Annotated in this window: 223 protein-coding genes, 4 tRNA genes, 1 other RNA gene, 1 pseudogene and 2 riboswitches (2 of these 231 only partly in view); of the genes and pseudogenes, 107 read left to right on the forward strand and 122 right to left on the reverse strand. The window is 60.0% G+C overall.

The features are described from left to right. Window positions 1–612, reverse strand: partial view of a proline--tRNA ligase gene (gene proS, locus ACSHXH_RS08550; RefSeq protein ID WP_435671367.1) — the start only. Its footprint begins 735 nt before the window's first position; only the first 612 of its 1,347 coding nucleotides appear in the window; its start codon is at window positions 610–612; its stop codon lies beyond the left edge, outside the window. Between the two features lie 173 nt (window positions 613–785). Here proS and ACSHXH_RS08555 point away from each other — a divergent pair, with 173 nt between their 5' ends. The 5 genes from ACSHXH_RS08555 (at window position 786) to ACSHXH_RS08575 (ending at window position 7,531) form a co-directional block, all read left to right on the forward strand. Then, complete coding sequence (locus tag ACSHXH_RS08555; RefSeq protein WP_435671368.1) at window positions 786–1,733, forward strand: ADP-ribosylglycohydrolase family protein; 948 nt, start codon at window positions 786–788, stop codon at window positions 1,731–1,733. Window positions 1,734–1,877: 144 nt separating this feature from the next. Continuing rightward, window positions 1,878–2,945, forward strand: a complete 1,068-nt coding sequence (locus tag ACSHXH_RS08560; protein ID WP_435671369.1) for an AI-2E family transporter — start codon at window positions 1,878–1,880, stop codon at window positions 2,943–2,945. Then, window positions 2,946–3,641 (forward strand): chromosomal replication initiator DnaA, encoded by a 696-nt coding sequence (locus tag ACSHXH_RS08565; RefSeq protein ID WP_435671370.1) that lies wholly within the window; start codon window positions 2,946–2,948, stop codon window positions 3,639–3,641. Window positions 3,642–3,710: 69 nt separating this feature from the next. Further along, entirely contained in the window at window positions 3,711–5,885 is a 2,175-nt protein-coding gene (locus ACSHXH_RS08570; RefSeq protein ID WP_435671371.1) for an RNA degradosome polyphosphate kinase, read from the forward strand. A 98-nt stretch (window positions 5,886–5,983) separates the two neighbouring features. Next, window positions 5,984–7,531, forward strand: coding sequence for a Ppx/GppA family phosphatase (locus ACSHXH_RS08575; protein WP_435671372.1), 1,548 nt, complete (start codon window positions 5,984–5,986; stop codon window positions 7,529–7,531). Between the two features lie 53 nt (window positions 7,532–7,584). Here ACSHXH_RS08575 and ACSHXH_RS08580 read toward each other — a convergent pair whose 3' ends face one another. Then, complete coding sequence (locus tag ACSHXH_RS08580) at window positions 7,585–8,883, reverse strand: DUF3422 family protein (RefSeq protein ID WP_435671373.1); 1,299 nt, start codon at window positions 8,881–8,883, stop codon at window positions 7,585–7,587. 289 nt (window positions 8,884–9,172) lie between these two features. Between ACSHXH_RS08580 and ACSHXH_RS08585 the strand changes: the two genes are divergently transcribed. Continuing rightward, window positions 9,173–9,709: a flavodoxin domain-containing protein gene (locus ACSHXH_RS08585; protein ID WP_435671374.1), complete on the forward strand. Its 537-nt coding sequence runs from the start codon at window positions 9,173–9,175 to the stop codon at window positions 9,707–9,709. Window positions 9,710–9,767: 58 nt separating this feature from the next. Here ACSHXH_RS08585 and ACSHXH_RS08590 read toward each other — a convergent pair whose 3' ends face one another. From ACSHXH_RS08590 to purD, 7 genes are all read right to left on the reverse strand, one after another. Then, window positions 9,768–11,288, reverse strand: coding sequence for an NAD(P)(+) transhydrogenase (Re/Si-specific) subunit beta (locus tag ACSHXH_RS08590; protein ID WP_435671375.1), 1,521 nt, complete (start codon window positions 11,286–11,288; stop codon window positions 9,768–9,770). A gap of 12 nt (window positions 11,289–11,300) precedes the next feature. Then, window positions 11,301–12,878 (reverse strand): Re/Si-specific NAD(P)(+) transhydrogenase subunit alpha, encoded by a 1,578-nt coding sequence (locus tag ACSHXH_RS08595; protein WP_435671376.1) that lies wholly within the window; start codon window positions 12,876–12,878, stop codon window positions 11,301–11,303. Between the two features lie 135 nt (window positions 12,879–13,013). After that, a complete protein-coding gene (locus ACSHXH_RS08600; RefSeq protein WP_435671377.1) occupies window positions 13,014–13,466 on the reverse strand; it encodes a methyltransferase family protein in 453 nt (150 codons plus the stop codon). 81 nt (window positions 13,467–13,547) lie between these two features. Then, window positions 13,548–13,904, reverse strand: coding sequence for a hypothetical protein (locus ACSHXH_RS08605; protein ID WP_435671378.1), 357 nt, complete (start codon window positions 13,902–13,904; stop codon window positions 13,548–13,550). Further along, window positions 13,888–14,805 (reverse strand): DMT family transporter, encoded by a 918-nt coding sequence (locus tag ACSHXH_RS08610; RefSeq protein ID WP_435671379.1) that lies wholly within the window; start codon window positions 14,803–14,805, stop codon window positions 13,888–13,890. Before ACSHXH_RS08610 ends, ACSHXH_RS08605 begins: the two co-directional genes overlap by 17 nt. A gap of 179 nt (window positions 14,806–14,984) precedes the next feature. Beyond that, a complete protein-coding gene (locus tag ACSHXH_RS08615; RefSeq protein ID WP_435671380.1) occupies window positions 14,985–15,578 on the reverse strand; it encodes a LysE/ArgO family amino acid transporter in 594 nt (197 codons plus the stop codon). Continuing rightward, window positions 15,571–16,839 carry a phosphoribosylamine--glycine ligase gene (gene purD, locus ACSHXH_RS08620; protein ID WP_435671381.1) on the reverse strand — a complete coding sequence of 423 codons (1,269 nt, stop codon included), beginning with the start codon at window positions 16,837–16,839 and terminating at the stop codon, window positions 15,571–15,573. The genes ACSHXH_RS08615 and purD overlap by 8 nt, the downstream gene beginning before the upstream one ends. Window positions 16,840–16,945: 106 nt before the next feature. Here purD and xseA point away from each other — a divergent pair, with 106 nt between their 5' ends. The 4 genes from xseA to ACSHXH_RS08640 all read left to right on the forward strand — a co-directional run bounded on the left by xseA (window position 16,946) and on the right by ACSHXH_RS08640 (window position 22,126). Next, window positions 16,946–18,496 carry an exodeoxyribonuclease VII large subunit gene (gene xseA / locus ACSHXH_RS08625; RefSeq protein WP_435671382.1) on the forward strand — a complete coding sequence of 517 codons (1,551 nt, stop codon included), beginning with the start codon at window positions 16,946–16,948 and terminating at the stop codon, window positions 18,494–18,496. Between the two features lie 91 nt (window positions 18,497–18,587). Continuing rightward, complete coding sequence (locus ACSHXH_RS08630) at window positions 18,588–19,400, forward strand: TIGR00282 family metallophosphoesterase (protein ID WP_435671383.1); 813 nt, start codon at window positions 18,588–18,590, stop codon at window positions 19,398–19,400. Between the two features lies 1 nt (window position 19,401). After that, the gene (locus tag ACSHXH_RS08635; RefSeq protein ID WP_435671384.1) at window positions 19,402–20,325 is read left to right on the forward strand and encodes a DMT family transporter; all 924 of its coding nucleotides are present in this window, start codon (window positions 19,402–19,404) and stop codon (window positions 20,323–20,325) included. 85 nt (window positions 20,326–20,410) lie between these two features. Then, complete coding sequence (locus ACSHXH_RS08640; RefSeq protein WP_435671609.1) at window positions 20,411–22,126, forward strand: SLC13 family permease; 1,716 nt, start codon at window positions 20,411–20,413, stop codon at window positions 22,124–22,126. Window positions 22,127–22,153: 27 nt separating this feature from the next. On the opposite strand, the gene ACSHXH_RS08645 is transcribed toward ACSHXH_RS08640, so the two are convergent. Beyond that, a complete protein-coding gene (locus tag ACSHXH_RS08645) occupies window positions 22,154–22,888 on the reverse strand; it encodes a glutamine amidotransferase (RefSeq protein WP_435671385.1) in 735 nt (244 codons plus the stop codon). 121 nt (window positions 22,889–23,009) lie between these two features. Between ACSHXH_RS08645 and ACSHXH_RS08650 the strand changes: the two genes are divergently transcribed. Then, entirely contained in the window at window positions 23,010–23,759 is a 750-nt protein-coding gene (locus ACSHXH_RS08650; protein ID WP_435671386.1) for a YebC/PmpR family DNA-binding transcriptional regulator, read from the forward strand. Between the two features lie 111 nt (window positions 23,760–23,870). On the opposite strand, the gene ACSHXH_RS08655 is transcribed toward ACSHXH_RS08650, so the two are convergent. Beyond that, on the reverse strand, window positions 23,871–24,560 hold the full coding sequence (locus tag ACSHXH_RS08655; protein WP_435671387.1) for an FG-GAP repeat domain-containing protein: 690 nt from the start codon (window positions 24,558–24,560) through the stop codon (window positions 23,871–23,873). 72 nt (window positions 24,561–24,632) lie between these two features. After that, the gene (locus ACSHXH_RS08660; protein ID WP_435671388.1) at window positions 24,633–24,956 is read right to left on the reverse strand and encodes a 2Fe-2S iron-sulfur cluster-binding protein; all 324 of its coding nucleotides are present in this window, start codon (window positions 24,954–24,956) and stop codon (window positions 24,633–24,635) included. Between the two features lie 200 nt (window positions 24,957–25,156). On the opposite strand from ACSHXH_RS08660, the gene ACSHXH_RS08665 reads away from it, so the two are divergent. The 4 genes from ACSHXH_RS08665 to prpE all read left to right on the forward strand — a co-directional run bounded on the left by ACSHXH_RS08665 (window position 25,157) and on the right by prpE (window position 29,479). Continuing rightward, the gene (locus tag ACSHXH_RS08665; RefSeq protein WP_435671389.1) at window positions 25,157–26,068 is read left to right on the forward strand and encodes a serine hydrolase domain-containing protein; all 912 of its coding nucleotides are present in this window, start codon (window positions 25,157–25,159) and stop codon (window positions 26,066–26,068) included. A 278-nt stretch (window positions 26,069–26,346) separates the two neighbouring features. Beyond that, window positions 26,347–26,757, forward strand: a complete 411-nt coding sequence (locus ACSHXH_RS08670; protein WP_435671390.1) for an OB-fold nucleic acid binding domain-containing protein — start codon at window positions 26,347–26,349, stop codon at window positions 26,755–26,757. 42 nt (window positions 26,758–26,799) lie between these two features. Continuing rightward, complete coding sequence (locus ACSHXH_RS08675; protein WP_435671391.1) at window positions 26,800–27,351, forward strand: peptidoglycan-binding domain-containing protein; 552 nt, start codon at window positions 26,800–26,802, stop codon at window positions 27,349–27,351. Window positions 27,352–27,586: 235 nt separating this feature from the next. Then, window positions 27,587–29,479: a propionate-CoA ligase PrpE gene (prpE, locus tag ACSHXH_RS08680; RefSeq protein WP_435671392.1), complete on the forward strand. Its 1,893-nt coding sequence runs from the start codon at window positions 27,587–27,589 to the stop codon at window positions 29,477–29,479. A 190-nt stretch (window positions 29,480–29,669) separates the two neighbouring features. Here prpE and ACSHXH_RS08685 read toward each other — a convergent pair whose 3' ends face one another. The 5 genes from ACSHXH_RS08685 to ACSHXH_RS08705 all read right to left on the reverse strand — a co-directional run bounded on the left by ACSHXH_RS08685 (window position 29,670) and on the right by ACSHXH_RS08705 (window position 35,218). After that, window positions 29,670–31,085, reverse strand: coding sequence for a Do family serine endopeptidase (locus ACSHXH_RS08685; protein WP_435671610.1), 1,416 nt, complete (start codon window positions 31,083–31,085; stop codon window positions 29,670–29,672). Window positions 31,086–31,312: 227 nt separating this feature from the next. Beyond that, window positions 31,313–31,504, reverse strand: coding sequence for a DUF2065 domain-containing protein (locus ACSHXH_RS08690; RefSeq protein ID WP_435671393.1), 192 nt, complete (start codon window positions 31,502–31,504; stop codon window positions 31,313–31,315). Further along, window positions 31,501–32,532: a protease modulator HflC gene (gene hflC / locus ACSHXH_RS08695; RefSeq protein ID WP_435671394.1), complete on the reverse strand. Its 1,032-nt coding sequence runs from the start codon at window positions 32,530–32,532 to the stop codon at window positions 31,501–31,503. Before hflC ends, ACSHXH_RS08690 begins: the two co-directional genes overlap by 4 nt. Then, a complete protein-coding gene (hflK, locus tag ACSHXH_RS08700; protein ID WP_435671395.1) occupies window positions 32,532–33,707 on the reverse strand; it encodes an FtsH protease activity modulator HflK in 1,176 nt (391 codons plus the stop codon). Before hflK ends, hflC begins: the two co-directional genes overlap by 1 nt. 71 nt (window positions 33,708–33,778) lie before the next feature. After that, a complete protein-coding gene (locus ACSHXH_RS08705; protein WP_435671396.1) occupies window positions 33,779–35,218 on the reverse strand; it encodes an FAD-dependent oxidoreductase in 1,440 nt (479 codons plus the stop codon). 153 nt (window positions 35,219–35,371) lie between these two features. Here ACSHXH_RS08705 and ACSHXH_RS08710 point away from each other — a divergent pair, with 153 nt between their 5' ends. Beyond that, window positions 35,372–35,812: a GNAT family N-acetyltransferase gene (locus ACSHXH_RS08710; protein WP_435671397.1), complete on the forward strand. Its 441-nt coding sequence runs from the start codon at window positions 35,372–35,374 to the stop codon at window positions 35,810–35,812. A 9-nt stretch (window positions 35,813–35,821) separates the two neighbouring features. Here the strand turns inward: ACSHXH_RS08710 and rpiA are convergent, their stop codons facing one another. From rpiA to ACSHXH_RS08725, 3 genes are all read right to left on the reverse strand, one after another. Next, window positions 35,822–36,604 carry a ribose-5-phosphate isomerase RpiA gene (gene rpiA, locus ACSHXH_RS08715; RefSeq protein ID WP_435671398.1) on the reverse strand — a complete coding sequence of 261 codons (783 nt, stop codon included), beginning with the start codon at window positions 36,602–36,604 and terminating at the stop codon, window positions 35,822–35,824. Between the two features lie 103 nt (window positions 36,605–36,707). Then, window positions 36,708–37,127, reverse strand: a complete 420-nt coding sequence (locus tag ACSHXH_RS08720) for a hypothetical protein (RefSeq protein WP_435671399.1) — start codon at window positions 37,125–37,127, stop codon at window positions 36,708–36,710. 135 nt (window positions 37,128–37,262) lie between these two features. Continuing rightward, complete coding sequence (locus ACSHXH_RS08725; RefSeq protein WP_435671400.1) at window positions 37,263–37,454, reverse strand: hypothetical protein; 192 nt, start codon at window positions 37,452–37,454, stop codon at window positions 37,263–37,265. 178 nt (window positions 37,455–37,632) lie between these two features. On the opposite strand from ACSHXH_RS08725, the gene ACSHXH_RS08730 reads away from it, so the two are divergent. Both ACSHXH_RS08730 and ACSHXH_RS08735 read left to right on the forward strand, forming a co-directional pair. Further along, window positions 37,633–39,006, forward strand: a complete 1,374-nt coding sequence (locus ACSHXH_RS08730) for an L-serine ammonia-lyase (RefSeq protein WP_435671401.1) — start codon at window positions 37,633–37,635, stop codon at window positions 39,004–39,006. Between the two features lie 99 nt (window positions 39,007–39,105). After that, window positions 39,106–40,050 carry a DMT family transporter gene (locus tag ACSHXH_RS08735; RefSeq protein ID WP_435671402.1) on the forward strand — a complete coding sequence of 315 codons (945 nt, stop codon included), beginning with the start codon at window positions 39,106–39,108 and terminating at the stop codon, window positions 40,048–40,050. Here the strand turns inward: ACSHXH_RS08735 and ACSHXH_RS08740 are convergent. After that, a complete protein-coding gene (locus tag ACSHXH_RS08740) occupies window positions 39,974–40,657 on the reverse strand; it encodes a thiamine diphosphokinase (RefSeq protein ID WP_435671403.1) in 684 nt (227 codons plus the stop codon). The two genes, ACSHXH_RS08735 and ACSHXH_RS08740, sit on opposite strands and share 77 nt — an antisense overlap. Window positions 40,658–40,796: 139 nt before the next feature. Here ACSHXH_RS08740 and ACSHXH_RS08745 point away from each other — a divergent pair, with 139 nt between their 5' ends. Next, a complete protein-coding gene (locus tag ACSHXH_RS08745; RefSeq protein ID WP_435671404.1) occupies window positions 40,797–43,049 on the forward strand; it encodes a hypothetical protein in 2,253 nt (750 codons plus the stop codon). 70 nt (window positions 43,050–43,119) lie between these two features. Here ACSHXH_RS08745 and ACSHXH_RS08750 read toward each other — a convergent pair whose 3' ends face one another. Then, window positions 43,120–43,341, reverse strand: a complete 222-nt coding sequence (locus ACSHXH_RS08750; RefSeq protein WP_435671405.1) for a DUF2842 domain-containing protein — start codon at window positions 43,339–43,341, stop codon at window positions 43,120–43,122. A gap of 17 nt (window positions 43,342–43,358) precedes the next feature. After that, window positions 43,359–44,654: an adenylosuccinate synthase gene (locus tag ACSHXH_RS08755; RefSeq protein WP_435671406.1), complete on the reverse strand. Its 1,296-nt coding sequence runs from the start codon at window positions 44,652–44,654 to the stop codon at window positions 43,359–43,361. A gap of 243 nt (window positions 44,655–44,897) precedes the next feature. Here ACSHXH_RS08755 and ACSHXH_RS08760 point away from each other — a divergent pair, with 243 nt between their 5' ends. The 3 genes from ACSHXH_RS08760 (at window position 44,898) to ACSHXH_RS08770 (ending at window position 47,790) form a co-directional block, all read left to right on the forward strand. Continuing rightward, window positions 44,898–45,296 (forward strand): DUF6524 family protein, encoded by a 399-nt coding sequence (locus ACSHXH_RS08760; RefSeq protein ID WP_435671407.1) that lies wholly within the window; start codon window positions 44,898–44,900, stop codon window positions 45,294–45,296. 251 nt (window positions 45,297–45,547) lie between these two features. Beyond that, complete coding sequence (gene secG / locus ACSHXH_RS08765; protein ID WP_435671408.1) at window positions 45,548–45,922, forward strand: preprotein translocase subunit SecG; 375 nt, start codon at window positions 45,548–45,550, stop codon at window positions 45,920–45,922. Between the two features lie 224 nt (window positions 45,923–46,146). Further along, complete coding sequence (locus tag ACSHXH_RS08770; protein ID WP_435671409.1) at window positions 46,147–47,790, forward strand: CTP synthase; 1,644 nt, start codon at window positions 46,147–46,149, stop codon at window positions 47,788–47,790. A 30-nt stretch (window positions 47,791–47,820) separates the two neighbouring features. Here the strand turns inward: ACSHXH_RS08770 and ACSHXH_RS08775 are convergent, their stop codons facing one another. Beyond that, entirely contained in the window at window positions 47,821–48,870 is a 1,050-nt protein-coding gene (locus ACSHXH_RS08775; RefSeq protein ID WP_435671410.1) for a type I restriction endonuclease, read from the reverse strand. A 233-nt stretch (window positions 48,871–49,103) separates the two neighbouring features. Here ACSHXH_RS08775 and ACSHXH_RS08780 point away from each other — a divergent pair, with 233 nt between their 5' ends. From ACSHXH_RS08780 to ACSHXH_RS08835, 12 genes are all read left to right on the forward strand, one after another. Then, window positions 49,104–49,871 carry a 23S rRNA (adenine(2030)-N(6))-methyltransferase RlmJ gene (locus tag ACSHXH_RS08780; protein WP_435671411.1) on the forward strand — a complete coding sequence of 256 codons (768 nt, stop codon included), beginning with the start codon at window positions 49,104–49,106 and terminating at the stop codon, window positions 49,869–49,871. After that, window positions 49,868–50,542 carry a hypothetical protein gene (locus ACSHXH_RS08785; protein ID WP_435671412.1) on the forward strand — a complete coding sequence of 225 codons (675 nt, stop codon included), beginning with the start codon at window positions 49,868–49,870 and terminating at the stop codon, window positions 50,540–50,542. The genes ACSHXH_RS08780 and ACSHXH_RS08785 overlap by 4 nt, the downstream gene beginning before the upstream one ends. Window positions 50,543–50,584: 42 nt before the next feature. After that, complete coding sequence (locus ACSHXH_RS08790; RefSeq protein WP_435671413.1) at window positions 50,585–51,025, forward strand: TerB family tellurite resistance protein; 441 nt, start codon at window positions 50,585–50,587, stop codon at window positions 51,023–51,025. Next, window positions 51,022–51,759, forward strand: a complete 738-nt coding sequence (locus ACSHXH_RS08795; RefSeq protein WP_435671414.1) for a phosphate/phosphite/phosphonate ABC transporter substrate-binding protein — start codon at window positions 51,022–51,024, stop codon at window positions 51,757–51,759. Before ACSHXH_RS08790 ends, ACSHXH_RS08795 begins: the two co-directional genes overlap by 4 nt. 112 nt (window positions 51,760–51,871) lie before the next feature. After that, window positions 51,872–52,645 (forward strand): ABC transporter ATP-binding protein, encoded by a 774-nt coding sequence (locus tag ACSHXH_RS08800; protein ID WP_435671415.1) that lies wholly within the window; start codon window positions 51,872–51,874, stop codon window positions 52,643–52,645. Window positions 52,646–52,671: 26 nt separating this feature from the next. Continuing rightward, complete coding sequence (locus ACSHXH_RS08805; protein ID WP_435671416.1) at window positions 52,672–53,400, forward strand: transporter substrate-binding domain-containing protein; 729 nt, start codon at window positions 52,672–52,674, stop codon at window positions 53,398–53,400. Between the two features lie 81 nt (window positions 53,401–53,481). Further along, entirely contained in the window at window positions 53,482–54,363 is an 882-nt protein-coding gene (locus ACSHXH_RS08810; RefSeq protein WP_435671611.1) for an ABC transporter permease, read from the forward strand. A gap of 91 nt (window positions 54,364–54,454) precedes the next feature. After that, on the forward strand, window positions 54,455–55,261 hold the full coding sequence (locus ACSHXH_RS08815) for an ABC transporter permease (RefSeq protein WP_435671417.1): 807 nt from the start codon (window positions 54,455–54,457) through the stop codon (window positions 55,259–55,261). 82 nt (window positions 55,262–55,343) lie between these two features. Next, window positions 55,344–56,678, forward strand: a complete 1,335-nt coding sequence (locus ACSHXH_RS08820; protein ID WP_435671612.1) for a glutamine synthetase family protein — start codon at window positions 55,344–55,346, stop codon at window positions 56,676–56,678. A 62-nt stretch (window positions 56,679–56,740) separates the two neighbouring features. Next, window positions 56,741–57,424 (forward strand): type 1 glutamine amidotransferase, encoded by a 684-nt coding sequence (locus ACSHXH_RS08825; protein WP_435671418.1) that lies wholly within the window; start codon window positions 56,741–56,743, stop codon window positions 57,422–57,424. Further along, complete coding sequence (locus ACSHXH_RS08830) at window positions 57,421–58,785, forward strand: glutamine synthetase family protein (RefSeq protein WP_435671419.1); 1,365 nt, start codon at window positions 57,421–57,423, stop codon at window positions 58,783–58,785. The genes ACSHXH_RS08825 and ACSHXH_RS08830 overlap by 4 nt, the downstream gene beginning before the upstream one ends. 88 nt (window positions 58,786–58,873) lie before the next feature. Beyond that, on the forward strand, window positions 58,874–60,178 hold the full coding sequence (locus tag ACSHXH_RS08835; protein WP_435671420.1) for an NAD(P)/FAD-dependent oxidoreductase: 1,305 nt from the start codon (window positions 58,874–58,876) through the stop codon (window positions 60,176–60,178). A gap of 1 nt (window position 60,179) precedes the next feature. Here the strand turns inward: ACSHXH_RS08835 and phaR are convergent, their stop codons facing one another. From phaR to ACSHXH_RS08850, 3 genes are all read right to left on the reverse strand, one after another. Then, complete coding sequence (gene phaR, locus ACSHXH_RS08840) at window positions 60,180–60,764, reverse strand: polyhydroxyalkanoate synthesis repressor PhaR (protein WP_435671421.1); 585 nt, start codon at window positions 60,762–60,764, stop codon at window positions 60,180–60,182. Window positions 60,765–60,943: 179 nt separating this feature from the next. Then, window positions 60,944–61,393 (reverse strand): phasin family protein, encoded by a 450-nt coding sequence (locus ACSHXH_RS08845; RefSeq protein WP_435671613.1) that lies wholly within the window; start codon window positions 61,391–61,393, stop codon window positions 60,944–60,946. Between the two features lie 139 nt (window positions 61,394–61,532). After that, window positions 61,533–63,326 carry a PHA/PHB synthase family protein gene (locus ACSHXH_RS08850; RefSeq protein ID WP_435671422.1) on the reverse strand — a complete coding sequence of 598 codons (1,794 nt, stop codon included), beginning with the start codon at window positions 63,324–63,326 and terminating at the stop codon, window positions 61,533–61,535. Window positions 63,327–63,437: 111 nt separating this feature from the next. On the opposite strand from ACSHXH_RS08850, the gene phaZ reads away from it, so the two are divergent. Beyond that, complete coding sequence (phaZ, locus tag ACSHXH_RS08855; RefSeq protein WP_435671423.1) at window positions 63,438–64,721, forward strand: polyhydroxyalkanoate depolymerase; 1,284 nt, start codon at window positions 63,438–63,440, stop codon at window positions 64,719–64,721. A gap of 124 nt (window positions 64,722–64,845) precedes the next feature. On the opposite strand, the gene ACSHXH_RS08860 is transcribed toward phaZ, so the two are convergent. The 3 genes from ACSHXH_RS08860 to ACSHXH_RS08870 form a co-directional block, all read right to left on the reverse strand. Continuing rightward, window positions 64,846–65,814: a Gfo/Idh/MocA family protein gene (locus ACSHXH_RS08860; protein ID WP_435671424.1), complete on the reverse strand. Its 969-nt coding sequence runs from the start codon at window positions 65,812–65,814 to the stop codon at window positions 64,846–64,848. 92 nt (window positions 65,815–65,906) lie between these two features. Beyond that, complete coding sequence (gene rpoH / locus ACSHXH_RS08865; protein WP_435671425.1) at window positions 65,907–66,803, reverse strand: RNA polymerase sigma factor RpoH; 897 nt, start codon at window positions 66,801–66,803, stop codon at window positions 65,907–65,909. A gap of 154 nt (window positions 66,804–66,957) precedes the next feature. After that, on the reverse strand, window positions 66,958–67,983 hold the full coding sequence (locus ACSHXH_RS08870; RefSeq protein ID WP_435671426.1) for an RluA family pseudouridine synthase: 1,026 nt from the start codon (window positions 67,981–67,983) through the stop codon (window positions 66,958–66,960). On the opposite strand from ACSHXH_RS08870, the gene ACSHXH_RS08875 reads away from it, so the two are divergent. Next, window positions 67,982–68,287, forward strand: coding sequence for a DUF6476 family protein (locus tag ACSHXH_RS08875; protein ID WP_435671427.1), 306 nt, complete (start codon window positions 67,982–67,984; stop codon window positions 68,285–68,287). The two genes, ACSHXH_RS08870 and ACSHXH_RS08875, sit on opposite strands and share 2 nt — an antisense overlap. Window positions 68,288–68,290: 3 nt before the next feature. Here the strand turns inward: ACSHXH_RS08875 and ACSHXH_RS08880 are convergent. After that, window positions 68,291–68,367: transfer RNA gene (locus ACSHXH_RS08880), tRNA-His, on the reverse strand. Between the two features lie 605 nt (window positions 68,368–68,972). Between ACSHXH_RS08880 and ACSHXH_RS08885 the strand changes: the two genes are divergently transcribed. Next, on the forward strand, window positions 68,973–69,167 hold the full coding sequence (locus tag ACSHXH_RS08885; protein WP_435671428.1) for a DUF6324 family protein: 195 nt from the start codon (window positions 68,973–68,975) through the stop codon (window positions 69,165–69,167). Window positions 69,168–69,354: 187 nt separating this feature from the next. Here ACSHXH_RS08885 and ACSHXH_RS08890 read toward each other — a convergent pair whose 3' ends face one another. The 7 genes from ACSHXH_RS08890 to rlmB all read right to left on the reverse strand — a co-directional run bounded on the left by ACSHXH_RS08890 (window position 69,355) and on the right by rlmB (window position 73,948). Further along, window positions 69,355–69,837: an MmcB family DNA repair protein gene (locus tag ACSHXH_RS08890; protein WP_435671429.1), complete on the reverse strand. Its 483-nt coding sequence runs from the start codon at window positions 69,835–69,837 to the stop codon at window positions 69,355–69,357. A gap of 265 nt (window positions 69,838–70,102) precedes the next feature. Further along, window positions 70,103–70,435 (reverse strand): hypothetical protein, encoded by a 333-nt coding sequence (locus ACSHXH_RS08895; RefSeq protein WP_435671430.1) that lies wholly within the window; start codon window positions 70,433–70,435, stop codon window positions 70,103–70,105. 71 nt (window positions 70,436–70,506) lie between these two features. Beyond that, window positions 70,507–70,995, reverse strand: coding sequence for a transcription antitermination factor NusB (nusB, locus tag ACSHXH_RS08900; RefSeq protein ID WP_435671431.1), 489 nt, complete (start codon window positions 70,993–70,995; stop codon window positions 70,507–70,509). Beyond that, the gene (locus ACSHXH_RS08905; protein ID WP_435671432.1) at window positions 70,992–71,543 is read right to left on the reverse strand and encodes a 6,7-dimethyl-8-ribityllumazine synthase; all 552 of its coding nucleotides are present in this window, start codon (window positions 71,541–71,543) and stop codon (window positions 70,992–70,994) included. The genes nusB and ACSHXH_RS08905 overlap by 4 nt, the downstream gene beginning before the upstream one ends. Then, on the reverse strand, window positions 71,543–72,670 hold the full coding sequence (gene ribB / locus ACSHXH_RS08910; protein WP_435671433.1) for a 3,4-dihydroxy-2-butanone-4-phosphate synthase: 1,128 nt from the start codon (window positions 72,668–72,670) through the stop codon (window positions 71,543–71,545). Before ribB ends, ACSHXH_RS08905 begins: the two co-directional genes overlap by 1 nt. Window positions 72,671–72,780: 110 nt before the next feature. Then, window positions 72,781–73,119 carry a hypothetical protein gene (locus ACSHXH_RS08915; RefSeq protein ID WP_435671434.1) on the reverse strand — a complete coding sequence of 113 codons (339 nt, stop codon included), beginning with the start codon at window positions 73,117–73,119 and terminating at the stop codon, window positions 72,781–72,783. Between the two features lie 49 nt (window positions 73,120–73,168). Continuing rightward, entirely contained in the window at window positions 73,169–73,948 is a 780-nt protein-coding gene (gene rlmB / locus ACSHXH_RS08920) for a 23S rRNA (guanosine(2251)-2'-O)-methyltransferase RlmB (RefSeq protein ID WP_435671435.1), read from the reverse strand. A gap of 116 nt (window positions 73,949–74,064) precedes the next feature. Here rlmB and ACSHXH_RS08925 point away from each other — a divergent pair. Then, window positions 74,065–74,148: transfer RNA gene (locus tag ACSHXH_RS08925), tRNA-Tyr, on the forward strand. Window positions 74,149–74,236: 88 nt separating this feature from the next. After that, a complete protein-coding gene (locus tag ACSHXH_RS08930; protein WP_435671436.1) occupies window positions 74,237–75,502 on the forward strand; it encodes a glycerate kinase type-2 family protein in 1,266 nt (421 codons plus the stop codon). Here ACSHXH_RS08930 and ACSHXH_RS08935 read toward each other — a convergent pair. The 20 genes from ACSHXH_RS08935 to mraZ all read right to left on the reverse strand — a co-directional run bounded on the left by ACSHXH_RS08935 (window position 75,478) and on the right by mraZ (window position 92,157). Continuing rightward, a complete protein-coding gene (locus ACSHXH_RS08935) occupies window positions 75,478–76,260 on the reverse strand; it encodes a LamB/YcsF family protein (RefSeq protein WP_435671437.1) in 783 nt (260 codons plus the stop codon). The genes ACSHXH_RS08930 and ACSHXH_RS08935 overlap by 25 nt on opposite strands. Window positions 76,261–76,263: 3 nt before the next feature. Beyond that, window positions 76,264–77,286: a biotin-dependent carboxyltransferase family protein gene (locus ACSHXH_RS08940; protein WP_435671438.1), complete on the reverse strand. Its 1,023-nt coding sequence runs from the start codon at window positions 77,284–77,286 to the stop codon at window positions 76,264–76,266. Next, complete coding sequence (locus tag ACSHXH_RS08945) at window positions 77,283–78,029, reverse strand: 5-oxoprolinase subunit B family protein (protein WP_435671439.1); 747 nt, start codon at window positions 78,027–78,029, stop codon at window positions 77,283–77,285. The genes ACSHXH_RS08940 and ACSHXH_RS08945 overlap by 4 nt, the downstream gene beginning before the upstream one ends. Window positions 78,030–78,067: 38 nt before the next feature. Beyond that, entirely contained in the window at window positions 78,068–78,259 is a 192-nt protein-coding gene (locus ACSHXH_RS08950) for a DNA gyrase inhibitor YacG (RefSeq protein WP_435671440.1), read from the reverse strand. Further along, window positions 78,256–79,278: a ribonuclease E/G gene (locus ACSHXH_RS08955; RefSeq protein ID WP_435671441.1), complete on the reverse strand. Its 1,023-nt coding sequence runs from the start codon at window positions 79,276–79,278 to the stop codon at window positions 78,256–78,258. The genes ACSHXH_RS08950 and ACSHXH_RS08955 overlap by 4 nt, the downstream gene beginning before the upstream one ends. Further along, a complete protein-coding gene (locus tag ACSHXH_RS08960) occupies window positions 79,275–79,853 on the reverse strand; it encodes a Maf family protein (protein ID WP_435671442.1) in 579 nt (192 codons plus the stop codon). Before ACSHXH_RS08960 ends, ACSHXH_RS08955 begins: the two co-directional genes overlap by 4 nt. A gap of 7 nt (window positions 79,854–79,860) precedes the next feature. Beyond that, complete coding sequence (infA, locus tag ACSHXH_RS08965; protein ID WP_005978431.1) at window positions 79,861–80,079, reverse strand: translation initiation factor IF-1; 219 nt, start codon at window positions 80,077–80,079, stop codon at window positions 79,861–79,863. 82 nt (window positions 80,080–80,161) lie between these two features. Continuing rightward, complete coding sequence (locus ACSHXH_RS08970; protein WP_435671443.1) at window positions 80,162–81,046, reverse strand: carbon-nitrogen hydrolase family protein; 885 nt, start codon at window positions 81,044–81,046, stop codon at window positions 80,162–80,164. Further along, the gene (locus ACSHXH_RS08975) at window positions 81,043–81,633 is read right to left on the reverse strand and encodes a GNAT family N-acetyltransferase (RefSeq protein WP_435671444.1); all 591 of its coding nucleotides are present in this window, start codon (window positions 81,631–81,633) and stop codon (window positions 81,043–81,045) included. The genes ACSHXH_RS08970 and ACSHXH_RS08975 overlap by 4 nt, the downstream gene beginning before the upstream one ends. Beyond that, entirely contained in the window at window positions 81,633–82,028 is a 396-nt protein-coding gene (locus ACSHXH_RS08980) for a ketosteroid isomerase-related protein (protein ID WP_435671445.1), read from the reverse strand. The genes ACSHXH_RS08975 and ACSHXH_RS08980 overlap by 1 nt, the downstream gene beginning before the upstream one ends. Beyond that, entirely contained in the window at window positions 82,025–82,474 is a 450-nt protein-coding gene (locus ACSHXH_RS08985) for a low molecular weight phosphatase family protein (RefSeq protein WP_435671446.1), read from the reverse strand. Before ACSHXH_RS08985 ends, ACSHXH_RS08980 begins: the two co-directional genes overlap by 4 nt. Before the next feature lie 5 nt (window positions 82,475–82,479). Continuing rightward, window positions 82,480–82,959, reverse strand: coding sequence for a UPF0262 family protein (locus tag ACSHXH_RS08990; RefSeq protein ID WP_435671447.1), 480 nt, complete (start codon window positions 82,957–82,959; stop codon window positions 82,480–82,482). Window positions 82,960–83,027: 68 nt separating this feature from the next. Then, entirely contained in the window at window positions 83,028–84,248 is a 1,221-nt protein-coding gene (locus ACSHXH_RS08995; protein WP_435671614.1) for a Coenzyme F420 hydrogenase/dehydrogenase, beta subunit C-terminal domain, read from the reverse strand. Between the two features lie 207 nt (window positions 84,249–84,455). Further along, window positions 84,456–85,538, reverse strand: coding sequence for a phospho-N-acetylmuramoyl-pentapeptide-transferase (mraY, locus tag ACSHXH_RS09000; protein WP_435671448.1), 1,083 nt, complete (start codon window positions 85,536–85,538; stop codon window positions 84,456–84,458). A gap of 7 nt (window positions 85,539–85,545) precedes the next feature. Beyond that, window positions 85,546–86,988, reverse strand: coding sequence for a UDP-N-acetylmuramoyl-tripeptide--D-alanyl-D-alanine ligase (locus ACSHXH_RS09005; protein WP_435671449.1), 1,443 nt, complete (start codon window positions 86,986–86,988; stop codon window positions 85,546–85,548). Continuing rightward, entirely contained in the window at window positions 86,985–88,469 is a 1,485-nt protein-coding gene (locus tag ACSHXH_RS09010) for a UDP-N-acetylmuramoyl-L-alanyl-D-glutamate--2,6-diaminopimelate ligase (RefSeq protein WP_435671450.1), read from the reverse strand. Before ACSHXH_RS09010 ends, ACSHXH_RS09005 begins: the two co-directional genes overlap by 4 nt. 42 nt (window positions 88,470–88,511) lie before the next feature. Continuing rightward, window positions 88,512–90,299: a peptidoglycan D,D-transpeptidase FtsI family protein gene (locus tag ACSHXH_RS09015; RefSeq protein WP_435671451.1), complete on the reverse strand. Its 1,788-nt coding sequence runs from the start codon at window positions 90,297–90,299 to the stop codon at window positions 88,512–88,514. Next, window positions 90,296–90,649: a cell division protein FtsL gene (ftsL, locus tag ACSHXH_RS09020; protein WP_435671452.1), complete on the reverse strand. Its 354-nt coding sequence runs from the start codon at window positions 90,647–90,649 to the stop codon at window positions 90,296–90,298. Before ftsL ends, ACSHXH_RS09015 begins: the two co-directional genes overlap by 4 nt. Beyond that, the gene (gene rsmH, locus ACSHXH_RS09025; protein WP_435671453.1) at window positions 90,649–91,641 is read right to left on the reverse strand and encodes a 16S rRNA (cytosine(1402)-N(4))-methyltransferase RsmH; all 993 of its coding nucleotides are present in this window, start codon (window positions 91,639–91,641) and stop codon (window positions 90,649–90,651) included. Before rsmH ends, ftsL begins: the two co-directional genes overlap by 1 nt. 6 nt (window positions 91,642–91,647) lie before the next feature. Further along, window positions 91,648–92,157: a division/cell wall cluster transcriptional repressor MraZ gene (mraZ, locus tag ACSHXH_RS09030; RefSeq protein WP_435671454.1), complete on the reverse strand. Its 510-nt coding sequence runs from the start codon at window positions 92,155–92,157 to the stop codon at window positions 91,648–91,650. Between the two features lie 661 nt (window positions 92,158–92,818). Continuing rightward, a riboswitch (cobalamin riboswitch) is annotated at window positions 92,819–93,000 on the forward strand. 107 nt (window positions 93,001–93,107) lie between these two features. Between mraZ and ACSHXH_RS09035 the strand changes: the two genes are divergently transcribed. The 7 genes from ACSHXH_RS09035 to ACSHXH_RS09065 are packed head-to-tail and all read left to right on the forward strand — an operon-like array spanning window position 93,108 to window position 97,987. Then, the gene (locus ACSHXH_RS09035; RefSeq protein WP_435671455.1) at window positions 93,108–94,088 is read left to right on the forward strand and encodes a FecCD family ABC transporter permease; all 981 of its coding nucleotides are present in this window, start codon (window positions 93,108–93,110) and stop codon (window positions 94,086–94,088) included. Further along, on the forward strand, window positions 94,085–94,843 hold the full coding sequence (locus tag ACSHXH_RS09040) for an ABC transporter ATP-binding protein (RefSeq protein ID WP_435671456.1): 759 nt from the start codon (window positions 94,085–94,087) through the stop codon (window positions 94,841–94,843). Before ACSHXH_RS09035 ends, ACSHXH_RS09040 begins: the two co-directional genes overlap by 4 nt. After that, a complete protein-coding gene (locus ACSHXH_RS09045; RefSeq protein WP_435671457.1) occupies window positions 94,840–95,628 on the forward strand; it encodes a cobalamin-binding protein in 789 nt (262 codons plus the stop codon). The genes ACSHXH_RS09040 and ACSHXH_RS09045 overlap by 4 nt, the downstream gene beginning before the upstream one ends. Next, entirely contained in the window at window positions 95,622–96,242 is a 621-nt protein-coding gene (locus ACSHXH_RS09050; RefSeq protein WP_435671458.1) for a MotA/TolQ/ExbB proton channel family protein, read from the forward strand. Before ACSHXH_RS09045 ends, ACSHXH_RS09050 begins: the two co-directional genes overlap by 7 nt. Before the next feature lies 1 nt (window position 96,243). Beyond that, window positions 96,244–96,618, forward strand: coding sequence for an ExbD/TolR family protein (locus tag ACSHXH_RS09055; RefSeq protein WP_435671459.1), 375 nt, complete (start codon window positions 96,244–96,246; stop codon window positions 96,616–96,618). Next, window positions 96,615–97,001: an ExbD/TolR family protein gene (locus tag ACSHXH_RS09060; protein WP_435671460.1), complete on the forward strand. Its 387-nt coding sequence runs from the start codon at window positions 96,615–96,617 to the stop codon at window positions 96,999–97,001. Before ACSHXH_RS09055 ends, ACSHXH_RS09060 begins: the two co-directional genes overlap by 4 nt. Beyond that, window positions 97,001–97,987 (forward strand): TonB family protein, encoded by a 987-nt coding sequence (locus ACSHXH_RS09065; protein WP_435671461.1) that lies wholly within the window; start codon window positions 97,001–97,003, stop codon window positions 97,985–97,987. The genes ACSHXH_RS09060 and ACSHXH_RS09065 overlap by 1 nt, the downstream gene beginning before the upstream one ends. Window positions 97,988–98,025: 38 nt before the next feature. On the opposite strand, the gene ACSHXH_RS09070 is transcribed toward ACSHXH_RS09065, so the two are convergent. After that, complete coding sequence (locus ACSHXH_RS09070) at window positions 98,026–99,093, reverse strand: Mrp/NBP35 family ATP-binding protein (protein WP_435671462.1); 1,068 nt, start codon at window positions 99,091–99,093, stop codon at window positions 98,026–98,028. A gap of 226 nt (window positions 99,094–99,319) precedes the next feature. On the opposite strand from ACSHXH_RS09070, the gene ACSHXH_RS09075 reads away from it, so the two are divergent. Both ACSHXH_RS09075 and ACSHXH_RS09080 read left to right on the forward strand, forming a co-directional pair. Then, window positions 99,320–99,538 carry a DUF1127 domain-containing protein gene (locus tag ACSHXH_RS09075; protein WP_435671463.1) on the forward strand — a complete coding sequence of 73 codons (219 nt, stop codon included), beginning with the start codon at window positions 99,320–99,322 and terminating at the stop codon, window positions 99,536–99,538. Window positions 99,539–99,996: 458 nt separating this feature from the next. Continuing rightward, window positions 99,997–103,098: a valine--tRNA ligase gene (locus ACSHXH_RS09080; RefSeq protein WP_435671464.1), complete on the forward strand. Its 3,102-nt coding sequence runs from the start codon at window positions 99,997–99,999 to the stop codon at window positions 103,096–103,098. 403 nt (window positions 103,099–103,501) lie between these two features. Here ACSHXH_RS09080 and ACSHXH_RS09085 read toward each other — a convergent pair whose 3' ends face one another. The 6 genes from ACSHXH_RS09085 to metZ all read right to left on the reverse strand — a co-directional run bounded on the left by ACSHXH_RS09085 (window position 103,502) and on the right by metZ (window position 110,796). Continuing rightward, a complete protein-coding gene (locus ACSHXH_RS09085) occupies window positions 103,502–105,097 on the reverse strand; it encodes a 5-guanidino-2-oxopentanoate decarboxylase (protein WP_435671465.1) in 1,596 nt (531 codons plus the stop codon). Further along, a complete protein-coding gene (locus tag ACSHXH_RS09090; protein ID WP_435671466.1) occupies window positions 105,097–106,545 on the reverse strand; it encodes a TrkH family potassium uptake protein in 1,449 nt (482 codons plus the stop codon). The genes ACSHXH_RS09085 and ACSHXH_RS09090 overlap by 1 nt, the downstream gene beginning before the upstream one ends. A gap of 57 nt (window positions 106,546–106,602) precedes the next feature. Then, on the reverse strand, window positions 106,603–107,763 hold the full coding sequence (locus tag ACSHXH_RS09095) for a benzoate/H(+) symporter BenE family transporter (RefSeq protein WP_435671467.1): 1,161 nt from the start codon (window positions 107,761–107,763) through the stop codon (window positions 106,603–106,605). Between the two features lie 71 nt (window positions 107,764–107,834). Further along, entirely contained in the window at window positions 107,835–108,110 is a 276-nt protein-coding gene (locus ACSHXH_RS09100) for a hypothetical protein (protein WP_435671468.1), read from the reverse strand. 276 nt (window positions 108,111–108,386) lie between these two features. Next, window positions 108,387–109,484, reverse strand: a complete 1,098-nt coding sequence (folE2, locus tag ACSHXH_RS09105) for a GTP cyclohydrolase FolE2 (protein ID WP_435671469.1) — start codon at window positions 109,482–109,484, stop codon at window positions 108,387–108,389. A 133-nt stretch (window positions 109,485–109,617) separates the two neighbouring features. Beyond that, on the reverse strand, window positions 109,618–110,796 hold the full coding sequence (metZ, locus tag ACSHXH_RS09110) for an O-succinylhomoserine sulfhydrylase (RefSeq protein ID WP_435671470.1): 1,179 nt from the start codon (window positions 110,794–110,796) through the stop codon (window positions 109,618–109,620). A 56-nt stretch (window positions 110,797–110,852) separates the two neighbouring features. After that, a riboswitch (SAM riboswitch) is annotated at window positions 110,853–110,929 on the reverse strand. A gap of 307 nt (window positions 110,930–111,236) precedes the next feature. On the opposite strand from metZ, the gene ACSHXH_RS09115 reads away from it, so the two are divergent. The 3 genes from ACSHXH_RS09115 to ACSHXH_RS09125 all read left to right on the forward strand — a co-directional run bounded on the left by ACSHXH_RS09115 (window position 111,237) and on the right by ACSHXH_RS09125 (window position 116,206). Next, a complete protein-coding gene (locus ACSHXH_RS09115; RefSeq protein WP_435671471.1) occupies window positions 111,237–111,827 on the forward strand; it encodes a hypothetical protein in 591 nt (196 codons plus the stop codon). A 219-nt stretch (window positions 111,828–112,046) separates the two neighbouring features. Then, window positions 112,047–115,586, forward strand: a complete 3,540-nt coding sequence (locus ACSHXH_RS09120; protein WP_435671472.1) for a CheR family methyltransferase — start codon at window positions 112,047–112,049, stop codon at window positions 115,584–115,586. A 236-nt stretch (window positions 115,587–115,822) separates the two neighbouring features. Further along, a complete protein-coding gene (locus ACSHXH_RS09125) occupies window positions 115,823–116,206 on the forward strand; it encodes a response regulator (RefSeq protein ID WP_435671473.1) in 384 nt (127 codons plus the stop codon). On the opposite strand, the gene ACSHXH_RS09130 is transcribed toward ACSHXH_RS09125, so the two are convergent. The 5 genes from ACSHXH_RS09130 to ACSHXH_RS09150 form a co-directional block, all read right to left on the reverse strand. After that, a complete protein-coding gene (locus ACSHXH_RS09130) occupies window positions 116,203–117,612 on the reverse strand; it encodes a response regulator (RefSeq protein WP_435671474.1) in 1,410 nt (469 codons plus the stop codon). The two genes, ACSHXH_RS09125 and ACSHXH_RS09130, sit on opposite strands and share 4 nt — an antisense overlap. 478 nt (window positions 117,613–118,090) lie before the next feature. Beyond that, window positions 118,091–118,843 carry an alpha/beta fold hydrolase gene (locus ACSHXH_RS09135; protein ID WP_435671475.1) on the reverse strand — a complete coding sequence of 251 codons (753 nt, stop codon included), beginning with the start codon at window positions 118,841–118,843 and terminating at the stop codon, window positions 118,091–118,093. Continuing rightward, a complete protein-coding gene (locus ACSHXH_RS09140) occupies window positions 118,840–120,381 on the reverse strand; it encodes an ABC transporter permease subunit (protein WP_435671476.1) in 1,542 nt (513 codons plus the stop codon). The genes ACSHXH_RS09135 and ACSHXH_RS09140 overlap by 4 nt, the downstream gene beginning before the upstream one ends. After that, entirely contained in the window at window positions 120,378–121,433 is a 1,056-nt protein-coding gene (locus ACSHXH_RS09145) for a quaternary amine ABC transporter ATP-binding protein (protein ID WP_435671477.1), read from the reverse strand. Before ACSHXH_RS09145 ends, ACSHXH_RS09140 begins: the two co-directional genes overlap by 4 nt. A 75-nt stretch (window positions 121,434–121,508) precedes the next feature. After that, window positions 121,509–122,474, reverse strand: a complete 966-nt coding sequence (locus ACSHXH_RS09150) for an ABC transporter substrate-binding protein (RefSeq protein WP_435671478.1) — start codon at window positions 122,472–122,474, stop codon at window positions 121,509–121,511. A 260-nt stretch (window positions 122,475–122,734) separates the two neighbouring features. Here ACSHXH_RS09150 and ACSHXH_RS09155 point away from each other — a divergent pair, with 260 nt between their 5' ends. Continuing rightward, the gene (locus ACSHXH_RS09155) at window positions 122,735–123,619 is read left to right on the forward strand and encodes a LysR family transcriptional regulator (protein WP_435671479.1); all 885 of its coding nucleotides are present in this window, start codon (window positions 122,735–122,737) and stop codon (window positions 123,617–123,619) included. Window positions 123,620–123,643: 24 nt separating this feature from the next. Here ACSHXH_RS09155 and ACSHXH_RS09160 read toward each other — a convergent pair whose 3' ends face one another. Then, complete coding sequence (locus ACSHXH_RS09160; RefSeq protein WP_435671480.1) at window positions 123,644–126,007, reverse strand: ATP-dependent helicase; 2,364 nt, start codon at window positions 126,005–126,007, stop codon at window positions 123,644–123,646. 151 nt (window positions 126,008–126,158) lie between these two features. On the opposite strand from ACSHXH_RS09160, the gene ACSHXH_RS09165 reads away from it, so the two are divergent. From ACSHXH_RS09165 to hisH, 6 genes are all read left to right on the forward strand, one after another. Continuing rightward, a complete protein-coding gene (locus ACSHXH_RS09165) occupies window positions 126,159–127,307 on the forward strand; it encodes an alpha-hydroxy acid oxidase (RefSeq protein WP_435671481.1) in 1,149 nt (382 codons plus the stop codon). A gap of 81 nt (window positions 127,308–127,388) precedes the next feature. After that, complete coding sequence (locus ACSHXH_RS09170) at window positions 127,389–130,832, forward strand: pyruvate carboxylase (RefSeq protein ID WP_435671482.1); 3,444 nt, start codon at window positions 127,389–127,391, stop codon at window positions 130,830–130,832. Window positions 130,833–131,175: 343 nt separating this feature from the next. After that, entirely contained in the window at window positions 131,176–132,696 is a 1,521-nt protein-coding gene (locus ACSHXH_RS09175) for an anti-phage dCTP deaminase (protein ID WP_435671483.1), read from the forward strand. 174 nt (window positions 132,697–132,870) lie between these two features. After that, window positions 132,871–132,945 (forward strand) — tRNA-Gly (locus ACSHXH_RS09180). 95 nt (window positions 132,946–133,040) lie between these two features. Beyond that, window positions 133,041–133,628 (forward strand): imidazoleglycerol-phosphate dehydratase HisB, encoded by a 588-nt coding sequence (gene hisB, locus ACSHXH_RS09185; protein WP_435671484.1) that lies wholly within the window; start codon window positions 133,041–133,043, stop codon window positions 133,626–133,628. After that, window positions 133,629–134,264, forward strand: coding sequence for an imidazole glycerol phosphate synthase subunit HisH (hisH, locus tag ACSHXH_RS09190; protein ID WP_435671485.1), 636 nt, complete (start codon window positions 133,629–133,631; stop codon window positions 134,262–134,264). A gap of 93 nt (window positions 134,265–134,357) precedes the next feature. On the opposite strand, the gene ACSHXH_RS09195 is transcribed toward hisH, so the two are convergent. Continuing rightward, window positions 134,358–134,744, reverse strand: a complete 387-nt coding sequence (locus ACSHXH_RS09195) for a DUF2147 domain-containing protein (protein ID WP_435671486.1) — start codon at window positions 134,742–134,744, stop codon at window positions 134,358–134,360. A gap of 136 nt (window positions 134,745–134,880) precedes the next feature. On the opposite strand from ACSHXH_RS09195, the gene hisA reads away from it, so the two are divergent. Continuing rightward, on the forward strand, window positions 134,881–135,600 hold the full coding sequence (hisA, locus tag ACSHXH_RS09200; RefSeq protein ID WP_435671487.1) for a 1-(5-phosphoribosyl)-5-[(5-phosphoribosylamino)methylideneamino]imidazole-4-carboxamide isomerase: 720 nt from the start codon (window positions 134,881–134,883) through the stop codon (window positions 135,598–135,600). Between the two features lie 37 nt (window positions 135,601–135,637). Here the strand turns inward: hisA and ACSHXH_RS09205 are convergent, their stop codons facing one another. Beyond that, window positions 135,638–136,105 (reverse strand): DUF302 domain-containing protein, encoded by a 468-nt coding sequence (locus ACSHXH_RS09205; RefSeq protein ID WP_435671488.1) that lies wholly within the window; start codon window positions 136,103–136,105, stop codon window positions 135,638–135,640. Between the two features lie 85 nt (window positions 136,106–136,190). Continuing rightward, window positions 136,191–136,949, reverse strand: a complete 759-nt coding sequence (locus ACSHXH_RS09210; protein ID WP_435671489.1) for an SDR family NAD(P)-dependent oxidoreductase — start codon at window positions 136,947–136,949, stop codon at window positions 136,191–136,193. Between the two features lie 86 nt (window positions 136,950–137,035). On the opposite strand from ACSHXH_RS09210, the gene hisF reads away from it, so the two are divergent. Both hisF and ACSHXH_RS09220 read left to right on the forward strand, forming a co-directional pair. After that, window positions 137,036–137,797, forward strand: coding sequence for an imidazole glycerol phosphate synthase subunit HisF (gene hisF / locus ACSHXH_RS09215; RefSeq protein ID WP_435671490.1), 762 nt, complete (start codon window positions 137,036–137,038; stop codon window positions 137,795–137,797). Then, the gene (locus ACSHXH_RS09220) at window positions 137,794–138,099 is read left to right on the forward strand and encodes a phosphoribosyl-ATP diphosphatase (RefSeq protein WP_435671491.1); all 306 of its coding nucleotides are present in this window, start codon (window positions 137,794–137,796) and stop codon (window positions 138,097–138,099) included. The genes hisF and ACSHXH_RS09220 overlap by 4 nt, the downstream gene beginning before the upstream one ends. A gap of 86 nt (window positions 138,100–138,185) precedes the next feature. Here ACSHXH_RS09220 and ACSHXH_RS09225 read toward each other — a convergent pair whose 3' ends face one another. The 4 genes from ACSHXH_RS09225 to ACSHXH_RS09240 all read right to left on the reverse strand — a co-directional run bounded on the left by ACSHXH_RS09225 (window position 138,186) and on the right by ACSHXH_RS09240 (window position 143,400). Further along, window positions 138,186–138,653, reverse strand: a complete 468-nt coding sequence (locus ACSHXH_RS09225) for a CoA-binding protein (protein WP_435671492.1) — start codon at window positions 138,651–138,653, stop codon at window positions 138,186–138,188. A gap of 189 nt (window positions 138,654–138,842) precedes the next feature. Continuing rightward, window positions 138,843–139,901 carry a DUF2235 domain-containing protein gene (locus ACSHXH_RS09230; RefSeq protein ID WP_435671493.1) on the reverse strand — a complete coding sequence of 353 codons (1,059 nt, stop codon included), beginning with the start codon at window positions 139,899–139,901 and terminating at the stop codon, window positions 138,843–138,845. Continuing rightward, window positions 139,879–142,176, reverse strand: a complete 2,298-nt coding sequence (locus tag ACSHXH_RS09235; RefSeq protein WP_435671494.1) for a xanthine dehydrogenase family protein molybdopterin-binding subunit — start codon at window positions 142,174–142,176, stop codon at window positions 139,879–139,881. The genes ACSHXH_RS09230 and ACSHXH_RS09235 overlap by 23 nt, the downstream gene beginning before the upstream one ends. Before the next feature lie 42 nt (window positions 142,177–142,218). Next, a complete protein-coding gene (locus ACSHXH_RS09240; protein ID WP_435671495.1) occupies window positions 142,219–143,400 on the reverse strand; it encodes a type III PLP-dependent enzyme in 1,182 nt (393 codons plus the stop codon). Between the two features lie 116 nt (window positions 143,401–143,516). Here ACSHXH_RS09240 and ACSHXH_RS09245 point away from each other — a divergent pair, with 116 nt between their 5' ends. Further along, the gene (locus ACSHXH_RS09245; RefSeq protein ID WP_435671496.1) at window positions 143,517–143,957 is read left to right on the forward strand and encodes an Lrp/AsnC family transcriptional regulator; all 441 of its coding nucleotides are present in this window, start codon (window positions 143,517–143,519) and stop codon (window positions 143,955–143,957) included. A 28-nt stretch (window positions 143,958–143,985) separates the two neighbouring features. Here the strand turns inward: ACSHXH_RS09245 and ACSHXH_RS09250 are convergent, their stop codons facing one another. From ACSHXH_RS09250 to ACSHXH_RS09265, 4 genes are all read right to left on the reverse strand, one after another. Continuing rightward, complete coding sequence (locus ACSHXH_RS09250; RefSeq protein ID WP_435671497.1) at window positions 143,986–144,585, reverse strand: inner membrane-spanning protein YciB; 600 nt, start codon at window positions 144,583–144,585, stop codon at window positions 143,986–143,988. A gap of 3 nt (window positions 144,586–144,588) precedes the next feature. Further along, entirely contained in the window at window positions 144,589–145,491 is a 903-nt protein-coding gene (locus ACSHXH_RS09255) for an EamA family transporter (protein ID WP_435671615.1), read from the reverse strand. A gap of 88 nt (window positions 145,492–145,579) precedes the next feature. After that, a complete protein-coding gene (gene ftsY / locus ACSHXH_RS09260) occupies window positions 145,580–146,911 on the reverse strand; it encodes a signal recognition particle-docking protein FtsY (RefSeq protein ID WP_435671498.1) in 1,332 nt (443 codons plus the stop codon). A gap of 64 nt (window positions 146,912–146,975) precedes the next feature. Further along, a complete protein-coding gene (locus ACSHXH_RS09265; protein WP_435671499.1) occupies window positions 146,976–148,661 on the reverse strand; it encodes an NAD(P)H-dependent oxidoreductase subunit E in 1,686 nt (561 codons plus the stop codon). A 190-nt stretch (window positions 148,662–148,851) separates the two neighbouring features. Between ACSHXH_RS09265 and ACSHXH_RS09270 the strand changes: the two genes are divergently transcribed. Next, window positions 148,852–149,253, forward strand: coding sequence for a hypothetical protein (locus ACSHXH_RS09270; RefSeq protein ID WP_435671500.1), 402 nt, complete (start codon window positions 148,852–148,854; stop codon window positions 149,251–149,253). A gap of 233 nt (window positions 149,254–149,486) precedes the next feature. On the opposite strand, the gene ACSHXH_RS09275 is transcribed toward ACSHXH_RS09270, so the two are convergent. Further along, window positions 149,487–150,230, reverse strand: coding sequence for a Bax inhibitor-1/YccA family protein (locus tag ACSHXH_RS09275; protein ID WP_435671501.1), 744 nt, complete (start codon window positions 150,228–150,230; stop codon window positions 149,487–149,489). A 165-nt stretch (window positions 150,231–150,395) separates the two neighbouring features. Next, window positions 150,396–150,617 carry a DUF1127 domain-containing protein gene (locus tag ACSHXH_RS09280; protein WP_435671502.1) on the reverse strand — a complete coding sequence of 74 codons (222 nt, stop codon included), beginning with the start codon at window positions 150,615–150,617 and terminating at the stop codon, window positions 150,396–150,398. Between the two features lie 124 nt (window positions 150,618–150,741). On the opposite strand from ACSHXH_RS09280, the gene ACSHXH_RS09285 reads away from it, so the two are divergent. Next, entirely contained in the window at window positions 150,742–151,620 is an 879-nt protein-coding gene (locus ACSHXH_RS09285; protein ID WP_435671503.1) for a LysR family transcriptional regulator, read from the forward strand. 34 nt (window positions 151,621–151,654) lie between these two features. Here ACSHXH_RS09285 and ACSHXH_RS09290 read toward each other — a convergent pair whose 3' ends face one another. Continuing rightward, window positions 151,655–152,563 (reverse strand): NADPH:quinone oxidoreductase family protein, encoded by a 909-nt coding sequence (locus tag ACSHXH_RS09290; RefSeq protein ID WP_435671504.1) that lies wholly within the window; start codon window positions 152,561–152,563, stop codon window positions 151,655–151,657. Window positions 152,564–152,917: 354 nt separating this feature from the next. Here ACSHXH_RS09290 and ACSHXH_RS09295 point away from each other — a divergent pair, with 354 nt between their 5' ends. The 8 genes from ACSHXH_RS09295 (at window position 152,918) to rpiB (ending at window position 159,025) form a co-directional block, all read left to right on the forward strand. Then, window positions 152,918–153,298, forward strand: coding sequence for a helix-turn-helix domain-containing protein (locus tag ACSHXH_RS09295; protein ID WP_435671505.1), 381 nt, complete (start codon window positions 152,918–152,920; stop codon window positions 153,296–153,298). 53 nt (window positions 153,299–153,351) lie between these two features. After that, window positions 153,352–154,152 (forward strand): histidinol-phosphatase, encoded by an 801-nt coding sequence (gene hisN, locus ACSHXH_RS09300; protein WP_435671506.1) that lies wholly within the window; start codon window positions 153,352–153,354, stop codon window positions 154,150–154,152. A 117-nt stretch (window positions 154,153–154,269) separates the two neighbouring features. Further along, window positions 154,270–155,601 (forward strand): 8-oxoguanine deaminase, encoded by a 1,332-nt coding sequence (locus tag ACSHXH_RS09305; RefSeq protein WP_435671507.1) that lies wholly within the window; start codon window positions 154,270–154,272, stop codon window positions 155,599–155,601. Between the two features lie 109 nt (window positions 155,602–155,710). Continuing rightward, complete coding sequence (locus ACSHXH_RS09310) at window positions 155,711–156,844, forward strand: cobalamin-independent methionine synthase II family protein (RefSeq protein ID WP_435671508.1); 1,134 nt, start codon at window positions 155,711–155,713, stop codon at window positions 156,842–156,844. A gap of 3 nt (window positions 156,845–156,847) precedes the next feature. Continuing rightward, window positions 156,848–157,558: an alpha/beta fold hydrolase gene (locus ACSHXH_RS09315; protein WP_435671509.1), complete on the forward strand. Its 711-nt coding sequence runs from the start codon at window positions 156,848–156,850 to the stop codon at window positions 157,556–157,558. Between the two features lie 147 nt (window positions 157,559–157,705). Next, an RNA gene (gene rnpB, locus ACSHXH_RS09320) (RNase P RNA component class A) lies at window positions 157,706–158,082 on the forward strand. 122 nt (window positions 158,083–158,204) lie between these two features. Then, a complete protein-coding gene (rpmG, locus tag ACSHXH_RS09325) occupies window positions 158,205–158,372 on the forward strand; it encodes a 50S ribosomal protein L33 (protein WP_139075265.1) in 168 nt (55 codons plus the stop codon). 203 nt (window positions 158,373–158,575) lie between these two features. After that, on the forward strand, window positions 158,576–159,025 hold the full coding sequence (rpiB, locus tag ACSHXH_RS09330) for a ribose 5-phosphate isomerase B (RefSeq protein WP_435671510.1): 450 nt from the start codon (window positions 158,576–158,578) through the stop codon (window positions 159,023–159,025). Window positions 159,026–159,029: 4 nt separating this feature from the next. Here the strand turns inward: rpiB and guaD are convergent, their stop codons facing one another. Next, on the reverse strand, window positions 159,030–160,316 hold the full coding sequence (guaD, locus tag ACSHXH_RS09335; protein ID WP_435671511.1) for a guanine deaminase: 1,287 nt from the start codon (window positions 160,314–160,316) through the stop codon (window positions 159,030–159,032). 137 nt (window positions 160,317–160,453) lie between these two features. Here guaD and mgtE point away from each other — a divergent pair, with 137 nt between their 5' ends. After that, the gene (gene mgtE / locus ACSHXH_RS09340) at window positions 160,454–161,839 is read left to right on the forward strand and encodes a magnesium transporter (RefSeq protein WP_435671512.1); all 1,386 of its coding nucleotides are present in this window, start codon (window positions 160,454–160,456) and stop codon (window positions 161,837–161,839) included. Next, window positions 161,836–162,396: a 5-formyltetrahydrofolate cyclo-ligase gene (locus ACSHXH_RS09345; RefSeq protein ID WP_435671513.1), complete on the forward strand. Its 561-nt coding sequence runs from the start codon at window positions 161,836–161,838 to the stop codon at window positions 162,394–162,396. Before mgtE ends, ACSHXH_RS09345 begins: the two co-directional genes overlap by 4 nt. A gap of 54 nt (window positions 162,397–162,450) precedes the next feature. Here ACSHXH_RS09345 and ACSHXH_RS09350 read toward each other — a convergent pair whose 3' ends face one another. The 12 genes from ACSHXH_RS09350 to ACSHXH_RS09405 all read right to left on the reverse strand — a co-directional run bounded on the left by ACSHXH_RS09350 (window position 162,451) and on the right by ACSHXH_RS09405 (window position 172,907). After that, window positions 162,451–162,819 (reverse strand): STAS/SEC14 domain-containing protein, encoded by a 369-nt coding sequence (locus ACSHXH_RS09350; RefSeq protein ID WP_435671514.1) that lies wholly within the window; start codon window positions 162,817–162,819, stop codon window positions 162,451–162,453. A 73-nt stretch (window positions 162,820–162,892) separates the two neighbouring features. Beyond that, on the reverse strand, window positions 162,893–163,399 hold the full coding sequence (locus ACSHXH_RS09355) for a GNAT family N-acetyltransferase (protein ID WP_435671515.1): 507 nt from the start codon (window positions 163,397–163,399) through the stop codon (window positions 162,893–162,895). Window positions 163,400–163,483: 84 nt separating this feature from the next. Further along, on the reverse strand, window positions 163,484–164,452 hold the full coding sequence (locus ACSHXH_RS09360) for a cupin domain-containing protein (protein WP_435671516.1): 969 nt from the start codon (window positions 164,450–164,452) through the stop codon (window positions 163,484–163,486). A gap of 20 nt (window positions 164,453–164,472) precedes the next feature. Beyond that, window positions 164,473–165,435 carry an ester cyclase gene (locus tag ACSHXH_RS09365; protein ID WP_435671517.1) on the reverse strand — a complete coding sequence of 321 codons (963 nt, stop codon included), beginning with the start codon at window positions 165,433–165,435 and terminating at the stop codon, window positions 164,473–164,475. Further along, window positions 165,432–166,445 (reverse strand): LacI family DNA-binding transcriptional regulator, encoded by a 1,014-nt coding sequence (locus tag ACSHXH_RS09370; protein ID WP_435671518.1) that lies wholly within the window; start codon window positions 166,443–166,445, stop codon window positions 165,432–165,434. The genes ACSHXH_RS09365 and ACSHXH_RS09370 overlap by 4 nt, the downstream gene beginning before the upstream one ends. Then, the gene (locus ACSHXH_RS09375; RefSeq protein WP_435671519.1) at window positions 166,442–167,200 is read right to left on the reverse strand and encodes an SDR family NAD(P)-dependent oxidoreductase; all 759 of its coding nucleotides are present in this window, start codon (window positions 167,198–167,200) and stop codon (window positions 166,442–166,444) included. The genes ACSHXH_RS09370 and ACSHXH_RS09375 overlap by 4 nt, the downstream gene beginning before the upstream one ends. A gap of 76 nt (window positions 167,201–167,276) precedes the next feature. Then, a complete protein-coding gene (locus tag ACSHXH_RS09380) occupies window positions 167,277–167,885 on the reverse strand; it encodes a hypothetical protein (RefSeq protein ID WP_435671520.1) in 609 nt (202 codons plus the stop codon). 14 nt (window positions 167,886–167,899) lie between these two features. Then, window positions 167,900–168,328: a VOC family protein gene (locus ACSHXH_RS09385; protein WP_435671521.1), complete on the reverse strand. Its 429-nt coding sequence runs from the start codon at window positions 168,326–168,328 to the stop codon at window positions 167,900–167,902. Next, window positions 168,307–169,314, reverse strand: a complete 1,008-nt coding sequence (locus ACSHXH_RS09390) for an ester cyclase (protein ID WP_435671522.1) — start codon at window positions 169,312–169,314, stop codon at window positions 168,307–168,309. The genes ACSHXH_RS09385 and ACSHXH_RS09390 overlap by 22 nt, the downstream gene beginning before the upstream one ends. Window positions 169,315–169,429: 115 nt before the next feature. Beyond that, window positions 169,430–170,755 (reverse strand): histidinol dehydrogenase, encoded by a 1,326-nt coding sequence (hisD, locus tag ACSHXH_RS09395; protein ID WP_435671523.1) that lies wholly within the window; start codon window positions 170,753–170,755, stop codon window positions 169,430–169,432. A gap of 93 nt (window positions 170,756–170,848) precedes the next feature. Further along, window positions 170,849–171,589, reverse strand: coding sequence for an alpha/beta hydrolase (locus tag ACSHXH_RS09400; protein ID WP_435671524.1), 741 nt, complete (start codon window positions 171,587–171,589; stop codon window positions 170,849–170,851). Window positions 171,590–171,659: 70 nt separating this feature from the next. Continuing rightward, window positions 171,660–172,907, reverse strand: coding sequence for an MFS transporter (locus ACSHXH_RS09405; RefSeq protein ID WP_435671525.1), 1,248 nt, complete (start codon window positions 172,905–172,907; stop codon window positions 171,660–171,662). 166 nt (window positions 172,908–173,073) lie between these two features. On the opposite strand from ACSHXH_RS09405, the gene ACSHXH_RS09410 reads away from it, so the two are divergent. From ACSHXH_RS09410 to ACSHXH_RS09420, 3 genes are read left to right on the forward strand one after another with little or no spacing between them, the layout of a single operon-like run. Next, window positions 173,074–173,817 carry an ArsR/SmtB family transcription factor gene (locus ACSHXH_RS09410; protein WP_435671526.1) on the forward strand — a complete coding sequence of 248 codons (744 nt, stop codon included), beginning with the start codon at window positions 173,074–173,076 and terminating at the stop codon, window positions 173,815–173,817. A 12-nt stretch (window positions 173,818–173,829) separates the two neighbouring features. Continuing rightward, window positions 173,830–174,288, forward strand: coding sequence for an SRPBCC domain-containing protein (locus ACSHXH_RS09415; protein WP_435671527.1), 459 nt, complete (start codon window positions 173,830–173,832; stop codon window positions 174,286–174,288). Continuing rightward, window positions 174,285–174,665: an MAPEG family protein gene (locus tag ACSHXH_RS09420; RefSeq protein ID WP_435671528.1), complete on the forward strand. Its 381-nt coding sequence runs from the start codon at window positions 174,285–174,287 to the stop codon at window positions 174,663–174,665. The genes ACSHXH_RS09415 and ACSHXH_RS09420 overlap by 4 nt, the downstream gene beginning before the upstream one ends. A gap of 73 nt (window positions 174,666–174,738) precedes the next feature. Here the strand turns inward: ACSHXH_RS09420 and ACSHXH_RS09425 are convergent, their stop codons facing one another. Beyond that, complete coding sequence (locus ACSHXH_RS09425) at window positions 174,739–174,984, reverse strand: hypothetical protein (RefSeq protein ID WP_435671529.1); 246 nt, start codon at window positions 174,982–174,984, stop codon at window positions 174,739–174,741. Between the two features lie 308 nt (window positions 174,985–175,292). Between ACSHXH_RS09425 and thrS the strand changes: the two genes are divergently transcribed. From thrS to ygfZ, 6 genes are all read left to right on the forward strand, one after another. Further along, window positions 175,293–177,272, forward strand: coding sequence for a threonine--tRNA ligase (gene thrS, locus ACSHXH_RS09430; RefSeq protein ID WP_435671530.1), 1,980 nt, complete (start codon window positions 175,293–175,295; stop codon window positions 177,270–177,272). Window positions 177,273–177,503: 231 nt separating this feature from the next. Further along, a complete protein-coding gene (locus ACSHXH_RS09435) occupies window positions 177,504–177,794 on the forward strand; it encodes a BufA1 family periplasmic bufferin-type metallophore (protein WP_435671531.1) in 291 nt (96 codons plus the stop codon). Window positions 177,795–177,892: 98 nt separating this feature from the next. Then, on the forward strand, window positions 177,893–178,750 hold the full coding sequence (gene bufB, locus ACSHXH_RS09440; protein WP_435671532.1) for an MNIO family bufferin maturase: 858 nt from the start codon (window positions 177,893–177,895) through the stop codon (window positions 178,748–178,750). Continuing rightward, on the forward strand, window positions 178,747–179,481 hold the full coding sequence (locus tag ACSHXH_RS09445) for an HvfC/BufC family peptide modification chaperone (RefSeq protein ID WP_435671533.1): 735 nt from the start codon (window positions 178,747–178,749) through the stop codon (window positions 179,479–179,481). Before bufB ends, ACSHXH_RS09445 begins: the two co-directional genes overlap by 4 nt. A gap of 26 nt (window positions 179,482–179,507) precedes the next feature. After that, a complete protein-coding gene (locus ACSHXH_RS09450; RefSeq protein ID WP_435671534.1) occupies window positions 179,508–180,080 on the forward strand; it encodes a DoxX family protein in 573 nt (190 codons plus the stop codon). A 59-nt stretch (window positions 180,081–180,139) separates the two neighbouring features. Further along, window positions 180,140–180,880, forward strand: a complete 741-nt coding sequence (gene ygfZ, locus ACSHXH_RS09455) for a CAF17-like 4Fe-4S cluster assembly/insertion protein YgfZ (RefSeq protein WP_435671535.1) — start codon at window positions 180,140–180,142, stop codon at window positions 180,878–180,880. A gap of 153 nt (window positions 180,881–181,033) precedes the next feature. Here ygfZ and efp read toward each other — a convergent pair whose 3' ends face one another. Continuing rightward, entirely contained in the window at window positions 181,034–181,597 is a 564-nt protein-coding gene (gene efp, locus ACSHXH_RS09460; RefSeq protein ID WP_435671536.1) for an elongation factor P, read from the reverse strand. A 215-nt stretch (window positions 181,598–181,812) separates the two neighbouring features. Between efp and ACSHXH_RS09465 the strand changes: the two genes are divergently transcribed. Continuing rightward, on the forward strand, window positions 181,813–182,136 hold the full coding sequence (locus ACSHXH_RS09465) for a DUF6280 family protein (protein WP_435671537.1): 324 nt from the start codon (window positions 181,813–181,815) through the stop codon (window positions 182,134–182,136). Between the two features lie 121 nt (window positions 182,137–182,257). Here ACSHXH_RS09465 and ACSHXH_RS09470 read toward each other — a convergent pair whose 3' ends face one another. The 3 genes from ACSHXH_RS09470 to ACSHXH_RS09480 form a co-directional block, all read right to left on the reverse strand. Beyond that, complete coding sequence (locus ACSHXH_RS09470) at window positions 182,258–183,433, reverse strand: hypothetical protein (RefSeq protein ID WP_435671538.1); 1,176 nt, start codon at window positions 183,431–183,433, stop codon at window positions 182,258–182,260. Window positions 183,434–183,502: 69 nt separating this feature from the next. Further along, on the reverse strand, window positions 183,503–184,900 hold the full coding sequence (locus ACSHXH_RS09475) for a TolC family outer membrane protein (protein WP_435671539.1): 1,398 nt from the start codon (window positions 184,898–184,900) through the stop codon (window positions 183,503–183,505). Window positions 184,901–184,964: 64 nt separating this feature from the next. Then, window positions 184,965–185,618, reverse strand: a complete 654-nt coding sequence (locus ACSHXH_RS09480) for a protein-L-isoaspartate O-methyltransferase family protein (RefSeq protein WP_435671540.1) — start codon at window positions 185,616–185,618, stop codon at window positions 184,965–184,967. 162 nt (window positions 185,619–185,780) lie between these two features. Between ACSHXH_RS09480 and ACSHXH_RS09485 the strand changes: the two genes are divergently transcribed. Together ACSHXH_RS09485 and ACSHXH_RS09490 are read left to right on the forward strand one after the other, a co-directional pair. Next, window positions 185,781–185,854, forward strand: a tRNA-Cys gene (locus ACSHXH_RS09485). A gap of 257 nt (window positions 185,855–186,111) precedes the next feature. Continuing rightward, a pseudogene (locus ACSHXH_RS09490) lies at window positions 186,112–187,032 on the forward strand (integrase core domain-containing protein). 113 nt (window positions 187,033–187,145) lie between these two features. Here ACSHXH_RS09490 and ACSHXH_RS09495 read toward each other — a convergent pair. From ACSHXH_RS09495 to ACSHXH_RS09505, 3 genes are read right to left on the reverse strand one after another with little or no spacing between them, the layout of a single operon-like run. Then, window positions 187,146–188,378, reverse strand: a complete 1,233-nt coding sequence (locus ACSHXH_RS09495) for an efflux RND transporter periplasmic adaptor subunit (protein WP_435671541.1) — start codon at window positions 188,376–188,378, stop codon at window positions 187,146–187,148. Window positions 188,379–188,383: 5 nt separating this feature from the next. Further along, window positions 188,384–190,747: an ABC transporter permease gene (locus ACSHXH_RS09500; protein WP_435671542.1), complete on the reverse strand. Its 2,364-nt coding sequence runs from the start codon at window positions 190,745–190,747 to the stop codon at window positions 188,384–188,386. Then, the gene (locus tag ACSHXH_RS09505) at window positions 190,744–191,451 is read right to left on the reverse strand and encodes an ABC transporter ATP-binding protein (RefSeq protein ID WP_435671543.1); all 708 of its coding nucleotides are present in this window, start codon (window positions 191,449–191,451) and stop codon (window positions 190,744–190,746) included. The genes ACSHXH_RS09500 and ACSHXH_RS09505 overlap by 4 nt, the downstream gene beginning before the upstream one ends. A gap of 94 nt (window positions 191,452–191,545) precedes the next feature. On the opposite strand from ACSHXH_RS09505, the gene ACSHXH_RS09510 reads away from it, so the two are divergent. Further along, on the forward strand, window positions 191,546–192,022 hold the full coding sequence (locus ACSHXH_RS09510) for a GbsR/MarR family transcriptional regulator (RefSeq protein WP_435671544.1): 477 nt from the start codon (window positions 191,546–191,548) through the stop codon (window positions 192,020–192,022). Window positions 192,023–192,086: 64 nt separating this feature from the next. Here ACSHXH_RS09510 and ACSHXH_RS09515 read toward each other — a convergent pair whose 3' ends face one another. Together ACSHXH_RS09515 and ACSHXH_RS09520 are read right to left on the reverse strand one after the other, a co-directional pair. Then, window positions 192,087–192,416: a DNA-binding protein gene (locus ACSHXH_RS09515; protein WP_435671545.1), complete on the reverse strand. Its 330-nt coding sequence runs from the start codon at window positions 192,414–192,416 to the stop codon at window positions 192,087–192,089. 1 nt (window position 192,417) lies between these two features. Further along, window positions 192,418–192,747 carry a type II toxin-antitoxin system RelE/ParE family toxin gene (locus tag ACSHXH_RS09520; protein ID WP_435671546.1) on the reverse strand — a complete coding sequence of 110 codons (330 nt, stop codon included), beginning with the start codon at window positions 192,745–192,747 and terminating at the stop codon, window positions 192,418–192,420. A 223-nt stretch (window positions 192,748–192,970) separates the two neighbouring features. On the opposite strand from ACSHXH_RS09520, the gene ACSHXH_RS09525 reads away from it, so the two are divergent. The 4 genes from ACSHXH_RS09525 (at window position 192,971) to ACSHXH_RS09540 (ending at window position 198,278) form a co-directional block, all read left to right on the forward strand. Continuing rightward, a complete protein-coding gene (locus tag ACSHXH_RS09525) occupies window positions 192,971–193,999 on the forward strand; it encodes an AraC family transcriptional regulator ligand-binding domain-containing protein (protein ID WP_435671547.1) in 1,029 nt (342 codons plus the stop codon). Between the two features lie 175 nt (window positions 194,000–194,174). After that, a complete protein-coding gene (locus ACSHXH_RS09530; RefSeq protein WP_435671548.1) occupies window positions 194,175–195,350 on the forward strand; it encodes an acyl-CoA dehydrogenase family protein in 1,176 nt (391 codons plus the stop codon). Between the two features lie 145 nt (window positions 195,351–195,495). Then, window positions 195,496–197,109 carry a GMC family oxidoreductase gene (locus tag ACSHXH_RS09535; protein WP_435671549.1) on the forward strand — a complete coding sequence of 538 codons (1,614 nt, stop codon included), beginning with the start codon at window positions 195,496–195,498 and terminating at the stop codon, window positions 197,107–197,109. Beyond that, the gene (locus ACSHXH_RS09540) at window positions 197,106–198,278 is read left to right on the forward strand and encodes a mandelate racemase/muconate lactonizing enzyme family protein (RefSeq protein ID WP_435671550.1); all 1,173 of its coding nucleotides are present in this window, start codon (window positions 197,106–197,108) and stop codon (window positions 198,276–198,278) included. Before ACSHXH_RS09535 ends, ACSHXH_RS09540 begins: the two co-directional genes overlap by 4 nt. A 36-nt stretch (window positions 198,279–198,314) precedes the next feature. Here ACSHXH_RS09540 and ACSHXH_RS09545 read toward each other — a convergent pair whose 3' ends face one another. From ACSHXH_RS09545 to ACSHXH_RS09565, 5 genes are all read right to left on the reverse strand, one after another. Beyond that, the gene (locus ACSHXH_RS09545; RefSeq protein ID WP_435671551.1) at window positions 198,315–199,133 is read right to left on the reverse strand and encodes a substrate-binding domain-containing protein; all 819 of its coding nucleotides are present in this window, start codon (window positions 199,131–199,133) and stop codon (window positions 198,315–198,317) included. Window positions 199,134–199,164: 31 nt separating this feature from the next. Continuing rightward, window positions 199,165–199,920, reverse strand: coding sequence for an ATP-binding cassette domain-containing protein (locus ACSHXH_RS09550; RefSeq protein ID WP_435671552.1), 756 nt, complete (start codon window positions 199,918–199,920; stop codon window positions 199,165–199,167). Next, window positions 199,913–200,620: an ABC transporter permease gene (locus tag ACSHXH_RS09555; protein WP_435671553.1), complete on the reverse strand. Its 708-nt coding sequence runs from the start codon at window positions 200,618–200,620 to the stop codon at window positions 199,913–199,915. Before ACSHXH_RS09555 ends, ACSHXH_RS09550 begins: the two co-directional genes overlap by 8 nt. A gap of 202 nt (window positions 200,621–200,822) precedes the next feature. Further along, window positions 200,823–201,524 (reverse strand): GntR family transcriptional regulator, encoded by a 702-nt coding sequence (locus ACSHXH_RS09560; RefSeq protein WP_435671554.1) that lies wholly within the window; start codon window positions 201,522–201,524, stop codon window positions 200,823–200,825. Beyond that, entirely contained in the window at window positions 201,521–202,885 is a 1,365-nt protein-coding gene (locus tag ACSHXH_RS09565; RefSeq protein WP_435671555.1) for a formimidoylglutamate deiminase, read from the reverse strand. Before ACSHXH_RS09565 ends, ACSHXH_RS09560 begins: the two co-directional genes overlap by 4 nt. Before the next feature lie 71 nt (window positions 202,886–202,956). On the opposite strand from ACSHXH_RS09565, the gene hutI reads away from it, so the two are divergent. From hutI to ACSHXH_RS09605, 8 genes are all read left to right on the forward strand, one after another. Further along, window positions 202,957–204,159 (forward strand): imidazolonepropionase, encoded by a 1,203-nt coding sequence (hutI, locus tag ACSHXH_RS09570; protein WP_435671556.1) that lies wholly within the window; start codon window positions 202,957–202,959, stop codon window positions 204,157–204,159. After that, window positions 204,156–205,682, forward strand: coding sequence for a histidine ammonia-lyase (hutH, locus tag ACSHXH_RS09575; RefSeq protein ID WP_435671557.1), 1,527 nt, complete (start codon window positions 204,156–204,158; stop codon window positions 205,680–205,682). The genes hutI and hutH overlap by 4 nt, the downstream gene beginning before the upstream one ends. Window positions 205,683–205,684: 2 nt before the next feature. Further along, window positions 205,685–206,470 carry an N-formylglutamate deformylase gene (hutG, locus tag ACSHXH_RS09580; RefSeq protein ID WP_435671616.1) on the forward strand — a complete coding sequence of 262 codons (786 nt, stop codon included), beginning with the start codon at window positions 205,685–205,687 and terminating at the stop codon, window positions 206,468–206,470. Further along, window positions 206,467–208,140, forward strand: a complete 1,674-nt coding sequence (gene hutU, locus ACSHXH_RS09585; RefSeq protein WP_435671558.1) for a urocanate hydratase — start codon at window positions 206,467–206,469, stop codon at window positions 208,138–208,140. The genes hutG and hutU overlap by 4 nt, the downstream gene beginning before the upstream one ends. A 72-nt stretch (window positions 208,141–208,212) precedes the next feature. Beyond that, complete coding sequence (locus ACSHXH_RS09590) at window positions 208,213–209,298, forward strand: TRAP transporter substrate-binding protein (RefSeq protein ID WP_435671559.1); 1,086 nt, start codon at window positions 208,213–208,215, stop codon at window positions 209,296–209,298. A 60-nt stretch (window positions 209,299–209,358) separates the two neighbouring features. After that, entirely contained in the window at window positions 209,359–209,856 is a 498-nt protein-coding gene (locus ACSHXH_RS09595) for a TRAP transporter small permease subunit (RefSeq protein ID WP_435671560.1), read from the forward strand. Then, a complete protein-coding gene (locus ACSHXH_RS09600; RefSeq protein ID WP_435671561.1) occupies window positions 209,853–211,403 on the forward strand; it encodes a TRAP transporter large permease in 1,551 nt (516 codons plus the stop codon). Before ACSHXH_RS09595 ends, ACSHXH_RS09600 begins: the two co-directional genes overlap by 4 nt. A gap of 84 nt (window positions 211,404–211,487) precedes the next feature. After that, a complete protein-coding gene (locus ACSHXH_RS09605) occupies window positions 211,488–212,063 on the forward strand; it encodes a carboxymuconolactone decarboxylase family protein (RefSeq protein WP_435671562.1) in 576 nt (191 codons plus the stop codon). Here the strand turns inward: ACSHXH_RS09605 and ACSHXH_RS09610 are convergent. Next, a complete protein-coding gene (locus tag ACSHXH_RS09610) occupies window positions 212,051–213,058 on the reverse strand; it encodes a succinylglutamate desuccinylase/aspartoacylase family protein (RefSeq protein WP_435671563.1) in 1,008 nt (335 codons plus the stop codon). The two genes, ACSHXH_RS09605 and ACSHXH_RS09610, sit on opposite strands and share 13 nt — an antisense overlap. Window positions 213,059–213,275: 217 nt before the next feature. Between ACSHXH_RS09610 and ACSHXH_RS09615 the strand changes: the two genes are divergently transcribed. Genes ACSHXH_RS09615 through ACSHXH_RS09630 form a run of 4 tightly spaced genes read left to right on the forward strand, consistent with a single transcriptional unit; the run spans window position 213,276 to window position 216,680 of the window. Continuing rightward, window positions 213,276–214,022 (forward strand): amino acid ABC transporter ATP-binding protein, encoded by a 747-nt coding sequence (locus ACSHXH_RS09615; protein ID WP_435671564.1) that lies wholly within the window; start codon window positions 213,276–213,278, stop codon window positions 214,020–214,022. Next, window positions 214,023–214,868 (forward strand): amino acid ABC transporter permease, encoded by an 846-nt coding sequence (locus ACSHXH_RS09620; RefSeq protein ID WP_435671565.1) that lies wholly within the window; start codon window positions 214,023–214,025, stop codon window positions 214,866–214,868. A 46-nt stretch (window positions 214,869–214,914) separates the two neighbouring features. Next, window positions 214,915–215,748 (forward strand): transporter substrate-binding domain-containing protein, encoded by an 834-nt coding sequence (locus ACSHXH_RS09625; RefSeq protein ID WP_435671566.1) that lies wholly within the window; start codon window positions 214,915–214,917, stop codon window positions 215,746–215,748. A gap of 56 nt (window positions 215,749–215,804) precedes the next feature. After that, window positions 215,805–216,680, forward strand: coding sequence for an amino acid ABC transporter permease (locus ACSHXH_RS09630; protein ID WP_435671567.1), 876 nt, complete (start codon window positions 215,805–215,807; stop codon window positions 216,678–216,680). On the opposite strand, the gene ACSHXH_RS09635 is transcribed toward ACSHXH_RS09630, so the two are convergent. Continuing rightward, entirely contained in the window at window positions 216,677–217,795 is a 1,119-nt protein-coding gene (locus ACSHXH_RS09635) for a hypothetical protein (protein ID WP_435671568.1), read from the reverse strand. The two genes, ACSHXH_RS09630 and ACSHXH_RS09635, sit on opposite strands and share 4 nt — an antisense overlap. Window positions 217,796–217,884: 89 nt before the next feature. Between ACSHXH_RS09635 and ACSHXH_RS09640 the strand changes: the two genes are divergently transcribed. Beyond that, window positions 217,885–218,811 carry a LysR substrate-binding domain-containing protein gene (locus ACSHXH_RS09640; protein ID WP_435671569.1) on the forward strand — a complete coding sequence of 309 codons (927 nt, stop codon included), beginning with the start codon at window positions 217,885–217,887 and terminating at the stop codon, window positions 218,809–218,811. A gap of 116 nt (window positions 218,812–218,927) precedes the next feature. Continuing rightward, on the forward strand, window positions 218,928–219,965 hold the full coding sequence (locus ACSHXH_RS09645) for an aromatic ring-hydroxylating dioxygenase subunit alpha (protein ID WP_435671570.1): 1,038 nt from the start codon (window positions 218,928–218,930) through the stop codon (window positions 219,963–219,965). Here the strand turns inward: ACSHXH_RS09645 and ACSHXH_RS09650 are convergent. From ACSHXH_RS09650 to ACSHXH_RS09675, 6 genes are all read right to left on the reverse strand, one after another. Then, a complete protein-coding gene (locus ACSHXH_RS09650; RefSeq protein WP_435671571.1) occupies window positions 219,962–220,282 on the reverse strand; it encodes a non-heme iron oxygenase ferredoxin subunit in 321 nt (106 codons plus the stop codon). The two genes, ACSHXH_RS09645 and ACSHXH_RS09650, sit on opposite strands and share 4 nt — an antisense overlap. After that, on the reverse strand, window positions 220,279–221,364 hold the full coding sequence (locus ACSHXH_RS09655; protein WP_435671572.1) for a fatty acid desaturase family protein: 1,086 nt from the start codon (window positions 221,362–221,364) through the stop codon (window positions 220,279–220,281). Before ACSHXH_RS09655 ends, ACSHXH_RS09650 begins: the two co-directional genes overlap by 4 nt. A gap of 65 nt (window positions 221,365–221,429) precedes the next feature. Then, window positions 221,430–221,627 (reverse strand): CsbD family protein, encoded by a 198-nt coding sequence (locus ACSHXH_RS09660; protein ID WP_435671573.1) that lies wholly within the window; start codon window positions 221,625–221,627, stop codon window positions 221,430–221,432. Between the two features lie 54 nt (window positions 221,628–221,681). Then, window positions 221,682–222,650, reverse strand: coding sequence for a YihY/virulence factor BrkB family protein (locus ACSHXH_RS09665; protein ID WP_435671574.1), 969 nt, complete (start codon window positions 222,648–222,650; stop codon window positions 221,682–221,684). 83 nt (window positions 222,651–222,733) lie between these two features. Then, the gene (locus ACSHXH_RS09670; protein WP_435671575.1) at window positions 222,734–223,282 is read right to left on the reverse strand and encodes an RNA polymerase sigma factor; all 549 of its coding nucleotides are present in this window, start codon (window positions 223,280–223,282) and stop codon (window positions 222,734–222,736) included. Then, window positions 223,275–223,439 carry a NepR family anti-sigma factor gene (locus ACSHXH_RS09675; protein ID WP_435671576.1) on the reverse strand — a complete coding sequence of 55 codons (165 nt, stop codon included), beginning with the start codon at window positions 223,437–223,439 and terminating at the stop codon, window positions 223,275–223,277. Before ACSHXH_RS09675 ends, ACSHXH_RS09670 begins: the two co-directional genes overlap by 8 nt. Before the next feature lie 106 nt (window positions 223,440–223,545). On the opposite strand from ACSHXH_RS09675, the gene ACSHXH_RS09680 reads away from it, so the two are divergent. Next, a complete protein-coding gene (locus ACSHXH_RS09680) occupies window positions 223,546–224,355 on the forward strand; it encodes a response regulator (protein WP_435671577.1) in 810 nt (269 codons plus the stop codon). A gap of 58 nt (window positions 224,356–224,413) precedes the next feature. Here ACSHXH_RS09680 and ACSHXH_RS09685 read toward each other — a convergent pair whose 3' ends face one another. Beyond that, window positions 224,414–224,575: a DUF1328 domain-containing protein gene (locus tag ACSHXH_RS09685; protein ID WP_435671578.1), complete on the reverse strand. Its 162-nt coding sequence runs from the start codon at window positions 224,573–224,575 to the stop codon at window positions 224,414–224,416. A gap of 180 nt (window positions 224,576–224,755) precedes the next feature. Between ACSHXH_RS09685 and ACSHXH_RS09690 the strand changes: the two genes are divergently transcribed. Then, window positions 224,756–225,154, forward strand: partial view of an amidoligase family protein gene (locus tag ACSHXH_RS09690; RefSeq protein ID WP_435671579.1) — the 5' portion only. The gene runs 573 nt beyond the window's last position; the window shows 399 of its 972 coding nt (coding positions 1–399); its start codon is at window positions 224,756–224,758; the stop codon falls past the right edge of the window.

Raw genomic sequence — 225,154 nt, forward strand, 5'->3', positions numbered from 1 at the left:
GCCGCCAATCGGGCCGCTGTCGGCACGCATGGGGATCGCTTGCAGGCCCATGCGTTCATAACTGCGCAAATAGCTGACCAGATGGCGATTATAGGCATGCAGCGCGTCTTCCTTGGTCAGGTCAAAGTTATACCCGTCCTTCATCAGGAATTCGCGGCCCCGCATCACACCAAAACGCGGGCGGATCTCGTCGCGGAACTTCCACTGGATGTGATAGAGCGTCAGTGGCAGATCTTTGTAGCTGCCGACGTGAGAGCGGAAAATATCGGTGATCAGCTCTTCATTGGTGGGACCATAGAGCATGTCGCGCCCGTGCCGGTCCTCAATCCGCAGCATTTCGGGGCCGTAGGCATCATAGCGCCCGGATTCTTTCCAAAGGTCCGCCGATTGCAGCGTCGGCATCAACATTGGGATATGGCCCGCGCGGACCTGTTCCTCATGCACGATGTTTTCGATGTTCTTGAGAACCTTATAGCCCAGCGGCAACCAGGAATAGATCCCGGCGCTGGCCTGTTTGATCATCCCGGCACGCAGCATCAGCCGGTGACTGACGATCTGGGCTTCGGACGGGGTTTCTTTGAGAACGGGCAGGAAATAGCGGGACAGACGCATCTGGGACCTCTGATGGGTGGTTTCATTCGTCCTAGCGGGTTGCAACGGTGCGAACAAGAGCGGGGCTGTTTGGAGAGCGCTGCGGTGTGCCGCGCGGGATCGCCCACCCCACGGGTTGTTGTTTGCCACAAATGGCGCAACTCTGGTGCAGATGTTTGCAAAAGGCTGTGCCCATGACCCACTCTCCAATTTCCGCGATGCTGCTTGGCGCGCTGGTTTCTGACGCGGCAAGCCTTGGGCTGCATTGGCTCTATGATGCGGACCGCATCGCCGAGATCGCCGACACACGGGGCAGCGCCGCCTTTACACCGGTCGATAGCGCGCATTTTGACGGGGTGCAGGGGTACTTTGCTCATGGCGCGCGGGCATCCGGCATGTTCACGCAATATGGCGAGGTGTTGTGGCTGGCGATCCAGTCGATGAACGTGCAGGGGGGCGAGTTTGACGTTGCCGCCTATCAGGCCGCCTTTGCCGCGCATTTCGGGCCGGGCGGCGGGTTTTGCGGCTATATCGACCGCCCGACGCGCGGCACTTTGGAAAATATCGCGGCAGGCGTCACCCCTTCGGGCATCGACGACGACCAGAACCCGGCAGTGGCGCGTTTGCCCGCGATTGTCGCGGCGTATCACGGCACGGACGCGCTCACAGACCAAGTACGTGCGGCCATGCAGGTGACAAATGTCAACGAGGTAGCAGACGCCTATAGCGCGGTGTTTACCGACCTGCTGGTGCGGGTTCTGAACGGCGCGCCCGTGGCAGATGCGTTAAAGGCTACCAACGCGCGCGCGGACAGTGCGGTCAAGGCGGCGCTTATGGACGCGCTCACGACGCGGGAGGCCGACAGCACGGTCTATGCCGGGGTGGTCGGACGCGCGTGCCACCTGCCGACTTCGGGCCCGGTCATGGTTCATGTGCTGCGGCACAGCACCAGCTATGCCGACGCGGTCGAGCGCAACATTCGCGCCGGTGGCGACAGCGCCGGGAGGGCGATCCTGATCGGCGCTGTCATGGGTGCTGCGCATGGCATTGCGACGCCAACAGGCGTACCGCTCTCGTGGGTACTACAGCTGCATAACGGGGCCGCCATCTGGGACGGATGTGCAAGGCTGGGATCGGTCTGAGCGTACCGCTCCGGGATACGGTACAGTCGGCAGGTTTTGTATCACCGTGAAACCCCGATGCAGTGACGCATCTGGCGCGGCCCTGCCTCTTGAAACCCTGCACCGGACAGGCGATGTAAGGGGAACGTTATTGAGGCAGATCGCATGGCACTTCCCGCGCGGGATCAATTAAAATACTGGGGCCTTGCGGCGATCGTTTTTTCGGTGGTGCTGTGGTTCCTTGGCGATGTGCTTTTGCCCTTCGTGCTGGGCGGCGCGATTGCCTATTTCCTTGATCCAGTGGCCGACCGTCTGGAACGGATGGGCGCAAGCCGGGTGATGGCCACTGCGATCATCACAGTCGTGGGCTTGGTGGCCTTTGTGCTGTTGCTGCTGTGGGTGATTCCGTCGCTGGTCAATCAGGCACTGGACCTGTTCAACGTGGCCCCGACGCTGTTTGCCAATCTGCGCGATTTCCTCATCGAACGCTTCCCCGACCTGATGGACACCGAAAGCCCGCTGCGGCAATCGCTGGTGTCGATAGGCGAGACGATTCAGGCGCGCGGCGGCGAATTGCTGAACACCGTGCTCAGCTCGGCGGCGGGCATCATCAACATCGTGATGCTGTTTGTGATCGTGCCGGTGGTGGCGGTGTATCTGCTGCTGGACTGGGACAACATGGTCGCGCGTGTCGACGAATTGCTGCCGCGCGATCATGCGCCGATCATTCGCAAACTGGCCGCTGATATTGACCAGACACTGGCCAGCTTCATTCGCGGCATGGGCACGGTCTGCATCATCCTTGGGACCTATTATGCCGTGGCACTTATGGTGATCGGCTTGCAATTTGGCCTGGTCGTCGGGTTCATTGCCGGTCTGGTGACCTTCATCCCCTATCTCGGCGCGTTGATCGGGGGGGCCTTGGCCATTGGTCTGGCACTTTTCCAGTTCTGGGGCGATTGGGTGTCCATCGGCTTGGTCGCGGGTGTGTTTGTGCTGGGTCAGGTGATCGAAGGCAACGTTCTGACCCCCAAGCTGGTGGGATCGTCCGTTGGCCTGCACCCTGTCTGGCTTATCCTTGCGCTGTCGATCTTCGGCACGCTGTTCGGCTTTGTCGGCATGTTGGTGGCAGTGCCGGTGGCCGCATCCATCGGCGTCATCACCCGGTTTGCCGCACAGCAATACCTTCAAAGCCGCCTGTATCGCGGATTGAGTGATCAGGACCGCGAATAAATGGCACTTCAGTTGAAATTCGACATTCCGGCGCGGCCCGCGCTGGGACGCGGGGACTTTTATGTCACCCAAAGCAATGCCGTGGCGCTTGGCCTTGTGGACACCTGGCCGAACTGGCCGAATGGCAAGATGGTGTTGGTGGGGCCGCATGGGTCCGGCAAGACGCATCTGGGCCATGTCTGGTGCAAAGACACCGACGGACGGATGGTTTCGGCGCTGGATATCGGCGCAAGGGATGTGCCGGGGCTGGCGGATACCCCCGTCTGTGTCGAAGACGTTGAACAGATTGCCGGGGTGCCCGAGGGCGAACAGGCGCTGTTTCATCTGCACAATCTTGTGCTGGCCAATGGCCATTCGATGCTGCTCACCGCGACGCGCGCGCCCACCGCATGGGACATCCGCCTGCCCGACCTGTCCAGCCGGATGGAGGGCACCACGGTGGCCAAGATGGCACCCCCCGATGACATCCTGCTGTCAGCAGTTCTGGCCAAGCTGTTCGCAGACCGACAGATCGTGCCGATGGCAGACGTGATCCCCTATCTCGTGCGCTGGATGCCGCGATCCTTCGAGGCCGCAGGCGCAGTGGTGGCCCATTTGGACACCGAAGCGCTTGGCACGCCCAAGGGCGTCACCCGCACACTTGCGCGCACAGCGCTGGCTGATCTTGAATTCCGCGAAGAAACGGCGTCAGACTAGGGGCTTATCCGGATCTTCTCGGGCCGGGTTTGTCATAGAACCGTCACGCGCCATCTTTAAGGGACCCTCATGAACAGCGCCGACTTCCTGAACGCCCCCCGCCCCGACCCCACCGGTTTGCCCGATCTGGACCTCACGGGTCCGGGCCGGTTCTTCAACCGCGAGATGTCATGGCTTGGCTTCAACTGGCGTGTTCTGGAAGAGGCCGAGAACCCACGCGTGCCGCTTTTGGAGCGGCTGCGCTTTGTGTCAATATCGGCGGCCAACCTGGATGAATTCTACACCGTGCGCGTGGCGGGTCTGCGCGAACTGGCGCAGGCCGGCAATGTCACCCCAGCCGCAGACGGGTTGACACCGGCGGAACAACTTGTGCTGATCAACGAAGACGCGCGCAAACTGATGGCCGCACAACAGCGTGTGCTGGCCAACCTGCGGCACCAGATGGAAGCCGAAGGTATTTCGATCCTGACGCGCGATGGCTTGACCGACGCTGACCTTGTCCATCTTGAGGGCGAGTTCCTCAATCAGGTGTTCCCGGTCCTGTCTCCTTTGGCCATTGATCCCGCGCATCCCTTTCCGTTCATCGCCAACAATGGCTACTGCCTCGCGCTTCAGCTTGAGCGGCGCAAGGACCGGACCGGGTTGCAGGCCTTGTTGCCGATCCCCGCACAAGTGGCGCGGTTCGTGGCGCTTCCCTCAGAGAACGGCGCAGATCGGTTTGTCTTTCTCGAAGACCTGCTGCTGTTGCATTTCGACCGGCTGTTTCCCGGCTACAAGCTGCGCGACCATTTCGGGTTCCGGGTGCTGCGCGACAGCGACATTGAGGTCGAGGACGAGGCCGAAGACCTCGTGCGCGAATTCGAGGTGGCACTGAAACGGCGGCGGCGCGGCGAAGTGGTGCGTCTGACCATCACCGCCGGATCGTCCAAGGGCCTGCGCGACACGGTGATGCGCGAATTGCGCGTACGCGACGATGACGTGATCGAACTCACCGGGATGATCGGCGCGGCCGACCTCAAGGAGCTGGTTCTGGACAGCCGCCCTGACCTGCTTTGGCCCAGCTTTACCCCCCGCGTGCCCGAACGGGTGCAGGATTTCGACGGCGATATGTTCGCCGCGATCAAACAAAAAGACATGCTGCTGCACCACCCCTACGAAACATTCGACATGGTGGTGCGGTTTCTGGCGCAGGCCGCGCGTGACCCGGACGTGGTGGCGATCAAGCAAACGCTGTACCGCACGTCGCGCCAATCCCCCATCGTCGCTGCCCTGTGCGAGGCCGCGGAAGATGGCAAATCAGTCACCGCTTTGGTGGAACTCAAGGCGCGGTTCGACGAGGCCGCCAATATCCGACAGTCCCGGCGGCTGGAACGGTCCGGCGCGCATGTGGTCTACGGCTTTCTTGACTGGAAGACGCATGCCAAAATCTCGATCGTGGTGCGCCGCGAAGGTGACCGGCTGGTGACCTATACCCATTACGGGACCGGAAATTACCACCCGATCACAGCGACCATCTACACCGATTTAAGCTTTTTCACCTGCGATGCTGCCTTGGGCCGCGACGCCACAAAGGTGTTCAACTACCTGTCCGGCTATGCCCTGCCCGACGGGTTGGAAAACCTGAGCATTTCGCCACATTCGCTCAAGCCCAAGATGCTTGAGATGATCGCCGCCGAGGCCGCCCATGCCCGTGCAGGCAAACCGGCACATATTTGGCTCAAGATGAATTCGCTGATCGAACCTGACATGATCGACGCGCTGTATGCGGCCAGTCAGGACGGGGTCAAGATCGACTGCGTGATCCGGGGCATTTGCGGCTTGCGCCCCGGTGTCGAGGGCCTCAGCGAGAACATCCGCGTCAAATCCATCGTCGGGCGGTTTCTCGAACATTCGCGCATCATCTGTTTCGGCAACGGGCACGGGCTTCCACACAAGAAATCGCGCGTTTTCATGTCCTCTGCCGATTGGATGGGCCGCAACCTGACGCGCCGTGTCGAAACGCTGGTCGAGATCGAGAACCCCACAGTGAAAGCGCAGATCGTGAGCCAGATCATGGCAGCGAATTTGGCGGATGTGGCGCAAAGCTGGATCATGCAGCCCGACGGCGCATTCGTGCGCACCACATGGGACGACGGGGAATTTGCGTTCAATTGCCACCGTTTTTTCATGGAAAACCCATCGCTGTCAGGGCGCGGATCTGCGGGTGCGTCGGACGTGCCCAAACTGACCCACACCGAGGAATAGCGCCGCAACCCGCGCGTGACGCGCCGTCGCCTTTTGTGTTTTCTTGACCTTGCCACCTTGCTTTGACACGGTGCGCGCACGCATGACCGGGGAATCCCATGGACGGAATTTCTGACGCCGACCACGACCCGATGGGCCTGTTTGGCCGTCCTTTGTTCAACGACCCAAAGGCGCGCGCGCTGTCGCGGGTCGGGGTTATCGACATTGGATCGAACTCGGTCCGTCTGGTCGTGTTCGATGGCGCGGCCCGGTCACCTGCCTATTTTTACAACGAAAAACTGATGTGTGCGCTGGGTGCGGGCATGTCGGAAACCGGGCGGCTCAACCCGCAAGGGCGGGCCCGCGCGCTGCAAGCGCTCAAGCGGTTTCAAGCACTGGCAGAAGGCATGAACCTGCCCCCACTCAGCGTTGTGGCCACCGCCGCAGTGCGTGAGGCCGAAGACGGGTCTGAATTCCGTGAAGACGTGCTGCGCGAAACCGGGCTGCGGATCTGGGTGATCGGCGGCGAGGAAGAGGCGCGGCTGTCGGCGCAGGGCGTCATGCTGGGTTGGCCCGGCAGCTACGGTCTGGTCTGCGATATTGGCGGGTCATCGATGGAGCTTGCCGAAATCTCGGAAGGCCGCGTCGGACGGCGGATCAGCTCGAACCTTGGTCCGCTGAAACTGCGCGATCTGACGGGGGGGCAGAAAGGCCGAGACACTCATATCAAGGATGTGATGGCCAAGCTGGCCGAGCATATGGGGCCACAGCGCGACCGCTTGTTCCTTGTCGGTGGGTCGTGGCGGGCGATTGCCCGGATCGACATGCACCGGCGCGGCTATCCGCTGCACGTGCTGCATGAATACCGGATGACCAAGAAAGCGGTGACCCAAACCGCCAAGTTCATCAAGTCCAGTAACCCCGAAGAGCTGCGTCAGGCCTGCGGCGTGTCCAGCGCGCGGATGGATCTGGTGCCCTACGCTGTCGATGTTCTCAAACGGCTGGTGCAAACGTTCAAACCCAAGGACATCGCCATTTCAAGCTATGGTATCCGCGAGGGGCTGCTTTACGAACAAATGCCGCAAGAACTGCGCGACCGGGATCCGCTGATCGAAGCGTGCCGCTTTGCCGAGGCCAAGGATGCCCGCCTGCCCGGCTTTGGCAAGAAGCTGTTTCGCTTTGTTTTGCCGTTGTTTTCGGCATCCGATCCCGCACGATTGCGGCTCGTGAAAGCGGCGTGCCTCTTGCATGACGTGAGCTGGCGCGCCCACCCGGATTACCGCGCCGAGACCTGTTTCGACAATGCCACACGCGCCAATCTGGGCGGGCTCAAACATTCCGAACGTGTGTTCTTGGGGTTGGCCCTGTTGCACCGCTACAAGAACAAGCGCGAAGGCACGCGTTTTGAAGACCTTGAGGGACTGCTGTCCGAGAAACAAATTCTGGACGCAGAGGTCCTGGGCAAGGCGCTGCGCTTTGGCTCTATGCTTTGGATGTCGGATGCCAGCGCAGATGGAACCGCGCTTGAATGGCGGCCCCGCAAAAAGCTGTTGCGGCTTAAGCTGACAAGGGCGTCGGTGCCACTTTATGGCGAAGTGGCCGAAGCGCGGTTTCAGTCGCTTGCGGCATCGCTAGAGGCCCAAACCGAAGTGCTGATCGGGCGATGATCCGACGCGGCGACGCAAGCAATGGTTTGGAAAATTTTACCAATCGGTAAAATTCAAAGCTCCGGCCCACCCTGTTCGACCACCCGGCGGATCCGTCGAATGGCCAGCCAGACCAAAAGCACCACGGGGATTGTCGCCGCTGCGGTCACAGCGCCTTTGCTGATCCCAAGCATTTCGGCCAGCGGGTAAAGCAAGTATCCGGCAAGCGACACCGCGTAGTAGCTGATGGCGACAACCGACAGGCCCTCGACCGTCTTTTGCAGCCGCAACTGCATATCCGCGCGCTGGTTCATGCTTTCCAAGAGCTGTTGGTTCTGCGCCGATCGCGCCACTTCGACCCGTGTCCGCAACAGATCGCCCGCGCGCACCGCCCGTGCCGCCATGGCCGACAACCGGCTTTCGGCAGATTTCACCGTCCGCATCGCCGGATCGTAGCGGCGGGTCATGAATTCGGCAAAGGTCTGACGGCCTTCAAACCGTTCTTCACGCAGCACCGACACACGCTGTTCGACAATCGCCTCGTAGGCGCCGGTAGCGCCAAAGCGGAACGAGGTCTGGGCAGAGAGCGATTCAAGCTCTGCCGACACCGACAAAAGCGCCTTGAGCCGGTCTTCTTCCTGGCCGTCACCATTGGTCATCGCCGCCATCAGACGCGTGAGTTCATTGTCGATCTCGCCCATGCGCGGACCCATTTCTCGCACGCGGGTGAACCCCAGCATGGACATGGTCTTGTAGGTCTCAATCTCGCACAAACGTTGCACGATCCTCCCTACCCTGCGGCGGCCAATACCGGGACTGACGAAACAGCCAAAGCGCAGATGGCCCGCCGGATCGATGCGAAAATCGCCCGCCACGATGGCGTCATCGTCCAGCACGCGGCTCACAGCGAGGCTTTCCGGCACGAACCAATCCGACAAGTTCTGCGAGATTGCCGCCTCGTCGGGGCGATCTTCGACGCGGATCAAGGCCGAGGTGATGCGCACGCCGGGGGCGGAGGCAAGCCAAGTTTCGGGGAAGACATCCATATCCGCCGGATCGAACGGGCGGTCAGACATCCCGTTTATGAACACGGTATATGTCACAAATTCCGTGTGCTGTTCCCATTTCAGCGTGTGCTGCCCGATCTGACCGGAGAAATGCGTGGCCCCCGGCTGAGGATGCGCTGTGCCGTACCGATCCAACAACGCCTTGAGGTGGTCCAGATCGTGTGTCTTGTCCCGCGCAGCCGCAGCACTGGGTTTCTTCAACGCCAGATAAACCGCGCGACACGGCGCTTCGAGCGACGGAAAGGGCCGCGCATGCAGTTCATTGGATAGCGCATAGCGCAGCGGGTGGTCTTCTATCGGGGCCATGGGTCGATCTTTCGAATTTCGCTCAGACTTAGGCGGGTGATTTTACCAAGTAAAGGAAATTACCAAACTTTTCAGTATTTTACCGGTATCCAACTGTATGCATTTGCGGCTTCGGCGCAGCGCTGTGCACGCCGCCCACAGAACGGGCAGGTCGATAAAACCGGACAGCCGCATGATCTGAAACGGTTTTTGCGGTGGGTCAACGCGCTGTCACGCCATCTGTCGTAAAATTGGGACGGTCTGAGAGGGCAGCATCCATGTGACCCTATCGCAATCAGGAGAAGCGGCCATGAAATTGTTTATAGGATACGCCACCACAGAAGGACAAACCCGAAAAATCGCGCGCCATGTCGCCGACCGCTTGGTTGACATGGGCCATTCGGTCGAGCTTGGCCCGCTGGGTGATCTGGGGCCTTTGGACCTGACGCGCTTTGACGGGGCGATTCTGGCCGGGTCGCTGCATATTGGACATTACCAGAAAGCGCTGTCCGACTTTGCCGACAAACAGGCGGTCAAGCTCAATGACATGCCAACGCTTATGATTTCGGTGTCGCTTGCAGCGGCTGGGCATGATGCAGAAGAGTGGCGCAGCCTTGAGGGTATCCTGTCGGATTTCACCGAAGCAACGGGCTGGACCCCCGGTCAGGTGGCGCAGGTGGCGGGGGCCTATACGCCTTCGCGCTATGACGTCTTTCGCCGCTTTGCGATGCGCCGGATCATCACCATTAAAGACCCCACAGCCGATATGGATTGGGACAAGGAATACACCGATTGGCCCGCGCTTGATGCAACCTTGTCGGAGTGGCTGGCCGGGCCGAAGGCCTGAATGAAAAAGCCCCGCATGTTGTCATGCGGGGCTTTTCTGTTTCGTATGTTGCGCCCGATCAGGTGATCTTGGCCAACAGCGAGTCGAGGCTGGCTTTTGCATCGCCATAGAACATCCGCGTATTGTCCTTGAAGAACAGCGGGTTCTCGATACCGGAATAGCCGGTGCCCTGCCCACGCTTGGACACAAACACCTGTTTTGCCTTCCAGCATTCCAGAACCGGCATACCGGCGATGGGGCTGTTGGGGTCGTCCTGTGCTGCGGGGTTCACGATATCGTTCGAGCCGATGACGATGGCGACATCCGTATCGGGGAAGTCGTCGTTGATCTCGTCCATCTCAAGCACGATGTCGTAAGGCACCTTGGCTTCGGCAAGAAGCACGTTCATGTGGCCCGGCAAACGGCCCGCAACCGGGTGGATCGCAAAGCGGACGTTCTTGCCCTTGGCGCGCAGGCGCTTGGTCAGTTCGGACACGGATTGCTGTGCCTGTGCGACGGCCATTCCGTAGCCTGGGATGATGACGATACTGTCGGCCTCTTCCAGCGCGGCTGCCACGCCGTCTGCGTCGATTGCGATCTGTTCGCCTTCGACGGCCATCTGTTCACCCGCTTTTGCCCCGCCAAAGCCGCCAAGGATGACGCTGACGAACGACCGGTTCATCGCCTTACACATGATGTAGGACAGAATCGCACCGGAGGAGCCAACCAGCGCACCCACAACGATCAACAGGTCATTGCCAAGGCTGAAACCAATCGCAGCCGCCGCCCAGCCAGAATAGCTGTTGAGCATGGAGACCACGACGGGCATGTCCGCGCCGCCGATACCCATGATCAGGTGGTAGCCGATAAAGAGCGCCAAAAGCGCCAGCAGAACCAATGTCCAGCTGCCCGCACCGCCCAGATACATCGCCAGCAGCAAGACAGAGCCCGCAGCTGCGCCAGCATTGAGCAGGTGGCCGCCCGGAAGTTGGTTGGCCCCAGTGTCGACCTTGAAGGGCAGAAGGCTCGATCCGCCCGCCAGCTTGGCATAGGCGATGACAGACCCGGTAAAGGTGACCGCGCCGATCCAGATGCCCAGCACCAGTTCGACCCGCAGGATGCCGATTTCGACCGAGGATTTCTTGGCGATCAGCTGACCAAAGGCGGACAGACTGTCATAGGTTTCCTTGGGCAGACCAATAGCAGTGATGCCGTCATCGCCCACAGCGCCCATGACAAGGCCCTGTGCCTCGTAGATGTTGCCGATGTAGTTGATCATGATGTCAGCGTTGAAACCGACGAACACAGCCGCCAGACCCACAAGCGAGTGCATGATGGCCACAAGTTCGGGCATCTGGGTCATCTCGACCTTGGTGGCCAGTTGATAACCGACGGCTGCACCGCCCGCGATCAGGACCAATGACGCCAGCCACAAGCCAGAGCCGGGGCCGAACATCGTGGCGATCACGGCGACGGCCATGCCCACAATGCCATACCAGACCGCGCGTTTCGCGCTTTCCTGACCCGACAGGCCACCCAGCGACAGAATGAAAAGAATGCCTGCGACCACATAGGCCGCGATGGTGAATGCGTTTTCCATTGCCCCTGCCCCTTACGATTTCTGGAACATGGCGAGCATGCGCCGTGTCACGAGGAAGCCGCCGAAGATGTTGACGGAGGCCATGAAGATGCCAAGCGCGGCAAGGAGCGTGATGAGGATCGAACTGGAGCCAATCTGGATAAGTGCGCCCAGAATGACGATCGACGAAATCGCGTTGGTGACCGCCATAAGCGGCGTGTGCAGCGAATGCGCCACGTTCCAGATGACCTGAAAGCCAATGAACACCGACAGCACGAACACGATGAAGTGCTGCATGAAGCTGGCGGGCATGCCAGGGATCAAACCGACACCCAGAATAAGCGCGGCACCGACGCCCAGCAGGGTGACCTGCTGCTTGGTCTGCGCCTTGAAGGCGGCCACTTCGTTGGCGCGCTTTTCTTCGGGCGTGAGTTCCTTGACCTTTTCCTTGGGCTTGGCCGCAATGGCGTTCACCTTTGGCGGCGGCGGTGGGAAGGTCACGGCCTTTTCATGCGTGATGGTGGCACCACGGATCACATCGTCTTCCATGTTATGCACGACCTGCCCGTCTTTTTCGGGTGTGAGATCGGTCATCATGTGACGGATGTTGGTGGCGTACAGGTTGGACGATTGTGTGGCCATGCGCGATGGGAAGTCGGTGTAGCCGATGATCGTGACACCGTTTTCGGTGACAATCTTTTCGTCCATCACGGTCAGTTTGCAGTTGCCGCCTTTTTCCGCCGCGAGATCGATGATCACAGAACCGGGCTTCATCGCCTTGACCATGTCTTCGGTCCAAAGCTCGGGCGCTTCGCGGTTCGGGATCAGCGCGGTGGTGATCACGATATCGATGTCGGGGGCGATTTCGCGGAATTTCGCCAATTGCGCTGCGGCGAATTCTGGCGACGACACAGAGGCATAGCCGCCGGTCTTCGCACCGTCTTGCTGTTCTTCCTCAAAGTCGAGGAAGACAAATTCAGCGCCCATGGATTCAACCTGTTCGGCCACTTCAGGGCGCACGTCGAACGCGTAGGTGATCGCGCCAAGCGAGGTTGATGTCCCGATAGCAGCAAGACCCGCCACACCGGCACCAACGACCAGAACCTTGGCCGGGGGCACCTTGCCCGCAGCGGTGATCTGCCCGGTGAAAAAGCGGCCAAAGTTGTTGCCCGCTTCGATGACAGCACGGTAGCCCGCGATATTGGCCATTGAAGACAGCGCGTCCATCTTCTGGGCGCGGGAAATGCGCGGGACCATGTCCATCGCAATGACCGACGTGCCCTGATCAGCCGCCTGCTGCATCAGCTTTTCATTTGCGACCGGATAGAAGAACGAGATCAAAAGCTGACCGTCGCGCGACTTTTTCAGCTCGGCATCGGTGGGTGGGCGCACTTTGGCCACCACATCCGCTGCTTTCCAAAGGGCAGCGGCGGTTTTGACAACCTCAACACCGGCCTCTTTATACGTGGCATCATTGTAGCCTGCTGCGTCACCTGCACCGGTTTCGATGATGCAGTCATACCCCAGCTTTTGCAGCTGGCGGGCGGAATCCGGGGTCATGGCAACGCGTGCCTCACCCTTCATCACTTCCTTTGGCGTCCCGATTTTCACCTGAGCCGTCCCCCTTTTCTTCGTTCCGAAGTGCCGTAGCGGCATGTTTGCGGCGATGGGTCTACAATGCTGACCTAAAACGCACAATGCTCCTCCACCGCGAAACGTTCGTCTAGAACAGATGGCTGCGGACGGCTAGAGCCAACGTCGCGTTTGTTTCTCGTATCGTGCAAAATCCGCACGAAAATTTCGCCGCAGACGTTTTTCTTCCGACAGAATGAAGTGTTTTTCGATCCACCAGACAAAGACCGGGATCAATGGGAGCGATAACACAGCGTCCCAATAGAGGATCATCCCGATCAGGATCAGCGAATCAGCCAAATAGATGGGATTGCGTGACCGTTTGAATATGCCGCTGGTCACAAGCGCGTCCGGCGTCTCGTGTGGCATGATCGTGGTGCGATGCCGATGCATTTCATAGACAGCCAGCGCAATCAGCACCAGCCCCCCGCCAACAAGCAACCCGCCCAAAAGGTCAGCCCAGACCGGGCCAAAGCTGAGGCCGAAATCAAAGGATGTCTTTTGCCACCACGCAACAACAAGCGCTGCACAAAGCCAGACTGGCGGTATGTCGATATATTTCATCATGCGCCGGACATATCAAAGCCAAGCGCTGTGCGCGAGGTGGATCAGATGGACAAAAGGCCGCCCACCGGGGCGACCCGAGCCTCACATCTTGACGCAGCCCAGGATCTCGTTTTTGGGGATGCGCGCAACCATCACGCCGCCATCAATGCGTTTGACGTGAAATCCGTATCCACGCATGCGGAATTTCCATTCCGCCTCTGACAGCACCTTTTGGCGCTCGGATACAAGAAAATGGCGCAGTTCGCCAAGGTCGGGGCTAGAAAAAGCTTCAGTAAACATGGGTGTCTCCTCGTACATTACCTGCCCTATTTGTCGCGTCAGATTGTGTTCAATTTTGGAACCAATCCCGGTTTTTTGCGGAAACCGAAACAATGGCGGTGGGAGGAAGAAATTAACCGATACAAGTGACAGCGACGTCACCTCAACCCTTTGTTTCATTGACTGTCGGCGTTCTGTGCACCTTGCGCAGAACCGCCTCGCGCCACGTAATGAAAATCACCGATGCCATGATTACGACACCTCCGAGGATCACCCAAGGGTCGACGGGTTCGGCGAAGAACAGCACGCCCAGAAGAACCGACCACATCAGTTGCAAGAACGTCACGGGCTGAGTCACCGTCACAGGTGCTGCGGCAAAGGCCAGCGTCATGGTGTAATGCCCAGCCGTCGCAAAGCAGGCCACAGCCGCCAGCACGACCAGATCGGCAAAGCTTGGTGTGACCCAGACCGCCAGCGCAAAGGGTGCCAATCCGATGGTCACCGTGATCGACAAGAGAGCAACGACAACGCTGGCGCGCAATTCACCGGACATAATCTTGGCGATCAGGTAGCTGCCCGCAAAGAACAGCGCCGTACCCAGCATGGCGATATGGCCGGGATCAAGCTCGCGGAAACCAGGACGCAGGATGATCAGCGCACCTACCAATGCAGCCGCCACCGCCAGCGCCCGACGCAGGGCAAGAGTTTCGCCCAACACAAACACCGCAAGAATCGTGACATAGACCGGGTTGAGATAATTCATCGCGGTCACTTCGGCGATGGGAATGCGGGTCATGGCGTAAAACCACAAGATCACCCCCAGCGAATGTACCACGCCGCGCAGGGCAAACAGCTTTTTCTGACGTCCAGTGAGGCGCACCGCCACCAATTCCCGCCAGACCGGGATCAGGAACACCAATCCGATCACATAGCGCAGAAACGCCGATTGCGCCGCTGGGATACGTTCGCCCAAAGTCTTGACAAGGGCTGTCACCGCGACAAAGCACAACCCTGTTGCAATCATCCACAGGATGCCTTTGACAGGGTTGTTCGCGGCGGTGTTCGGGGGTGATGTGGTCATATCCGCACTGGACCCAAAGGTGCGGGAAAGTGCAAGAGGCCCCGTCCGTTTCCTGTGCTTCGCCCCGCCGTTCTTGGGCATGACGCAAGCAAGTCTCTGGACCATCATCCTCGGGCGCGACCCGAGGAACGCATGGTCCAAAGGCCTTCGGGTTGCGCCCGTGAGTGACGGGTCTCACATCACATCATTAACAGCTTGATCGCCAGCGCGAGCATTGTCACTCCGACAATCACATCAAGCACCTGCCACGCGCGCGGTTTGGCGAAAAGCGGCGCCAGAAGGCGCGCACCGTAGCCCAGCGCAAAGAAATACAGGAAACTTGCAGCAGCCGCGCCGCCGCCAAAGGCGACCTTGTTATCATACTGCGCCGACACCGCCCCCAAAAGCACCACCGTGTCCAGATACACATGCGGATTGAGCCATGTCAGCGCGAGGCAGGTCAGAACCGCCGCCCGCAGCGATCCGGCCGGTTGCGCCATCTCCTGGCTTTGCCCGCCGCGCCATGCGGCCCAAAGCGTGCACAGCCCGTACCATGCCAGAAACGCCGCCCCAAACAGACGCATGCCAAGCTCCAGCCCCGGCACAGCGTCCGACAGCGCCCCAAAGCCCGCCACCCCTGCCACGATCAACAGCAGGTCAGAGACCGAACAGACCAGGCAGACGGCAAAGACATGCGCCTTGAGCAACCCTTGTCGCAGGACAAACGCGTTTTGGGCACCAACGGCAAGGATCAGCGAAAACCCAAGCGCAAAACCCGCTATGGCTTCAGTCATTCAGCGCGCGCCATCCGATATCACGGCGGCAGAACCCTTGCGGCCAGTCGACACTGTCCACCAGCGCATAGGCGCGGTCACGAGCCTCTTGCAGGGTCGCGCCGCGTGCGGTCGCGTTGAGCACACGCCCACCCGTCGCGGTGATCTTACCCTCTTTTTCGGTGGTTCCCGCATGGAACATCATCTGAAAACTGTCCTCGGGCAGGCCATCAAGTCCCCCAATCACGCTGCCCTTGTCATAGCTGCCCGGATAGCCGTTTGCCGCCAGTACCACGGTCATCGCATGATCGTCGGCCCAGTTGACGCGGGCCTCGGCCAGACGCCCTTCGGCGCAGGCATGCATCAGGTCAAATGCCTGTCCACCCAGACGCATCATCAACGCCTGACATTCGGGATCACCGAAGCGCACGTTGTATTCCACCAGCTGGGGATGTCCGTTCTCGATCATCAGGCCAGCATAGAGGATGCCCTGGTACGGCGTGCCGCGACGGGCCATCTCGGCCATGGTTGGTTTGATGATCTGGTCCAACGCGATTTGCGCAATCGCATCCGTCAGCACGGGCGCGGGCGAATAGGCCCCCATCCCGCCGGTGTTCGGGCCGGTGTCACCGTCGCCCACGCGTTTATGATCCTGTGCGGTGCCCATGGGCAGCACATCCACACCATCGCACAGCACAAAGAACGACGCTTCTTCGCCTTGCATGAATTCCTCGATCACCACCTCGGCCCCGGCCCCGCCAAAGGCACCGCCAAACATATCGTCGATGGCGGCCTCGGCCTCGGCCACCGATTCTGCGATGATCACGCCCTTCCCGGCGGCAAGCCCATCTGCCTTGACCACAATGGGCGCGCCCTGCGCCTGCACATAGGCCTTTGCGCTGGCGGCATCGGTGAAATGGCCATAGGCAGCGGTGGGAGCCTTGGCCGCATCGCAGATTTCCTTGGTGAAGGCTTTGGATGCCTCCAGCTTGGCAGCATCTGCCGAAGGGCCAAACACCAACAGCCCCGCATCGCGCAACCGATCCGCCACGCCCGCCGCCAATGGCGCTTCGGGGCCGACAATGACAAATTCGATGCTGTTTTCCTCGGCAAAGGTGACCACCGCGCCACCGTCTTCGATATCCAGTGCGGCGCAATCCGCGATCATGGCGATGCCCGCATTGCCCGGTGCCACAATCAGCTTGTCGCATTTTGGGTTCTGCATCACCGCCCAAGCCAGCGCATGTTCGCGCCCGCCAGAGCCAAGGATCAGGATGTTCATCGGCACGCTCCGGGTTCACCTTCGGTTGCGGGCGTTCTAGGGTTGGCGCGAATTATGAGCAAGATGGGTCAGACATATTTGTCAGTCCCGGCGCGGAGGACCAAAGATGAGCGACCTGATCGACGATCCCCGACCGGGGCAGAATATGCCCGAATACACCGTATCCGAAGTGTCGGGCGCAGTGAAAAAAACGCTCGAATCCGAATTTGGCCGCATCCGCGTGCGCGGCGAAGTGGGCCGGGTGTTTACGGCGCGGTCCGGGCATCTTTACTACGACGTCAAAGACGACAAAAGCGTACTGGCCTGCACCACATGGAAAGGCCAGGTGTCGCAGCTTGCCGTGGTTCCCGAAGAAGGGCTTGAGGTGATCGTCACCGGGCGGATGACAGCCTTTGGCGGTCAGTCCAAGTACAACCTCAATGTTGATGAGGTCACCGTTGCGGGCGAAGGCGCGCTGATGGCGATGCTCGAAAAGCGTAAGAAAGCGCTCGCTGCCGAAGGTTTGTTCGATCCGGCGCGCAAGAAGGCACTGCCCTATCTGCCGGATATCATCGGGGTGATCACCTCGCCCTCGGGCGCTGTGATCCGCGACATCCTGCACCGCCTGCGCGACCGCTTTCCGCGCAAAGTGCTGGTCTGGCCGGTGGCAGTGCAGGGGGCGAACTGTGCGCCCGAAGTGGCCCGCGCGATTGCCGGGTTCAACGCGTTGACACCGGGCGGCGCGCTGCCCCGGCCGGACCTTCTGATTGTCGCGCGCGGCGGTGGCAGCATCGAAGACCTTTGGGGCTTTAACGAAGAAATCGTGGCACGCGCAGCGGCGGCGTCGGACATCCCGCTGATCTCGGCTGTGGGGCACGAAACCGACACGACCCTGATCGACTTTGTGTCGGACCAGCGCGCCCCCACCCCGACGGCTGCGGCTGAAATCGCGGTGCCGGTGCGGCTTGAGCTGCTGGCGTGGGTCGGGGACCAACAGGCGCGCATGACCCGCGCCGTATCGCAGCGGATGCAGACCCGCGATCAACGCCTGCGCGACCTGGCCCGCGCCCTCCCCCGGCCCGACAGCTTGCTGTCCGGCCCGACGCAGCGGCTGGACCTGATAGCAGACCGCCTGCCCCGCGCGCTGATCCGGTCGGTGGACCTGCGGCGCGGACGGCTGATCGAGGTGGCTGCGTCCTTGCGCCCGTCTTTGCTCGCGCGTGGGGTGGCCGAACAGCGCAGGCGCTTTGACCAAAGCGCCGCCCGTCTGGCCCCTGGCCTTGGCCGCGTGGTCGACACCAAGCGCGAGGCCCTGGCACGGCGCGCCGACAGGCTGTCGTTGCAACCGATCACCCGCGATCTTGCAGCCAAACGTGAACGGCTGGACGATCTGACACGGCGGTTGTCGGGGGCCGGACAGGCGCAGGTCAAGGAGTGGCGCACCAAGCTGGACGCGCTGGACCGGTTGCGCGAAACGCTGGGCTACAAGGAAACGCTGAAACGGGGCTATGCGGTGGTGCGCAGCGATGGCGACGTTGTAACGACATCGAAAGCGGCCGAAAAAGCCACCGCATTGGAGATCGAGTTTGCCGATGGGCGCGTGACCGTTGGACCCGCCGGGGCAAAGCCCGCGACCAAAGCCAAAGCCAAACCGCCGGAACAGGGATCGCTGTTTTGACCCCCCGCCACTGGTCCGCATTTTCGAAATCGCGCGCAAGACCCTTCGAAGGGTCTTGCCCCGCCCAGACCTGCAAACTAAGCCCTAGAGCATGAGAACACTCTTTCTTGGCGACATCATGGGCCGCGCGGGCCGCACCGCGATCACCGAGCGCTTGCCCGACCTGCGCGCACGGCTGAAGGTCGATTTCTGCGTGGTGAATGGCGAAAACGCCTCGAGCGGTGTTGGCCTGTCCGGCCCGCATGCAAAGACGTTGCTGGACTCCGGCGTTGATTGCCTGACGCTGGGCGACCACGCGTTCGATCAAAAGGACATGCTGTCCTATATTGAAAACGAACCGCGCATCCTGCGGCCTTTGAACTTTGCCAAGGTCGCGCCGGGTCGCGGGCACCGTTTGTTCACGGATGCGCGCGGGCGCAAGATCCTTGTGCTTCAGGTGCTGGGACAAGTCTTTATGAAGCGCGCCTTTGACGATCCGTTCTCGGCGGTGGATGCGGTGCTGCGCGCGCACCCGCTGGGCGGTCAGGCACAGATGATCCTTGTGGACATGCATTGCGAAGCCACGTCCGAGAAAATGGGCATGGGCCATTTCTGCGATGGCCGCGCCAGCCTTGTGGTCGGCACCCACACCCATGTGCCCACCGGCGACGCGCAAATCCTGCCCTCGGGCACAGGCTACCTTACCGATGCAGGCATGTGCGGAGACTACAATTCCGTCATCGGGATGGAAAAAACTGAACCGATGCGCCGCTTTGTGACCGGCATGAGCAAAGGCCGGTTCCAGCCTGCGTTGGACGAGGCCACGCTGTCGGGCGTGTTGGTGGAAACCGATGATCGCACCGGCAAGGCCACCGCCATCCATATGATCCGCGAAGGTGGACGCCTGCAACCCAGTACGCCCTAGGATGGCCCGCCTCTTTCCGCTTTTGATCCTCATCTGTGCCGGAGCAGCCTGGGGCGCGACGCAACCGCTGGCGAAAATCGCCGTGAGCGGCGGATACCGCCCGTTGGGTATCGTCTTTTGGCAGCTCAGCATCGGCGCTGCCGTCTTGGGCGCGGTCTGCCTGCTGCGCGGAAGGCGGTTGCGGTTTACCGCACCGGATCTGCGCCTTTATGTCATTATCGCGCTGATCGGCACGGTGATCCCGGGCATCGCGTCCTACAGTGCCGCGGTGCATCTGCCTTCAGGCGTGCTGTCGATCTTGCTCAGCAGCATCCCGATGCTGGCCTTTCCAATCGCCCTTGCCATGGGTCACGAAGCCTTTCGCTGGCGACGACTGGCAGGGTTAAGCCTTGGGTTCTGCGGCATTGGCCTGTTGATCGTGCCCGACGCCAGCCTGCCCGCGAATATCAGCGCGCTTTGGGTCTTCGTCGCGCTGATTGCGTCGCTGTGTTACGCGTGCGAGGGCAATGTGGTGGCCAAGCTGGGCACCAACGGGCTCGACGCTGTGCAGGTCCTGTGCGGTGCATCGCTTGTTGGGGCTGGTATCTCGCTGCCGCTGGCGCTTGTGACCGGACAGTTCATCGACCCGCGCGCCACGTGGGGCGAACCAGATCAGGCGATCATCGCCTCCTCGCTGCTGCATGCCGGGGCCTACACCGCCTATGTCTGGCTGGTGGGCCGGTCAGGGCCTGTGTTTGCGGTCCAGATCAGTTATCTGGTGACGCTGTTCGGGGTCACATGGGCGATGGTATTCCTCGACGAAAGTTATTCACCCTATTTCTGGGGCGCGCTCGCGGTCATGTTGGCGGGGCTGGCCTTGGTGCAGCCACGACCCAAAGCGATTCTTGTTCCCCCGGCCCAACCTGGCCACCCAACGACCACGTAACCAAAGGAGTGCGACCGTGCTCACCGCGTTGATCGATCTGGATCAAACCACACAGGCGCTGATTGCATTGGGCACTGTTGTGGTGATGTTTGCCCTGTTCGTACGCGAAAGCTACCCGACCGAAGTGGTGGCGATTGGCGGTGTCGGGTTCCTGCTGGCGACCGGGGTTTTGCCCTATGATGATGCTCTTGCCGTTCTGGCCAACCCGGCCCCCTGGACCATCGCCGCGATGTTTCTTGTCATGGGGGCCTTGGTGCGCACCGGCGCGCTTGCGGCCTTTACAACCGTGGCGCAATCGGCGGTCGAAAAAAGTCCCAAAACTGCCATGGCCGGTATTCTCGGCGTGGTGATCGTCGCCTCGGCGTTTATGAACAACACGCCGGTGGTGGTGGTCATGCTGCCACTGTTCGTGCAATTGTCCAAAACCTTGGGCGTGGCCCCGTCAAAGCTTCTGATTCCGCTCAGCTATGCGGCCATTCTGGGTGGCACACTGACGTTGATCGGCACGTCGACCAACCTGCTGGTCGATGGCGTGGCCCGCGCACAAGGGCTTGAGCCGTTCTCTATCTTCGAGGTCACGCCACTGGCCGTGGTGCTGATCGCATGGGGCATGTTCTATCTCTGGGTGTTTGGCCGGTTCCTGCTGCCCGAGCGCACCAGCATGGCAGCGATGTTGTCGGACCGGTCCAAGATGAAATTCTTCACCGAAGCTGTGATCCCCCCCGACAGCAACCTGATCGGGCGCGAGGTTCAGGGCGTGCAACTGTTCAAACGCGATGGCGTGCGCCTCATCGACGTCGTGCGCGGAGACGCATCGCTGCGGCGCAATCTGGAAGCAGTGACCTTGCAGGTGGGCGACCGAGTTGTTCTACGCACGCAGATGACCGAACTCCTGAGCCTGCAACGCAACAAGGAACTGCGCCGGGTCGATCAGGTATCGGCGGTTGAAACGACAACGGTCGAGGTGCTGATCACACCTGTGTGCAAGATGGTCGGGCGGCGTCTGGGTGCGATGCGCCTGCGGCGGCGCTACGGTGTGTATCCGCTCGCGGTACATCGCAGGAACCAGAACATCGGGCGACAGCTTGACGATCTGGTGGTGCGCGTAGGCGACACGCTTTTGCTCGAAGGGGCACCCGAAGACATTCAGCGCATGGCAGATGAACTGAACCTTGTGGATGTGGCCAAACCGTCAGCCCGCGCCTACCGGCGCAGCCACGCGCCCATCGCGCTTGCGGCCTTGGCGGGTCTCGTGATCCTCGCAGCCCTTGGAGTCGCCCCGATCCTCGCGCTGGCGGTCATTGCCGTGGCCGTGCTGCTGCTGACCAAATGCGTGGATTCCGACGAAGCGTTTTCGTTCATCGAAGGCCAGCTTTTGGCGCTGATCTTTGCCATGCTCGCAATCGGCGCCGCGTTGGAGGCATCAGGCGCGGTGACCCTGATTGTCGAAGGGATGGCCCCCTACCTCATGAACTTGCCCCCTTGGGCCATCGTCTGGGCGATCTACCTGCTGACAAGCCTGTTGACCGAACTGGTCAGCAACAACGCGGTGGCCGTGGTTGTGACCCCCATCGCCATCGGCCTCGCGCAAGTGATGGGGCTTGATCCGCGCCCACTGGTGGTGGCCGTGATGGTGGCGGCGTCCTGTGCCTTTGCAACGCCCATCGGGTACCAGACCAATACGCTGGTCTACGGGCCGGGGGGATATTCGTTTTCGGATTTCCTCAAAGTAGGCGTGCCGCTGAACCTGACGGTGGGAATGCTCGCCTCGGCTCTCATTCCACTGATCTGGCCGCTCTAGCGCGTCTAACGCGTCAACGGAAACGCGTCACCCGTAGCGTGCCACGAACCGACGCAGGATCTCGACCGGCACGGTCACGTCGCTGGCATGGCACATTGCGATCAACGCATCCGCCGCCTCGGGCGCGAAATACCCTTTGTGTCGATAGACCCGGATACGGTCCTCGAACACGCCGGCATCGGCTTCGGGGTGGAACTGCGTCGCATAGACGTTCTGGCCGTGGCGGATCATCTGGTACGGGCACGGATCAGACGCCAACAGATGCACACAACCGTCCGGCAAATCCTGCACCGCTTCTTTGTGCCCGACAAAGGCGTCAAACGCGCCGGGCAACCCGGCGACCAATGGATCGGCAGCCCCAGCCTCTGTCACACGGCAGGTCACCGGCCCCACTTTTTCGCCATACCGCCGCTTGGACACTTCGACCCCCAGATGATGCCCAAGGATGCCGATGCCATAACAGCAGCCCATGAACGGCACATCACGCGCGGTGATCTCGGGCATGAGCGACAGGATGTCCGCCTCGATGCGCGCCTCGACAGGGTCTTTGGTCGCGGGATCGTCAGACACACAGCCCGGGCCCCCGCCCACGATCACGCCGGAATACGCGTCCAGCCGCAGATCTGCGGGAAGTGGATCACGGTCCAGACAGATGCGATGCACCTGCGCGTCCGACAGGCCACCCTTGTCCAGAAACGCGGCATATTCGCCATCGCTGGCATCCACCTCGGGGCGCAGTTGCAAGATCAGGAACGGTTTCATGCCCCTGTCATACCCAATGCGCCACCGCGCGCACATCCCGAAAACGCAACTTGTTCCCACCCTGCATTCTGCGGTAAAGACCCCAAAATCTCAGGACATCCGACATTCAAGGACAGGTATCATGGCCGGCCATTCCAAATGGGCAAACATCCAGCACCGCAAAGGTCGTCAGGACAAGATGCGCGCCAAGCTCTTTTCCAAGTTCTCCAAGGAAATCACCGTTGCCGCCAAGATGGGCGACCCCGACCCGGACAAGAACCCGCGCCTGCGCTTGGCGGTCAAGGAAGCCAAGTCCAACTCCATGCCCAAGGACAACATTGAACGCGCGATCAAAAAGGCGTCCGGGGGCGATGGCGAGGATTACGAAGAAATCCGCTACGAAGGCTACGGCCCGAACGGCGTTGCGGTGATCGTGGAGGCGATGACCGACAACCGCAATCGCACCGCGTCGAACGTGCGCTCGACCTTTACCAAGAACGGCGGCAATCTGGGCGAGACCGGATCAGTCGGCTTTATGTTCGACCGCAAAGGTGAAATCACCTACCCCGCCAGCGTGGGCGATGCCGACACGGTGATGATGGCCGCCATCGAAGCCGGGGCCGAAGACGTGGAATCCACCGAAGACGGCCACTTGATCTGGTGTGCCGACACCGATCTGAACGAGGTCGCCACCGCCCTTGAGGCGGAGTTGGGCGAGTCGGACTCGACCAAGCTGGTCTGGAAGCCGACCACCACAACAGAGCTGGATCTAGACGGCATGACATCGCTGATGAAGCTGGTGGACGCGCTTGAAGACGACGACGATGTGCAGCGCGTGACGACAAACTTCGAAGCCAGTGACGAGGTCATGGCCCAGCTCGAAGAGGCGTAACGGTTCGGGTGTTTCCCTGCATTTTCGAAAATGCAGGGAAGCCAATTCGAATTGGCTTTCAAACCGCGTATCGAAACGCGATAGCTGAACACCCTCTAAGGCGCTATTCCTTCAACATCCCAAAGCACGCTCCAGCGCGTCTGGAGAATAGGTGCCCAGGGGTCTGCGTGACAGGGACGCACCGTCAAACGTCACCGCCACGATCTCGGTCCAGTTTGCATCAGCGAGCACCATTTCAGGCCCCTGCCCACAGTCGCGCAGACCACCAGCAATATAATCCCAACCGATACGATGGTTGGTCAGCCCGTCCAGCGCGGCCACTTGAGTCAGACGCCCCTGGACAGTCGGATCATAGCGCCAGACCCGTAACACCTTGGCCAGATGCGGGCGGTCAACATAGGCCAGTTCAACCTTCCCATCCCCGTCCAAATCGGCCACAGCCACGGGAGCAAGCCATCGAAAGCGCGTGCCGATATGCGGCGTGGCGGCGACCTGAGACAGCGCCCCGTCCACCAGCCCCCAAACGGCAAGCCGTGCGCCTTGGGTCTCGTGGCTCTCGATGGTCACCACTTCGGGGGCGCCATCGCCGTTCACATCAACAACACGGGGAACAAGGTCTTCAAACACGATATCCTGCGCCCAACGCGCGGAAATTTCGCGCCCATCGCTGAGCCGCACAACAAGCGTGTCATATTCAACGTCGTCGCCGAGAACCGCATGCGGATACCGTGTGGTCGGCCCGTCATAGCGCGCCGACACGATCTCTTGTGCTGCGGCCTGCGACGCTATCACAAGCGCCACAGCCAAACCCGCGCCGCGTGCGCCCGGGCCCCACAGATGCAGCAGAGGTCGCAGCGCCCGCATCGGATCAGATCAGATCTGTTTTTCGGGCATCTGGACCACAAGACCGTCCAGCGCGTCCGTGACCTTGAGCTGGCAGGTCAGGCGAGACCGCTCGGGGTTCGGCGCATAGGCGAAATCGAGCATGTCTTCTTCCATGTCTTCCTTCGCTGGCAGCTTGGCCACCCAATCGGGATGTACATAGACGTGACAGGTGGAGCAGGCACAGGCCCCGCCACAATCGGCTTCGATGCCAGGAATGCCGTTGTCGCGCGCACCCTCCATCACAGTGAGGCCGTTGGCCACGTCCACGACATGCTCTGTGCCGCCATGCTCAATATAGGTGATTTTTGCCATTCCAGCACTCTCCGTCTCAGGAATCGTGACATACCTAGTCCGGCCAAGGCAAACCTGCCAGCCCCTTTTGATGTCAAACCAATGTGAGGCCTTTAGGACGGCAAAAAGGCATAGCTTTTTGACCTGATAATGGACATCTTTGGACCGGGGGCGCGCATATTATGACATTGCCACGAATTAGGACTTGGGTATGTGCCGTCATGATCGGCCTTGGTGGTGCCGCATCCGCCGGGGATGTGCCCCAAATCCGGTATCTGGACCGCCCGTCAGGCGTGATGGTCCAAACCGAGGCCGCAACGCAGGACACCGCTTTTGCCATCGCGTCGGTCGGCAAGACGATGACGGCGGTTGCCAGTCTGCGCCGTGTGGATCGCGGTCGGCTTGGGCTGGAGGACAAGGCCGCTGCCTGGATTGCACCCGATATCGTGCAGGGTTTCGGCGGATTGAACGGCATCACCCTGCGCCACCTGTTGACCATGACATCAGGCATTCCGGATTATTACACCGAGGACTATCTTGAGGATGCGCTGGACGACCCAGACCGCATACAGCGTGCAGATATCGCGCTCAGCTACGCCTTTGGCGAACCGCAACTTTTTGAACCGGGTACGGATTTTGACTACTCAAACACAAACTATGTGCTGCTTGGTCTGATCCTTGAGGCCGAAACCGGGAAATCATACGCTGGCGCGATGCAGCAAGAGGTGTTCGCCCCCGCAGGCATGACCAACAGCTTTGTTTTCGGGTCGCGCCCCCTGCCGATTGGTTTCGCTGATGTCCCGGACGAGGTGCGCCGTTATTACCAAGGCGCGGGCTTTGGCGACGGTGGCGTGATCGCCACCGCAGCTGATGTAGCACAGTTCTATCGCACCCTGTTCATCGACCAGACGCTCCTGCCCTCCGATCTACTGGCCGCGCTGACAACCGATCCGCTGGGTGTGGGATACGGCATGGGCATTGAACTGGACGCAGCAACCATTGGCCATTCCGGCGGTGATCTGGGCTTTACTTCAGATGTGCGGCTGCACCGCCCGACAGGCACGCTTGCCATCGAACTGGTGGCCGATGAGGACGCAGAGACCGGCTGGACCGAGGATCAGATGCCCAATTAGCCCGCCTTTACCCCATCTATAGCGGCGCTGGGATTGGCGGCAGAAATTTGACCGGGTCAGAAACCCCGACCGCCCCAGTACCTGCGATCTGGGGGTAAGTAGCAAAACCGGTCTTGAGCCCCTCAAGAAAGACGAACTGCAAGACGCCTTCGTCTGTCAGGACGGCCGTGAGGCCCGGCGCGCAGAGCAGGTGGCGGCGTTCTTTGCCCAACACTGACATCGCGCGAATTGGCAGGCGCTCTTGCGGGTCTTGCGCTAAATGTTCTACCTTTGTTCACATGCGTATTCTCAGCCCCCGACCCGCGCCAACAGACTGGCCCCGCCCGCCCTCCTGCCTGACGGCGTCACAACTGCGCCTGCCATCCGATGGCGCGCGGGTGGCAGTGGCGGGGCTTGTGATCCTGCGGCAGCGCCCCGGCACCGCAAAGGGGGTGATTTTCCTCACGCTTGAGGATGAAACCGGCACGGTGAATATCATCGTCTGGCGCAAGCTTTACGAACGCTTCCGCCGCGCGGTGATCGCCGGGCGCATGCTGCGCGTCACCGGGCGCATCCAGAACGAGGGCGATGTGATCCACGTCATTGCCGAGGTGATCGAAGATATCTCGCCCCTGCTGGATCAGCTTTTGGCCCCCGCGCCCGAGCCTGACCCGCCAGAGGCGCTTTCGCCAGAGGCGCAAACAGGTTAGACTGCGTCAAAGCAGAAACAGGCAAACAGGCGCATCCCACCCGTGACCCCCCTCCCGCCAGCGATCCGGGCTTTGTGGGCTGTGGCCTTGGCCGCCCTTGCGGGCTGTGTTGGTGCTGTGGACTACACCGAGGACGCTACGGCGGTGCCGGTGCCGGATTTCGCCTCTGCGCAGATCAACCCGCCCCCGGGTGTCAGCCCTGACGGCTGTTGGGTCCGTGATATCGCCCCGGCCGAGTTGGAAACCGTCACCCGCCAGATCGAGGTTGCGCCCGCGCGGGTGGACGAGGCGGGCAAACCAATAAGCCCCGCGCGGTTCCGAACCGAAACAGTTCAGGTGATCGAACGCGAACGGCAGGCGCTGATCTTTGAAACCCCCTGCCCCGATGCGCTGACCCCTGATCTTGTCTCGACCCTGCAACGGGCGCTCGAGGCGCGCGGGCTGTACCGCGGGCAAATCACCGGGGTGATGGATGTCCCGACCCGGCAAGCGGTGCGCCGCTACCAGAACGCCCGTGGCCTGCCCAGCGGACTGCTGTCGATGCAATCGGCGCGCGGCCTTGGACTCTTGGCGACCCCCCGCGATCAGCTGTGATCTGCGCGACTCGGCCCGCGTGACGGGTTTGCATCTCAGAGTTTGCAGTTTTGCAAATTCATACCTTTATGAAATCCAGCCTGCATAATCACAAAGGGTTTGCAAAACTTTGCAATCTTGGTGCGCCAAAACTGCAAAGTTTTTGCGGCCATGTGCCGCGCGACGGGTCCAGAGACTTGCCGCAACGTCGCGCGCACCGTACCCCAATGCCAACACGATGAAGGAGGAGATCGGGATGGGTTACAAGGACATCTATGAGAACTGGAAATCCGACCCTGACGGGTTCTGGATGCAGCAAGCAGATGCGATCGACTGGGACAAGGCCCCCAGCAAGGCGCTGTTCGACAAAGGCGACGATCTTTACGAATGGTTCGCCGACGGCCTGACCAACACCTGCTGGAACGCCGTGGACCGCCATGTCGAAGCCGGGCGCGGTGGACAGGTCGCCATCATCCATGACAGCCCGATCACCGGCACCCTTCACAAGATCACCTATGCCGACCTGCGCAACCGGGTCGCCCGTCTGGCCGGTGCTCTGCGTGCCAAGGGAATCGAGAAGGGTGACCGCGTTATCATCTATATGCCGATGGTCCCCGAAGCACTGGAAGCCATGCTGGCCTGCGCCCGTTTGGGTGCAATCCATTCGGTGGTGTTTGGCGGGTTTGCTGCCAACGAATTGGCCGTGCGTATCGACGACGCAAAGCCCAAGGCGATCATTGCCGCCTCGTGCGGGTTGGAGCCGGGGCGCGTGGTGCATTACAAACCGCTTCTCGATGGCGCAATTGATCTGGCGACCCATAAGCCCGATTTCACCGTCATCTTTCAGCGCGAGCAGGAAGTGGCCCATCTGGACGAGGGCCGGGATTTCGACTGGCATGGGTTCCAGTACGGGGTTGAACCCGCCGAGTGTGTGCCCGTTGAGGGTAATCACCCGGCCTATATCCTCTACACCTCGGGCACCACGGGCGCGCCCAAAGGTGTGATCCGCCACACTGGCGGGCATCTTGTGGCGCTGAACTGGTCGATGAAGAACATCTACAATGTCGATCCGGGGGATGTGTTCTGGGCAGCGTCCGATGTCGGCTGGGTCGTGGGGCATAGCTATATTTGCTATGCGCCGCTTATTCACGGCAACACCACCATCGTGTTCGAGGGCAAACCCGTTGGCACCCCTGATGCGGGCACGTTCTGGCGCGTGATTGCGGATCACAAGGTGCGCAGCTTTTTCACGGCCCCCACCGCGTTCCGCGCAGTCAAGCGGGACGATCCCAAGGGCGAATTTGTCGGCAAGTACGACATCTCTTGCCTCAACGCGATCTATCTGGCGGGCGAACGCGCCGATCCCGACACGATCGAATGGGCGATGAAGGTCAGCGGCAAGCCAGTCTATGACCATTGGTGGCAAACCGAAACCGGCTGGACGATCGCAGGCATGCCTGCCGGCATTGAGGCTCTGCCGGTCAAGATCGGGTCGCCATCGGTGCCGATGCCCGGATACGACGTGCAGATTTTGGACGAAGCAGGACAGCCGATGCAACCCGGAGAACTGGGCGCGATTGCGATCAAGCTGCCCCTGCCCCCCGGCACTCTGCCGACGCTGTGGAATGCCGAAGACCGGTTCCGCAAATCCTACCTGTCGCATTTTCCCGGATATTACGAGACCGGCGATGCGGGCATGATCGACGTCGACGGATACCTGTATATCATGGCGCGCACCGATGACGTGATCAACGTTGCCGGGCACCGCTTGTCCACGGGCGGCATGGAAGAGGTGCTTGCCGGACACCCGGACGTGGCCGAATGTGCCGTTGTGGGTGTGACCGATCAGCTCAAGGGGCAATTGCCCATGGGGTTTGTCTGTTTGACCAAGGGGGTGGACCGCCCGCATGACGAGATCGTCAAGGAATGCGTAAAGCTGGTGCGCGACAAGATCGGCCCGGTGGCGGCGTTCAAGCTTTGCGCGGTGGTGGACCGCTTGCCCAAGACGCGGTCGGGCAAGATCCTGCGGGCGACCATCGTCAAGATTGCCGACAGCGAGGCGTTCAAGCCGCCCGCAACGATTGATGATCCGGCGATCCTCGACGAGATCAAGATTGCTCTACAAGCAATGGGCTACGCCAAGGGGTGATCTGGGGCCAGATGCGTTACCGCATGTGCACTGCATGTGAGGGCTCTGGCCACCGTCCAACGGGCTTGCACCGATGGCGTCACCATGAAGGGCTTCTCAAGGTATTTTCGCCCGAAGAGACCCAGACCCTTTCACCATAGAAAAAGGGCGCTGCCAAAGACAGCGCCCTTTTGTTGTCGGACCAACAGACTTATTCGTCTTCGGCAATTGTCAGTGCAACAAAGCGCGGATCGCCACCGCGGCGGACCAGCAGCAGGATGGATTTGCGTCCCGCCTCTTTGGCCTCGGCGATCCGGTCTTCCAGATCACTGAACATCACCACCTGCGCCTGACCGGCCTCGGTGATCACGTCGCCTGCACGCAAGCCTTTTTCAAAGGCTTCAGAGCTTTCATCGACATCCATCACCGCCAGACCTCTGGCGCTTTCGGGAAGTTCGAGCTGTTCGCGGATTTCCGCGCTCAGCGGGCTGAGCGTCAGGCCCATGAGGTCCATCGACTCGGGCGACACGTCTTCGTCTGGGCCGGGCTGGGATGCAGGCACAGCGCTTTCTGCGTCTTCGCGGCGACCCAGGGTCACCAAAAGCGTCTGTGTCGCGCCCTCGCGGTTGACCACAACGCGGACTGCTTTGCCCACTTCGGTGTTGCCAACCTGGCGCACCAAGCCACGTGTGTCGTCCACATCGCGGCCATCAAAGCTGATGATCACGTCGCCCGCCTGCATGCCCGCTTCCATTGCTGGGCCTTCGGGGACGTCAGAGACCAGCGCGCCCTTGGCCGACGCCAGACCCAGCGCTTCGGCCACATCATCGGTCACATCCTGAATGCGCACGCCGAGCCACCCGCGACGGGTTTCGCCGAATTCCTGCAATTGATCGACCACGCTTGTGACGACGTTGGACGCCATCGAAAAGCCGATCCCGATCGAGCCGCCATTGGGCGACAGGATCGCGGTGTTCACGCCGATCACTTCGCCGTCCATGTTGAACAATGGGCCGCCCGAGTTGCCACGGTTGATCGCGGCGTCGGTCTGGATGTAGTCGTCATAGGTGCCGCTAAGCGCCCGGTTGCGGGCGGACACAATGCCTGCCGAGACCGAAAAGCCCTGACCAAGCGGATTGCCCATCGCCATGACCCAATCCCCCACGCGGGCGGTGTCGCTATCGCCAAAATTGACGAATTGCAGCGGAGTTTCGCTTTCCACCTTGAGAAGCGCGATGTCGGTGTTGGGGTCGGTGCCGACGATTTCGGCGGGCAGTTCGAAGCCTTCGAAGAATTCGATCATGATCTCATCCGCGCCTTCGATGACGTGGTTGTTGGTCACGATGAACCCATCTTCGGAAATCACAAAGCCCGAGCCAAGCGCCGAAGACCGGCGCGGGCGGTTGCCCTGTCCGTTGCCATTGCGATCCTGAAATTCACGGAAGAAATCCTCAAACGGGGATCCTTCGGGGACAATACCCTGAGGGCCAGTGCGGCCCGCCACGGTTGTTGAGGTGGTGATGTTGACGACAGAAGGGCTGATCTTTTCGGCCAGATTCGCAAAGCTTTCTTGCGAATAGGCCATCAGCGACTGTGCCAATATGAGGATCATCGATATCGAGGCCATCCAGAACAGGCGCAGCGGCGTGCTTTGGTCCCGTTCGATAACTTTTGCCTGTGCGGTCTTTGCCTGTGCGGTCAAGGGGAACTCCTTCGTCTTTAGTGCGGGTGCATTGCCCGACACATGCCTTGGATAACAGTAATGTAGGTGCGTGCACGCAACACGCAAACAGGAAAGCACAGTCTCAAGCTTATGTGACTTGGTCGTGACGCCGGCAATCGGCGGCGGATGGCTCAAAACGCCTGCAATATCCACAACATGGCGATTCCAAGGGCTAGCGCGGACACACCGATAAGCCGCCGCAGATCAAGCGACATCTGGCGCATTGCCTCAAGCATCCGTTCAATAAGCGAAGGGGCCAGCGCATAGGCCAGCCCCTCGATAATCAGCACAAGTGCAATCCCTTGGATCACAAGCTCGATCAATTGGTCGCATCCTCGGCGGGTGCTTGCTCTTCCATTTGTTCCTCAAGCCGTTCGCGTTCTGCTTCGGGCAGGTTGGGAGAGATGGTGGCCTCGGGTGCCATCTGGCGCAGGCGTTCGATGTCGAACTCCTGAACCTCTACGCTGCCCAGACCGTCAGCGCGGATCGCCCCGAACATCTGGCCCAGGAACTGGCTGTTTGGCGAGAAGACAAGCGTTGAGGTCTCTTTGTTCAACGACTGCTCCATCGCGGCCAGTGACCGGTAGAAGGCAAAGAAATCCGGGTTGCTGCCATAGGCTTCGGCATAGATCCGGTTCCGTTCGGCGTCGGCCTCACCCTGTGTGATGCTGGCTTCCCGATTTGCGTTCGACACGGTTTCGACCACGGTCCGGTCGGCAGCCGCGCGGACACGCTGCGCGGCTTCGTTACCGCGGGCGATTTCGTCGGCAGCTTCGCGTTCCCGCTCTGCCCGCATCCGCGCAAAGGTCGCGGAAAGGTTTTGCTCGGGCAGGTTTGTTTGCTTCAGACGCACATCGACAATTTCAAGGCCAAGACCCGCCGCACTGGTGCGGGCCTGATCCCGGATCCGCAACGCAAGGTCACGGCGTGCGGGTGACAGGATCGTGTCGGATGTCACCTGATCGGCACCCAGAACTTCTCGGATCTGGGCATTCAGAACCGAAGACAGACGATCTTCGGCAACCCGTGTGCCGCCAATGCCAACGGCCTGACGGAACTGGACCACATCGGCGATCCGGTAGCGGGTGAAGGCATCGACCACGAGGCGGCGGTCATCGGACGGCGTGACTTCGATCGTGTCAGTGTCGAGCGACAGGATACGGCCATCATAGCGGACCACTTCCTGAATGACGGGGATCTTGAAGCCAAGACCCGGCTCTTCAACGACCTGTTTGATCTGGCCGAATTGCAGCACCAACACCTTTTCGCGTTCGTCGACGATATAGATCGACGACAACAAACCCACGATAGCCAAGACGCCAATCGGAAGAAGAAAAGCGGATTTACGCATCAGTTGGACCCTCCTGTGGCCGTCTGGCCAGAGCGGCGCAGTTCATTGATCGGAAGGTATGGCAAAACGCCCTGCCCGTTTGCATTTCCGGTTTCGTCCAGCAGAATTTTGTCCATGTCACCCAAGGTTCGTTCGATCGTCTCAAGATAAAGACGACGCTGCGTGACTTCGGGCGCTTCGTTGAATTCCTGCGCCACGGCGATAAAGCGGCTGGCTTCACCGATGGCTTCGTTGACAACGCGGGCGCGGTAGCCTTCGGCTTCTTCAAGGATCTGCGCGGCAGAACCACGCGCCTCGGCAAGAACCCGGTTGGCATAGGCATCCGCCTGTCGCTGCAAGCGGTCCCGTTCCTGTTCAGCGGCCTGAACTTCGCGGAAGGCGTCGATCACTTCGCTGGGCGGGTCAGCCGTATCAAGGTTCACACGCACGATGGTGATGCCGCTTTCGTATTCATCCAGGGTTGCCTGAATGTTTTCGCCCGCGGTATCGGCGATCAGACCACGGTCCCGGTTGAGGATCGGAGCAAGGTTGGACGCCGCGATGATTTCGCGCATCACCGCTTCGGACACAGCTTGCACCGTCACCTGCGGGTCACGCAGGTTGAACAAAAGCTTTGCCGGGTCGTTGATGTTCCAGACCACCTGAAAGTCGATATCCACGATGTTCGCGTCCGTGGTCAGCATCAGACCATCGCCACCAGCCCCACGGCCACCACCAATGCTTTCTGTCCGTTCTGACGTTACGTTCACCACTTCTGCGGTGACAAACGGCCAAGGCGCAAAGTTCAGACCGGGATTGCCGGTCGAATAATATTCGCCAAGGAAAAGCTCGACCGACTGTTCTTCGGGACGCACGGTGTAAAAGCTGGAGAACGCCCAAAGCGCGAGCGCGCCAAGCGCGGCCAGGCCGACTGTGCCACGGGTCAGCTTGAACCCGTCACCACCGTCGCCGCCGCCAGAGCCGTTCAGCCCGCCATTGCCGCCACGGCCACCCATCAGAACGCGCAGGCGTTCCTGGCCTTTTTTCATCAGCTCGTCGATCTCGGGTATCTGCGGCTGGTTGCCGTCACCGGGACGACGCCCACCTCCGTCATTGCCACCGCGCGGGCGATCGTCGCCTCGGTCTCCACCGTTGTTACCGCCGCCGCCCCACGGGCCGCCACTGTTACCTGCCATCTGGTCTTTTCCCCTCTCGGAACATTCCGTCTTTCATCTCACACTCATACCTGTGGGCAAAGCTTGGAAATTCAAGCCGTCCGCATCGGTTTGCGCATCGTGACAATCTCTTCGGACATGGTCGGATGAACTGCAACAGTGCGGTCGAAATCTTCTTTGGTCGCACCCATCTTAACCGCAATACCTGCAAGCTGGATCATTTCGCCCGCATTCGGCGCGACGATGTGGCAGCCCAACACGGTGCGGTTCTTCTGACTGACGATCAGTTTCATCAGAACGCGGTTCGGTTTTTCCGCAAATGCCGTCTGCATTGGGCGGAACGACGTGCAGTATACCTCAATCGGCTCTTGGTCGCGCGCCTGTTCTTCGGTCAGCCCCACTGTGCCAAGTTCTGGCTGGGTGAAAACCGCCGATGGGATCAGAGCATGATCCACAGGCGTCGGGTTGCCGTGGAATACCGTTTCGACAAAGGCCATACCTTCGCGGATCGCAACCGGCGTCAGGTTGACGCGGTCGGTCACATCGCCAATGGCATAGATCGACGGAACCTTGGTCTGGCTGTAGGCGTCCACCTCGATCTGTCCGGCGCGCCCAAGGGTGACGCCCACCCCCTCCAAGCCCATATCGGCAGTGTTCGGGGTCCGGCCCGTGGCAAACAGTACCACGTCAAAATCTTCAATCGCGCCATGGGTGGCTTTCACCCGGATCGGCCCAGTACCCGGCGCTTCCGACGTCGCCCCCCCGAATTGAACGTCCTCGGCGGGGCCGCTCATCAAATCGTCATCCACATCCGCAGCGCGGTGCATTTCGACGATATTGGTGCCGGTGTGCAGCTTGATCCCCAAGTCGCGCATGGACTCCGCGATCAGACCGCGCGCCTCTTCGTCAAAGCCGCGCAGAATTTGTGCCCCGCGATAATACTGCGTCACCTGTACGCCCAGACCTGCAAGGATACAGGCGAATTCGCAGGCGATATAGCCACCGCCGATGATCAGAATCGACTTGGGCAGCGTTTCAAGGTGAAAGATATCGTCAGACACGATCCCGAGATGCGCGTTCGGCATGTCCGGGCGTACAGGACGCCCCCCCGTCGCCACAAGGATATGTTTGGCCGTGACCGTCTCGCCCGTCGACAGCGCCACTGTATGGGCATCCACGAGGCGTGCGCGCGCGTCATAGGTGGTCACGCCGGACCCTGCCAAAAGCTTGCGATACACCCCTTCGAGACGGTCCAGTTCGCTGTTCAGCCGTCCCGAAAATTTGGACCAATCGAATGCGCCTGCCGTGATGTCCCAGCCATAGGCGGTTGCTTCGTCGGCCATCGCCCCATAGCCGCTGGCAAAGACCATAAGCTTTTTCGGCACGCAGCCCCGGATCACACAGGTGCCGCCATAGCGGTCTTCCTCGGCCAGCGCGACCTTGGCCCCGGCTTCGCCAGCCGCCACGCGCGCTGCACGCACACCGCCGGACCCCCCGCCAATCACAAAAAGATCGTAGTCAAAAGCGCTCATGGTCCGTTCCTTCAAAGTGCGGACGAAGATATTTCACATGGAACCGCGGATTGCCAGACAAGGCGGACAGGGATTTGCATGTTCGTGATGTTGCGCTGATCAACGCGGTCTCTTAGCGTTCCGCCACCACACCAATGTCACCGGACCCCTGCTATGACCTGCCGCCCCGCCACGCGCACCGATCTTGCTGACATTCAGCGCTGCGCCCGCGCTGCCTATGCGCAATACGTGCCGTTGATCGGGCGCGAACCGGCCCCGATGGTTGCGGATTTTGCCGCCCAGATCGACAGCGGCTGGGTGCATGTGTTCCACCAAGACGGGCTTGCCGGGTATATCGTGTTCTACCCGCGCAAGGCGGACATGTTTCTTGAAAACGTGGCGGTGCACCCGGATGCGTGGGGACGTGGGATCGGTCGCCAGCTCATCACCCTATGCGAGGACGCGGCCCGCGCGCAAGGATGTGATACGGTGCGGCTTTACACCAACGCAGCCATGACGGGGAACCTGACGCTCTATCCCCGGTTGGGTTATGTCGAGACTGAACGCCGCCGCGAAGACGGGTTCAACCGCGTCTATTTCGAAAAACGCCTGTAACCCGCCAAGTCAGAGATCCGAAAACAGGTTATCCGGCTCGGCCAGATCAACATGATCTTCACGCACCGTGCCTTCGTTGATGTCGCGGGTTTCGACCCGGCCATCACTGTATCCGATGATGACCTTGTCACACAGATCGATGAACAGTCCGTTTTCCACCACACCCGGCATCTGGTTGAGCGCCATCGCCAATTGCCGCGCATTACCGATCCGGCTGAGGTGCAAATCAAGAATATGGTTGCCCTCATCGGTGCGGAACGGCACATCGCCATTCATCCGCAGCGTGATCCGACGGCCCATGACATCGGCCGACACCAGCAGCTCTTCCACCAGCATTTGGGTCGTGGTCCAGCCAAACGGGATCACTTCGATGGGCAGCGGGAACGCGCCCAAGGTGCCGACCTCTTTGGCAGCATCGGCGATGATGACCACCTCTTCACTGGCAGCAGCGACGATCTTTTCCTGCAACAGCGCGCCGCCGCCGCCTTTGATCAGGTTCAGATCGCCATCAAATTCGTCCGCCCCGTCAATGGTCAGGTTCAATGTCCCTGCTTCATCCAAGGTGATAATCTCGATGCCCACGTCACGGGCAAGCTGTGCCGTGCGGGTTGATGTCGGCACGCCCTTGATCCGCAAGCCTTCGTCACGCACCCGGTCGCCCAGATGGCGCACAAGCCATGCTGCGGTTGAACCGGTGCCGAGCCCCACACGCATTCCAGTTTCGACAAGGTCAGCCGCACGCTTTGCGGCAACGAACTTAGCCTTGTCGATGGGCGACAATTCTCCGGTCATGGGGCAGCTCCTTAAGGCAGACGTGCTGTCTTATAGAACGTCGCATCGAAAGGGGCGAGACCGAATTCCGGCCGCACCGCCCGCACCTACGGCATCGCCCGGATCAGAACCGCGCGCGCCCCGGGTCAAAGCCAAGCTGAACACCGCCCGCGCTGGAGGGGACCGGCGTTACTTTGCATGTTGCCCGAGCACCGTTGAAACTGGCCACAAACCCGATGTCGTTAAAGTACCGCAAATCCTTAAGAACTTTTTTACCATTATGCTTAATCCAGCCACGGCGTAGGATTTCGTCATTCTGACGCGACACGGTGTTCGAGCTGTGGCGCACGGCCCCACACACTGCGATGCGACCACTAAAGTCGTACACACCCCAGGTGCCAAACAGTTTGCCCGCACCATGCGCCCACCCCACTTCGAAGGTGCCAAAATCACCTGTCACCGGCACGTCGGTTGTGGTTGTTTGCGCTGCGGAAAGGGTCGGCAGACATATCGCAACCGCAGCAATTCGAAGATAGTGAAACATAAACACTGTAATTCCCGTTACGCCCCGCAGGATCTCCTAAGTACTACCGCAAAGCGTGTAAAGTGATCCAATAAAAATTCTCTGGATTGTTTCGCATTCGGAACCACAGACCCCAATTCCGTCCAGATTGTGCAATCACTCCGCCTGGCCCATCGTACCTTTCGGAACCAGAACAGGCGGGGCCAACACCGTCTGCTCAACCTTGGGAGCCTTGGGCACCACAACCGTGCCAGCCTGTACAAGCGTTGGCGCCAAGGCCCAAATCAGGATCGCCACCGCAGCGGCCAGCCACGCCAGAAAATTTAACCGGCTCGCCCAATTCGTCATGAATCACTCCTTTCTGATGTGATGTGGCCCAAGCATCACCACCCGGTGGTAAAGACCGGGTCAAACACACCGCTTTTTTACCGAGACCCGCCGCTTTCGCCGCTGGTCTTTATCCGTTGGGCGGGTACACCGGACGCAGTCTACCTGTTCCTGACACGTTGCAAGAAAGCGCGCCTTCATGTTTCTGTCCGTCTTCGATATGTTCAAGGTCGGGATCGGCCCGTCATCGTCGCACACGATGGGGCCGATGGTTGCCGCATCCCGGTTTCTGACCAGCCTGCGCGCCGCACCTTTCAGCGCTGCGGGCGTCAAGGCGTCCTTGCACGGGTCACTGGCTTTTACCGGCGTCGGCCATGCCACAGACCGCGCCACCATCCTGGGCCTCGCGGGTTTCGTCCCCGAAACCTATGACCACGCGCAGGCCGACGCGGCCTTTGCGCGCATCCGCGATAGCAAAACCGTCACCCCAGAAGGCCTGCCAGCGTTGCGGTTCGATCCGCTGACAGACCTCACTTTTGATTTCGGGCCCAACCTGCCCGGCCATGCCAATGGTATGATCCTGAGCGCCACCGACGCCCAGGGCGATGTGATCTTGCAGGAGACCTATTATTCCATCGGCGGCGGCTTTGTGATGACGCAGGCTGAACTGGACGCGGGCAAGGACACTGACGACGGCCCGCCGGTGCCATACCCGTTCAAATCCGCCGCAGAGATGCTTGATATGGCGCTGGCCTCTGGCCTCAGCATCGCGCAGATGAAACGCGCCAATGAGCTGTCGCGCGGGTCCGTCGCCGATCTGGACAGCGGAATCCGCCGCCTCTGGCAGGTGATGAACGACTGTATCGACCGGGGGCTGGCGCAGGATGGCATCCTGCCCGGTGGTCTTAGCGTCAAGCGTCGCGCCAGGGGTATCCACGAAAAGCTGCTGGCCGAACGCGGGATGAACCTCAGCCCTCCACACACGATCAACGACTGGATGAGCGTCTATGCCATGGCGGTAAACGAGGAAAACGCGGCCGGGGGGCAAGTGGTCACTGCCCCGACCAATGGTGCGGCAGGCGTGGTGCCCGCCACATTGCGCTACTACCTTGATCACGTGCCCGGAGCGACGACAACGCGTGTGCCAGAATACCTATTGACCGCTGCCGCCATTGGCGGCCTGGTCAAGTTCAACGCGTCGATCAGCGGGGCCGAAGCCGGGTGCCAAGCCGAAGTCGGCAGCGCCAGCGCCATGGCCGCAGCCGGCCTGTGCGCGGTTTTGGGCGGCACGCCCGAACAGATCGAAAACGCCGCCGAAATCGCGCTGGAGCACCATCTCGGCATGACCTGCGACCCGGTCAAAGGGTTGGTGCAGGTGCCCTGCATTGAACGCAACGGGTTGGGCGCGATCAAGGCGGTCAGCGCCGCCAGCCTTGCCCTGCGCGGAGACGGCACCCATTTTGTACCACTTGATTCGGCCATCGAAACCATGCGCCAGACCGGCGCGGATATGCACGAGAAGTACAAAGAGACGTCGTTGGGCGGCTTGGCTGTGAACGTGCCGAATTGCTAAACACCTGCGGATATTGCTCCTATCGGCGGAATTCCCCAAACGACACGCTGATAAAACGAGAGCGTTGACAGCTAAACTCAACCAAGAGTAGCGTTCCTCATGACGCAGGATCGCCCCACCCTTGGTATCGCCCTCATGCTGGGCTTTTGCATCATCGCCCCGCTGGGCGATGCGGTGGCAAAACTCCTGTCTGACAAGGTTGCCCTTGGCCAACTGCTTTTGGTGCGCTTTGGCATTCAGGCGCTTGTGCTCATTCCGATCATTGCGCTGACGGGGCGTGTTTGGCGGATGAACAATCGTATTCTTGGATACACCTTTTTGCGCACGATCATGCATATCCTTGGTATCGGCATGATGGTGTCAGCGCTGTATTATTTGCCCCTGGCCGATGCGGTGGCCATCGTCTTTGTGATGCCGTTCTGCATGCTTTTGCTAGGGCATTATGTGCTTGGAGAAGAGGTTGGCATCCGCCGGATGCTGGCCTGTGTGGTTGGATTTCTGGGCACATTGCTGGTGATCCAGCCCTCGTTTCAAGAGGTCGGCTGGCCTGCGCTTTTGCCTTTGGGCGTGGCCATCAATTTCTCGCTGTTCATGCTGGTCACCCGCAAGATCGCCAAGGAAACTGACCCTATCGGGCTTCAGGCGGTGTCAGGCGTGATGGCGATTGCTCTTATGGCGCCTGCAATTTTCCTGATCCCGGACACGGCGATCCCGGCGCTTGCGTGGGACACGGCGCTTCCCGCCTATACATGGTCGCTGCTTACTGCGATTGGCCTTTTCGGAACGTTGGCGCACCTGTTGATGACCTGGTCGCTACGCTATGCGCCGTCCGCCACGGTCGCGCCGATGCAATATCTTGAAATCCCGATTGCCACGGTGATTGGCTTTGCGGTCTTTGGCGACTTGCCCAACATGCTGGCCAGCGTTGGGATCGCCATCACCATGGCGTCGGGTTTGTATATTGTGCTCAGAGAGCAGGCCATGAGCCGCCACACTGCACCAGCGCCCGCTGCAAGAGGTGCCGTTCAGACAGCGGCAGAATAATCAACATGCCCGGCCCCTTCATCGACAAGGACACCGGCCCATCGGCGCGGTTTGATGTTCCCACGCGGGTGCCCGGCGACATCTCAAAACCGTCAATCGGCCAATGCAGACCATCCGACTGCCCGGTGACGGCGCGCATCGGATAAAGCGACACCCGCGTTGCGGCCGCCACGGGCAGATCAATCTGAGGCGGCAGATGCGCCACAACGTCATGATCCCCCACAAGCACAATCGCCCGATCCGGGTAACGCGCCAGCACGGTCATCGCAGCCAACAGATGATCTATCTGCCCGCCAAGAAACCCGATCCCGACAATCATCGGCGCCCTTATAGAACGCACCGCCTTGTCGAAATCCGTGCTGTCCTGTTCTGAAATGTGGTGAACCGCACCCGGTGGCATCGCGGCCCGCGTCACCGCCGAGACGGAATCCAGATCACCGATCAGCACATTCGGCAGGCGCCCAACCGACCGCACCCAGTCCGCGCCGCTGTCCGCGGCAACGACCATGTCCGCCTCATCCAATAGCTGCATGAGCTGGCGATTGTCGCCACCCGCGCCACCGACAAGCAGGACTGGTGCCTGAGAGAAAACAATTGCGTTATTCATGGCCGATTAATGACGAAAGCCGAAACAGATCACAATCCGGTCATGAAATGATACCGTGCTAGGCACAGATTCGTTGCTCTTTGGTCTAGGTAACCATGTTACGCAGATCATCGCAGAAGTTTGGAAAGCGAGTGTTGTTATGGTGAGTTCGAACAAGATACTCACGGTATCCTACGGTACCTTTTCATGTACGCTCGAAGGGTTCGACAATTCCTTCGACACCATGAAAGCGATTGCGGAATATTTCCGTGATCTGGCGCAGGACGACCGCTATTTTGGTGCAGAACCGCCCATCCCGGACGCAGAAATGCTGGCCCGGATCGCTGAACGTGAAATCGAACGGCGGGTCGAAGCCCGGTTCGAAAAGGGTAACCTGGTTCTGCGCCCGACCGATGAGGCCGAGCCGCCGCAAGGGGATGTCGCGCCGGGACCGTCGTCGGATGCAGCCCTCGTGGGCGCGACAGTCGGGGTGGCTGCCACCGCACTGGCTGTCGCGGACACTGAGGAAGAGGTCGGGACACACGACCTGTCCACACTCGCGGTGGGTCTCGGCGATGTAGATATGACAAAGCTGGACATCCGTGACGACGCCGTCGCAACCGATGTTCTGGACCTGTCGGATATCGACCTGTCTGACCTGTCGCTTGAGACCGACGAAGACAGCGTCGTGACTGCCGACGATGTTCTTGACGACGTCGAAGACACATCCGACATCTCCAGCATTGAAGACCTGATCGCAGAGCAAGGCAGTATTGCAGACCGTCTGGTCGCAGAGGCCGCACAAGACGCATTCGACGCGACCGAGATCGAACAGGCGTCCAAAGCGGCTGTTGTGACCGACAGCGTGGCCGACAAACTGCAACGCATCCGCGCTGTGGTGGCCTCCAAAACGCAAGCGGCACCAGACTATATCGAAGATGAACACGCCATGTCCGGCCCAGATGGCGACGGCAATGACGAAAACGATGCCGTTGATGCCGATCTGGCCCTCCCCGGCTTTGTCGACGCCACAGATGCGTCGGATGATGCAGAAGCAGTAGGCGACAATCTGTTCACCGACACCATTGCTGCGGTTGTGAACGACCAGATCGCGGCAGATGACGACGAATTTGATGATCAAGACGATGCGATCCTTCCGAATATGTCGTTCGACGACGAGGAGGACGACGCGCATAGTGAACTCAAGGCCCTGCGCGCCAAGATTGCCCAACTCGAAGCGCAAGCCGCAGCCGCGCAGACCCCGGTGGATGAAGACACGGCAGCCTTGTTTGCTGCGCACGAAGACCATGACGAAGATGCGCCGCTGTTCTTTGACGAGGCTGATGACGAGGTCGACGTCGCGCCTGAACCGCTCATCGCGCGGGTCAGCAAAGCCAAACGCTCCGATGTCGAAGCTGCCCTCGCGGCAGGAGACCTTGAAGAATATGACGACGAGGACGAAGACGAAGACGATCTGCCTGACGCGCAAACAGCCCATCCTGTACCCGGCCGGGACAAAAGCACTCTGACCGCCGAACAAGAGGCCGAACTTGCCCGCGAACTGGCCGACTTGCACGCCGAGATCGAGCAGGACGAAGATTGGGATTTCGACGACGACGACGAAACCGGCGACCTGTCCGCCTTCACCGAGGAACAGGAAGTAGCCGCGCACGCCAATGTCCGCAAAGCCGTCAAGATGACAAGCCCGGCGCGTGCAATGCTGACCGACACCTCGATCGAAGAGGACAACGGATCGGTGGACCGTCTGGCCGACAAGACCGAAACCGAAATGGACGAACCCGAAGGCAACCGCCGCCGCAGCGCCATCGCGCACCTGCGCGCTGCTGTGGCCGCAACCAAGGCTGACCGGATTCTGGGGCTGAACAAGAAACCCGTGGATGAAGAAGTTCCCTACCGCGAAGATCTGGCCGATGCAGTGCGCCCACGTCGCCCCAAGGTCACCGAGGCACGTTCTGAACGCCCGGCACCGGTCCGTCCCGCGCCCCTGAAACTGGTGGCCGAACAGCGCGTCGATGCCGCGCCCAGCGCTGCAACTCCGGTGCGTCCGCGCCGCGTCATGCGCAACACCGACACAGCAGACACCAGCGAGAGCATGGCTGCCGACGATACAGGCTTTGCCGAATTCGCCGACAATCAGGGGGCCCATACCCTGCCCGAACTGCTTGAAGCGGCGGCTGCCTATATGTCGTTTGTCGAAGGCCGCGATCAGTTCTCACGTCCGCAGCTTATGACGAAGCTGCTTCAGGCCGAAGGTGAAGCCAGCTCGCGCGAAGAACGTCTGCGCAGCTTTGGCCAGCTTCTCCGCGAGGGCAAGATCGAGAAGAAAGGCGGGGGTCGCTTTGCAGCCTCCGACAATATCGGCTTCAAACCGAAATCCCGCGCCGCCGGATAACACTGGCGACCGCGAACACCAAAAAGGTCGGACACATCTGTCCGACCTTTTTTCGTTCTACCAGTGTTCGTCAGTCCTGCGTGCCCGGGTCCGCCTGACCGATCCCTTTGAACACAAACTTGAACGGCAGCGCCCACAAGATGCCAAGCACCACATAGACCAGCAGCTCCACCAGCAGCGGTGGCCGGTCCAGCATGTTGATCACCGTTACACAGGCAACGATATAAGCGGGCAACCCCACCAGCAGGATCACCAGTGACCAGCGTTTACGGGCCTTGTAACTCAGCGCCATCCGCGCCCCCTTTCGGCTCAATCCGCGAACGGGTCAGTCACGAGGATCGTGTCTTCCCGTTCCGGTGAGGTGGAAAGTAGCGCGACCGGGCATTCGATCAATTCCTCGATCCGGCGCACGTATTTGATTGCCTCCGCAGGCAAATCGACCCAGGACCGCGCGCCTTCTGTCGATTGCGACCAGCCGGGCATTTCCTCGTAGATCGGGGTGCACCGCGCCTGCTGATCCGCCGCCGTCGGCAGATAATCAAGCCGCGTGCCGTCCAGGTCATAGCCGACGCAAATCTTGAGTGTCTCAAACCCGTCCAGCACATCCAGCTTGGTCAGGGAAATCCCGTTCACACCGCTCGTGGCGCAGGTCTGGCGTACAAGGCAGGCATCGAACCAGCCGCAGCGCCGCTTGCGCCCGGTCGTGGTGCCAAACTCGTGCCCACGTTCGCCCAGACGCTGGCCGTCAGCATCGTCGAGTTCGGTCGGGAACGGCCCTTCACCCACGCGGGTGGTGTAGGCTTTGACGATCCCCAGCACATAATCAATCGCGCCCGGCCCAAGGCCAACACCCGTCGCCGCCTGCCCCGCGATCACGTTGGACGAGGTCACAAATGGATAGGTGCCGAAATCAATATCAAGCAACGCGCCTTGCGCCCCTTCAAACAGGATGCGCTTGCCCGCCTTGCGCTTTTCGTTCAGCACTTTCCAGACGGGTGCGGCAAACGGCAGGATATGCTGCGCGATCTCGTTCAGTTGCGTCAAGAGCGCGTCGCGGTCCACGGGTGCAAAACCAAGCCCCTTGCGCAGCGGATCATGGTGCTGCAACGCGCGGTCCACCCGCGCTTCGAGCGTTGCCGGATCGGCCAGATCGGCGACCCGCACAGACCGACGGCCCACCTTATCCTCATAGGCCGGCCCGATCCCGCGCCCGGTGGTGCCGATCTTGGTGCCCTTGCTCGCCGCTTCTTCACGCGCTCGGTCCAGCTCTCCATGGATCGGCAGGATAAGCGGCGTGTTCTCGGCAATCATCAGGGTCTCAGGCGTGATTTCAACACCCTGCGCTCGGATCGTTGCGATCTCTTTCATCAGGTGCCACGGATCAAGCACCACGCCATTGCCAATCACCGACAGCTTGCCACCGCGCACAACCCCGGACGGCAGCGCATGCAGCTTGTAAACCTTGCCATCGATCACCAGCGTATGACCAGCATTGTGCCCGCCCTGGAACCGGCAGATCACATCCGCCCGCTCGGACAGCCAGTCCACGATCTTGCCTTTGCCCTCGTCGCCCCACTGGGCACCCACGACCACCACATTTGCCATGTCTTTAGACCTTTGCTGGAGTTCCGTCTGTCAAACCCGCGCCCGTATAGAGCGCAAACCCAAGAGTGGGAACCGGTTTTCCGCGCAAATCACGGCTTGGGTCAAAATCGCCCACCTGTGTGGACACCAACATCGCAAGGCCTGCCCGTTTGCAACAACCCCTATGCGATCCTGTTCCACCCCTCTGGACAGCCCCACATGGCTTGGGCCATCAGGATCCAAATCAATTGTGAAAGCCATAAGATGACCGGATTTCTGCTGCGCTGGCTTTTCGCCCTTGTTCTCGTGTCGGCCACCTACAATCCGACTGAATACAATTTTGTTCGCTGGGCGCTGACCGACGGCCAGAACAGTCTGTCGATCACTGTCTTGACCGGCCTGGTGCTCTTGGTGGGCTACATCATCTACCTGCGCGCCACGCTGCGCTCTATCGGAGCGTTTGGCATGATGCTGATCCTCGCACTTGTCGGCGCGCTGCTCTGGGTGGCTTATGATTTTGGCCTGCTCGACCTGCAAAACCGCAATCTGACCGTCTGGATCGGCATCTTTGCCCTCTCCCTTGTTCTGGGCATCGGCCTAAGCTGGTCCATCGTGCGCCGTAAATTGTCGGGCCAGGCAGATGTGGATGACGTGGACGAATGATCCCTTCTTCTTTTTGAAAAATATGCCAACGCGGCGCGTGGAACAGGCTCCACACCCACATGATGCGAACAACCTGCCACACGCGCCAAACCGAGGCACAGGCCGCAGGCTGACGCCGCGCACAACAGCGCGCGTCAACGCTCATTTTTCAAACCTGTAAAAACCACAAGTCAGGATCGCCCTTCACGGGTTGCACGATGCGCCACTTGCCCTTAGATACCCACCATTCATGAAAGGCACTCGGGACAGCCATGGAAAACGTCGTTCTTATCATCCACCTCCTCCTCGCGCTTGCGCTGATCGGGGCCGTGCTGCTCCAGCGTTCTGACGGCGGGGGGCTTGGTGCCATGGGCGGCGGTGGCGGCGGGGCCGTGAGCACCCGGGCCGCAGCCACAGGGCTTGGCAAATTGACCTGGATTCTGGCAATCGCTTTTATCTGCACCTCGCTGACCCTCACGGTGATCGCGGCACAGAAAGCGTCTGGCAGCTCGATCATGGACCGCCTCACAACCGGCGGCAGCGACGCGGTCGAAGACACAGGTACCGGCGCGCTGGACACGGATGGCCTGTTGCCACCCCCGGCGTCGACGAACACAGACGCACCGCTGGTTCCGCGCGCCGACTGACGCAGCGACCGGCCTGACCCCACGCGCGGCCCAAACCGGTCGCGCGTTTTTCTTTGCGCCAACGGCCCACAATCCCTTGAGGCGCAACAGAGTAACGTAACATCATCTTGGGTTTGGCCTTGCAATTTGCTGCCGAATCCTCTAATGGTCAAATCCCGTGATGCTGCGCAGCAAAGTCTGCGCAGGTTGCATGATTTGCAAATGCTTCGCGGGAGATTTCCACTATGGCACGCTTTATTTTCATCACCGGCGGCGTGGTGTCTTCTCTTGGCAAGGGCTTGGCTTCGGCAGCTCTCGGTGCTCTGCTGCAAGCGCGCGGCTTCTCGGTACGCCTGCGCAAACTCGACCCCTATCTGAACGTCGATCCGGGTACGATGTCGCCGTTTGAACATGGCGAAGTGTTCGTCACCGATGATGGTGCAGAGACCGATCTGGACCTCGGCCATTACGAACGCTTCACCGGTGTGCCCGCCCGCAAGACAGATTCGATCAGCTCGGGCCGCATCTATACCAATGTCCTCGAAAAAGAGCGGCGCGGCGATTACCTTGGTAAAACCATTCAGGTGATCCCGCATGTCACCAATGAAATCAAAGATTTCATCTCGATCGGTGAGGACGAGGTCGATTTCATGCTCTGCGAAATCGGCGGCACCGTGGGCGATATCGAAGGCCTGCCTTTCTTTGAGGCGATCCGCCAGTTCGGTCAGGACAAACCGCGCGGCCAATGCATCTTTATGCATCTGACACTCCTGCCCTTCATCAAGGCCAGCGGAGAGCTCAAGACCAAGCCGACACAGCACAGCGTCAAGGAACTGCGTTCTATCGGCATTGCGCCTGACATCCTCGTCTGTCGCTCCGAGGGGCCGATTCCGGCCAAAGAACGCGAAAAACTGGCGCTTTTCTGCAATGTCCGCCCCGACAGCGTCATTGCCGCGCAAGACCTCAAATCGATTTACGAAGCGCCGCTGGCCTATCACCGTGAAGGTCTGGACCAGGCTGTGCTGGATGCGTTCCAGATCACGCCCGCGCCCAAACCCGCGCTCGAAAAATGGGAAGATGTGGCCGACCGCATTTACAACCCCGAAGGCGAAGTGAATGTCGCCATTGTCGGCAAATACGTGCAGCTTGAGGACGCCTACAAAAGCATCGCCGAGGCGCTCACCCATGGGGGCATGGCCAATCGGGTCAAGGTCAACGTGCAATGGGTCGATGCCGAGATTTTTGAGCGCGAAGACCCGGCGCCACATCTCGAAGGGTTTCACGCCATCCTGGTGCCCGGCGGTTTTGGCGAACGCGGCACCGAGGGCAAGATCAAGGCGGCGCAATTTGCCCGCGAACACAAAGTCCCCTATCTGGGCATCTGCCTTGGTATGCAGATGGCGGTGATCGAAGCCGCCCGCAACGTCGCCAAGCTGCCCGATGCCGGGTCAGAAGAATTTGACCACGAGGCCGGGAAAAAGCGTTTCACGCCAGTCGTTTATCACCTCAAGGAATGGGTGCAGGGCAACCAGACCGTCAACCGCAGCGTGGCTGACGACAAAGGCGGCACCATGCGCCTTGGCGCCTATGACGCGGTGCTGACCGAAGGATCAAAAGTGGCGCAGGCCTACGGCACAACCACCATCGACGAACGCCACCGCCACCGCTACGAGGTGGATGTTGCGTTCCGCGCACAGCTCGAAGAGGCGGGATTGAAGTTCTCGGGCATGAGCCCCGACGGCCGCCTGCCCGAGATCGTCGAATGGCCCGACCACCCGTGGTTCATCGGCGTCCAGTTCCACCCGGAACTGAAGTCGAAACCGTTTGACCCGCATCCCCTGTTCAAGGATTTTGTCCGGGCGGCTAAGGATGTGTCGAGGTTGGTCTAGTTAATCAAACGAAAAAAACGTGCTGAGAACCTATTCTGAATACTTTTTTGCTGTTTCCCGCAAGCGATCAGCAAAATCGTATATCTCGTCAATAGAGGACAACGAAACGCGGTCTTCTTTTTCCTGATCGAAAAGACCCAGATACTTTTGTTTGCGATTGAAGTGTAGACGCGCGAGCGGCTTTCTATTGTTGTCGTCAACCAAGATGGCACAATAGGTTTTGGAATCTCGCAACCCGACGCGGTTTACCTTTAATATGTCACGAACAATCGCTCGGACTGTGAGCATTCCTTCAATCTCTTCTTCCGTCGTCTCAATTCCATCGTCGTCAGGGATCGGCTGATCTTCAACATCGCTGGCGGTATCGTCACTTAAGGCGCTGCTGAGGCGTGATCTCACGCCATCTCTGACCAATTCTGAGAACGCTGTCTTCAAAGCTGACGAAATGATGTCCTTAACAGAAGCCGTGATCCTTCCTTCGTAGACCTTTCCTGCAAAAAGTCTCACAAGTTCATCCGAAGGCTCGGCCATTTCCTCTGTGAGCGACTGCTTTACGAGCGAAACATATTTCAGGCGCTCGGCATTCGCCAAAATGCGGTCAACATCAAAATTCTGCCGCTCAAATTTCCGTAATTCCGAAATCTTATTCGCGCCAAAGTCCAAAATGTCAAAAGTGAAGAATGGTCTTTTGTCCAGCTTATTAGGTTCTTCCAAATCTGAATAAAACTCGTAGACCTGTCCATTCGTCAGCAATGCAAAACGCGCCTTGGTGACAGTGAAGTATCTAAATAGCTGGGAAAGATGTTTCGAGTCGAGCTTTGTAGCCAAACCTTTTGCTTCGATGAGGATTCGAACCTCTCCATCAATCATTAAAGCGTAATCTACCTTCTCACCTTTTTTACCCACTGCATCGGCTGTGAATTCTGGGACCACTTCGGCCGGGTTAAAAATATCGTAACCCAGACCTTGAAGAAGCGGAAGAATGACTGAAGTTTTAACGGCTTCTTCAGTGGCTATTGTCGGTCCGTGGTCACGAACTCGGTTAGCCAAACTTGCCACCAGCTGATCCAGTGCAGACATAACGCTCTCCTTCTTTAATGTTCTGGAAATCGTTAACACTGATTTGTCCATTTTCAACACCTTCGGCAGAATTGCGTGAATAAAAATCACACTTAAGTTGTGCGAAGAAAGGAACAAAACGGGCTTAGGGTGCGTGCTCGCACGCACCGCCAAACGCGGCGTCCCTGCCAGCGGCCAAAATAGCGCGCGCCCCCCTCTACCACCGCCCCCAAAACTGCCCTATCACCGCCCGCATGCTGTCATATCAACACATCTATCACGCGGGAAATGCCGCAGACGTCCACAAGCACGCAGCGCTTGCGCTGGTGCTCGATTACCTGACGCGCAAGGACAAACCGCTCAGCTATCTTGAAACCCATGCCGGGCGCGGGCTGTACGATCTATCCGCCCCCGAAGCGGTGAAAACCGGCGAAGCGGCGCAGGGCATTGCCCGGCTGCACGCCAGCTTCGCCAAAGACCATCCCTATACCACAGCGCTTGCCGCAACGCCGGACGGCCTCTACCCCGGTTCCCCGGCCATTGCGCGCGCGCTTTTGCGCCCCACCGACACACTGCATCTGGCCGAGCTGCACCCGCAGGAATACGCCGCTTTGCGCCAAAACCTGCGTGGGCCGCATATTCAGACCTATAATCAGGACGGCCTCGAACTGGCCCAAAGCCTGTGCCCCCCCACACCCCGGCGGGGCGTGATGCTGGTGGACCCGTCCTACGAGATCAAGGCCGATTACGCCCAGATCCCCAAATGGCTGTCGGCGCTGACCCGCAAATGGAATGTCGGCATCGTGATGATCTGGTACCCGATCCTCAATTCAGGCGCGCAGGCCCCGATGGTGCGCGCGCTGCAAAGCGACCACCCAGAGGCGCTCACCCACGAGGTCCGCTTTCCCCCGGCGCGGGACGGGCACCGCATGGTCGGGTCCGGCCTGTTTGTCGTGAACCCGCCTTACGGCTTGGCGAGCGATCTCAGACGCCTGACCGCACTGTTCAGGGCGCTGGGATGATCCGGGCGGCTCTTGCCCTGATTTGCCTGCCAGCGCTGGCGCAGGCCGATCTGTGGCCCGTTCCCTTTGATGCCCTGCGCCAGCAGCCCCATTTGATCGAGAGTTTCGACAGCCTGCCTGCCACGCCGGAACCCGGCATCCAGATAGATCAGCACTGGCGCGCAATGGGTCTGTCCCTTGCCGAACATCTTGCAGGTCAGGACAGCATTGACACTGGCACAGGCTTCGACAGCCTGACGGGCCTGCCCAGCGCGCCACTGCGCGTCCAGCCCGGTTTGCCCAAGCACAACCTCAGCATTGCCGCGCATGTCGGGTTCGGCTCCAACGCGCTGTTCCCCGTTGGCCCCAAGGGCATTGCCCATGCAGAGGGGCGCGGTGAAGGCAGCGTTGCGCTGGTCTTTGACGACCCCCAATTCGCCATTGGGCTTAAGCTGCATGCCGAATATCCAGACCCGCTGGGCCAACGCCCGCCACCGGGCACAGCCACGCTCACCTTCTATGCCGCTGACGCCCGACCCATCGCGCGCGTGACCCTGTCGCTTGACCACGGCGTCCAGCCCGTTGCATGGCGCAGCGGCACAGGGATTGCCGCGATCACAATCGAAAACACCGATCCGGGTGGTATCGCGCTGGATGATATTCTCTATGCCGTCGTGGACCTTGCGGGATGACACCCATTGGCGAACCGCCTCACCCGACATATATCGTGGCTCATGTTTGCAGATTTCCTCAAGCGGCTCACCGCACCCGACCCCGCCCCCTTGCCCGATGCTGATGCACGGCTTGCCCTGACAGCCCTACTGGTTCGGGTCGCCCGCACCGATGGCGATTATGACGAGAGCGAAAAAGCGCGCATCGACCGGATCGCCGCCAGCCGCTATGGCCTGTCGCCGTTTGAAGCGTCCAAGCTGCGCGGCGATGCTGAAACGCTCGAATCCGAGGCACCGGATACGGTTCGCTTCACCGGCGCGATCAAGGACGCGGTGCCGTACGACGACCGCATCGGCGTGATTGAAGCGCTGTGGGAGGTCGTGCTGGCCGATGGTGTGCGCGATGAGCACGAAGACGCGCTGTTGCGGCTGGTGTCCAAATTGCTGGGCATCAATGACCGCGACTCAGCGCTTGCCCGTCAGCGTGTGGACACGCGCAGATGATCGCCAGCCTGCCGATGTATTGGCGGGTGGAAAATGCCGATCTCTGGCGCGCCTTCTGGGCGGTGGTGCAGGACTGTGCCGTCCGCGAAGGCGTGACCCTGCCTGACCTGACACCGCCCGACGCCCTGCCCACCGACTGGTATGACCATTGGCTAAACCCCGACCTGGCCCTGTCGATGACCTGCGGGTTGCCGTTTCGCACTGCGCTGAAAGGCAAGGTGCAATACATTGGCACGCTGGATTTTGACCTTGGCACAGCCCCTGGCCACTACCAGTCCCAGGTCATCACCCGCCCTGGCCTCACAGGCCCTGCCCACAGGCTTGCCTATAACAGCTCCGACAGTCAGTCGGGATGGGCGGCCGCGCAAGAGTTGACTGATCTGCGCTTGATCACCGACTTCATTCCAACCGGCGGACATGCAGCATCCTTGGCCGCGGTTGCAAACGGACACGCAGACATCGCCTGCATTGATGCGGTGACATGGCGGCTCTTGCAACGGGACGATCCCAACGCGGCCAAGGTGGCACCGGCAAGCCAAACCAAACCAACACCCGGCCTGCCGCTGATTGCCGCCCAAGGCGCTGACCCGGCTCCATTGCGCGCCGCTCTTGGTGCTGCAACCTCAGCCTTTTCACCGGACACTCCGGACGCCATGGGCGGCACTCTGACGTTCTGCGTGTTGGATGAACATCTCTACCACGCCCAGCCCATTCCCGCGCCACCACCCGCCTGACGCCGGGTCATACGCCGCAATCGGCGCGGAACTGCCGATTTCGCCATTGCATCATGACAGAGTTTGGCTGCATCTTGCCATCCATCCTTGATCAACGCCGTCAGGCCCTCCTGTGACAGACAAACCCGTTCTTCAAATTCGCAACCTGCACAAGCAGTACGGGAGCCTTGAGGTCATCAAGGGGGTCGATATCACCGCGCATCGCGGCGACGTGGTGTCGCTGATCGGATCGTCCGGGTCCGGCAAATCCACCATCCTGCGTTGTGCCAATCTGCTTGAAGACAGCCAGCAGGGCGAGATCCTGTTCAAAGGCGAAGCGGTACACTGGAAGGGCAGCGGTCTGCGGCGCCATCCTGCCGACCCAAGCCAAGTGCTGCGCATCCGCACGAACCTGTCGATGGTGTTCCAGCAATTCAACCTTTGGGCCCATATGACGATCCTGCAAAACGTCATGGAAGCCCCCGTGACCGTCTTGGGCCGCGACCGGGCCGAGGTCGAACAGGCGGCGCGCGGCTATCTCGACAAGGTGGGCATCGGCGACAAGTGCGATGCGTTTCCCGCCCAGCTTTCGGGCGGCCAGCAACAGCGCGCCGCGATTGCGCGTGCACTCTGCATGGAGCCAGAGGCGCTTTTGTTCGACGAACCCACCTCGGCGCTGGATCCGGAGCTGGAACAAGAGGTGGTCAAGGTCATCAAGGACCTGGCCGCTGAAGGCCGGACCATGCTGATCGTCACCCATGATATGAGAATGGCCCGCGACGTGAGCAATCACGTGGTGTTCCTGCACCAGGGCCTTGTCGAAGAAGAAGGGACGCCGGACAAAGTGTTCGGAGCCCCAAAATCAGAACGGCTTCGGGGGTTTTTATCCTTCACGATGGCCGACTAACCACTAAGAAACCGGGAGTAACACACATGAAAACGATCATCCTTGGCACAGCCGCGCTTGCAATGACGGCCTCGATGGCCTTCGCAGACGGCCACTCCGTTGTCCGCATGGGCACCGAAGGCGCCTACCCTCCGTATAACTTCATCAATGACGCAGGCGACGTTGACGGGTTCGAACGCGAACTGGGCGATGAACTGTGCCTGCGCGCCGAACTGACCTGCGAATGGGTCACCAACGAATGGGACAGCATCATCCCCAACCTCGTGGCCGGCAACTACGACACCATCATCGCCGGCATGTCGATCACAGCCGAGCGCGACGAAGTCATCGACTTCACCGCCAACTACACCCAGCCCGATCCGTCCGCCTATCTTGCGCTTGACGGGGCGGATGTGGATTTCGCCGGTGGCGTGATCGCAGCGCAGGCAGGCACCATTCAGGCCTCCCACATTGCGTCCTCGGGTGCGACACTGGTTGAATTCGCAACACCGGACGAAACCATCGCCGCCGTGCGCAGCGGTGAGGCCGACGCAGTTCTGGCCGACAAAGCCTACCTTGCGCCGATTGCCGAAGAAAACGCTGACGTCGCGATCGTCGGCGAAGACGTCCTGCTTGGCGGCGGCATCGGCCTTGGCGTCCGCGAAAGCGACACCGAACTGCGCGACAAGTTCACAGCTGCCATCGAATCGATGAAGGCAGACGGCTCGCTCAACGTGCTGATCGAAAAGTGGCTGCCCGGCTCGGCCACGTTCTAAAGCCAAACCAATGAGGGGGGCGGTGCGCTGCCCCCTTCATCTTGCCAGATAAACTCACCCCCACCTCCCCAGAGGCGCGCCATCTTCAGCTTTTGCACAGATCCAGACACGCTTGGCACTTTTCAGTGGTTTGCATGTTACCTGACGACCGGCAAACATATGGGCCTGTACTGGTCCTTTGGCACGGTCTTGCTTCTGCTGGCCATAACTGCACCCATCGCACTGGCCTTCGGCTTTGGCGGCGCGTCTGCCGCGCGATCAAAGATCGCGCCAGTCCGCTGGGTCGGCAAAGGTTATATCGCCATCGTGCGGGGTGTGCCCGACATCGCGTTTTTCCTGTTCTTCGTGCTCGCGCTCGACATCTTTTTCGAATGGCTGCGGCACGAATGGAAATGTCCTGACTGGACCGACACCATTTGGCAAGGCAATGATTTTGTCGTCTGCGACATCGCCAAACTGCCGATGAACAATGCTCCGCAATGGGTGCATGAAAGTTATGGATTCTTCCTTGCCGTGCTGACCTTCGCCATCGTATTCGGCGCGTTCGCGGCCAATGTTCTTTACGGCGCGATGCGCGCGGTGCCCCATACTCAGTTGGAAACCGCCGAGGCCTACGGCATGTCGCGCCGTCAGGTCTATTGGCGTATCCTTGTGCCGCAGATGTGGGTCTTTGCCCTGCCCGGCCTGTCGAACCTCTGGCTGGTGCTGATCAAGGCGACGCCGCTGTTGTTCCTCTTGGGCGTCGAAGACATCGTCTATTGGGCACGCGAACTGGGGGGTGCCAAGACGCCCCGCTTTACCGATTATCCGCATGGCGACTGGCGCGTCTGGTATTTCTTGTTCTTGCTGGTCTTCTACCTTGCCTTCACCCGCGTGTCTGAAATCGTGCTCGACAAGCTGATGCTCAAACTCACCCACGGGCAGGCCACCATGGGCGGCGAAGCGCAAAGGAAGGCAACATGACCCCTCTGTTGCCGCCACGCCATCGGTGCCAGCACGCGCCCAATTCCAAGGCACGGCTCGCGGCGCGGTGCCTTTTTCGGAAGCTCGGCGCATGAGCTGCTGGGACACCATCGCCGATTACGGCCTGCGCTCTATCGGTATCGGCGAACGGCTACTGCCGCGCGAAGACTTTACGCTTTGCCAACAGGTGACGCTGATCGGCTCTGGGATGATCTGGAACGTCTATTTCGGCGTGATCGCGCTGTCGGCTGGGTTCTTCCTTGCCACCGCTGTGGCCTTGGGCAAGGCCTCAAACGTCTGGGCGATCCGCAAGGCCAGCGCGTGGTTCATCTTTCTGTTCCGGGGATCACCCCTGTTTATCCAGTTCTTCTTTGCCTATTTCCTCTTCCTCGCACTCAAACCCGTCTCGCCAATCTTTGATCCGTTCACCGCGGCATGGCTGGGCGCGCTCATCGTGTTGTTCCTGAACACCGCCGCCTATTCCGGGGAAATCTTCTACGGTGCGCTTCAATCGGTCCCGCGCGGCGATATCGAGGCCGCAGACGCTTATGGCATGACCGGCTGGGCGCGGTTCAAACGGGTGACATGGCCCACCATGCTGCGCCTTGCATGGCCCGCCTACACCAACGAGGCGATCTTTCTCTTTCACGCCACGACACTGGTGTATTTCTCGGGCTTCCCAGCATGGCAGCAACGCGGTGATGCGCTGTATTATGCAAATTACTTCGCCGACAAGACCTTCAACCCGTTTGTGCCCTACCCGATCCTTGCGGGATATTTCATCCTTCTGACGCTGGTCATCATCAGCATCTTTGGGTTGATCAACCGCCGCCTGAACCGCCACCTACCGCAAGAGGCCCGCGCCCGCATGAAGCTCAAGCTGAACGTGATCCGGTGATTTCTCTTGCTAACTCGGGGTCTCCCCGACTATCCATAAATTTGATCAAATTATTGAAAACGGCGTAAAAATGGACACCCATATTCGCAACTGGCTCCGCAAGAATCCGCAGGTGCGCACCATCCGCGTGGCCGCCTCTGACCTGAACGGTCAGGCGCGCGGCAAACGGGTGCCCGTGCGCTTTGCCGACAAGATACTGGATGGCGGCACGCGCTTTCCGCTTTCGGTGCTCAACCTCGACATCTGGGGCGAAGACATCGACAACAGCCCGCTGGTCTTTGAGGCAGGCGACGCCGATGGTGTACTGATGCCCACCGATCGCGGCTTTGTGCCAATGCCATGGCTTGAGGCCCCAAGCGCGCTTTTGCCGCTGTGGATGTTCCGCGAAACAGGTGAGCCCTACGAAGGCGATCCGCGACAGGCGCTCAACACCGTGGTAAAGCGCTACAAGGCACGCGGCCTGACGCCCGTTGTGGCGATGGAGCTGGAATTCTTCCTGATTGACGACAGCACCCGAAACCTGCAAGTCCCCGCCTCCCCACGGTCCGGCAAGCGCCGCAAGGCAGGGGAGATCCTGTCCATTCGCCTGATCGACCAGTTCGATCGTTTCTTCACCGATCTGTATGACGCCTGCGAGGCGATGGACATTCCCGCTGACACGGTGATCTCAGAGGCCGGTCTGGGACAGTTCGAGATGAACCTGATGCATTGTGACGACGCCCTGCGCGCCGCCGATGATGCGTGGCTGTTCAAGATGCTAGTCAAAGGCCTTGCCCGCCGCCACGGCTTTGCCGCGTCCTTTATGGCCAAACCCTATCCGGATTACGCGGGTTCCGGCATGCACACGCATTTCTCGGTGCTGGACAACGACGGCAACAATGTCTTTGACGATGGCGGCCCCAAGGGCACCGATATGCTGCATCACGGCATCGCGGGATGCCTGAACGGCATGTATGACAGCACGCTGCTGTTTGCACCGCATATGAACAGCTATGACCGGCTGGTCCCCGAAGCGCACGCGCCCACCGGCATCGCATGGGCCTATGAAAACCGCACCGCCGCAATCCGCGTCCCCTCGGGCAGTCCCGCAGCACGGCGCATCGAACACCGCGTGGCGGGTGGAGACGTGAACCCCTACCTGACGCTGGCTGCTATCCTTGGCGCGGCTCTGACCGGGATCGAAGACGGCAAAGCGCCGCCCGATCCGGTCAAGGGCAACGCCTATGCACTTGATTTGCCACAGGTTCCCAATGACTGGACCGGCGCCATCACCGCATTTGAAAACAGCACCGTCATGCCCCACATCTTCCACGATGAGCTGATCCGTAATCTTGTCCTGACCAAAAAACAGGAACGGCATTACATGGAAGAACTCACCCCCTCCGAACGGGTGGAAATTTACCTTGATACGGTCTGACGCGCATCTTGCCCGAAACCGGGCAAACGCATAGCTTAGGCTCACAAACACCTTGGTGCTTCATGAAAATCGGAATACTGCAAACGGGTCTGGCCCCGGACGAGCTTAAGGGCACGTTCGGAGAATATCCCGGTTTCTTCGAACGCCTGCTGGCAGGCAAAAATTTCACCTTCCAAAGCTGGAGCGTTGTTGAAAACGTCTTTCCGGACGGACCAACGGACGCCGATGGCTGGCTGATCACCGGGTCGAAGCACGGCGCTTACGAAGATCATCCGTGGATACTCCCGCTCGAACAGCTCATCCGCAATATCGTAGCCGCAGATCGCCCCCTGATCGGCGTGTGTTTTGGCCACCAGATCATCGCACAGGCACTTGGTGGCACAGTCGAGAAATTCGACGGTGGTTGGGTTGTCGGCCAGCAAAGCTATGATTTCGGCGGCGAGAGCCTGACGATCAACGCGTGGCATCAGGATCAGGTGATCCGCGCGCCCGAAGGGGCCGAGGTGTTGGCCTCAAGCCCGTATTGCGCCAATGCCGCATTGCTGTATCCGGGCAAAGCCTACACCGTACAACCCCACCCCGAATATGGCGATGATTTCATCGCTGGTCTGATCGACACCCGCGGCAAGGGCATTGTGCCCGACGTCCTCTTGCAGGACGCCGCCACCCGCATGGGCGGACCGCTCGACACCAGGCGGATGGCCGACCAATTCGCCCATTTCTTCCGCGAAGGAACGCTTCAATGACCGACTGGACAGACACCCTCCCCGACTCGGCCCGCGCGTTTCTGGAAGGGCGCAGGCTTGACGAGGTGGAATGCATCATCGCCGACCTACCGGGCATCGCCCGAGGCAAGGCCGTGCCCGCATCGAAATTTGCGCGGCAGGAATATTTTCACCTGCCGGATTCGATCTTCTTTCAGACCATCACCGGCGATTGGGGCGAAGCCGCCGATGAAAACGATGGCGGTTTCATCGAACGCGACATGATCCTGAAACCGGATATGAGCACCGCAACAGCCGCCCCCTGGACCGGCGACTGGACGTTGCAGGTGATCCATGACGCCTATGACCGCAAAGGCAAACCGGTGCCCTACGCGCCGCGCAACGTGCTCAAACGGGTGGTGCAGCTATACCGCGACCAAGGCTGGGAACCGGTTGTCGCTCCCGAGATGGAGTTCTTCCTGACTGCCCGCAACCTCGATCCGGCCAAGGCAATCGAGCCGATGATCGGCCGCTCGGGCCGCCCTGCCGCCGCGCGCCAGGCCTATTCCATGACCGCCGTGGACGAATTTGGCCCTGTGATCGACGATATCTATGATTTCGCCGAAGCCCAAGGCTTTGAGATTGATGGCATCACCCAAGAAGGCGGCGCGGGCCAGCTCGAGATCAACCTGCGTCACGGCGATCCGGTCAAGCTTGCCGACGAAGTGTTCTACTTCAAGCGCCTGATCCGCGAAGCTGCGTTGCGCCACAATTGTTTTGCCACATTCATGGCCAAGCCTATCGAAAACGAACCCGGCAGCGCCATGCATATCCACCATTCGATCATCGATATCGAAACCGGGCGCAATCTGTTTAGCGGGCCTCAAGGCGGCGAAACCGACGCGTTTTTCCACTTTATCGGCGGCCTTCAGACCCACACCCCCGCCGCGATTGCAGTGCTTGCCCCGTACGTCAACAGCTACCGGCGCTATGTCAAAGATCATGCTGCACCGATCAATCTGGAATGGGGCCGCGACAACCGCACCACGGGTATCCGCATCCCGTTGTCCGGACCCGACAGCCGCCGGGTCGAGAACCGTCTGGCCGGAATGGATTGCAACCCGTATCTGGGCATCGCAGCCTCACTGGCCTGCGGCTATCTTGGATTGATGGAAGAATGTCGCCCGTCTAAACAGTTCAAAAGCGATGCCTATGAGGGCGACGGCGATATTCCTCAGGTTCTGGGTCAGGCACTGCAATTGTTTGAAGCGGCAAAACCGCTTCATGAGGTTTTGGGCCCAGAATTCTGCCGGGTTTATGCAATTGTCAAACACGCTGAATACGAAGAATTCCTGCAAGTGATCAGCCCCTGGGAACGCGAGCATCTGCTTTTGAACGTCTGAGCATAAGCCGGTCGAACCAGATGGGGGGACGCTGTTCCCCCACACCCCCTTGGGATATTTTTGAGCCAAAGAAGTACAGGACTGCCCTTTGAACCTTCTGTTCAGCAATGACACGCGCGGGGCCTATCCCGAAAGCTGGTATGCCGCCACCTCAACACCGCTTGAGCCATTTGCGCCCTTGCAGGGCGAGACGCGCGCGGATGTGTGTGTCATAGGCGCAGGGTATACCGGCCTATCAGCCGCGCTGCATTTGGCCGAGATGGACGCAGATGTCGTGCTGCTTGATGCGCACCGTGTGGGCTTTGGTGCGTCTGGGCGCAATGGCGGACAACTTGGGTCGGGCCAGCGGCAGGATCAGAACGTTCTGGAAAAAATGGTGGGCGCAGATGCAGCCCGCCATTTGTGGGACCTGGGCGAAGACGCCAAGGCGTTGGTGCGCGGGTTGATCGTGAAACACGGGATCGACTGTCACCTGCGCGACGGCATCGCCTGGGCTGCATCGCGCCCTTCGGACGCCACCGACCTGCACGCCTATGCCGCGCATCTGACCGCGCGCTATGGCTATGAGCAGATGACCGCGTTGGACCGGGATGCGTTCCATGCGCTGTGCCCGTCGCCCGACTATGTCGGTGGTGTCCTCGATATGGGGGCAGCGCATTTGCATCCCCTGCGCCTTGCCCTAGGGCTGGCCGAGGCCGCGGCCAGCGCCGGAGTGCGCATCCACGAGCGCAGCCATGTGCATGATATCCGCCACGGACCCAAGGTGACTGTGCGCACCGATGCAGGCCATGTTGTTGCCGATCAGGTGATCCTTGCCGGCAACGGGTATCTGGGCGGGCTTGACCGGCAGGTGACGGCGCGGGTGTTGCCAATCAACAATTACGTTGTCGCCACCGAACCGCTGGGCGACGCCGCCGCCCGTGTGCTGACACAAGACGTCGCGGTTGCGGATTCGCGGTTCGTGGTCAATTACTTCCGCCTCAGCCATGACAAGCGGCTGATCTTTGGCGGTGGCGAAACCTATGGCTACCGCTTTCCTACTGACATTGCCGCGCTTGTGCGCAAGCCGATGTCGGTGATCTTCCCGCATCTGCGTGATGTAAAGATCGACTATGCATGGGGCGGCACATTGGCCATCACGATCAAGCGGATGCCTTATCTGGCGCGCGTACAGCCAAACATCCTGTCCGCCTCGGGCTATTCCGGCCACGGTGTCGGCAATGCCATTCAGGCAGGCAAATTGCTGGCCGAAGCAACGCGCAGCCCGTCCGAAGGCTTTGCCGCGTTCAACGATATCCCGCACAGGGCGTTCCCCGGCGGCGCATTGATGCGCACGCCGATCCTGTCGCTGGCGATGTCATGGTACGCAATGCGCGACCGACTTGGGATTTAGGTCACTTGTCCAGCTTGGACAGCTTCTTCTGAAGCTCGGCCAATTGCGCTTTTATCACGTTCAGGTCGTCCGATTCGGGTGGGACCGCAGGTTTTGACCCGTCTTTGGCATCGTCCGGCGCAGGTCCGGACCACGTGCCCGACATGCCCCCGGTCATCGCCTTGAGAAACGCCTCTTGCTGGGCCTGCAACGCCTCCATGCCGGGCATGGTTGGCATGCCGGCCATCGGGTTGGTCTTGCCCATGTTCTCGACCCATTTCGACTGGCTGTCTCGAAACATCTCGAAACTGGCCGCAAGGAATTGCGGCACCGCACTTGTCGCAGTGGTGGTATAGCTGCGCACCAGATCATTGAGCACGTTGGTCGGCAAAACGCTTTCGCCCCGGCTTTCGTGTTCGGCGATGATCTGAAGCAGATATTGCCGCGTCAGGTCGTCGCCCGATTTCAGATCGACGATCTGCACCTCACGCCCGCCCCGGATAAATCCGGCGATATCCTCAAGCGTCACATAATCGGATGTTTCGGTATTGTAGAGACGGCGGCTCGCGTAGCGCTTGATCAACAGCGGTTTTTGGTCGTCGGCCAAAGGTGTCCCCTCCCCGGAATGTCTTCGCTGCGTTTGAGCCTAAGCACATGGCGAACAAAATGAAAGCATTGCTGTCATCATCTTGGTCCAGGACCCAAAAAAAGGCCGGATCCACGAAGGGACCCGACCTAAGGATAGCGTTCCAATTTGGGAGGAGAGAACGCTAGTTCGTAAAAAACTTACTTCGCAGCAGCAGTTGCCTTTTTGGCAGCAGCGGTCGCGTCAGCAGTTGCTTTCTTGACAGCGGCAGTCGCGTCTTCCGACAGGTCTTTGCCAGCAGCCATCATCAATTCAACCGTGTCCATCTGGACTTTTTTCGCGATCTCGGCGAATGCGGCCATGTTTTCGGCAGCAACTTCAGCCTGAGCCGATGCGAAATCGGTCATCGCCTTTGCGTAATCCGCAGGCTCTGTTTTCGCCTTGGACATGTCACCCAGCTTGGCGAGGGTGTCTTTGGTCCACTTTGCGGAAATCTCAGCCGACTTATCCGCAGCTTCGATCGCAACATGCGACAGCTTCTCGTTCAGAGTTGCTGTTGTCTTGAATGCGTCTTCCATGGATTTTGTGTCAACCGGGAATGCGCCCATCATTTCTTTCATGGTCGCTGTCATATCTGGTGTCTTAGCCATTTTATCAAATCCTTTTCCTGCTCGGCGGGCCCACCCCGCTGTCCGTTGCAGATGAGGAATATATAGATGCTGCACCGCAGCATTTCAACATCTTTTTCTGCACTGCAGCAAAATTGTACCCACCTCACCCTTCGCCGGCTTAGACCCGCGCTTTGATCATCACATACGTGCCGGGTGCAGGTGCCAGAGACGGATGGGATTTATCCCCTATTTCCCGTGCCTTGGTCCACTTGCCCGATCGCTTGGCCAGCCATTTCTCCCAAACTGGCCACCAGGACCCTTCGGTATACTCCGCCTGAGATTTCCAATCGTCCGGCGACAAAGACAGGTCTTCATTCGTGTAATGACCGTATTTTTTCTTGCTCGGCGGGTTCACGATTCCCGCGATGTGCCCCGACTCGGACACGATAAAGGTCTTTGATTTTGACCCCATCGCCTGCACGCCACGATAGCAATCCTTCCACGCTGCGATGTGATCCGTCTCGCAGGCAATCGAACACAGCGGAACGTCCACATCGCCAAGGCGCAGCGTATGACCCATCAAGTCGAACGTGCCTTCTGCAAACTGGTTCGCCTGACACAGCCCGCGCAGATACTGCACCGCCATACGCCCCGGCAGGTTTGCCCCGTCACCGTTCCAATACAAAAGATCAAACGCAGGGGGCGTTTCGCCCATCATGTAGCTTTTGATGGCAGGCCCATAGATCAGGTCGTTGGACCGCAGATAGCTAAAGGTCCGCGCCATGATAAAAGACTTTAGAATACCTGTATCGCCGATCTCTTCCTCGATCCCGTCGATAAAGTCGTTCTGAAGGAAGGGCGTGAATTCGCCTTGATCCGAGAAATCGGTCAGCGTGGTAAAGAAAGTTGCCGATTTGATCGACGCATCGCCGCGCTGTTTGAGCAGCGACAACGTCATGCTTAGCGTGGTGCCCGCGATACAATAACCGATCGCGTTGACCTTCTCGACGCCGCAGATCGCCTTGACCTCTTCGATGACGCGCACATACCCGTCTTCGATATAGGTCTCGAGCCCAACATCCTTGTAGCTTTCATCCGGGTTGATCCAGCTCACCACGAACAACGTGTATCCCTGATCCACCACCCAGCGGATGAAAGAATTCTCGGGCTTCAGATCCAGAATGTAGAATTTGTTGATCCACGGTGGAAACAGGATGATCGGGGTCTCGCGCACCTTTTCGGTGGTCGCCTTGTACTGGATCACCTCCATCATGTGGTTGCGATACACCACCTCGCCCTCGGCGGTGGCGATGTTACGGCCAATCTCGAACGCGGCTTCGTCTACAAGGCGCACCACCAGCTCACCGTTATTGGCCTCAAGATCAGCCACGAGGTTCTCAAGCCCTTTCACAAGGCTGTCACCTTCGGTGTCCAGCGCCTTTTGCAGCGCGTCCGGGTTGGTCGCCAGAAAATTTGTTGGCGCGTACATATCGACGATCTGCTGCGCGAAATAGCGCAGCCGCTTTTTCTCGGTCGCGTCCATATCCTCGATATCGTCCACCGCGTTGCGGATCGCGTCCGAGTTGATCAGGTATTGTTGCTTGATGAAGTTAAAATAGGGGTGTTCATCCCACATCGGGTTCTTGAAACGCCGATCCCGGGGGCCGGGATCTTCCGGGGCCTGCAACTTGCCTTTAGCCAGCGCTTGCTGGGCCTCAACAAAATGGGTCACAGACTTGCCCCAATATTCGATCTGGTGCTCGATGATCTTGGCAGGGTTTTGCATCCACTCGTGCCAATAGGCCTGCATTGCCTGACTGAACAACATCGTGTCCGGCCCGCTGAGCGACGGGTTGATCTGCTTCTTGCTCGACAACGCCGCCATGAGCCTCCCGCTCAGCGCTTCGATCTTTTGCAAATTGGCCTCAAGTTCCGGGCTTATTTCCGGTGCGGCAACGTCTTCAGTTGTCATGGCCAATATTCCCCCCTATCCATGCTGCTATGCAGAATACAGTCGCCTGCGGTGGGAGGCAAAGCGACGAAACAGCCCGGTTTTTTGACCGGCTCGGAAGGAGACGCCTCTATGCGGTACATGGTCACTTATGATCTGATGGAAACCGTTCGCAATACAAATCAATGGCTTGGCGCAACTGCCCGGACGATGGCCTCCTATCCGGCCTGGTCCATGATGCCCAATCCCGCGATCCAATGGATGGCCGCTTGGGGCGAAGTCACCGAACGCACATTTGAACGGATGGTCGTGAAACCCGACTGGGGGATTCGCACCTACACCCACGAGGATGGCAAGGATCACCTTGTCGAAGTTGAGACCATCGTCGAACGCCCCTTTGGCGACCTGATCCATTTCAACGTGGTCGGCCGCGAAGAGCAGCCCCGTAAGATTTTGCTCGTGGCGCCGATGTCCGGCCATTACGCAACGCTTTTGCGATCCACCGTCAAATCGCTGCTGGTGAATTGCGAAGTGTACGTCACAGACTGGCACAACGCGCGCGACATCCCCGTCAGCGCCGGTAAGTTCGACGTGGAAGATTATACGCTGTACCTCGCCGACTTCATGCGCGAGCTGGGGCCAGACACAAATGTGGTCGCCGTGTGCCAGCCGGTGCCGCTCACCCTCGCCGCGACCGCCTATCTGGCCGAGCACGAGCCCAACGCGCAGCCTCGCACACTGACCCTGATCGGCGGTCCGGTTGATCCCGACGCAACCCCAACCGACGTGACAGATTTTGGCCGCCGCGTGACCATGGGCCAGCTTGAGGAAACCATGATCCAACGGGTCGGTTTCAAGCACAAAGGCGTGGGCCGCAAGGTCTATCCTGGCCTATTACAGCTGGCGTCCTTCATCTCGATGAATGGCGAACGCCACGGTGATGCGTTCTCGAACCAGATCCAGAAAGTCATGCGCGGCGAAGCCTCGGACCATGATGCGCATAACCGCTTTTATGACGAATATCTTGCCGTAATGGACATGCCGGCAGAGTTTTATCTCTCGACCGTGGACCGCATCTTCAAAAAGCGCGAAATCGCCAAGAACGAATTTGTCGTGGCCGGTCACAAGGTGGATTTCGGGGCGATCACAAATGTCGCCGTGAAAACGGTTGAGGGCGAAAACGACGATATCTCGGCTCCGGGTCAATGCCTTGCGGCGCTTGCGCTCTGCACTGGCCTGCCGGACGAGATGAAAGCAAGCCATGTAGAGCCGGGTGCCGGACATTACGGCATCTTCGCAGGTAAAAGCTGGCGCAACAACATCCGGCCCTTGGTGCTCGATTTCATCGACAGCAACGCGGCCGGAGCCGCCAAGCCGAAAAAAGCCAAGACCGCTGCGAACACAAACGCAGCCTGACCATCGGATAAGCCGCACAAACGGCACCAAATTCAAAAGGGCTGCGTATCACCGCAGCCCTTTTCTGTGAACCCGCGACGCAGCCACAACGCAGCGTCGCCAACCGTACAAGCGAAACCCAGCCCTACGCCTCTGCTGCCCAGATCATATCAATCAGCGCCTGCGTCCCACGGCTGAACTCCAGCGGGCATGGATACGCGGCCTCTTCCCGCACCGCAGCTCCGAACGCCTCGACCTGCCGGACGTACTGATCCACACCCGGATAGCGAAACACCTCAACCGGTCCCGCCCCGCGCATCAACCGCACTTCAGCATCGCCATAGCCCATCGGATTGAACGGCACCGGCACCTCGATCACACCGCTCGTGCCCTGAAACGTCACCGACTGATAGCGCAGCATCCGCATCGACGTGAGCGAGGTCAGCGTGAACCCAGCAAACTGGACCACAGCCTCGGCGCGCACTTCAACCCCGCTTTCGCGCCGAATATCCGCAAACAGAACCCGCTCGGGGTCTTGCCCGGTCACAAAGCGCACACAGCCCAGCGTATAGACCCCGATATCCGGCAGGCTCCCGCCGCCCGTGGCCACCGCATTGCGAATATTGCCCGGATCGCTGGAATTGTCATAGGTGAAGGTCGCGCTCACCCGCCGTAAATCACCAATCGCGCCGCTTTGCACCCAATCGCGCACCTGATGCCATTGTGGGTGATGCACGATCATATAGGCCTCTGCGGCCACCAGCCCGGTCTGATCCCGCAGCGCGATCAAGCCGTCAATCTCGTCCGCCCGCAGCGCAATCGGCTTTTCACACAACACATGCTTGCCTGCCTCCAGTGCACGCCGTGTCCAATCCACATGCAGCGAATTGGGAAGCGGAATATAGACTGCATCAATATCCGGGTCCGCCAGCACCGCCTCATAACGGTCCACCACCCGCAGCGCGCCATCCATGGCACGAAACGGCGCGGCCTTGGCCGGATCAGACGTGGCCAGCACCGCCAGCCGGGACTGCGTCGCCGCATGCAAGGCCGGGGCCATATACTCTCGGGCGAATTTCGCCGCACCCAAAATACCCCATCGCAGCTCTGTCATCCCTGATCCCTTTCAACCGATATGCCTTGGCGTAACACGAAAAAACGCCGGGCACAGGCCCGGCGTTTTCAAATATCGGAGCTAGAGGTTGCTTAGACTGTGGCCAGCAGCCCCTGTTCTTTCGCAAGATCGCGCATGCGCTTTTGCAGCTTCTCGAAAGCCCGCACTTCGATTTGGCGAATCCTTTCACGGCTCACGTCATACTGGCCCGAAAGGTCCTCAAGCGTGACCGGCTTTTCCGCCAGACGCCGTTGTGTCAGGATATCCTTTTCCCGATCATTGAGAACATCCATCGCCTGCACCAGCATCGCGCGCCGCGCATCAAGCTCGTCTTTCTCTTCATAATCCGTGGCCTGATCCGCGCTTTCGTCCTCAAGCCAGTCCTGCCACTGCATCGTCCCTTCGCCATCAGAGCCGACAGTCGCGTTCAACGACGCATCGCCTCCCGACAGACGCCGGTTCATCGAGATCACTTCATCTTCGTTTACACCCAGATCATGCGCGATCTTGGCCACGTGCTCGGGACGCAAATCGCCGTCCTCGAGCGCGCCAATCCGCGATTTGGCCTTGCGAAGGTTGAAAAACAGCTTCTTCTGCGCGCTCGTTGTGCCCAGTTTCACCAGCGACCAGGACCGCAGGATATATTCCTGGATCGAGGCGCGAATCCACCACATCGCATAGGTCGCCAAGCGAAATCCTTTTTCGGGATCAAAGCGTTTGACTGCCTGCATCAGACCGACATTCGCCTCGGAAATCACCTCGGCCTGCGGCAACCCATAGCCACGATAGCCCATGGCTATCTTCGCGGCGAGGCGCAGGTGGCTTGTCACCATCCGGTGCGCGGCTTGTGTGTCTTCCTGCTCCACCCAACGCTTGGCGAGCATGTATTCTTCTTCCGGCTCCAAAAGCGGGAACTTGCGGATTTCCTGCAAGTACCGGCTCAGTCCAGCTTCCGGTGACGGGGCCGGGAGATTCGCATAATTGGCCATACCCTTGTCCCTCCAATGTTTACGGGCTTAACATACAATTTGGGAAGCAACCCCAAAATTTCAAGTGGTGTTCTGTCTGCTACGTTGAATTTAACGCACACCGATCCGGTTGTAATGGCTATGTCAGTGCGCTCACGCACATGGGACCATTGTTTCAGCCGCGCAATTGCGTGATCAAATCATCCATGTCTTGCGGCAAAGCAGCCTCAAACCGAAGGGTTTCGCCGCTCACAGGGTGTTCAAACCCCAAAACGGCAGCGTGCAAGGCCTGCCGGTCAAACGCCGCCAATAGCGCCATCGCCGCGTCGGACACCGCACCCTTGGCCACTTTGCGTCGCCCACCATACACAGGATCACCGATCAACCCATGCCCCGCATGGGACATATGCACCCTGATCTGATGCGTGCGCCCAGTCTCCAAACGGCACTCGACCAGCGACACCTGAGCCGGCGTGCCGAACACCTCCAGCACCCGCGCCCGCGTTATGGCGTGTTTACCGTGGCCAAAGAACACCGCCTGCCGCTGCCGATCGGTCTTGTGCCGCGCCAGATCGCTTGTGATCTTGATCACAGAACCCGGTTCAATCGACACACCCCGCACGCCGCGCAAGCGCGGATCGCCCGGATCGGGATGCCCGTGCACCACCGCCTGGTACAGACGTTCGACACTATGCGCCGCAAATTGATCCGCAAGCCCGTGATGCGCGCGGTCCGATTTGGCAACGACCAAAAGCCCGCTCGTGTCCTTGTCGATGCGGTGCACAATGCCTGGACGGCCCACGCCGCCCACACCCGACAACCGCCCGCCAAAATGATGCAACAGCGCGTTCACCAACGTGCCCGACGGCGTACCGGGGGCTGGATGCACCACCATGCCCACTGGTTTCATCACCACGATAAGGTCGTCATCCTCGAACCGCACGTCCAAGGGCAGGTCTTCTGCCTCTATGTGGCTTTCGGTTACGCCAGGCACCATGACTGCGATCACGTCGCCTTCCGCCACATTGGCCTTGGGATTGGTCAAAACCTCTCCCTCGCGGCGCACCGCACCCGCTTCGATCAACCGCGCCAACCGCGTCCGCGACAGCGCCGCTTCCTCTGGCACGTCGCGTGCCAAAGCCTTATCAAGTCGGTTGGGCGGTGAAGCGCCAATGATGACGGTAATGATGGACTCAGACATGGACAACGCCCCCGAAGATCAGCTCCCCGAACCAGCGAACCTGCGTTTCCTGCGTCGGCTGATAACGGTTCTGACCGCAACTATGATCGGCGGGGTCATACTCATCACGGCGCTGCTTGTCATCCGTTACAATCAAACCGCCGCCCCCTTGCCTGACACGATCACCCTGCCCGATGGCAGTACAGCAACGGCGTTCACGCAGGCCCGCAACTGGTATGCGGTTGTCACCGACAGCGATCAAATCCTGATCTTCGCCCGCGACACAGGTCGCCTGCTTCAAACCATTACGATCACCGCAGAGTAGGAATGGTACCAGCACCCCGGCTCGAACGGGGGACCTCTTGATCCACAATCAAGCGCTCTAACCTACTGAGCTATGCCGGCACTGAGGGGCGGAATAACGGGACGGTTCCGCCAATGCAAGACCCATCTGACCCAAGAATGTGACTTCCTGCGCCCATTCAAGCAGATCAACATCAAAGCGGTGCACTGGTTTGGACGATAGGCACCTCCAGCCGTGTTTGCGGCAGAGCGCGCGAGCCACTTCGCGGTCTTCTTGGTTCAAAAGTTGCATACGAGGATAGCCCCAATCTTGTGAGACTCTCGTGTAGGTCGACAAGAGCCGTTTGCCAAAGCAGATCCCGCACCTCGGAAACCACCGCAGCTTGGCCGTCCTGGCGCCCTGCAACAGACAGAAGACACTGCCCAAGCACATGCCAACGCGTTCAGCCACTCACCTGCGTTCCAATTCCGGGTCAAATGACACAACGATAACGCACAACATCAAAACTGCGACCGACACGAAACTGGCAACGCCCCTGTCTGCCTCAAAAGCGTGGCGGCCATGCAAATCGACAAGCAGATCAGAGTTTCCGGCACATACCCCATCAGAAGAACGACATCACCCAGGACGGCTCCTGCTCTATCTTGCAAAACACACTTCCCAGCGCTAAGGCGACAGACCTGACGTAACCCGCCGGAGATCTGCCATGGGCATCAACACAGAACGCGATATCGAAGCCAACCTGCAAATCGGCCCCACAGATCTGGGTATGGTGCGCCTGTTTATCTTGGCTGACGGTCTTGAAATCCCCATGGATTTCTCACCCGAAGAAGCGGACGAAATCGCTGAAGAAATCAAACTTGCCGCCACCGCTGCCCGCAAAGTCAAACCAACTCGGTGACGAGTTGCGAAAGGTGGGCAATTTTTTGTCCACCAAGCAACGATAAGGTTATCCAAAGGCTGGTGGGCACAATGCCCGTCCCGTGCCTGAGTTGCAGACCTTTTCTCACACGCGGCGTGTTCAGCTCACGAATTCATGTATCAATCCGCGCAACACGGCGGCATCTCGCAGGGCCCGCGCAACACGCCTAACCGCCCCATGATGACAACGCCGCCTCTGGATCACGCAACGCCTGCAACCGTCGCGCGGCATGGAACGCGAAGGTGCGGATCAGCTTGCTCCGCCGCGGCGCGGCCAGCTTTGCCTCTGGTGACATCCGCACGATTTCCGCATCATAGCCATCGGCAATGATCAATCCCGTCTCAATCGGCAAAAGCTCGGACGGGAACGCCAGATCCACCGCCCAGAAATACCGGTCGCACCAATCGAGGTAGCCTTCCCATTTCTGATCGGACTGGAAATCCGCCCGCGATGATTTGCATTCGACAATCCAGATCTCTCCCTTCGGTCCAAGCGCCATCACATCGACCCGAAGGCCACGATCCGGCACGAATTCCTCGATCACAGAAAACCCGTGGCTGGCAAGGTGGCGGCACACCCCGCGCGCCAGGAGTTGCCCCGGCTGGTTATCGGCCTGCTGGCCAGTGCTTGGATTGAATACGTGGGTCATACCGAACACACATGAACAAAGTGTGAACAAAAATCAAGCCGCCACAGGGCCTGACCTTAAATCACCTCTTGTCAGATCGCGCACACGCGCCTACCTCAGTGGCAGGCGGGTTCTGCCCTTCTCGTGATTGGTTGCATTCCGGTGGCCTTAAGCAATTCCGAGGGAGTTGGCTCTGTCCGGGCCCTGGTCCGGTTACCTGACGCCCACCTGTACATACAGGTCCTCGGGAATGAGAGAACCGCACGGTTGGCGTGGTTCCCGCCGCTTATTTTCTTGAAAAATTGCGCACTTGCACGCGCGGGGCGGTCGCTTCGACCCGGATCGGCGTAAGGTCAATCGGGCGGCCGCGATGATCGTCGTCATCGTCATCTTCGTCGTCATATTTCATCAACATGATCGAGATACCGAACTGAACACCTGCAAACACGATCCCGTTGAACAGCCACAGCAAAAACACCGCAAGCAACCCAACATCGGTATGCGTCACCAGATGCCACAGGTTCACCACGTTGAAATACAAAAGAAGCGTGACAAAGACCGCCGACAGGGCGAACCCGATAGCGGTTTGACGAATATACATCGTGATCAGATCGGGCATGGTGTCCCTCGCTTTCCGAAACTTTAGATAGCTTACCCGATGCAAAAAGCAAAGGGCACACTGCCCCAGTTCTAGAACGCCTCGGGCCGCGCCTCGCGCGCCATGTGGTCCAGCACCGCGTTGACAAACTGCGCCTCTTTCCCATCGGGAAAGAACGCACGCGCCACATCAACATATTCGTTAATGACCACCTTGGGCGGCGTTTCCGTAGCCACCAACTCCGCCCCCGCCGCCCGGAACAAAGCCCGCAGCGTCGGATCAATCCGCGCGATGGGCCATTTGGCCACAAGCCCGCGATCCGTCATCTGGTCAATTTTGGCTTGCCAGTTCACCGCCTCGTCGCAAATGCGGCGAAACAGGTCCACATCACCATCGACCATGGCAATGCCATCAATCTGCGCAAGACCAAACCGATGATCGAGGAATTCCACCGCGACACGGTCCACAGATTGCCCTGATTGTTCGGTCTGGAACAGCGCCTGCACGGCATAAAGCCGCGATGCAGACCGTTTCTGGCGTTTCTCGTCCACCTTACGGGGCGGCTTGGCAGCGTGGCTCATGCGATGTTCGGGTCCTTGGTGTCACCAGCGATCTGGTACTCGTCCGAGCGCGGGACAAACCCCACACCCTTGCGCGAAGCCCCCCATTTACGGCTGAGCGCGATCAGGTGCAAGGCAGCAGCGGCCGCACCGCCCCCCTTGTTTTGCCCATCGGCCTGCGCACGCGTTTCAGCCTGCGCCGTGTTTTCGACCGTCAGGATACCATTGCCGATGCACAAGCCCTGAAGCCCCAGCAGGGTCAGGCCCCGAGAGCTGTCATTGCACACCGTGTCGTAATGCGTGGTCTCTCCCCGAATGATACAGCCAAGCGCGACATAGCCGTCGAAATTCGACATCCGTTCAGCAATGCCAATCGCGGTCGGCACTTCAAGCGCGCCTGGAACCTCAACCAAATCATGTGTGCCGCCACACGCTTCAATCTCGGCACGCGCACCTGCGATCAGCTGATCCGCGATGTCCTTGTAGTAAGGCGCAACCACGATCAAAACCTTAACGGGACGCTCAAAACTTGGCCGCTCCAGCGTGTAATGCGAAACCGATGCGGCCATCATCCCAACTCCGAAATTTTTTGCGTTCCCACGATCTCCAGACCGTAGGCCTCAAGGCCCACCACTTTGGGGGTCGGCGAATTGGTCAGCAAGCGCAGCTTTGACAACCCAAGTGACGACAAAATCTGCGCCCCCAGCCCGTATTGCCGCAGCGTCTTGGGCGACACCTCGTCACCCACATCCAGCTTCATCGACGTATCGCGCAACAGAACCACAACGCCGCGCCCCTCTTCGGCCACTGCACGCATTGCATGTTGAAATTCATCCGCCCGCCCGCGCGGGCCGGTGCCAACCACATCCAGCATCGGATCGAGCGCGTGCATCCGCACCAAGACCGGCGCATCGCCCGACAAATCGCCCTTGGTCAGCACGATATGTTCGTCGCCATGGGTCTCGTCGGTGTAGATCCTCATCAGCCAATCGCCACCGAATTCGGACTGGATCATTTCTTCGGTCCGTACCCGCACAAGGTTGTCGTTGCGGCGGCGATACGCAATCAGATCACTGATCGTCCCGATCTTGAGGTTGTGCCGCTGTGCAAAGGCCACCAACTCGGGCAGGCGCGACATCGTGCCGTCCTCGTTCATAATCTCGCAGATCACCCCCGATGGGTTCAACCCGGCAAGACGGCTCACATCCACAGCCGCCTCGGTATGACCCGCGCGCACCAGCACCCCACCATCTTTCGCCCGCAACGGAAAGACATGACCCGGCGTTGCAATGTCCTGCGCGCCTTTGGTGCCGTCGATGGCAACCGACACGGTCCGCGCCCGGTCTGCCGCCGAAATACCCGTAGTCACACCTTCGCGCGCCTCGATGGAAATGGTAAAGGCGGTCTCGTGGCGCGACGAATTGTTCGTCGACATAAGCTCAAGGCCCAGTTCCTCGATCCGTTTCGGCGTCATCGCCAGACAGATCAAACCGCGCCCGTGCATCGCCATAAAGTTAATGACATCCGGCGTCGCCCATTGCGCGGGAATCACCAGATCGCCCTCGTTCTCGCGGTCTTCGTGATCGACAAGAATGAACATCTTGCCGTTGCGCGCGTCTTCGATGATTTCCTCGACCGAAGAAATGGCGTCTTTCCAGTTTTCTTCGACCGGTCCGGGATTTTCAAATGTGGTCACGCGAGGCCTCCGTCATTGCCCTTGCGCACTTAAATCAGACCGGTGGAATTGACCAGTGCGACGTCCTGTACGCGCGCATCGATACACCCCGTGCGCCCCATTCGTAGAAATCAGTCGAAAATGTCTTCCAAAACATCAAACGCTTCTTCAAAGAACCGCTTGGCCAGCGTCTTGCGCTTTTTCTTCTTCTTCCCAGACGACCCCACCTCGCGTTCCCACACAGGCAACGGGGTCACAGCCCCCTTTTTCTGTTTGGGCTTTGGCCTGTGCGGCGTGGCCCGCCCCTGTGACGCGGGCCGATCCACCACATCCGCGCGCAGCATCTTCATGTCATGCAAGGGCGCACCACAGGCAGAACAGCTCAGTTCGTGACGAATATCCCCTGTCAAAACAAGGGCAGCGCGCGTTCCGCAGTAGCAGCAAGTCGCAATCTTGGTTCCGTGGGGCATGGCATCTCCTATCGCAGGGATATTGGCATTACCCCCACGATCCGCAAGCTCAGGGCCGTGCGGCGTAAAGTGCCACAGCCGCCGCATTCGATACGTTCAAAGACCCAAACCCCTGCGCAAAGGGGATTTTCACCAACGCATCACAGGTGTCCTTGGTCTTTGGCCGCAGCCCCGGCCCTTCGGCCCCAAGCACCAACGCAATCGGTCGGTCACGCACCGGCGCAATGGCCTCATCAATTGTTTGCTCTGCCTCACCATCCAGACCAAAAATCACGTAACCCATTGACCGCAAACGCTCCATCGCATCTGCGAGATTGCGTTCCCGCAGGTAAGGCTGCCGTTCCAACGCACCAGACGCGGTTTTCGCCAACGCCCCTGTTTCCGGTGCCGAATGATGCAAAGTACCTATAACAGCCGACGCGCCGAACACCTCGGCAGAGCGTAGAATCGCCCCCACATTGTGCGGATCGGTCACCCGGTCGAGCAATACAACACGCGGAGGGCCGTCCCCCGGACCAAGCGCCACATCCTCAAGTCGCCCCCAGTTCAGCGGCTTTACTTCCAAAGCTGCACCCTGGTGCACGGATTGCGGATCAATCGGCGCATCAAAACGACGCGGATCGCTCATTTCTGCTTCGATTCCAGCCACTTCAATGGCATCCGCCAGCTTGTCCATGGCGTTGCGGGTCACCATCAAACGCAGCCGTTCGCGGTTCGGATTAACCAGCGCATCGCGCACAGCATGCAATCCGAACAGCCACACGGTCTCTGCCGAAGCGGCCTTCTTGGACTGCTCTTTGGCCACCACCCATTTCGGTTTTTTGACCATCACAGCCTCCTTGATTGTCTTGTGGAAAACGCACCTGCTTGATGGGATTTTCCTGTTGACGCCGCAAGGGGGCAATTGTAATCACCCGCTCACGCCAAGCGCAGCCTTGGCCAAGTGGGCGACAGGCCGCAAGGTGTGGCAGGGGACTGTAACTCCCTCGCGGAGACGCACGCCTGGTTCGATTCCAGGGTCGCCCACCACTTTCCTACCCCAGGCAAACTAACGCGATGCATCAAGAGGTGCGCGCAAGCATTTGACTTTTATGTTGATTGCCGCCCTTATCCACAGATGACGCAGATCGAAGACCTTCGTACCAAGGCACGCGCGCTGTTTGACGCAGCCGTCACAGCAGCAGATCCCGCCCATGCGGTGCGACGGGGATTTGCCCTGTCTCCCTTGCCAATGCCGCAAGCGGGCGGGCGCACATTCCTCATTGCCATCGGCAAAGCGGCCCCTGCGATGCTGGGCGAAGCTCTGGTTGCGATACCCGACGCGGACATCGCGCTGGCAATCACACATCACGAAAACGAAACACCCCTGACCGGGTCCGAGGTGCTGCGCGCCGGACATCCCGTCCCCGACGAGGCAGGCGCACGCGCCGCACAACGCGTCATGACCCTGTTGTCCGAGGCCACAGAGAAAGACCGCATCATCGCGCTCATCTCGGGCGGAGGATCGGCCCTGCTCCCGGCCCCACCTCAGGGTGTCAGCCTGACAGACAAGGCGCGGCTGAACGACCTGCTGTTGTCAGCCGGGCTCGACATCGTGCAAATGAATCTTGTCCGGCAACAGGTCAGCTTGCTCAAAGGCGGTGGTTTTCTGCGTCTGGCAGCACCCGCGTCGGTCTACGCCTATCTTTTGTCCGACGTGATCGGCGACGACCTGCGCGCCATCGCCTCCGGCCCGACGGTCGGCCCGATTGGCACAGCCGCCGACGCAATTGCCACTCTGAAGGCGGCAAACATCTGGGATGCCATACCAACATCGATCCGCAACCATCTGGAAAGCAACAAAAACCGCACAATCGGCCCTGTGCCAATGGCCACAAACACGCTTGTCGGGTCAAACCGCCTGTCACTTGAGGCAATGGCCCAAGAGGCCCGCACCATCGGTCTGACGCCGCATATCGTCAGTGACGCGCTGACCGGCGATGTTGCGGATGCCGCCCAACACGTCCTTCACGAACTGACCACCCGACCCAAGCCAACGGCGCTGCTGTTCGGCGGCGAAACCACGGTCAAACTGCGCGGTACGGGCAAAGGCGGGCGCAATCAGGAACTGGCCCTGCGCGTCGCCATGGGGGCGTCTGACCTCAGGGCCAAATGGGTCTTTCTGTCCGGCGGCACCGATGGCCGTGACGGTCCCACCGACGCCGCAGGCGGGCTTGTGGACGCGGGCACCCTGCCCCGGATCACGGCGGCTGGCCAGGATGCGGATGTGCTGCTGGCAAACAATGACAGCTACGCCGCCCTTGCCGCTGGCGGAGACCTTTTGATGACCCGTGCCACCGGCACCAATGTGGCGGATGTTCAGGTCTTGCTGATCGCGCCCTGACGCCCCGAGAAACGCTGCAATGATACGCCCGCTTCGGCCAAGGCCGCGCGCACCTGACGCGCAATCTGGACCGCTGTGGCCCCGTCCCCATGCAGGCAGATCGTGTCCACCGCCGCCGGGATATGCGCGCCGCTTTCAGTGATGATCGCACCCGCTTTGACCATCTCGACCATCCGTTGCCCTGCCACTTCGGCATCGTGGATCACCGCGCCCGGCAGGCTTCGGTCGACCAGCGTGGCATCGTCGTTATAGGCCCGATCTGCAAAGATTTCCCCAGCCCAGCGGCAACCCAACGCCTCGACCGCGTGCTGTTGCTGTGTTGCGGCCAGCACCATGATGATGATGTCAGGATCAACCGAGAGCGCGCCTTCATAGCACGCATGTGCCATTGCCACATCCTCAGATGCCATGTTTGCCAACGCGCCATGCAGCTTGAGATGGCGCACCGTGCCCCCCACCGATCGCGCCATCGCTTGCGCGGCACCCAGTTGATATCGCACCAGGTTTCGCAGACTGTCGTGGCTCAGCTGCATCCGCCGCCGTCCAAAGCCCTGCAAATCGGGAAACCCCGGATGCGCCCCGATCCCGACGCCCTGCGCCACCGCCAAAGACATGGTGTCCGACATCACATCCCAATCGCCCGCGTGAAACCCGCAGGCCACATTGGCCGAGGTGATGATCTGCAACAATTCCGCATCTGACCCCATCGGCCAGGGACCAAAGCTTTCGCCCATATCGGCATTCAGATCGACAAACATGGGTCAGTCCTCCGGTATTGGGGCGTCACCGGCTGTGGCCCCACTGATAAGTTGATAGCTCAGCAGATCGCGGATCTGCGACGGATCGCGCACCAGCGGCGTACAAAGCCTCGGCAGGCGGCGCAGATCGTCATGCATCCGCGCCTGCGCCTGCAACGCCTCCTCGCGCGATACGAAGCGAAACCGCAGCGTGCCGCCCGCAGGCGTTTGCACCGCCCGCGCAAGATCGGCGGGAATCACCGTGCCAATCCGGGGATAGCCCCCCGTGGTCTGGCTTTCACACAGCAACAGATATGGCGTGCCGTCGCCAGCGATCTGAATATCCCCCGTCAGAACCGATTCCGACACGATGTTCAGCCCCGCGCTGGCAGAAAATCCTGCCCCTTTTGAATTCAACCGCATCCCCATCCGGTTGGCCCGCGCATCACGGGTAAATGTCGTCTCGCAAAACCGCGCTTGCGTGGCGATATCGAACAGGTCGCTTTGAAAGCTGTGAACAAGGCGCAGCACCCCACCTTCAAACCGAGTATCCTGCGGCAAAACCCTGCCGACCTCGGAGCGGGCATCCGATGCGACAGGCAGAACGTCGCCCGCGCACAGAGCCGCACCAATCCCCGCCGCAAGATGCGCCGAGCGCGAACCAAGCAGGACCGGCGTGTCAAACCCGCCCCCCACATGCAGATAGCCATAGCTGCCAGCAGTGGCCCCACCGATCTCAAGCCGCGCACCGGCCGGCACCGCATACGACGCGTTCCAGACCAACGGCACCCCGTCCAGAGTAGCGCGCATCGGCGCACCTGTCAGGGCGATGCGCATCCCGCCCGTCGCTTCGAACACACCACCGGAGCCGGGCATTTCCAGCGCCGCACAGTCGGGCGATTGCCCAAGCAGCGTCGCCCCTTCGGCCAAGGCCAGTCCGTCAGCCGCACCGCCGCGCGACAAGCCAAAGGCCCGAAATGCATTGCGGCCCCTGTCCTGCACCGTGGCACCGGGGGCAATGCGGTGCAACTTCAGCGCGCGGCTCACCGGATCGCCTCGATCTCGGCCCCGCCATCCGGATCATCCGTATACCGCGCAATCACCTCCGGGGACACGGACACAAACTGAACCTCATCGCCAGGACGCAGGAAAAACGGTGCCGCAGTTTCGGGGCGAAACAGCTTGAGCGCAGTTTGCCCGACATGCCGCCACCCCGTTGGATTCGTCACCGAAAACAGCACGAACTGCCGGATCGCCACCACCAGCGCACCCTCCGGCACCGATTTGGTCAAAACCGTCTGACGTGGAATATCCCACGCATCAGACAAAAGCCCCAGGTAGGGCTGACCGGGGGCAAACCCGATGGTCTGCACCCTCACGCGGGCCTCGGACAAGGACGCCACCGCCTCTGCGGGCGACATCCCTGCCACCTGTGCCGCCTCTTCCAATTGCGGGGCCAGTTCAGTGCCATAAACCGTCGGCACCCGGATAAACCTCCGGCCCTGTGGCAAGGGGGCCGCGTACCAATCCTGTTCAACCAGCAATGCCCGCAGCCGCGCCGTCACCGCGTCCAGCCCAAGATGCAACGGATCAAACCGCACAAACGCCGACACAAGCGACGGCGCACAGTCTTCAATCCCGTCGATGCCCGCCCGCGCCACCGCAGCCGCAAACGCCAAGGCGGCACGATTCGCGGGTTCGGTCAGCGCGTCGCCAAACGTCACCAGCACACCATCCAGTCCCGCTGGTCGGATCACAGGATCAAAGGTTTGGGTAATGCCGCCATCCATGCCCAAGCCGTACCACGACGACCGGTCATGACAAGCCGCTAGTGCAGTTTGTCCGTTGCCGCTGCGGCCTGTTCGACGGCATCAATCGCCGCTTCGATATCTTCGGGATCATTGGACGGCACAGCATATTGTCCGTTCAGCCATCGCGCCAAGTCCACATCGGCACAACGTTTGGAACAGAACGGACGCGCCTCGGGGCGGGTCTCCTTGCCACAGATGGGACAGCTCATACGAGCACCTCGCGCAAAGACAGGCGGTCGCGTTTGCGCTGCAACTCGATATGCCCCAGCGGTGTCCAGCCGACGAAAACCGTCTCGACGCTGTCGCGCTTCAACGCCCCGCGCAATGCGCTTTCGATCTGGCGGCGGTCCTTCTTGGCCGAGGGCGCCGGATCAATGACAATCTGCCCGCCCAAACCGCGCAACCGCAATTGGCGCGGCAAGTCTTTGACCGCAGCCAGATTGGCCTTGAGCCCCGCAGCCGGGCTGGTATCGCCGCCGGTGTTCACATCCACCGCGACAAGCGCGCGCGTGGGTTCAATCGCCATCGACGCCTGCCCCCCCAAGGACACATCGCGGGCCTGCAACCCATCCAGCGCGTCCAACAGCCCGTGCCGCTCAAAGCTGCCATCGGTGCTGTCGATCTCGGCATCGTCCGTCCATTCACGCCACGCCAGAAGATGCGGCGCATCGCCAAGCGTCAGCGTTTCCGCGTCACCCGTGGCATCCTCCATCACCTTGGCGGCCAAATCGGCCATGGCAGCAATATCATCCGCAATCTCGCCCGCATCGGCCCCTTCGCAGGACGACCGCAGGATCAGGCCGAATGTGCCAGCATCCATAATGTCATGCGCAATCTCCAGCAGGCGTTCGCGCGCGTCCTCGTCCTTGATCCGGCGCGACACGTTGATGCCCGGCGCATCCGGCGTGACGATCGCATAGCGGCTTTTGAAAAGCACCTTGTGCGTGACGGGAATCGCCTTGCCCGGTTCCGCGTAGCCGGTGACCTGCACCAACATCACCTGACCGGGCGACAAGCCTTTGACTTGGCGGACAAAAGCCGATCCGTCCGGGGTGCGCAGGAACATCCCACCTTGCCCCTTCATCGGGCGTTCAACAATGGCGCGGTAAATCGTGCCCGGCGCAGGCTGGTCGGTGTCGAGAAACAGATCCTCGACCAGCCCGTCCACCATCAGCGCCGCCGCCTCACGACCATTGATGTGGTCCAGCGCAATCAAACGACCCTTCATGCCGACACCTCATAAAGCGGATAGCCCGCCGCCACCAAAAGCGACGCGGTTTCGGCCAAAGGCAGACCCACAACCGCACTGAAACTGCCGCTGATCCATGGAATAAATGCCCCTGCGGGGCCTTGAATGGCATAGCCCCCAGCCTTGCCGCGCCAGTCTTCACTGGCGAGATAGGCGTTCACCTCGGCATCGCTCAGACGCTTCATCTTGACCTGTGTGACCACGTCGCGTTCCCAAATCTGGTCGCCGCGCCGCACGGCGACAGCCGTCACCACCCGGTGCCTGCGTCCCGAAAGCGCAAACAGAAACTGCGCCGCCTCGGCCGCATCGGCGGGTTTGCCCAGAATACGCCGACCGAGCGCAACAGTGGTGTCTGCGGACAGAACGATCTCGTTGTCTGACGCCTCAATCGCCAGTGCCTTTTCACGCGCAAGACGCACGCAATAGGGGCGCGGCAATTCTCCGGTGCGGGGATCTTCGTCAATATCGGGAGGGCGGATGTCATCCGCCTCTACCCCGATCTGCGCCAAAAGCTCCCGCCTGCGCGGGCTGCCGGACCCCAAAATCAAGCGCATAAAGCGCTTACTTGAACCGGTAGTTGATCCGACCCTTGGTCAGATCGTAAGGCGTCATTTCGACTTGCACCTTGTCGCCTGCAAGAACGCGGATGCGGTTCTTGCGCATTTTGCCTGCCGTGTGCGCGATGATCTCATGGCCGTTCTCAAGCTCGACCCGAAACGTCGCGTTAGGCAGGAGTTCCTTAACGACACCGGGAAATTCGAGCGTATCTTCCTTGGCCATGGTTTCTCCTAAGTTAACCGCCCTGTCTGACTGCAAGGCGCGCTACTAAATGGGGGCAAACGCCCAATTTATCAAGGCCTATTCAGTCGAGTTTCCGCGTTGCGGCAATCACGTCGCGTCCTGTCTGATCTTCCCAGTGACGCCGGTTGAGCACGACACCATCCGCGCGCACATGCGCGACCCTGTCCAGATCGATCTCAGCATAGGTCCAGCCGGGCTGATTTAACGTACCTTCGGCGATCACGCCAGTCGCAGGAAAGCCCGTATCAGGTGGCCCAAACACCCCACCCATGCCGGTGTTTTCATCCACAGCCTCGGACCAATCGCACGATCCAACGGTTGAAGACATCACCGTAACGCACTGATTCTCAAGCGCGCGTGCCATTGCCCCGATCCGCACCCGCGAATAGCCGGTCAGCGCCTCGGTACACGACGGCACAAGGATCACATCCGCCTCAGCCATCGCGCGGGCAAGCAACGGAAACTCACTGTCGTAGCAGATCAGAATCCCGATCTTGCCCAACGCGGTATCAAACACATGCAATGGCCCGCCGCCAACAACACCCCAGTCCTCACGCTCAAACCGGGTCATGATCTGCTTGTCCTGATGACCCATACTGCCATCCGGCGCAAAGAATCGCGCCCTGTTCACGGGACGGTCGCCAATCGCGGGATCAAACACGGGGGCTGACGCCGCAAGGATGTGCACCCCGAAGCGCTGCGCAAGCGTGGCATGCAACGCATCCGCCTCGGGCGTCCGGTTCGACACCGCGCGCAAAGACGCCTCAAGATCACGCGCCACGTCACGCCCCGCCAGCGTTGCCAACTCCATCGCGCCATATTCGGGAAACACCAAAAGGTCCGCACCCGCGCCCACAGCCTTACTCACCCAAGACGTCAACTTGTCCTCATAAGCGCGCCAAGACACAAGAAAATCCATCGGATAGGCAGCTGTTGCAACTTTCATGTCTCATCCCCAGTCAATGACCGTGCCCAGACCTGTAGCGGCTTTTTCGTCTGCGCCTCCGCGCCCACGTCTTTCCACGAAAACCACGCGACAGCGCCCTCAATCGGCGCATAGCCCCGCTTGCGCCAGAACCCATCCAAGGGCCGGTAGGACGCAGGCCGCAAAGGGTGATCAGCCGGGCGCATCACCCCGCAAAACATGCTGAAGGCGAAACCAGCCTTGCGCGCAAACGCCTCGCGCTGGTCAAAAAACGCATGGCCCATCCCGCGTCCACGATACTCTGGCAACACCACCGACTCAGCACAATAAAACACCTGATCTACAGGCGGCACCGGCCCGGTCACCTGCGACGCATCATCATGATCCTCAAGTGGCATACCCGTCGCCACCCCCACGATCCGCCCCGCATCGCGCGCGACCACCAAAAGCGCGCGCGGATTGTCCCGATAGGATCGCAAATATCGCGACTCATAGGCGGCATCGCCGCTGTAAAGATACGGCCAATCCCGAAACACCGCGATCCGCAGCCGGGCAACATCCTCCAAAGCAGCCTCAAGCGCCGCCCCTGTCAGCGCCTCAACCTGCATCACGAAACCTGTCGAATCCAATCACTGAGGTTGTAATAGGTCACCACGCGGCTGATCTTGCCACCGGACAGGGAAAAGAACGACCCGGCAGGCAACCGGTATCCCTGCCTATGCGCTTCGGGCAAGCCTTCATCCGTGGCCAAATACGTCCCGTTGACCATGTATTCCGCCGCCCCGCGCGCGCCGTCTTCGGCGGCAAACACCACCAACTCGGTCAATGTCTCGTCATAGCAGCGCGACATATGCTCGCAAAACGCGGCAAACGCCTCGCGCCCGATCCGCACATTGCCCTCGTTCACATGATGGGCCACGTCCTCGGACAGACACTCAAGCATCCCCGGCACATCCTTGGCATTAAACGCCTCGAAATACTGTGTGATGATGTCACGGCTCATGACGACGCCCCCCATTTCCGTTTCAAGTGATCCACAAGCTGATCGCGCGTCTGACGGTAGGAATTTAACTTTTGTTCCCGCGTTTCACCAATGCCGGTTGGGTCCATGATCGGCCAGTATTCGACCGTCAGATGATAAAACCGTGTCAGATCCAGCGCGCGCCGCTGCGATGCGGGCGACAGCGCCACCACCAGATCAAATCCCGACAACGCCTCACCGGTATCGTCCAATTCATCGAAACTGCGCGACCGGTGACGGCTCATCTCAACGCCGATCTCGTTGCACACGGCAATCGCAAAGCCGTCGATCTCCAGATCATTCATCACGCCAACGGATTGCACATAGGTTTCAAACCCATAGAGCTTTTTCATGATCCCTTCGGCCATCGGCGACCGAACCGCATTGTGATCGCAGCAAAACAAGATCGACTGCGGCAGCCCCCCCAAAACGGTCAGCCCCCGAAATGCAGGACACAGACCAGCGTGAACAGACGCCGCGCAGTGTCATCGTCCACCGTCACCTTGCCCTCAAGCCGCTCTTGCAGAATGCGCGCACCCTCGTTGTGGATGCCGCGCCGGGCCATGTCGATGGTCTCGATCTGGCTGGGCGGCAGGGTTTTGACCGCGTCGAAATAGGATTTGCAGATTTGGAAGTAATCTTTGACCACCTGCCGGAACGGGGTCAGCGACAGATGAAATTCCGCCGCCTTTTCATGACTTTCTGTCGTGACATCGAAAACCAGCCGCTTGTCCTTGATCGACAGGCCCACATGATACGGCCCTTGCGGCACGGGTTTTCCATCCCGATCAGGAAGCTCAAACGTGTTGTGCTCCATCAGATCAAACATCGCCACGCGGCGTTCCTGTTCGATCTCGGGCGTCGGAGGCGGCAGGTTGCCGTCATCCAGTTCGATATGGGCAATACGAGTCATCGTCGGTCTTCCTTGGTCAGCGCCCCTCCCTAGCGCGCGTTCAGATGTCACGCAATCTGACCTTTGGCCTAGCTGCGCGTTTCGTCCGTGTCGGGAATCAGACCATATTTTTCGGCCACCCGCCAGACGTGACGCGGCACCATGTTCTTGATCCGCGCAGGATAGGCGCGGCGCAGGTGCAAAATAGTCTCGATCGCCTTCATCTCGACACGCGTGCGGGCAAACTCCAACCCCCGAGGGCCGGTGCGCGGCTGCAACCACGCAACAATCGGGCGCACCCAATCGGGCATCCGCCGCAGCGGCAATCCTCCCGCCGCGCGTTCGGTGTTGGCCATGAACCCCTTTACAGCTGCCGAGCGCTTGCCCTTGTCGGTCAAAGCCGAGGTCACCACCCGGTCGCCCAACCGGTCCAGCACCGCCGCGCCGCGCGCGTTGCGCACGATCACCCACTGATCGCCATCGCCGCCCATATAGCCAACGGTGATATCCGCCAGCCGGTTGGTGTAATCCACACAGGTCTTGCAAGTCATCGGAAAGAAATCCGCCGGCAGATCGGAAATCGGCAGCTTGAGAAACGGCACAAAACGCGGCTTGCGCCCATCATCGAACCGCAGTTCAACCCGGTAGTCGGCGCGGAACTCCAGATAGGACACCGTCTCGGGCTTTTCGTCCAGCAGAGCCAGAAACCCGTGAAAATTCTCGGTTGTGGTGTTGTCTGAACAGGGCGTGCCGATCACCGTGATCTCGTCAAATCCCAGCTCTGCCTCCAGCGCGCGCAGCGCATAGACCTGACACGGAATGCCCACAACCGCGATACGCCGATGCCCGGCGTCCCGCGCGGGTTCCAGCAACGCCAGCAAAGGCCCAAACCCCATGCGCATGCCACGGCACTGCGCCATCTGGTCCGCCTCGGTCACGATCACCGGCAGTGGCTTCCAGCGATCCTGCGGGTCCGGCGCGGTCGCCAGCACCGCATCAACGGCACCTGCGCGCAACAGCTCTGCTGCCAATCCAGTGGTCAGCCCGGTCCATTGCGCCCCCTCTGCCGGAGGGTCCAGCCGCGCGCGGTACATCGCATGGGTCACCCCGAAAAACGCTTCATCCCCGTCCCCGGCAACGCGGCCATGCACCGAGGTCTCAAGGCTGTCGTAATCCGGCTGAATGAACTGACAAGCCCGTCCACAGGCGCGGCCATCGCCCATACGCGACACACCGCAATCGGTACAAAGCCCCGTACGCGGCGCGCCGCCGATCTCTGGCACCGTCAGGCCAATGCGACCACCCTCCATGTCCGACTCCACTTTCTGCAATCTGTCAGGTTTAGTTGACACATTTCGAAAGAGCGAGTCCACATGTCTTCTTTTTCCCATTCCGCGAAAGCCACAGATCGCAAAAGCACAGCACCGGGCAAAGGCGTCAGGACGAGTTACCGAGCGCGCACGTCAAGTGCGCTCATTCATTCTAAAAACCGCAAGCGGGATTGCAGGTTGCGCGCCTCAGCGCACCTTCAACGTCGCCAACCCGATCAGCGCAAGGATCAACGAAATGATCCAGAACCGGATCACGATCTGTGGCTCGGCCCAGCCCTTTTTCTCATAATGGTGATGGATCGGTGCCATCAGAAAGACCCGCTTGCCCGTACGCTTGAAATACAGCACCTGAATGATCACCGACAACGCCTCGATCACGAACAGACCGCCAACAATCGCCAGCACAATCTCGTGCTTGGTGGCCACGGCAATCGCGCCCAACGCGCCCCCCAAAGCCAGCGATCCGGTGTCCCCCATGAACACCGCAGCGGGCGGCGCATTGTACCACAGAAAGCCCAGACCGCCGCCGAAGATACCCGCGGTAAAGATCAGGATCTCACCCGTTCCCGGCACGTAATGCACGTCCAGATAGTCGGTAAAATCGACACGCCCTACAGCATAGGCAATCACGCCCAACGTGCCCGCAGCGATCATCACCGGCATGATCGCCAAACCGTCAAGCCCGTCTGTCAGGTTCACCGCGTTGGCTGCACCGACGATGACAATCACCGCAAAGGGCACAAACAGATAGCCAAGATTCAACAGCGTGTCCTTGAACACCGGGAACGCCAATTGGTTGGTCAGGTCTTCGGGATGATATTGCGCAGCCCAGTACCCGGCAATTGCGGCAATCAAAAAACCCAGCAACAACCGTATCTTGCCAGACACACCTGCGGTGTTTTGCTTTTTCACCTTGGCGTAATCATCGGCAAATCCGATCAGCGCAAAGCTCATGGTGACAAACAGCACCATCCAGATGAACGGATTGTCCAGCCGCGCCCAAAGCAGCGTCGAGGTCAGCAGCGCACCGACAATCAACAATCCGCCCATGGTTGGCGTTCCAGCCTTGGCAAAATGCCCCTCTGGCCCGTCTGCACGGATCGGCTGGCCCTTGCCCTGACGCTTGCGCAGCACGTTGATCAGCGGTCGCCCAAAGAAAAATCCGAACAACAGCGCGGTCAGGAACGCGCCACCCGCGCGAAAGGTGATATACCGAAAGAGGTTAAAGAAATCGCCCCCATCCGACAGCGCGGTCAACCAATACAACATAAAATCTTTATCCTTCCGCGTCGTCGCGCGCGTCGCCTTGGCTCATATTGCGAATGGCGTCAACCACGCGGGCCAGCCGCATCGACAGCGATCCCTTGACCATCACCACGTCGCCGGCATCCAACTGGCGCGGCAATCGCGCGGCCATGTCGTCTGCGGTGTCAAACCACATGCCACGCTGCGCGTCGGGCAGTGCTTCGAACAGATGGCGCATCAATGGACCCACACAATGCACCTTGTCGAGCGTCTTGGTCGCGTCCAGATCGGCCAAAGCGGCGTGCAGCTCTGGCCCCGTTGGCCCCAATTCTTTCATGTCGCCCAGCACGGCAATCCGCCGCCCCCGGCTGACCCGACCCACATCGTTCTGCACCGGCGCGGCGGCCAGAACCGCCAGGGATGCCGCAACAGACGCAGGGTTCGCGTTATACGCATCGTCAAACAGCGCCAGTGTCACGCTGGGATCAGCCTCGTCCAGCGGAATGGACACATGCGCGCCGCGCCCGGCCCCCGGATGCCACCGGCCCATCGCCGCCAGGGACAGTGCCCGGTCCAGTTCCAGCACCTCGCACACCGCCAGAACAGCAGCACCGTTGATAACGAAATGCCGTCCCGGCGCATCGATCTTGTAGAGCAGCGTACCACCCGCGATCTCGGCTTCTGCCACGCTGTGCCCGCCGCTTTCGCGCACCGAGGTGACGCGCATGTCGCGGCCTGCGGTTTCGCCAAAAGACACGCTCACCCCGGCCATCTCTTCCGCCCGCGCCTGCAAGATACCGCTGGTGGGCAGATCCCCGTTCCAGATCGCCACGCCTCCCGGTTCCAGCCCGTCAAAGATCGACGCCTTTTCATGCGCGATCCCGTCGATGCTCTCGAACGCCTCAAGATGCGCCGGGGCGACGATGGTCACCAATGCCACATGCGGATGGGCAAGACGGCTGAGCGGGGCGATTTCACCGGGATGGTTCATGCCAATCTCGATGACCGCGAAATCCGTCTGCGCTGGCATCCGCGCGAGCGTCAATGGCACGCCCCAATGGTTGTTATAGCTGGCCTCTGCGGCATGTACCCGGCCATGGGCGCCCAGAACCGTCCGTAGCATTTCCTTGGTCGAGGTTTTGCCAACCGACCCGGTGACGCCCACAACCTTGGCCGCTGTGCGCGCCCGCGACGCCCGGCCCAAGGCCTCCAGCCCGGTTTGCACATCCTCCACGATCAAAAGCGGCGCATCTGGCCCGACACCTTCGGGCACATGACTGACCAAAGCCGCCGCCGCCCCCTGTTCCAGGGCCTGAGTCACGAAATCATGACCGTCCCGCGCCGCCTTGAGCGCGACAAACAAATCGCCGGGTTGCAACGTGCGGGTGTCAATCGACACACCGTTCGCCACCCATTCTCCGGTCACGCGCCCCCCCGTGGCCGCTGCCGCCTCTGCGCTTGTCCAAAGGGTCATGCCAGTTTCCCGTCCAAAGCCGCCACCGCAACGCTGGCCTGCTCAACATCGTCAAACGGATAAACCGCGTCACCAACGATCTGCCCGGTCTCGTGCCCCTTGCCGCAGATAAGAAGCGCGTCACCAGGCCCCACTGCATCCACGCCGCGCAGGATCGCCTCGGCGCGGTCACCCACATCTGTCGCCTCGGGTGCGCCCTCCAGAACGGCGGCCCTGATCAGGGCGGGATCTTCGCTGCGCGGGTTGTCATCGGTGACAATAACCAGATCGGCAAATTCTGCCGCCGCCGCCCCCATCAAGGGCCGCTTGCCGGGGTCACGGTCGCCGCCAGCCCCGATGATCGCCACAAGCCGCCCCATCACATGCGGACGGATCGCCTGACAGACGGTCGCCACCGCATCGGGCGTATGGGCGTAATCCACATAGACCGCTGCACCATTGTCGCGCGTGGCCGCCAGTTGCATCCGGCCCCGCACTGTCTCAAGCTCGGGCAGCACCGCGAACACCCGGTCGGGCGCGGCCCCGCTGGCAATCACAAGCCCGGCCGCCACCATCACGTTTTCGGCCTGAAACCCACCAACAAGGTTCAGGCGGGTCTGGAACGTCTCACCGCCGAACTTGATCCGCACATCCTGCCCCGTGGCATCGAAACGCTGCGCCAAAAGCGCCATATCCGCCCCGTCGCCTTTGCCGACAGTCATGATCTCTTGCCCGCGCGCCCGCGCAATGGACAGCATGTCGATCCCACGCGCGTCATCAATGTTGATCACCGCGATCGCGTCTTCCGGCAGCACGCGCGCAAACAACGCCGCTTTGGCGTCAAAATACGCCTCAAAGCTTTCATGGTAATCCAGATGGTCCTGCGTGAAGTTGGTAAAGCCCGCCGCGCGCAGGTTCACCCCGTCCAGACGCCGCTGCGACAGCCCGTGCGACGATGCCTCCATCGCGGCATGGTCAATCCCTGCGTCGACTGCACCGGCAAGCGCACGATGCAGGGTGATCGGCTCTGGCGTGGTATGGGCAAGCGGCAACTGCCAATCGCCCTCAACCCCGGTGGTGCCCAGATTGATCGCCGGATGGCCCAGCAATTGCCAGATGCGCCGCACAAAGCTCGCAACGCTGGTTTTGCCATTGGTGCCGGTCACGGCCACAACTGTATCGGGTTGCTTTTCGAACCAAAGCGCCGATGTGAACGCCAAAGTCTGACGCGGATCAGCAGCAATGACGACAGCGGCGTTGGACGCGGCCAGCGCGTCTTTGGCAATCTCAGCGCCGTCCATATCCGTCAGGATGGCCGCAGCCCCCATGCGCAAGGCATATTGGATAAATTCGCCACCATGCACCCGCGTGCCGGGCAAAGCTGCAAAAAGATAGCCCTCTTTGACGTCGCGGCTGTCCACGGCAAGCCCGGTGACAATCGCATCCGCACCGCCACGTGCCGTCAGACCCAGATCGGTCAGGCTTTTGCCGACTGCCCCCATGACGCACCCCCTGTATTTCGTTCTCGCTCAGGGCGCAGGCCCTCAGTTCGAGGCGTTGATGATCCCACCCAAATGCCGCGTTTCGACCTCGGGGCGCAAGCCCAGAAGCGGCGCAACCCGGCGGATCATTTCAGCCGCCACCGGAACAGCGGTCCAGCCCGCGGTGCGGCGCGGCTTGGTGCCACTGGTCTCGACAGGTTCATCCAGCGTGACGATCAGCACATATTTTGGGTCGTTGATCGGAAACACCGACGCAAACGTGTTGATGACCTTGTCCTCGTAATACCCGCCACCGCGCGCCTTTGGCTTGTCTGCGGTGCCGGTCTTGCCGCCGACGAAATAGCCCGGCACCTCGCCAAAGCTCGCAGTGCCTTCGGTCACAACTTTGCGCAACATATCAAGAGATTGCCGTGCGGTCTGTTCCGACATCACACGCGCACCAAGCCGCGGCCCGTCCTGTTTCAACAGCGTCGGCTCTACCTTGAACCCACCATTGGCCAGCGCCGCATACCCCGCCGCCAGGTGCAGCGGGCTTGTGGACAGACCGTGCCCGTAGGAGATCGTCACGCTCGACAATTCGGTCCAGCGTTTGGGCAGCAACGGCTTGCCACCTTCGGCCTCGACGATCTCAAGCGGGGTTGAGTCGAAAAACCCAAGGCTCTTGAGGAACTCTTGCTGCCGGGTCGCACCAATCGCCAGCGCCAACCGGCCCGTACCGCGGTTCGAGCTATGAACAATGATGTCCGACACCGACAAAGGCCCGTAATTCTTGTTGCCAAACTCACCAATGCGGAAGCCGCCAACCCTCATTGGGCCGGACGTGTCGATAATCGTCTCAGGGGTGACCATCCCCAGTTCAAGCGCTTGGGCCGAGGTGAAAACCTTGAACGTCGATCCAAGCTCATACACCCCCTGAACCGCGCGGTTGAACAGCGGGCTGTCCGCCGCCTCGCCTTCGGTCAAAGGACGCGGGCGATCATTGGGATCGAAATCCGGCAGCGACACGATCGAGATGACCTCGCCGGTGTGCACATCCATCAAAACGCTGGCGGCCCCCTTGGCGTTCATCAGGTTCATGCCACCCAAAAGCACGCGCTCTGACGCTGCCTGAATGGTCAGATCCAGCGCCAATTCGAACGGTGCCCCGTCGCGGGCAGGATCGCGCAAGGCAGCATCGAAGTATTTCTCAATCCCGGCCGTCCCGATCACCTCGGCAGAATGCACTCCTTCGCGGCCAAAGCTGGCCCCCCCGAGCACATGCGACGCCAAGGCCCCGTTGGGGTAAAGCCGCATTTCACGCGGACCAAAAAGCAGGCCCGGCTCACCGATGTCATGGACCTTTTGCTTCTGCTCTGGGCTCAATTTCTTGCGCACCCACATGAACTTACGCTTGCCAGTGAAATCTTTGAGCAAACGTTCTTCGGTAAGCTCTGGAAATATCTTGACCAATTCTTGTGCCGTGCGGGTCGGATCAATCATCTGCTGCGGATGCGCGTAAAGCGAAAAGGTCTCCATGTTGGTCGCAAGAATACGCCCGTGACGGTCGACGATATCGGCGCGGCTGGCAATGATCGATGCGCCGGTTGACTGCGCGCGTGGCTCTTCCGGCTCGGATGCGGCCAGCGTGCCCATGCGTGCGCCCACCACGCCAAAGGCGCAAAAGAACATCACCGCCATGACCAAAAGCCGCCCCTCGGCGCGCGACCGTGCTTTGTCGCGCGTCTGCTCATGGCGAATACGCAGGTTCTCGCGCTCGATCGCGTCGGGATTTTCCCCCTTGCGGCGGGCATCCAAGACACGCGCCAACGGGCGCAGCGGCGTGCGTATCATGGCTCTTGCTCCTCTGCACCGGCACTGGAAATCTCGATTGGCTCTGTGATCGGCAATTCGGGAGGTTGCGGATAAGCAATCTGATCGACCCGCCCGAACTGTTCGGGGTCAAGCGGCATCAGCCCCAAACGTTCAAAATTGACCTCCGCCAGATCGCGCAACCTGTCAGGCCGGTTCAGAAACGCCCATTCCGCCTTCAGGACCGCCAACCGCGCCCGCGCCTCGGCAATCTCGGCGCGCACAGATTGCGCGTCCCCCAAAGCGGCCTGCGTTTTGTAATTCTCGTGATATGCCCAGAACGCTGCGCCGATGACGGTTAGAAACGTCAGGACATAAAGCAGGGAACGCATCACCGATCATCCTTCAATTGCGGCAAGGCAATCTGCCCTGCATCGATCTCGCCCGCAGGCGCATCGGTGCGCCGCGCAACGCGCAGCTTGGCCGACCGGGATCGTGGGTTGACGGCCAGTTCGTCATCATCCGGCCCCACCGCCTTGCGGGTCACAATCTCAAACGCCGGTGTTTCGGCCTCAAGCTCGGGCGCATAGCGGTTCGCGCGGCCCGATTGTCCGGCACGCGCCTGCATGAACCGCTTGACCATCCGGTCCTCGACCGAATGAAAGCTGACCACCGCCAGCAATCCACCCGGCTTGAGCGCGCGTTCCGCAGCCATAAGACCCTGCATCAACGCGCCGTATTCATCGTTCACCGCAATCCGCAACGCCTGAAAACTGCGTGTGGCCGGATGCGACTGGTTCGGCTTGGGGCGCGGCAGGCAGGTTTCCACCAGCTTTGCCAGCTCCAGCGTCCGGGTGATCAGGGCCACCTTGCGCGCTGCGACAATCGCCTTGGCTATCCGCCGCGAGGCGCGCTCTTCACCGTAAGTATACAGAATGTCGGCGATGTCGAACTCGTCCGCCGTGTTGACGATATCCGCCGCAGACGGCCCGTCCTGCCCCATCCGCATGTCCAGCGGTCCGTCGCGCATGAACGAAAACCCGCGCTCGGCCAGATCAAGCTGCATCGACGACACACCCAGATCAAGGACCACACCGTCCACATCAGACGCAATCTGATCCATCTCTGCGAAATTGGCCTGATGCAGCACGATGCGACCATCAAAGCCTGCCACCCACTTCGCGGCCATCTGATGCGCCAGCGGATCGCGGTCAATCCCGATCACCGTTTCGGCGCCCGCCTCGATCAGCCCGCGCGCATAGCCGCCCGCGCCAAAAGTGCCATCAACCCACACGCCCCCAACCGGCGCCACCGCCCGCAAGAGCGGGGCAAGAAGGACAGGAATGTGCGGATCGTCAGAGGATGAGGCAGCAGCAGCGGACATGTCCGATCAGCCCCCAGGCTGCTGATCCAGGAAGATCAGCGGGTCTACATCATCAGGAAGCTCGTCCAGCCACTCATCCGTTGCCGCCTGCTCTTCGGCGTCAAACGTCTCGGGGTCCCAGATTTGGAACGTGTCACCAGCGCCGATAAAGAACGCCTCGGCCGACAGTCCAATCTTCTGGCGCAGCTTTGCCGGCAGCACCAGCCGCCCGGTTTCATCCACGCTCGTCGAATGTGATTGGCCGTTGAAAAGCCGCTGCAACATCTTGCGCTCAACCGACCCACGCGGGAGCGCTTCGATCTTTTCGTCCACCTCTTCGATGGCCGCGACCGTATAACATTCAAGGTATTTGCGGCGGGTGTCGCCGTACACAATAACCAATTCGGGGTTCAGACCTGCGGTAAAGCTTGGATCACCGGCTTCGAGAACACGGCGAAACGAGGCCGGGATAGACACCCTGCCTTTGCCATCAACCTTGTGATGACTTTCACCTCTGAACCTCAGCTTTCGGGTCACTGCCCTACTGGTCCTTTCAATATCTGCTCCGGAAACGGAAACGGCGGGTTGATCTGCTGCCACTGATCAACCCGCCGTCCGTGTCCCGTTGCCGGGAAGTCCGACTGCGCGCGCCACCTGGGGGGATGTCTGCTCGCCCGCGCGCCGGATCTCTGTGTTTGATGAAAGCAAGTGCCTGTATGAAGCCTGCTATTTTTTTATTTTGGATACCGCGTCGGGGTCTGTGTCGCCCCGTTTGCTGTTCCTGCTCTCATCTCGTGCATTAGGGATGCCATGGGAAACTATGGGTCGCAACAGTTTTTATGAGAAATCGACACAAGATACTGATCAACACACCAATGAAACACAGGGTTTAGCGCTTAACTGAGGCGATAGTATCCAAATAAGCCAGACCAATCCACATGAACCACAAGATATAGAGAAAACTACCTTGACCCAACACAGCCCATAAATTCCCGCATCAAGATAAAACAAAACAAGAACACAGAATTTCAGACCGGCAATTCATATCAATATCCGCTTAAAATCCCGGATTCAGCCCCGAATCAACCCCGTGATTCGCTCTTGCGGCGCCCTGCCGCCAACTCCGTCCCATCTTTTCCCATGCCAAACCTCAGACGCGCCGCGGCCGCACGACGCTTGCAATGCGGTGGGCCCGGTTGTACGCAAATCCTGTCATGGTCCGGGCAACCCCCGGTGAAAAGGGAACGTGGTTCAATTCCACGACTGCCCCCGCAACTGTACGCGGCGAGCGTGTTCGGCATATGCCACTGGGAAACCGGGAAGGCCCGACACACGCCCCGACCCGCAAGTCAGGAGACCTGCCGTGACAGTTCACCCTACACTCGGGCGGGGCGCGCGGGATGTGACGGTACTCCGGTGTGGTGACAGTCACCGTCTTTGGGACGCTCCCGAAGACATGATGTGTTGAACGCGCGGGAGGCAGAGCAGTGAAGCTCTTTTGTGCGCTGATGGCTGTAACGGGAGCGATGTTCTGCGCATCGCTTTTTGTGGGCTATGCAGCGATCTCGATCCCCGAAGGACTGGCCGCGCTGTTTGGCCGGGGCAATCCCGTATTCGTCACGGTGATGCAGGACATCCGCCTGCCCCGCACACTGCTTGCGGCCATGATCGGCGTGTCACTGGGCCTCGCGGGCGCTGCGATGCAGGGCTACCTGCGCAACCCGCTTGCCGAACCGGGCCTGATCGGGGTTTCGGGCTCTGCCGCGCTTGGGGCGGTACTTGCCCTGCAAACCGGGTTTGCGGCGATGTTCTTCCTGGCCCTGCCCCTCACAGCGCTGGTGTTTGCCGCGCTTGCGGTCGGGTTGATCCTGCTGCTGGCCGGACCGCGCGGATCGTCCCTGACCCTGATCCTTGCCGGGATCGCCGTGTCGGCCTTTGCCGCCGCCCTTACATCGCTGACGCTGAACCTGTCACCCAACCCCTACGCCGCCTCTGAGATCATGTTCTGGATGATGGGATCGGTCGCCAACCGCGCCATGACCCATGTCTGGCTGGTGGTGCCGATCATGACCTTGGGCTGGATCTTTCTGGCCAGCCTTGGGCGCGGGCTCGATGCCCTGACACTGGGCGAAGACGCGGCCGAGGCGATGGGGATTTCCCTGTCGCGCCTGCGCCTGCACCTGCTGTTCGGCACCGCCGCCGCCGTTGGCGCGGCCACGGCCGTCGCGGGTGCGGTCGGGTTTGTCGGCCTCGTGGTGCCGCATATCCTGCGCCGCTTTGCCCAAGGTCGCCCATCCACCCTGCTTTGGGCCTCGGCACTGGGCGGCGCGGCGATGGTCATGGCCGCAGACCTTGTGACCCGACTGGTCCTGCCGGAACGCGACCTGAAACTGGGTGTCGTCATGGCCCTGATCGGCGCCCCGTTGTTCCTGCATCTTATATATAAGACACGGAGGGAAATCGCATGACGCTCCTGTCCGTGCAAAACCTGACCGTGCGGCGCGGCGAATGCCCGGTGGTGGACACCGCGTCCTTCAGCATCGCCGCCGGAGAATGCGTCGGCCTGATCGGCCCCAACGGCGCGGGCAAGACATCGCTGTTGCGCGGCGCGCTGGGGCTATTGCCGTTCGAGGGCACCAGCACGCTGGCGGCCATGCCGCCCAAGCGCCGCGCCTCCCAGGCCGCATGGCTGCCCCAGACCCGCGACATCGCATGGCCAATGACCGTGGAACGGATCGTGGCACTGGGCCGCCTGCCCTATCTGGCACGCGGCGCATCGCTGTCCCCGACCGACCAGGCCGCGGTCGATGCCGCGCTGACGCGGATGGGTCTGGACACCTTCCGCACCCGGCTTGCCACAGCGCTGTCGGGCGGCGAACAGGCCCGCGTACTGATCGCCCGCACCTTGGCACAGGACACACCGCTTCTGATGGCGGATGAACCGATCGCCGGGCTTGATCCCGCCGCCCAGATCGCCACGCTCCAGGTGTTCCAGACGCTCGCTCAAGAAGGCCGCGCCGTGCTGACCTCGTTGCATGATCTGTCGCTGGCAGCGCGCTATTGCAACCGGCTCATCATGATGGGCGCCGGGCGCATCATCGCCGACGGCCCGCCGCAGGATGTGCTGACCCCGGACCGGCTTGCACAGGTGTTCCGTCTCGATGCCAAGGTACTGGACACCCCCGATGGCCCGATCGTGCAGCCCTTGGGCGTGCTGTCATGACCGGCCCGCAGCGCATCGTCTGCCTGACCGAAGAAACGGTCGAAACGCTCTACCTGCTGGGGCAGGATCACCGTATCGTCGGGGTCACCGGCTACGCCGTGCGCCCCAAACGGGTGCGGCAGGAAAAGCCCCGCGTCGGCGCGTTCACATCCGCCGACATCCCCAAGATCCTCGCGCTAAAGCCAGATCTGGTCCTGACCTTCTCGGACCTGCAAGCCGACATCGCAGCCGATCTGATCCGCGACGGAATCGAGGTGATGGCCTTCAACCAGCGCGACGTGGCGGGCATCCTGCGGATGATCCGCACACTGGGCCGCCTCACCGATTGCGCAGATCAGGCAGACGCCTTGGCGCGTTCCTATGAAACCCGCATCGCCACCCTGCGCGCCGCCACACGACACCATCGCCCCCGTGTCTATTTTGAGGAATGGGACGACCCGATGATCACCAGCATCGGCTGGGTGTCCGACCTGATCGCCATGGCGGGCGGCACCGATTGCTTTGCCCATCTGCGCCATGAGGCGTCGGCCAAGAACCGCATTGTGACGTCTCACGACGTGATCGCCGCCGCCCCGGACGTTATCGTGGCGTCTTGGTGTGGCAAGAAAGTACGACCCGAAAAGATCGCCGCCCGCCCCGGATGGGACACGATCCCGGCGGTCGCCTCGGGCCGCATCGTGGAAATCAAATCGCCCCTCATCCTGCAACCCGGCCCTGCCGCATTGACCGATGGGCTTGATGCCCTGATCGCCGCACTCTTCCCCAAGGACGCCCCCGCATGCTGACCAACCTCACCACCTTCCTGAACATCGGCGGCCCGGCCCTGTGGGTCATCGCGGGGCTGAGCGTTGTGACCCTTGGCCTGATCCTTTGGAAACTGTGGCGGCTGTCGCGCATGGGCGCATGGCGGCGCGATGCCACCGAACAGGCGGTGGGCCTGTGGCAAACCGGCCAGCACAACGCGGCTCTGACCCACCTGCACACCCGCACCGGCCTGCGCGCCCGCGTGGTCAGGACCGCGATGCAGGCCGCGCAGACCCTTCCCCCCGAGGATGCACGGGACGAGACCGCGCGCATCGCCCGTGGCGCGCTGATGGACGCGGGCAGCGGCTTGCGCGCGCTTGATCTGATTGCCACCATCGCACCGCTGGTGGGGCTTTTGGGCACTGTTCTGGGCATGATCGATGCGTTTCAGGCGCTACAGGACAGCGGCGCGCGCGCTGATCCTTCGGCGCTGGCCGGGGGCATCTGGGAGGCGCTTCTGACCACCGCGGCAGGCATGGCCGTGGCGATCCCCGCCTCCATGGCGCTCAGCTGGTTTGACAGCATCAATGACCGGCTGGCGCATGATTTCGACGATCTTGCCACCCGCGTTCTGGCAAAGGGAAAACGGGACTGACATGCTGAACCTTGTGCATCAGACACGCAGACGGCGCATCGGGCTGACCCCGATGATCGACGTGGTGTTCCTGTTGCTGGTCTTCTTCATGCTGGCCGCGCGGTTCGGAGTGACAGACGCGATCCCGGTCACCCTGTCGAGCGGCGCCACCCAAAGCTATGACGGCCCGCCGCGCCTTGTCACGGTCCGGCCTGACGGGCTGAGGGTCAACGGGATTGACGCGCCCGACACGGTGGCGGCGCTGTCCCCGCTCATGGGATCAGAGGATGACATCATCATCCTGCGCCCCCGCGATGGCGCATCAGTGCAACACCTGCTTGACGCGATGGGCACCCTGCGCGCAGCGGGCTGGTCCAACCTTGTGGTGCTCGAATGAGACGCCGCGCGCCCTTGGCACCACGTTCCCGGCGCCGCGCGCAGGAATCCGTTGTGCCTATGATCAACGTGGTGTTTCTGCTGCTGATCTTTTTCCTGATGACTGCGCAGGTCGTACCGCCCGCGCCCTTTGACATGGACCTGCCCCGCGCGACAGGCGACGGCGACACAGGCCAAAGCGCCCTTTATATCAGCGCCGGGGGCGAAATAGCGTTCGAGGACGCACGCGGGGACGCGGCACTGGCTCGCGCAGCGCGGGGGATGGACACCCCGCTGCGTGTGCACGCCGACGCTGCCCTTCACGCCGCGACGCTGGCCCGGATACTGGGGCAGCTGACGGCACTGGGGGCCACTCGCATCGACCTTGTGACCGAGGGCAGCTGATGCGGTTTCTTGAGATCACAGCATTCCTTGCCCTGTCCGGCGCGCTGCACGCCGCTACGCTGGTTGTGGCGCCGTTGGCCACAGGGGGCAGCACAGATCGCAGTGGCACGGCAGAGGTCACGCTTCAGGCGGCCACGCCCACGCTTGCCGCAATGGTACAGACCTGGGACCGCCCGCCCGAGATCAGCGACGCCCCCGTTCTGGCGCGTCCCGAAACGGTATCGCCGCCGGATCGCCCAGCACAGGACGCGCCGCCCAAACCGCAAACGCAGACAATCGCGCTGACCGCACCCAGCCCGGCCCCCGATCTGCCAAACGCCGAAACACGCCTGCCCGCACCGTTTGCGCCCTTGGCCGAAACGACCCCGGACACGCTTGGCACACCCACTGTGCCGCCCACAGATACCCCCCGCCTGCCCGACACACACGCCACAGCGCGCCCAATGACGCCGCAGCAGCCCAGCGCGATACCGGACACGCCCTTTGCCCCGCAGGTGGACACATCCCCCCCTGTCAGCCGCACAGCACCAATCGCATCACTGCGCCCCGAACTGCGCCCGGACCGTCCGGTGGCGCCCGCCGCGTCGCGCCCCAAGGCTGCGCAAGGCACGGCGCGTGCAGCGCCAGACACGCAAGGCACAGGCCCTGCCCAGACCGCCAAACCAGCCCCTGCCACCAAAGCCGCTCCGCGCGGACCGTCGACAGCGCAACTGGTGCGCTTGGAACAAACATGGGGCGCAGAGATCACATCGGCCTTGCGCCGCGCACACCGACCACCGCGCGGGGTGCAGGGCAACGTGACACTGGTGATTTCGATTGCGCCGTCAGGGCAGGTTGCGGCCGTGTCGCTTGCGGCGTCCTCGGGCAACAGCCGTCTGGATCAGGCAGCGCTGGCGGCGGCGAAACGCGCCCGGTTTCCGCGCGCCCCCGACGGTCTGACCAAATCCACCTACAGGTTCAGCCAACGCCTGACTGTCGCGCGGTGAACGCTCGGTCGACCGCGCGTGGCGCAGTGCCGCCCCGCTCAGGCCATACCGCCTTCGATCAGTCGATCCGCGAGAATCGCATAGGCATCCGCCATCGGCCCATCCCCAGACGCCACAGGCACGCCACCATCGCCCGCGAGCCGGGTCTCAAGGTCCAGCGGCAATTGCGCCAAAAGCGGGATGCCCCGCGCCGCGGCCTCATCGACCATGCCACCTGATCCGAAGATATGGCTTTGCCCGCCACAATGCGGACAGGTGAAGACGGCCATGTTCTCGATCAGGCCAAGCACCGGGGTTTTCAGCGTCTCGAACATATCCAGCGCCTTGCGCGCGTCCAGAAGCGCCACATCTTGGGGCGTGGACACAACAATGGCCCCGGACACCTGCGCCTTTTGACACAGGGTCATTGCGATATCGCCCGTGCCCGGCGGCAGATCGACGATCAGCACATCCAGATCGCCCCACGCCACCTGCGACAACATCTGTTGCAACGCCCCCATCAGCATCGGACCGCGCCAGACAAGCGCCTTTTCCTCGGGCAGCATCAGACCGATGGACATGACCGTCACACCATGCGCGACGAGCGGAATAATGGTCTGGCCATCCGGGCTTTCGGGTTTTTGTGACACCCCCATCATGCGCGGCACACTGGGGCCGTAGATGTCGCCATCCAACAGGCCAACCCGCCGTCCGGCGCGGGCCAGGGCAACGGCGAGGTTGGACGACACGGTGGATTTGCCGACACCGCCCTTTCCCGACCCAATCGCCAGGATGCGCGACACCCCTGAGGGTTTCAGCGATTCCGCCTGCGGCTTGGGGTGTCCACCGATCTTCAATCCGGTGGGCGCTTTTGCGGCTGGGCCATGCGCCGTCAGCGCAACGGTCACGTCCGACACACCCGGCAATTCGGCCACCACCGCCTCTGCGGCCTTGCGCACAGGTTCCATAAGGCGGGCTATTTCCGGCGATGGCGCTTCGATTACAAAGCGCACGACACTGCCATCGACCTGGATCGCCCGCACAAGATCGGCCGAAATCAGGTCTTTGCCATCGGGAATCGCCACACGGGCCAAAGCGGTGCGAATCTGCTCGGACGTTACGGACATGCACACCCTTTCATCGTTCTGTAACAGAGATGGCAGCCAAGCCGCGCAGCTTCAACCCAATGCCCCAAAATTAGTCCCGTTAGCGCAAAACGCACAAATTTGAACCAATGGGCCTATGCAATTGCTGCATAGCAGCGTTGAGCCAAAAACCTATTGTGCAGTTGCAGCATTTGCCTATCTTTGTGCCAAGCGAACGGAAACACACAAATTCGAACTGAGCAGTCACATGGCATACGAAACCAACAGCATCAGCACCTTCGGCACCAGCATCCTTGATCGGGTCGCCGCTGTGATCGCAGAGTACCGGGTCAAAGCAGCCCATCGCAAGGTCTACCGCGACACGGTGCGCGAACTTGGCGCGCTGTCGAACCGAGAATTGTGCGACCTCGGTCTGCACCGCAGCGAAATCCGCCGCGTCGCCTATCAGGCAGCGTACGAAAGCTGAAACCAATTCGGCGAGCATGGCCCACGGGCCCCTCGCCAACCCTATCGGACGCCATCTCCTCCTCCCTGGGCGCTCCGTATTAGACGGTGGCACATCTCCTCCTCCCTTGTGTCACCGTCGCAAGTTTCGGGCTTCGGCCTACATCAGATCGGCATCCTCTCCTCCTCCCTGGATGTCGTGATTAAGACGGTGGCGCTTTTCCTCCTCCCTAGCGTCACCGTCGCAAGTTTCGGGCTTCGGCCCACACGAGCTCGATGTCCTCTCCTCCTCCCTGGACATCGTGAACTGGAAACGGTGATGCCTCTCCTCCCTTGGCATCACCGTTTTTTCTTTTGCGGGGGGGCCACCAGACAGTTTTGCGCCCCGCTTGGGTTTTCCTTTCCCCGCCCTTTCGCTAGATGAGGCGCAACGGAACATCTGTCGCCCGGTGGGGCGGCACAAAAGCGGGAATTGACCCCATGGCGATGGAAAAGACATTCGACGCCCAGGCCGCCGAAGCACGGCTCTACAAGGCGTGGGAAGACAGTGGAGCCTTCAAGGCCGGCGCAAATGCGTCGCGCGAGGACACGTTCTGCGTGATGATTCCGCCGCCCAACGTGACGGGATCGTTGCACATGGGCCACGCGTTCAACAACACGTTGCAGGACATCCTTGTGCGGTGGCACCGGATGCGGGGGTTTGACACGCTCTGGCAGCCGGGCACAGACCATGCGGGCATCGCCACGCAGATGGTGACCGAGCGCGAAATGGCCGCCAATGGCGAACCACCGCGCCGCGAAATGGGGCGTGAGGCGTTTCTGGATCGGGTCTGGCAGCAAAAAGTCAAATCCCGTGGCACGATCATCGGGCAGCTCAAGCGCCTTGGCGCATCCGCAGATTGGTCACGCGAGGCATTCACCATGGGTGGTGCTGCGGGCGACCCGGATCGCGGACACGGTCCGAACTTCCACGACGCGGTGATCAAGGTCTTTGTTGATATGTACGACAAGGGCCTGATCTATCGCGGCAAGCGGTTGGTCAACTGGGACCCGCATTTCGAGACCGCGATCTCTGATCTCGAAGTCGAGAATATCGAGAACCCCGGCCACATGTGGCACTTCAAATACCCTTTGGCGGCCAAAGAAAATGGAGAACGCGCGACCTATACGTATATCGAAAAAGACGAGGACGGGAATGTCACGCTTGAGGAAGAGCGCGACTACATCTCTATCGCCACGACGCGCCCCGAAACCATGCTGGGCGACGGCGCGGTGGCGGTTCACCCGTCGGATGAACGCTATGCGCCGATTGTGGGCAAGCTGTGCGAGATCCCGGTTGGCCCGAAAGAACACCGCCGCCTGATCCCGATCATCACGGATGAATACCCCGATCCCACCTTCGGCTCTGGCGCGGTCAAGATCACCGGCGCGCATGACTTCAACGACTACGGTGTCGCCAAGCGCGGGAACATCCCCTGCTACCGCCTGATGGACACCAAGGCGCATATGCGCGACGACGGCGCGCCTTATGCCGAGGCGGCGATGATCGCCGGTGCCGTGGCGCGCGGCGAACGCACACTGACCGAGGCGGAAACCGACGCGCTGAACCTTGTCCCCGATCACCTGCGCGGGCTGGACCGGTTTGCGGCGCGCAAGGCCGTGATCGACGAGATCACCGAAGAAGGTCTGGCGGTGATGACCCACGCCGACAACCCTGTCTTGGGCCGCAAGCTGGGCGAAGAGGACGACCCCGCCGAACTGGTCCCGCTGGTCGAGGCCAAGCCGATCATGCAGCCCTTCGGCGACCGCTCAAAGGTGGTGATCGAGCCGATGCTGACCGACCAATGGTTCGTGGACGCCGAAAAGATCGTCGGCCCCGCGCTGGACGCCGTGCGCTCGGGTCAGGTCAGGATCGTGCCGGAATCGGGCGAGCGGACCTATTACCACTGGCTCGAGAATATCGAACCCTGGTGCATCTCGCGCCAGCTTTGGTGGGGACATCAGATCCCGGTGTGGTATGGACCGACCCTTACCCAAGATGGCACCGGGGTAGCCTACGGCACAGCGAAGCCGTTTTGTGCGGCAACTGAGAAAGAGGTTCTGAAACTCGCACGTGAATACTACGGAGGCGATGTTGAAATCTCACATGAAGATCATGGAGACATGGCTATCAACATGTTTGTCTCAGCGATCGAAACCAGCCCATACGATGAGTACGATAGCGAAGGAAACCTCGTCAAACAGTCGTCAGGCGAAACAATCAAACTCTACCGCGACCCCGACGTGCTCGACACATGGTTCTCCTCCGGTCTCTGGCCCATCGGCACGCTGGGCTGGCCGGAACAGACGCCCGAACTGGCAAAGTATTTCCCGACATCCGTGTTGATCACAGGGCAGGACATCCTGTTCTTCTGGGTCGCGCGGATGATGATGATGCAACTGGCGGTCGTCGATCAGGTGCCGTTCAAGGACGTCTACCTGCACGGCCTCGTGCGCGACGCCAAGGGCAAGAAGATGTCCAAATCGCTGGGCAACGTGGTTGATCCGCTTGAGATCATTGACGAATACGGCGCAGATGCGATGCGGTTTACCAACGCGTCTATGGCGTCGCTTGGCGGTGTGCTCAAGCTCGATATGCAGCGCATCGCCGGATACCGGAATTTCAGCACCAAGCTTTGGAACGCGACGCGCTTTGCCGAGATGAATGGCGTGTTCGAGGGCCGCACACCGTCCGCCGACATCCCCACAGCCACCGCGACCGTGAACACCTGGATCATCGGAGAAACCGCCCGCGTCCGCGCCGAGGTGGACGCGGCGCTGGACGCCTACCGCTTTGATGACGCGGCGGCGGCGCTGTATCGCTTTGTCTGGGGCAAGGTCTGCGACTGGTACGTCGAATTCTCCAAGCCGCTGCTCTTGGATGATGGCCCACACACCGCCGAGACCAAGCAAACCATGGCGTGGGTCATTGACCAATGCCTGATCCTGTTGCACCCGATCATGCCCTTTATCACCGAAGAGCTTTGGGCGGTGACGGGGACACGCTCCAAGATGCTGGTCCACGCCGATTGGCCGACCTATGGCGACGACCTGATCGACGCCGAGGCTGACCGCGAGATGAACTGGGTGATTGGCCTGATCGAAGGCATTCGGTCGGCGCGGCAGCAGATGCATGTGCCCGTGGGCCTGTACCTGCCGCTGGTGGTCAAGGATTACGGTGACAGTGCCCGCGCTGCGTGGGATCGCAACGAAATGCTGATCAAGCGTCTGGCCCGGATCGACGACCTGACGGTGGTTGATGCCTTCCCCAAAGGCTGTGCCACGGTGCCTGCCGATGGCGCGACCTTTGGCATACCGCTGGCCGACATCATTGATGTGGGGGCGGAAAAAGACCGGCTGGACAAGGCGTTGCAAAAGCTGGCCAAGGAAATAGGCGGGATGAAGGGCCGGTTGGGCAATCCGAAATTCGTCGCAAGCGCGCCGGATGAGGTGGTCGAGGAAACCCGCGCCAATCTGGCCGCGCGCGAAGACGAGGCGGCCAAATTGCAAGACGCGCTCGACCGTTTGGCCGAACTGGGTTGAACTGCTCTTTTTTGGGGGGCAGCCACGCGAAACGCCCGGTCGGAGGTTGCCTCCGCCGGGTGGTTTTCGTTTGGGAGCGAACCTCCCTGTCTTGGTAAAGACGCGGCGCCGCCCCTTAGGGCCATGACCGTTCTCTGTCGCTTCGGGGGATGTCCCCCGGACCTGTACCCCCGCCACGGGGCCTGATTGACCGGTCTGTCATGGTCGTCCCCCATAAGGGGGCATGAAGAGCAAAGTCATGGTGGTCGCGGTGTGGGAGTGACCCTGTCCGCTCGATGCGCATCGTGCGACGGGTTTTGCGCGGTTGGGGTTAACGACCTGCCAATGATGCGCGCGGTGGGCGTGCCAAGGGCGGCGCGGTCAGCCCCGAGCAAGTGAATCGCGCGGTCCTTCGACGGCTGGATCAGCCCGCGATGTCGGCTGTGACGCGGATCACCGTTGGTCCCTGTGCCAAAAACGCCGCTGTCACGGCGCGTTGCAGGGCCGCAAGGCTGTCGGGGTGCACCGCCCCTGCCCCATACGCCCGCGCGAGGGCAAGAAAATCCGGGTTCCGCGCCACAACCGCATTGGGCGCGATCTGGCTGCGGATCATGCTGTCTTCGATCTCGCCCAGCTTACCATTGTCCCAGACAAGGATCGGCAGCGGCACGCCCAGCTCCACCGCCGTGCCCAACTCCTGGATGGTGTATTGCAGGCCGTAATCCCCCGCGATGGCCAGTGTCGGTTTGCCCGGTCGCGCCACCGCCCCGCCGATGGCGGCGGGCAACGCGTAACCCAGTGTGCCAAAGCCATACGGGTGATGCCAATGCCCCGGACGCGGCATGTCCCACACCTCTTTCGCGGCATATGCAAATTGGGTCATGTCCGAATAGATCATGGTGTCGTCTGGCAGCACCTCTTGCAGGGCAGCACAGATCGGCACGATGCCAGGGCGTTCGGCATCTACTTCGGCCCGCCATGCGGCGCGTTTGCGGGCGATGGCGGGGATGTCCCATTTGGCGGGCTTGTCGTCGGTGCGCGCCGGAATGGCGATGGACATGGCGTGCAGGAACGCACCCGCATCGGCAAGGATCGCGGTGTCCTGCGGCCCCAGACCAGCGAAGTTTTCGGGATCAATATCCACCCGGATCATCGGCGCGGTGTGGCCCAGCGTGGGACGCCAAAGATCGACCTCAGACAGGGTTGTGCCAACAGCAATCACAAGATCGGCCTGCGCGGCCACGTCTGCACTGTCGGTGCGGGCCAGAAAGCTGCCGAGATAAAGCGGCTGGTCCGCCGGCACCACGCCGCGTGCGGCATAGGTGACAAAGCTCGCCGCGCCGGTCTGGCGCAGCAGATCAGGGACCGCCCTGGCCCCCGCCACAGCTCCGCCGCCAAACACAAAGAGCGGCTTTTGCGCGGCAAGCACAGCGTCTACGACGCGCGTGACATCGGCATGGGACGCGGCAGGGTATCGGGGCCGCGCCACAGGCGGACGCGGTGCCGGGCCTGCCAAAGCGCCCAAGGTCGCAATGGGCACCTGCACATGGCAGGGCCGCGCGCGGGTGCTGGCGAAGTGGTCAAACGCTCGGTCGATCAGCGCATAAGCCGCGTCAGCACTGCGCGCCTCTTCGGACCATGCACAAACAGTTTCCGCCGCCGCGCGCTGGTCACGCATCTGGTGCAACTGTCCACGCCGTGCGGCTGTTTCATCCAGACAGGACGAGATCGCCAGCACAGGAACGCTGTCGGAATAGGCCTGTCCCAGCGGCGTCAGGATATTGGTCAGCCCCGGCCCCGTGATCACATAGGCCACACCCGGCTTGCCGCTGGCCCGGGCATAGCCATCGGCCATAAAACCCGCGCCTTGTTCGTGCCGCGCCAGCACATGGGTGATGCCCGCCTGCTCGATCCCGCGATACAGTTCGACATTGTGCACACCGGGGATGCCAAAGATCGTGTCGACCCCGCGATCCTTGAGCATTTGCGACATCTGCGCGCCAAGAGGCTGTTGGGTCATCACGCTCTCCAGAAACTGACGGTGAAGATGGCATAGACTGCCAAAAGTTCGAGCCGCCCGAGCAACATACCCAGTGTCAGCATCCATTTCGCGGTGTCATTCAGACCTGCGAAATTGCCCGACGGGCCAATCTCTGGGCCAAGGCCGGGGCCGATATTCGCCAGCGCAGTGGCCGCACCGGACACAGACGTGATCAGATCAAGCCCGGTCATGCCCAGGCCAACCGACAGAACCCCCAGCGTGATCACGAAAAACACGAAAAACGAGATCACCGAGTTCAACACATCTTCGCCCACCGGACGCCCGGAATAGCGGGGCATGAACACGCCATGCGGCGATCGGATCTTGCGCAATTGCACCTTGATCGACGCAAACAGCAGTTGATAGCGGAAAATCTTGATCGAACACGAGGTCGACCCCGCGCAGCCGCCGATCAGGCCGATAAAGAAGAAGACCGAGATCAGGAACGGCCCCCACCCCATGTAGTCAACGCTGGCATAGCCTGTTCCGGTCATGATCGACACGATATTGAACAGCGCCTCACGGAACGCCTGTTCGGGGCGATGCGGGAAGATATGGGTCAGCGTAAAGGCCGTGACCAGCACAAGCACCGCGATGGTGGCCATAAAGGCGCGAATTTGGCTGTCTTTCCAAAGCACCCGATAATTGCCCTTGGTCATCTGCACAAAGCGCACAAACGGCAAGGCGGCGGCGATCATGAACACGGATGCCACATATTCCGCCGGTCCCTGAAACGTGCCAAACGACGCGTCGTAGTTCGAAAACCCGCCCGTCGAGACCGTGGTGAGCGCGTGTACCGTGGCGTCAAACACATCCATGCCGACAACGTAATAGCTGGTTGCGCAAGCGATGGTGATGGCGATGTAAATGGTCGAGATCGAGGCCGAAATCTCGGTCGCGCGGGGCAGGATTTTGCCCATCGTATCAAAGGATTCGGTGCGGAAAATCTGCATGCCCCCGACCCTGAGTTCGGGCAGGAACACCATGGCCACAACGATGATCCCGATCCCGCCCAGCCATTGCAGCAGGCCGCGCCACAGCAAGATACCCTTGGGCAGGTCTTCGAGACCGGAAAACACCGTTGATCCGGTGGTGGTGAGGCCCGACATGGCCTCGAAAAACGCATCGACAAAGCGTGCGTCGGTGTCGCCCAGCACGAAGGGGATGGCCCCGAAAATCGGCAGCGCCACCCAGACCCCGGTGGTGAGCAGGAAGGTTTGCTGAATGGACAGCCCTTCTTTGACGCCATTGGCCGAAGCCAGCGCGATCAGTCCCCCGGAAAACATGGTGAGCACAGAGCTTTGCAGGAACACATGCCATTCTCCCCGGCCCTCGGCCAGATCGACCAGCATGGGCAACAGCATCGCTGCCCCGAGAGCAGCGACCAGAAGGCCGATCACATAGGCTACAGGACGGATGTCGAACATGGGCTTACCGTTGTCCCCGGACCGCCGGGGTGTCAAGTATCGCGGCGCGTCTGCGGGTCATGTGCGGCGCATCCGCGACGTGACGACATGCACCAGACCACCCAGCATCAGCCCCCAAACAGCAGCACTTAGCCCGAATAGTGCCATACCAGACGCGGTGGTCAGAAAGGTGACCGCCGCCGCTTCACGGTGGGCATCCTCTGCCAGGGCAGCATTTGCGGAATTCATGAAAACGCCGATCAAGGCCACCCCGGCCAGCGTTCCAAGAACCATCGGCGGCGCGGCAGAGGCGACGGCGGTGATGGTTGCCGCAAACAGGCCAAACAGGCAATACACCCCGCCCGCGATGATCGCGGACCAGTAGCGTTGCTTTGGATCAGGGTGCGAGTCCGGGTTGGCACACATGGCCGCCGTGATGGCCGCAAGGCAGGTCGCCGGGGCCCCAAACGGCGCAGTCAGCACGCTGGCCCCCCCGACGACGGAAAGCAATGGCCGGGGTTCCGGGCTGAAGCCAAAGCTGCGCAACACTGCGATGCCGGGTACGTTTTGCGTCGCCATCGTGACCAGAAAAAGCGGCAGACCAATGTTGAGGATGGCCGCAAGACTGGGGTCTGGCATCACCAGCACAGGCGCGGTGAACACCCCGCCCGTGAGCGGGATATCGAACCCGTTTGCCACACCCACCACCACCAGCGCAGCTATGACAGCGGCAGGCACGGCAAACAGGCGGTTGATCCGCCCGGCCAGAAACCACGTGGCGACGATCGGCGCTGCGGTCAGGGGCGTCTCGGCCAACGCCTGAAACGGCACAATGCACAGCGACACCAGCACCCCGGCCAGCATGGCCTGTGCCAAAGACGCAGGGATGCTTGTCACCAGCCGCGACAGCGGACGACAAAGCCCCGCAAGCAGCGTCAACACACCTGCCACGATAAAGCCGAACACCGCTTCTGCAAACCCGGTGGCCGCCAACGGTGTAATCGCCAAAAGCGCAACACCCGGAGTGGACCATGCAACGCTGACAGGCGCGCGTGTCCAAGCCGCCAGCACGATGCCCGACAAACCCATTGCCAAGGCGGCGAACATCAGGCCGGACGCGGCCTGTTCCGGCGTCGCCCCAACCGCAGCAAGCCCTTTCAGAACGATGGGAAACGAGCTGAAAAAGCCAACAACCGCGACAACACATCCGGTCGAAACTGTCTGGATCGGAGGGCGCACAGGCTGCCTTTGGCGGATACGATTGGCAATGGCATAGCCAGCCGTTTCCAGCTTAGCAAGGCAGATGCCGGTCAGGCGTCCTGCGCGATGTCATCGTTAAAGCAGTCCTCGAACACGAAGGGCAGGATATCGTCCCGCGTCAAACCACAGGCCGCCAGTTCGGCGTCGGTCATGGATTCAAGGTGCAGGATGCTGTCCATACGTTGCCGGATATAGGCGGCAGGGTTAAAGCCCTGCCCTTTGCTGGCAAAGTATAGGTCAATCCGCGATCGCAATCCGGGTCGGATAAACGTCAGCTGCACGCTCTCTTTAGACTTTGGGCCTTGCATCATCGGGTCGTGTGTCATTGGAAACCTCGTTGGCTTGGACGCGGTCGGTTTCCTCCCAATTGGCAGGGTAGCGGGAAAGCCTGTCAAAACCATGAACAAATGCGAAAGTCCGCATGGACCCCGGCCAAATATGTGGCGTTGCAACGACACCCGGCCCAATCCCCGTGATATTTGCTTGTCGAACGGGCAAAACGGTCAGGATTTCAGCACTGTCTGCGCCGGTCGTCCCCCCAGTGAAACGCAAAAACGGCGGACACGGCCGCCGTTTCTGGTTTGCGATACTGAGGCTGCACTTTAGCCGACGTGAAACAGCGTCGAGAACAGCTTGGGATCAAGGCTTTCCGCGGCAAACAGATCGCCCTCTGTCAAGACAGACACGGCGTCATGGCTGTGCAGGCTTTCCTGATGGCTGGCCAGAACGCGGTAATCCCCGACCCGCGCATCCGCCTGCAACGTTTCGGCAAAAAGCCGGGCCGCGTCTTCGACGAAGATCGGATTGGCCGCGTTCAGCTCGGCAAAGGCCTGTTCATCCTCACGCTTGACCATGACTTGGGTTTCGGTCGGTACGGCGCAGCGGCACATGTCGATCAGGTCTTCGAACCACAGGCATTTGCCATCCAGCACTTCGACCGAAATCCGCGCGACCGAGCGTTGCGAATGCGGTGTCGCCAATTGGCCCCGTTCCCGCCGCGCATGCTCGGACAGCTCCAACGAACAGGGGCAGGTCGAGCTATAAACATAGTCCAGATGCATCACCTTGCGGCGCACACCGTCGATTTCCACCAGTTCCAGCGCGATGTCGTAATACTGATACCCCGTCAGCCCCGACCGCAGGCTGTTCACCTTCATCGGGAAAGACAGGCGCATATTGATGCGGGCGTCAAACGAGTCGAGGTCAGATTTGTAGTCGTCCAACGCCGCTTCGATCACGCCAAAGCTGAAGGTCTTATCGGCATGCACATAGAAGGACCGCATGATGCGGCTCATGTTGATGCCCTTCTTGTCGGCCTCAAGGCTTACGGTGCCGGTCACGCTGGTTTCCAGCGTCAGGTCGCCATTGTCTCGGGTGTGGTAGCTGATGGGTAACCGGAAGTTCGAAATGCCGACATGCTGAATGCCGCGATTGGCCCCCCGGATCAACGCGGATGGGCCGTTTTGAAGGTCCGGCATTGACGCTTTGTAGGCGTCGTTCACGGTGAACTCATCTGGATACGCGCGCGACAGAACCGGATAGATGTCCGACCCGCCTTCAACAAGGCGGCGAAGCACCGGATCGACCAGATCAATCTCGGCATCATGCGATTTACCGGCCCATTGCCGCAGCAAAGCCAAGGCAGCCTCGGCTTCCTGACGGCTGGGTTTGCGATCGATCTCAGGTGTATGGATATTCATACGCAGGCCCCCTCGCCTGATTGGCATGCCTGAAAGATAGGCATTTACCAGATCATTTCCACTACCAACATATACGGTCTGGCCCTGAACACAGATCATTCATAGCCATCACGCATAAGGGGAAACCCGGCTGTCAGACGGCATCCAAGGCTGTCAGGATATCCTCGATCAGGTCGCCCGCATCTTCGATTCCGACCGAAAGACGCACCAATCCGTCAGTGATACCGAGGATTTGGCGCTGTTCGGCGCTCAGGCGTTGGTGGGTGGTGGTCGCTGGATGGGTGACGATGCTTTTCGCATCCCCAAGGTTGTTCGAGATCACGATCACTTCCAGCGCGTTCAAAAAGGCAAAGGCCGCGGATTTGCCGCCAGCCAACTCAATCGCCAGCATTGTGCCGCCCGACCCCATTTGCCGCTGCGCCAATGCCGCCTGTTTGTGTGACGCAAGGCCCGGATAGATCACATGTTGCAACTTGGCATGCCCGTCCAGCGCGTCGGCAATCGCCTGTGCGCTGTCGGCCTGTGCCCGCACCCGCAGATCCAGCGTTTCAAGCCCCTTGAGCTGCACCCAAGCGGTGAAGGGCGACATGGAGCCGCCGGTGTGTTTCATATAGGGTTCAACCACCTTGCGGATGTGGTCGCGCGTGCCAAGGATGACACCGCCCAGCGTGCGGCCCTGCCCGTCGATATGCTTGGTCGAGGAATAGATGATCACATCCGCGCCCTGATCCAATGCCTCTGAAAACACCGGGGTCGAGAACACGTTGTCCACAACCACCAGCGCGCCATGGGCGTGGGCAATTTCGGAAACCGACTGAATATCAACCAGTTCCAGCGTGGGGTTCGACATCGACTCGAAGAACACCGCCTTGGTGTCAGGGCGCACAGCCGCGCGCCATTGATCAAGATCGGCACCGTCCACCAGCGTCACTTCAACGCCAAAGCGCGGCAGGATGTCTTCGACAATATACAGACACGACCCAAAGAGCGCCCGCGCCGATACAAGATGATCGCCCGCCTTGAGCATCGACACCAAAGCGCCGTTGACCGCCGCCATACCGCTGGCGGTGGCAAAGGCGTCTTCCGCCCCTTCGAGCATCGCAATGCGTTCTTCGAACATCGCCACGGTGGGGTTGCCGTAGCGCGCGTAGATATATTCATCCGGGCCGGGCTGGATGAACCGCTGCTCCGCCTGTTCGGCCGTGTCATACACAAAACCCTGCGTGAGGAAGATCGCTTCGCTGACCTCGCCCCATTGGCTGCGTTTGGTGCCGCCATGCACCAATCGTGTGCGTGGTTTCTTGTCTTTCATGTCATCACCTGTGTGGGCCGCGACCCATCAAAAAAGCCCCGTTTCGGCCAAGCGAAAGGGGCTTTCGGCGGGCCTTTTAGCGGCATGTTTAACGTGGCCCGCAATCCGGTAACAAATCGCCACGGGGCTGCGATACGTGCCACGCTGCCACAGGTCAAGTCCGACGCCCCAAGCACGATCAGTGCGCCTTGTCGCGTGGCGAGTCGGATACGCCCAACCCATCGAAAGATAGGCCCCACACGCAAGTCACGCAAATTGGTCCGCTGGGTATCTAAAGAGAGGTCCTTCATACCTATACGCCCTCCGGTTGCGATTTACGGTCAACCGCATCGCAGCGTACGGTTAACAGCTAATCATGGGCGGCAATCGCCCTTCTGCACGGTGGCCCACTCGCTCCCCATAAGGACGACGCCTGTGCATCGGATTTGTGAGATGTTAAAATGATCAGTCTGCGAAACTACACAATAGGCTTTAAAGTTTCCGCTGTCTCAGAGCCGAAAAACACATGTCCAAACCGCTCTATACCAGCCGCCAAAAAGCATGTCTTTGCGCCAATTTCAGCTCTTGAAGACCGGCTGTTCGAAACGTTGGATGCACGAAGTCAGGCAACCGCCGATGTAGACTGGAAGGTTCTTCTTGTCGGGTTCAAGGACTACGCGCTTACGACGATGCGTCAGAAATGCGAAGAGGCCGGGGTTGAATTGATTGCCTCGTTTGGGTTGCCACAGAACCTCACGCATCTCAGCGACATCAAAGGCAGCTTCACTCACATCATTGTAAATGAAGATGCGTTTCCCAGTGTCGACGTGGCGATCACCCGGTTGCTCGACATTCGCCCGATGGTGACAGATACCGCGCTCTTGCTGGTCACCAACCGGTCTCGGATTGATGATTTCGGGTGTGAACGGGACTCTTTGTGCGATGGGACGCTGGGCGGTTTTCTGACGTCGCAACGTCTTCGCAGTGGACTCATCATTTCGGCCGAAAAAGTAGCCCAACGGCCGGAATTTCTGCGCAAAACGACCCAATAGCTGTCATCTTTGAAGTACTATGGCAATTCCGCGATGTCTTTTGAAGATCGAACAATCGAACCTCAGGTTGTCGCAGGCACTCAACATTCATGTTTAATGTGTTAAGGAACACGAGACTCGCCGTGCGAGTTCAGATATGCGTGGGCCTTATCGAATTTTGTTTTCCCGAGCCTTGCAACGCATCTTTCGGGCTACGATTGACTGGGAGGACTATTTGCAATGAACGTTGATACATTTACTGAAAAGCTGTTTCCGGTTGTCGGGATTGGTGCCTCCGCAGGTGGTCTTGAGGCAATCGGAGATTTCTTGGACGGGATCGCACCCAGGACGGGCGCGGCGTATGTCATCGTGCAGCATCTTGCGCCCGATAAAGAATCGATTTTGCACAGCCTTTTGCAGCGGCACACGGTTTTGCCGATTACCCAGATCGTCCACAATGAGATGATCAAGCCGGATCACGTCTATATTGTCCCGCCCGGAAAGGTTGCCAGCCTGAAGGGTGACATGCTTCAGCTTGATGAATTCACCACCAAAGAGCTCAGACACAGACCGATAGACAGCTTTTTTTCATCGCTTGCCCGTGCGCGTGGGCGGGATTCCTATTGTGTTATCTTGTCTGGAACAGGTGTCGATGGGGCAGACGGGTTAAAGGCGATAAAGGCATTTGGCGGATTTGCTTTCGTACAACCAAGCGCTGATGCAAGGTTCCCCGGCATGCCGGACAATGCGGTGGCGACCGGGCTGGTTGATTTTGTTTTGCCCGCTGACAAAATACCTGAGCAAATATTTGAAATCCTCACATATCGTCTAAAGGTAGCCGAAGGCGATGAAATATCCGAACTCAGCCAGGAAATCGCAAACGCCCTGCCCGCGATCAGCAAGCTGTTGTTCGAACGCGTCGGGCATGACTTTTCGAACTACAAGCCACGCACGCTGATTCGCCGGATCGAGCGGCGCATGAATGCCTTGCGCACCGCGACTGTCGAAGAGTTCATGAAAGCGATCGACAACGACCAAGATGCCGAACTTCTTGCAAGCGAATTCATGATTGGCGTCACACAATTCTTTCGTGATCCCAAGTCTTTTGCCCAGCTCAACAGAAGCGTCATCAAACCCCTGGTCGAACGCAAAGACAGTAATATTCGGATTTGGGTGCCCGGCTGCGCTACAGGAGAAGAGGTTTATTCCATTGCTATGTTGGTATTGGAACAAATCGAAAAGCAAGATAAGCAGTTCACCTTGCAAGTTTTTGGCACGGACATCGACGTTCAATCCCTTATACGTGCACGGTTTGGCGATTATAGCGAAAAAGACCTTGCATCGGTCACGCAAGCGCGACGGAAACGGTTTTTTACCCGCGATGGCGCCCGGTATCGGATCAGCCAACAAGTGCGGGATGCCTGTGTGTTCACCCCTCACAATGTCTTGCAGGATCCCCCATTTTCCCGGCTGGATTTGATATCGTGCCGCAATCTGCTGATCTACTTCGATACAGAGATCCAGCGAAGCGTTATTCGAAAGTTTCACTTTGCTCTAAATAACGATGGCGGGTTGTTTCTTGGATCGTCAGAAAGCGTTTCCACCGAAGACAACCTGTTCCACGCCGAAGACAAGCTGCACCGAATTTTCCAGAAAAACGAAACAATCCGCAGCTTTTACTCGTCTTTCGATGAGCCGACTTCCCAGATCAGAGCGCTTATGGCCAAACCTCCTCTCAAAGAACTGAAACCCGGCGTGGCCAAAAACGTGTCACTGGAGGCGCGTGTCGAACGCGAATTCTTGCGGCACCATGCCCCGCCGTTTGCTGTGTTGTCAAAATCGGGAGACGTGCTTTACGTCTCACAGCAGATGATCCCCTTTGTGCGCCCGGCTCAGGGGGCTCCATCGACGATGATCTCGACCTATCTAGCGCAGGAATTACGCCTTCCTGTGCGGGAGGCCTTGAACGAAGTGGCAGCCACAGGAAAGAAAGCGAACCGCGACGGCATCATTATGATAAGCCAATTGGATCAGCCGATTTACGACATCGTGGTGTCACCCAGTGAAAATGATTTCACGCTGATCCTGTCAAAGGTCCGGCTTGCGGACAACTCCTCCGACGTCATCGATGCCGTTAAGGACATCGACTATACGCGCGTCAAAGCGCAGGATCTTGAAAACGCAGAATTGCGGCGACAGCTTGCCGATACGCTTCAGGATGCAGAAAGCTCTAGCCAAGACCTCATGAGCATCAATGAAGAGTTGATGAGCATCAATGAAGAGATGCAATCGTCCAACGAAGAACTGGAAACATCCCGCGAAGAGCTGCAATCCATCAACGAAGAGCTGGAGACCGTCAATTCCGAGTTACAAGAAAACAACCGACTACTTGTTCGCGCAAACTCGGATTTGAAGAACCTGTTTGAGGCGACGGACATCGCCGTTCTGTTTCTTGACCGCGAATTTTGCGTGCGCAATTACACCCCCACAACAAAAGAATTGTTCGGGCTTCGCTCACGCGACATCGGCCGTCCCATTGCGGATCTTGCCTCGGCTTTGGATTATCCTGACCTTGTGAGAGATGCGCAGGCGGTGGACAAAACACTCCAACCGATCAGCCGCGAAGTTGTCATCGCACAGACCAAACAAACGTTCCAAGTTTCGATAAAACCTTACCGCACCACCGACAATCGTCTTGATGGGTATGCGATTTCGTTTGTGGATATCACTGGTCGCAAAAACATCGAAAAAACATTGGTGGACAACAAGCTGGCGATGGAACGGCAATATGCCGAGCTGTCAAACCTGTATGACACCACACCCGTCGGGCTATCCCTACTTGATCGCAATAGGAAATGGTTGCGTATCAATGAGGCCATGGCACAGATAAACGGATTCCCTCCGGAAGACCATATTGGCAAAACGTTTGGCGAACTGCTGCCGAACATCGATGATTCGCTGAAAGACGTCTACACGCGGGTGTTTGACACGGGCGAGCCCGTTCTGAGCCTCATGGTCGACGGTGAAACCCCGGCTTCCCCAGGCGCCTCTCGCAAGTGGATTGCTGATTTTTATCCGGTGATGCAGGACGATTATGTTTTTGCCGTAGGTGCCTGTGTCCGCGAAATCACCGAAGAGGCTCGGATGCTGGAACAGGTCAAAGCGCAGAATAAGACACAAAAATTCTTGCTGGGCGAACTGCAACACCGGGTTAAAAACACGTTGTCGGTTGTTTCGTCGCTCTCAAAGCTATTGCTGAAGGGAATGGATGATCCAATCGTCTATCAGGAGCGCCTTGATGATCGACTGCTCGCTATTTCACGGACCCATGACATTTTGACATCGTCCAACTGGTCGACCGCGAAATTCTCGGACATCATCCATAACGAAGCATTGCCGTTCCAAGGAAAGTCGGGGCAGCGCGTGCGCCTGAGCGGTCCGGACATCGAGCTTAATCCAGAGCAGGCTTTGTCTGTTGGCATGGGGATACACGAACTTGTGACCAATGCCGTGAAATACGGTGCCCTGTCGAATGATGCTGGTACGGTCTATGTCGCCAGCTTTATTCGTGAAGAGGGCGACAAGACGATCGCAACCATTGAGTGGCAAGAGTATGGCGGCCCAAAAATCAAGGGGTCCCCAAGTGAGACCGGTTTTGGCACGCTTTTGATCAACCGCGTGTTGCGAGATGACCTGTCAGCCGACGTAACGTTAGAGTTTCCCGAAGGCGGCGTACAGTTTAAGGCAGAGTTCGAAGTATTGCCGGCGCACAAGGCCTAGGTTGACGGTGAAACGTAAACTGCGACATCCTATGATGTTGATGTTTCATCGGAACAAGGTTACTTTGAAACCAGTAGGACAGAGCGTAGCTTAGTTTGGTTTTTTAGTGCGGAGCGCCTGTCGCAATGCGAGTTGACCTTCCGTTAAGTCACATATAGTCCGATCCAACACAGCCTTGGGTTGAGCTACAGTTTGCCTTCACTTATACTTCACCCAATCATAAAGACTATCAACCCATGTCCCAAAAGAACAACATCTTGATTGTTGAAGATAACACGTTGCTTGCATTGATGATCGAGAGTGCGCTGGAATCCGCTGGCTTTTACAACTTTACGACTTGCGGCGACAACGCAACCGCTCTTAAGAAAATGGATGAAACGCATTTCTCTTTTGCATTTCTTGATTTCAATCTTGGAGATCAAGAAACCAGCTCCCCGGTCGCAAACCGTCTGACAACTCTTGGCGTGCCATTTGTCTTTATCACCGGCTATTCCAAATCCACCGGGATTATCCCCGAAGACCTGAAAGAGGTCGGTCGGATCAACAAGCCCTTCAAAATCTCCGAAGTCTTGAGCTACGTAAGAACCTACTTGGCTCCGGCCGCGTGTCCTAACGTTTAAGTGCGTTTCTGAATCACGTCGGACACTGAGGCAATAAGCGCTTTGGGGTCTACAGGTTTTGCAAAAACCGCAGCAAAGACGCGGCCTTGCGTCATTGCATCCTCTGGTTTTGCGGTGACGAGAACCACAGGCACATCCCCGGCCAGAACTGCACATCTGCGAGCAAGCTCCAACCCCGTCATTGTCGGCATGTGCAAGTCTGTAACTATCGCAGACCAACTTCTTGGCGCTTCCCCCACAAGTTCAAGCGCCTCATCCGGGTTACAGACCGCCACCGCGATGGCCCCCTGATCACTTAGAATCTGAGCGAGGTAGTCGGACATAAGCGGGGAATCATCGAGAACCAGAATTTTATGTCCAGTGATGTCTATTTTGCGATCATTCAGGACCGGGCTTGGACCTGTCCACTCTTCGACCGGGCGATCAGGCCAAGACAGGATCACACGGTGTTTATCCCCCTGCATATCCCCCAGCCAAAGCCTCGCGCGATTGTCGATCAAAAGCATCTTGATGACTTCGCGGTTTTGCGGATGAACGTCGGAATGGTCTGGCTCTTCGTTTGACCCTTCAAGAAGCAGGCGTTGTAACTCCGGCGGATCAATCCGGGCGGTGAACCGAATTTCGACCCCACAGGCGCTAAGGCTTGGGTCAAATGCCCCCAAATACTCTGACGCATCCAGACCGCTGGTGTCGATCACAGATACATCGATCTTGGCGTTGCTCGCCAAGTCGCACACTCGGGTCAGAACATCCAAAATCACCTGCAAAAAATCTTCGCGGGTGGCCCAAATATATGTCGGATGCTCTACGGCAGACACGCAGATCTCACAATCGCTCAGGTTTTGTGTCTCAACGAACTGCGCGGCACTGCGCAACAAAGTCCCAACATCATGATAGCTCGCGGTTTCTCGCGCCCGCACAAACAATTCCCGGCTGTCGAGGATCGCCAGCGCATGATCTATCGCCAACTGCATGCGTTCACGTTCGATATCGGTGATCCTGCCGGTCCGCGCGTCTGTGTCGAACAGTAATTCCGAAATTCCAGACACCAAAGCGATGGAATTTGCGAAATCGTGCATGAGCTTCTGAACGACGTTTTCTGTGGCGCTGTTGGCAGATGCGCTAACGACTTCACGATAATCCAATGGCTTGGACGGGTGCGCAACAACGCTGTCCACATCCGAGGTCAGGACACACAACCAGTCCCCCGTATCCAGTGTCGAGACCGACAGATCAACCTTATGCGCCTGACCCCGAGCGTCCTTGATCGAAACGGTGTCGTGCCAATGTCCGCTGATAAGTAGGTTTTCCTTGGATTTGCGCATCACCCCGAACGCATCAGACGGGCTGCACAAACCCGTCCAATGCGCATTGTCGTACGACTGCCCCTCTGGGAGCGGAACCATGTTTCTAAACGCAGGATTAGAGCAGACCAAATTCCCGCTTTGGGAAAGGATACAAATTCCGTTTGTGACGACATTGAGCAGGTAAGGCGAGGTATACCGGGCCAAGGCTGCCCGCAATTGTGGGACAAAAACAATGCCACATTGATTCTGTAAGGCATGAATTTTTGTGGTGTTCATTTTAATGCAACGTCTTTCGCGTGGCCAATAGCCTTTGTTCCGGTGTTGCAAAGTCCCTGACTAAATCAAGCGCACCGTCATCTTGGCAAATTCTTCGGCTGCGATTGAAAGGCTTATCTGCTTGTTCTGCAAGGCCCTTTTCCAAACAAAAACAAACACGCACTCCGAGCTGACCGCATAAACGTTTACGCCCCAAACGAAACTTAAGCAACTATCGAGATGTTTCTCTCAGATTTGGCCAATGCTCCATGAGGGTGTCGCCATTGCGATACCGAATGGAGCCGCCGCTGCAACCAGAGGCTCAGACGCTTTCGGGATACAGCACAGGCACGTCAATGGTCATGAAGTCGCGCAAAATCCGATTGAAGATATCGGGCTTTTCAAGATGCGCGGCATGCGCACAATTCGGAATGACGGCAAGCGCGCTGCGCGGGATCGAGGTCCAAAGCTGTTCGGTTTGCTGCCAAGGATAGGTGCGGTCATGGTCGCCCCAGATCACAAGTGTGTCTGCGTCAATCGACTCGAGTTTGTGCACGCCACACCAAGAGTGCATCGCATCCAGCCCCGCGTTGATTGCTTGCAGACTGCTCCGTTCCGCGATGGCGGCGCAGGCTTCAAAGGCTGGGGCGTACTCGTGTTCCAGAAACCATGTCGCCGCGATACGGCGCGCTGTCTTGCGTGGCCCATCCGATTGCGCGCGCCATTTCGACATCTCGATCGTCTCGAAACGCCCCGGCAACGCCCCCGTTGCCCCGGTGCCGTACAACACCAGCCGCGAGACCCTTTCGGGAATGGTCGCCGCAATTTCCTGTGCAATCATCCCGCCCATGGAATGGCCCAGCAGGTGAAACCGGTCGATGCCTTTGGTGCCAAGGGTGTTGATCACCCAATCGGCATAACCTGCAATGCTGTCGGGTGCGGCACGGTCCGCATTTTCACCAAACCCCGGCAGATCGACGGTCACGACGTCCACAACACCCTGTAGCGCCGAGGTCAGCGTGGGCCATTGGCGGCTTCCCCCCATGAACCCATGAACAAAGACCAAGGGCATCATTTGCGCGCACCTTGTACGATGCGATCCAGGATCATGGCGCAGAACAGAATGGCAAACCCGGCCAGGATACCCTGTCCTACATTGGCGTATTGAAGCGCTTCAAGCACGTCTTCGCCCAAGCCCTTGGCCCCGATCAGCGACGCCACCACCACCATCGCAAGCGACAGCATGATCGTCTGGTTGATCCCGGCCCGGATCGACGGGCTGGCCAATGGCAGATCAACCTTGGTCAGAAGATACCATTTGTTGGCACCAAAGCTGATCGCGGCTTCGCGCACGCTTTCGGGCACACCGCGCAGGCCCAACACGGTCAGCCGCACCACAGGGGTGCCGCCAAAGATCATCGTGACCACCACGGCGGCCGGTTTGCCAACGCCAAAGAACGCGATGACCGGGACCATGAACACAAACGCGGGCATGGTCTGCATGAAGTCCATGATGGGCTGAATGAAGGCGTAAAAGCGCGGTCTGCGCGCAGCGAACATGCCCAGCGGAATGCCAATGGCAATCGACAGACAGGCGGCTGTGCCCAGCAGGGCCAGCGTGGTCATCGCGGCCTCCCAAAAGCCGAGCAGCCCCATATAGGCCAGAAACGCCCCCGAATAGATCGCCGCGCGCAGGCCAGCTGTGAGCCATGTCAGCAGCACGATCAGACTGGCGATCACGATCCACGGAGTTTGCACCAGAATGACCTCAAGCGCGTCCAGAAGGGACCGGATGCCAAAGGTCAGCCCGTCAAAGAACGCCTCGCTGTTGCGCACGCACCATGCGATGAAATTCTCGACCCATGTGATACCTGTCAGGCGGATGTCGGGATCGGTTGGAAATGTGCTTAGCAACGAAAAACGCCCCGGAAAGCTATAATGCACCATGGCCGTTGACACGATCAGCACCATGAACACAGCGCTCAGGATGATGTGCTGAATGGGCAAACCCGACCGAACCGTCCGATCCGACAGCCAGTTTGAAAACCGCGACTCCAGCGCCCAATTGGCGACAATCGCCTGTGCAAACTTGACCAGCACAAGCAGAGCAATGCCGGTGAACACGATCCACGGGCCTTGCGCGGCAAGCTCTGCCGCCTCGTGGCGGATACCGCCGATATTGGCTTCGAGCGAGTCCACGGTGCGTTGAAACGCATCGACGCGATCCGATCCGCTTTCGATTGCCGCCGCAAGCTGCTGACGGCGCAGGTCCAGCGTGCCTTCGATCGACGCAATGCGCGCCATGGCGTCTGCCGCGAGATCGCCAAACAAACCGCGCGCGATTTGCACAAAGGCAACCGCTTCGAGGATCAGGAACGGCAGCGCCCAGGACCAAAGCCCCCGCGCGCCAAACCAGATCGGGCCGAACAGCCCCGCGATCAGATTGAAAGTCGGCGTAAACCGCGATGACGCGCCGATCTTGTCGAAGTTCTGGATGTAGTAGTCGGGACTGGTGCGCACAAAAGTGCGAATGTTCTCGCGGCGCTCTTCGGCATAGGCGAGGGCTGCTTCGCTTTCGGTGTCTTCAAGGGGATTGATGTCTTGTTTGTTCATGACATTTCCGTCCCTTCGATCACGGTTCTGAGCAGGTCTGCGCGGGTGATGACGCCAACATCTGTGCCGCCGTCTTCGACCAGTATCGCGCTGTCATCTTCTATGGCGAGGGTGATGAGGTTGCTCAGGTTTTCGGTCTCGTTCACACGCGGCGCATCCGCAGGCAGCGGGCCGTGTGCCGCCATATAAGCCTCCAAAGGCTGCATCACCGCATGGGCATGCACCACCTTGAGCCGTGAAATACCGGCGACGAAATCGGACACGTAGTCATCCGCCGGATGCATCACGATGTCTTCGGCGGTACCCATCTGCACCATCTTGCCATCCCGCATGATCGCAATGCGGTCGCCAATGCGCACGGCCTCGTCCAGATCATGGGTGATGAAGACGGTCGATTTCTTGAGGATCTTGCTGAGCCGAATGAACTCGTCCTGCAATTGGCGACGGATCAACGGGTCCAGTGCCGAGAACGGCTCGTCCATGAGCAATACATCCGGGTTCGCCGCCAGCGCACGAGCAAGGCCCACCCGCTGTTGCATGCCGCCCGACAGCTCATGCGCGAATTTCGCCCCCCACGCGCCAAGTTCGACGATGTCCAGAATAGCCGCCGCCTGCCGCATGCGTTCGTTTTTGGCCACCTGACGAATTTCCAATGGCATCGCCACGTTATCCAGCACGGAGCGGTGCGGCATGAGGGCGAAGTTCTGGAACACCATCCCGATCTTGCGGTTGCGGAAGGTCTGCAATTCCTTTGGCCCGAGCGCCATGACATCGGTGCCCTCGATCTCGATCTTGCCAGAGGTCGGCTCTAACAGCCGGTTGAAGTGGCGCACGAGCGTGGACTTGCCGCTGCCGGACAGGCCCATGATGCAGAAAATCTCACCGCGTTTCACGTCAAGGCTGACATCCGCCACACCCACGACCGCGTTGAATTCGGCCAGCACTTCGGCCTTGGTCAATCCACGTTCATGAATGGCCTTGAGCGCCAGTTCGGGCCGGGCCCCGAATATCTTCCAGACATTGGAAATCTCTATGACGACATCGTCATTCATGCGCTTACGCCTTGTCAGGGAAGGGATGCGGGCACCGGTGTCACACACCGTGCCCGCATGTTTCGGATCAGACGATCAGAGGCCCAGCCAGCCGTCCACACGGTCGGAATTGGCATTGACCCACTCGGCGGCAACTTCTGCCGGATCGCGGCCATTGGCGCTGATTTCAAACGCGAGTTGGCTCACGTCTTCGGCGTTGAGGCTGAAATTCGCAAAGAATTCGGAGATCGCGGGCGACCGATCCACAAGCGAATTGGACCATGCGATCTGCACATCCTTCAGCGCGTCCTTTGAGGCAACCATGGATTTTGTGTACCAATCGGGGTCATCAGATGGCTGCACCATCACGTATTTCTCGGGATCAAATGTCGGTTCGGTCAACATCTGAACGTCGAACATGAACCAAACAGCATGCGGCTCATAGCAGTAGAACGCATAGCCTTCCCCCTTGGCGATGCTGTCCTTGATGCGCGCGGTCTTGACCGCCTCTTCGGTGCGGACAGGTTCGATGAAATCCAACAACCCGTAATCGCGGACCTTGACCTCGTTCACATTGGCCGACGCCCAACCGGGCGCGCCAATCCACATTTCGCCACGCCCATTGCCGTCACTGTCCATCAGCGCCGCCACATCCGGGCGACCCAGGTCTGCAATGTCGGTGATGTTGTTCGCTTCACCGAAATCCTTGGTCACGCAGAAGCCCTGATTGCCCTGATATGGGTTGGAGGACAGCGTGACGGTCCCTGCTTCATCCACATATTGCTTGGTAAAGCTTTCCTGGTTCGGCAGCCATACATCCGGGTGCACGTCGATATCGCCCTTGCCCTGATCCATCGCCTGAAAGATCGTGGCGTTGTTGCCGGGCACGTATTCCACCTGACCACCAATGCGGGACGTGACGACTTCGCCCAGAACATAGGCGATTGCCTGCGCTCCGGTCCAGGACGGCACGCCGATCTTGACCTCTTCCGACGCAAAGGCAGGAAGCGCGAAAACGCTGACCGCCGTCGCAAGTCCTAAGGATTTAAATGTAGATGTCATGTTGGATCCTCTGTTGGTTGGGGCCACGTCACGCGGCCTGTTCATTCTTTTCCCGTGCGCAATTCTTGTCGCTGCGTCACCGGCCCCTGCCCGCGAATTGTCTTGTCACTCTGCCAGCGTCACGAAGGCGTGTGGGGGCCATCCCCAAGCCTAGAAACAGAGTCTCGCGCCGTGCCAATTCAAACATTTCATTAAATCATTCCGAATTTGCATAGTTTTCGCTAAGCTGCCGAAAAAGCCATAGATGCAAGGGGGTTAAGATGGATCTGAACTGGTTGCGCGATTTCGACTGTCTTGCCCGATCGCAGAACTTCACGCGCGCAGCTGATGAAAGAAACATCACTCAGTCAGCATTCAGCCGCCGGATCAAAGCACTGGAAAGCTGGGTTGGCCTGCCTCTGGTGAACCGTGCAACCTATCCAGTACAGCTTACCGAAGCCGGGCATCACTTTTTGCCGATCGCCAAAGCGGCGATTTCACAACTGTCGGATGCGCGGCAAACCCTGCGTGATGCAGACCGGGGGGAACACCGGTTCATAAGATTCTCGGTCCTGCACACGATCTCGGTCAATTATCTGGCAAACCGGCTTGAGACGCTCCAGACCGCGATGCCCAATATCCGAACCCGCGTGATCTCTGACTCGCTCAGCACCTGTTGCGACCTTCTGGTGGAAGGGGCGGTCGATATCATGCTGTGCTACACTCACAGTGCCGTATCCCCGACCATCGACGCCACCGCGTTCGATCGCAAAGACCTGATGACCGACCACCTGATCCCTGTCGCCACAGCCCAATCTGTGCGCGCTTTTGGCTGGTCCCTTGACGATCCCCGCAATACCGACATCCCGTATCTCGCCTATGAACAATCCAGCTTTCTCGGGATGGTCGTGGAACACACAATCGGGCGAAAGCGCTTCGACGTCGAAACCATCTATGTGGACGGTCTGGTCGAGGCCGTGAAGCGCAGGCTCCTGGCTGGAAGTGGCTTTGCCTGGATGCCCGAAACCGCGGTCCAGCAGGAACTTGACCAAGGTCGCGTCGTTCCCATCGGAGGCTCGACGTGGCGCGCACCAATGCAGATTGCAGCCTACGCGGATCCCACACAGTTCGACGCGTCGACACGGACGCTCTGGGATGTGTTATGAACCGAATACGGCGATCAAGCTGAGTTAAAACGGCACATCATCCGCAGCCGAGATGAACCGGGCGACCACTTTTTTGGTGCCTGCCTTTTCAAATTCGATCTCGAGCTTGTCGCCCTCGATCCCCATCACCGCGCCGTAGCCGAATTTCTGGTGAAACACCCGTTCGCCCAGCGCATAGGAACTCACCGCCGTGGCGTCGATCACGGTTGTGCGCGCCTCGGTGGGCTGGCCAACCGGGCGTTGCGCTGATCGCGCCTGAAGCCGTCGCCAGCCGGGGGAATTGTAGACATTCGCCTCTGCCGCCTTTTGGTGCAGGTCGGACCCGGCCATCATCTGCGCCGCCGGTGATGCCATGGCAGCCGCACCATACCCGCCACCGTAAAGCCCCGGCGGGGTCAGCACATCCACATGCTCTTCGGGCAGTTCGTCAATAAACCGCGACGGCATCGCCGATTGCCATTGGCCAAACACGCGGCGGTTGGCGGCAAAGGAAATCGTGCAAATTTCCTCGGCGCGGGTGATGCCGACATAGGCCAGACGGCGTTCCTCTTCCAACCCCTTGAGGCCGCTTTCGTCCATACTGCGCTGGGACGGGAACAGCCCGTCTTCCCAACCGGGCAGGAACACAGCCGGAAATTCGAGACCCTTGGCCGCGTGCAGCGTCATGATTGACACTTTCTCACCATCGCCGCCTTTGTCGTTGTCCATGATCAGGCTGATATGCTCAAGAAACCCTTGAAAATTCTCGAATTCTTCCAGCGCCTTGACCAGTTCCTTGAGGTTTTCGAGCCGCCCCGGTGCCTCGGGTGTCTTGTCGTTTTGCCACATGCCGGTGTAGCCGGATTCGTCGAGCACGACGCCCGCCAATTCGGAATGCTCGGTCTCTTTGGCCATCCGGCCCCACCGGTCCAGATCAGTGACCAGACGGCCTAGTTCAGAGCCACCCTTGCCCTTGATCATGCCCTGCTCAACCGCCAGCCGCGCACCTTCGACCAGTGACACACCATTGGCGCGGGCAACCGTCTGGATCGTCTGCTGGGCCTTGTCGCCAAGGCCACGCTTGGGGGTATTGACCACGCGTTCAAAGGCCAGATCATCCTCGGGTGACACGACCAGCCGGAAATAGGCCATGGCATCGCGGATTTCCATGCGTTCGTAAAACCGCGGACCACCGATCACCCGGTAGGGCAGACCGATGGTCAGGAAGCGGTCCTCGAACGCGCGCATCTGGTGGGAGGCGCGGACAAGGATTGCCATATCATCAAGCGAAACCGGGGTCATCCCGCGCGTGCCAGATTGCATCGCTTCGACCTCTTCCCCGATCCAGCGCGCCTCTTCTTCGCCGTCCCAATGACCGATCAGGCGGACTTTTTCGCCTTCTTGTGCATCGGTCCAGAGTGTCTTGCCCAGACGCCCCTGATTGCCCGCGATCACACCCGACGCGGCGGCAAGGATATGCGGCGTGGAGCGGTAATTTTGTTCCAGACGCACCACATGCGCACCTTCGAAATCTTTCTCGAACCGCAGGATATTGCCCACTTCCGCGCCGCGCCAACCATAGATCGACTGGTCGTCGTCGCCGACGCAACAGATGTTCTTGTGCGCACTCGCCAACAGCCGCAGCCACAGATACTGCGCAACGTTGGTGTCCTGGTATTCGTCAACAAGGATGAATTTGAACCAGCGTTGATACTGATCAAGTACGTCCGGGTGCGCCTGAAAGATCGTGACGACATGCAACAGCAGGTCGCCGAAATCCGTCGCATTCAGTTCCTTCAGCCGCGCCTGATACAGCGCATAAAGCTTTGGCCCCTGATGGTTATACGCGCCGCCATCCGCCGCTGGCACCTTGTCCGGCGTGATCGCGCGGTTCTTCCAGCCGTCGATGATGCCCGCCAATTGCCGCGCTGGCCAGCGTTTGTCGTCAATGCCCGCCGCCGAAACAAGCTGTTTGAGAAGCCGCAATTGGTCGTCGGTGTCGAGAATGGTGAAGTTTGATTTCAGTCCCACCAGTTCGGCATGGCGGCGCAGCAGTTTCACGCAGACCGAATGGAAGGTGCCCAGCCACGGCATGCCTTCGACCGTCTGGCCGAGCGTGCGTCCCACCCGTTCTTTCATCTCGCGCGCGGCCTTGTTGGTGAAGGTCACCGCCAGAATTTCGTTCGGGCGCGCACGGCCTGTGTTCAACAGGTGCACGATGCGGGTGGTCAACGCCTTGGTCTTGCCCGTGCCAGCCCCGGCCAGCATCAGGACCGGGCCATCCAATGTCTCAACCGCCTGCCGTTGGGCCGGGTTGAGACCTTCAAGATAGGGCTGCGGGCGCGCGGCCATGGCGCGGGCGGACAGCGAGGCGTTTTCGAACGCCTCCATTTCATCAAAACTGCTCATGCGGGCCAAGATAGCGCCAGACACAGCAGAGATAAAGATGTTCTGATAATGTTCACATGCCGACGAGCATGTTTCCTGCACACAAAAGTGCCGGATTTTTCGACAAATGCGCTGCTGGACAATTCCAACATTCTGACCACAAATGCAAATTATGGATCATCACGCACAATACCCCGCCCTTAGCGATCTGAAATCCCGCGCAAGACGGCGTATTCCTAAATTTGTCTGGGAATACCTCGATTCTGCGACCGGCAAAGAGGCAACCCTGCACCGCAACCGCGCGGCGTTGGATCGGGTGTTGTTCACCCCGTCGATCCTGCATGGCGAACTGCCGGTGGACCTGACCACCGATCTGTGTGGTACGACCTATAAACTGCCCTTTGGCATCAGCCCTGTGGGCATGTCGGGCCTGATCTGGCCAGATGCGGAACGCAAACTGGCACGGGCGGCGACCAAGGCAGGTATGCCCTACAGTATTTCCACCGTGGCGACGCGTACCCCCGAAGATGTCGCCCCGCGGCTGGATGGCAATGGCTGGTTCCAGATGTATCCGCCGCGCGACGAAGGCATCCGTACCGATATGCTCAAGCGCGCCAAGGATGCGGGGTTTTCGACCCTGATCCTGACGGTGGACGTGCCCGTGCCATCGCGCCGCGAACGGCAGGTGCGTTCTGGTCTCACCACGCCCCCAAAGCTCACTCCGCGCCTGCTGGCGCAGATCGCCACCTGCCCGACATGGGCGATGGGCACCGCCACGCTGGGCATGCCCCGGATGCGGTTGATCGACGATTACGCCGGCAAGGTGACGGGCCTCAGCTCGACCCAACATGCGGGCTACCTGCTGCGCACATCGCCGGATTGGGATTATGTGGATTGGCTGCGCACTGCGTGGGACGGGGCGTTTTTCGTTAAAGGCGTGTTGAACCCCGACGATGCACCACGGCTGGAACAGGCAGGTGTCGATGCGATCTGGATGTCGAACCATGCAGGCCGTCAGTTTGATGCCTCTCCCGCCCCAATCGAAATGCTGCCCGCACTGCGCGAGGCTACGAGCCTGCCGCTGATCTTTGACAGCGGAATCGAAGGCGGACTTGATATCCTGCGCGCCATCGCCCTCGGGGCGGATTTCGTGATGCTGGGGCGCGCGTGGCATTATGCGCTGGGGGCGTTGGACACGGACGGCCCCGCCCATCTGGTCGATATCCTGCAAAAGGACATGGCCGCCAATATGGGTCAGTTGGGTGTGACAAGACCCACCGAATTGCGCGGCAAAGCGTGGTTTGACAGACCCGCTGTGTGACGTTGCGCCATTTCTTCCTGTTGAGAATGTAACGAATCCTTACTAAGCATGGCGGAACGTAAATAGGTCAGGACCGTTGACATGTCAGACTTCCGGAAAATCCTCATTGCCAACCGTGGCGAAATCGCGATCCGTATCATGCGCGCTGCCAACGAAATGGGCAAGGCCACGGTCGCGGTCTATGCCGAGGAGGACAAGCTGGGCCTGCACCGGTTCAAGGCTGACGAGGCCTATCGGATCGGCGAAGGATTGGGCCCGGTCGCGGCCTATCTGAGCATTGACGAGATCATCCGCGTGGCCAAGCTTTCGGGCGCGGATGCGATCCATCCCGGCTACGGCCTGCTGTCGGAAAACCCTGATCTGGTGGACGCCTGCGTTGCCAATGGCATCACCTTTATCGGGCCGCGTGCCGAAACAATGCGCGCCTTGGGGGACAAGGCCAGCGCGCGGCGTGTGGCCGTCGAAGCAGGGGTTCCCGTCATCCCCGCCACAGAAGTGCTGGGCGACAATTTCGACGCCATTGCCAAAGAGGCCGAAAGCGTCGGATACCCGTTGATGCTCAAGGCAAGCTGGGGCGGTGGCGGGCGCGGGATGCGCCCGATCAACAGCCCGGCAGAGCTTAAGGAAAAGGTGCTTGAAGGGCGCCGCGAGGCAGAAGCCGCGTTTGGCAATGGTGAAGGTTATCTGGAAAAGATGATCCTGCGCGCCCGCCATGTCGAGGTGCAAATCCTTGGCGACAAGCAGGGCCATATCTACCATCTGTACGAACGCGATTGCTCCGTTCAACGTCGCAACCAAAAGGTCGTGGAACGCGCCCCGGCCCCCTATTTGTCCGAAGCGCAGCGCGAAGAGCTGTGCGAGCTTGGCCGCAAGATCTGTGCGCATGTGAATTACGAATGCGCTGGCACCGTCGAATTCCTGATGGATATGGATGACGGCAAATTCTACTTTATCGAAGTGAACCCGCGCGTTCAGGTCGAACACACCGTCACCGAAGAAGTGACCGGAATCGACATCGTGCAGGCCCAGATCATGATTGCGGAGGGCAAATCATTGGCCGAGGCCACGGGCAAAGCCAGCCAGTATGACATCCGCCTCAACGGTCACGCGCTCCAGACCCGCGTCACGACCGAAGACCCGCAGAACAACTTTATCCCCGATTATGGTCGCATCACCGCCTATCGGTCGGCCACCGGCATGGGCATCCGTCTGGATGGCGGTACGGCCTATGCAGGCGGTGTGATCACCCGCTATTACGATTCGCTCCTCACCAAGGTCACGGCCTGGGCCCAGACGCCGGAAAAGGCGATTGCCCGGATGGACCGTGCGCTGCGTGAATTCCGGGTGCGCGGGGTGTCGACCAACATCGCGTTTGTGGAAAACCTGCTCAAGCACCCGACCTTCCTGAACAACCAGTACCACACCAAGTTCATCGACGAGACGCCCGAGCTGTTCCAGTTCAAGAAACGCCGCGACCGGGCGACGAAGGTGCTGACCTATATCGCGGACATCACCGTGAACGGCCACCCCGAGGTCCAGGGCCGCGCGACGCCGCATCCCGACCTGAAACCGGCCAAAGCGCCCAAAACGCGGGCAGACACACCGCCCGCCGGCACAAAGACCCTGCTGGACGAAAAAGGCCCGCAGGCGGTGGCCGATTGGATGGCGGCGCAAAAGCAGGTGCTGATCACCGACACCACCATGCGCGACGGGCACCAGTCGTTGCTGGCGACGCGGATGCGGTCCATCGACATGATCAAGGTCGCCCCCGCCTATGCCGCGAACCTGCCGCAGCTGTTCAGCATGGAATGCTGGGGCGGTGCGACGTTTGATGTGGCCTACCGGTTCTTGCAGGAATGTCCGTGGCAACGCCTGCGCGACCTGCGCAAAGCCATGCCGAACGTCATGACCCAGATGCTGTTGCGCGGAGCGAACGGCGTGGGTTACACCAACTATCCCGACAACGTGGTGCAGTTCTTTGTGCGCCAAGCTGCTGATACGGGTGTGGATGTCTTCCGCGTGTTCGACAGCCTCAACTGGGTTGAAAACATGCGCGTGGCGATGGATGCAGTGCTTGAGACGAACCGCGTTCTGGAAGGCACGATCTGCTATACCGGCGATCTGAACGACCCGGATCGGTCGAAATACGATCTGAAATACTATGTCGCCATGGGCCAAGAGCTCAAAGCCGCCGGATCGCATATCCTTGGCCTCAAGGACATGGCCGGGCTGATGAAACCCGCCGCCGCAAAAGCCTTGGTCAAGACGCTCAAGCAAGAGGTCGGCCTACCTGTTCACTTCCACACGCATGACACCTCTGGCGCGGCGATTGCGTCGATCATGGCCGCCGCAGAGGCGGGTGTGGACGCTGTTGATGCGGCGATGGATGCGCTGTCGGGCAACACCTCGCAGCCGACGCTGGGATCGGTGGTCGAGGCACTGCGCCACACCGACCGCAACACCGGGCTGGACATCAGCGCGATCCGCGAAATTTCCAACTACTGGGAAGCGGTGCGCGGGCAATATGCGGCCTTTGAAACCGGCCAGCAGGCCCCCGCCTCCGAGGTCTACCTGCACGAAATGCCCGGCGGGCAGTTCACCAACCTCAAGGCGCAGGCGCGCAGCCTGGGGCTTGAGGAACGCTGGCACGAGGTCGCGCAGACCTATGCGGATGTGAACCAGATGTTTGGCGATATCGTCAAGGTGACGCCGTCCTCCAAGGTGGTGGGCGACATGGCGCTGATGATGGTCAGCCAGAACCTCACCCGGGCGGATGTGGAAGACCCGGAAAAAGACGTGTCCTTCCCCGACTCGGTGGTGGATATGATGCGCGGGTCGTTGGGCCAACCGCCGGGCGGATGGCCTGCGGCGATCCAGACGAAGATCCTCAAGGGCGAAACCCCGTTCACCGACCGCCCCGGCGCCCATGCCGCCCCGGTAAACATCGAAGACACCCGCGCGCAGGTGATCAAAGAGCTTGAGGGCAAGGCGATTGATGACGAGGATCTGGGCGGATACCTGATGTATCCCAAGGTTTTCCTTGATTACATGGGCCGCCACCGGATGTATGGCCCGGTGCGGGTGCTGCCGACGCGGACGTTCTTTTACGGGATGGAACAAGGCGAGGAAATCAGCGCCGAGATCGACCCCGGCAAGACGCTGGAGATCCGCCTGATCGCCGTCGGCGACACGCAGGATGATGGCGAGGTGCGGGTGTTCTTTGAACTGAACGGCCAGCCACGCACGATCCGCGTGCCCGACCGCAAGGCCAAAGCCACCACCGCCGCGCGCCCCAAGGCCGAAGTCGGCAACCCCAACCACATCGGCGCGCCGATGCCGGGAGTCGTGGCATCCGTCGGGGTCAGCGTGGGACAGAGCATCAAGGAAGGCGATCTGCTGCTGACCATCGAAGCGATGAAGATGGAAACCGGCCTGCACGCGGAACGGGATGCGGTTGTGAAGGCGGTGCATGTGCAAGCGGCAAGCCAGATCGACGCGAAGGATTTGTTGATCGAGTTGGAGTGAGGTTGGGGGTGTGGGGTGGGCCTTTGGGCCTGCCCCACATCCGTTCAAAAGTCTATCTTGTCAGCGATTCACTGCGCAGCACGAACATAGGATGCAAGCTGAACTTTCATGGATTCAGATACATTTGGTCCTGTCTTAGTCACGTTGGTTAGAACATTTTGTAAGGTTACGCTCAACGAGTATTGATTCGAAACTTTCTCGCAAGCCCCTGTTTTGACTTCATTTTTTTCGGCCACATCGACCTCCCTGGCACTTGTAGCATGTGTTTAGCCTGATCCACTTGACTCGCGCAATCAAGAGATTTCTCTTTAGGCAATCAATGATTTATCCACAGGTTATACACATGTCACACTTGCACCTTTCTGAAACTCCAGAACTCGTTTTCGGTTTAGTTGGGCCACTTGGTGTAGACATGACCGCTGTGCAACGAGCGCTTGAAGGTGCATTAAGGCGTGTCAAATACGCCCCTCATACAATCCATCTTACAAAAGAACTTCCAAGTATTTTCCCTCACCTCCAAACAGAAGCAGCAAAAACATATCGTGAAAAAATTGCACTTGTAAACAAACTGCGAACCGACACTAGACGCGCTGACATACTCGCTTTGCTATCTGTCCTAAAAATTTGTGCGATAAGATCATCACTCAACAAGGGTAATCCCGACGTAACAGAAGAAGAAGCCCCAAGCTCACCTGTTCCGAGCAATGCCTACATTATTAGGCAGCTAAAAAGGGAAGAGGAAATAGCACTTCTCAAAAGAATTTACGGCCGAATGTTCATTCAAGTATCAATTACAACGAGTGACGCGTCTCAACAAATGCGTGTAAGCCAGATAGTTGCAACGGAAAACCCAAGCTTGATGCTAGATCAGCAGAAGGATATAGCTGCAAAGCTAATTCAAACCGATCAAAATGAAGATAATGACAAATTTGGTCAAAGGCTATCTGACACATTTCATTCTGGTGATGTGTTCGTCAATGGAGATTCAGAATCAACTTTATCTGCTGATATTAATAGATTCATTGATGGATTGTTTGGATCAAACTTCATCAGCCCAACCATTGATGAGTTCGGTAGCTATATGGCGAAAGCAGCTGCACTGCGATCAATAGACATGAGCAGACAAGTCGGAGCTGCCATCTTATCAGAATCAGGGGATATAATCTCTGTTGGTTGCAACGAGGTGCCAAAGGCGGGAGGTGGAAATTATTGGTGTTCTGACGCCAACCCGCAAAGGGATATGGATCGAAAAATTGAAGCCAACAAATTGGCAACTAGCCAGATTATCCGGAATTTCATAGACACTATCCATCAACATGGAAGTCTTAACAAAAACCCAGACGAGTTGATAGCTGATCCAACCTTCCAAAACCTTGTCAAGAATTCCTTAGTATCAGATATTACGGAATTTGGCAGAATGACCCACGCTGAAATGGCTGCACTGACTGATGCTGCGCGTTTGGGACGGGCAATCTCTGGTGCTACAATTTTTGTCACTACGTTTCCCTGTCATAATTGCGCAAAGCACCTCGTAGCAGCTGGAATAAAAAGAATAGTATATATTGAACCTTACCCCAAAAGTCGTGCATTGAATCTTCATGACGACGCTATTACAACAGATCAAAAGAGAAAAGATTTTGTAGTCTTGAGCCACTTCCATGGAATATCCCCTCGTCGATATCGAGACATATTTGAGAAGGGAAAACGAAAAAATAATGATAATACTGCTAAACCTTGGTACGAGGATCATCCAGCGCCATTAGTTGGTGATCGTTACTCATCGCACGTACTCTTCGAGCCCTTAATTATCAAAGAACTTGGCGGCATCATCGAAAGTCTCGAAAATACGCCTCCCAGCGCTTAGATTTCAAGCAGGTAACAAATTTCCTCTTCGCTAAGCTTTGCTTGATACAACTATTTTGCAGTATTTTGGAGGCTGTCATTACTTGAACACTAAATGTGCGCAGTGTTCCCCCCCCAAATTTTCCTCTTGCACCCTGCCCCGACACACACTAAATCCGCCTCACCAGATTGGCATGCGGGCGTAGCTCAGGGGTAGAGCATAACCTTGCCAAGGTTAGGGTCGGGCGTTCGAATCGCCTCGCCCGCTCCATCGGTCTTCTTTCCCGCCAGTGACAGCAACGCCCCCACTTGGCGGGGCGCATCCGCGCGCCTATAAGGCCGCGACGCAACTCAGGGAGAGGCGATATGCGCAGTGCCACAGTGACCCGCACCACAGCCGAGACCAAGATCACCGTTGAGGTGGGTCTGGACGGCACCGGGCAGTATGACAACCAGACCGGGGTTGGCTTTTTCGACCACATGCTGGACCAGCTTGCGCGTCATTCGCTGATGGATATGCGGGTGCGCTGCGAGGGGGATCTGCACATCGACGATCACCACTCGGTCGAGGATGTGGGCATCGCCTTGGGTCAGGCCCTGACACAGGCGATGGGCGACAAGCGCGGGATCGTGCGCTATGGCGCGTGCCTGTTGCCGATGGACGATGCGCTGGTGCGCGCGGCGCTGGACCTGTCGGCGCGGCCCTTCCTTGTGTGGAACGTCGATCTGCCCACCGCCAAGATCGGCACGTTCGACACCGAATTGGTGCGCGAGTTCTTTCAGGCGTTCGCCACGCATGGCGGCATCACCCTGCATGTCGACATGTTGCACGGGATCAACAGCCACCACATCGCCGAAGCCGCGTTCAAGGCCGTCGCCCGTGCGTTGCGCGACGCGTTGGAGGTCGATCCCCGCAAGGCAGATGCGATCCCGTCCACGAAGGGCGCGTTGTAAGTGCTGACAGCGATCATTGATTACGAAAGCGGCAATTTGCATTCTGCCGAAAAAGCGTTTCAGCGCATGGCGTCTGAGGTTGGCGCAGGCACAGTTGTCGTCACCTCCGACCCCGATGTCATTGCCGGGGCCGATCGGTTGGTCCTGCCCGGCGACGGCGCGTTCCCGGCCTGTGCCGCGGCCCTGCGCGCCTCGGGTGCCTTTGCCGCGATGATCGAAGCGGTCGAGGTCAAAGCCCGGCCGTTTCTGGGCATCTGCGTCGGCATGCAGCTCATGGCGCGGGCGGGGCTGGAATACACCCCCACGGACGGCCTTGGCTGGATCGACGGTGTGGTGGACCGCATCGTGCCTGCGGACCCCAAGATGAAAGTGCCGCATATGGGCTGGAACGATCTGGTGATCGACACGCCCCACCCGGTGCTTGACGGCGTCGCAACCGGCGAACACGCCTATTTCGTGCATTCCTACCAGATGCGCGTCGATGCCCCTGCGCAACGCGTGTCACATGTGGACTACGGCGGTGATGTCACGGCCATTGTCGCCCGGGACACGATGGTCGGCTTTCAGTTCCACCCCGAAAAAAGCGCAGGTACAGGGCTGCGGATGATCGCCAACTTTCTGCGTTGGGCCCCTTAAAATCTGCCACATCTTCTCCGGTTCTCAAATATCCGTGGGACTGGGGGAAGTGCCCCCCAGCCTGTCGCGGAGAGGCACTCCCCGCGAAATCGCTCAGTTGACGCGCGTCCAGGTCTGGCCGCGACAGATACCCAGAACACAGCCTTCGACCTTGAGCGCATCGCCGTCCAACGTCATCTTGGAATTGTAGGTCTTGTCCCGGTCCGGAGCCCAGATCTTGCCGCCGCCATAAGCGCCACCGCCCTGCGGAGTCATTCCCCAGATCATCTGACGCCCGATATTGGGGGATGCGATCTTTTGGCCGCTGGCATCATAGCCCTGCCCCAGAACGCCGCAAATCTCGGACCCGCACGTGCTGATCGTGACCAGTCCAAAGGCCCCGTCATCGCCGGGCTGTGTGCGCCATTTGCCTTCCACCGGATCGGCAAAAGCGGCGCTGGCGGCCAGCACGAGACCCGCAACAAGTGTCATAAGCTTCATCTCTGTCTCCTCCCTCAGAGTGGTACAAAAACTCTGACCCGAGGAGCTGAATCCGATCAAGATTGACGCTGGGTCGCGTTGCATGTGTCGTTCCGTCATGTCAAAGCGCGCAGGCACATAGACCGGAGACCGCGCCATGATCCTCTACCCCGCCATCGACCTCAAAGACGGACAGGCCGTGCGCCTTTTGCGGGGCGACATGGAGAAATCCACCGTGTTCAATGATGATCCCGCGTCACAAGCGATGGAGTTCGTTGCGGCAGGCTGTGACTGGCTGCATCTGGTGGACCTGAATGGCGCGTTTGCAGGAGAGCCGGTGAACGCCGCGGCGGTCGAAGCGATCCTTGAGCGTTGCAAAGTACCTGCACAGCTGGGCGGCGGCATCCGCGACATGGCGACGATCGAACGCTGGCTCGACAAGGGGCTGCAACGGGTGATCCTTGGGACGGTGGCCGTGGAAAACCCGGGCCTGGTGCACGAGGCGGCCAGGGCGTTTCCCGGCCATGTCGCCGTGGGCATCGACGCGCGCAATGGGCGTGTTGCGACAAAGGGCTGGGCCGAGGAAACGGATGTCATGGTCACCGATCTGGCCCGGTCGTTCGAGGACGCGGGCGTGGCAGCCATCATTTATACTGACATCAACCGCGACGGTGCGATGCAGGGGCCGAACATTGAGGCCACGGCAGACCTGGCGCGGGCCGTGTCGATCCCGGTGATCGCCTCGGGTGGGGTCTCGTCGCTGGCCGACCTGATTGCGCTGCGCGACTGCGGTGCAAACCTGAACGGCGCAATCTCAGGTCGTGCACTTTATGACGGCGCGCTTGACCTGAAAGAGGCGCTGGCGGCGCTGCGCTAAGCCCAGCACCTCCAAAAACATCCCAAGCAGATGTGGCCTATTGTCCGGCCATATCTGTGAACCTTGCCAATGCGCCCGTCATGACGCCCAGATAGGCTGCATCTTCGGACACTCCGCCCAGCTTGCCCAACATCGCGGCAGGGTCTTCATAGACGATCTTGGTGCCGCCCATGCCATCTTCGTAGACCAGCACCTTGAGGGGCAGGAACAAACCGGACACCGGGTCATCCTTGATCGCCGGTGTTCCCACTTTGGGATTGCCGAAAATCAAAAGCTGCGACGCGCCAATATCCTCTTCGATGGACATCGCCCCTGCCCCGTGGTCGACACGGGCAAAGATGGTCAGGCCTGCTCCCTCCATCGCAGAAACCATGGCATCCACGGTCTCGGTCACGCCCTGAGCGCTGGTCTTTGAAATCAATCCGTTGTCGCCCGCCGACGCCGTTGTCGCCGCCATGGCAAGACTGGCAGCAAAGAGTCCGGCTGCAAAGAGACTGCGTTTCATAAAATGTCCTTTCGAGTGTTTTGCAAAACCTCGGTCAGGACAGCCTCACTTGATATGCACGATGCCGTGAGAGGCGAAAAGCGGCTCAGATCGACCCGGCTTCGACCATGTAATTGTTGGCTGTGCACATGGCGGCATCGTCCGATGCCAAAAACAGCACCATGCGCGCCAGATAGACCGGATCAATCAGGTCCGGCAGGCATTGCCGGTCCCGGTGCTTTTCCAAAGCCTCGGGCGTGGCCCACAGCTCTTTCTGGCGCTCGGTCATGACCCAGCCCGGCACCACGGTGTTCACCCGGATGCGGTGCCCGCCCAGATCGCGCGCCATGGTGCGCGTCAACCCATGCACCGCCGCTTTCGCCGTTGTATAGGCGGGCATGGTGCCGACTGCTTCCCACCAGCTGTTCGACCCCATGTTGATGATCGACCCACCGCCCGCCGCGATCATGTCGGGGGCAACGGCCTGAATGGCAAAGAACATGTGTCGCAGGTTGGTGGCCTGCCGTTCGTCCCAGTAGTCGGGCGTAACCTCGCGCCAATCGTGCCGATCATCCCGCGCTGCGTTATTGACCAAGACATGCGCCGGGCCGATTTGTGCTTTCAACTTGGCAAAAGCCGATTGCAACGCCGGGATGTCCCGCAGATCGGCCTGTTCCCAGACGATCGTCCCTGCTGTCGCGTCGGTCAGCGCCTGCGCGCCCACAGCGTCCAGATCGACAAAGCCAACCTTCGCCCCTTGCGCCGCAAAGGCTTTGACAATCTCGGCCCCGATCCCGGAGGCACCGCCGGTCATCAAGACGGTTTTGCCAGACAGGCTTGGGTAGCGGGCGAATGTACCGGACATGAACAGCTCCTTTTAAGTGGTCCGTCCCGGATAATGCGCATCACACAGGCTTCACAAGCGACGATCTTCGGGGTACGCCGCAAGCCATGTTGAAAACCCGCATCATTCCCTGTCTCGATGTTGCCGATGGCCGCGTGGTCAAAGGCGTGAACTTTGTCGATCTGCGCGACGCCGGTGATCCGGTCGACGCCGCCCGCGCCTATGACGCGGCGGGTGCGGACGAGATCTGTTTCCTCGACATCCATGCGACCCATGAAAACCGGGGCACAATGTTTGACGTGGTGACCCGCACCGCAGAGCAATGCTTTATCCCGCTCACCGTTGGCGGCGGGGTCCGAACCGTGGCCGATGTGCGCGCGCTCTTGCTGGCGGGGGCCGACAAGGTGTCGTTCAACTCGGCCGCAGTGGCAAACCCCGATGTGGTGGCCCAAGCCGCGGATCAGTTCGGCAGCCAATGCATCGTCGTGGCCATCGACGCCAAAACGGTCGCGCCGGGCCGATGGGAGATTTTCACCCATGGGGGCCGCAAACCCACCGGCATCGACGCCGTGGCATTTGCCAAAACCGTGGTTGCCAAGGGGGCGGGGGAAATCCTTCTCACCTCCATGGACCGTGACGGCACAAAGGCGGGGTTTAACCTGCCACTGACCCGCGCAATCTCGGACGCGGTAGAGGTGCCCGTGATCGCGTCGGGCGGCGTTGGCACGCTCGACCATCTGGTCGAAGGGGTGACAATAGGCGGTGCCAGCGCCGTACTGGCCGCGTCAATCTTCCACTTTGGCGAATACACGATTGGCCAAGCCAAGGCGCATATGGCCGCCGCAGGCCTTCCGGTGAGACTGACATGACCCTTGAAGAGCTGGACCAAATCATTGCCGCCCGCGCCAAAGCCGCACCAGAAGAAAGCTGGACCGCCAAGCTGCTGGCCAAGGGCCCGGAAAAATGCGCCGAGAAATTTGGCGAAGAAGCCGTTGAGGCCATCATCGAAGCTGTCAAAGGAGACCATGCCGGTCTCACCTCTGAAGCCGCTGACGTGCTGTTTCACCTCTTGGTGATGCTGAAATCGCGCGATGTCGCACTGTCCGACGTGATGGCAGAACTTGACCGCCGTCAGAGACAATCCGGGTTGCAGGAGAAAGCAAACCGCTAAGGGTTTCTTTGGGCTTCAAATACCCTCGGGGGTTTGGGGGCAGAGCCCCCAACCTGTCGGATGGCCGAAGGCCATTCGAAACCCGTTCAAAGCTTGGACGAAATCACCCCGGTGTTGAAACCACCCATGCGTAGTTCCCCAAACAGTCGCTGGTATTCGATCTTCGGGCAGCGATCCATCACCACATCGACACCGCGCGCCTCTGCCTTGGCGGCGGCCTCGGGATGCTGGACGCCGATCTGCATCCAGATTGTCCGCAGATCCGGGAATACCTCAAGCGCCTCGTCGACAATCGGCGGGACAGCTTCGGAGCGACGGAAGATATCGACCATGTCCACCGGCGCGTCGATGTCGCGCAGCGTTGCACGCACGGTTTGGCCAAACAGCATCTGACCGGCATGGCCGGGATTGACCGGGTAGACGGTGAATCCCTTCAGCGACAGATACCGCGCCACGTAATAGGATGGGCGCACAGGGTTCATCGACACCCCCACCACAGCCACCGTTTTGGTGCGGGTCAGGATGTCACGCAGAAATGCATCGGAATACGTCATGGCCCGATCCTAACCCCAAGGTCAGAAAAGAAAAAGCGCCCAAGGAGACCTTGGGCGCAAGTGTTGGAACGAGGGACAGTTAAGGTGCAGCGGGTGTTCCATTCCCGCGCTCCTGTATCCAAGAGTTAGGCACGATTTTCGATCTTTAAAGGGAATACCCACGTCTTTTAGTCACATATTCGTCAGAACTCAGGGCACCAAAGGTTCCGACACGGGTTTTGGCTCGGACACATGCAGCGATTCGTGAACGCGTTCCGAAGGGTCTGCGCCGATCTTGCGGCGTCTGCGATAGAGAAACAGCTTCCCCCAGCCCTTCCAATTGCCGGAGGACGGCGCATGTGCATCCTGCGGGAACTGTCCGCGCCATCCGTCCGGCAAGGGCAAACCTGCGCCATGAGCGCGCTCCAGCATCCAGACCAGCGGAATATTGGCCAGCGGGCGCGCCTCGTTATGGCCCCGCAACTGTCCACCCACATCGCCATGCACCCCCTTGAACCACACCTGCTCGACATGCCCGAACCATCCGGGCGGACAGGACCACAGCACAGGTTCATAGGCCATGCGCCGTTCGTGATAGGCCAGTGCCTGAAACCCGTGCTGGATCGACGGGCCAAGCTGGTCGTTGTGAAAGGCATGCCGGTCATTGGTGAAGCGCCACATAATCGGCAGTCGCATGCCCAGCGCCTTGACCGTGTCCCAGACACCCACAACCGTGATCCGTGTCACATCATGGCAAAAAAGCGCGGCAAAATCGTGCGCCACATCGCCGGACGGCGTGTAGCGATAAAGGCGATAGGCCTGACGGATATTGCGTTCCGTCGCATATTCGGCGCGCAAGAGGCCGATCTCGTCAATGACCCCGGCCAAAGACCGGACGGCATAGGCACCCCGCGAATAGCCAAAGAAAAAGATCCGGTCACCCGGTGCGTAGCGCGATGCCAAAAATCCGTAAGCACGGCAGATCTGGCGGTTGATCCCCCGCCCCACCGCGATATCGCGCGCACTGCGCCAGTCGGACCATTGCAAACCGGGCTCATAATACAGCGACACATCGCCCCCGACCTCTTGCAAGAGGCGGTACAAACGCCCTGCATTCGTCTCACAGCCCGGTTCAAGCGACGACAAGGTGCCATCGAGAATGATCACATGATCGCGCGGGCCTCGGCGTAGCGTGACTGGCGACTGATCCGCAGAAACCCGTCTGCCGAACCAGCCAAGGACTCTCTCACTCAGCCGCGATGCGCGCATCCTGCAACATGCCCCAAACCCGTTGCGGTGTGAACGGCATATCCGCCTGTCGCACGCCGCGCGACCACATGGCGTCCTGCACCGCGTTGGCCACCGCTGCCAGCGCGCCAATGGTGCCTGCTTCGCCGCAGCCCTTCATCCCCATTGGGTTGGTGGTCGAGGGCGTCGCCTCAGTGGTGAATCCGATCATGGGAAGATCATCGGCGCGCGGCATCGCATAGTCCATGAACGTTGCCGTGAGCAGCTGCCCGTCCTCGTCATAGACCACCCGTTCCGTCAGCGCCTGACCCAAGCCCTGCGCCACTCCGCCATGCACCTGACCTTCGGCCAGCATCGGGTTGATGAGATTGCCAAAATCGTCAACCACGGTGTAGCGGTCGACACTGACCTGCCCGGTTTCGGGATCGACCTCGACCTCGGCCACATGTGCGCCATTGGGGAAACTGCGCGCATCCAGCGTGATTGTCGCATCAAAGATCAGCAGGTCGTCGCGCCCCGCGTCGCGCGCCATCTGCGCCACTTCGAGCATGGTTGGCGTGATGTTTGACGTGCCAACGCGGAACTGCTCGTCGTCAAAGCTGATCTCGTTTTCCGCAATCCCCTGCTGATCCGCAAGAAAGCCGGTGAAAGCGGTGATGATCTTGTCCACTGCGGCAAGCGTCGCGGTGTTCTGGATCGTAACTGACCGAGACCCGCCAGTCCCGCCCCCACGCGCGATCAGGTCGCTGTCCCCTTGGACAAAGCGTATCTTGTCGGCAGGTATCCCGGTCTGGTCCGACAGGAATTGCGTGAACACCGTCTCGTGTCCCTGCCCGTTCGACTGTGTGCCGACATAGATCGACGCGCCGCCATCCTCGTCAAAGGTAACTTTGACGTCCTCCATCGGAGAGCCAAGAATGCTCTCGATGTAATAACACAGCCCCGAGCCACGCAGCTTGCCCTGCGCCTCGGACGCCGCGCGCCGCGCGGCAAAGCCCGCATGATCAGCAAAGCCCGCAGCACGGCTCAGAACGCGGTCGAAATCGCCCACGTCATAGGTTTCGCCTGTGGTGGTCTTGTAGGGAAACTGGTGCGGTTTGATAAAGTTGATGCGGCGCAGATCCCACGGGTCCACGTCCAGTTCGCGTGCAGCGCGGTCCATGACACGCTCCAGCAGATAGATCGCCTCGGGCCGTCCGGCCCCACGATAGGCGTCCACGGGCGTGGTATTGGTGTAGACCCCTTCCACCTGAAGCCACGAGGTTTGCACATCGTAGGTGCCCATCAGAACCTTGGCGAACAGGTTGGTCTGGATCGCTTGGGCGAAATGCGAATTATACGCGCCCATATTGGCAACGGTTTTCACGCGGTAGGCGGTGATCCGGTTGTCGGCGTCAAAGGCCAGCTCTGCGGTGTGGCGCAGATCGCGGCCCGCATTGTCCGACAGCATCGCCTCGGTGCGTTCCGACATCCAGCGCACCGGGCGCCCCAGCATCTTGCAGGCAATGGCGGTCAAAAAGTTCTCGGGGTGCGGCATCGCCTTCATGCCGAACCCACCGCCCGTGTCGGGGTTGGTGACACGGATGGCCTCCGCGTCCATGTTCAAGACGCGCGCGAGGTGCTTTTTGTGTTCCCACACCCCTTGGGCGTTGATCGACACATGCAGGCGGTCGCCGTCGGGTTCGGCATAACACCCACGCGGCTCCATCGCGTTGACGATGATGCGGTTGTCCTCAACATCAAGGCTGACGGTGCGGTGTGCGGCATCAAACGCGGCATGGGTCGCGGCCTCGTCCCCCAGACCCCAATCGAAGGCGGTGTTTCGGGGCGCTTCGGCGTGCAGCGGCACGCCACCCGATGCAAGACCCAGATGCACGGGTTTGTCGGTGTATTCAAACTCTATCAGTTCCGCCGCATCCCGCGCTGCCTCAAGAGTATCGGCCACGATGAACGCGACCGCTTCGCCGACATAGCGGACGGTGTCAGTGGCAAGGACCGGACGAAACGGAGCCGCGCCGTTGCTGCCATCACGGTTGGGCACAGTTGTGCCCCAAAGCCCTTCTGTGTAACCGGCCTTGACCAGATCGGCGGCTGTCAGAATCAAATGTACGCCCGGCACGTCACGCGCGTCAGACACATCTAGCGTGTCGATCCGGGCATGGGCCACAGACGACCGGAACACATAGCCGCGCAACCCGTCAGTCGGCGCGATGTCGTCCACATAGCGGCCCGTGCCATTAAGAAACCGCACATCTTCGATCCGTTTAACCGGCTGTGATTTTCCGAACTTTTCCATGCTGACCTCGTGCAGTGCTGCCCTACGAATGTGGAGGGGACACTAGCTTGCGAGGCGGCACTGTCCAGCGCGAACGCCCAATCGCTCAAGGTTAATGCAATCGCGCGTGCCGTAGCCATTAAACCCGGTCACCAGTGCAAGGCTATAGGCCCCTGCCCCGGTCAACAGGATGTAATCACCGTCGCTGATATCCGCAGGCAGTGCCCAGGTTCCCGGCACCCGGTCCAGGCTGTCACAGGTTGGCCCGAAAATGGTAAACAATTGCTTTGCCCCGTCGATCTGATCGCCGGTTTGCGCAAGCCCGATTTGGCGGCCCGGAACAGCCATATCGCGCCATTCACCAAGCGCACCGTAAAGACCGTCATTGAGGTAAAGCGTATCGTCACTGCGCGCCTTGACCCGGAGGAGCAGCCAAAGCGCGTCAGCCACCATCGCGCGCCCCGGTTCGCACCAGAGTTTTGGCGGTTGGGCCGGGAAATGGGTGTCAACGGCGCTGCGGATGGTGGCAAAGATCCCGTGCACCGGATCGGCGGAGCCGCCAGCTTTGGACGGAAACCCGCCGCCCACATTGAGCGCCGCCAGACGCACGCCTGCCCGGCACGCGATGTCTGCACAAGCCGCGATGTAATCGGCCCAACTGGACGGATCGGAGCATTGGGTGCCGGGATGGAAGGTAAGCGCAGGCGTCAGACCCCGCTGGGCCACACATGCCAAAAGCGCGGCGGCCAGTTCGGGTGATGCGCCGAATTTCGTGCCGAAATCATAGGCACCCCCGGATCGTTTGAGCGACAGGCGCACCGCAATTTCGCTATTCGGCGGCAGCGCGCCAAGCTTGTCCAGTTCAGACATCCGGTCCACCGACCAGGACGCGATACCAAACGCCTTTGCCTGTGCGATCTCGGACAACGACCGGATCGGATTATGGTAGTGCAGCCGCGCGCTTGGCAATACGTCCCGCACCTCCTGCATCTCGGCCACAGAGGCGACGTCGAACGTGTCCAGACCAGCATTCACAAGCGCCTCCAGCACTTCGCGCCTTGGGTTGGCCTTGACCGCATAACTGACGGACCCGGGCAACCCGCGCTGAAACACCTTTGCGCTGCGGATCAACGCGCTGGGACGGAACAGCGCAAGGGGCCCGTCGGGCCGTGTGTCGCGGATCAGCGCGGTGATGCGCGCCTGATCGAACGGACCTTGGGGGATGTTGTCTTTGCCTGCACGCATGACGCCCTCATGTGTCGTCTTATTGATCTGCTCTAAGGGCAAGTGTGCGGCCATGTGACGCCAGATCCCGCCGACATATCTTGCAAATACGCATAATTTTGGGGCAGACTGACGGAATGACCCTACAGATCGACGAAACTGACGCCGCCCTCATTGCCTTGCTCAAGCGCAACGCCCGTGCCCCCGTGGCCGAGCTTGCCCGCAAGCTGGGATTGGCGCGCACAACCGTGCAGACCCGGATCGACAGGTTGCTGGAACGGGGTGTGATTGCGGGATTCATCTTGCGCGGCGGCGATGCTCTGGCTGCCCCGATCCGCGCGACGGTGCTGGTGTCCATCGCACCGCGCACCGGGCCGGGAGTTCTGTCACGGCTGCGCGCGCTGCCCAATGTCGAAGCGGTGTTTACCGTGTCCGGGCGGGTCGATCTGGTGGTTGAGATCAGCGCGCAGACAACCCAGGGGCTGGACCGGACGCTGGACGATATTGCCGAGGCGAAGGGCGTTCAAAGCTCCGAGAGCTTTATCCACCTGTCAACCAAGCTTGACCGACGGGGATAAGCGGCGCCACTTTGAGGCGCCGTGCCCCCTAGTCTTCTTCGGCGGTGCTGTATTTCTGGATCACCCCGGCCTGCGCGATAAAGAATACGAAAGTCGCACCAGTCAGAACGAAGGTTTCAAAATAGACCCAGATTTCCGTGCTTTGCGTCCGCCAGACGATCTCGTTCGAGGCGGCAAGCAGGAAAAAGAACCCGGTCATGCGCTTGGTCAGGATCATCCAGCCCTCATGCTCCATCGGGAGCAATTCGCCCATCACCACGCGCAGATAGCTTTGGCCGCGCAGCAGACCGACAGCCAGGATACCGCCCAGCAGCGAATAGACCATCGTGGGTTTCATTTTGATGAACCGGTCATCATTGAGCCAGACAGTCAGCCCGCCAAACACCACCACCAACACGGCCGTGACGATCTGCATCCGGCTGATGTGGCCGGTCAGCGCCCAAAGCACGCCCATCGACGCAAGGATCACCGGGATGAAAAGTGCTGTGACAACGATGAACCCGTCATATTCGGTACCGCCAAAGGTAAAGACCTCGTCCTTGAGCCAAAGATAGGCGACGAAGAAGCCGATCACCGGGCCCAGTTCCAATGCCGATTTTACCCATTGCGGGATATGCCGTTTTGCCACTGATCAGCCTCCGAATTCCACGATGACAGCCCCTAGCGCGATCAGGGCCATGAGCGCAATCCTGCGCGGACCGACAGTTTCTTTCAAGAACACCCAGCCGATGATCGCGGCGAACACGGTCGAGGTTTCACGCAGCACCGCCGCTTCGCCCACCTGATCGAGCCGCGTGGCCACCATGATGGAGCCAAAGCTGAAAAACGCCACCAGCCCGCCGATCACGCCGCGTACGGCCAGGGGGCCGAGATCCGGTTTGTGGGTCATGGTTCGATAACGGAAAGCTGCAATGATTGGCATGGCGATCCCATCGATCATGAAAAACCACGCCAAAAAGGTGAACGGGTTTGCGGTGGCACGGATGCCGTAGGCGTCATAGGTGGTGTACAGCGCCACAAAAAGGCCAGTGGCAACGGCAAGGGCAAGCGCGACGGGCAGCGTGTCGCGTTCGGCTTCAAGGTAGACGAGGTTGTAGACCGCAAGGCCGAAGATCCCCGCGAGCAAAACGCCAAGTCCCAGCCATTGCACAAGCGAAAACACTTCGCCAAAGATCAGGTACGCGCCGATCACCGCAAAGAGCGGCCCGGTGCCGCGCACCACCGGGTAAACGACGGTGAACGCGCCCTTGGTATAGGCCTGCGCCTGCAAGAGCTTGTAGCCAAGGTGGATGATGAACGCGCCCAGAAAGATTGGCCACATATGCGGCTCGGGCCAGGGCACGACGAACAGCGCAAAGGGCGCGGCCATCAGGCCATAGCTGATATCAATCGCGCCGCGCGACATCCACGGATCGTGACGCCCCTTTTGAAGCGCCCCGAACGCCGCGTGCAGCACTGCCGCCAGCAGGGCCAGCCAAAGGGCCAGTTGCGCGCCTTCGGCGGTGCCTTCTATCGAGATAAGCCAGTCGCTGATCATCTCGTGGAGGCGCACACAGGTTGGGGGGCTCTGCCCCCCGGCGCTGCGCGCCTCCCCCCGAGGTATTTGACGCCCAAAGAAGCAGTCATTCGGTGCTGAGGCCCGTCAGCGCAGCGGCGAATTCTTCGGGATCGAAGGGTTGCAGATCGTCGATCTGTTCGCCAACGCCAATGGCGTGGATCGGCAGGCCGAATTTGTCCGCAAGCGCCACCAGAACACCGCCCCGTGCGGTGCCGTCAAGTTTGGTCATGACAAGCCCGGTCACATCGGCCAGTTCCTGGAATGTCTTGACCTGGCTCAGCGCGTTCTGACCGGTGGTGGCATCGAGCACCAGCAGCGTATTGTGCGGCGCATCCGGGTCTTTCTTGCGGATCACGCGGACGATCTTGGCCAGTTCTTCCATCAGGTCAGCGCGGTTTTGCAAACGGCCAGCGGTGTCGATCATCAAAAGGTCAGCGCCATCGGCCTGTGCTTTGGTCATGGCATCATAGGCAAGGCTGGCGGGATCAGAGCCTTCGGGCGCGGTCAGCACCGGCACACCCGCCCGGTCACCCCAGACCTGAAGCTGTTCGACCGCCGCCGCGCGGAACGTATCACCGGCGGCGATGACCACGTTTTTGCCAGCGGCGCGGAATTGGCTGGCAAGTTTTCCGATGGTCGTGGTTTTGCCCGATCCGTTCACCCCGACCACCAGCACCACTTGCGGTTTGGTCGGATAGAGCGGCAGGGGCCGCGCGACAGGCTCCATGATGCGGGCGATTTCGGCGGCCAGCAATTCCTTGATCTCGCGCACGCTGAGTTTCTTGCCAAAGCGGCCTTCGGCAATGTTGGCAGTGACGCGCAGGGCGGTGTCCACGCCCATATCCGCCTGGATCAGCAGCTCTTCGAGCTGTTCCAGCATGTGATCGTCGAGTTCCCGGCGGATTTCCGTGGGTGCGGCGGACCGGCCCAGAAGGCGACCCAGAAAGCCAGGTTTGGGGACACCGGCTGCCGGTGCTGGCTCGGTCAGGGTGACGGGGTTCACAGGGATTTCGACCGGGGCTGACGCAGGGCGTTCAGACGGCTTGGGCGGCACCGGATCGCTGGGATGTGGCGCTTCCATCGGTGCGGGCGGAGGGCTGACCCGGGTTGGGTCCAGTGCAGGCAGATCAGGTGCAGGCGGTGCTGGTGTGTCCTGTGGGAGGTCGGGCTGCGGGATCTCCTGCGGCGCGTCCGGTTCGGGCAGATCCGGCTGCGGCACCTCTTGGGGGGCGTCGGGGCTTGGCACGTCTGCGGGCGGCGGTGTCGGATCGCTTGGCGGCGGCGCTTCGGGGGTTGGGGTGTCCGCACCACCGTCCGACACGATGGCGTCCAGACCTTCGTCCAGTTTGGACGAGGACTTGAAGAGCTTCGATTTCAGCTTGCCGAAAAAGGACATGGCGGGCCGTCCGTTACTGGGTCATTGCCTTTCACCTAGACGGTATCAGGCCAAGATGGAAGGCTCAGACCTCGTCCGGGAAATGCTTGATCGTCAGGCGAATGGGGTTCGGTGCCGCCTGCCCCAGCCCGCAGATAGACGCGTCCGCCATCGCGGTGCAGAGTTCCTCCAAAAGAGGCTGGTTCCAGCGCTCGGCCTGCATCAGTTTGACCGCCTTTTCACACCCGACCCGGCACGGCGTACATTGGCCACAGGATTCGTCCTCAAAGAACCGCAGCATGTTCAACGCAGCGTCCCGAACGCTGTCGGTGTCAGACAACACAACAACTGCCGCAGACCCGATGAACGATGCGTGCGGTTGCAGCGTGTCGAAATCCAGCGGGACATCATGTAGCGTCGCAGGCAAGATGCCCGAAGACGGCCCCCCCGGCTGATACGCTTTGAAGTTGTGGCTCTCAGCCATGCCGCCTGCCGCCGCGATGATATCGGTGATCGTGCTGCCTGCGGGCAAAAGGTAGACACCCGGTGCGGCAACGCGCCCCGAGACGGAATAAGATCGCAAACCGGTGCGACCGTTCTTTTCTGTGCTGTTCAGACAGTCGGGGCCTTCACGGCAGACCCGCGCAACCCAGTAAAGCGTTTCAACATTGTGCACGAGCGTGGGGCGGTCAAAGATCCCCACCTGTGCCACGAAAGGCGGTCGGTGACGCGGCAGACCGCGTTTGCCTTCGATACTTTCGATCATCGCGGATTCTTCGCCGCAGATATACGCCCCCGCCCCGCGCCGCAGGTCGATATAGCCGGGGGCAACCATGCCAGCGGCTTCCAACGCAGCAATCTCGCGGCGCAGGATCTCAAGAACCGCCGGATATTCGTCGCGCATATAGATATAGCAAGTGTCAGCCTCGACCGCCCAAGCCGCGATCAACATGCCTTCGAGAAACAGATGCGGCACCCGTTCGAGGTAAAAGCGGTCTTTGAACGTGCCGGGTTCGCCCTCGTCGCCATTCACGGCAAGGTAACGCGGCCCCGGATTGGCGCGCACGAAGCCCCATTTCTTGCCCGACGGGAACCCCGCCCCGCCGAGGCCGCGCAGGCCAGAAGACAAAACCTTGGTTTGCACGTCTTCCCAATCACCATTGGCGCGCAGATCGATCAGCGCGGAATAGCCGCCAGTTTTGAGGTAGGCGTTGAGGTCTTGGTAATCGGGTATATGCGCATGGGTGTCACCTGCAACGATGGCCGCCTGCACTTTTTCGGGCGTGGCATGGTCGATGTGGTTGTGGCCAATCTCAAGCACAGGCGCGGTATCGCAGCGGCCCATACAAGGCGCGCGCATAACGCGGACCTGCGCCGGGTCCAGCCCGTCTTCCAGCGCCTGCTGCAATGCCTGCGCGCCAGCCAGTTCGCAGGACAGCGAATCGCAGACCCGGATGGTCAACGCGGGCGGCGGGGTTTCATCCTCTTTCACCACATCGAAATGGGCATAGAACGTGGCGACCTCGTAGATCTCGGCCATGCTGAGGCGCAGTTCCTCGGCCAAGGCGCGCAGATGTGCGGCGCTCAGGTGGCCATAGGCATCCTGAATCAGGTGCAGGAATTCAATCAGCAGGTCGCTGCGGCGCGGCCTGTCACCCAGCAAAGCCTGAACCTCGGCCAGCGCCGCGTCGGTGTATTGACGGCCTTTCGGCGTCACGCGGCCTTTGCCACGTCCGGATTTCCACACACCTTTGCGTTCGTCCAATGCCATTTGGGTCGTCCTTTGTTCGCGCCTGGCAGCACCGTCGCACAGCCGTGACATGGCGACGAGCCTGAAAGCGACGCTAAACCCCCTCCCTGCGCCGGGGTCGACGATGCAGAAAGGGAACCCGTGACGTTTTTCGGAAATCTTACACCAATGTCATTTGTGCGACGCAGCACAGTTGGCTAGAATCTTCCGTATGAAACAGCTTTTCGCCTCTGTCGCTCTTGCGGCGACCCTGCTCAGCCCCGCGTTTGCGGCAGAACCCCTGAGCGGTGCCGAATTCGAAGCCTACGTTACCGGAAAGACATTGTATTTCGGCCAGAACGGTCAGGCGTACGGGGTTGAGGAATATCTTGAGGACCGGCGGGTGCGCTGGTCGTTTCTTGATGGCAAATGCAAGGATGGGGTCTGGTATGAAGAGCAGGATATGATCTGCTTTGTCTACGAGGACAACCCGGCCCCACAATGTTGGTCGTTCTTCAAAGAACCCAACGGCTTGCGCGCGATCTTTGAGAACGATCCAAACGCGACAACTTTGTATGAGGCGCAGCAGAACGATGAACCTATGCTGTGTCTTGGCCCCGAGGTTGGGGTCTGACGCCACCGTGCTTCAAGCGGGGTGAGGCGGCCCAGATCGATCGTCGGCCCGACGATATCAAAGCTTTCTTAAGACGTTTTATAGAAACTTCGTACGAAGTTTCTGGGGCGCTCCATAAAATTCTGAGGGTTCATTGGCCCGCAGAGACGCATCAGGGCGTCACAACCGCTACCCACACAAAACAAAAAGGCCGGTCAAAAGACCGGCCTTCCATAGTCGACTGCATCCGACGCTTACTCACGATTGCCGAACAGTTGCAGCAAGAACATGAACATATTGATAAAGTTCAGGTACAGGCTCAGCGCGCCCATGATACCAGACTTCGCCATCCATTCGCTGTCGCCATGGGCCGCGTGCTGGAGGTATGTGTTCTTGATGTTCTGCGTGTCATACGCTGTCAGACCTGCGAAGATCAGCACACCGAGGATCGAAATTGCGAACATGATCGCAGGCGATGCAAGGAAGATGTTCACGATCATCGCCACGACAAGACCGATCACACCCATGATCAGGAATGCGCCCCAACCCGAGATGTCTTTCTTGGTGGTGTAACCATACAGCGACAAGCCCGCGAAGGCGATCGACGTCACAAGGAAGATTTGCGCAATGGACATGCCGGTGAAGGCCACGAAGATCCAAGCAAGGCTCAGGCCCATGACAGATGCGAACGCGTAGAAGAACAGTTGCGCGCCGGCGGCGGACAGTTTGTTGATCATCGCGCTCATGGTGAAGACCATGATCAGCGGCGCGAACATGATGATCCAGCCAAGGATGTTCGGCTGAAGTGTCGCCGGGTCGCGGAAGATCGCCAACAGGTTCGGGCTTGTGCCCACCGCCCATGCAACTGCAAAGGTGAGCAGCATGCCAATCGACATGGTGCTGTACACCTTGCTCATATGCGTGCGCAGACCTTCATCAATCTGGGCGGCACGGGCGCCAGCAACGCCGGACGTCCGGATTGTGTTATACTCAGCCATTTATCCCTCCGAAATAAATTGGGGTGTCGCCCGCACCTGCGGATGACATGTGGCTAGAATATCGGGTCTTCACGCCAGCATTTCAAGCATTCACAACCATCAATCCGGCCAAAAATGCATTGAATTTACATTTTTGGGCATCCGCATGCCGGACATAGGCTGAAATCACTTCATCCAAGCGGTAGGCGCGTCCCAAACAGGGCGATTTGCCTCACATTGCGCCATGCCTTGGTCAATCCCGATATCCTCGAGCAAATGCGCGTCCAGCGCGGCCAAGCGGGTTCGGCTGCGGTGCAGCGCCAGCGCGGCATCAACCCGATGCAGAAATCCTGTGCGCGGGGCTGAAAGATTCAAGCGTCCAAAGACCGTGTCCATCAAGCTCAACATATCAATTCCCTTTCTGTCCGTGATGATTCCGGGGGAAACCATCGTATTGCCTGATGCATATGCGCGTGCTACCACCATATGTGAAACGAATGTTTATGAACCGATACATCACGGATGTTGATACATGCGAAATCTCGATATCACCACGCTCAGATCCTTCATCGCCGTTGCGGATGCTGGCGGCGTCACGCGGGCCGCGTCTTTCCTGAACCTGACGCAATCGGCTGTATCGATGCAGATCAAACGGCTGGAAGAGAGCCTTGATCAGACTTTGCTTGACCGACAGGGGCGCGGCGTGTCCCTGACCTCGGCGGGCGAACAGCTTTTGACCTATGCGCGGCGGATCGTCGATCTGAATGACGAAGTATATGGCAAACTGACCAACACGGTCTGGGAGGGCGAGATCATCCTCGGGGTCCCACATGACATCATCTATCCCGCGATCCCCAATGTCATGAAGGCGATGCAGCGCGATTTCCCGCGTGTGAAAGTACAATTGCACAGCTCGTATTCCAGCGAGTTGAAAGAGCGGTTCGCCCGCGGTGAAGTCGACGTGATCCTGACCACCGAAACCCGCCCCGACGGGGCTGCGGAAATCATGATGAAAGTGCCATTGCGCTGGTATGGCGCGCCAGGCGGTCAGGCGTGGAAAGTCAGCCCGCTGCCTGTCGCATTCTGCAATCACTGTTCGTTTCGCCCCGTGGCGCTTGGCAAACTGGAAAAGGACGGGGCCGCTTGGGACTTGGTGCTCTCCTCGGACAGCGACCGCGCCATCGAAGTCGCTGTCAGCGCCGATCTGGCGATCACCTCGGTACTGGAAGGCCACGAGCCGCCCCAATTCGAGGCGATCCCGATGTCGGCCAACCTGCCGGAACTGGGGCACCAATCCGTTGCCCTGTATCGCGGCACAGCCCGGCCCCAGATCATTGAACCGCTCTGCGACCTGTTGCGGCGGGAGTTCGCAGCGATTTCCGGCGTCGATCTGCGCGCTGCCGCAGAGTAAGGCGCGCAAAGCCGAACCGCTGGCCGTGCCTCTGTCAGGAGGCGATTTCGATCACAACCTTGCCAGTGGATGTCCGGGACCGCAAAAGCTCTAGCCCCTCGGCCACCGCGTCAAGCGTGAGCTTGTGACTGACATGCGGATGTAGCTTGCCAGCGCTGTACCAGCCCATCAGCGTTGCAAGGCTTTGCGTTACCACATCGGGGCGGAATTGCAGGTAGCCGCCCCAATACACCCCCAGAACCGACAGGTTTTTCACCAAAAGATGGTTCGCCTTGATCTGCGGCACGTCTCCGCTGGCAAAGCCGATTGGCACCAACCGCGCCTCGGGTTTACACGACCGAAACGCCGCCTGGAACTGCTCACCGCCCACCGGATCATAGATCACATCCGCGCCGCCAAGCGCCTTCATTTCCGCGCGAATGTCCTGCGTTGCGGCATCTATCAGGTGATCAGCCCCGGCAGCCTTGGCCGCCGCAAGCTTTGCCGCACCGCGCGCGCAAGCCACCACTTTGGCGCCCATCAGCTTGCCGATCTCGACCGCTGTAAGACCAACACCCCCAGCCGCCCCCAGAACCAACAGCGTTTCGCCGGGTTGCAGGCGGGCCCGGTGATCGAGCGCCAGATGGCTGGTGCCATAGGCGATCTGGAACGCCGCCGCGTCGACCATCGACATCGCATCCGGCACCCGAACCGCGCGGCGCGCATCGAAACAACCGAACTCGGCCAAGCCGCCCTGCCCGCCAAACACTGCAACCCGGTCCCCAAGAGCAAACCCAGAGACCCCGTCGCCCAAGGCATCCACCGTACCGGCCACTTCCATGCCAAGGGTAAATGGCAGCTTTGGCGTGTCCTGATAAGTGCCCGTGACCATCAAGAGGTCGGCGAAATTCAACCCACAGGCTTGGATTTGCACACGAATCTCTCCGGCTTTCGGGGATGGCATGGCCACATCCTGCAACATTGGCGCAGCGTCATGAGAGTGAACTTGAAATGCCTGCACTGCGGGCTCCTGTCTCAGAATTTACTGCAATGACTTTGACTTACGCCGCCACGCCTGTCACGATGCTCACGCGATTTTCTGCCTGATTTTCTTTTATAAAACTGATCTTGATTGGAATTTATTAACCATTTTATGATTGCACGACCCAATTATCTTGCCCTGATACCTGTCATGCTATAGCGTTTTGCAAGATGTTATCGGATAGGTTGTTCCACTTAAGGTTTGATAACGCGTTGTCGCCTATCATCCTGTCCGACGCGAAAATATGTATGAGTGTGTTTGGCGAAAGGGAGCAAGATGGCACATCCTGTTGACGTTCATGTGGGAAAACGTGTGCGACACCGGCGCTGGCTGGTGGGCATGACCCAGCAGCAACTGGCGGAAAAGGTTGGAATCAAGTTCCAGCAAATCCAGAAATACGAGACAGGCGCAAACCGTGTCAGTGCCTCCCGCCTTTGGGACATCGCCGATTCCCTTGACGTGCCCGTGGCGTTTTTCTTTGAAGGCATCGAAGATGCAGAACAGAAAGCCGCCAACTCAGCGTCCCCCAACGCCATTCCGGCAGACCTTCTGGGCGACAAAGAAGCGCTGGATTTGATCCGCTCCTACTATGCGATTCCGGAAAATCAACGCCGCCGCCTGTTCGATCTGGCGCGCGTTCTGTCAGACGTCGCTTGAGCCGACCTGCCACCTGAGGTAGCCCTTGACGGGCTGCTTGCAGGAGGCGCTTCATGACAAAATTTACCCAAACCGACGCCGCTGACCTTTGGTCAGTGGCTGAACGCATGGCAGACGCCGCCCGCGCAGCGATCTTGCCGCATTTCCGGTCCGCCAGCCTGTCTACGGACAACAAACTGGCAGGCGGGTTTGACCCCGTCACCGTCGCAGACCGCGCCGCAGAAACCGCGATGCGCGATGTGCTGGCCAAACTGCGCCCCGATGACGGCATCCTTGGCGAAGAACACGGCACCGTGGCGGGCATCAGCGGGCTGACATGGGTGCTGGACCCGATCGACGGCACGCGGTCCTTTATCAGCGGCACACCGACTTGGGGCGTTCTGATTGCATTGTCCGACGATACAGGCCCCATGATGGGCATGATCGACCAACCTTACATTGGCGAACGCTTCATGGGTGGGTTGGGCCGCTGCAATTGGACCGGTCCGGGGCGCAAAGACACGCTTGGTACCAAAGCCACCACTGACCTGTCGCAGGCAATCCTGTTCTCCACCTTCCCGGAAATCGGCACCGACGACCAGCGCGCTGCCTTTCAACGCGTCACATCCGAAGTCAAGCTGACCCGCTATGGCTGTGACTGCTACGCCTATGCACTGCTGGCGGCGGGGCAGATTGATCTTGTGATCGAAGCCGGGCTGAACGCCTATGACATCCAAGCCCCTATCGCAGTGATCGAGGCTGCGGGTGGTGTTGTCACGCAGTGGGACGGGTCTCCTGCGCATCATGGCGGCACCGCTTTGGCCGCCGCCACACCCGAGCTTCACGCCGCTGCACTGGCGCGTCTCAACGGCTGACATGTCGCCCGATCTACGCTAGACCTGCACTGCCGGGACGAGGCCTTCCGCCCCTTTTCTGTCGTCCCGGCTGGGAAACCACACCGAAAAGGGCACAACCTGTGTGGAGGGATCGGCATGTCTATCCTGATCAAGAACGCAACCACTGTCCTGACGATGGACGACACCCTGTCCGAAATAACGAATATTGATATTCGCATCGCAGACGGTGTGATCACCGAAATCGACTATGGCCTGACCGGGACAGAAGACACGATTGACGCCACTGGCTGCGTCGTGACGCCCGGTCTGGTGAACACCCATCACCACCTCTACCAGACTCTCACCCGTGCGGTGCCCGGCGGGCAGGACGCGCTGCTGTTTGGCTGGCTCCAGACGCTTTATCCGATCTGGGCGCGCTTTGGCCCGGACGAGATGTTCACCTCGGCCCAGATCGGTTTGGCGGAACTGGCGCTCTCGGGCTGTACGCTGACCTCGGATCATCTGTACCTCTATCCCAACGGCGCACGGCTTGACGATACGATCGCCGCCGCACATGACATCGGCATGCGGTTTCACCCGACACGCGGCGCGATGAGCATTGGCGTCAGCGATGGTGGACTGCCCCCGGATGCGCTGGTCGAAAACGAACGCGCCATCCTTGAGGATTGCATCCGCGTCATCGACGCCCATCATGATGCGCGCGACGGCGCGATGGTGCGGGTGGGGGTTGCCCCCTGTTCGCCCTTCTCGGTCAGCCGTGACCTGATGCGCGACGCTGCCCTGCTTGCCCGTGACAAGAGAGTGATGCTGCACACCCATCTGGCCGAAAACGACGAAGACATCGCCTACAGCTTGGAAAAATTCGGCTGCCGTCCCGGCCAATATGCCGAAGATTTGGGCTGGACCGGGCCAGACGTCTGGCATGCACATTGCGTGAAGCTCGACACGCAAGAAATTGACCTTTTTGCGAAATCCCGCACCGGCGTTGCCCATTGCCCATGTTCGAACTGCCGCCTTGGGTCGGGCATAGCACCCGTGCGCGCCCTGCGCGATGCGGGTGTGCCCGTGGGGCTGGGCGTTGACGGATCGGCCAGCAACGATGCGGGCAATCTGGTGGCCGAAGCCCGTCAAGCGATGCTGCTGCAACGGGTGGCACGCGGCGCCGACGCCATGAGCGCCCGCGAGGCGCTGTTCATCGCCACACGCGGCGGAGCCGAGGTTCTGGGACGCCCCGATTGCGGCCAGATCACATTGGGCAAACGTGCCGATATCGCGATCTGGGACGTGACAGGCGTCGAAAGCGCCGGGAGCTGGGATCCGGCGGCGCTGCTGCTAGCGGGGCCGACACGGGTCAAGCACCTGCTGGTTGAGGGCAGACAGATCGTGCGCGACGGCCATGTCACGACCCTCGACCTGCCCCGCGTGATCGAACGCCAGAACCGGCTTGCGCAGGCTTTGATGGGCTAAACACGCGGCACCGCGCGAAAACCTGTGCCAGGTGTGCCGAAGCATCTGGCACATGGCGCATGTTTTGCTAGTGTCCGTGCAAACCTATGCAGCACAAAAGGCAGATCCCATGACACGTATCAAAACCACCCATGTCGGATCATTGCCGCGCACACAAAACGTCGTTGATTTCATCTTTGCCCGCGAAAACGGTCAGGACATCGACAAGTCCGCGTTTGACGCCGCCATGACCGAGGCCGCATCCGAGACCGTCCGTCGACAGGCCACCGCGGGGATCGATATCGTATCCGACGGGGAAACTTCCAAGATCAGCTACGCCACCTATGTCAAGGACCGCTATACCGGGTTTGACGGCGACAGCCCGCGCAACGCACCGGCGGACCTCAAGCTGTTTCCGTCCTTTCTGGAACGCCTGAAAGACGAAGGCGGCACGCCGCAATATGCCCGCCCGATGTGCGTGGGTGAGGTCAAATCCAAAGGCCAGGGTGAATTGGAAACCGATATCGCCAACCTCAAGGCCGGGATGGCGGCGCATGGCGTGACCGAAGGGTTCATGAACGCCGCCTCGCCCGGTGTGATTTCACTGTTCCTTCAAAACGATTTCTACCCGACCCGCGACGCCTATCTGGCCGCACTGGCCGATGCGATGCGCGACGAATACCGCACCATTGTCGACAGCGGTCTGATGCTGCAACTCGACTGCCCCGACCTGGCGCTGTCACGGCATATGTTGTTCACCGATCTGTCTGACGCCGAATTCGTCAAGATCGCCGAGTCCCATGTCGAAGCGATGAACCACGCGCTTGACGGGATCGACCCGTCCCGTGTCCGTGTGCACATCTGCTGGGGCAATTACGAAGGCCCGCATGTGTGCGATATCGATATGGACACGGTGTTCCCGACCCTCATGAAGGTCGGCGCACGGCAGGTTCTGTTCGAGACATCGAACCCCCGCCACGCCCATGAATGGACCGTGTTCCGGGATCGCAAGGCCGAGATCCCCGACGATATGGTGCTGGTGCCCGGCGTGATCGATTCGACCACGAATTTCGTCGAACACCCCGAGGTGGTGGCCCAACGGATTGATCGCTTTGCCGGAATTGTCGGCCCCGACCGGGTTATCGCCGGAAGCGATTGCGGCTTTGGCACCTTTGCAGGCTTCGGGGCCGTCGATCCCGAAATTGCCTATGCCAAGCTGGCCACACTGGCCCAAGGGGCCGCGCTCGCCTCGGGGCGTGTGTAACCCATGATTGAACCCGTCGTCTTTCTGCCCGGCATGATGTGCGACGCGCGGTTGTTCGAGCCGCAAATCCGCGCCTTTTCGGCCACCCATCCGGTAATGATCGCACCCATCACCCAAGGTCAGCGGATCGAAGAAATTGCCTCGGGCATCTTGCCCTTGCTGCCGCAGAAATTCGCGCTGGCCGGGCTGAGCATGGGCGGCATCGTTGCGATGGAAATCCTGCGCCGCGCGCCAGAACGGGTCACCCGCATCGCGCTGATGGACACCAATTGTCTGGCCGAAACACCCCAGATGGCCGCCAACCGTGAGCCGCAGATCATCAAGGTAAAATCGGGCAAGCTCTCCGAGGTTATGCGGGACGAGTTAAAGCCGAACTACCTTGCCCCCGGCCCACGCCGCCCCGCCGTGCTGCAAACGGTGATGGATATGGCGCACACGCTGGGGCCAGAGGTGTTTGTGCACCAATCCCGCGCCCTGCAAAGAAGGCGGGACCAGCAATCGACCTTGCGCAAAATCCGCCAGCCCGCGCTGGTGCTGTGCGGCGCGCATGATGCGCTGTGCCCGGTCAAGCGCCATACCTTCATGGCCGAACTGATCCCCCATGCGCGCCTGGTCGTGCTGGAGGACGCCGGACACCTGCCAACGCTGGAAACCCCGGACGAGACGAATGACGCGCTTTGGGACTGGCTGCACCAGCCCTATGTGTTGCGCTAGAAGTGAGATGCGTCGACGCATCGCGATGGTCAGCAGACGGACCATCTTGAGGGCTCTGCCCTCAAACTCCCGAGGTATTTCAGGCCCAAAGAAGCATAGGCGGTTTCGATTGACCGCGCGCCGGACTTGGCCTAGGCCACCGCTTGCGCGGAGGGCCGGATGGCCGCCCCTGTAAGGGGGAGGAAAGTCCGGACTCCCTGAAGCAACGGTGCCGGGTAACGCCCGGGCAGGGCAACCTGACGGATAGCGCCACAGAGAACAGACCGCCCCGATTACGGTTGGGGTAAGGGTGAAACGGTGGGGTAAGAGCCCACCGGGGGGCTGGCAACAGTCCCCGCATGGCAAGCCCCACCGGGAGCAACGCCGAATAGGGGGATCGCGCCGCATGTCGGCAGGGTCGCTTCAGCCCAGATCCCCGGGTTGGCAGCATGAGGCCGTTGGCAACAGCGGTCCCAGATGAATGGTCATCCATCCTTGGGGAAACCCAAGGGGGACAGAATCCGGCTTACAGGCCCTCCGCGCATTTTTCTTGTCCCTTTCGAACCCCAATACACCCTTGAAGGGTTGACTCACCCGTGGGCATGGGTAGAACGCGGCTTTCATACTGGAATTCACGGGCGGTCTTGCCCGGTGCAGGAGACGACCCATGGCGAAGCCGACCACGATCAAAATCCGCCTGAACTCGTCTGCGGGAACGGGTCATTTTTATGTGACCAAGAAAAACGCGCGGACGATGACAGAAAAGATGTCTGTTCGGAAATACGACCCCGTCGTGCGCAAGCACGTCGAGTACAAAGAAGGCAAAATCAAGTAAGCCTTCCGTTTCACGGACAGTGAAAATAAAGCCGCACCAGGGTCTGCCCAGTGCGGCTTTTTTTTGTTCGCGCAGCACTGCGGCGCTTCCCGTCTTGACGGTCACTGGTCAAAGCCATACGGCCAGGCCACCACATCAGCCGCCCATCACACGCCGGGTGCCTGACCCGAAACCTAAAGCCTGTCCGGGGGAGATTCCGACGCATGACCACCCAGAAACGCATCGTCCTCTCAAGTGACCACGCCGCCATAGACTTGCGCCAGACCATCGCCGCACATATCGCCGCGCAGGGGTGGGAGGTTGTCGATATCGGACCAACCAGTCCCGAAAGCACGCATTACCCCAAACATGGCGAAGCCGCCGCGCAGCGCGTCGCGTCAGGCGATTGTACGCTTGGCATCATCCTGTGTGGCACCGGTCAGGGCATCATGATGGCCGCCAACAAGGTCAAAGGCATCCGCTGCGGCGTCTGCTCGGACAGCTTTTCGGCCAAGATGATCCGTCAGCACAACAATGCCAACATCCTGTCCATTGGCGCGCGTGTCGTTGGCGAAGGTCTCGCGCTTGAGATTGTGGACGCGTTCCTGAGCGCCGACTTCGAAGGCGGCCGCCATCAAACGCGGGTCGAGATGATCGACGCCATCCAAGGCTGACGCGTCACTGGAGCACACCGCAAATCCACGTTCCTGAAATGGCGCGGTCGTCGCCCATCATGATGGTGGGAAAGACCGCGTCCCAGATGTCATCCGCACGGGCGCTGCGCTGCGCAATGGCCGCGGTTGAGGCCAGATCAAGCGTGATGAAATCCGCCTCACTGCCCGGTGCCAACGTGCCCACCCGATCCGCAATGCCCAAGGCCTGCGCTGATCCTTCGGTGGCCAGCCACAGCAGGGCCGAGGGGTGCAGCGCCGTGCCCCGCAATTGCGCCACCTCATAAGCTGCCGCCATGGTGCGCAGCATCGAAAAGGACGATCCGCCGCCCGTATCTGTGGCCAGCCCAACCCGCTGCCCTTGGGCCACAAGACCGGCCATATCGAACAGGCCCGATCCGATGAACGTGTTCGAGGTCGGGCAATGCACCAAGGCGGCCTCCACCTCGCGCAGACGGTCGCGCTCTCGGGGCTCAAGATGGATCGCGTGGCCATAGACCCCGTTGGCACCCAGCAAGCCATGCGCCTCGTAGGTATCAAGATAATCACGCGCCTGCGGATAAAGGCCGCGCACCCAAGCGATCTCGTCGGTCTGTTCACTCAGGTGGGTTTGCATCAGGCAATCGGGATGTTCCGCCCAAAGCGCCCCAAGCGCAGACAGTTGATCCGGCGTCGACGTGGGCGAAAACCGCGGTGTGATCACATAAGACGCCCTGCCCTGCCCATGCCAGCGGACCAACAGCGCCTTGCTGTCATCATAGGCCGATTGCGCAGTGTCACGCAGCCCGTCAGGCGCGTTGCGGTCCATGCAGGTCTTGCCCCCCAACACCCGCATCCCCCGCGCCGCAGCGGCGCTGAAATAAGCATCGACGCTTTGCGGATGGATCGTGCAATAGCTGCACATCGTCGTGGTGCCATGCGCCAGCGCCAAATCCAGATAGCGCCCCGCGATCTCCGCCGCATAGGCCGGGTCGTCGAACCGCATCTCTTCGGGGAACGTATAAGTGTTGAGCCAATCAATCAGCCGCTTGCCCCAGCTCGAGATCATGGCGGTCTGCGGGTAATGTACATGGGCATCCACGAACCCCGGCAGCAAGAGCGCCGCACCATGATCCTGGACCGCAGCCTGTGGATAATCGCGCCGCAGATCCTCGGCCCCACCCCGCGCCAGAACACGTCCGTTCTGCACAGCAATCGCGCCGCGCGCATCATGTGACACCGACTCCGATCCTGTCACCAGCGGATTTCCGCTAAACGAAAGGGTCTGCGCGAAATGAAGTGTAATCTCTGACATGAACGGCCCTTTTTGACCCAATTTTTGTGACCGTACCGCGTGCACTGACTTTGGTAAATTGCGGGCTTGCCCTGTTTTATCCCGACCAGATTGCGTAAACGGATACCAGACAAATCCATACGGGGGCACCGGGCAAGATGAGCGACGATCAAACCATCGAGACACCCGAGGCCGAAGACGCCTACAGCCTTGGGCGCAAAGCCGTCGCACAGATTTTGTATTCTGTCGATCTGGAAGATCGTGAACAGCTTGTCGCGCTGATGGAGCCATTGCACCCCGCCGACATCGCTGACCTTTTGGAACAGGTCAACGCGTTTGACCGGATGCGCCTGATCAAACTCTACGACAAGGAATTCGACGGCGACATCCTGTCTGAGCTGGGCGAATCGATCCGCGAAGAGGTGATTGGCCTTCTGTCGCCACAGGTACTGGCCGACGCTGTGCGTGAGCTGGACAGCGACGATGTGGTCGACCTTTTGGAGGATCTCGAACAGCAGCAGCAGGATGCAATCCTTGATGCGCTGGAAGACAGTGACCGGGTCGCGGTCGAACAATCCATGACCTTCCCCGAGTATTCAGCAGGCCGCCTGATGCAGCGCGAGGTGGTGATGGCCCCCGAACACTGGAATGTGGGCGAAGCCATTGATTACTTGCGCAATTCCGACAATCTACCGGAACAGTTCTACCATGTCATCCTTGTCGATCCGCGCCTGCGCCCTATCGGCAATGTGACTCTAGGCAAACTCATGGGGTCGCGCCGCGAAGTGATGTTGCAATCGCTGGTCGAAGACACGTTCCACGTGATCCCGGTGTCGCAATACGAAGGCGACGTGGCCTATGCGTTCAACCAATACCACCTGATCTCGGCCCCGGTGGTCGATGAAAACGAACGTCTGATCGGTGTGATCACAATTGACGACGCGATGGCCGTGCTCGACGAAGAACACGAGGAAGACATCCTGCGCCTTGCCGGTGTGGACAGCGAAAGCTCGGTCTCGGACCGGGTGCGCGAAACCACGAAGCGGCGCTTTCCATGGCTGTTTGTAAACCTCATCACCGCCATTCTGGCCAGTCTCGTGATCGCCCAGTTCGAAGACGCGATTGCCACAATCGTTGCCTTGGCGGTCCTGATGCCGATTGTTGCGTCGATGGGCGGCAACGCGGGCACGCAATCGCTGACCGTGGCCGTGCGGGCGATGGCGACCAAGGATTTGACCGGATCGAACGTCTGGCGCGTGATCCGACGCGAGGTGCTGGTGGGCCTGATCAACGGCGTCGCTTTCGCCGTCATCATGGGGATCATTGGCTATGTATGGTTTGGGTCACTGGCCTTGGGGGGTGTGATCGCTGCGGCCATGGTGATCAATATGGTGGTCGCCGGTCTGGCGGGAACCGGCATTCCGATTGTGCTGGAAAAAGTTGGGATTGACCCGGCCCTGGCCTCGGGCGCGTTTGTGACAACTGTCACGGATGTGGTTGGGTTCTTTGCCTTTCTCGGACTGGCCGTGGTGGTTCTGCTGTGACGCTGGAGGCGCGCAAAGCCGCCGCCCGCAAAGCCGCCTTTGCCCGGCGCAAGGTGGCACACGAAGCGGGACACCCCGGTGCCGCAGGGCGTCTGAGCGAAGTGCTGGCCGGGTATCGCGGTGTTCCGGTCTCGGGCTACCTGCCCATCCGGACCGAGATCGACCCCCTGCCCGCGATGGCCGAAGCCGCAGCGCATGGGTTGGTTGGTGTGCCGGTGATCCGCGCCAAGGACATGCCGCTGGTGTTTTCGCACTGGGCCCCGGACTGCGCGCTGGTGGGCGGCCCCTTCGGCGCATCGGTGCCAGCGGTCGAGCGGCTTATCACCCCCGAAGTCCTGATCGTCCCGCTGGTGGCGTTTTCGCGCACGGGTGGACGTTTGGGTTATGGTGGCGGGTTTTATGACCGCACCCTCGAACTTTTGCGCGCCCAACGCCCCACACTGGCCATCGGCTTTGCCTATGCCGCGCAAGAGGCAGACGACCTGCCGCTGGAACCCACGGATCAACCGCTTGATCTGATCGTGACAGACCGGGACGTGATCGAGATTGCAAGATAGGTCCAAAACGGACCCAATGTTTCGCACGCGAAACAATAGGTCACACATACTGACCTAAGACTCGGCCAGCCACGCCTCGGCTGTGTCGCGCTCGGACAGCTCGAAACCTTTGATGTCGATGCCCGGAAACAACGCGCCCTCGATCTCGGCGGCGGTTCTGATCCAGCCGGTATCACACAGCACAGCGCAGCGGTCATAGCGCCCCAAGAGGCCAATCAGTTTGGGCAGGCGTGCCATTTCAACCGCCATCGCCCCCAGATCGGGAAATGCGAAGGATGTGATGGTATAGAGCATCCGACCTGCGTTTACATCCTGCGACATGTCCAAAAGGTCATCCAGCCCTTTGGCCATCTCTTCGGAATCGATCTTGCCCGACAGGTCGATATCAACGCGGTTCGCTTCGGTTTTGGTGATCGTCAGCATGGTCCCCTCCCTACCTTGGAGTCCAAGCTCACACTATTTTCATCCGACATGCCATGACCTACGTCAAAACACGTCACATCATCCGCACCATGAATATCGCCGGAAACTCGATACCCGGGCGCAGGGGCACGTCGATTTCACCCTGCGCGACAAAGCCCAGCGCCGTGTAGAATGGCACAGCCGTGCGGGTGCTTTGGCAATGCAGCTGCGTCATGCCCGATCCTTTTGCATGCAGCACGATATGCTCCATCAGCGCGCGCCCGATCCCTTCGCGGGTACGGCGGTGGTCTGTCACGACATGGCGGATATGGCCGATGCCACGCATCCCCGGCTTGCCCCCCGGAGCCTGCATGGACCAACCCCCAGCCCCAACGATATCATGGCCGTCGCAAATCACGAAGAAACTACCAGATGCGATCAGCGCAGGCTGCGCCTTGGACATCAGCGGCACCGCCGTCACCAGGACCGAAGGCGGGTAATCTGCCTTGAGCAACGCAGGATAACTTTGCCCAAACAGACTGTTCAACGCCTCGGTATCCGAGATGTCGGCAGGTCTCAACGTGAGCGTATCTCGGGTCATGCGGGCCTCATGTCCTTATGGCTGGCTACATAATGTAGGTTGGCTAAGCGCAGTCTCCAGTCTTGCATACCAAGGACGGGCGGGTCAGCCCCCGGCCCAAGTTGGTCCCGCCGGATCGCCGGTTCCGCGCACCCGGTACATCGACGCCTCTCCTGTCATCGAGGGGGTCACGCTATGGGCCAATCCCGGCGGCACAGCAACCGTGTCACCGGGGTTGAGCGCCGTGGTGCCGCCATCCCATGTCAGCCGCCAATGGCCGCGCATCGGCATCAGCACCTCGTGCGATGCGACGCTATAGGGCGCATCGGAAATCGACCCGCGCGTGATGAAATCCACGTCAAAGCCGGGACGGTCCCGCAGCTTGCCCTTTGTCCCAATGACCGCCGCAGGCTGTTTGTCCGCAAGCGCCATCAGATCCCAGTACCGCGCCACATGGCCGGGCACCACATCGGCGGTTGTGGGTTCGGGATAGGCCTGCAATTCCGCGTCGGTCAGAACCGGCATGGGCGTCACACCGTCGGGCAAGGTCTGGCCTTTCTTGCTGTCATACAGCTTGCCATTGCTGCCCAGAACCAGCCCGTGACCTGCCGCATCCTCGATCACCTGCGGGGCCCAGATGACACCGCCGCCCGCGTCGTCGCCGCCCAGAACCGCCATGATCATCCCGTAATCGGTGCCGATGTTCTCAAACCCGCGAAAAATGCCGGTGGGAATGTTGATGATATCGCCTTCTTCCAGCACCACCTCACCCGCCGTGCCCCAGCGGCCCCAAAAGAACCGCCAGCGGCCCTTGAGCACAAAGAACACCTCGGCGGTGCGATGGCTGTGCAACGAATTGCGGCATTTGGGCGGCTGGCCTGCCGCGCCGATGTTGAAACCGGGGGTTTCGGTGATGTGGACATGCTGGTCCGCGCTTTCCGACACGCCGCCGCCGATGATCGTGAAGTTCTCTTTTTGATCGCTGCCCGGCGTGTGGGCGTCGATAAAGGCGGTACGGCAGGGTCGCAGATCGCCATAGCGGACGATGCGGGCTTCCATCTCTTGCGGGGTCATGGGTCAGTTCCTTGGTGGTATCAGCCCTGATGGGCCAGAATTTGCATCCAGATCGCAGTCTCGTCGTACAGCGTCCATTCGCGGCGCAGCCCGCGCGGACCGAATTCGGCATGAGATATCCCCATGACATGAACCTCGGCCCCGGTGGGCGTCCCGAACGCGCCCCAACCGTCATGTTTGCCCGTCAGCGACCAGCGGATCGCGGCGCGGGGCGGCATATTGGGCTCTTCCATACCGATCTGGTGGTGAATGTCGAAAGTGGCCGACGGAAATGCCGACCGCAGACCAAGCCAGAACGCATCGACGCCGCTGGTGCCGTGCACAGCGACACCGCCCGGATATTCGGCATGAATGGCGCGATCATATTGGTCCGGTATGACCGAGAATTCCCCGGCCATCACGCGGGTCAGGAGCGTCGCAAAGGCCGCGCCCCACTGGTTGTCATTGCCGCGCCCCGTGTAGGGCCCCTGCACATCAACCGCCGGGCGAAAGGGTTGGGTTTCGGGATCAAGACCGGCGATCCGGTCGCGTGCCCAGTCTTTGACGTCAAACCCCAGTTGCCGAACAATCGCGCCATTGTCGCGGATCAGCCATTCGTCGCTGATCATGTTGGTCTTGGCATAACAATCCGCAATCGCCCGCGAGGTGATCTTGCGCCCTGTGGCCGTGCCAAACTGTCCGTCATTCACATGGGTCGCGGTCGACAGGATACGGTGCGACGACAACATCCCGACCTCGGGTGTGCCGAACCAGATCACGTCCTCGCCCAAAAGCTGACGGTCCGGGAATTCATGGCAGGTCGCCATCGTGGCCGCCGTCATTCCCGGTTCCCCAAAACCGATACCGCCGGGCATCCGCACGATCACCTCGGGGTGGTAATAGTCCTTCATGCGTGCGCCAAGACCGCGATCTTCCCAGATCTCCTTGGTGATCCCGAGGATATAATCGGGGAAATCCGTGAAACGGTTGTCGAACCCTCTCATTGCAAGCCTTCCGGTATGCGGGCCGATCCACGCAGGATCAACGGCCCGTCTATTTCAGTAATCTCCGCCTGCGCGGAAGTGTCTTCAATTTGGTCCACAAGCGCCGTGACGGTTGCCGTGACCATGCGCCCCACGGGCTGGCGCACCGTGGTCAGATCATAGGCCGCAAACGCCGCCATTGGCACATCGTCATAGCCAATGACCGACACATCCCCCGGCACCGACAGGCCCAGCCCAAAGCGCAGGTGGTCCATCACGGCAAAGGCCATATGGTCATTGCCTACGAACAGCGCATCACATCCCTTGGCCATCAGGATATCCGTCGCCCGCACGGCCTCGGCATGGTCATAGCGCCCGTCCTCGACGCCAATGGCGGCTTGACCCAGCTCGGACAGGCGGGCCAGAAACCCCTCGGTCCGGTCGCGCCCGGTGGACGACCCCTGCCACCCGCTGACATGACCGATGCGCGTGTGCGCGCCAGCCACCAGAAATTCGGCCACCTTGGCGCCGCCCAGACGGTTGGCCGAAGTCACCTGCGCCCACCCGCTGCCTGCTTGGCCCCGATTAAACAGAACAACCGGAATACCCGCGGCCTCACAGCGCATGGCCAACGCATCGCCCAGACCAACACTGGCAAGGATGATCCCATCCACCTGATGATCGACCATCTGTTGCACGATCCGGTCCGTGTCTGTGTCACCCGCGCCTTCGGGCAACGTAAAGATCAGCGTCTGATAGCCCTGCTCTTGCAAAACACGGCTGAACCGTTCCAGAGCATCCGGATAAAACGGGTTGCCCAGATAGGCGACCACCATGCCGATGATCCGGCTGCGCCCGGTGATGAGCGACCGCGCAAGCACATTGGGCCGGTAGCCAAGCGCGTCAGCCGCTGCGCGCACCTTGGCGGCGGTGTCCTTGCTCGCCGATGCGCCGGAGAAGACCCGGCTGACCGCCGACTGGCTGACCCCGGCGCGCGCGGCCACGTCAAAAGAGGTGACCCGCCGTGTCATCCCGCCGTCCAGCCCCCGTCGACAAGGATCGACGTGCCGGTGACCAGAGCGCTGGCATCACAGGCCAGAAACAGGCAGGCACCCATGATGTCCTCGACCTGCCCAACGCGGGGCAACTTGATCTTGCTGTCGATCCAGGCGCGCTTTTCAGGGTCGTCAAACGTGGCTTGTGTCAGTTCTGTCAGAATAAAGGTCGGGCAGATCGTGTTGACACGAATGTTGTCAGGCCCCCATTCGATCGCCATCGCCTTGGTCATGCCCTCAACCGCGTGTTTGGTGGCGCAATAGACCGCGCGGTCCGGGCCGCCGACATGGCCCATCTGGCTGCTGATCTGGATAATCGACCCGCCGCGCCCCCGCATCTGCCGTGCCGCAGTCTGCGCCAGAAAATACGCCGCTTTGATGTTGATCGCACTGACCGCATCGAAATCCTCGGGCGTGGTCTTCAAGGCTGGGCTGTGGCAGGCGAGACCTGCCGAATTCACAACCACATCAATCGGACCAAGCCTGTCGAATGCGACCCGCACAGCGGCAAGATCGGTCACATCCAGCACCAGTGCCTCGGCGCTGAACCCAGCCTGGGCCATCTCGGCCACGGCGGCCTGCACCTGCGTGACCCCGCGTGCGGCGACAACCACATGCGCCCCCGCCTCTGCCAAGGCGACGGCACAGCCAAGCCCGATCCCGCGCGATCCACCAGCAACCAATGCCTGTTTGCCGTCCAGTCGAAACGGCGGCGTTCTGGGCAAAGTCATGAGGGTGTCTCCAAGCAATTGCATAGGTGTGCAAAGTCACGCTACCCCGCAGATCCACGCCTGTCCAGCCCCCGCTTTACGGATGGGCAATGCCCCGGAACGGCGGAAAATCCGCATAGCGGGTTGCGCGCTGATCACGCGGCTCAATCGGGGCCTGACCACCCCGGATCAAGGTGCCTTTCGGCCCAATATAGCTGTCGATGCGGCGCTGCGGCTTGGGCCGCCACGCAATGTTGAACGCGCAGAGCTTGGGAAAGAACCATGCTTCGGCAAAGGGCAGATGATCGTAAAGCCACCATGCCAGATCGCGCCAGTCGCGCCCCGCAGCATAGCGGTCCGCAAACCACGGGATCACGATGCTGGCCCCGGCAACCTCAACCTCGGGCAGATCCCAGATATGACATTCCAGCGGATAGTCATTTCGCGCGCAGTTCAGCCCGCGTTCATTGCCAAAGCGGTTGAGATCAGCCGACCGAAAGCCCGACCGCACCGCGATCCGGCCAAAGGTGTCCTGCAACGGATCAAGCAGCGTTTCACAAAACGCCCGCCCCCGCGCGATGGCCAGATCAGGGTGATCGGGAATGTTCTGAAGCGCGTGGAAATTCCCGATCTCGGAATAGAGAAACTCGCGCATGTAGAAATGCCGCGACAACCGGACCCGCCCAAGCGACTCAAGGCTCCACATGCTTTGCGGACGTCTCAATACCCGTTCCAACAAAACGCGCCATCGCCGTCGCGCAAGGGGGAAAACGGGTTATGCGCCACTTCCCAGATATGGCCTTCGGGGTCGCGGAAATAGCCATGATAGCCCCCCCAGAACACCTCTTGTGCCGGCTTCAGCACGGTGCCCCCTGCGGCCTCCACACGACCCATGACGTGATCAACACCGCCCCGGTCGCGTGTGTTATATCCCAAGGTCATGGCCCCATGCCCAAGCTGCGCCATATCTATCCCGATATCCTCGGCCAGCTTGGCGAGCGGATACAGCCCGAGTGTCTGGCCCAACAGATCATAGGCAATCACACCGTCCTGCGTCTCGACGCGCGCCCAGCCCAGCGCGTCGTAGAACGCCGCCGCCTTGTCCGCATCCTGCACGCCCAGCGTGATCAGCGATATCCTCGGCTCCATGCCAATTCCTCCATCCGGGACAACACATCCACACCAATTTGCGCGTAGAGATCCAAAAGGTCCACAAGAACCCAATTCTCGCGGATGCGCCCGGTGTCCAGACGCCAGAAATCAAGGCTTCGCAATGTGATCTTCTGACCCGTGGGCGGCAGGCCAAGCCATCCACCGCCAGACAATGTTTGCTGCATGTTGGGCCAGCCGGTCACCCCGACACAAGCCCCCTCTGCCATGAAGTGGTGATGCGTGCCGACCGGGTGCTGCCCCCGGTCCGGCATGGCGTTCAGAAACGGAATTTGGTGAAAGCGGCGAAACTCCTCTGCCCCTTGTGCCGTGCCGATGCCCGCAGGCCCGTACCACATGAAATCCGGATGCCAGTACCGGTCAAGCTCCATAATCTCGGGCCCACCCTGCGACGGATGCCGTATCATCGCTGTCAGCATGGCGATCACATGGGCCGCACTGGCCTCGGACAATGCGGGGTCATGCGGGCCAAGACCATCGCGCGTCATCGGAGCAGGCGCAGGGCCGAACCGGCCAAGTTGCGGGACCATTGGCCAGACCCCCGACTGCATCATCATTTCGGGGATGTCCCAGATCGCCTGCATCTCAACGCACGCGTTGCCGTCGATGCGGTAAAATTCATGAAACCGCATGGCAGCACTGCGCCCCGTGGCCGGAATACCCAGCCACGGCTCAAGCCACCGCCCGGCATAGTGACCACCCGACCCGACCCAAAGCGCTCCATCAGCGTCAAAACCTGCTATTCGGATAAACTCCCGCCGCGCCAGATCCGGGATCGCCGCCTGCAATGGTGCCAATGCCCCTTGCACGAATGCCTCTGCACCCCACAGATCCCCAAACGGGTGACACATCCGAAACAGGGCAGCCGGAGCAACCACTCCCAAGGCCTCTGCCACACGCTCGCCCTGCTGCATCGCCCCAAACACGGGGGCCATCACCGAATGTGCATGCCGGATGTCAGACATCACGTTCCCCTGTTTCTCTGGTTTTCAAATATCCCGGGGGTTTGGGGGCAGAGCCCCCAAGTGTTTCCATGAACGGAAACATCCGATGCGTCGTCGCATCGGCACCCGCCAATAATCACTCCGCCGCGTCGCGGTACGGCGCGGCTTCGCCATAGGGCACATTCACCCCCCCATAGCGCCGCACCCGTACGTTGCATTGCTCGGCATGCCCGACAAACCCTTCCAGCATACACAGCCGCGAGCCATATTCGCCGATCAGCGTCGCCGCCTCATCCGTGGTGATTTTCTGATAGCTGTGGGTTTTCAGGAACTTGCCGACCCAGAGCCCACCCGTATACCGCCCCGCCTTCTTAGTGGGCAGCGTGTGGTTGGTCCCAATCACCTTGTCGCCATTCGACACATTGGTCCGCGCCCCAAGGAACAGCGCGCCGTAGCAGGTCATATGCTCCAGATACCAATCATCCCGGTCCGTCATCACCTGCACATGCTCGGACGCGATGTCATTGGCCACAGCCAGCATCTCGTCATGATCGGCGCACAGGATCACCTCGCCATAGTCGCGCCAGCTCACCGACGCGGTGTCGGCGGTGGGCAGAATGGTCAGCAGCCTGTCGATCTCGACCAAGGTCTCCTCGGCCAGCCTGCGCGAATGGGTGACCAGTACCGCAGGCGAGTTATAGCCATGCTCGGCCTGCCCCAGAAGATCCGTGGCGCAGATCTCGGCATCCACCGTGTCGTCGGCAATCACCATCGTCTCGGTCGGGCCGGCGAACAGATCAATCCCGACACGCCCGAACAACTGCCGCTTGGCCTCGGCCACAAAGGCATTGCCCGGACCAACAAGCATGTGCACCGGGTCAATCGTCTCGGTCCCAATCGCCATCGCGCCCACAGCCTGAATGCCGCCCAGCACATAAATCTCGTGCGCGCCGCCCAGGTGCATCGCGGCGATCACCGCCGGATTGGGCTTGCCCTGCCACGGAGGCGTGCAGGCAATGATGCGCGGCACCCCCGCGACCGAGGCTGTGGCAACCGACATATGCGCAGACGCCACCATCGGGAACTTGCCGCCGGGCACATAGCAGCCCACCGATTGCACGGGGATGTTCTTGTGGCCAAGGATCACGCCCGGCAGTGTCTCAACCTCGATATCCAGCATCGAGTCGCGCTGCGCCTGCGCGAAATTCCGCACCTGTTCCTGCGCGAATTTGATGTCGGCCAATTCGCGCGGTGTCAGCTCTGCGATCAGCGCGTCGATTTCGTCTGGCGTCAGGCGAAAGCTGTCGGGCGTATAGTTATCGAACTTCGCTGCCAGATCGCGGACCGCGGCGTCGCCACGCGCTTGGATGTCGGCCAGCGTCGCCTCGACCACCGCGCGGGTCTTGGCGTCGTCTTCGGCACGTTCAGTTTCGGGTTTTCCCCGCTTGAGATATTCGGCCATTTGCGCCTCCCCCAGTTCATGTATCCGAGATCAGCATACCGGTGCGCGCCCGCCTCTCAAGCGGTTTTTGCATACGCATGCAAAAACGACTTTTCAACCCAGCACATCAAGGATCGCGTCTTCGATCTGACGCAGGTTTTGCGGCTCTGAAAACCGGTGATCTGCGCCTTTGACCAGGGTCAGGCGAATGTCCGGCCCGTCGATATGATCCAGCAGCCGCAGCGCCGTTTCGCGGGTGACCGCGCTGTCTTTGGTCCCTTGAATCAGGCGCACAGGGTACGGCATGTGCAAGGGCGTGCGCAGGACCAGATGTTTGCGCCCGTCTTCGATAAGACGGCGGGTGACGATATAGGGATCGTCATAATCGGAGGGCAACGCGACCTTGCCGTCTTCCATGACGGCGCGGCGCTGGTCTTCCGAAAACCCTGCCCAGAACCCATCTTCGGTGAAATCGGGCGCAGCGGCGATACCGACAAAGCCCACCACATTGTGCAGCCGTTGCGCCATCAGGCAGGCGATCCAGCCGCCCATCGACGAGCCCACCAGAACCACTGGCCCGTCGCATGTCGCCTCGATCACCGCCTGCGCATCCCGTGCCCAATCGCCGATGCAGCCATCCTCGAACACACCGCCCGACACACCATGGCCGGAATAGTCGAACCTCAGGAACGCCCGCCCTTCGAGTTTTGCCCATCTCTCGAGATGCACCGCCTTGGTGCCCTCCATGTCAGACTTATAGCCCGACAGGAACACGATGGTCGGCCCATCACCTTCGGTCTTGGCATAGGCCAGCCTGTGCCCGTTTGGCCCGTCAATCTGCTGAGTGGATGTCACATCTGCCCCCGTCCTTTGGTTGCGCAATTTTACGCAAAGCGCGCCGGAACCCAAGAGGCGATAGCGCAGCCTAGCCCGTTTCAACCTCGTCCAGCCACAAAGCCAGCACCCCGCCGATCAGTGACAGTGCGGCAAACCCGGTGAGCGAGGCCACGGGCCCAACCAATGCCAGCAGACCGCCGAATGCTCCAACGATGAGCAGCACACCCCCGATCGCAGTGTTGGCCAAGGCGGCATAGGCGGCGCGGGCATCCTTGGGCGACATATCCACCAGATAGACCGACCGTGCCGACCGTACGCCTTGATAGGACAGCATAAAGAAGAACAAAATCGCCGGGATCAGCCAAGGCGCGTGCGTCCATCCGGTCACGTCCGACAGGACCGCCAGCGCGGCAAACGCCGATGCCAGCAGCCCCGACAGGCACAGCACCTTGCGCGACGACCGGTCTGACAAGCGTCCCCAGACATACGATCCGGCAAAGGCCGCCGCAGCTGACGCCAAAAGCAACGCGCCCAACCCGTTCAACGCCGATTGCCCGCCAGCCAACATGACAAAATAGGGCGGGGCCAATGCGGTCACCGTCAACAGTCCGCGCACCAAGATGAACAGGCGAAATTGGCGGTCCTCCCATAGTGGACTCAGATCAAGCCTGCCGCGCGCGCTGTCATCTGATGCCATTTCCTCTAGCCCCGAGAACAGAGCAGCCGCGCACACCCACAACAGCCCGGCAAGACCGATGGCACCCACGACCGGGGTCACATCACGCAACAGCCCAGACATCAGAAAACCCGCAAAGCCCAACACCGCCACCGACGCGACCGATCCGGCCAGACCGGTCACTGCACCGCGCCGGGTGGTCGGCACTGTTTTGCCAAGAATGTCCTTATAGCTGACCGAACACGCCGCGCGCGACAGCGCCAGCACCGCCAAGGCCCCGCATAGGGCGATGCCCGCCGTTGTGCCTTCCATCGTCACTGCGATCCCAACAATGGTCATCGCGGCAATGCCTTGCCCGACCGAGCCCGCAACCCGCGCCCATTTGCGCTGCGCCATCGCCTGAACCCAGCGCGCAAGCACGATCTGCGGCAACAGCGCGCCCGCCTCGCGGATCGGCACCAGCAGCCCGGTCAGCGCGGGAGGCGCTCCAAGCGCCCCGGCAAGCCAGCTCAGGACAAGTTTCGGATCAATCAGGCCGTCGGCCACCTTGGTCATCGAAAGGCTGGCCATATGGCGAAGACCGTTTCTCGCCTCACGATCCCGAACCTTCTCCTCAGCGCCTGTGATGTCTTCATAGGCTTCGATAATGGGGCGGCTCATGGGGTGATTCCTGTGACAGTGCTCGTCCAGACATGAACGCCCGGAGCGTGCAGAGGTTCCAAAAACCACCAATTCGACATCTAAATCATGCGCTTGCAAGTCTGACATTTGCCCCATTAAGTTACCCTATTGTCACGTTACTAAAGAATCACATATAGTCGACCTTATGGATATGATCTTCAAAGCCCTCAACGATCCCGCCCGCCGTGCACTGTTGGACAGCTTGCGGCGCAAGGACGGACAGTCGCTCAGTGAACTGGAAGAGCAGCTCGACATGAGCCGGTTTGGCGTGATGAAACACCTCAAGGTTCTCGAAGACGCCCATCTTGTCATTCCGCGCAAACAGGGACGGTTCAAATATCATTACCTGAACGCCCTGCCGTTGCAGGAGATGCTCGACCGCTGGGTCGCGCCGTTCCTGCGACCGCAAACGCAAATGATGAGTGACCTTAAATTACGATTGGAAAGAGAGACCAGTATGGGAAAACCCGATTTCCTGATGCAGACGTTCATCCGCTGTACGCAAAATGCCCTTTGGGACGCGTTGACCAAAGCCGACCAGATGGCCGCCTATCACTTTATGTGCAACGAAGTGCGCGGCAATGCCAAGCCTGACAATGTGACCGAATTCATCATGCCAGATGGCAGTCCAATGTTGCGGCAGGTCACCACCGAATTGGACCCGAAAACCCGCATCGCCATGACGTTCGAGCCCTTGTTCATGGGGCCAAACGCCCCCGCCTCACACATGGTCTATCTCATTGAGCCGCAGGGCGAGACCTGCAAGCTTACCATTGAGCACTATGACCTCGCACTGGGACAGGACGGTTTTGCCGAAGGCTGGGCGCGCCTCGCAGCGTCGCTCAAATCCTATCTTGAAACCGGCACCGCCCTGAAAATGGCAAGTTGAAGGGGCACGGCGATGACCAAACCCGACTTCATGATGCAAACCTATATCCGCTGCACGCAGGATGCGCTTTGGGATGCGCTGACTTCGGCTGAGGCGGTGGCCAATTACGACTTTCTTGGTCAGACCGCACGACGCGAAGGCGAAACGCTGATCTATGCAACTCCGGATGGTTTCGAAACGTTGCACACACGGGAAATCACCCTTGACCCCAAGTCGCGCATCGTCACCACGTTTGAGCCGAAATGGGAACCCAACGCGCAAACCAGCGAGGTGACTTATCTTATCGACGTGGAAGGCGAGTATTGCCGTCTCACGGTTGAACATCGTGGACTTGCGAATGACCCAGATGGCGGGACGGCAGACGGATGGGTGCGCACCCTCGCGGGGCTCAAGACATGGCTCGAAACAGGGGAACCGATGAATTTTGGCGGCGATCACCTATGGGATGAACACGAAGGAAGCGCACCATGACCTTTCCGACTGAACTGGGCATCCTCACCTGTCTGATGATCCTCGCGGCATCGCTCTGGATTCCGTATATTGTCGGCGTCAACAGGTACGAAGTTGCCGGGGCCGAAGACCCTTTTGTTCGCCCCACAGCGCTGGACCAGTTTCCGGCATGGGTTCATCGGGCACATCGGGCGCATCTCAACCTGCTGGAACAGGCGCTGCCCTTTTCCGTCCTGGTTTTGATTTTGCAGAGCCTTGATGGCTTTACGGCTCTTACCTATTGGACCGCCATCGCGTTTTTTTGGGTGCGGGTACTGCATGCAGCGGGGATGATCTCTGGCATCGCACGGATGCCGATCCGGCCAGTCCTGTTCATGACAGGCTGGGTGTGCGTCTGATCATGGCCTACGCGGTTTTTGCCGCGCAGGTCTGAACGCAGCTTCGGGGGTGGGCAAACCTGCCCACCCGACTTTATCCAGAAACGTAGGCACCGGTTTTGGGCCGATAAAAGTTCTTTTGGTTGTGCAACCGCCCCAACAGGTCATTGATGCGCTTCATCGACGCGTCAACATCGCGCGTGCTTTCGCAGGGCTGCAAGGGATCGGCGTCTTGGGCGATCACAGCGGTGTTCAAAGACCGCTTGGTGGTGCGCAGCGCATCTTCGATCAGCTCCATGTCGTCGACGGTCAGTTCGAAATTCGTATTGTATCCGGGCATTGCCTGCTCCCTCGTGTCGGATGACGACTCAAAGTTTCCGATAGTGGAATGTCGGTGTAGATATCAATTCGGTCGCTTTCGTCCATAGCGAAACGCACCGGCAACACGCTGATTTGAAACGAAATTCAATAATACATTTGTATACAGCGGGCAAAACTCTGCTGTTAGCGCCCAAACTGGCCGCGTGACCCGTCGCTTTGCGGGACACGCGGCTTGACGCGCCCTGCCCCCCCTGCCAAAAGCCGCGTACACATTATAACCCGCAACCGGGCGTTCCGTTGGCGCCAAACTGACGAGGAGCATGGCCGATGAGCCAGATTTCCCTGACCTTCCCCGATGGCACTGCACGCGACTACGCGGCTGGGATCACCCCTGCCGAAGTCGCCGAAAGCATTTCCAAATCCCTGTCCAAGAAAGCGATCTCTGCAACCGTGAATGGGACGCATTGGGATCTGCAATGGCCAATCCCTGCCGATAGCAGCATCGCTATCAACACCATGGCCGATGACGCGCCCGCGCTTGAGCTGATCCGGCACGATTTGGCGCACATCATGGCCCGCGCGGTGCAAGAGCTGTACCCGGACGTCAAGGTCACCATCGGCCCGGTGCGCGACAACGGCTGGTTCTACGATTTCGACCGTAAGGAACCGTTCACACCCGAAGACCTTGGCGCCATCGAAAAGCGGATGAAAGACATCATCAACGCCCGCGATACCGTCCGGACCGAGCTGTGGTCACGCGACAAGGTGCGCCAGCATTACACCGACGCGGGCGAGCCTTATAAGGTCGAGATCCTGGACCGCATCCCCGAGGGCGAAGACATCCGCATGTATTGGCATGGTGACTGGATGGATCTGTGCCGGGGTCCGCACCTTGCCCATACCGGTCAGGTGCCGGCCGACGCGTTCAAGCTGATGAATGTCTCCGCCGCCTATTTCCTTGGCGACAACACCCGTCCAATGCTGCAACGCATCTACGGTGTGGCGTTCAAGAACCGCGACGACCTCAAGAAATACCTCACCTTCCTCGAAGAAGCGGAAAAGCGCGATCACCGCCGCTTGGGCCGCGAAATGAACCTGTTTCACATGCAGGAAGAGGCCCCCGGCCAAGTGTTCTGGCATCCAAATGGCTGGACGGTCTATACCTTGCTGCAAGACTACATGCGCCGCAAACAACGTGTTGGTGGCTATCAAGAGATCAACACCCCGCAGGTCGTGGACCGCAAACTCTGGGAGGCCTCGGGCCACTGGGAGAAGTACCAGCACCACATGTTCCTTGTCGAAGTCGACGAAAGCCGCGACGGCGAGAACGACGATGCCAGCGCCAAAAACAAGGACCACACCCGGATCAACGCCCTCAAGCCGATGAACTGCCCCTGTCACGTGCAGGTGTTCAACCAAGGTTTGAAATCTTACCGTGATCTGCCGCTGCGGCTTGCCGAATTTGGGTCATGTGCACGGTTCGAGCCGTCGGGCGCATTACACGGGATCATGCGCGTGCGCGGCTTTACCCAAGACGATGCACATATCTTCTGTACCGAAGACCAGATCGAGGAAGAATGCGCGCGCTTCATTGACTTCCTTGCCAACGTCTACAGTGAACTCGGGTTCGGCGAATTCGAAATCCGTTTTGCCACCCGCCCCGACAAACGCGTGGGCAGCGATGAAAGCTGGGACTATGTCGAGGGCGCGCTGGAAAGCGCGATCAAGGCTGTGGGCCGCAATTACACGCTTGAGCCGGGTGACGGTGCGTTTTACGGACCCAAGCTTGATTTCTACCTGACAGATGCGATTGGCCGGGTCTGGCAATGCGGCACCTTCCAGGTTGATCCAAACCTGCCCGAACGGCTTGGCGCAAGCTATGTCGGCCAGAACGGCGAACGTCACCGTCCCTTTATGCTGCACCGCGCCTGCCTTGGATCATTTGAGCGGTTCATTGGAATCCTGATCGAGAACTGGGAAGGCAAACTGCCCTTCTGGCTGGCCCCGCGTCAGGTGGTCGTTGCCTCGATCGTGTCTGAGGCGGATGAGTATGTTCACGAGGTGGTCGCAGCACTGACCAAGGCGGGCGTCCGCGCCGAAGCCGATATTCGCAATGAAAAGATCAACTACAAAGTCCGCGAACACTCTGTCGGCAAGGTGCCTGTGATTCTTGCCATCGGCCACCGCGAGGTCGAAGAGCGCACCGTGACGCTGCGCCGTCTGGGAGAGAAGCAAACCTCTGTAACATCGCTGGCGGATATCGTGAGTAGCCTCGGAAAAGAGGCAACACCGCCCGATCTTTTGTAACATTCCCCCGCTGGAAGTTTTCTCAAAGGCCTCGTATTGTTACGAGGCCTTTTTTATTTTCCTGAAAACAAAAGGAAAAATCCTGACAAAACACTCACCAACCATAACGCACGCGTGAAGCACACCGCCGTGAATAGCCCGAATGACCGTCAACGGGCATTGTTGAGACATCGGTTCGGCAGTCGCTGTGCCGACCCAGTTAACAAATCAGTAACCAAAGGGACCATTCTTATGTCTAATGCCATCAAGACCGTCGCACTTGTCGGTGCCATCGCTGCCAGCTTCGCCGCACACACAACGACAGCCACCGCACAAGCCAAAGAAAAGTGCTTTGGTGTTTCGCTCGCTGGCGAAAACGATTGCGCCGCTGGCCCAGGTACAACCTGCGCCGGTTCCTCGACTGTCGATTACCAGGGCAACGCCTGGAAGCTTGTTGACGCAGGCACATGCGTGACCATGGAAAAAGACGGCAGCCGTATGGGATCGCTCGAAGCGCTCGACCGCGACCTGCCGCAGGGCTAAGCTTTGACACCGGGGGTGGACAGTTTTTGTCCACCCTTCCCCACAGCCTGACGGTCGGCAGTCCTGCCCACCATATCCGAACCAACACCAAGGCAGCCATGCCCGACGCAACACACAGTTTTCCGCATCTGCCCGCCCTGCCCGGTGTCGGGTACAAGGCGCAGCATTTCACCAACATCATGAACGACCCGTCCCCGGTGGGCTGGCTCGAAATTCATGCCGAAAACTACATGGGTGACGGTGGCCGTCCTTTAGCGCAGCTGCGGGTGCTGGCAGAACGCTTCCCCATATCGGTGCACGGCGTCGGCCTGTCGATCGGCGGCGAAGGCCGTCTTGATCCAGACCACCTCGCGCGGCTCAAACACTTGTGCGACTGGCTTAATCCGGCCAGCTTTTCCGAACATCTGGCATGGTCCACCCATGACAGCCATTTCCTGAACGACCTGCTGCCCCTGCCTTACACCGATGCCACACTGGGTCGCGTCGCCGATCATATCGACGAAGTCCAAGGGATGCTGGGCCGTCGGATGCTGCTGGAAAACCCGTCCTCTTATCTTGCCTTTGCCGAAAGCACCTATTCCGAGACCGACTTTCTGGCCGAGATCGTGCGCCGCACAGGCTGTGGCCTGCTGCTTGATGTGAACAACGTTTTCGTGTCCGCGACCAATCTCGACTATTCGCCGCAAGGTTATGTCGACGCCTATCCACTTGACGCTGTTGGTGAAATCCATCTGGGTGGCCATGACGAGGACGAAGACGATCACGGCGCACCTTTGCTGATCGACAGCCATGGCCGCGAGGCTGTGGACCCGGTCTGGTCGCTTCTCGATTATACGCTGGCAAAATCAGGGCCCAAACCCGTGCTGGTGGAATGGGACACCGATGTCCCCGACTGGCCAGTCCTGGCAGACGAGGCGCGGCGCGCGGACACCGCTTTGACCCGCGTGCTGGCATGATCAGTCAAACCAGTTTTCACGCGGGCTTGCTCAACCCAGCCTACCCGGTGCCCGACGGTCTGACCGACGGCCACAACCGCCCCGCCGGACGCCGCTACGGTGTCTACCGTAACAACGTCACCGTGTCCTTGCGAGATGCGTTGGCGGCGGGGTTTCCATCCATTGTCGGCCTGATCGGCCGCGAGAATTTTGACCATGTTGCGCGCGCCTTCCTGCGCCAGTCACCGCCAGTGTCCCCCTTGATGATGCATTACGGGGCAGAGTTTCCGGCCTTTCTTGGCACAGTCGAACAGCTTGCCCACCTGACCTATCTGACAGATGTCGCCCGGATCGACGTGGCCATGCGCCAAAGCTACCACGCCGCGGACAGCGCTGGGATCGACCCCACCGCGCTGCAAGCGCTGGACGAAGATACGTTGCTGGCCACGCGGTTCGCCTTTGCGCCGTCGATGATCCTGCTGCGGTCGCCCAAGCCCATCGGGTCGATCTGGCACTACACGCTGCGGAATGGCGACAAACCGATTGAGGCCGCCGAAGACGTCCTGATCCTGCGGGCTGAATTCGACCCGGAACCTGTGATCCTTGGCCCCGGTGCTGCGGATATCCTGACGGCGTTGCAGACCGGCACCCCCTTTGGTGCAGCCCTTGATGCCGCGGATGACCGCTTTGATCTTGCCGCACTTCTGAATGTCTTGCTGTCACACGGCGCGATAACTGACCTGAACCATTAACGAAAAATTAACCGGAAAGACCGCCCATGGACCGTATTGCCTTTCTTCATTCCTCTGTCTTTTCTTCCGTCGAACGGTCTATGGACGGTCTGCTGCCCCTCTTGGCGCGGTTCGTGTTTGCGGCGACCCTGCTGATGTATTTCTGGGGATCGGCCATGACGAAACTGGGCGACGGAATCCTGGGGATCTTTCTTCCCTCGACCGGAGCCTATGCACAGATCTTCCCCAAACAGATGGAAGCGGTGGTTTTCGATGTGTCACAGCTTGGCATCTTCCATTGGGCGGTGGTGGTCGCGGGCACGTGGGCGGAATTCATCCTGCCGCTGCTGATCGTGATCGGGCTGTTCACCCGGCTGGCCGCCCTTGGCATGATCGGGTTTGTGGTCGTGCAATCCCTGACCGACCTCTACGGTCACGGCGGGATCGCCCATGCCGAGACCTTGGGCGCGTGGTTTGACCGTGTATCAGACAGCGTTATCCTCGATCAACGCGCGTTCTGGATGCTGGTGCTGGTGACGTTGGTGATCAAGGGCGCAGGCGCACTGTCGTTGGACCGCATCCTGTCGCGGCAGGTTTTGGGCGCCTCCGCCGCTGCCTGACCCCTTGCACATGTGCCCCTAACCTATATCTGTGACGCAGGTATAGTTGCGGAGGCGACATGGCAGATCGGACCATTCTACGGATCAGCGGCGCGGATGCGCGTCACTTCCTGCAAGGGCTTGTGACCAATGACGTAGAGCGTCTGGATCAGGGGCTTGTCTATGCGGCCATGTTGACACCGCAGGGCAAGTATCGCGCTGATTTCTTTATTGTCCCCATGGGGACAGATATCCTTTTGGATGTCGATGCAGCGCTCGCTCCAGGCCTGAAACAAGCACTGACGATGTATAAACTGCGCTCTGCCGTTGAGATCGACGAGACGGATCTTACCGTCGCGCGCGGTCTTGGCCCTGTGCCGGACGGGGCCTATGCCGATCCGCGCGATCCAACAATGGGATGGCGCGCCTATGACGGCCGACAGGGCGATGCGGATGTCGACTGGGACGCAGTGCGCGTTGCGGCAATCGTGCCCGAAAGCGGCGTGGAACTGACGGCAGACAGCTTTATACTTGAAATGGGGTTTGAACGCTTGCACGGCGTTGATTTCCGCAAGGGCTGCTATGTCGGTCAGGAAGTGACCGCGCGGATGAAGCACAAGACAGAGCTGCGCAAAGGTTTGGCGCAGGTGGACATGTCCGCGCCTGTTCCGGTGGGAACAGAAATCCTGGTCGGTGAAAAGTCAGCGGGCACCGTGTTCACACAAGCCCAAGGGCACGGGCTGGCCTATCTGCGGTTCGACCGGGCCACCGGCGACATGAGCGCGGGCGACGCAGAGGTGCGGCTGACCCAGAAGGGATAGGCCGCGCGACATTGACCCATCGTCGACCTTTGGACACGCCATGTCCCCACGCCGGCATACACCAGCAAAAAGGCCCCCTGATGAACGTCAGGAGGCCTTTTGTCATTTCTAAATATGCGAAACTTTGAGAGACGTCTCAGCCAAGTCCCACGATCAGGCGCGTTCTGAATATTCCATCGTTTCGGTGTTCACGATGATCAACTCATCCTGGCCCACGAAAGGCGGCACCATGACCTTGACCCCGTTATCAAGGATCGCCGGTTTAAAGCTGTTGGCGGCGGTCTGGCCTTTGACGACCGGTTCGGTCTCTTCGATCTTACAGGTCACTTTCTGCGGCAGCGTCGCGTTCAGCGCCTCGGCTTCGTGGAATTCCACGAGAATGGTCATACCATCTTGCAGGAAAGGACGACGTTCGCCCAGAATATCCGCGGGCAATTCAACCTGATCGTAGGTTTCGGTGTCCATGAAAGTCAGCATGCCATCGGTTTCATACAGAAACTGCATGTCCTTCTGTTCCAGCCGGACGCGTTCAACCTTGTCCGCCGAACGGAAGCGTTCGTTGAGCTTGGACCCGTTGCGCAGGTTCTTCATCTCGACCTGTGCAAAGGCCCCGCCTTTGCCGGGTTTGACATGGTCGACTTTGACTGCGGCCCAAAGACCGCCATTATGCTCCAGCACGTTACCGGGGCGAATCTCGTTTCCGTTGATCTTTGGCATGGCAAAACTTTGGCAAAAGGTTGATGGATTTGTGAGCGTCCCTATATCTTGCTGATGACACGCTGTCCAGACAACCAGATATCGTGGCATACCCCTAAAAAGCTATGCGTTTTGTGCATAAAAGGTATGCAATTATAGGGTATCCGAATCGACTGGAATACGCCATAACGAGCTTCACGCCGGAAAACACAAGAGCAATAATCACAGGACGGATCATGAAAGATTTCGTTGACGGTACCGCGTTCAACGCAGAGCAAGGCAATCGCGCACGCAAACTGTTTGCTGCCGTGGTGCTTGCCGCATTGGACGATGCGATTGCAGACGACAAGAAATATGGCAACGGGCCAGAACAAATCGCCCGCTGGGCGCGTTCGCGCGACGGGCGCGAAGTTCTGAGTTGTGCCGGGATCGACCCCAATGAACGGGTTGTTTCCGGGCTGATGGACTTTGTGGGCAAAGGTGTTCGTACCTCGGTTGCGCTGTCGCGCGAAGAAAGCGAACGTCGCAATGCTGCCTCGCAACAGGCCGAAGCTGCTTAAGACTTTGACGTAATAATGCTGCTATTAGAAAGCGCGCCCCTTGGGGCGTGTTTTCTATTTTACGCACTCATTTTGAATCAAATATTTGGCTACAACGGCTTTGCAGCCTAAGCCACGGGCATCAGTCGAACTGCTGCGAAATCAGCATGCGGTGGATCTCGCGGCGCACGAGTTTGCGCACATTGCGTGTGATCCGTTCGCCCAGCGCGCCCTGAAGCTCCTGACGTACAATCTCACTGATCAAGGCGCGCAACATATCTTCGTCAAGATCAAGCGTGGTTGCGTCGTCGTGCACCGCTGACGGCAGCGGAGCATCCAACGCAACTGGTTCTGGCACCGTCTCTGTGACAGGATCAACGGAGAGGTCCATTTTCTGCGCGTCCGGCGTCTGTAACTTTGGCCAGGCATCCTGCGCATGCAGGACGTTTGACGGCGCAGACATGTCTTCGTCCTCGACATGTTCGAACGGCGCAGCATCGGGCCACTCCATCGGTTCGGACGCAGCGGCCAGATCATCGGCATCCGGGCGGTCGCGCTCTTCTTCGAATTCTTCGGTATCGCGGGCGACAAGCCTGCCAAGGGCCGCCACCTTGTCTTCCAGAGTCAAAAGCGGTGCCGGTTCGGGATCGGCAAAGATGATTGGTTCAGCATAGGCAGATTCGTCTTCGTGAACATCGACGGCCACATGGTCATCGACCGGACCGGTGGACGCGTCAGGGACAGAATCCGGCACATTGTCTTGCCCCACCGGGATGCCCGTCAGCGCGGCCCAGTCTTCTTCAAAGCTTTCATATGTCTTGGCAGATGCCTCTTCGTCGTCGGCCTGCGAGGCGACCTGTGCACCCTCCTGCCCAGAGCCCAGGGCTGCCGTGACCTCTTGTTCGATCAAGCGGTTCAACGCGCCCCGCGATGCAATGTCTTCACCTTCAGGCTGTTCCTGCTTTGGCAACGCGGCCTCGCCCCGCGCCTCATCTGCGACCAAATCGTCAATATCCGGGAATGCACCTTCGACATTGCCGAACTCTGCAAGGCGTGCCGTCCCCGGAATATCTTCGATCGCGCGTTCGCCGACCTGAACCGGAATGTCGACAATCGGTTGAGTGAGCAACACTGGCTTTGACACGGGCTGTTGCGGCGGTGGCACATCGTCCTTGACCCGTTGCGCCGGGGTCAAAACCAATCTGCCCGGTTTTTCCGGTTTCGGCGCAACCGGCGCCGCGCGCGCATCCTCGGACACAAGTTTACGAATAGACGACAATACGTCTTCTATTTCCACGTTTTTCACCGGGTCAGACATGGTTCACCACTGCTACCTCTGCAACAGAGTAGCTTGGCCAAGCGTTTCGCACAACAGATGAGGCAAAACTTAGTTTTTTCCGAGTGACTCTAGAACACGATCAAGCTGCTGGCCTTGCTTGCTTTTCTGCGCGGGGCCATCCTTAACCAAGTTATAGTAGCTGACTGGATCATATTGCTGAACGTTGAGGCGCAGATCCGTGGCCGTCAGACGCCCCAATGTTGACAGGACGCGGTAGGCAGCGATGCTTTCATCCACCTCGGCGGAAATGCGCGCCGACCGGGCATTCAGCAGTTCTTGCTCTGCGTTCAGCACATCAAGCGTCGTCCGTGCCCCCAAAGCGGCTTCTTCACGGACACCGCGAAATGCGACGGTCGCGGCACGGACCTGACGATCCGAGGACTCAAGGCTGGCTTGCGCGATTCGCAATTGCGCATAGGCGTTACCGACGTTCTGCGACACTTGATCGACCACTTGATGAAGCTGTCCGCGCGAGCTGTCGCGGTTGGCCATGGCCTGCCGGACCAAGGATGTCAGACGCCCCCCTTGGTAGATTGGCCCGCCCACTTCGACACCGATGGTGCCACCACGCGTGAACCGGTCCGTGTCGGCCCCTTCGGTCAGGCTCAGACGCCCAGCAAGACGAACCGAGGGCTTCATCGCCGCTTCGGCGCGCAAAATGTTGAGTTCGGCTGCGGCCACCTGATGTTGGACCGACTTCACCTGCGGATGGTTGCGAACAGCAATCGATTTGGCTGCATCCACTGACGCGGGCAAATCCGGCAAGCTGCGCACCGGCTCCAACGCGCCTGGCAGCCGCCCGACCACGGCCAGATATTGTTCGCGGGCCACGGTCAACGCGCCTTCGGCGGCGGCCAATTGGCTCCGCGCGGCGGCAAGACGGGCTTCGGCCAGAGAGGTGTCGGTGCGGGTGACTTCGCCCACTTCGAACCGTTCCTGCGCGGCGCGCAATTCCTGAGCAATCAGACGGACGTTGTTTTCACGCAGTGCCACGTTTTCAATGGCGCGGCGCACTTCGAGAAAGGCTTCCACGGCAGACAAAAGCACCTGCTGTTCCACCGAAACAAGTTGCTGACGCGTGCCAAGCACCGCTTCTTTTGCGGTCCCGATGGACAGTTTGCTTTGTCCATTGTCAAACAGCGTCAGTTCCGCATTCAGGCTGGCCGACACCGTGTTGGACACGGTATCGACGATGGTGTTGGCGGTTGACGCGCTGCGGGTGGTGCCGAATTGGCGGGTCGCGTCGGCGGACCACGAAATCACAGGGCGCAGGGCGGCCATGGATTGCGCCACATCTTCGTCTGCTGCGCGCAACACGGCGCGGTTCTGTTCAAGAAGTCCGCTGGTATTGTAGGCACCAATCATGGCATCGGCCAACGTTTCAGCCTTTGCCATGGGTGCGGAAACCGCAAGGCCCAGCGCAACTGCCAACGCCGTCAATTTCATCCGTTTCGCCATTCCTGCTGTCTCCCAAAGACCGGTCGGTGTGTGTCTACGCGGTATCGCGGCCCTAGAGTGCGAATGCCACGTCTTTTGCAAATCCCGGCAGTACCGGAGCGGATGCGTTGAACGCAAAACGCCAGCTGATGTCACCATCGATCTTGTAACCGATTCTGACAACGCCCAGCGCACCTTCCATGAAGACGCAGCCGATGCGCCCACCTTCTTTGATCTGGGATATCAGACTGTCCGGCACCTGTTCCACCGCACCTTGAATAAGGATCGCGTCATATGGCCCATGCTGTGCCGCGCCATCAGTCAACGGCCCGGCATGAACAACAACATTGTCCGCGCCCTGGTCCGACAGGATAGATTGTGCCTCTTCGGCCAGCGCCGCGTCTTCTTCGACCGCGATCACCGCTTCTGCCATCCGCGCCACAACCGCCGATGAATACCCATAGCCCGCACCAATATCGAGAACGAGCTCGTCACCTTCGATGTTCAATGCATCCAGAAGCTTGCCCAAGGTGCGCGGCTCAAGCACCACACGGCCCGGCGCGATCAATATATTTTCGCTGATATAGGCCGCCTCAGCCTGTTCGCGCGGCACATATAATTCGCGCGGCACGGACAGCATCGCGTCGATGATCGGAAACTTGGTCACATCGGAAGGACGCACCTGCGTGTCGACCATCATGGTCCTGCGGGCAGAAAAGTCTGTCATGGGCTAAACTCATCCGTTCAGTTCGCTCGGGGACTTCTGCCATAGCTGACGGCTTTCAGCAATGCGCAGAACGCGCAAAATACTGCCACACGCCAAAGCGTGATGCACCCCCGATATCCGCTTGACGCGCCTTGGCCGACCGCCTAATCACACGTCCAATCCGGCGAGTTGGCGGAGTGGTTACGCAGCGGATTGCAAATCCGTGTACAGGAGTTCGATTCTCCTACTCGCCTCCATTTACTTTCAGTGGCTTAGCAGAATTCAGTCAACCTGGCTGACGCGAGACTAAACAAATGTCTAAACATTCTGCTTTTGTTCCATTCCGGTTCCGGTGATCAAAACCCACCCCTTGGGTGCGCTAAAGTGCTGTTGAGCGCATGGCGTTACGCATCTCAGGTTCTGAGCAATCCATCCGGCACACACCTCGTTCACTAGGGTGTTTGATCCCATGGTTTGATGGTGCGATTCTTTCTCAGGAATGGAAGAAAGCATTATGGGACGAGTTCGTTATGGGAGCGCCACGCCCACGCACGCCGCTAGAGCTGCGATACAGCGATCGCAAGCTTCGCTCGCGTAGCTGAACTAGGTGCTGGGCATCAATCCCAAGACCTGCGCGAAATGGCGCAGCGGGCGACTGTGGAGGACTTGAAGACTGGTCCGCGGGAGCCGCGTTCGACCGTTTTCACCGAAGCGGAGGAGGCCATGGTTGTCGCATTCCGGCGTCATTCGCTAATGTCGTTGGATGAATGCGCTCGGCGCTACATCGATGCCTGCAACGGCATGGCATTTCTCGGTTGCCTGATGTTGAGGGCGACAAACCAAAGCGCCAGAAGTTCAAGCGCTACCCTATCGGCTTCTTCCATATCGACATCGCCAACGTGCAGACCGCCGAGGGGAAGCTGTTCTTGTTCGTCGGCATCGACCGCACGAGCAAGTTTGCCGTGACCCAGTTGGTCGATAAGGCAGATAGGAAGACGGCCTGGGAGTTCCTGCAGCACATGCTCAAAGCCATTCCGTATCAGGTCCACACCGTTCTCACCAACAACGGCATTCAGTTCGCCGAGCAGCGATGGAACCAGAATACCATCTATCCAAGCCCATGCGCTTTGACATGATCTGTGAGACAAATGAGATCGAGCACCGACTGACCAAGCCAAACCATCCGTGGACCAATGGCCAGGTCGAACGAATGAACCGCACGATCAAGGACGCGACGGTCAAGCGTTTCCACTACGATGACCACGACCAGCTGCTCACCCATTTGGCGGACTTCATGGCAGCCTACAACTTCGCCCCCAGGCTCAAAACTCTCAGCGGTCTCGTGCCTCACGAATACATCTGCAAGATCTGGACTTCAGAGCCAGACAGATTCATCCTAAATCCGATCCACCAGATGCCGGGATTGAACACTTAGGTCACTGGATCTGCCGTCTGATAGTCGCGGTCGTTGGGCCCGAAATCGCCGAATTGGAGCGGTTGTCGCGCTCAATCTAATTGCTAACGGGTTTGGATGTGCCGATTGCCAACCTAGTTTATGATCCGCTCCGCGACACTCATGCCTTCGGACAGGCCGGAGGAAGGATAGAGGACCACGCGGTCATTTTCCATCAAACCGTCCATGGCCTGTGCTTCAATACCGTTGTTGGGGCCGATCTGGATGGAGCGCAGCTGGGCCGTTCCATCAACCACAACGAACACCGCCCACGCATCGTGACTTCTGAACAGGGCGCTGGAAGGGACGATCAGGGTGTCTTCCGCCTGCCAAACCACAATCTGCGTTTCCACACGGAACCCATGGCCCAAACCGGCATAGTCGCTTGACGGGCTGGAAAAAGCGATCACGGCATTGACCCGCTGTTCTTCTACCCCGAGGGCCGAGAATTGCGTGACCCCGAACGGGTCCACACGGTCCACCTCGCCAGTCAGTTCTGTGGGACCGCCCCAATCCCCGATGATCACCGGGTCACCAACGGCGACCTGCACCGCATCTGTTGACAGGAGTTCGACAACAACTTCCAGATCGCTCTCGATATTGCCAATTTCCATAATCGGCGCGCCCGCCGGCAAAGTTGTTTCGCTTTGTTGGATGACCCTTAAAACGCGGCCTTCGGCGGGGGCGTGAATCGGAATGTCATCGGACATAGGACGCATTGCGGCGGCCAGTCCGCGATCATCAAAGCCGATCAGCTGCGCTTGGGCATTGGTGATTTCCGCTTCGCGCATAGAAATTGCGGCTTCGGCAGTGTCGACATTGGCCTGTGCAACGCGTGATCTTTGGCGGGCGCTGTCCAACGCAGCGGCACTGGAAATACCCCGCTCAACCAATTGTTCGGTGCGGCCCAGTTCGGTTTGCGCCAGATCACGGTTGGCAAGAGCCGCGTTCAGATCAGCACGGGCCACGCGCAATGCGGCTTGGGACGCATCGACGACGGCCTGTGCCTGTTCGCGTGTCCGCACATCCAACGCAGCAGGATTGGTCGGGCGCATGTGGGCCACGATGGTCTCGCCACGTACAACGGGATCGCCGGGTTGAACGCTGACGCGCTGCAACTGTCCTGCAACAGGCGTGGACACGATATAGGCATCACGCACACGGGTGCGGCCTTCCTCGTCGATGGTCAGTTGCATGGTGCCAACGCGCACCGAGCCCATGTCCACCATCGTCGGCTTAGGCCAAAACGCCACCGTCAATGCGCCACCAACCAGCAGCACAGTTCCGGCGGTCAGGATCAGGCGGGATCGTTTCTTTGCTTTGGCCATAACGGCTACTCCCTCGTTTTCAGGGCGGAAACCAGTTCGGCCCTGTCAATATCACGTTTCACCAGCCAACCAGAGGTCACGGCGGCCCCCAAAACCACCAAGGCGGCGAAGCCATAGCTGGCGGGGTCGAAAATAGCAGGTATCTGGTAAAGCTCGCTTGAGAAGCCTGCGGCAATGCCGAAGGACAGGTAGTAGCCCATGAGGCAGCCAATCGGCAGGGCGATCAGAGTCACGATGGCCAGTTCGCCCAGCAACACGAAGGCCGCTTCGCCCTTGGTAAATCCGATCACCCGCAGGCTTGCCAGATCGCGCGAGCGTTCGGCATAGGCAATGCGCGCGGCGTTGTAGACGATGCCAAAGGTGATCACGAAGGCGATGGCCCCCATAACATAGCGGATGGCACCCGCTCCGGTGTTCATCAGGGTCTGGAAAGCTATTTCCGCCTGAGATTTCAGGCTGACGCCCGCAACGGTCGGCATGTCTTGCAGGGCGGTGTAAATGTCGGTCGCGTAAGCCTCGTCAATCGACAAATAGGCACCCGAGACGCGGTTTGGTTCGCGCAGCGCGCGATTGAGCGCGGCAAGGTCCATATAAGATGGCGACCCCAGCAGGCTTTCGGCCACGGCGGTGACGGGAATCTGCAAGTTTGGCTGGCGTCCTGTCCGCACTTCGAGCGTCAGCACGTCGCCCGGTTGAATATCCAGTTTTGTGGCGAGCGCAGTCGACAACACAATCCCGCCACCCTCCAGCGAGATTTCGGCCAAATCCGCATCCAACGCACGGCTCAGACGGGCATCGGGGGCAAGCCCACTGACAACACCGCGATGGGTGGCAAGCCCGTTGCGCAGCACAGCAGGCACATGGCGCACGGGCTCAACAAAAGCCACGCCTTCCATCCGACGCAATTCGAAAATCGTGGCCTCGGATGCCGCATGTGTAAAGCTTACGGTGACATCGCTGCGATCCACCACATTGAAGGTCAGATCAATCGTGCGGTCAAAGCCCGCGTATATCGTGATCATCGACACGCTCAGCGCCATGCCACAGGCGATACCAATCATCGCTCCTGCCATACGTCCAGGTTGCCGCGTGATCCGGCGTAAAACCATGCGCGATGGCTGATCGAGAAAGCGGTTCATCATGTGACCGAGGCGCCCTGTGCGGCTGTAATCGGCGGGGGCAGGTGCGCGCATGGCGGCGGCAGGCGTCAGGGCGAAGACGCTGCGCAACACCAGAAGGCCACCAGCAGAGGCCGACAGGATGCTGACGCCCACGCCCGTGACGAAGGACGCAGGATCAAGCTGGAACACCAGAAACGGGAACTTGAAATAGGCGACATACACTTGGATCAGCGCACGCCCGCCCGCGATGCCCATCAGGCATCCCGCCAGCGCGCCGCCGATGGCGATGGCCAGCACCAGTTTGAAGCAATGCACACCCACCTCCGAATTGGTATAGCCGAACGCTTTCATCAGCCCGATCTCCTCGCGCTCGGACTGCACCATTCGGTTGATCACGATGTAGAGAAGGAAGGCCGCGACAGCGAGGAAGATGGGCGGCACACCCAAGGCAGCGGCTTCCAGCCCGCCGATTTCCTCGCTCACAAGCTGGTTGGAGGCTTGATCTGCCAGTGGATAAGCACCGGTCCCGCCATACGGGTCAAGAATGCGGTCAACCGCGTCCAGAACTGCTGCCTCGTTTGCGCCGCGCGACAGGGACAGCAGCGCCTCGTTGAAAGCCCCGTCCATGTCATAGGCCGCCGCCAGCGCCGAGCGGCTCATCCAGATGACACCAAAACGGGCGTCGTCGGGGATCAATTCACCGGGGGCGGTCGTGTACAGAAATTCCGGTGCTTGCGCGAGGCCGACGACCTGAAAGCCGCGCCTTGCGCCGTTCATCGTGGCACTGATCTGGTCGCCGGGGCGAATACCATGGGCCTTGGCAAAGGCCTCTAGCAACATGATTTCATCCGAATGATCACTGTCGATCATCCGCCCATCGGTCAGGAACACGTCGTTTAAGCGCGGTGCGCGCAGATCAGGCAGGGACACAGCCTGCGCCTGCACAGGTAAATCAAAGTCGACCACATCAATGAGGGCAGCCCCGACCACGCGCGGCTCTACCGTGCTGACACCATCAATCGCCGCCAGCCGTGTTGCCAACCTATCCGGTGCGCGGGTGACGGGGGCAAACACCTCGGCCAAACGGTAGCGTTCGTAATAGGCGCTGCGGGTTTCGTTCAGAGACGTGACCAGCCCCGACATCATCACCAACATGCCGACGCCCACGGCAATCACCATGCCGATGGCAAAAGCCTGCCCCTTCATGCGCCACAAATCACGCAGGAGTTTATGATCAAGCGGGTTCACCAGTCGATCTCTTCGGGGGTGAGTTTCGTCTTATTCACGACGATTTCGCGGATGGCCCCATCGGCGAAATGGATCACACGGTCGGCCATGGCCGCTTGGGACGCGGCGTGGGTGACGATCAACACGGTCGCACCCAGCGTTTCGTTCACGTCTTTCAGCACATTCAGAACGGCGCGGCCTGTAGTGCTGTCGAGCGCGCCGGTTGGTTCATCGCAGAATAGCACAGTCGGGTTCTTCGCAACGGCGCGCGCAATCGCCACGCGCTGCTGTTCGCCACCCGAAAGCTGGGCTGGAAAATGATCGACCCGTTCGCGCAAGCCGACCATAGCAAGGGCTTCGTCGGGCTCCATCGGATCACGCGCAATCTCGGTCACAAGCTCGACGTTTTCGCGGGCGGTGAGGCTGGGCATCAGGTTGTAGAATTGAAAGACAAAGCCAACGTGGTCACGGCGATACATCGTCAGTTGCTTGTCGGTCATTTCTGACAGGTTCTGATCCTGAAAGAAGGCGTCCCCTTCAGTCGCGCGGTCCAAACCGCCGATGATATTCAGCAAAGTTGATTTTCCGCTCCCGGACGGTCCCAGCAAGACAACAATCTCGCCCTGCGGAATATCCAGATCAACGCCGCGTAGCGCATGAACAGCAGACCGCCCTTCACCATAAACTTTCGTGAGGCCCTTGGTTGAAAAGGTGGTCTTTATCATTGCGGCCTCATCGTTCATTTATAATTGAACATACTGGACAAATAAGGCGACCAACACTACTTTGTCAACATTGTGCGACACAAGGAGACGTAACGTGACGACCGCAGATCAGATCAAATCCGCCGCGTCCGCGCGCGCAGATTTCATCGAAAGAATTGGCATGATCGCACAATCGGAAGGGTTGCCGCGCATTGCAGGCCGTGTGTTGGCCATGCTGCTCTATGATGGCGAACGGGTCTCGTTCGGACATCTTGCGAAAGCGCTTCAAGTCAGTCGCGGCAGCATCAGTTCAAGTGTTCGAATGCTCGAAAGCCAACAGCTGATCAAACGTGTCGCCAAGGCAGGCGACAGGCAGGATTACTTTCAGGTGGTCGACAACGCGTTTGCAAACATGGTCGAGGCATCTGCCGCCCGGGCGCGTATGGCAGCCGCAGATATCGAAGACTCGTTGAATGACATTCCCGCGTCCGAAACAGGCCCACGTGAGCGCGTCGCCAGTTATGCGGCCTTCTACCGCGCGATGGACGACGGCCTGAAGGCGACCGCCGAAGCCCTTCGACGCAAGGACTAGGCGGTATCTCTGCGAGGAGATACAGACGACTACCCTACAAAGATAGCAGCCGCTTTGGTCTGCTTTATGCTCGGAGTTTGTTACCTTGTGTCAGTGACAAAGACACGCCCTCACGCTGCTTCAACCGTGACACCATCGCCAGCAGATTATCAGCGCGCGGGTTGCCCTTGGCGCTGAGCATCCGCATCAGGCTCTTGGGGTCTTTGTCCATGTCTCGCGCCAAGGCCTCAAACCCAACCGTCGCGTTCACGTAGTCGCGCAGCAGCACTTTGCCGGTCTCCAGATCCCCGCTGAGCATCGCTTCTATGGCTTCGCGGAACAGACCCGCCCGAAACTCAGGATCGCGCTCAGCTCGGGCTTTGATCGTGTCTTTGAAGTCTTTCGTCAGGGGCATGTCAGTCGTCTTTCTCTTTGCGGGCCTTGTAGTCGTCCCAATACGCTTTGGCCTGCTTGATGCCCTTTGACTGGCGCTTTTTCGTGCCGCCGCAGAGCAAGATCACAAGCGTATCGCCGTCTTGGCCAAAATAGACGCGGTAGCCGGGGCTGAAGGTGATGCGCCGCTCTGAACCCCCCTGCCCTACTGGCTTCACGTTGCCAATTTTTCCGGTCTCGATCCGTGCTCGCGCCGTCCGCACCTTCAGTGCCGCCGCCGTATCCAGACCATTGAACCAATCGTCGAACGGTGTTTTCCCCGCCTCGGTGTCAAAGACAACAAGCTTATTCACTGGAGTTATTGATAACACATACGTTACCATTTGTCGATCGTTTTTGCCCCTTCAATGCGTCAGCCCCCGATCCATCTCAACTTCACGCCTGTCTAGCTCTGGGCCTGTCGCGCTTTCGTGCCGCGACAGGCCCAGTTTGCAGCTGAGCAACTGCGCACAACATCATCTCATCCTTCGTCTCGGTGCTTCTGCACCGGGCAATTCGGTGCTAGCCATTGCCAAGATGCGCGACACCACACCCACGATCCTTTCGACCGTCTCAAGCCAGTTCATCGACGACTGGCTTGTCGCCTTGCGCGCGCTGTGCTCGGACGCGCAGATGGACGCGCTTTTGCAACGATCGGGGCTGGCCACAGACCAAAGCCAGCGCCATGGCCGGGTAACATTGGACCAGATCGTGGGCCTTTACCAACTGGCGGCCGTGGAAACCGGCGACGAGATGATGGGCCTTTGGGATCGCCCGATCCGGCCCAGAGCGTTGCAGCATCTTTTGACCACCGTGCGCGAAGCCACGTCGTTGCCATCGGCGCTCTATCGGTTTTCGACCTTCTGGAACCTGCTTCTGGACGACTACCAGTTCGACCTGACAGAAAGCGACACCGCGCTGGTTCTGACCCTGACACCACAAGGCGACCCGCGCGTGCAGCGCTTTGGCCACATGCTCATTCTCAAGCTGGCGCACGGGTTGATGTCGTGGCTGGCCGGGCACGAAATTCCTGTCAAAGCTGTCAGCTTTGTCTTTGACGCCCCTAAATTCGAACAGGATTACGCAATCATCTTTCCCGCCCCGCTGCTGTTTGGACAGGCCGCGACATCGCTGACCTTTGATCCGCGCGCGCTTGGTCCCGTGCAGGCGCGCAGCACCGTGGATCTCGACCGTTTTCTGCAAAACGCCCCTCGGGACTGGATCTTCACCAGTTCGCGCGAACACACGCAATCGCTTCGGGTCCGCACACATCTGGGCCAAACCGGATGGGACAGTGCCACCCTGACCCAAACCGCACAGGCCATGCACGTCACGCCGCGCACCCTGATCCGCAGGCTGGAAGCCGAAAGCACGTCGTTTCAGGCTATCAAGGACGCGCTGCGCCGCGACATTGCGATCCGCGATTTGCAGGCGGGGCGCAAAAGCATCGAAGCCATCGCGCTGGATGTCGGGTTTTCATCTGCCGCCAATTTCCATCGGGCGTTTCAGCGCTGGACCGGTGGCACGCCCAGCGCCTACCGCCGCAAGCAGACACCAGGCTGCTGATTCTGTCACTTTCGGACAGTGGCCTGTCACGCCAAGAGATAGAGCGCGTGGGTCGATGCCTCTATAACGCTCATAGACACAGAAAACCGAACGGGCGAACCCTGTTTTGCCCACGTCGCCCTATCCAGAGGATATCGCGATTTTTGATACTGCACCATCTTGGAAAGGTCCGATAATGACAGACAAGCTCGCCACGATATTGCAAGCGGCACGCGATCACGCCGAACAGGTCATCCTGCCCAATATCGACGCGTGGAACGCCGCCAAGACATGGCCGCGCGACGCGTCAGACAAGGCCGGGGCTGCGGGCCTGACCGGGCTTTACGCCCCCGTGGAATTCGGTGGTCAAGGTTTGCCCCTGTCTGAAGGCATTCAGGTTTACGAACAGCTTGGCCTGGCGGACGGCGCCTATGCCTTTGCACTGTCGATGCACAACATCTGCACTTTTGCAGGCTGCGGGTATGGGACGGATGCGTTCAAGGAAAAATGGGCGCGCGATCTGACATCTGGTCGCAAACTGGCCAATTTTGCGCTGACCGAACCGCAATCGGGATCTGACCCGATGCAGATGTATACCCGCGCGACGATCAATGGCGATGGCACCTGGACGATCAGCGGATCAAAAGCCTGGGTCAGCCTTGCGACCGAGGCGGACGTCTACTTCACCGTGGTCAAGACCAGCGATGCGCCCGGCCACAAGGACATGGCGATGATCGCCATTCCCGCAGACGCGCCCGGTGTCAGCTTTGGTCCGCTTTACGACACACCGTCCTATAACTTCCTGCCCATGTCCGAAATGTATCTCGACAAGGTTGTGGTCGATGAGGCCAACATCATCCTGCCCGTTGGCCAAGGCCTGCAAGGGTCATTGATGGCGATTGACATCGCACGGGTGTCGATCGCATCCGGCTGCTGTGGCCTGATGCAATCTGCGCTGGACACCGCACTGTCTTATTCCAAAAACCGCAAGATGTTTGGCGGCAAGAACCTTGATCTGGACGGCATCCAGTGGATGCTTGGCGAAGTGGCGACCGATCTTGAAGCGTCCAAACTGCTCTACCGCAAAGCCGCCGAAGCGCTAGGCACACCCGAAGGCCCGCTGATGGCGGCACATGCGAAACGCTTTGTCCCGGATGCCGCCGTCAAAGCGGCGAACACCTGCACCCAAGTTCTGGGCGGTATGGGCCTTTTGCAGCCATACGGATTGGACCGCCTGTCACGGCTTGCCCAGATGCTGCGGATCGTGGACGGCACCACCGAAATCAGCCGTGTCGTGATTGGCCGCGCGTTGCAGAAACGCGCAGCGGCCCTGCCCGATCTGCCGGTCCCCAAAGGCTTTGGCGAAACCTGAACCAAACAGAGGTCACGCCACACATAACTGCGGCTGTATCGCGTGTTGCGTGACCTTGTCCCCCTGCCTCTCATTTCGACCTTGGAATTGCTCCGTGTTTTGGTAATGCTCGTCCGATCATCCCTCCAGCACAGTGCTTCGCCGAATGACGCAATACGACTACATCCTCATCGGCGCGGGTTCTGCCGGGTGCGTGCTGGCCGAACGGCTAAGCGCCTCGGGCCGGCACTCTGTCCTTGTCCTTGAAGCGGGCGGTCGCAGCCTGACCCCGTGGGTGACCCTGCCTGTCGGCTATGGCAAATCCTATTTCGATCCAGCCGTGAACTGGAAATACGAGACCGAACCCGACACCGAATTGGCAGGGCGCAAAGCCTATTGGCCCCGTGGCAAGGTGGTCGGCGGGTCCGGTGCGATCAACGCGCTGGTCTACGCGCGCGGACTGCCCGGCGATTTCGACGACTGGGCCGCCTCGGGGGCAACCGGATGGGATTGGCCCACCGTGCGCGCCACCTATGACGCGCTGGAAACCCGCGTGGGCGTGGATGGGCGCAAGCAGGGCACCGGGCGACTGCATGTGCAAGACGTGTCAGATCAGATCCACCCGGCCAATCGCCACTATTTCGCCGCCGCCAAGGAATTGGGCTTGCCCGCAACGGACGACATGAACGGCCCCGATGCAGAAGGCGCGACCATCTACCAGATCAACACGAGCGGTGGGCGGCGGATGCATTCCGCGCGCGCGCATCTGCGGCCTGCGCTCAAACGCGCAAACGTGCGGCTGATGACAGGCGCCTTGGTTGAGAAACTGATCTTTGAGGGCACCCGCGCCGTGTCAGTGCAACTGCGCCGCAAGGACCGTGTTGAAACCATCCGCGCCACCCGCGAGATCATCCTGTCAGCGGGCAGCGTAACGTCGCCCCGGCTCTTGCAACTTTCGGGGATTGGCCCCGCAGATCTGCTTCGGTCGAACGGCATCACGCCACTGATCGACAATGCCGCTGTGGGTGGAAACCTTCAGGATCATCTTGGCGTCAACTACTATTTCCGCGCCACGGAACCAACGCTGAACAATGTGCTGCGCCCGTTCCACGGCAAGGTCCGCGCGGCTCTTGAATATGCGCTGCGACGGCGCGGCCCGCTTGCGCTGTCGGTCAACCAATGCGGCGGGTATCTGCGGTCACACCCCAGCCTCGACCGGCCCGACCAGCAGCTTTACTTCAACCCGGTCACCTATACGCTGACCCCAAACGGCAAACGCACCGTTGTGCAGCCCGATCCGTTTCCGGGCTTCATCATCTCCTTCCAGCCCTCGCGTCCGACCAGCCGAGGCCGCATCGACATCCGCAGCAGCGATCCCGCCGCCGCCCCGCTGATCCAGCCCAATTCGCTTAGCACACCAGAGGATTGCGCGCAGGTCATCGCAGGCGGGCTGTTGTGCCAAAGCCTCATGAAGACGGCAGCCCTGACCGGGCTGGTCGAGGCAGCGATGAACCCTGACCTGCGCCGCATGTCGCCCGATGACATCCTTGCCGATTTCCGCGAACGCGGCAGCACGGTGTTCCACCCGGTCGGCACCTGCCGGATGAGCGCCGAGGCCAAGGGCGCGGTCGTCTGTCCGCGCCTTAAGGTGCACGGGGTGGCGGGCCTGCGCGTGGTGGACGCATCGGTTTTTCCCAATATCACCTCGGGCAACACAAATGCGCCGACAATGATGCTGGCGCACCGCGCCGCAGACCTGATCCTTGAGGACGCCATATGACCCTGCCCTATTCCCCCTCCGGTGCGGTGCCCGTGGGCTATGACCGTGGCAAGGATGACACCGGCCCCCGCATCCGCAAGATTGAAACGTTCTGCACTCCTATGGTTGGGTTTGTGCGCGTCACCGCCGAAGACGGCACCACAGGATGGGGGCAGGTGTCGACATATAACAGCGATCTGACCTGCGAAATCCTGCATCGTCAGGTGGCCCCCTGGGCCTTGGGGCGCGGGATGGACGCGCTGGAGGATGTGATCGCCGAGGTGCCCCTGCGCGAACATAAATTTCCGGGCACCTATCTGTGCCGGGCCATGGCGGGGCTCGACACCGCGGTATGGGATTGGCGCGGCAAGGCCGCAGGCAAACCCGTGGCGGCACTGCTCGGCGGCACGTCGGGTCCGATCCGCGCCTATGCATCGTCGATGCGCCGCGACATCTCCCCCGAGGACGAGGCCGCGCGCCTGATTGCGCTGCGCGACACCAAGGGGTTTGACGCGTTCAAGGTGCGTGTGGGCGCCGAATGTGGACAAGACCGCGATGAATGGCCGGGTCGGACCGAGGCGATCATCCCTGCGATCCGCAGCGCCCTTGGCACAGAGGCCGCCCTTTTGGTGGATGGCAATTCAGGCTTCAGCTCCGCCCGTGCGATCACCGTGGGACATATGCTCGAAGATCACGGCTACGGGCATTTTGAAGAACCCTGCCCTTATTGGGAAATGGAACAAACCGCCGAAGTGACGCGCGCCCTGTCAATCAACGTGTCAGGCGGCGAACAGGATTGGGATCTCCAGCACTGGAAACGCATGATCGCCCTGCGCGCTGTCGACATCATCCAACCTGATATCCTTTATCTGGGCGGCATCACCCGCAGCATGCAGGTGGCACGTATGGGACACGCGGCGGGCTTGCCCTGCACGCCCCATTGCGCCAACCTGTCATTGGTGACGCTGTTCACCATGCATCTGCTGCGCGCAGTGCCCAATCCGGGTAAATATCTCGAATTCTCGATCGAGGGCGCGGACTACTACCCATGGCAGGACCACCTGTTTGTCACCGATCCCTATACGATCACCAACGGCCAAGCGACGGTCACAGACGCACCTGGCTGGGGTGTTGAGATCCACTCAGACTGGCTCGCCAAATCCCGCTACGGCTGTAGCGAAATGCACTGACAAGGCAGCGTACGAAACGCTGCCCGCCCCCAGACCCTATTGATCCGGTGCGTTCGGGAAAAAGAGCTGTTGATCAGCCACTGTGTACCCGGCGATGGCGTCTTGGCCATCTTCCGAGACCAGCCAATCGGCAAAGGTCTGGGCCGCCGCGACGTTCACGTTGGGGCATGTGACCGGGTTCACCGGGATCACGCCATATTGGTTGAACATATCCTCATCGCCCTGCACCGCGATGATGTAGTCCTGCTTGTTGCCAAAGGTGATCCAGGTGGCGCGGTCCGTCATGACATAGGCGCCCATGCCAATCCCGGTATTGAGCGTCGCCCCCATGCCTGAGCCTGTTTCGCGGTACCATTGCCCGGATGCGGCTGTGGGGTCGACCCCGCTGGCAGACCACAGCGACAGCTCTTTCTTATGTGTGCCGCTGTCATCCCCGCGCGACGCGAACAGCGCGGCTTTTTCGGCGATCTGCGCAAGCGCGCCTTGCACATCGGTCATGCCCACAACACCTGCCGGGTCCGCTGCGGGGCCAACAATGACAAAGTCATTATACATCAGGTCCATGCGTTCTGTGCCGAAACCGGCGGCGACAAACGCCTCTTCGGATGCCTTGGCATGCACCAATAGCACGTCACCATCGCAGTTCTCGGCGTTCTTGATCGCCTGCCCGGTGCCCACGGCCACGACATTGACCTGAATGCCGGTCTTGTCCTGAAAGATCGGCAGCAGGTACTCATAGAGCCCCGAATTCGCTGTCGATGTTGTGGATTGCACAATGATGGACTGGTCCTGCGCCCAAGCGGCGCCCGTCAAAAGCAGCGCCACTGCGCCTGCGCCAAGTGTCTTTCCAAGCATTTCGATCTCTCCCTCGTGTGGTCTTGGAGTGTCAGACGACAAGTTTGCCGTTCAGGTAATCCCGTGCCGCGTCGCTTTGCGGGTCGGGGAAAAAGTCGGTCGCTTTTGTGTGTTCTGCGACGCGCCCACGATGCACGAACACGACATCATCCGCCATGCGCCGCGCTTGGCCCACGTCATGGGTGACAAAGATGATCCGCACCCCCCGCGCGCGCGCGTCGCGCACAATGGCTTCGATCGCCAGCACCGAGGCCGGATCAAGACTGGCAGTGGGTTCATCCAGAAACAGCACCTCGGGATCAGTGGCCAGGGCGCGCGCCAGCGCCAGCCGCTGTGCTTCGCCGCCGGACAAAAGTCGCGCGGGCTGATCGGCTTTATGTGCCAGCCCAACATGCTCCAACAGGTCCGCAGCGCGCGCACGGCCCTTGCCACGGGCCTTGAGGACAAAATCGATATTCGCCACCACAGAACGCCGCAACAAGACAGGTTTCTGAAACACCAAAGCCTGCCGTGCTGTCACCTGTCCTGCATTCTGCCCGCCCCACGCGATAGTGCCCGCTGTGGGCTGCATCAATCCGTGCAACAGCTTGAGCAGCAGGCTCTTGCCTGATCCGTTTTGCCCCATGATCATCGTGCAGCCCGAAGCCCCGAGATCAAGCGAGACCCCATCCAGAACAGTCACAGTTCCAAACCGCAAGACAACATCCCGCACCGCCAAAGGCAGAAGTGGCGCGCTGTGCTGCGCCCGCGCCATGCGCCCTGAATGGATCATTGCCGAGTCAGACATAGGCTTGCCGCGCCGCGGTCATGCGCACCGATTGCACCGCCGCATTCACACCAAGTGCAATCACCAGCAGTATGATCCCCAGCGCCAGCGCCAAGGCCAGATCCCCCTTTGATGTTTCAAGCGCGATGGCGGTAGTCATAACCCGCGTCAGGTGGTCGATATTGCCACCGACAATGATCACAGCGCCCACTTCGGCCACAGCACGGCCAAACCCGGCAAGGCCCACGGTCAACAGCGAATAGCGCGCATCCCACAGCAGGGCCTGCACAGTTTGCAGACGCGTCAGGCAGAAAGACCGAAACTGGTCGGCATATTCGGTGTGCAGATCCTCCAGAACCTGCCGCGACAGCGCCGCCACGATAGGCGCAATCAGGATCGTCTGTGCAATGATCATCGCCGTCGGGGTATAGAGCAGCCCCAGAAACCCCAAAGGCCCGGATCGGGACAGGTGCAGGTAGACCAACAGCCCCACCACGACCGGCGGCAGACCCATCAGAGCATTCATCACGATGAGAACCGCACCGCGCCCCCGGAACCGGCCAATCGCCACAAGCGCCCCAATGGGCAGGCCAATGACGCAGGCAATCACAGTGGCCGTAAGGCTGACCCGCAAGGACAGCAGCACGATCTCCAATAGGTCCGCATCACCAGAGAACACCAGCGCGAGGGCAAGTCCAAGGGCGTCACCGATGCTTTGCAAAATTTCCCCCAATGCGCATAATTTACGGACGAACCGAAGCTATGCAGCTTTGGAGGAAAAAATTCAAGACCGGGGTTGTGGAAATTATCAGCCGATTTCAGAGCGTAAAGACCGAAAGCTTACAAGAAACGCATGCAAGTGACTGCATATTTTCCGAGCATGCATCAGCCTGGCCAACCTTGGCCCTCAACCGCCACCCGTATCAGCTTTGCGCCGAAACCTGATATCCCGGCGCAGCGACGGCCTGCACCGTTGTGATCGGCTCCACACCGATCCAGGTGGTGCGTTCGATCACAAACAATGCGCTGCCCTCGGGGGTGGACAAATGCTTGGCGCTTTCGCCTTCGGCAGGCAGTGCCGAGAACCGAACATCAAGACGGCTGTAGGGCTTGTTGCGTACCAACCATTCATTGGCGCTCTGGACAGTCAGATCGACCTCCATAATCCCCGGCGTTGACCGCAGATCGACCCAACGGTCCTCAAAAATAAACGGGCGATTGTCTGCAAGATGCAACGCTTTGACCCGCAGCATCTTGACCGCCGCCTGAATGCCGAACCGCGCCATGATGGTCAGCGGCGTTTGCTCGACCGAGCGTCGGATCAATTGGTAATCATACTTGCTGCCGCGTTGCTCGACCTCGCGGCGGGTGATCGGAATGTCAAAGGTCGCCCGTGTGACCGGATCCGCCAGAACATGCGTGCCGCCCTTGCGTTTGCGTTCAACCAGCCCACTTTGAGACAGGTCCTGCATCGCCCGGTGCACCGTGGTGCGCGCACAGCCCAGATCCTGCGCAATATCTTCGTCGCGCGGCAACCGGTCTCCCGGCGCATAGGTTCTGTCCAGAATCCGCGCACGAATGTCGTCGCGTACATCTGTCCAAGAAAGGCGGGGCTGGTCCTTCAAACACGCGTCTCCAACTGCATCATCATCTTTGTGAAATCGTAAATTATCGCGTCGCGCCGGATATGGCGACCCTCTTTGACCACATGCCGTCCCGCGCTCCAGACATCGCGCAGGCTTGGCTGTCCTGCGGCAAAGATCAAACTGTCCAAAAGCGCGTCCCCGTCCCGGTTGCACAGCCATTGCGTGTCCGTCTCGAGCCCGATCAGATCCGCCCAAGCGCCCGGCGCAATCCGGCCATTGTCGCGGCCTCCGGCCTGCGCACCACCGCGCACCGCAGCATCAAACATCACGCGCCCCGTAGACCGGTCCTGCGTGGCCAAAGCCGCGCGGGACAGGTCGCGCAACCGCTGCGAGTATTCCAATGTCTTCAGCTCTTCGAACAGCGAAATCTGGATGTTGGAATCCGACCCAACACCAATCCGACCACCCTGCCCCAGATAGCGCGTGCCGTTGAAGATGCCGTCGCCAAGGCTCGACTCGGTCAGTGGGCACAGCCCGGCCACCGCCCCCGTCGCGGCAAGCGCATCGGTCTCAATATCCGTCATCTGTGTGCAATGGATAAGACACCAGCGGTCATCCACCGCGTGATTGGCCAGCAGCCATTCGGTGGGACGCGCCCCAAGATGGGCCAGCACCTCGTCCACCTCAGCCACCTGTTCGGCCAGATGCATATGGATCGGCCCGGTCGGCGCGTGTTCGAGCATCTCGCGCAAGCCGTTCGGGTCCACCGCCCGCAACGAATGCGGTGCCATGCCGCCAGTGAAATCCGCAGGCCCGCGCGTCAGCGCGACCATCGCAGCACCGTGCAGGCGCAGGAATCGGTCAGGATCATTGTCGAACCGGCGCTGCCCGCCCTGCAAAGGTCGCAGATCACAACCGCCAAATTGGTACATCACCGGCAACAAAGTAAGGCCAATCCCGGTATCGATCGCCGCCGCGATGATGCGGTCCGACATCTCGGACAGCGTCGCATAGGGCACGCCGCCCACATCGTGATGCAAGTAATGGAATTCGGCCACGGCACCATAGCCCGCCTCCAGCATCTCCATATAAACCAGCGCCGCGATGGTCTGCACATTCTCCGGCGTCAATTGGTCAAGGAACTGGTACATCAATCGCCGCCAGCTCCAAAAGCTGTCGCGCGGGTCCGGCCCGCGCGCTTCGGTCAACCCGGCCATTGCACGCTGAAACGCGTGGCTGTGCAGGTTCACCGGCGCGGGCAACAACAGATCAACGCGCTGCGTGGGTGCGGACACCTGGGGCCCCACCTGAGCGATTCGGCCATCTGCACCGATGGCGACCTCGAAATCACGGTGCCAACCATCAGGCATAAGCCCCTGTTTTGCGTGAATGATCTGCACAATAACAACTCCATTGACATATTATGTAGGGACATATTAACCATATGTAGGTTTTAAAACAAGGAGTCTGCATGCTGGCGCCATTCGTCCTCACCGGGATCACAGCGGCAAGCCTGTCGCCCCAGACCGAGGGCTATGGGCTTGTACCGGATGCAGCGATTGTTGTGGAAAACGGCCTGATCGCATGGATCGGCACGCAGGCCACTTTACCCGCAGCCTTTGCGGCGCTCCCCAAGCAGGACCAAAACGGACGGCTGGTCACCCCGGCCCTGATCGACTGCCACACGCATATCGTTCATGGCAGCAATCGGGCGCGCGAATTCGAGATGCGGCTGAACGGTGCCAGCTACGAAGAGATCGCCCGCGCCGGCGGGGGGATCGTGTCCACCGTGGCGGCAACACGCAGCGCGAGTGAGGCCGAGTTGTTGCAAAGCGCCCTGCCCCGCATCGACGCGCTGATTGCGCAAGGCGTGGGCACCGTCGAGATCAAGTCGGGCTACGGCCTTGATAGCGAAACGGAACTGAAAATGCTGCGCGTCGCCCGCGCTTTGGAACAGCATCGCCCCATCCGTGTTGTCACCAGCTTTCTGGGCGCGCATGCGGTGCCTGCGGGGACCGATGCCGACAGCTATATCAACGACATTTGTATCCCGACCCTGACCGCCGCCCATGCCGAAGGATTTGTCGACGCGGTGGACGGCTTCTGCGAAGGCATCGCCTTTGACACGGCACAGATCGCCCGCGTGTTCGATGCCGCACAGGCGCTCGGCCTGCCAGTGAAACTGCATGCCGAACAGCTGAGCCATCTGGGCGGAACCGCCTTGGCCGCAAAATACAATGCGCTGTCAGCGGATCATGTCGAATACGCGACCGAGACAGACGCCAAAGCGCTGGCCGCGTCCGGCACCATTGCTGTCCTGCTGCCCGGCGCATTCTACACGATCCACGAAACCCAGGCCCCGCCGGTTCAGGCATTCCGCGACCACGGCGTACCAATGGCCGTGGGCACCGACTGGAACCCCGGATCGTCCCCCCTGGGGTCGCTCCTCTTGGCGATGAACATGGCCTGCACGCTGTTCCGCCTGACACCGGCCGAAGCTTTGGCGGGGACAACCCGCAACGCCGCCCGCGCGCTTGGCCTGACCGATTGCGGGGTCATCGCGCCGGGGATGCGTGCCGATCTGGCGATATGGAACGTCCAAGATCCTGCCGAACTGTCCTACGGCATCGGGATCACCCCGCTGCACAAACGCATTTTCGGAGGGGTCACATGACTCACGTCCTGATCCCCGGCAGCACCACTTTGGCCGAACTCGAAGCGCTGTGGCGCAGTGAAAGCCCTATCACTTTGGACGCATCCGCCCGCGCAGGCATCGACGCCTCGGCAGCCGTGGTCGCAAGGGCAGCCAAAGGCGGCATTCCGGTCTACGGCGTCAACACAGGCTTTGGCAAACTGGCCTCGGTCCGCATCGCGCCCGAGGACACCGAGACGCTCCAGCGCAACCTGATCCTGTCGCATTGCTGCGGCGTGGGTGAGCCGTTGGAACCGGCAACCACCCGCCTGATGATGGCGCTCAAGCTCTTGTCACTGGGGCGCGGCGCGTCGGGTGTGCGGTGGCAGATCTGCGCGCTGATCGAAGCAATGTTGTCAAAAGGCGTCCTGCCGGTGATCCCAGTGCAGGGATCGGTCGGCGCGTCGGGCGATTTGGCGCCGCTCGCGCACATGGCCGCCGTGATGATCGGAGAAGGCGAAGCGACTTATCAGGGCGAAACCTTGCCCGGCGGCGCGGCCCTTGCCAAGGCAGGTCTGACGCCGGTGGTGCTTGGCCCCAAGGAAGGGCTGGCGTTGATCAACGGCACGCAGTTTTCCACGGCCTGCGCCCTGACCGGACTCTTCGAGGCATGGCGCGCAGCGCGGGCGGCGGTTGTGACCTCGGCGATGTCCACCGACGCGATCATGGGATCGACCGCGCCCCTGAACCCGGCCATCCATGCCTTACGAGGCCATCAAGGTCAGATCGACGTGGCGACCACCATGGCGCACCTTCTGGACGGCAGCGCAATCCGCGAAAGCCACCGTGACGGCGACACCCGCGTGCAAGATCCGTACTGCATCCGCTGCCAGCCGCAGGTCACGGGTGCTGCCATCGACCTTTTGCGCTTTGCCGGTCGCACGCTCGAGATTGAGGCGAATGCCGTAACCGACAACCCGCTGGTGATCACGGACACGGGCGAGATCCTGTCCGGCGGCAATTTTCACGCCGAACCCGTCGCCTTTGCCGCCGACCAGATCGCGCTGGCCGTGGCCGAGATCGGCGCGATTGCCCAGCGCCGCGTCGCCTTGATGGTGGACCCGACGCTGTCGTTCGACCTCCCACCTTTCCTGACCCCAGCGCCCGGCCTGAACTCGGGCCTGATGATCGCCGAAGTGACAACAGCCGCGTTGATGAGTGAAAACAAACACTTGGCGAACCCCTGTTCAACCGACAGCACGCCCACATCCGCCAACCAGGAGGACCATGTAAGCATGGCCGCCCATGGCGCGCGGCGCTTGGGGCGGATGACGGCGAACCTGTCGGTCATTCTTGGCATCGAGGCGATGTGCGCCGCACAAGGCGTTGAGGAACGCGCGCCACTGGTCACATCTGCGCCGTTGCAAGCGGTCCTGACCTGCTTGCGCGCCGAGGTGCCCCGACTGGAACAAGACCGCTATCTTGCCCCCGACATCACCGCCGCCGCAGCCTGCGTGACCAGCGACCGGCTTGCACAGGCAGCCGGGTTGGAGCTGATGCTATGAGCCTGATCGAGATCACACGTGGCGACTGCCCGCTGGTTTTGGGCCTGCCGCACACCGGCACAGACGTTCCCGGCGACTGCCTTGCCCGGCTCAACGACGTCGGGCGTGCGATGGCGGATACTGATTGGCATATCGACAGGCTTTACGCCGATCTGGTGCCGAACGTCACCACAGTGCGGACACCCATCCACCGCTATGTCATCGACGTGAACCGCGATCCTTCAGGAGAGAGCCTCTATCCCGGCCAGAACACCACGGGCCTATGCCCGCTGACCGATTTTGACGCGGTGCCGATCTACCGCGACGGGCAAGAACCGGATGCGGCGGAAGTGGACCGTCGCCGTCTGGCCTACCACGCGCCCTACCATGCGGCCCTTGAAGCCGAGTTGCAGCGCGTCAAAGGGATCCACGGGTTTGCGTTGCTCTATGATTGCCATTCGATCCGATCTGAGATCCCGTTCCTGTTCGACGACACGCTGCCCGACTTCAACATCGGCACCAATCTGGGCACAACCTGCGATTTGCAAATCGAGACATCTGTCCTGCAAAGCTGCAAAGCCGCCGAAGGCTATTCCGCAACCCTGAACGGGCGCTTCAAAGGCGGCTGGACCACGCGGCACTACGGCCAGCCCGACCGGAGCCAACACGCGATCCAGATGGAACTGGCGCAATCGACCTATCTCGCGTCAGAAACTCCACCCTGGACCTATGACACCAAACGCGCAGACCGCCTGCGCGCGCATCTCAAAACCATCCTAAACACCCTGTCCGACTGGAGGCCCCAATGAGCGATCCTCGCAAAAACACCCGCGATATCTATCCGCCGACCGGCCCGGAACTGACCGCCAAAAGCTGGCAGACCGAAGCGCCACTGCGGATGCTGATGAACAACCTGCACCCGGACGTGGCCGAGAACCCGCACGAATTGGTCGTCTATGGCGGCATCGGGCGTGCCGCGCGCACATGGGCCGATTTCGACAGCATTGTTGCCAGTCTCAAAGACCTTGAGGCCGACGAGACGCTTGTGGTGCAGTCCGGCAAACCCATCGCCATCGTCAAAACCCACACGGATGCGCCGCGTGTGTTGATCGCCAATTCCAACCTCGTGCCACATTGGGCGAATTGGGACCATTTCAACGAGTTGGATAAAAAGGGGCTGGCCATGTACGGCCAGATGACCGCCGGGTCGTGGATCTACATTGGCACGCAGGGCATCGTTCAGGGCACCTATGAAACCTTCGCCGAAGCAGGCCGCCAGCACTATGACGGCAACCTGACCGGCAAATGGATTCTGACCGGTGGACTGGGCGGCATGGGCGGCGCGCAGCCTTTGGCCGCGGTGATGGCAGGGGCCTGTTGCCTCGCGGTCGAGTGTAACCCGGACAGCATCGATTTCCGCCTGCGCACCCGCTATGTCGATGAAAAGGCGGACAGTCTGGACGAAGCGCTGGCGATGATCGACCGCTGGACCAAGGCAGGTGAGGCGAAATCCGTCGCACTTTTGGGCAATGCCGCCGATGTCTTCCCCGAGCTTTTCAAACGCGGCATCCGTCCCGACATGGTCACCGACCAGACCAGCGCGCATGATCCGCTGAACGGCTACCTGCCGCAGGGCTGGAGCATGGCCGAATGGCGGGCCAAGCGCGAAAGCGATCCCAAAGCGGTAGAGAAAGCCGCCCGCGCCAGCATGAAAACCCATGTCGCCGCGATGGTGGATTTCTGGAACGCGGGCGTTCCGACCTTGGACTACGGCAACAACATCCGTCAGGTGGCCCTGGACGAAGGGCTGGAGAACGCCTTTGCCTTCCCCGGCTTTGTTCCCGCCTATATCCGCCCGCTGTTTTGTCGCGGCATCGGCCCGTTCCGCTGGGTCGCTCTCTCGGGTGATCCCGAGGATATCTACAAGACCGACGCCAAGATGAAAGAGCTGTTCCCTGACAACGCCCATCTGCACAACTGGCTCGACATGGCGCGGGACAGGATCGCCTTTCAGGGCCTGCCCGCCCGCATCTGCTGGATCGGGCTTGGCGACCGGCATCGCGCGGGTCTTGCGTTCAACGAGATGGTCGCCAGCGGTGAGCTCAAAGCCCCCATTGTGATCGGACGCGACCATCTGGACTCTGGGTCCGTGGCCAGCCCCAACCGCGAAACCGAAGCGATGAAAGATGGATCGGACGCGGTGTCCGATTGGCCCTTGCTCAACGCGCTGGTGAACACGGCCTCAGGCGCAACGTGGGTCAGTCTGCATCACGGTGGCGGCGTGGGCATGGGCTTCAGCCAGCATTCGGGTGTTGTGATCTGTGCCGATGGTACCCCCGAGGCAGCAAAACGGCTGGAGCGCGTGCTGTGGAACGATCCGGCAAGTGGCGTCTGGCGGCATGCCGATGCGGGCTATGACGAAGCGCTGGATTGCGCCCGCGAAAACGGCCTGCGCCTGCCGCGTATTCTGGGCAACTGATACGAAACACAAGGCCGCGACAGACGGTCAAAAGTCAAAAACCTACCCATCAACCAACAAGGAGACGAAACTATGGACCGACGTAAATTTCTGACCACAGGTGCCATCGGCGCCGCAGCAACCACCCTCGCCGCCCCTGCCATCGCCCAGGACGTGCGCGAATGGAAACTGGTCTCGGCCTGGCCCAAGAACCTGCCCGGACCGGGCGTTGCCGCGCAAACGCTGGCCGACCGGATCACCACACTGTCGGGCGGGCGCATCAACGTCACGCTATATGCGGCGGGCGAAATCGTTCCCGGCAATGGCGTATTTGACGCGGTGTCCGAAGGCACGGCAGAGCTGTACCACGCGGTTCCGGCCTATTGGGGCAGCAAATCCAAGGGCATCCTTTTGTTCGGATCGCAGCCTTTTGGCCTGCGCGCGGATGAACAGTTCGGCTGGATGCAGCACGGTGGCGGCCAGGCGCTTTATGACGAGATGTATGGTCGCTTCGGCATCAAACCGTTCCTGTGCGGCAACTCGGGTCCGCAATGGGCAGGCTGGTTCAAGAACGAGATTAACTCGGTCGAAGACCTCAAGGGTCTGAAATTCCGCACCACCGGCATCGCGTCTCAGATGGCGGCGAAACTGGGCATGGCGGCCGAGGCAATGTCCGGCCCAGCGATGTTCCAGGCACTGCAAACAGGTGCTTTGGACGCGGGTGAATTTATCGGGCCATGGACCGACAGCGCCTTGGGTTACTATCAGGTCGCACCACACTACTACTGGCCCGGTGTGGGCGAGCCGTCCTCTGCCGAGGAATGTGGCGTCAACGCAGAAGTCTATGCCGAATTGCCCGACGACCTGAAGGAAGTGGTCACACAGGCGTGCACCGGTCTCTATAACCCGGTCTGGACCGAATACATGACCAAACACGCGCAATCGCTCAAGACGCTGGTCGAAGAACACAACGTGCAGGTTCACAAACTGCCCGATGATGTGATTGCGGCGATGGGTGTGGCTGCGGGCGAGATCATGGACGAATACCTTGCCGATGAGGACGAGCTGGTGGTGCGTATCACCGAAAGCTATATCGCCTATCGTGACCTGGTGGGCGGCTACATGACCTATGCCGACAACGGCCAGATGAATGCGCGGGCAGGTGTGTTCGGCTACTAAATCCCATGCGGCGCGCGGCACAAGGCTGCGCGCCGCCTTCCATTCAGGACGGGGCTGACGATGCTTGGCATGGCACACGCAATCGACCAGATGAACCGCGCGGTGGCGCAGGTCGTGAAATGGCTCGCACTGATCATGGTGCTTTTGCAATTCTGCATCGTGATCGGGCGCTATGTCTTCGGGTTCAATTCCATCGCTGCACAAGAAGGCGTGCTTTATATGCATGCCACGTTGTTCATGTTGGGGGCGGGGTATACGCTTTTGGTTGATAAACATGTGCGCGTCGATGTGTTTTATGCCAAGGCGCGCGCCGAGACACGACGGCGCATCGACATCCTTGGCCATATGTTCCTGCTGATCCCGTCGATGCTGGCCCTGCTCTATTGGTCATGGCCGTCCGTACGCAACTCGTGGAAGATCCTCGAAGGTCCGATTTCGGTCGGCGGGATCGAAGCGGTGTTCCTGCTCAAATCCCTGATCCCGGCCTTTTGCATCCTGATCCTGCTGCAATCGCTGTCTTTGCTGGTACGGCTGTTCCATGAAAGGGCGCAGGCATGACCGAGTATCTTGACCTGATCATGTTTGGGGCCCTGATGGCAGCAATCCTGTCGGGGTTTCCGGTGTCTTTCGCCATCGCAGGCGTCGCGGTGATCTTTGCGTATCTCGGCTGGACACTGGGCGTGATGAACGTGTCGCTTCTGGGCGCTTTGGGCCAACGCGCCTTTGGGCTGATCACCAACACCGTGCTGATCGCGATCCCGGTTTTCGTGCTGATGGGCGCGATCCTTGAAAAAAGCAAAATCGCCGAAGACCTGCTGGACACGATGGGGCGCAGCTTTGGTCAGTTACGTGGCGGGCTTGGGATTTCGGTGGTTCTGGTAGGCGCGCTTTTGGCGGCGTCCACTGGCATTGTCGGGGCCACGGTTGTTGCGATGGGCATGATCGCCTTGCCCAGCATGCTGCGCGCGGGCTACAATCCCGCCCTGTCCGCAGGCATCGTTTGCACCGCCGGGACGTTGGGACAGATCATCCCGCCCTCGACCCTGCTCATCATCCTTGCTGATGTGATGTCGAACGCCTACCAACAGGCGCAATACGAGCAAGGCAAGTTCTCGGTCGAGGCGCTTTCGGTAGGTCAGTTCTTTGCGGCCGCGCTCGTTCCCGGCCTGCTTCTGGTCACGCTCTACCTGCTGTATATCCTGATCCGGGGCGCGCTGCGCCCGCAGGACATGCCGCCAGCCGAAATTGGCTTGGCCAAGCCCGACCGAAGCGAGGTTCTGGCCGCAATCGTCCCGCCCGTCCTACTGATCTTTGCAGTGCTCGGTGCCATTCTGGGCGGCATCGCAACCCCGACCGAGGCGGCATCCGTGGGCGCGATCGGGGCGCTGTTGATGGCCGGGCGCAAGATTGGGATCAACCCCCGGCTGATCCTGTTGGGGGCCGCGGCGCTGATCGTGCTGGGCATCCTCGCGGGTGCCTATCCGGTCCGGTTGCAGCGCAATGACAACGGCCTGTTCGAATGGAGCCTTGGCGCAATTTACATGATCCTTGCGCTGGTCGGGCTTGTTGCCGTGGGCCTCGCCCTGCGTGCGTCGATCCGGGAACGGGTGATCCATGACGCGCTGACCTCGACCCTGACCATGACGGCAATGATCTTTGCCACGATCTTGGCGGCCGGGTTCTTTTCGCTGGTTTTCATCGGCCTTGGCGGTGAAGAGCGCGTTGCGCATCTGCTTGAAAACCTGCCCGGCGGACCATCCGGCGCGCTGTTCTTCGTGATGGTCTTTGTGTTTGTGCTTGGGTTTTTCCTCGATTTCGTCGAGATCTCGGTGATCGTGCTGCCGCTGGTGGCACCGTCGCTGATCCTGATGGGGCATGATCCGATTTGGCTGGGTGTGTTGCTGGCGATCAACCTGCAAACCAGCTTTCTGACACCGCCCTTCGGCTTTTCGCTGTTCTACCTGCGGGCCGCTGCCCCAAAAGAGATCCGCACTGGCCAAATCTATCAAGGCGTTGTGCCGTTTATCGGATTGCAGGCGATCGGCATCGGGCTCGTCTGGGCGATGCCGTTTTTGGCCACGTGGCTGCCAGCCGCATTGTTTTGAATGACACCCCTATCAGATCCCGTCGCCTTGGCCCAAAGATGCGGGCATACTGCACCCAGATGATCTGCCTCAAGGAGCCCGCACATGACCGCATGGATCGAAATGATAGCCGACGAAGACGCCTCTCCGCGGCTCAAGGAACTGCTGGACCTCGCGCGCACACCGCACGGCACCGTCGACACGGTGATGCGGGTGCACTCGCTGCGCCCCGAGACGATGCACGGGCATGTCGCGCTCTATCGGTCGGTGCTGCATTCCGACGACAACAAGCTGCCGTTCTGGTTTCTCGAAGTGATTGCAAGCTACACGTCGATCCTGAACGATTGCACCTATTCGCTGACCCATCATTTCATGAATGTGCGCAATCTGATCAAAGACCAGCCCCGGTCTGACCGGATTTTCACAGCGCTCAAGGCGCACCGTCCCGAGGATGAATTCGACGGGAAAGAATTGGCCCTGCTGCGCTATGCGGCCAAACTGACCGTGTCGGTGGGCAAGATGGTCAAATCGGATTTTGAAGCATTGAAGATCGCGGGTTGCGACGATGGCGAGATCCTCGAAGTGAACCAAGTCTGCGCGTATTTCAATTATTCCAATCGCTTGCTGAACGGTCTTGGGGCGACAACGGACGGCGATGTTGTGGGGTATTACAAAGCCTGATCCACATCCTGCACCACCAAAAGCAACATCTCACCGCGTGTGACCAGCCCGCGATTGCTGTGGGCAAGGACCATGCCGTCCTGCGGCATATGCAAGGCAACTGAGGGGCGTTCGGGTTCGGTGACATAGTGAAACCACCCGGCAAACGCGCCTGCCCTGACATCCTGCCCGGCGCCTAGCGCACGGTCAAACAGGCCCTCAGACGTTGCATAAAGCGACGCTGCACTGCTGGTGATCTCAACAACACGCGGATGAGAGGCAGGCGTTGCATCGCCATCGATCATCCCCAGATGGCGCAGGATGTTTAGAATTCCAGCTTCGGCCTGATTGGTGATCCTTGGGTCCGCGCCGCCCCCGCCCCCCAGCTCGGCGGCGATCATCGGCACGCCAGCACGCTCTGCCGCAGAATTGACCGACCGGTTGTCATTCTGCGCACCCAGACGCCAAATCAGCGGCAGGCCGAACATTTTGGCCAGCGCCATGTTCTTGTCGGCAAGCGTGCGATCACTGCAATGGGTCGGCAGCGCACAAGGCTCAAACACCGACGCCTTGCCGCCCGAATGCAGATCAATCGCAGCATCACAAAGCGGCAGGATCTCAGCTTCAAGGAAATGCGCGATCATCGCTGTCGGCCCACCATCCGCCGCCCCCGGAAAAGCCCGGTTGAGGTTGCCCCCGTCCAAAGGCGACACCCGCGACGATGCGGCAAAAGCGGGCATGTTCAGCGCTGGAAACGCGATGATCTGACCGCGCAACGCGGATGGATGCACCGATTGCAACACCCGCATGATCGCCGCAGGCCCTTCGAATTCGTCGCCATGCGTGCCCCCGGTGAGTAAAAGCACCGGCCCGTCTGCCCCCTTGACCGACACAACAGGCACCGGGTGATAGCCAAGCGGATTTCTGTTGTCCGACCACCGCAGCATCGCATCACCTGTGTGTTTGCCGGGTTGGGTCAGATCAATCGTCAGCGCGATGCGGCTTGGCGTTTTCATACTCTGTTGTTGCCTCTTGGAGTGCGTAGATTACCTAACACCATGAAGGGACAAAATTCAACGCCCTCGGCATCCGACACGAGCGACCAGAATTGCAGCACATTGATGACGCGAACGCATGAACTGCATCACGTTTCAAAACTTTGCCTTGCGTCTCCAAGGGCTTCCTTGGTCTATTGGAGACACTTGGGGGAAGACTGATAAATGACCAATCTGCATGTCGGGTAGCGCACCGATCATCACCTTTGACCATGTCGACAAGTTTTATGGCGACTTTCACGCGTTGAAGGATATCTCGATCAGCGTCCGCGAAGGTGAGCGCATGGTGGTATGTGGCCCGTCCGGGTCCGGCAAGTCCACGTTGATCCGTTGCATCAACGGGCTGGAGTTTCACAATTCCGGCGTGCTGACCGTGGACGGGGTCGAGGTGCACGCAGCGTCAAAGGACATCTACCGCCTGCGCCAGGAGGTCGGGATGGTGTTTCAGCAATTCAACCTGTTCCCGCACCTGACCGTTCTGGAAAACCTGACCATCGGCCCGATCAAAGTGCGCAAGGTGGCACCATCCGAGGCCGAGGCAACGGCCCGACGATACCTTGACCGCGTGCGTATCCCCGAACAGGCTGACAAATACCCCTCTGCCTTGTCCGGTGGCCAGCAACAGCGCGTGGCGATTGCCCGGTCGCTGTGCATGGAAAGCCGGATCATGCTGTTTGACGAACCCACATCGGCGCTTGATCCCGAAATGATCAACGAGGTGCTGGATACAATGGTAGAGCTTGCCGACACCGGCATGACCATGGTCGTCGTCACCCACGAGATGGGCTTTGCCCGCAAGGTAGCCGACACGATGGTGTTCATGGATGCAGGCGAAATCGTCGAGACCGCCCCGCCCGAGACGTTTTTCACCAATCCTGCAAGTGCCCGGTGTCGCGCGTTTCTTGATCAAATTCTGGACCACTAGATGACCGCGACCGACACCCAATTCACGCCAAAAGGGCGCGCCTTGCCAGAGCGGCAGCCGCTGGCGCGGGTGATCGACTCGGTCGTGTTTTCGATCATCCTTTACACGGTGATTGTCGGCGGGATCGTGTTTCTGTCTTATAGCGGCGCACAGGCGATGGGGTACAATTGGCAGTGGTATCGCATCCCGCAGTATTTCTACACGATCACCGATGACGGCTTTCAGTGGGGCGAAATCAGCACAGGGCTGGTCAAGACACTGACCCTGTCAGCGACAGCTTTCGCGCTTGCGGTTGTGTTGGGCCTGATCACAGCGCTTTTGCGACTGTCGGGGTTGGTCGTTTGCACAGCGGTCGCCATCGGGTTTTTGGAATTGATCCGCAACATTCCGCTGCTGGTGCTGCTGTACCTTTTTTACTATGTCCTTGGCCCGATCTTTGGCTTTGACCGTTACTGGGCCAGCATCCTGTGCCTTGCGGTGTTCCATGCGGTGCTGATCTCTGAAATTTTCCGAGCCGGGATCAACGCAGTCGCCAAAGGCCAGTGGGAGGCGGCGACATCCATCGGGATGTCGCGTGGACAGGCCTATCGCTACATCATCCTGCCTCAATCCATCCGCTTCATGTTGCCGCCCATGACGGGCGAAGTGGTGCATATGGTGAAATCCTCGGCCATCGTCAGCGTGATCGCGGTGGCCGAGCTGACCACCATTGGCCGCAACATCATTTCTGACACCTTCATGAGCTTTGAGATCTGGTTCACGATTGCCGCAGTCTACATGGCGGTGACCTTGATCCTGTCGGTCGGCGTATCCATCGTCGAAAAACGATACGCTGTTGATACCTAACCCGCGTGGCACGGACCGCGCATATTTCAGAACGGGGAGTTCCAAAATGAACATTACAAGACGCTTTATGGGTTTTGCCCTTGGCGCAGCGCTTGCCACCACAACGGCCCTGCCCGCCTTTGCCCAGAGCTCAGCACAACAAATCGCCAGCGAAAGCGTGATCGAAGAGATCAAGGAACGCGGTGTCATCAAGATCGGCCTGTCGCTTTTCAAGCCGTGGTCGATGCGCGACTTGAACGGCGAACTCATCGGGTTTGAGCTTGACGTAGGCCGTCAGCTTGCCGAGGACATGGGCGTTGAGGTCGAATTTGTACCGACCTCGTGGGATGGCATCATCCCGGCGCTGGTTGCGGGCAATTTCGACACCATCATCAGTGGCATGACCGTCACACCGCAGCGTAACCTCACGGTCAATTTCACCGTCCCCTACGCCTATTCCGGCATGACCATTCTGGCCAATACCGCGATGACCGAAGGTTTCACGCTTGAAGATTACAACAGCCCCGACGTGACCTTTGCCGCCCGTCGCGGGGCCACGCCTGCAACCGTGATCGCAGATATGTTCCCAGAGGCAGAACTGCTGTTGTTTGACGAAGACGGTGCCGCAACGCAGGAAGTCCTGAACGGTAACGCGCATGCAACCATGTCGTCCGAACCCACCCCGTCAACCGAAGCACGTCTCAATCCCGACGTCCTGAGCGTACCGTTCAATCAGGCGTTTCAGGCGGGTGGCGAAGGCTTTGCCCTGCGCAAAGGCGACCCAGACGCACTGGCTTTCTTCAACAGCTGGATCACCGCGAAAACCAACACAGGCTGGCTGAAGGAACGTCACGATTACTGGTTCCGTGGCAATGACTGGGCGTCACTCGTCGCTGAATAACCACGCTTGCCCCTCGGCCAACCCGCTGGGGGGCACTTTCACGAACGGATCATTGCGTGCTGACTCGACTTAAAAAACTCCACTGGCTCGACTGGCTCGTTCTGGCCATCGTCGTGGGATTTTTCGGGTATATCTGGTACAAGATCGAAGGCACGCTGAACTACAATTGGCGCTGGCATCTGATCCCGAACTACATTTTCCGCTACCACACGGTGCGCGAAGAATGGTTTGCCAACGTGCTGATGCAGGGCCTGATCACCACCATCCGCATCTCGATCTATGCCAGCATCCTTGCGGTCATTCTTGGCACGATCCTTGGCATCGCCCGCTGCGCCAAGAACCTCACAATCCGCATGCTGGCGCGCACCTATCTTGAGTTTCTGCGCAACATCCCGCCGGTTGTTGTCATTTTCATCTTTTTCTTCTTCTTGTCCCAACAATTGATCAACGCGTTGAATATCGAAAGCTGGGCCCGCGAGATTGCGCGCTCGGACAATCCGGGCGTCTGGGAATTCTTCTTTGGCGACATGCGCCGGTTCCCATCGTTGGTGTCCGGTGTGATTGTTCTGGCCCTGTTTGAAAGCGCCTTTGTCGGCGAAATCGTCCGCGCGGGCATCCAATCGGTTGAGAAGGGCCAACGCGAGGCCGCGCGGTCGATCGGGATGAACCGCTATCAGGAAATGCGCTATATCGTTCTGCCGCAGGCGATGACACGGGTGCTGCCACCAATGGCCAACCAGTTCATCACCCTGATCAAGGACAGCGCGATCATCTCGCTGATCTCGGTGCAGGAACTGACGTTCAAAACGGTCGAGCTTGTCGCATCCACCCGCCTGATCTTTGAGGCGTGGATCACCACTGCCGCGTTCTATTTCGTGATCTGTTTTGGATTGTCGATGCTGTTTCGCAGGCTGGAAAAGCGCAAATCCTAAGATGCCGCCCCAAGCCGCTGGGCCACATCGCGCAGCAGCCCCCAATCCCTGAGACCCACATGGGCATCGGGGTGCGCAAAAACATCCGCCGCATCGGGGTATTGGTCCAACACCTGTTGTCCCCCCACCAGACGCGCCGGGTGGAAAATGCCGTCTTCCCAGACCGGCACATCGTCAATCCAGATCGTCGGGTCCAGCACGTTCCACGATATCTCGCCGGGCGCATAGGTACCGCACGTGTGAAAGTGCAGGATACGCGGGTTGCCAAAGGCGGCCCCGCTCCAGCGTTCGTAATTGTCACGCGCGTCCTGAAGATAGCCGCACCCCGGATGAATACCGGCATGCCATGAATGCACACAGTTGCGATCCAGCCCAAAGCGATCCGCGATCCGATCGTAATGCGCATTGGCCGCCACAACGTCCCGCGCAGAGCCTTCAAACCCCTGCAAACGCCCGTGATCAAGATGCGCCAGGACACGGCCCTCGAATTCAGCCGTGTAGCCATCGTAATACTGCGATCCCGTTCCAGTCAGGAACCCGCACAACGCCACGCGGCCCGAAAAGCTGTGGGCGGGCACCGGTTTGAAGACCGACATCGGAAACCGCAGGACCGTCGTGTCGCCCACCCCCGATTGCGGCATGTCAGGCGTTCCGCGCACATCCGTCCCGTGCGGGCAGGTGATCTGAACACTGCGCGCACGCGCCAAAGTGTCGGAAATCAGGTCTTTGAGGTCCACCATCAGGCCGTGCGGCGTTGTGCCGAACCCCGATCCCAGCAGCCCCGCATCCAGCGCAAAGTTAACCACAATTCGCGTTTTGCGTGGCATATCGCAAAACCGCAGCTGATCGCCGAGACGGGCAAGGAAAATAACAATGTCTGACCGTTCTATCTGGGTGCGCAGCGCGTCAGGCAATTCCTTGGCACACGGGCTGAAGCCAACATTCACCGTCTTGACGGTCAGCCCAATGTCCCGCGCCGCCTTAACTACCGTGTTCAGGACACTGGCGTCGAAATACCCAAGCTCTGGCGGCTCGTAGGCGACAAGAACACGCTCTCCCGCCTGCGCCTTGGCACAATTCAGCAACATGTTTTTCGCGCCTGCCGCAGCCGTCATGGGTCGGCCCTCCTGTCACAAAAACGTTAGAATCAAACTTTGTGTTCCACCAATTGAAAGCAGGCATGAATCTCATTAGTCTTGCTAATATGATCTTGAACTTGCCCTTTGCCGCCCTGCGCGCATTCGAAGCAGTTGCCCGTCACGGCAGTTTTTCCGATGCGGCTGACGAATTGGGCGTTGGTCAAAGCGCCGTCAGCCAGCACGTCAAGTCGCTTGAGGAATGGCTGGGGCACGACCTGATCATCCGTGGCGCACGGCGGTCTTTGCCCACCCGCGACGGTGCGCGATTGGCGCTCAGCATTTCCGACGGGTTGGGCCAAATATCAGAGGTGTGCGAAGACATTCGGGACAAGCGCCGCGATGACAAAACCATTGTCATCAGTTGTCATCCGGGGTTCGCCTTTATCTGGCTGTTTCCAAGGCTGATGACCTTTGATCAGGCCCACCCGGAATTCGCCATTTCGATCACGACAGACACCGGATTGCGCGGTATGGCCCGCGCCGAAGCGGACATTGCCATTCGCTATGGCACCGGCGATTTCCCCGGCTATGCCGTCAGGCAACTGATGCGCGAAAGCCTGTCTCCGGTCTGTGCGCCGCGCCTGCTGACTGGACCCAAGCCGCTGCTGACAATCACGGATTTGGCGTTCCACACGCAAATCCGCGATGAATTCGCCCCCACCACAACCGACCTTCCCACTTGGGAATACTGGGCGCGCGAAAGCGGCCAATCCCTGCCCACCCCGGCCCGCATCCGCAGTTTCGGGCAATCCAATATGGTGGTTCAGGCCGCCTTGCAGGGCGACGGTATTGCGATGGGTCGCAGCCCGCTTGTCATGGACGCGCTGCGCGATGGCAGGCTGGTTCAGCCATTTGCCCAAAGCGTGCCATCTCCCTTGAATTACTGGCTTGTTTATCCCGAAGACCAGCGCCGCACCAAGAAAATCGCGCTGTTTGTGAATTGGATCACCGCCGAGGCCGCACCCAAACCCAGCACCGCACGCACACCATGATCGGCCCGCAAAACGATTAGTCAGGTTAATCCAAGGAATCAGTTGTTCTCACTGGTGCAAAAAGGGGATCCGTTGCACTGTTGGGATGTCAGCTTCCGAAGATAGAAAGGCAGCGTATGTTCATCAAAAACGCATGGTACGTGGCAGGGTGGTCCAAGGATTTTGGGCGCAGCCTGAAAGCGGAAACCTATCTGGGCGAGAACGTCGTGATCTACCGCACCCAAGCCGGTGATCCCGTTGCGCTTGAGGACGCCTGCCCACATCGCAAGCTGCCTTTGTCCGAAGGCAACCTCAAAGGCGACACGGTGGAATGTGGCTATCACGGCCTGACCTTCGATTGCAGCGGCACCTGCGTGGACGCCCCCACCCAACGTGGCCAAATCCCACGTCGCGCGGTTGTCAAATCCTATCCGGTGGTGGACCGGTACCGCCTGCTGTGGATCTGGATGGGCGATGCGGACAAGGCCGACCCTGACCTGATCTTCCCAGTCGAGAATTTCGACAGCCCAGACTGGGGCTACACCGATGGCGGTGTGCTTGATATCGACTGTCATTACTTATGGGTCTGCGACAACCTGCTGGACCCAAGCCATGTCGCTTGGGTGCATGTGACCTCGTTCGGTGGCGCAGGCACCGATGATGGCCCTCTGGACGTGAGCAAAACCGACAACGGCGTGATCGTCGCGCGTTGGATCTATGGTCAGCCGCCCTCGCCTTATTATGCCAAGCTGGTCAAATTCGATGGGATCTGTGACCGCCTGCAACATTACGAGATGTGCCTGCCGGGCATCGGGCTCAACAAGTCGATCTACACGCCTCCGGGCACCGGCGGACCGGACAGCACGCCGGTCGCAAACACGCTGATCAACATCTCGTACAATTTCATGACCCCGATCACCGAGGACAAGACCCGGTATTTCTGGTTCCAGCACCGCAACACCGATCCGCGTGACACAGATGTATCTGAACGCATGAACGCAGGCGCGCGCATGGCCTTTGAAGAGGATCGCGCGGTTCTGGAAAAGGTCCATACAGGCATGAAAAATCCGACCACGCCCGCGATTGATCTGGGGCTGGATGCGGGGGCCAAACTGTTCCGCCAGATGGTGTCCCGCACCATTGAAACCGAACAAAAGGTGACAGAACCCGCCTAGACCCGGATCTGCACCATTCCGTCCATGACACGGGTGTCGAACATGCGCAGCGACACCCGCGCCGGGGCGGCTTTGGCAGCCCCAGTCTGCACGTCGAACAGGCCCTGATGCAGCGGGCATTCTATGAACCTGCCGTCGAAATGCCCGTCGCACAGGTTGGCCGCCCCATGCGTACAGCGTGCAAGGCTGACGTAGATGCCGTCGGTCGCATCAAACACTGCCAAGGCGCGCGATCCAAGCGTGACCGGCGTTGAGTCTCCCGGCTCAAGATCACGCACCGCGATCACATCGGTCCAAACCTTGTCCCGCGCCGTCACGCCTTGCGGGCCTCGCCATCACTGCGGGGTTTGCGGCCGATCAATTGTTTGACGATATCGACATGCGCGCCCAGATATCCACGTTCTTCGACATAGACATAGCCACGCAGCTTTTCGTGCAGTTTTGGCAGCGCGTGAAACGGGACCGACGCCGCGTAGTGATGTTCGGCATGGTAATTCATGTTCCAGCACAGGAACCGCATCGGACCCGAAACCAGCGACGTGCGGGTGTTTTCGGTCATGTCATCCACGTTGGGACGCCCGACATGTTCGGTCAGGCGGATCGCGCGCATCACGGGTTCGCCCAGAAACAGCGGGACGATCCAGTACCACAGCGGCGCGCCCCACCCCATGAGCAATGAGGCCCCCAGAACCGTCGCGTAAAACGCAACCATCATCCGCGCTTCGCGGATGATGATGGGTGCCTCGTGTTGGGTCAGGAATGTGCGATCGTCCTCGTTCAAACGCCCCGACGCATTGCGCAGGATCTGCGAGAACTTGTTGCGCCAATAGGGCACGGAAGAAATGTACCACAGGTATTTCCAGACCGAGATCGGAAGCTCGATCAGCTCGGGATCCTGCCCCTTGAGCTGCGTGTAGGTGTGGTGATTGCAATGCTCATAGCGGAATTGCTGGAACGGCAGGATAATCGCATAGCCGCACAGATTGCCGAAAATATCGTTGAGCTTGCGGGTCTTGAACACGGTGTAATGCACACATTCATGCTGAAGCGAAAAGAGGTGCACAATGACGACCCCCTGCACAAACATCGCAGGCCATATCCACCAACTGCCCTGCGCCAGATAGATCAGGCCTGTTGTCAGGACCAAAACCGCTGCAAACGCCGCAACCCGCACAAGGGCCGGCCCGTTTGACCGCACCATCAGCGCCTTCAATTCGCGGCGCGTCAAAGCACCGTCGTTCATGGCTTGGGTGATCGGGGTGCGCACGTCCGATGTCATAATGGCTCCGGGTTGTCTTGGCCCAAGCCTAATCCCCGCGCCCCGCCTGCGCAATTGCCGATCCAGACGCGCATGCCGCCACCGGGTGATCCCACCGCCGCCTGCCGAAAATAGCGGCATCTACAAAGGAAAAACCGCGCGACTGGCAACACCAACCGCGCGGTCCAAAGACATGTCAGGCAGGATCAGACGTCTTCCAGAATCCGGTCAACCGTCTTGCGCACGTCTTCTTTTGAGGCCCCCAGCTTTTGCTGAAGCACACCTTCCATCTGTTCGCGGTCGCCTTTGGCCTCTTCGACATCATCATCCGTCAAGTCGCCATAGGTCTCGCGCAGCTTGCCTTTGATCTCGGTCCATTTTCCTTCGATTTGATCACGGTTCATCTTGGCCTCCTGTCAGGTGCGTTTCCGTGCATGCGTACCAGGACAACGCGGCGATCAGCCTGCGGGTTCCGTCATATCTTCGCCGCGTGCCGGACCAAGCGTGTCTGCCTTGACCGCACCCCGCGCGCCCATGGGCCGATCATCCCCAACGGTGCTGTCGCGTTTCGTCTGCACCTCAAGCTCTGCATCCAGCAGCGCGCCCAGCAGAACGATAAAGGCCGACAGCCACAACCATGTGAGCAGAACAATCACCCCACCCAGCGCGCCGAAGGTTTCGTTATACGATCCAAAGGACTGCACATAGAGGCTGAAGCCAAAACTGCCCGCAACCCAAAGCGCACAGGCCACGAAGGCCCCCGGCGTCAACCACCGCCACTTGGCCGACCTGCGATTGGGCCCGACCCGGTACAGGACCGCAATCCCGAACGCACCCATCAGAAACAGGAAGGGCCAGCGCAGGAACATGACGATATCGTCAATGATCCCGTAATCGCCAAAGATCGCCGCGATCACCGGAATGGCTGCAACAACGGTGATCGACACCAACAGGCCGATGATCAGAACCCCGGTCAAAAAGATCGTCAGCGCTTTGACAACAAAGAAATTCCGGGTCTCTTTTTCCTCGTAGATGACGTTCAGACCGGCAATGAAATTGGCCACCGCCTTGGACGCAGAAAACAGCGCGATCGCCAAACTGAACAGAGCCGCAAAGTTCAAGGCAGAGCGGTTGGCATTGGCCACATCGGTAAGCTGTCCCATCACGATGGTTGCCGCCGCATCCGGCAGCATCGCGGTGATATCCGCACTGTTCTCGACCAACATACTGGGTTGCAGAAACGCCCCGGCAAAGGCAACCGCTGCGGTGATGCCGGGAAACAGCGACAACAAACCGTAAAACGCGATGCCCGCCGCGATCAGCCCAAGGTTCATCGCATTCTGCTTGTGCCACATGCGCAGGGCGACATCGAATAGCCCCCGCAAAGGAATATCCTTGGGGCGAAGCGCAAAGCGTCCACGGCTCATGGGTCATCTCTCCTTAACGGGTCCAACAGCCGCCCGCCTTACGGCGGACCGATGCGCGCCACGGCCAGCAGGCAACTCTCGGATCAGGCTACGTTCTTCTGGGTCGTGACGATCCCGGTGGTCACGATATCCGTGGCCTCCATAACCTCATCATCGCTCATCTCGAGGATTTCGACCAGATGCTTGCGCGCGCGGTTCACGCGGCTTTTGATCGTGCCAACAGCAACGCCGCAGGTCTCGGCGGCGTCTTCGTAGGAAAACCCGCCCGCCCCGACAAGGATCAGCGCCTCGCGCTGTTCGTCGTTCAACTGGTCAAACGCGCGGTTGAAGTCGCGCATCTGCAAGCGCCCGTCATGATCGGGTTTTTGCGCCAGGGACGCGGCCATTTCCCCATCCACATCCGCCACTTCGCGGCGTGCTTTGCGATGATGCGAATAATAGGTGTTGCGCAGGATCGTGAACAACCACGCCCGCATATTGGTGCCCGGCTGATACGAGTCGATTTTGCTCCAGGCTTTGACCAGCGCATCCTGCACCATGTCATCGGCCAACGCAGAATTCCGCGTCAGGCTCATGGCAAAGGCACGCATGGCGCTCAGATGTTCCACGATTTCGTCTTTGGGATCAGTCATGCGCATCCCCCGAAATAGTTTTGTCCGCCTCACGAAGTTGCGCAAGAAGCTGTGTGAACCGATCCGGCACCTGCTGTTGCGCGATGTCATCATAGACGCGCTTGAGGCTGGCTTCGATTTCTCGCTCCAGGCTTGATGGTTTACGATCCTGTGTCATGTCGCCCTTCAGACAATGTTTTTGGTAGAGTGTACGGTAGCGGGAACTTAACGCGACCTACCGCGTTTGGTTCCCGTATTGTCCAAAAAAGTAGGAGCTTTTCTTTATGTCGACCCAAAATCCACAGGATCTGACCACCAAGATTGGCGAGACCCTGCCATTTCTGCGCCGTTATGCACGGGCTCTTACCGGATCACAGGTCGACGGCGACACCTATGCCGCCGCCACACTCGAAGCCATCCTGAGCGATATGTCGATCTTTGACCACGAAGCATCGCACAAGGTCGCGCTCTTCAAGGTGTTCCATACGATCTGGGCCAGCTCGGGTGCCACATTCAGACTATCTGAAACCGGGATTGCCGCGAAAGCGCAGGAACATTTGTCGCAACTGACGGCCAGCACGCGCGAGGCGTTGCTGTTGCACACGATTGAAGATCTGTCCTTTTCCGACGTGGCATCCATTCTTGGGGTCACCGAGATCGAAGCGCAGACCCTTGTCGATATCGCCTATGCCGAAATGGCCCAATCCCTTGCCGGGCACGTCATGATCATCGAAGACGAAGCAATCATTGCGATGGATCTCGAAGCGATCCTCGCCGAAATGGGCCATAGGGTGACGGGCATCGCCCGCACGGCGGACGGGGCAGTTGCATTATATGACACCAAAAAGCCCCAGCTGATCCTGTCTGACATCCAATTGGCCGACGGGTCCAGCGGGGTCGACGCCGTCAACACGATCCTGCAAGACGACGCCGACATTCCGTTGATTTTCATCACCGCCTTTCCCGAACGGCTGCTGACGGGCGAAGGGCCAGAACCCGCTTTCCTGATCTCGAAGCCCTATACCGAAGATCAGGTGCGGTCCGCCGTCAGTCAGGCAATGTTCTTTTCGTCCACCGAAACGCTCAAAGCGTGATCCACCCCGCATACACCAACCAAGCCGGAGTCCCAGCTCCGGCTTGGTTCGGTGCAGCCTAAGATCGCAAAACCTGTGCGATCAACGTCACGACAAACAGCACGACGAACACCGCGAACAGGATTTGTGCCACCCCCGCCGAGGCCGATGCGATCCCCCCAAACCCGAACAACCCCGCGATCAGCGCAATGACAAAAAAGACAGCAGCCCAATAAAGCATGATAACGTCCGTTCATGTAGGGTGTGAGTATTGGCGAAACGCTCCGACCCGCGATTTGGTTCAAAGCAACCTTCACCGCAAAGCGGCCTTTGACATCGCCGGGAACGTTTTCACCTTTCGCGCGTTATCGCTCTTGTGTCCTTCGGGGCGACGCCCCTTTTGATCAACCGCAGGCCTGACATGACCCAAGACCACTCCGCCTTTCCGGCCTTGCCGGTACAGACCACACAAGACGGGCAAGACCGCCGCTGCGGCATAGAGATCGAATTTGCCGGTCCGACCGAGTTGGAGACCGGCACCCTTATTGCCAACACCTTTGGCGGCACCGTCAAGGATCGCGGCGATCACAGCGTCACGGTCTGCGATACAGACTTCGGCGATATCGAGGTGGAACTGGATATCTCTCTGCGCAAACGCGACGACCTGCCATTCCTGCAAGAAGGGCTGGACGCCCTGCGCGGTTTGATCCCGGTTGAGGTGGTCACCCCACCCCTGACACGCACCCAGATCGAGGCGTTCAACACGCTGTGCACCGCCCTGCGCGCGGCTGGGGCGATGGGGTCGCGCTCGGGTGTTCTG

The sequence above is a fragment of the Marivita sp. genome (assembly GCF_051251565.1).
Taxonomy (GTDB): domain Bacteria; phylum Pseudomonadota; class Alphaproteobacteria; order Rhodobacterales; family Rhodobacteraceae; genus Marivita.

What these genes read in the sequence shown, in the direction of transcription:
- ACSHXH_RS08555 (WP_435671368.1), top strand. Translation starts at nt 786, where the DNA reads ATGACCCACTCTCCAATTTCCGCGATGCTGCTTGGCGCGCTGGTTTCT.
- ACSHXH_RS08560 (WP_435671369.1), top strand. Translation starts at nt 1,878, where the DNA reads ATGGCACTTCCCGCGCGGGATCAATTAAAATACTGGGGCCTTGCGGCG.
- ACSHXH_RS08565 (WP_435671370.1), top strand. Translation starts at nt 2,946, where the DNA reads ATGGCACTTCAGTTGAAATTCGACATTCCGGCGCGGCCCGCGCTGGGA.
- ACSHXH_RS08570 (WP_435671371.1), top strand. Translation starts at nt 3,711, where the DNA reads ATGAACAGCGCCGACTTCCTGAACGCCCCCCGCCCCGACCCCACCGGT.
- ACSHXH_RS08575 (WP_435671372.1), top strand. Translation starts at nt 5,984, where the DNA reads ATGGACGGAATTTCTGACGCCGACCACGACCCGATGGGCCTGTTTGGC.
- ACSHXH_RS08580 (WP_435671373.1), bottom strand. Translation starts at nt 8,883, where the DNA reads ATGGCCCCGATAGAAGACCACCCGCTGCGCTATGCGCTATCCAATGAA.
- ACSHXH_RS08585 (WP_435671374.1), top strand. Translation starts at nt 9,173, where the DNA reads ATGAAATTGTTTATAGGATACGCCACCACAGAAGGACAAACCCGAAAA.
- ACSHXH_RS08590 (WP_435671375.1), bottom strand. Translation starts at nt 11,288, where the DNA reads ATGGAAAACGCATTCACCATCGCGGCCTATGTGGTCGCAGGCATTCTT.
- ACSHXH_RS08600 (WP_435671377.1), bottom strand. Translation starts at nt 13,466, where the DNA reads ATGATGAAATATATCGACATACCGCCAGTCTGGCTTTGTGCAGCGCTT.
- ACSHXH_RS08605 (WP_435671378.1), bottom strand. Translation starts at nt 13,904, where the DNA reads ATGAAACAAAGGGTTGAGGTGACGTCGCTGTCACTTGTATCGGTTAAT.
- ACSHXH_RS08610 (WP_435671379.1), bottom strand. Translation starts at nt 14,805, where the DNA reads ATGACCACATCACCCCCGAACACCGCCGCGAACAACCCTGTCAAAGGC.
- ACSHXH_RS08615 (WP_435671380.1), bottom strand. Translation starts at nt 15,578, where the DNA reads ATGACTGAAGCCATAGCGGGTTTTGCGCTTGGGTTTTCGCTGATCCTT.
- purD (WP_435671381.1), bottom strand. Translation starts at nt 16,839, where the DNA reads ATGAACATCCTGATCCTTGGCTCTGGCGGGCGCGAACATGCGCTGGCT.
- xseA (WP_435671382.1), top strand. Translation starts at nt 16,946, where the DNA reads ATGAGCGACCTGATCGACGATCCCCGACCGGGGCAGAATATGCCCGAA.
- ACSHXH_RS08630 (WP_435671383.1), top strand. Translation starts at nt 18,588, where the DNA reads ATGAGAACACTCTTTCTTGGCGACATCATGGGCCGCGCGGGCCGCACC.
- ACSHXH_RS08635 (WP_435671384.1), top strand. Translation starts at nt 19,402, where the DNA reads ATGGCCCGCCTCTTTCCGCTTTTGATCCTCATCTGTGCCGGAGCAGCC.
- ACSHXH_RS08640 (WP_435671609.1), top strand. Translation starts at nt 20,411, where the DNA reads ATGTTTGCCCTGTTCGTACGCGAAAGCTACCCGACCGAAGTGGTGGCG.
- ACSHXH_RS08645 (WP_435671385.1), bottom strand. Translation starts at nt 22,888, where the DNA reads ATGAAACCGTTCCTGATCTTGCAACTGCGCCCCGAGGTGGATGCCAGC.
- ACSHXH_RS08650 (WP_435671386.1), top strand. Translation starts at nt 23,010, where the DNA reads ATGGCCGGCCATTCCAAATGGGCAAACATCCAGCACCGCAAAGGTCGT.
- ACSHXH_RS08660 (WP_435671388.1), bottom strand. Translation starts at nt 24,956, where the DNA reads ATGGCAAAAATCACCTATATTGAGCATGGCGGCACAGAGCATGTCGTG.
- ACSHXH_RS08665 (WP_435671389.1), top strand. Translation starts at nt 25,157, where the DNA reads ATGATCGGCCTTGGTGGTGCCGCATCCGCCGGGGATGTGCCCCAAATC.
- ACSHXH_RS08670 (WP_435671390.1), top strand. Translation starts at nt 26,347, where the DNA reads ATGCGTATTCTCAGCCCCCGACCCGCGCCAACAGACTGGCCCCGCCCG.
- prpE (WP_435671392.1), top strand. Translation starts at nt 27,587, where the DNA reads ATGGGTTACAAGGACATCTATGAGAACTGGAAATCCGACCCTGACGGG.
- ACSHXH_RS08685 (WP_435671610.1), bottom strand. Translation starts at nt 31,085, where the DNA reads ATGGCCTCGATATCGATGATCCTCATATTGGCACAGTCGCTGATGGCC.
- hflC (WP_435671394.1), bottom strand. Translation starts at nt 32,532, where the DNA reads ATGCGTAAATCCGCTTTTCTTCTTCCGATTGGCGTCTTGGCTATCGTG.
- hflK (WP_435671395.1), bottom strand. Translation starts at nt 33,707, where the DNA reads ATGGCAGGTAACAGTGGCGGCCCGTGGGGCGGCGGCGGTAACAACGGT.
- ACSHXH_RS08705 (WP_435671396.1), bottom strand. Translation starts at nt 35,218, where the DNA reads ATGAGCGCTTTTGACTACGATCTTTTTGTGATTGGCGGGGGGTCCGGC.
- ACSHXH_RS08710 (WP_435671397.1), top strand. Translation starts at nt 35,372, where the DNA reads ATGACCTGCCGCCCCGCCACGCGCACCGATCTTGCTGACATTCAGCGC.
- rpiA (WP_435671398.1), bottom strand. Translation starts at nt 36,604, where the DNA reads ATGACCGGAGAATTGTCGCCCATCGACAAGGCTAAGTTCGTTGCCGCA.
- ACSHXH_RS08720 (WP_435671399.1), bottom strand. Translation starts at nt 37,127, where the DNA reads ATGTTTCACTATCTTCGAATTGCTGCGGTTGCGATATGTCTGCCGACC.
- ACSHXH_RS08725 (WP_435671400.1), bottom strand. Translation starts at nt 37,454, where the DNA reads ATGACGAATTGGGCGAGCCGGTTAAATTTTCTGGCGTGGCTGGCCGCT.
- ACSHXH_RS08730 (WP_435671401.1), top strand. Translation starts at nt 37,633, where the DNA reads ATGTTTCTGTCCGTCTTCGATATGTTCAAGGTCGGGATCGGCCCGTCA.
- ACSHXH_RS08735 (WP_435671402.1), top strand. Translation starts at nt 39,106, where the DNA reads ATGACGCAGGATCGCCCCACCCTTGGTATCGCCCTCATGCTGGGCTTT.
- ACSHXH_RS08740 (WP_435671403.1), bottom strand. Translation starts at nt 40,657, where the DNA reads ATGAATAACGCAATTGTTTTCTCTCAGGCACCAGTCCTGCTTGTCGGT.
- ACSHXH_RS08745 (WP_435671404.1), top strand. Translation starts at nt 40,797, where the DNA reads ATGGTGAGTTCGAACAAGATACTCACGGTATCCTACGGTACCTTTTCA.
- ACSHXH_RS08750 (WP_435671405.1), bottom strand. Translation starts at nt 43,341, where the DNA reads ATGGCGCTGAGTTACAAGGCCCGTAAACGCTGGTCACTGGTGATCCTG.
- ACSHXH_RS08755 (WP_435671406.1), bottom strand. Translation starts at nt 44,654, where the DNA reads ATGGCAAATGTGGTGGTCGTGGGTGCCCAGTGGGGCGACGAGGGCAAA.
- ACSHXH_RS08760 (WP_435671407.1), top strand. Translation starts at nt 44,898, where the DNA reads ATGACCGGATTTCTGCTGCGCTGGCTTTTCGCCCTTGTTCTCGTGTCG.
- secG (WP_435671408.1), top strand. Translation starts at nt 45,548, where the DNA reads ATGGAAAACGTCGTTCTTATCATCCACCTCCTCCTCGCGCTTGCGCTG.
- ACSHXH_RS08770 (WP_435671409.1), top strand. Translation starts at nt 46,147, where the DNA reads ATGGCACGCTTTATTTTCATCACCGGCGGCGTGGTGTCTTCTCTTGGC.
- ACSHXH_RS08775 (WP_435671410.1), bottom strand. Translation starts at nt 48,870, where the DNA reads ATGTCTGCACTGGATCAGCTGGTGGCAAGTTTGGCTAACCGAGTTCGT.
- ACSHXH_RS08780 (WP_435671411.1), top strand. Translation starts at nt 49,104, where the DNA reads ATGCTGTCATATCAACACATCTATCACGCGGGAAATGCCGCAGACGTC.
- ACSHXH_RS08785 (WP_435671412.1), top strand. Translation starts at nt 49,868, where the DNA reads ATGATCCGGGCGGCTCTTGCCCTGATTTGCCTGCCAGCGCTGGCGCAG.
- ACSHXH_RS08790 (WP_435671413.1), top strand. Translation starts at nt 50,585, where the DNA reads ATGTTTGCAGATTTCCTCAAGCGGCTCACCGCACCCGACCCCGCCCCC.
- ACSHXH_RS08795 (WP_435671414.1), top strand. Translation starts at nt 51,022, where the DNA reads ATGATCGCCAGCCTGCCGATGTATTGGCGGGTGGAAAATGCCGATCTC.
- ACSHXH_RS08805 (WP_435671416.1), top strand. Translation starts at nt 52,672, where the DNA reads ATGAAAACGATCATCCTTGGCACAGCCGCGCTTGCAATGACGGCCTCG.
- ACSHXH_RS08815 (WP_435671417.1), top strand. Translation starts at nt 54,455, where the DNA reads ATGAGCTGCTGGGACACCATCGCCGATTACGGCCTGCGCTCTATCGGT.
- ACSHXH_RS08825 (WP_435671418.1), top strand. Translation starts at nt 56,741, where the DNA reads ATGAAAATCGGAATACTGCAAACGGGTCTGGCCCCGGACGAGCTTAAG.
- ACSHXH_RS08830 (WP_435671419.1), top strand. Translation starts at nt 57,421, where the DNA reads ATGACCGACTGGACAGACACCCTCCCCGACTCGGCCCGCGCGTTTCTG.
- ACSHXH_RS08845 (WP_435671613.1), bottom strand. Translation starts at nt 61,393, where the DNA reads ATGGCTAAGACACCAGATATGACAGCGACCATGAAAGAAATGATGGGC.
- ACSHXH_RS08850 (WP_435671422.1), bottom strand. Translation starts at nt 63,326, where the DNA reads ATGACAACTGAAGACGTTGCCGCACCGGAAATAAGCCCGGAACTTGAG.
- phaZ (WP_435671423.1), top strand. Translation starts at nt 63,438, where the DNA reads ATGCGGTACATGGTCACTTATGATCTGATGGAAACCGTTCGCAATACA.
- ACSHXH_RS08860 (WP_435671424.1), bottom strand. Translation starts at nt 65,814, where the DNA reads ATGACAGAGCTGCGATGGGGTATTTTGGGTGCGGCGAAATTCGCCCGA.
- rpoH (WP_435671425.1), bottom strand. Translation starts at nt 66,803, where the DNA reads ATGGCCAATTATGCGAATCTCCCGGCCCCGTCACCGGAAGCTGGACTG.
- ACSHXH_RS08875 (WP_435671427.1), top strand. Translation starts at nt 67,982, where the DNA reads ATGGACAACGCCCCCGAAGATCAGCTCCCCGAACCAGCGAACCTGCGT.
- ACSHXH_RS08870 (WP_435671426.1), bottom strand. Translation starts at nt 67,983, where the DNA reads ATGTCTGAGTCCATCATTACCGTCATCATTGGCGCTTCACCGCCCAAC.
- ACSHXH_RS08885 (WP_435671428.1), top strand. Translation starts at nt 68,973, where the DNA reads ATGGGCATCAACACAGAACGCGATATCGAAGCCAACCTGCAAATCGGC.
- ACSHXH_RS08890 (WP_435671429.1), bottom strand. Translation starts at nt 69,837, where the DNA reads ATGACCCACGTATTCAATCCAAGCACTGGCCAGCAGGCCGATAACCAG.
- ACSHXH_RS08895 (WP_435671430.1), bottom strand. Translation starts at nt 70,435, where the DNA reads ATGCCCGATCTGATCACGATGTATATTCGTCAAACCGCTATCGGGTTC.
- nusB (WP_435671431.1), bottom strand. Translation starts at nt 70,995, where the DNA reads ATGAGCCACGCTGCCAAGCCGCCCCGTAAGGTGGACGAGAAACGCCAG.
- ACSHXH_RS08905 (WP_435671432.1), bottom strand. Translation starts at nt 71,543, where the DNA reads ATGGCCGCATCGGTTTCGCATTACACGCTGGAGCGGCCAAGTTTTGAG.
- ACSHXH_RS08915 (WP_435671434.1), bottom strand. Translation starts at nt 73,119, where the DNA reads ATGCCCCACGGAACCAAGATTGCGACTTGCTGCTACTGCGGAACGCGC.
- rlmB (WP_435671435.1), bottom strand. Translation starts at nt 73,948, where the DNA reads ATGGTCAAAAAACCGAAATGGGTGGTGGCCAAAGAGCAGTCCAAGAAG.
- ACSHXH_RS08930 (WP_435671436.1), top strand. Translation starts at nt 74,237, where the DNA reads ATGACGCAGATCGAAGACCTTCGTACCAAGGCACGCGCGCTGTTTGAC.
- ACSHXH_RS08935 (WP_435671437.1), bottom strand. Translation starts at nt 76,260, where the DNA reads ATGTTTGTCGATCTGAATGCCGATATGGGCGAAAGCTTTGGTCCCTGG.
- ACSHXH_RS08945 (WP_435671439.1), bottom strand. Translation starts at nt 78,029, where the DNA reads ATGGATGGCGGCATTACCCAAACCTTTGATCCTGTGATCCGACCAGCG.
- ACSHXH_RS08950 (WP_435671440.1), bottom strand. Translation starts at nt 78,259, where the DNA reads ATGAGCTGTCCCATCTGTGGCAAGGAGACCCGCCCCGAGGCGCGTCCG.
- ACSHXH_RS08955 (WP_435671441.1), bottom strand. Translation starts at nt 79,278, where the DNA reads ATGAAGGGTCGTTTGATTGCGCTGGACCACATCAATGGTCGTGAGGCG.
- ACSHXH_RS08960 (WP_435671442.1), bottom strand. Translation starts at nt 79,853, where the DNA reads ATGCGCTTGATTTTGGGGTCCGGCAGCCCGCGCAGGCGGGAGCTTTTG.
- infA (WP_005978431.1), bottom strand. Translation starts at nt 80,079, where the DNA reads ATGGCCAAGGAAGATACGCTCGAATTTCCCGGTGTCGTTAAGGAACTC.
- ACSHXH_RS08970 (WP_435671443.1), bottom strand. Translation starts at nt 81,046, where the DNA reads ATGAAAGTTGCAACAGCTGCCTATCCGATGGATTTTCTTGTGTCTTGG.
- ACSHXH_RS08975 (WP_435671444.1), bottom strand. Translation starts at nt 81,633, where the DNA reads ATGCAGGTTGAGGCGCTGACAGGGGCGGCGCTTGAGGCTGCTTTGGAG.
- ACSHXH_RS08980 (WP_435671445.1), bottom strand. Translation starts at nt 82,028, where the DNA reads ATGAGCCGTGACATCATCACACAGTATTTCGAGGCGTTTAATGCCAAG.
- ACSHXH_RS08990 (WP_435671447.1), bottom strand. Translation starts at nt 82,959, where the DNA reads ATGACTCGTATTGCCCATATCGAACTGGATGACGGCAACCTGCCGCCT.
- ACSHXH_RS08995 (WP_435671614.1), bottom strand. Translation starts at nt 84,248, where the DNA reads ATGGAGGGTGGTCGCATTGGCCTGACGGTGCCAGAGATCGGCGGCGCG.
- mraY (WP_435671448.1), bottom strand. Translation starts at nt 85,538, where the DNA reads ATGTTGTATTGGTTGACCGCGCTGTCGGATGGGGGCGATTTCTTTAAC.
- ACSHXH_RS09005 (WP_435671449.1), bottom strand. Translation starts at nt 86,988, where the DNA reads ATGACCCTTTGGACAAGCGCAGAGGCGGCAGCGGCCACGGGGGGGCGC.
- ACSHXH_RS09010 (WP_435671450.1), bottom strand. Translation starts at nt 88,469, where the DNA reads ATGGGGGCAGTCGGCAAAAGCCTGACCGATCTGGGTCTGACGGCACGT.
- ACSHXH_RS09015 (WP_435671451.1), bottom strand. Translation starts at nt 90,299, where the DNA reads ATGATACGCACGCCGCTGCGCCCGTTGGCGCGTGTCTTGGATGCCCGC.
- ftsL (WP_435671452.1), bottom strand. Translation starts at nt 90,649, where the DNA reads ATGCGTTCCCTGCTTTATGTCCTGACGTTTCTAACCGTCATCGGCGCA.
- rsmH (WP_435671453.1), bottom strand. Translation starts at nt 91,641, where the DNA reads ATGTCCGCTGCTGCTGCCTCATCCTCTGACGATCCGCACATTCCTGTC.
- ACSHXH_RS09040 (WP_435671456.1), top strand. Translation starts at nt 94,085, where the DNA reads ATGACGCTCCTGTCCGTGCAAAACCTGACCGTGCGGCGCGGCGAATGC.
- ACSHXH_RS09045 (WP_435671457.1), top strand. Translation starts at nt 94,840, where the DNA reads ATGACCGGCCCGCAGCGCATCGTCTGCCTGACCGAAGAAACGGTCGAA.
- ACSHXH_RS09050 (WP_435671458.1), top strand. Translation starts at nt 95,622, where the DNA reads ATGCTGACCAACCTCACCACCTTCCTGAACATCGGCGGCCCGGCCCTG.
- ACSHXH_RS09055 (WP_435671459.1), top strand. Translation starts at nt 96,244, where the DNA reads ATGCTGAACCTTGTGCATCAGACACGCAGACGGCGCATCGGGCTGACC.
- ACSHXH_RS09060 (WP_435671460.1), top strand. Translation starts at nt 96,615, where the DNA reads ATGAGACGCCGCGCGCCCTTGGCACCACGTTCCCGGCGCCGCGCGCAG.
- ACSHXH_RS09065 (WP_435671461.1), top strand. Translation starts at nt 97,001, where the DNA reads ATGCGGTTTCTTGAGATCACAGCATTCCTTGCCCTGTCCGGCGCGCTG.
- ACSHXH_RS09070 (WP_435671462.1), bottom strand. Translation starts at nt 99,093, where the DNA reads ATGTCCGTAACGTCCGAGCAGATTCGCACCGCTTTGGCCCGTGTGGCG.
- ACSHXH_RS09075 (WP_435671463.1), top strand. Translation starts at nt 99,320, where the DNA reads ATGGCATACGAAACCAACAGCATCAGCACCTTCGGCACCAGCATCCTT.
- ACSHXH_RS09080 (WP_435671464.1), top strand. Translation starts at nt 99,997, where the DNA reads ATGGCGATGGAAAAGACATTCGACGCCCAGGCCGCCGAAGCACGGCTC.
- ACSHXH_RS09085 (WP_435671465.1), bottom strand. Translation starts at nt 105,097, where the DNA reads ATGACCCAACAGCCTCTTGGCGCGCAGATGTCGCAAATGCTCAAGGAT.
- ACSHXH_RS09090 (WP_435671466.1), bottom strand. Translation starts at nt 106,545, where the DNA reads ATGTTCGACATCCGTCCTGTAGCCTATGTGATCGGCCTTCTGGTCGCT.
- ACSHXH_RS09100 (WP_435671468.1), bottom strand. Translation starts at nt 108,110, where the DNA reads ATGACACACGACCCGATGATGCAAGGCCCAAAGTCTAAAGAGAGCGTG.
- folE2 (WP_435671469.1), bottom strand. Translation starts at nt 109,484, where the DNA reads ATGAATATCCATACACCTGAGATCGATCGCAAACCCAGCCGTCAGGAA.
- metZ (WP_435671470.1), bottom strand. Translation starts at nt 110,796, where the DNA reads ATGAAAGACAAGAAACCACGCACACGATTGGTGCATGGCGGCACCAAA.
- ACSHXH_RS09115 (WP_435671471.1), top strand. Translation starts at nt 111,237, where the DNA reads ATGATCAGTCTGCGAAACTACACAATAGGCTTTAAAGTTTCCGCTGTC.
- ACSHXH_RS09120 (WP_435671472.1), top strand. Translation starts at nt 112,047, where the DNA reads ATGAACGTTGATACATTTACTGAAAAGCTGTTTCCGGTTGTCGGGATT.
- ACSHXH_RS09125 (WP_435671473.1), top strand. Translation starts at nt 115,823, where the DNA reads ATGTCCCAAAAGAACAACATCTTGATTGTTGAAGATAACACGTTGCTT.
- ACSHXH_RS09130 (WP_435671474.1), bottom strand. Translation starts at nt 117,612, where the DNA reads ATGGTTCCGCTCCCAGAGGGGCAGTCGTACGACAATGCGCATTGGACG.
- ACSHXH_RS09135 (WP_435671475.1), bottom strand. Translation starts at nt 118,843, where the DNA reads ATGATGCCCTTGGTCTTTGTTCATGGGTTCATGGGGGGAAGCCGCCAA.
- ACSHXH_RS09140 (WP_435671476.1), bottom strand. Translation starts at nt 120,381, where the DNA reads ATGAACAAACAAGACATCAATCCCCTTGAAGACACCGAAAGCGAAGCA.
- ACSHXH_RS09145 (WP_435671477.1), bottom strand. Translation starts at nt 121,433, where the DNA reads ATGAATGACGATGTCGTCATAGAGATTTCCAATGTCTGGAAGATATTC.
- ACSHXH_RS09150 (WP_435671478.1), bottom strand. Translation starts at nt 122,474, where the DNA reads ATGACATCTACATTTAAATCCTTAGGACTTGCGACGGCGGTCAGCGTT.
- ACSHXH_RS09155 (WP_435671479.1), top strand. Translation starts at nt 122,735, where the DNA reads ATGGATCTGAACTGGTTGCGCGATTTCGACTGTCTTGCCCGATCGCAG.
- ACSHXH_RS09160 (WP_435671480.1), bottom strand. Translation starts at nt 126,007, where the DNA reads ATGAGCAGTTTTGATGAAATGGAGGCGTTCGAAAACGCCTCGCTGTCC.
- ACSHXH_RS09165 (WP_435671481.1), top strand. Translation starts at nt 126,159, where the DNA reads ATGGATCATCACGCACAATACCCCGCCCTTAGCGATCTGAAATCCCGC.
- ACSHXH_RS09170 (WP_435671482.1), top strand. Translation starts at nt 127,389, where the DNA reads ATGTCAGACTTCCGGAAAATCCTCATTGCCAACCGTGGCGAAATCGCG.
- ACSHXH_RS09175 (WP_435671483.1), top strand. Translation starts at nt 131,176, where the DNA reads ATGTCACACTTGCACCTTTCTGAAACTCCAGAACTCGTTTTCGGTTTA.
- hisB (WP_435671484.1), top strand. Translation starts at nt 133,041, where the DNA reads ATGCGCAGTGCCACAGTGACCCGCACCACAGCCGAGACCAAGATCACC.
- ACSHXH_RS09195 (WP_435671486.1), bottom strand. Translation starts at nt 134,744, where the DNA reads ATGAAGCTTATGACACTTGTTGCGGGTCTCGTGCTGGCCGCCAGCGCC.
- hisA (WP_435671487.1), top strand. Translation starts at nt 134,881, where the DNA reads ATGATCCTCTACCCCGCCATCGACCTCAAAGACGGACAGGCCGTGCGC.
- ACSHXH_RS09205 (WP_435671488.1), bottom strand. Translation starts at nt 136,105, where the DNA reads ATGAAACGCAGTCTCTTTGCAGCCGGACTCTTTGCTGCCAGTCTTGCC.
- ACSHXH_RS09210 (WP_435671489.1), bottom strand. Translation starts at nt 136,949, where the DNA reads ATGTCCGGTACATTCGCCCGCTACCCAAGCCTGTCTGGCAAAACCGTC.
- hisF (WP_435671490.1), top strand. Translation starts at nt 137,036, where the DNA reads ATGTTGAAAACCCGCATCATTCCCTGTCTCGATGTTGCCGATGGCCGC.
- ACSHXH_RS09220 (WP_435671491.1), top strand. Translation starts at nt 137,794, where the DNA reads ATGACCCTTGAAGAGCTGGACCAAATCATTGCCGCCCGCGCCAAAGCC.
- ACSHXH_RS09225 (WP_435671492.1), bottom strand. Translation starts at nt 138,653, where the DNA reads ATGACGTATTCCGATGCATTTCTGCGTGACATCCTGACCCGCACCAAA.
- ACSHXH_RS09230 (WP_435671493.1), bottom strand. Translation starts at nt 139,901, where the DNA reads ATGCGCGCATCGCGGCTGAGTGAGAGAGTCCTTGGCTGGTTCGGCAGA.
- ACSHXH_RS09235 (WP_435671494.1), bottom strand. Translation starts at nt 142,176, where the DNA reads ATGGAAAAGTTCGGAAAATCACAGCCGGTTAAACGGATCGAAGATGTG.
- ACSHXH_RS09240 (WP_435671495.1), bottom strand. Translation starts at nt 143,400, where the DNA reads ATGCGTGCAGGCAAAGACAACATCCCCCAAGGTCCGTTCGATCAGGCG.
- ACSHXH_RS09245 (WP_435671496.1), top strand. Translation starts at nt 143,517, where the DNA reads ATGACCCTACAGATCGACGAAACTGACGCCGCCCTCATTGCCTTGCTC.
- ftsY (WP_435671498.1), bottom strand. Translation starts at nt 146,911, where the DNA reads ATGTCCTTTTTCGGCAAGCTGAAATCGAAGCTCTTCAAGTCCTCGTCC.
- ACSHXH_RS09265 (WP_435671499.1), bottom strand. Translation starts at nt 148,661, where the DNA reads ATGGCATTGGACGAACGCAAAGGTGTGTGGAAATCCGGACGTGGCAAA.
- ACSHXH_RS09270 (WP_435671500.1), top strand. Translation starts at nt 148,852, where the DNA reads ATGAAACAGCTTTTCGCCTCTGTCGCTCTTGCGGCGACCCTGCTCAGC.
- ACSHXH_RS09275 (WP_435671501.1), bottom strand. Translation starts at nt 150,230, where the DNA reads ATGGCTGAGTATAACACAATCCGGACGTCCGGCGTTGCTGGCGCCCGT.
- ACSHXH_RS09280 (WP_435671502.1), bottom strand. Translation starts at nt 150,617, where the DNA reads ATGTTGAGCTTGATGGACACGGTCTTTGGACGCTTGAATCTTTCAGCC.
- ACSHXH_RS09285 (WP_435671503.1), top strand. Translation starts at nt 150,742, where the DNA reads ATGCGAAATCTCGATATCACCACGCTCAGATCCTTCATCGCCGTTGCG.
- ACSHXH_RS09290 (WP_435671504.1), bottom strand. Translation starts at nt 152,563, where the DNA reads ATGCCATCCCCGAAAGCCGGAGAGATTCGTGTGCAAATCCAAGCCTGT.
- ACSHXH_RS09295 (WP_435671505.1), top strand. Translation starts at nt 152,918, where the DNA reads ATGGCACATCCTGTTGACGTTCATGTGGGAAAACGTGTGCGACACCGG.
- hisN (WP_435671506.1), top strand. Translation starts at nt 153,352, where the DNA reads ATGACAAAATTTACCCAAACCGACGCCGCTGACCTTTGGTCAGTGGCT.
- ACSHXH_RS09305 (WP_435671507.1), top strand. Translation starts at nt 154,270, where the DNA reads ATGTCTATCCTGATCAAGAACGCAACCACTGTCCTGACGATGGACGAC.
- ACSHXH_RS09310 (WP_435671508.1), top strand. Translation starts at nt 155,711, where the DNA reads ATGACACGTATCAAAACCACCCATGTCGGATCATTGCCGCGCACACAA.
- ACSHXH_RS09315 (WP_435671509.1), top strand. Translation starts at nt 156,848, where the DNA reads ATGATTGAACCCGTCGTCTTTCTGCCCGGCATGATGTGCGACGCGCGG.
- rpmG (WP_139075265.1), top strand. Translation starts at nt 158,205, where the DNA reads ATGGCGAAGCCGACCACGATCAAAATCCGCCTGAACTCGTCTGCGGGA.
- rpiB (WP_435671510.1), top strand. Translation starts at nt 158,576, where the DNA reads ATGACCACCCAGAAACGCATCGTCCTCTCAAGTGACCACGCCGCCATA.
- guaD (WP_435671511.1), bottom strand. Translation starts at nt 160,316, where the DNA reads ATGTCAGAGATTACACTTCATTTCGCGCAGACCCTTTCGTTTAGCGGA.
- mgtE (WP_435671512.1), top strand. Translation starts at nt 160,454, where the DNA reads ATGAGCGACGATCAAACCATCGAGACACCCGAGGCCGAAGACGCCTAC.
- ACSHXH_RS09350 (WP_435671514.1), bottom strand. Translation starts at nt 162,819, where the DNA reads ATGCTGACGATCACCAAAACCGAAGCGAACCGCGTTGATATCGACCTG.
- ACSHXH_RS09355 (WP_435671515.1), bottom strand. Translation starts at nt 163,399, where the DNA reads ATGACCCGAGATACGCTCACGTTGAGACCTGCCGACATCTCGGATACC.
- ACSHXH_RS09360 (WP_435671516.1), bottom strand. Translation starts at nt 164,452, where the DNA reads ATGACCCCGCAAGAGATGGAAGCCCGCATCGTCCGCTATGGCGATCTG.
- ACSHXH_RS09365 (WP_435671517.1), bottom strand. Translation starts at nt 165,435, where the DNA reads ATGAGAGGGTTCGACAACCGTTTCACGGATTTCCCCGATTATATCCTC.
- ACSHXH_RS09370 (WP_435671518.1), bottom strand. Translation starts at nt 166,445, where the DNA reads ATGACACGGCGGGTCACCTCTTTTGACGTGGCCGCGCGCGCCGGGGTC.
- ACSHXH_RS09375 (WP_435671519.1), bottom strand. Translation starts at nt 167,200, where the DNA reads ATGACTTTGCCCAGAACGCCGCCGTTTCGACTGGACGGCAAACAGGCA.
- ACSHXH_RS09380 (WP_435671520.1), bottom strand. Translation starts at nt 167,885, where the DNA reads ATGTGGAGCCTTGAGTCGCTTGGGCGGGTCCGGTTGTCGCGGCATTTC.
- ACSHXH_RS09385 (WP_435671521.1), bottom strand. Translation starts at nt 168,328, where the DNA reads ATGGAGCCGAGGATATCGCTGATCACGCTGGGCGTGCAGGATGCGGAC.
- ACSHXH_RS09390 (WP_435671522.1), bottom strand. Translation starts at nt 169,314, where the DNA reads ATGTCTGACATCCGGCATGCACATTCGGTGATGGCCCCCGTGTTTGGG.
- hisD (WP_435671523.1), bottom strand. Translation starts at nt 170,755, where the DNA reads ATGGCCGAATATCTCAAGCGGGGAAAACCCGAAACTGAACGTGCCGAA.
- ACSHXH_RS09405 (WP_435671525.1), bottom strand. Translation starts at nt 172,907, where the DNA reads ATGAGCCGCCCCATTATCGAAGCCTATGAAGACATCACAGGCGCTGAG.
- ACSHXH_RS09410 (WP_435671526.1), top strand. Translation starts at nt 173,074, where the DNA reads ATGGATATGATCTTCAAAGCCCTCAACGATCCCGCCCGCCGTGCACTG.
- ACSHXH_RS09415 (WP_435671527.1), top strand. Translation starts at nt 173,830, where the DNA reads ATGACCAAACCCGACTTCATGATGCAAACCTATATCCGCTGCACGCAG.
- ACSHXH_RS09420 (WP_435671528.1), top strand. Translation starts at nt 174,285, where the DNA reads ATGACCTTTCCGACTGAACTGGGCATCCTCACCTGTCTGATGATCCTC.
- ACSHXH_RS09425 (WP_435671529.1), bottom strand. Translation starts at nt 174,984, where the DNA reads ATGCCCGGATACAATACGAATTTCGAACTGACCGTCGACGACATGGAG.
- thrS (WP_435671530.1), top strand. Translation starts at nt 175,293, where the DNA reads ATGAGCCAGATTTCCCTGACCTTCCCCGATGGCACTGCACGCGACTAC.
- ACSHXH_RS09435 (WP_435671531.1), top strand. Translation starts at nt 177,504, where the DNA reads ATGTCTAATGCCATCAAGACCGTCGCACTTGTCGGTGCCATCGCTGCC.
- bufB (WP_435671532.1), top strand. Translation starts at nt 177,893, where the DNA reads ATGCCCGACGCAACACACAGTTTTCCGCATCTGCCCGCCCTGCCCGGT.
- ACSHXH_RS09445 (WP_435671533.1), top strand. Translation starts at nt 178,747, where the DNA reads ATGATCAGTCAAACCAGTTTTCACGCGGGCTTGCTCAACCCAGCCTAC.
- ACSHXH_RS09450 (WP_435671534.1), top strand. Translation starts at nt 179,508, where the DNA reads ATGGACCGTATTGCCTTTCTTCATTCCTCTGTCTTTTCTTCCGTCGAA.
- ygfZ (WP_435671535.1), top strand. Translation starts at nt 180,140, where the DNA reads ATGGCAGATCGGACCATTCTACGGATCAGCGGCGCGGATGCGCGTCAC.
- efp (WP_435671536.1), bottom strand. Translation starts at nt 181,597, where the DNA reads ATGCCAAAGATCAACGGAAACGAGATTCGCCCCGGTAACGTGCTGGAG.
- ACSHXH_RS09465 (WP_435671537.1), top strand. Translation starts at nt 181,813, where the DNA reads ATGAAAGATTTCGTTGACGGTACCGCGTTCAACGCAGAGCAAGGCAAT.
- ACSHXH_RS09470 (WP_435671538.1), bottom strand. Translation starts at nt 183,433, where the DNA reads ATGTCTGACCCGGTGAAAAACGTGGAAATAGAAGACGTATTGTCGTCT.
- ACSHXH_RS09475 (WP_435671539.1), bottom strand. Translation starts at nt 184,900, where the DNA reads ATGAAATTGACGGCGTTGGCAGTTGCGCTGGGCCTTGCGGTTTCCGCA.
- ACSHXH_RS09480 (WP_435671540.1), bottom strand. Translation starts at nt 185,618, where the DNA reads ATGACAGACTTTTCTGCCCGCAGGACCATGATGGTCGACACGCAGGTG.
- ACSHXH_RS09495 (WP_435671541.1), bottom strand. Translation starts at nt 188,378, where the DNA reads ATGGCCAAAGCAAAGAAACGATCCCGCCTGATCCTGACCGCCGGAACT.
- ACSHXH_RS09505 (WP_435671543.1), bottom strand. Translation starts at nt 191,451, where the DNA reads ATGATAAAGACCACCTTTTCAACCAAGGGCCTCACGAAAGTTTATGGT.
- ACSHXH_RS09515 (WP_435671545.1), bottom strand. Translation starts at nt 192,416, where the DNA reads ATGCCCCTGACGAAAGACTTCAAAGACACGATCAAAGCCCGAGCTGAG.
- ACSHXH_RS09525 (WP_435671547.1), top strand. Translation starts at nt 192,971, where the DNA reads ATGCGCGACACCACACCCACGATCCTTTCGACCGTCTCAAGCCAGTTC.
- ACSHXH_RS09530 (WP_435671548.1), top strand. Translation starts at nt 194,175, where the DNA reads ATGACAGACAAGCTCGCCACGATATTGCAAGCGGCACGCGATCACGCC.
- ACSHXH_RS09535 (WP_435671549.1), top strand. Translation starts at nt 195,496, where the DNA reads ATGACGCAATACGACTACATCCTCATCGGCGCGGGTTCTGCCGGGTGC.
- ACSHXH_RS09540 (WP_435671550.1), top strand. Translation starts at nt 197,106, where the DNA reads ATGACCCTGCCCTATTCCCCCTCCGGTGCGGTGCCCGTGGGCTATGAC.
- ACSHXH_RS09545 (WP_435671551.1), bottom strand. Translation starts at nt 199,133, where the DNA reads ATGCTTGGAAAGACACTTGGCGCAGGCGCAGTGGCGCTGCTTTTGACG.
- ACSHXH_RS09550 (WP_435671552.1), bottom strand. Translation starts at nt 199,920, where the DNA reads ATGTCTGACTCGGCAATGATCCATTCAGGGCGCATGGCGCGGGCGCAG.
- hutI (WP_435671556.1), top strand. Translation starts at nt 202,957, where the DNA reads ATGCTGGCGCCATTCGTCCTCACCGGGATCACAGCGGCAAGCCTGTCG.
- hutH (WP_435671557.1), top strand. Translation starts at nt 204,156, where the DNA reads ATGACTCACGTCCTGATCCCCGGCAGCACCACTTTGGCCGAACTCGAA.
- hutU (WP_435671558.1), top strand. Translation starts at nt 206,467, where the DNA reads ATGAGCGATCCTCGCAAAAACACCCGCGATATCTATCCGCCGACCGGC.
- ACSHXH_RS09590 (WP_435671559.1), top strand. Translation starts at nt 208,213, where the DNA reads ATGGACCGACGTAAATTTCTGACCACAGGTGCCATCGGCGCCGCAGCA.
- ACSHXH_RS09595 (WP_435671560.1), top strand. Translation starts at nt 209,359, where the DNA reads ATGCTTGGCATGGCACACGCAATCGACCAGATGAACCGCGCGGTGGCG.
- ACSHXH_RS09600 (WP_435671561.1), top strand. Translation starts at nt 209,853, where the DNA reads ATGACCGAGTATCTTGACCTGATCATGTTTGGGGCCCTGATGGCAGCA.
- ACSHXH_RS09605 (WP_435671562.1), top strand. Translation starts at nt 211,488, where the DNA reads ATGACCGCATGGATCGAAATGATAGCCGACGAAGACGCCTCTCCGCGG.
- ACSHXH_RS09610 (WP_435671563.1), bottom strand. Translation starts at nt 213,058, where the DNA reads ATGAAAACGCCAAGCCGCATCGCGCTGACGATTGATCTGACCCAACCC.
- ACSHXH_RS09615 (WP_435671564.1), top strand. Translation starts at nt 213,276, where the DNA reads ATGTCGGGTAGCGCACCGATCATCACCTTTGACCATGTCGACAAGTTT.
- ACSHXH_RS09620 (WP_435671565.1), top strand. Translation starts at nt 214,023, where the DNA reads ATGACCGCGACCGACACCCAATTCACGCCAAAAGGGCGCGCCTTGCCA.
- ACSHXH_RS09625 (WP_435671566.1), top strand. Translation starts at nt 214,915, where the DNA reads ATGAACATTACAAGACGCTTTATGGGTTTTGCCCTTGGCGCAGCGCTT.
- ACSHXH_RS09635 (WP_435671568.1), bottom strand. Translation starts at nt 217,795, where the DNA reads ATGACGGCTGCGGCAGGCGCGAAAAACATGTTGCTGAATTGTGCCAAG.
- ACSHXH_RS09640 (WP_435671569.1), top strand. Translation starts at nt 217,885, where the DNA reads ATGATCTTGAACTTGCCCTTTGCCGCCCTGCGCGCATTCGAAGCAGTT.
- ACSHXH_RS09645 (WP_435671570.1), top strand. Translation starts at nt 218,928, where the DNA reads ATGTTCATCAAAAACGCATGGTACGTGGCAGGGTGGTCCAAGGATTTT.
- ACSHXH_RS09655 (WP_435671572.1), bottom strand. Translation starts at nt 221,364, where the DNA reads ATGCCGCTATTTTCGGCAGGCGGCGGTGGGATCACCCGGTGGCGGCAT.
- ACSHXH_RS09660 (WP_435671573.1), bottom strand. Translation starts at nt 221,627, where the DNA reads ATGAACCGTGATCAAATCGAAGGAAAATGGACCGAGATCAAAGGCAAG.
- ACSHXH_RS09665 (WP_435671574.1), bottom strand. Translation starts at nt 222,650, where the DNA reads ATGAGCCGTGGACGCTTTGCGCTTCGCCCCAAGGATATTCCTTTGCGG.
- ACSHXH_RS09670 (WP_435671575.1), bottom strand. Translation starts at nt 223,282, where the DNA reads ATGACTGATCCCAAAGACGAAATCGTGGAACATCTGAGCGCCATGCGT.
- ACSHXH_RS09675 (WP_435671576.1), bottom strand. Translation starts at nt 223,439, where the DNA reads ATGACACAGGATCGTAAACCATCAAGCCTGGAGCGAGAAATCGAAGCC.
- ACSHXH_RS09680 (WP_435671577.1), top strand. Translation starts at nt 223,546, where the DNA reads ATGTCGACCCAAAATCCACAGGATCTGACCACCAAGATTGGCGAGACC.
- ACSHXH_RS09685 (WP_435671578.1), bottom strand. Translation starts at nt 224,575, where the DNA reads ATGCTTTATTGGGCTGCTGTCTTTTTTGTCATTGCGCTGATCGCGGGG.